Raw genomic sequence first — 230,037 nt, 5'->3', positions numbered from 1 at the left:
GCGGGAGAGCCGGTAGTACAGGGTCTGGCGGTGGATGCCGAGCGCCGTCGCCGTGCGGCCCGCCTGGCCCGCGTGGTCCAGGAACACCTCGGCCGTACGGGCCAGTTCGGCGTGCGCGGGGGCCAGCAGGGTGCGGACCGCCGGGTCGGGTTCGGCCGGCGGGAGCGCGGTGAGCATGCGGTACGGGCCGAGGGCCGCCCACTCGGCGAGCGGACCGAGGTGCGGCTGGGCGGTCGCGGCCCGGGCCGCCGAGACGGCCTCGCGCCAGGACACGTCCAGATCGGCCAGCCCGCGGCGCGGCGCCGCGATCCCGGCCACCGCCGCGGGTCCCGCCGTGCCGCGCAGCCGGCCGGCCGCGGTGCCGGCGGGGGAGAGGTTGTCGGCCGACCGCAGCCGTACGAGCGCGGCGAGCGCCCGCGGCGCACCGCCCTCGCCGGGCCCCGGGCCGCCGCCGGGCGCCGCCGCGCCCGCGCCGCCCGCCGGTCCCGCACCTGACGCGCCCGTCCCGCCGGCCCCGTACGCACCCGCTCCCGCCACCGCGGCCCCGGGACGGCTCCACGGCAGCGTGCAGAGGGCCGCGGTGCCCGGCACCGTACGCGGGGACGGGGAGTCCTCGTCCGGCCAGGGCGCGAGGCAGACCACGGTGTGGAGGCCGTCGGCGTCGGGGCCGAGGGCGGTGCGGAGGGCGGCCACGGCCATGTCGTACTGCCAGCCGCGTTCCACCGTCAGGGTGGCGCGCAGCTCCCGGGAGAGGTCCGCCCCGGCGCGTTCCTCGTCGGCGAGGAGGTCGCCGATCCGGGCGGCGACCTCCATGGCGGCGGTCAGCTGCGCGTGCGAGGGGCCCGGCTCGGCGTCGAGCAGCCACACGTAGCCGAGGACGACGCCCCGATGGCGTACGGGCAGGCAGATCCGGTCACGGAAGACCCCCGCGTCCGGGGCGGCCGGGATGCGGACGGGGCCGGTCGCCCGGGTGATGCCGAAGCCCTCGAACCAGGCGCGGACCGCCGGGGTGGACTTCCTGGTGAGGATCGACCGGGTGCGGACCGGGTCCATGGCGCTGTCGTCGTCGCTGTCGTGGGCGCCGAAGGCGATCAGGCCGAAGTCGCGGTTCTCCAGGGTCGCCGGGGCGCCGAGCAGCGCCGAGATCTCGTCCACCAGGTCCTGGTAATCGCCCTTCACGGCGCCCATTCTCGCACCGCCCGGCGCTTCCTTCAGACAGATGTCTGAGAGCGGAGCCACGGATGCGTGACAGCTGTAGATGGCGGACGATCGGAGCGATCCTTAGGTTTCACGGTGGTTCTTCGTGCTGTTCCCGTTTGGTTACGTACATTCGGGTACGGCACCTTTCGTCACCCTGCCCTCTGGAGGTGCCCCGTGCTGGGTCCCGTGATCCTCGCCGCGTCGCGCAGCGACAAGATGCGCCGTTTCGTGTCGGCCGCCCCCGGGACCAAGCAGGTCGTGGCTCGCTTCATCGCCGGCGAGACGGTGAACGACGTCGTCCCGATCGTCCAGGAGCTGGCGGCCCGCGGCCTGGAGGTCACCCTCGACGTGGTCGGTGAGGACATCACCACCGTCGAGCAGTCCTACGCCGCCCGTGACGCCTACCTGGAGCTCATCGGCCGCCTCAAGGAGCTGGGCCTGGGCGCCCGCGCCGAGATGTCCGTGAAGCTGTCGATGTTCGGCCAGTCGCTGGAGAACGGCCACGAGCTGGCCCTCGCGAACGTCCGCCCGGTCGTCGCGGCCGCCGCCGAGATCGGCACGACCGTCACCCTGGACGCCGAGGACCACACCACCCTCGACTCGATGTTCGCCATCCACCAGGAGCTGCGGAAGGACTTCCCGCAGACCGGCTGCGTCATCCAGGCCTACCTCTTCCGCACCGAGGACGACGCCCGCCGCCTCGCCGCCGAGGGCTCGCGCGTGCGCATCGTGAAGGGCGCCTACAAGGAGCCCGCCTCGGTCGCCATCCAGGACAAGCCCGAGATCGACAAGGCCTACGTCCGGATCATGAAGATCCTGATGGAGGGCGAGGGCTACCCGATGATCGGGTCCCACGACCCCCGGCTCATCTCCGTCGGCCAGGAGCTCGCCCGCCGCGCCGGGCGCAAGCTGGACGAGTACGAGTTCCAGATGCTGTACGGCATCCGTACCGAGGAGCAGAACCGGCTCGCGGCGGAGGGCCACCGGATGCGCGTCTACACCGCGTACGGCACCGACTGGTACGGCTACTTCATGCGGCGCCTCGCGGAGAAGCCGGCCAACCTGCTCTTCTTCGTCCGCTCCATCCTCACCAAGGGCTGAGCCCCACCCCTCCGAAGGAGTTAAGAGACTCATGGACGCTGTGACCCAGGTCCCCACTCCCGTCAACGAGCCGGTGCACGGCTACGCCCCGGGTTCCCCCGAGCGCGCCCGCCTGGAGGTCAAGCTCAAGGAGCTGGCCGACAACCCGCGCGAGCTGCCGATGACCATCGGCGGCGTGAAGCGCATGGGCGGCGGCGAGCGCGTCGACGTCGTGCAGCCGCACAACCACAAGGCCGTCATCGGCACCTTCGCCGGCGCCACCCAGCAGGACGCCCAGGACGCCATCGACGCCGCCCTGGCCGCCGCCCCGGCCTGGCGCGCGATGTCCTTCGACGACCGCGCGGCGATCATCCTGCGCGCCGCCGAGCTGCTCGCCGGCCCGTGGCGCGAGACGCTGGCCGCCTCCACCATGCTCGGCCAGTCGAAGACCGCCCAGCAGGCCGAGATCGACACCCCGTGCGAGCTCGTCGACTTCTGGCGCTTCAACGTGGCCTACGCGCGCCAGATCCTCGCCGAGCAGCCGCCGGCGAACTCCCCGGGCGTGTGGAACCGTCTGGACCACCGCCCGCTGGAGGGCTTCGTCTACGCGATCACGCCCTTCAACTTCACGGCCATCGCGGGCAACCTGCCCACCGCCCCCGCCCTCATGGGCAACGTGGTGGTCTGGAAGCCGTCCCCGACCCAGACCCACTCCGCCGTCCTCCTCATGGAGCTCCTGGAGGAGGCCGGTCTGCCGAAGGGCGTCATCAACCTGGTGACCGGCGACGGCATCGCGGTCTCCGAGGTGGCCCTGAACCACCGCGACCTGGCCGGTATCCACTTCACCGGCTCGACCAAGACCTTCCAGCACCTGTGGAAGACCGTCGGCAACAACATCGAGACGTACCGCTCCTACCCGCGGATCGTCGGCGAGACCGGCGGCAAGGACTTCGTCGTCGCGCACCCGAGCGCCGACCGCGCGATCCTGAAGACCGCGCTGACCCGCGGCTCCTTCGAGTTCCAGGGCCAGAAGTGCTCCGCGTCCTCGCGTGCGTACATCCCGGCCTCCATCTGGAACGACGGCTTCAAGGAGGAGTTCGCGGCCGAGGTCGACGGCATCAAGATGGGTGACGTCACGGACCTGTCGAACTTCATCGGCGCCGTCATCGACGACCGCTCCTTCGCCAAGAACAAGGCCGCCATCGACCGCGCGAAGGCCGACGCCAGCTGCACGATCGTCGCCGGCGGCACCTACGACGACTCCGAGGGCTACTTCGTCCGCCCGACGGTGATCGAGTGCACCGACCCGGAGAACGAGGTCTTCACGACCGAGTACTTCGGCCCGATCCTCGCCGTGCACGTCTACGACGACGCGAAGTACGACGAGATGCTGGCCCAGATGGAGTCGGTCTCGGACTACGCGCTCACCGGTTCGGTCATCTCCAACGACCGCGCCGCCGCCGCGTACACCATGGAGAAGCTGCGCTTCGCGGCCGGCAACTTCTACATCAACGACAAGTCGACCGGTGCCGTCGTCGGCCAGCAGCCCTTCGGCGGTGGCCGTGCCTCCGGCACCAACGACAAGGCCGGCGCCCCGCAGAACCTGATGCGCTGGACGCTGACCCGCGCCATCAAGGAGACGCTGGTCCCGCCGACCGAGTACGGCTACCCGCACATGGGCTGACGCCCCCCGCCGCTCTCCGGCGGCCCCTGAACACCGCCCCCTTCCTCGGTCCCCCAACCGAGGTCGGGGGCGGTTTCCATTCGGGGGCGGTTCCCCCGGGGCGGGCTTAGGCTGCCGGTAAGGGGGCCGGCTCTGCGAGGAGGAACGGCATGCCTGGTTCGACGACCCTCGGCCCCGGACACGGGGTCGACGCGATCGACCATCCCGAAGCGCAGCGGATGGCACGGATGATGCGGGAGCTGCACGCGCTGCTCACCACCACGGGACCGGAGCGGATCACGCACGCGCAGGTCACCGCCCTGTGCGAGGGCGATCCGCACTCGCGCATGGAGTTCACCGCCTGGGTGGAGCGGGTGGCCCGGGAGCTGGAGCGGGCTACGGCCTGACCGGCACCCGCCGCGCCAGGAAGTCGTCGATCAGCGAGGCGACCTGCGGGGCGTGGGTCTCCAGGGCGAAGTGCCCGGTCGGCAGGAGGTGCACCTCGGCGTCCGGAAGGTCGCGGCGGAAGGCCTCGGCGCCGGCCGGGACGAAGACCTGGTCGCCCTCGCCCCAGACGGCGAGGAGCGGCACCCGGTTCGTGCGGAAGTACTCCTGGAAGGCGGGGTAGAGGGCGAAGTTGGACGCGTAGTCGGCGATCAGGCCGAGCTGGATCTCGTCCTGGCCCTCCCGGGCCATCAGGGCCGCGTCGCGCTCCCAGGCGTCGGGGTCGAGGAGGTCGCGGTACTCCGCCGGCACGCCCGTCTCGTACTGCCACCGGATGCCGTCGAGCGAGCGGATGCCGCGGACCGGGGCCTCGGTCTCCGGCGTGCGCTCGGCGATCAGGGCGAGGACGGGGGCCCAGGCGTCGGCGCCGAGCCCGTCCAGGTACGCGTTGCCGTTCTGGGAGATGATCGCGGTGATCCGGTCCGGGTGGGCGAGGGCGAGGCGCAGGCCGATCGGGGCGCCGTAGTCCTGGATGTAGACCGCGAACCGGTCGAGGCCGAGCGCCTCGGTGAACTCCGAGGTCAGCGCGGCCAGTTCGGCGAAGGTGTACGAGAAGTCGCCGGCGTCCGGGGCGGCGCTGCGGCCGAAGCCCAGGTGGTCGGGGGCGATCAGCCGGTAGCGGTCGGCGAGCCGGGGGATGAGGTCGCGGAACATGCGCGAGCTGGTCGGGAAGCCGTGCAGGAGGAGCAGGACGGGGGCGTCGGCGGGGCCCGCCTCCCGGTAGAAGATCTCGTGGCCGCGGACGGTGACGGTGCGGTGGTGGATCGGCAGCACGGACATCTCTCTAACCCCTCATTGCTCGATGACTGGTTGCAAGGAGAGTCAATCCCGTCCCATCTAACCTGTCAATAACCTTTTGAAGGTTAGATGGAGGGGCGGGGAGACTGGAGGGGTGACCGGAGACGTCCGGGTGCGGACCGCACCCACCCACGAGGTCGGCCCCGCACGGCTCCGCGCCGTGCGTGCGATGCTCGACGCCGCCTTCGACGGTGACTTCGCCGACGAGGACTGGGACCACGGCCTCGGCGGCCTGCACGCCTGGATCGAGGACGGGACCGGGATCGCGGCCCACGGCAGCCTCGTCATGCGACGCGTCCTGCACCGGGGCCGCTCGTACCGCGTCGGCTACGTGGAGGCCGTCGGCGTCCGGTCCGAGCTGCGGCGGCAGGGCCTCGGCGGCCTCGTCATGGCCGAGCTGGAACGCGCTGTCGATGGTGCGTACGCCTTCGGGGCCCTGTCCGCCTCCGACGCCGGCGCCGCCCTCTACCGGGCGCGCGGCTGGAGCCTCTGGCGTGGACGGATCGAGGCGCTGAGCCCCGACGGGATCGTCCGCCTCCCCGACGAGGAGGACTCCACCTACCTCCGGCCGGCCGCGGGGCGCCCGCTGCCGGGCCCCGCCGACCCGCTCGTCTTCGACTGGCGGGACGGCGACGTGCTGTGACCGTGTCGCGGCCGGCTCCGTGTCAGGGGGTCGGGCCGGTGCGGGGCACCGCCGTGCTCCGCGGCCTCGCCGACTCCAGGTGCGCGGTGTAGAGACCCGACGCCATCGAGCCCAGGCCCAGCGTGAGCGCGAGCCCGGGCATCCCCAGGGCCCCGATGAAGAAGGCCCCCGTCGACACGAGCACCAGCGCCGCCCACACCGCGAGCACGAGCTTGCCCCGGCGGCTCAGGAACAGCCACCGGCGGGGCGTCTCGGGCAGCGTGTCCAGCGCTCCCGCCGGGCCCGCGGTCGCCGCCCGGGGGCGCTTGAAGTAGCCGTACACCAGCCATTCCCCGCACAGCTCCCAGCCCTCGGGCGAGAGCTCGCCGAGCACCCGGGCGCGCCGCCGGCCGGTGATCACCTCGCGGCGGTACTCCCAGCGCAGCGCCGCCCCCGGCGCCCGCCGGCACACGAACCGGCCGAGCGGGTCCAGCGACTCGACCTCCCAGCCCTGGTCGCCGTGGACCGCGAGCATCCGGCGGTCGTTGAAGAGGTCCGCAGTCCAGGTCCAGTGCTCGGCCACCGCGCCCGGCTCCTCCGGCTCGGGCGCGAGCCCGCCGAGCGAGGCCGCGAAGCGCGCGGCCGGGCCGAACTCCTCCTCCGGGGCGGTCCCGGTCTCCGCCACGTGCCCGCGCAGGTCGGCGACGGTCGCGGCGATCTGCTCCTCGGGCACGCCCGCGGTGCGCAGGGCGGCGGTCAGTTCGTCGAAGTACGCGGTCATGTGGTGCTTCCCCCTGCGTGCAGCTTGCCTCGTACGGCCCGGTGGAACTCCGTCCAGGCCTCGCTCTCGGCCGCGAGGTGCGTCCGGCCGGGCTCGGTGAGCCGGTAGTAGCGCCGCCCGGGGCCGCGCTCGGCGGCCCGGAACTCGGCCTCGACCAGTCCCGCCTCCTCCAGGCGGTTCAGGACGGGATAGAGCGTCCCGCCCTTGATCTCGCCCAGGCCCGCCTCGGCGAGCGACTTGGCGATCTCGTACCCGTAACTCTCGCCGTCGGTCAGGCAGGAGAGGACGAGCAGGTCGAGGACTCCCTTGAGCCAGCTGGAGCGACGGTCTGCGGCCATGGCGGCATTCCATCACTACCTAGGTAGGAATGCAATCTAGGTAGGCAGTCGGTGGTCGAGCGCTCATCAGCTGTCCTCGGTTGGCCGCCCGAACCGCTCGGTCGCACCGTGTCACCCCTCTGGGCAGGCCCCCCTGGGCGGCCCACTGGACGGCCCCTGGGCAGGCGAAATCCCTCGCCGCGTGGGCGCTGGTCCGCGAACTGCGCGGCCTGGCGGGGTGATCGCCGTCTCAGATAGTAGGAAGTCCGAGTAATTGTGGAGACAGATGCGGTCACCTGCCCTAGCTTTGTAGAAGCCGAACGTCCCGCTCCATCGAGCGCAGGCGGACGCGAGCGCGATGCCCCTAGGCAGGCAACCCCTGCGGCGGCGCTCCCCGCCCCTTCCGGCGCCTTCGATCATCACTGATCTCCGCACATCCGGATCACCACTGATCTCAAGGAGTCGATCCCTCATGGCCGCTCAGACCGCCCGCCGCGTCCGCCACTCCGCCAGCCACTCCAGCGACGACGCCCGCAAGAACGCCGCCGCCGCCCTCCAGCGCGCCCTCGACCGCCGCGACAACGGCGGCGCCACCGGTCACTGACCGGTCCTGGGGCCGCGCGTCCGGCCGATCGGGGCCGGACCGCGCCCAGGCGTCCGCGGGTCTCCGCGCCCCCGCGGACTCCGTCGCGGTGCCGCACCTCGCCAGAGGTCGGTACCTCGTCTCCGGCCCGCGTCAGAGCCCCTGGCCCCGGCAGCGCGCCGGACCACGCCGAAGCGCCGGTCTCCCTCGTCGCCGCCCCGGGCTTCCCGTACCGCCCCGGACTCCGTCCGGGCCGCCGCTCCACCTCAGTGCCCCGGTCGGCGGGCCTCGATCAGGGTGCGCGCCGCGTGCGCCACGAACGGGCCCCGTTCGCGGATCCGCGCGTCCAGTTCGCGCAGCCGCGGCAGCCGGTCCTCCACCGTGAAGCCGGGCACGATCCAGATCACCTTGCGCAGGAACCAGATCACGGCCCCCACGTCGTGGAACTCCATCCGCAGCCGCTCCGTCCGGACGTCGACGACGTCGAGGCCGGCGGCGCGTGCCGCCGCGCTCTCGTCGTCGGGATGCCGCAGCCGGGCCGCCTCCGGCTGCGGTCCCAGGAAGTACTCGACGAGCTCCCACACGCTGGCCGGCCCCACGTGCTGGGCGAGGTAGGTGCCACCGGGGCGCAGCACCCGGGCGATCTCGTCCCACCACACGGTCGCCGGGTGCCGGCTGGTCACCAGGTCGAAGGCCGCGTCGCCGAACGGCAGCGGCGGCTCGTCCGGGTCGGCCACCACCACGACCCCGCGCGGGTGCAGCAGCTCCGTGGCCCGTGCGAGGTTCGGCGGCCAGGACTCGGTGGCCGCCGCCGTCGGCGGCAGCACCGGCACGCTCGCGAGCACCTCGCCGCCCCCGGTCTGGATGTCCAGGGAGGCCGTGGCCGTGGCGAGCCGTTCGCCCACCAGGCGCTGGTACCCCCAGGACGGGCGCTCCTCCGTCGCCCGTCCGTCCAGCCAGGAGAAGTCCCAGCCGTCCACGGGCGCCCGGGAGGCCTCCGCCACGAGTTCCTCGAACGTCCCGCTGTCTCCGAAGGCGTGCGTCATGGCTCCATCATCGACGGCGCGCCTCCCCGCGAGCAGGAGGATCGTCCGCATCCTGGACATGACGTGTCAGACGATGGGACGAAGAGTAGGGTGCCGGCATGTCTCACAGCATCGATCTCGCAGTCATCCCCGGCGACGGCATCGGCCAGGAGGTCGTGGCCCAGGGCCTCAAGGTCCTCGCGGCCGTGCTTCCCCAGGATGTGAAGCTGGAGACGAAGGAGTACGACTTCGGCGCCAAGCGCTACCACGCCACGGGCGAGACCCTCACCGACGCCGACCTCGACGCCCTCAAGGGGCACGACGCGATCCTGCTCGGTGCGATCGGCGACCCGTCGGTCCCGTCCGGCGTCCTGGAGCGGGGCTTCCTCCTGAAGCTGCGCTTCGCCTTCGACCACCACGTCAACCTGCGTCCCTCCAAGCTGCTCCCCGGCGTCGCGACCCCGCTCGCCGGCCAGCCGGAGATCGACTTCGTCGTCGTCCGCGAGGGCACCGAGGGCCCGTACACGGGCAACGGCGGCACCATCCGCAAGGGCACCGAGCACGAGGTCGCCACCGAGGTCTCGGTCAACACGGCCTTCGGTGTCGAGCGCGTGGTCCGGGACGCCTTCGCCCGCGCCCAGGCGCGCCCCCGCAAGAAGCTGACGCTGGTCCACAAGAACAACGTCCTGACCTTCGCGGGCCACCTCTGGACGAACATCTTCACCAAGGTCGCGGCCGAGTTCCCCGAGGTCACGACCGACTACCTGCACGTCGACGCCGCGACGATCTTCCTCGTCACCGACCCGGCCCGCTTCGACGTGATCGTCACCGACAACCTCTTCGGCGACATCATCACCGACCTCGCCGCGGCCGTCTCCGGCGGCATCGGCGTCGCCGCCTCGGGCAACATCAACCCGAGCGGCGCGTTCCCGTCCATGTTCGAGCCGGTCCACGGCTCCGCGCCGGACATCGCGGGCCAGGGCAAGGCCGACCCGACGGCCACCGTGCTCTCCGTCGCCCTCCTCCTGCGTCACCTCGGCTACGAGGCCGAGGCCGCCCGGATCGAGGCGGCCGTCGCCGCCGACCTCACCGAGCGTGGTGACAGCGTCCGCACGACGGACGAGATCGGCGACGCGCTCGCGGTACGCGTAGCGAGCTGACCCGCCGCTGACATCCCACCCAGCCGCCGGGTCGCACTCCGCACCCGGCGGCTGTACCTATGCGGTCGCCGGGTGCCACCATCGAATCCTTGGACCGCGTACACACCGTTTCCGTACACCGGCCCCCACGGGCGATAATCGAACGTGGGGCCGCGGCATGCGGGAAAGCTCGGACGTCCTAGCAGTACTGCGTGACTGCGGAGCGGCGTGAGCGCGGTCCGACACACACAACCGGTGAAGGACAAGCACTCATGACGACGCCCACCATCGAGCTCAAGCCCTCCTCCAGCCCGCTGTCCGACGCGGAGCGCGAGGCGATCCTGGACAACCCGGGATTCGGCCGCCACTTCACCGACCACATGGTCACCATCCGCTGGACGGAGGGCCGCGGCTGGCACGACGGCCAGCTCGTGCCGTACGGCCCGCTCTCCCTCGACCCGGCGACGAACGTCCTGCACTACGCCCAGGAGATCTTCGAGGGCCTGAAGGCCTACCGCCGCCCCGACGGCTCCGTCGCCAGCTTCCGCCCCGACGCCAACGCCCGCCGCTTCCAGCGCTCCGCGCACCGGCTCGGCATGCCCGAGCTGCCGGTCGAGACCTTCGTCGAGGCCTGTGACGTGCTGGTCCGGCAGGACGAGGCGTGGGTCCCGGAGCACGGCGGCGAGGCCTCGCTCTACCTGCGTCCGTTCATGATCGCGACCGAGGTCGGCCTCGGCGTCCGCCCGGCCAACGAGTACCTGTTCGTCGTCATCGCGTCCCCGGCCGGCCCGTACTTCCCGGGCGGCGTCAAGCCCGTCTCCATCTGGGCCTCCGAGGACCGCGTCCGCGCCGTCCCCGGCGGCATGGGCGACGCCAAGACCGGCGGCAACTACGCGGCCTCCCTGCTCGCGCAGGCCGAGGCGGCGGAGAAGGGCTGCGACCAGGTCTGCTACCTCGATGCGGTCGAGCACAAGTGGGTCGAGGAACTCGGCGGCATGAACCTGTACTTCGTGTACGGGGACAAGATCGTCACCCCCCGGCTGAGCGGCTCCATCCTGGAGGGCATCACGCGCGACTCCCTCCTCCAGGTCGCCAGGGACCTCGGTTACGCGTCCGAGGAGGCCCGGGTCTCCATCGACCAGTGGCAGGCCGACACGGCGAACGGCACCCTCACCGAGGTCTTCGCCTGCGGCACGGCCGCCGTCATCACCCCCGTCGGCACGGTCAAGTCCGCCCGCGGCGAGTGGCAGCAGTCGGGCGGCGAGCCCGGCGAGGTCACCATGAAGCTGCGCGAGGCCCTGCTCGCCATCCAGACCGGGAAGGCCGAGGACGTCCACGGCTGGATGCACGAGCTGGGCAAGTAGGACCCCGGGCCCGCGAGGTTACGCCTCCGAGTCCACCAGGGCGCCCGGGACGGTCACCGTCCCGGGCGTCTCCGTCTTCCGGGCCGGCGTCAGGACCGCGTACAGTGCGCCGCCGACGATCCCGGACAGCACGAAGCTGCAGTCGATCCCCCCGGTCAGAGCGAGCAGCGGACCCTCGTAGAGCGGGGTGGACACGCCGGCCAGGCCGACGGCCGCGCCGATCGCCCAGGAGGCGGTGGCGCGCGGCTGCCAGCCGGCCGAGAACCAGTAGACGCCGCCGCGCGAGCGCCGGTTGTAGACCTGGAGTGCCTCCGCGTCGTACACGCCGCGACAGCGCCGGTGCCCGATCAGGGTGATGACCGCCCACGGCGTGCCGATCGCGGTGAGCAGCAGCACGAACGAGGTCATGGCGGTCTGCGCGTCCGAGGCGAAGTGGCCGAGGAAGACGAAGGCGGTGGCCACCGCGGCCACGACCAGGGTGGCTCGGGCGCGGGTCGCCCTGGGCAGGATGGCGTCGAGGTCGAGGCCCATCGAGTAGAGCATCAGACCGGCGTTGCCGACCGAGCCCGCGGTCGCGGCGAGCAGCAGCGGCACCAGGTACCAGGCGGGCGAGGCCGCGACGAGCGGGCCGGCGTACTCGGCGCCGCCGCGGGCCGCGAGGGCCGTGACCGTACCGAAGAGCTGCGGGACCAGCAGGCCCACCAGCAGGCCGAGACAGGTGGCCCGCCAGACCTTCCGCGGGCTGTGCCGCTCGGGCGAGATGTAGCGCGTGTAGTCGCCGAGCAGGGTGATGAAGGCGACCGGGCCGCTGAGTCCGGCGGCGACCGCGGAGAGCAGCCAGGTCGGCCAGAACGAGCCGAGCAGGTACGGGGTGTCGGGCACCGGGGCGGCGGTGAAGTCCCCGGCGTACGCGACGAGTCCGATCGCGAGCAGCACGGTCATCCCGACCGCGAGGGCCTGGCTCAGCTTGAGCAGCAGTCGGTAGCCGTAGACGGCGCCGACCACGGTGAGGGCGGCGAGCAGCGCGTAGACGGCGGCGTGCGCCGCTCCGCCGGTGGGCAGTCCGACCAGCCGCTCCAGGGTGCCCACCATCACGTCGCCGCCGATCCACAGGGTCAGCGCGGTGTAGCCGAGGGAGAGCAGGAGTCCGACCACCGAGCCCACCAGCCGGCCGCGTACGCCGAAGAAGGCTCCGGAGGAGGTGGACAGATTGGTGGCGGTGCGCAGCGAGACCAGCGCGAGCGGGGCGGTGACCGCCACGCCGACCACGGTGCCGGTGACGACGGAGGTCACCGAGGCCCACAGCCCGAGTCCGAAGGAGACCGGGAGCCAGCCGAACACGATCACGCCGAGGCAGAGGTTGGAGCCGAGCAGGATCGAGACGAGGTCGCGCGGTCCGCTGGTCCGTTCGACCTCGGGGATGGTGTCGACTCCGCGCTGTTCTATCGCCATGGGGACTCCCTGGGGGACGGGGATGGGGGCGGGCGGGAAGGTGGGGGGTTTAGAGCGTTGCTCAATGTCAGCCAATGTGACTCATCGCGGACGGCCACGTCAATGCTTGGAAGATGACGCGCGAACATTTAGAGTGTCGTTCAAACAGGAGGTGTACGGACGTGCGACTGACCCCCACGGAACGCGATCGGCTGCTGCTCTTCGGCGCCGCCGAGCTGGCCCGCGCCCGTCGGGCCCGGGGCCTGCGGCTCAACGTGCCGGAGGCGACCGCCCTCATCGCGGACACCGTCTGCGAGGCCGCCCGTGACGGCAGGCGACTCGCCGAGGCGATCGAGGCGGCCCGTTCCGTGCTCGGGCCGGACGACGTCCTGCCGGGCGTCGCGGACGTCGTCACCGAGGTGCACGTCGAGGCCGTCTTCGAGGACGGATCCCGGCTGGCGGTGGTCTCCGACCCCATCGGCGGGGGCACCCTCGGGCCCGGCGCCCCTGGCGCGCTGCTGCCCGGGCCCGCGTACGAGGAGCCCGCGCCCACCGTCACGCTGACCGTCCGCAACACGGCCGCCGTGCCGGTCAGCGTCACCTCCCACTTCCACTTCTTCGAGGCCAACCCGCGCCTCGACTTCGACCGTGCCGCCGCCTACGGCATGCGGCTCGCCGTCCCGGCCGGCGCGTCCTTCCGCTTCGACCCGGGCGGCGAGGCCGAGGTGGGCCTCCTGCCCATCGGCGGCGCCCGCGTCGCCATCGGCTTCGCCGGCCTGGTCGACGGCCCCCTCGACGCCCCCGGCGCGAAGGAGCAGGCTGTGCGCAGGGCGGCGGCCTGCGGATATCTCGGTGCCGACGCCCCGGAGGACGGTGAGTGATGGACCCCTACGAGTACGCCTCCGTGCACGGCCCGCGCGCCGGTGACCGGGTCGTCCTGGGTGACTCCGGACTCGTCGTGCGCGTCGAGGCCGACTCCCAGAAGCCCGGCGACGAGTTCCTGGCGGGCTTCGGCAAAACCGCACGCGACGGGCTCCACCTGAAGGCGGCCGCCGTCCGCGAGACCTGCGACGTCGTGATCAGCAACGTCCTCGTCATCGACGCCGTCCAGGGCATCCGCAAGGTGTCCGTCGGCATCCGCGAGGGCCGCATCCACGCCATCGGACGGGCCGGCAACCCCGACACCCTCGACGGGGTCGACGTCGTCGTCGGCACCGGCACCTCGATCGTCTCCGGCGAGGGCCTGATCGCCACCGCCGGCGCCGTCGACACCCACGTCCACCTGCTCTCCCCGCGCATCATGGAGGCCTCGCTCGCCAGCGGCGTCACCACGGTCATCGGCCAGGAGTTCGGCCCTGTGTGGGGCGTCGGCGTCAACTCGCCCTGGGCGCTGCGCCACGCCTTCAACGCCTTCGACGCCTGGCCCGTCAACATCGGCTTCCTCGGCCGTGGCTCCTCCTCGGACCCGGCTCCGCTGGTCGAGGCGCTCGCCGAGGGCGGTGCCTCCGGATTCAAGGTCCACGAGGACATGGGCGCCCACACCCGGGCCCTCGACACCGCGCTCCGGGTCGCCGAGGAGCACGACGTCCAGGTCGCGCTGCACAGCGACGGCCTCAACGAGTGCCTGTCGGTCGAGGACACCCTGAGCGTTCTGGAGGGGCGCACGATCCACGCCTTCCACATCGAGGGCTGCGGCGGCGGACACGTCCCCAACGTCCTCAAGATGGCGGGCGTGCCGAACGTCATCGGCTCCTCCACGAACCCCACGCTGCCCTTCGGCCGCGACGCGGTCGCCGAGCACTACGGGATGATCGTCTCCGTCCACGACCTGAAGACCGACCTGCCCGGCGACGCCGCGATGGCGCGCGACCGGATCCGGGCCGGGACGATGGGCGCGGAGGACGTCCTGCACGACCTCGGCGCGATCGGCATCACGTCGTCCGACGCGCAGGGGATGGGAAGGGCCGGCGAGACCGTACGCCGGACCTTCGCCATGGCCGGGAAGATGAAGGCCGAGCTCGGCCCCATGGAGGGCGACGGCGCGCACGACGACAACGCGCGCGTCCTGCGCTACATCGCCAAGCTCACCGTCAACCCGGCGATCGCCCACGGCCTCGCACACGAGATCGGCTCCATCGAGGTCGGCAAGCTCGCCGACCTCGTGCTGTGGCGGCCGGAGTTCTTCGGCGCCAAGCCGCAGCTCGTGCTGAAGTCCGGCTTCCCCGCGTACGGGGTCGTGGGCGATCCGAACGCCGCCACCGACACCTGCGAACCGCTCGTCCTCGGACCGCAGTTCGGCGCGCACGGTGCGACCGCGGCCGACATCGCGGTGGCGTTCGTCGCCCAGGCGGCGATCGACCTGGGCGGGGACCGGCTGCCCACCCGGCGCCGGCGCGTCCCCGTGCGCGGCACCCGCGGCATCGGCCCGGCCGACCTGCTCCGCAACTCCCGGATCGGCGACGTCCAGGTCGACGCCCGCACCGGCCTCGTCTCCCTCGACGGCGCGCCGATCCGCTCCGGGGCGGCGGAGTCCGTCTCCCTCAACCGCCTCTACTTCCTCTGATCCCCTAGGACCCGTGACCATGACGTACCGCATGCCCGCCGAGTGGACCCCGCACGAGCGCACCTGGATGGCCTGGCCCAGCCCCAACCCCACCTTCACCAACCCGGAGGAGCTGGCCGGGGCCCGCGCCGCCTGGGCGTCCGTGGCCCGCGCCGTACGCCGCTTCGAGCCCGTGACCGTGGTCGTCGCGCCCGGTGACGCCGACTCCGCCCGCGCCCTTCTCGGCGAGGACGTCGAGCTGGTCGAGCGCGAGCTGGACGACGCCTGGATGCGCGACATCGGCCCCACCTTCGTGAAGGACGAGGAGGGCCGGCTCGCCGCCGTGGACTGGGTCTTCAACGGCTGGGGCGCGCAGGACTGGGCCCGCTGGGAGCACGACTCCAAGATCGCCCGCCACGTGGCGGACGCCGCGGGCGTCCCCGTGGTGAGCAGCCCCCTGGTGAACGAGGGCGGCGCCATCCACGTGGACGGCGAGGGCACGGTGCTGCTCACGGACACCGTGCAGCTCGGCGCGGGCCGCAACCCCGAGTGGAACCGCCAGGAGGTCGAGGCGGAGATCCACGCCCGGCTCGGCACCACCAAGGCGATCTGGCTCCCGCACGGCCTGGCCGGCGACTACGGCCTCTACGGCACCCAGGGTCACGTCGACATCGTCGCCGCCTTCGCCCGCCCCGGCACCGTCCTCGTGCACAGCCAGCAGAACCCCCAGCACCCCGACTTCGAGCGCTCCCGCCTCTACGTCAACCTCCTGCGCGGCCAGACCGACGCGCAGGGCCGCCCGCTGGAGGTCATCGAGGTCCCGGCCCCGACCGTCCTGAAGGACGAGGAGGGCGACTGGGTCGACTACTCGTACATCAACCACTACCTCTGCAACGGCGGTGTGGTCCTGTGCGCCTTCGACGACCCGCACGACGAGGTCGCCGCGGAGATCTTCCGCCGCCTGTTCCCGGAGCGGGAGGTCGTCCTGGTGGACGCCCGGACCATCTTCGCGGGCGGAGGCGGCATCCACTGCATCACCCAGCAGCAGCCGGCGGTCTGAGCCGGGGCCGGCCGGTCCCGGCGGTGTGAGCCGGGGGGCCGGTCCCGGCGGTGTGAGCCGGGGGGCCGCTCCCGGGGGTGTGAGCCGGGGGCCGGCCGGCCCCCGGAGCCGCCCGGGTGGACGCCGTACATGCGGCGGGTGCCCTGCGCGTGAACGAGAAGTGCCGCCGGGCAGCTAGCATCGCGGAGCCTGGGGTCAGGTGTTCGGTGTTCCGGTGAAGGACGGAGTGGGCTGTGGCGCGACCGCGTGTGGGTGTGGCGGTGTTGACGATGGGCAACCGCCCCAAGGAGCTGCGGGCCCTGCTCGACTCCGTGGCCCGGCAGGACGAGCCGGCCACCCGGGTGGTCGTGATCGGCAACGGCGTCGGGTCCCTCGCCGAGCTCCCCGAGGGCGTGCACGGCGTCGAGCTGCCGGAGAACCGCGGGGTGTCCGGCGGCCGTAACGTCGCCATCGAGACGCTCCGCGCCTTCGGCGACGTCGACGTCCTCGTGGACCTCGACGACGACGGCCTGCTCGTCGACACCGACGTCTTCCGGCGGCTCGCCGACCTGTACGAGGCCGACCCCGCGCTCGGCATCGTCTCCTTCCGCATCGCGGACGAGAACGGCGAGACGCAGCGGCGGCACGTGCCGCGGATCGGCGCGTCGGACCCGATGCGCGGCGGCGAGGTGACCACCTTCCTCGGCGGCGGCCACGGCCTGTCGATGCGGATGCTCGACGGGATCGGCGGCTGGCCCGAGGAGTTCTTCTTCACCCACGAGGAGACCGACCTCGCCTGGCGCGCCCTCGACGCCGGCTGGAGCGTCCGCTACGCGCCGGAGCTCCTGCTCCAGCACCCCAAGACCAGCCCCGCCCGCCACGCGGTCTACTACCGGATGACCGCCCGCAACCGCGTCTGGCTGGCCAAGCGCAATCTCCCGGTTCCGCTCGTCCCCGTCTACCTGGGCGTCTGGACCCTGCTCACGCTGGCCCGCACCCGTTCCCTGCCGGGCCTGCGCGCCTGGTTCGGCGGCTTCTTCGAGGGCGTCCGCCGCACCGGCGGCGCCCGCCGCCCCATGAGCTGGACCACGGTCTGGCGCATGAGCCGCCTCGGCCGCCCGCCGGTCATCTGAGCGATGTCCCCGGGCGTGCCCCGGGCACCCCGCAGCCCCGGTCCGACAACCCGCCGATCCTGTAGAACGTACGAGTGAGTCAGAGCAGCAACCCGACCCCCCCACCCCGCCGGCGCAACCAGGCCGCACCGCCCCGTGAGGACGTGCTCGCCGCCGCCATGGACACCATCGCCGAGCGCGGGCTCGACGGGCTGACCATGGCCGGGCTCGGGCGGCAGGTCGGGATGAGCAGCGGGCATCTGCTCTACTACTTCCGCACCAAGGACGAGCTGCTGCTGCAGACCCTGGAATGGAGCGAGGGGCGGCTCGGGGCCGAGCGCAGCGCGCTGCTGTCCGGGCCCGGGACCGCGCGGGAACGGCTCGACGGCTACGTGGACGTCTACGTGCCGGACGGGCCGCGCGACCCGCACTGGACGCTCTGGCTCGAGGTCTGGAACCGCTCGCAGAACGCCGACGACGACGCCCGCGCCCGGCAGGCCGCCATCGAGGGCGCCTGGCACCGGGACCTCGTCGCGATCCTCGCCGAGGGCGTCTCGCGCGGGGAGTTCCGGGCGGTCGACCCGGACCGGTCCGCGCACCGCATGCGCGCGCTCCTCGACGGGTTCAGCGTCCATGTCGCGGTCGGCATCCCCGGCACGGGGCGCGAACAAGTACTGGGACACGTCAGGGAGTTCGTCGCCGAAACCCTGCTTCCGTGATCTTTAGGCACGCAAGTACTCCTGATCGTTGCTCTCTGCACCCTTGTTGTTCCCCGGTCGTCTCCGGCACGGTTCGGGGCCATGGGACGAGAGCACTGGAAGAAGATCTGGGTCGGCTCGGCCGGCAACATGGTCGAGTGGTTCGACTGGTTCGTGTACGCGAGCTTCGCGACCTATTTCGCGGGGGCGTTCTTCCCCGAGGGCAACGACACCGCCAAGCTCATGAACACCGCCGGCATCTTCGCCGTCGGCTTCTTCATGCGCCCGGTCGGCGGCTGGCTGCTGGGCCGGGTCGGTGACCGCAAGGGCCGCAAGGCGGCCCTGACCCTCACCGTGACGCTGATGTCCGCGTCCGCGGTCCTCATCGCCGTCGCGCCGACCTACGCCGTCGCGGGGTACGGCGGCGCCGCCGTCCTACTGGTCGCCCGCCTGCTCCAGGGGCTCTCCGTCGGCGGTGAGTACGCCGCCAGCGCGACGTACCTCACCGAGGCCTCCGCCCCACGGCACCGCGGCTTCGCCTCCAGCTTCCAGTACGTCTCGATGACGGCCGGCCAGATCCTCGGCCTCGGGCTGCAGATCATCCTCCAGCGGACCATGTCCGCCGACGCCCTGCACAGCTGGGGCTGGCGCATCCCGTTCGTCGTCGGCGCCCTCGGCGCGGCCGTCGTCTTCTACCTGCGCCGCACCATGCTGGAGACGGAGGTGTACGAGGAGACCGCCGACTCCGGCGTCGCGAGCGGCGACAAGGGCACCCTCAAGGCCCTGTGGGGGCACCGCCGCGAGGCCTTCCTCGTCGTCGCGCTCACCATGGGCGGCACGGTGGCCTACTACACGTACACCACCTACCTCACCAAGTACCTGTCCAACTCCGCAGGGCTGCCCAAGCAGACCGCCACCCTGGTGTCCTTCTGCGCGCTGATCGTCTTCGCCTGCCTCCAGCCGCTCGCCGGCCGGCTCTCCGACCGGATCGGGCGCCGTCCGCTGCTCATCACCTTCGCGGTCGGTTCCACCCTGCTCACCGTGCCGATCATGACGATGCTGCGGCACGCGGGCTCCTTCTGGCCGGCCCTCGGCCTCTCGCTCCTCGCGCTCGTCGTCGTCACCGGCTACACCTCGATCAACGCGTGCGTGAAGGCCGAGCTGTTCCCGACCGGCGTGCGTGCCCTCGGCGTCGCCCTGCCGTACGCCGTCGCCAACGCCCTGTTCGGCGGCACGGCCGAGTACGTGGCCCTGTGGTTCAAGGACGCCGGGATCGAGTCCGGCTACTCCTGGTACGTCGCCGGCTGCGCGGCCGTCTCGCTGGTCGTGTACGTCACCATGCGCGAGACCCGCGACATCGACCTGGGCCGGGTGGGCGAGAAGGGGCGGCCGGAAGCCGCCGGCGAGCAGGAGAAGGCCGCCGCGCCCGCCGTCTGACCGGGCTCCGCCGGTCTCACGGGCCGGCGCTCGCGCGGGCGTCCTCCAGGCGCCGCTGGAGCTTCTGGAGGACGCCCCCGGCGCGCGGCCGCAAGGCCGCGACGCCGGCGCGGGTCTCGTAGGCGAGCACGCTCACCACGGTGTCGCCCTTGCGGCCGGTGTACAGGACGTAGGGGAAATCGGTCCTGCCGCCGTCGGCGGCGGCCGTCTGGGTGCCCTCCTCGGCCATCACCTGCTCGAGTCCGACCACTTCGGGCTCGGTGGCCTGGTGGATCGACGACCAGCGCGTCTTCGCGTACCGCTGCGTCGTGCAGCGGCGCGTGGTGTCCTCGGCGCCGTCGACGAAGGCCTTGGCCGTCGCCGGGTCCGAGAAGACCCGGACCTCGGTGGTCGAGTCGAGTGCGGAGCGGTCGTTCCTCACGGTGCGGCTGATCGCGGCCAGGGTGCCCGAACGGGCCGCCTGGTCGAAGCCCTGGCAGTCCTTCCCGACCTCGTACTCGCCCGCCGGGTCCCGCTCGTACGGGTCGCCCCTGGTGTAGCCGGCTCCCCAGTCCTCGGGGGTCATGACCACGCGCAGGGCCAGGGCGTGCGCCGCCGCCCGGGCCGCGGACGAGTCGACCGGCGGACCGGACGTCGTCGGACCCGGCGGGTTCGCCGTCGTGGGGCCGTCGTCGTCGCCCCCGCCCAGCAGGGCGACCAGGCCGACGCCCAGTGCCGCCGCCACCAGCACCCCGCCGGCGGTGAACAGGACGACACGGCGGCGGCCGCCGCCGGCCGACGGAGGGGGCTCCGCGGATGGAGGGGGCTCCGCGGGCGGGGTCGCGCCGTGGCCCGACCCGGAACCGCGCTCCGGGTCGGGTTCCGGCGGTGGGGGCGGACGGAGGGGCCCGGAGGGTGGCCCGGAAGGAGGTCCGGCAGGCGGTCGTGTGTTCACGCGGACGATCCGTACCACCGGCTGGCCGCCCGCATCCTGAGACTGCGGTCCTGTCACTCGCGCGGCTGTGGCAAACTGCCGACGTGCTCGCTACCACCATGATTATCGGCAGCAGCGCGCCGGTCCGCAGTGACCGCTGAGGCGTGGAACGACCCCCACGCAGGCGGCCACCGTGCCCCAGACCCGCGCGCAGACCTCTCGCACCCGCGAGGGGTTTTTTCGTTTTCCGGCCCCACCATCGCCGGAAACGGACAGCGCGTGAGAATGGGGGCAAGTGGATCCAGACCTTCCGGAGCCACATCCGACAGGAGCCAACACGTCATGACCACGGAGAACGGCGAGCGCCCGCGCCTCGACGACAGCTTCCATGTCTTCGACACCACGCTGCGCGACGGCGCCCAGCGCGAAGGAATCAACCTCACCGTCGCGGACAAGCTGACCATCGCACGGCACCTCGACGACTTCGGTGTCGGCTTCATCGAGGGCGGCTGGCCCGGCGCCAACCCTCGCGACACCGAGTTCTTCGCGCGCGCCCGGCAGGAGATCGCGTTCAGGAACGCGGAGCTCGTCGCCTTCGGCGCCACCCGCAGGGCCGGCGGCAACGCCGCCGAGGACCCGCAGGTCAAGGCGCTGCTCGACTCCGGCGCCCCGGTCGTCACCCTCGTCGCCAAGTCGCACGACCGGCACGTCGAGCTGGCGCTGCGCACCACGCTCGAAGAGAACCTGGAGATGGTCCGCGACACCGTCTCCTACCTGGTCTCCCAGGGCCGCCGCGTGTTCGTCGACTGCGAGCACTTCTTCGACGGCTACAAGGAGAACCCCGGCTACGCCAAGGACGTCGTCCGGGCCGCGCACGAGGCCGGCGCCGACGTCGTCGTCCTCTGCGACACCAACGGCGGCATGCTGCCCGCGCAGGTGCAGGCCGTGGTCGCCACCGTCCTCGCCGACACCGGCGCCCGGCTGGGCATCCACGCCCAGGACGACACCGGCTGCGCCGTGGCCAACACCCTCGCCGCCGTCGACGCGGGCGCCACCCACGTCCAGTGCACCGCCAACGGCTACGGCGAGCGGGTCGGCAACGCCAACCTCTTCCCGGTGGTCGCGGCCCTTGAGCTCAAGTACGGCAAGAAGGTGCTGCCCGACGGGGCGCTCGCCGAGATGACCCGGATCTCGCACGCCATCGCCGAGGTCGTCAACCTCACGCCGTCCACCCACCAGCCGTACGTCGGCGTCTCCGCCTTCGCGCACAAGGCGGGACTGCACGCCTCCGCCATCAAGGTGGACCCGGACCTCTACCAGCACATCGACCCCGAGCTGGTCGGCAACACCATGCGGATGCTGGTCTCCGACATGGCGGGCCGCGCCTCCATCGAGCTCAAGGGCAAGGAGCTCGGCGTCGACCTCGGCGGCGACCGCGACCTGGTCGCCCGGGTCGTCGAGCGGGTCAAGGAGCGCGAGCTCAAGGGCTACACCTACGAGGCCGCCGACGCCTCCTTCGAGCTGCTGCTCCGCGAGGAGGCCGAGGGCCGGCCGCGCCGCTACTTCCGCACCGAGTCCTGGCGCGCCATCGTCGAGGACCGGCCGGACGGCACCCACGCCAACGAGGCCACGGTGAAGCTGTGGGCCAAGGGCGAGCGGATCGTCGCCACCGCCGAGGGCAACGGTCCCGTCAACGCCCTCGACCTGGCGATGCGGGTCGGCCTGGAGCGGATCTACCCGCAGCTCGCCAAGTTCGAGCTGGTCGACTACAAGGTCCGCATCCTGGAGGGCCGCCACGGCACCGAGTCGACGACCCGGGTCCTGGTCACCACCAGCGACGGCAACGGCGAGTGGGCGACGGTCGGCGTCGGCGAGAACGTCATCGCCGCCTCCTGGCAGGCCCTGGAGGACGCCTACACCTACGGCCTGCTGCGGGCGGGCATCGAACCGGCCGAATAGCCGCGCGTCGTACCGGAATTCCCGGGGTGATACGCCCCAGCATGTCCGGTATGACTCGTCATGTTTTTCGTGCGGCGGGCGGCGCGGTCGCAGCCGGTGTGGCGGCCGCCCTGCTCGCCGGAGGCCTCGGCACCGCCGCGGCCGCGCCCGGGGCCGCGCCCGGGGCCGCGCCCGGCGCCGGCCGGGACCGGAGCCCGGTGCGGCTCCTCGCCTCCCCGGTCACCACGGTGGCCGAGGGCGGCACGGCGCGGGTCCGCCTCCGGATCGACGCCACCCGGCCGCTGACCCGTCCGGTGACGGTCCGCTGGACGACGGCGGCCCGCCCGGCGGCGGGCGGCCGTGCGGGCCCGCCCGCACCAGTCGCCGGCTCGCGGGCCGCGGAGCCCTCCCGGGACTACCGCGCCTCCTCCGGCACCCTCACCTTCCCCGCCGGTGCCCTGCCCGGCAGCACCCGCGCCGTCGAGGTCCCGACCCTGCGCGACAGGACGCCCGAGACGGCCGAGGCCGTCCCGGTCGTCCTCGACGTCACCGGCGCGACCCCGCCCGAGCGCGCCCCGCTGGTCGTGGTGGACGCCAACGGGCTGCCGTACCTGGACCCGGCCCGGCCCGTACGGGAGCGGGTCGGCGACCTGCTCGGGCGGATGACCCTGGGGGAGAAGATCGGGCAGATGACCCAGGCCGGCCGCAACACCCTGGCCGCCTACGAGGACATCACCTCCTACGCCCTGGGCTCGGTCGTCCACGAGGCGGTGCCCGACGGCGCGGCGGCACGGACCGCCGAACAGTGGCGGCAGACCAACGACACCTACCAGTGGTACGCGCGCGCCACCCGCCTCCAGATCCCGCTGCTGCTCGGCGCCGACGCCGTGCACGGCCATGCCCTGGTCGCGGGCGCCACGGTCATGCCGCACAACATCGGACTCGGCGCCGCCCGCGACCCCGCACTCGTGGAACGGCTCGCCGCGATCACCGCCGAGGAGGCGCGGGCGACCGGGGTCTCCTGGAACTTCTCGCCCTGCGTCTGCGTGGTCCGCGACGTGCGCTGGGGGCGGACCTACGAGTCCTTCGGCGAGGACCCGGAACTGGTCGCGTCCCTCGCCGTCGCCGTCCGCGGGCTGCAGGGCGCCGCCGACGGCCGGGACCTCGCCCGCAACGACAAGGTGCTGGCCACCGCCAAGCACTTCGTGGGCGACGGTGGCACCGCCTACGGCTCGGGCCGGGCCCCGTACACCCTCGACCAGGGCGCCACCCTGGTCGACCGGCGCGAACTGGAGCAGGTCCATCTCGCACCCTTCCGGCGGGCGATCGAGCTCGGGACCGGTTCGGTGATGCCCTCGTTCTCGTCGCTCGAGATCGCCGGCGAGTCCGGCGGGCCGGTGAAGATGCACGCCCACCAGAAGATGATCAGCGGCGTGCTGAAGGGCGAGCTCGGATTCCGGGGCATCGTCGTCAGCGACTGGGAGGCCGTCGACCAGATGCCCGGTGAGGCGGCCGACGACGTACGCGACGCCGTGAACGCCGGCATCGACATGACGATGGCCCCGCTGACCTACAAGGACTTCGTCCGGATCGTCACGGACCAGGTCGCCGCGGGGCGGATCCCGCTCTCCCGCGTCGACGACGCGGTCGGCCGCGTGCTGGAGAAGAAGTTTCTCCTCGGGCTCTTCGAGAAGCCGTACGCCGACACCACCCACCTGGCCGACGTGGGCTCGGCCGCGCACCGGGCGGTGGCCCGGGAGGCCGTGGCCCGGTCCCAGGTACTGCTGAAGAACGCCGCCCAGGTGCTGCCGCTGCGGAAGGGGCGCTCGCTGTACGTCGCCGGCTCCAACGCCGACGACGTCGCCGCCCAGGCGGGCGGCTGGACCATCGGCTGGCAGGGCACCGCCGGCCGCGCGATCCCGGGCACCACGGTCCTCGACGCGCTGCGCAGGGCGGACCCGGAGGCCCGCGTCACCTACTCCGAGGACGCCTCCGCCCCCACGGCCGGGCACGACGTCGGCGTGGTCGTCGTCGGGGAGGACCCGTACGCGGAAGGGGTCGGCGACGTCGGCGCCAACGGCCACGACCTGGAGCTCTCGGAGGCCGACAAGCAGGCCGTCGACCGGGTCTGCACGCGGATGCGGTGCGTGGTCCTGATCGTCTCCGGGCGCCCGCAGCTCATCGGCGACCGGCTCGGGGAGATCGACGCGCTCGTGGCCTCCTGGCTGCCGGGCAGCGAGGGCGACGGGGTCGCCGACGTGCTCTACGGGCGGCGGGGCTTCACCGGCCGGCTTCCGGTGACGTGGCCGAGGTCGGCCGAGCAGCTTCCGCTGAAGGCGGCCGAACGCGGCGGCTCCCCCCAGTTCGCCTACGGCTGGGGCCTGACCACCCAGGCCGTCGCCCGCTGATCGCACAGCCGTACGGCAGTAGGTCTGAATGCAACGTTTTGGGGGTAATCACGGTGGTATGAGGACGAGGATCCCGGTGCTGTCGGCCCTCGGCGGACTGCTCCTTCTGCTTCTCCTGGTCCTGGCCCCCACCGCAGGGGCCAGGGCCACGGGCGTACCCGACGCGGCCGCCGCCCTGAAGAACGGCCCGGTCTACGTCGACCCCGGCGCGGCCGCCCAGCTCTCGAAGGCCGACGCGGACGCCCTCGCACAGAAGATCAAGAACGCCGACAAGCCGCTCTTCGTCGCCGTCCTGCCCGCGAACGCGCAGTTCCCGCCCGAGAACCTGCTGCGCAACCTGCGCACCCAGACCGGCATCACCGGGCTCTACGCCGTCCGCCTCGGCAACGGCTTCGACGCCGGCGCCGACCGTTCGGTGATGTCCCGCGCCGCCGTGGACAACCTCGTCACCTCCGTACGCCAGCCCGGCGTCGGCGCCAAGACCGAGCTGAACAACTTCGTCGACCAGGCCCTCCCCACGATGCGCGGCTCCGCCCCGGCCTCCTGGGGCTCGGCCGGCACCGACGAGGGCGTCCCGGTGGGCGGACTGATCACCCTCGGCGCGGTCGTCGTGGCCGGCGGCGCCGGGGCCTACGCGGTCGTCCGGCAGAAGAGGCGCCGCCGGGAGGCCGAGGAGCGCGAGGCGCTCGACCGGCTGCGGGTCGTCGTCGACGAGGACATCACCGCCTTCGGCGAGGAGCTGGAGCGGCTGGACTTCCACCCGGCCGAGGCCGGCGCCGACGACGCCATGCGCGGCGACTACGAACGTGCCCTCGACGCGTACGACCAGGCCAAGTCCCTGATGGGCTCGGCCACCCGCCCGCACGACGTGCGCCCGGTCACCCAGGCCCTGGAGGACGGGCGCTTCTCGCTCGCCGCCCTGGCCGCCCGCCGCGAGGGCCGCCCGTTGCCCGAGCGGCGTCCGCCCTGCTTCTTCGACCCGCGCCACGGCCCCGCCACCGAGGACCGCACCTGGTCCCCGGCCGGCGGGCCGGCCCGTCAGGTCCCGGTCTGCGCCGCCGACGCCGCCCGCCTGGACGACGGGCTCGACCCGATGGCCCGCACGGTCGAGACCGGCGACGGCCGACGCCCCTACTGGGAGGCCGGCCCGGCGTACGGCCCGTGGGCCGGCGGCTACTTCGGCGGCGGCATGCTGCCCGGCCTGCTCATGGGCACCCTGCTCGGCTCGGCGCTCTCCACCCCCGCCTACGCCGCCGAATACGGCGGCGGGGACTTCCAGGGCGGCGACTTCTCCGGGGCCGACTTCGGCTCCGGCGACTTCGGGTCGAACGACTTCGGCGGCTTCGACGGGGGCGGCGGCTTCGACGGCGGTGGAGGCTTCGACGGGGGCGGCGGCTTCTGAGCCCCGTCCGGATCGGACGGCTCAGACCAGGGGCTTCACCGACATCAGCAGATGGCGGTGGGTGCCCGCCCCGCCGTCGGTGGCGTCCGTGATCAGCGCCCGCTGACCCGGTCCCAGCAGCCGCAGGCCGATCTCGGACGCCTCGAACGAGCCGAGCGCGTCCAGCAGATAGCCCGGATGGAAGGCCACCGTCATCGACCCGGCACCGCTCAGCGTCGCGGGCAGGCGCTGCGAGGCCACGTCGTCCTCGTACCCGGCCTGCAGGTGCACGCCGCTCCCGTCGAAGGAGAGCTGGACGGGGCTGTCGCCCTCGGCGACCACCGCGACCCGCTTCACGGCCTCCAGGAGCGGGGCCCGCTCGGTGACGGCCACCGCGTGCTCGCCGAGCGCGAAGAGCTTGTCGTGCCGGGGCAGCCGCCCGTCGATGAGTCGGGTGGTGGTGCGGCAGGCCAGGCTCTCGAAGCCGAGGGAGCCGGCGTCCAGTGCCAGACCGACCGTCCCCGCGCCCGCGTGCGAGCGGGCGATCTCGGTCAGCCGGCGGGCCGGCACCACCACGTCGACCGGGTCCGCGACGCCCTCGGCCGGGATCTCCGGCTTCCACTCCAGCGTGCGCACCGCGTACCGGTAGCGGTCGGTCGCGGCCAGCGTCATCGTCGTGCCCTCCAGGCCGAGCCTTATCCCCGTGAGCACCGGCAGCGAGTCGTCCCGGCCGGCCGCCACCGCCACGTGCCCGACGGCCGCCGCGAAGGCGGCCGCGTCCACCTCGCCGCGCCGTGCGGGCAGCGCGGGCTGGGCGGGGTAGTCGTCGAGGGGGAGCAGCGAGAGCCCGAAGCGTGCCCCGCCGCCGGTCACCGAGAGCCGGGCCCCGTCGACGCCGCAGTCGACCGGGCCGTGCGGCAGCACCTTGCAGATGTCGAGGAGCCGCCGCCCGAGCACCAGGGCCCTGCCGTCCCGCAGGGTGTAGGCGTCCACCTCGATCCGGGCCGAGGCCTCGTAGTCGAGCCCGGAGACGCGCAGCCGGCCGTCCGCCGCCTCCAGGAGCAGCCCGCCGAGCACGGGCACGGGGGAGCGGGCGGGCAGCACGCGGGCGGCCCAGGCGACGGCTTCGGTCAACACACCGCTGTCGATACGGAATTCCATGCCGCGACGCTAGCGACCCCCACTGACAATCGCGGTCGGCCGGCAGTTCAGGGCGCCACGACCTCGGCTCCCTTCCCGGGCCCAGGCCTCGGCCGGGCCCGCCCGCCCCCGGAAACGCCGAGCGCCCGCCTTCCGCGGATGCGGAGAGGCGGGCGCGCTCGTGGGGGCCGGGCAGGGCCGGACGTCAGTCCTGTCGGGCGGGGGATCGGAAGGCTCAGGCGGCGTTCTTGATCGCGGAGATGTCGAAGTTCAGCTTGACCTTGTCGCTGACCATGACGCCACCGGTTTCCAGGGCCGCGTTCCAGGTCAGGCCCCACTCGGAGCGCAGGATCTCGGCGGAGCCCTCGAAGCCGACCCGCTCGTTGCCGTAGACGTCGGTGGCCGTGCCGTTGAACTCCAGGTCGATGGAGAGCGGCTTGGTGACGTCCTTGATGGTCAGGTCGCCCTTGATCCGGTACTTGTCGCCGCCCAGCTGCTCGGCCTCCGTGGAGCGGAAGCTCATCGTCGGGAACTGCTCGGCGTCGAAGAAGTCGCCGCTGCGCAGGTGCCCGTCACGGTCGGCGATGCCGGTGTCGATGGAGGCGATCTTGACGTCGATGGCCGCGGACGAGCCGGCCGGGTTCGAGCCGTCCAGCGTCAGGGTGCCCTCGTGCTCGGCGAAGGAGCCGCGGACGTTGGTGACCATGGCGTGGCGCACGGTGAAGCCGATGCTGCTGTGGGCGGGGTCGATCGTGTAGTCGCCGGTCAGGGCCGCCAGGGCCGGGTCGACCGGGAGGGTGGCGACGGCGACGGCGGACTCGTTGTTCTTGCGGCTGAAGAGACCCATGACTGCTCCTTGGGGACGTGGTGCGCGGCGGGGGATTCCGCGCTTTGTTGAACCTTCAACGAGAACGACCATAGACCTATTCCGTTCAAGTTTCAACATCTCTGTCGCGTCGCGCCGAGATGTTCACCCGCGCGGCACCACCGATCCCGCGACGCCCTCTGGCGAACGCGCGTAGACATGCGTCACCATCTCGGCGAGCACCACCTGCACAGCCGTCCCCATCCGCACGCACGGTCACCCGCAGGAGGCAACGTGAAAATCCGCTCCGTCCTCACCGCCCTCGCCCTGGTCCTCGGCGCCCTCTTCGCCCCCGGCTTCGGCGTCCTGTCCACCGCCGGCGAGGCCCACGCCGCCACCAAGATCAGCCACGCCACCGCGACCTCGATGTTCCGCCAGGTGGGGATCACCTGGTCCTCGTCCGGCGGCTGCTCCGACCGCTACAACGCCACCTGCACGTCCTTCGAGCAGCTGAACCTCGCCACCGCCCAGGGCGCCCAGACCCTCAAGGGGGCCAGCGGCTGCGCCCTCAACATCACCGGCGGCACCGAGACCGGACACGCGAGCGGCACCTACTCGCACTGGAACGGCTACAAGCTCGACTTCGGCAAGGCCACCTGCGTCACCAACTACGTGAAGAACACGTTCACCTACATCGGCCTGCGCGGTGACGGCGCCCCGCAGTGGAAGTCCGCCTCCGGCAACGTCTACGCCGACGAGGGCAACCACTGGGACGTGACCTACTACAACTGCGGCGGCTGCTGAGCATCCGCCGCCCGCCGACGCGCCCCCTCCGGAGGCCACTTGGACTAACCGGAGGGGGTTGTTGGACTGGAGGGCCCCCGGGCGCGCGAACTCGTTGACGGTGATCCGCGACCCGGGCCAACTGGTGCGCATGTCGCACCCCTACCCTCCCTCCGCGGCCCGGCGGCTGCGCACGGCCTGCGCGCTCGCCGCAGCCACCTCCGCCGTCCTCGCCCTGGCCGGCCCCGCCCGCGCCGGCGCCCCCGAAGCGCCTCGGCCGAGCGCCGAAACCGTCATCGGCTCCGAGCGGCTCGCGGTCGCCGTCGCCGAGGACTTCCCCCGGGTCCTGTCGTACACCGACCGGGCCACCGGCGCCCGGCTGCTCGGCTCCACCGCCCCCGTCACCCAGGTCGTCCTCAACGGCACCGGCCACGCCGTACGGACCACGGCCGCCCCCGTCGTGACCGCCGACTCCGCCGCGTACACCCTCGCCTTCCCCGACCTGCCCGGGGTCGAGATCGACGCACGGCTGAGCGTCCACGGCCGGGCCACCACCTTCGCCGTCACCGCCGTCCGCGACACCGAGGCCTTCCGCGTCGGCACCCTCGACATCCCCGGCCACGACCTGGTCTCCGTCGGCTCCGCCGACGGGGACGCCGCGACCGCCTTCACCCGGCTCGACCCCGACTCCACCCGGACCGCCGACGTCTTCACGAAGCTCACGGCCGCCACCCCGGCGGAGACCACCGCCACCGGGGCGAGCTACGCGATCGTCAACACCGGGCAGCTCGCCGCCGCCGTCGAGTCCAACTCCTCCTACGACAAGCCCGCCGGCCCCTCGGCCCGCGACGGTGCCCGCTTCTGGCACCAGGCCCGCACCCGTACCACCGGCACCGGCGCCCCCGAGACCCGCGTCGGCGTCTGGTCCGGCCAGTGGACCTACCGCGGCGAAGGCGCTCCCGCCCCCGAGAGCGGCGCCGACCTGCCCTGGGCCAAGGTCGTCGTGACCCCTGACGCCAACGCCGACGGGACGGTCGACTGGCAGGACGGCGCCGTCGCCTTCCGCTCCATAGGCGTCAAGGCACCGGGCAGCGACGCGACCCCGGACCGGGTCGTCGCCCACATCCCGTTCAACTTCGCCTCCCAGGCCACCCACCCGTTCCTGCGCACCCTCGACGACGTCAAGCGGATCTCCCTCGCCACCGACGGGCTCGGCCAGTTCGCCCTGCTCAAGGGCTACGGCTCCGAGGGCCACGACTCCGCCCACCCCGACTACGGCGGCAACTACAACAAGCGCGCCGGCGGCCTCGCCGACCTCAACACCCTGCTCCGGGAAGGCCGGAAGTGGGGGGCGGGCTTCGGCGTCCACGTCAACGCCACCGAGGCGTACCCGGAGGCCCGGAACTTCAGCGAGACCCTCGTCGACCGGACCAGGCCCGGCTGGAACTGGCTCAACCAGAGCTACTACATCGACCAGCGCCGGGACGTGAACAGCGGCGATCTCGCCCGCCGCTTCCAGCAGCTCCGCGACGAGACCGACCCCAATCTGTCGATGCTCTACGTCGACGTCTACTACACCCACGGCTGGATCGCCGACAAGACGCTGCGCGCCGTCCAGGCGCAGGGCTGGAACGTCGCCACCGAGTGGTCCGAGAAGTTCGAGCGCGCCTCCCTGTGGTCCCACTGGGCCAACGACCTCGACTACGGCGGCGCCACCAACAAGGGCCTCAACTCCCGGATCGTCCGCTTCATCCGCAACAACGAGAAGGACGTCTGGAACGACCACCCGGTGCTCGGCCAGACGGCCCTCGTCGACTTCGAGGGCTGGACCGGCGAGACCGACTACACGGCCTTCTCCGCCAACATCTGGCAGCGCAACCTGCCCGCCAAGTACCTCCAGCACCAGCGGATCACCCGCTGGGACGGAAACGACATCACCTTCACCGGAGGCGTCCGCGGCACCGTCGAGAACGGCCGCCGCACCTTCTACGAGAACGGCCGCAAGGTCCTCGACGGCGACGCCTACCTGCTGCCCTGGGCCGGCGGCGACAAGCTCTACCACTACAACAAGACCGGCGGCAGGACGAGTTGGTCCGTGCCCGGCAAGGGCTCGTACACCGTGTACCGGCTCACCGACAACGGGCGGGTCAGGGCCGGCACCGTGACGCCCTCCCACGGCCGCGTCACCCTCGACGCCGTCGCCGGACAGCCCTACGTCCTCTACCCGAACCGGGCGCCCGAGCAGGCCTCCCCGCGGTGGGGCCAGGGCACCCCGGTCAGGGACCCCGGCTTCAACGACGCCCGGCTGAGCTCCTGGACGACGACCGGAACCGTCGCCCGCGACACCGACGCCCAGGGCCGCAACAGTGCGCGGCTCAGCGGCTCCGCCCCCGCCTCCGTGCGCCAGCGGATCACCGGTCTCACCCCCGGCGCCCGGTACACCGCCTCCGCCCTGATCGAGGTCGAGCAGGGCGGCAACCGCCCGACCACGCTCTCCGTCGCCGGCCGCTCCGTCACCGTCGAGCGCTCCGTGCTCGAGGACCGGGTCGCCGCCTCCGACTGGAACGGCACCCGCTTCCAGCGCGCCAAGGTCACCTTCACCGCCCCCGCCGGCGGCAGCACCGCGCTGAGGATCGAGGCCGCCGGCGGCCCGTCGGCCATCGTCCGCGTGGACGACGTCCGGATCGTGGCCGACGCCCCCGCGACCCGGGCCGGAGCCCTGGTGTACGAGGACTTCGAAGCGGTCGACCAGGGCTGGGGCCCCTTCTTCAAGGGCGACGCCGGCGGCACCACCGACCCGCGCACCCACATCGCCCAGGTGCACGCCCCGTACACCCGGGCCGGCTGGAACGGAAAGGCGGTCGACGACGTCCTCGACGGGGCCGAGTCCCTCAAGTCGCACGACGAGAACGCCGGTCTGGTCTACCGCACCGCGCCCTGGACCGTCCCCATGGAGGACGGACACCGCTACCGGGTCGAGTACGCCTACCAGTCCAGCCACGCCGGCGCCTACGAGTGGGTCACCGGTTACGACCGTACGCACGGTCAGGGAGCGCCCGTCGAGACCCGCCGCACCCCCCTCGGACAGCAGCGCACCACCGGGCACTTCGCCGAGACCGTGACCGCCGGCTGCGGCGACACCTGGACCGGGCTGCGCAAGCGCGCCGACGCCCCCGACGGCGCCGACTTCGTGCTCGACCGCTTCACCGTCACCGACCTCGGCCCGGCCCCCGAGGGCGCCGCCTGCGGCACCCTCGCCGTGACCGCGCCGGAGACCCTGGAGCCCGGCCGGGCCACCACCGTCACGGCCACCTTCGGCAACGACGAGGCCGCCGCCGTCCACGGCGCCACGGCGACGCTCGCCCTCCCCGGGGGATGGACCGCCGAACCGGCCGCACCCGTCACCCTCGACCCGGTCGCCGCGGGCGGGACGGGCACCGCCACCTGGCGGGTCACCCCGCCCGTGGACGCCGCCTACCGGCCCTACGAGCTCGGCGCGAGCGTCACGTACGCGATCGGCGGCGCGCCCCGGACACTGACCGCGGCCACCACCGTCCGCACCCTGCCCCCGCCGCCCACCGCCGACGCCTGGGTGAGCGACCTCGACTGGACCTCGGCGGCCAACGGCTGGGGCCCCGTCGAGAGGGACCTCTCCAACGGCGAGACGGGCACCGGCGACGGCAGCCCGCTGCGCATCGGGGGCACGGCCTACGCCAAGGGCCTGGGCACCCACGCCCCGGCGAAGGTCCGCTACTACCTGGGCGGCCGCTGCACCTCCCTCACCGCCGAGGTCGGCGTGGACGACGTCCAGACCAGTCGCGGCTCGGTGCGGTTCAGCGTGCTCGCCGACGGCGTGGAGAAGGTGAGGTCACCGGTCCTCGGGGCCGCCGACAGCGCCTGGGCGCTCACCGCCGACGTCACCGGGGCGTCGTACGTCGAGCTCGTCGTCGGCGACGGCGGGGACGGGAACGGCAACGACCACGCGGACTGGGGGAACGCGCGCTTCCACTGCGGCGGTTAGCGGGACCCGAGGGGTGCGGGCGGATGGCGGCAGGACGCCGGGCGGTCGGGCGGCGGCGCGACCGGGTGAAGAGGGCAAGCGCTTTCGCCCGGCGTCGTCGTGCTCATTGATTGCGTCGGAGAGCCGGTGCTACACCGGGCGCCAACCGGTCTACACCTCTTCCCCCGGGAGGCTTCCGTGCCCGTTCCCCACGTCGGCGACTGGCCCCGCCGCACCTTCCTCGCCGCCGGCTCCGCCGCCGTCGCCGCCCTCGCCCTCGCACCCCGGGCGCGCGCGGCCGAGAACGAGTTCGAGACCCTGCGACGGCGCTGGGTCGACCTCCAGCTCGGCTCCGGCTACGACGCCGGGGCCGAGCCCTACGCCTCCCGGCTGGCCGAGACCGGCACCCTCGCCCGTACCTTCCGGAGCGCCATGGCTCCCACCGCCACGTCCCTCTGGCCCGGCTACTCCTTCGACCCGCCGGCCGGCATCACCCAGAGCTACGGGCGCCTGTGGACCATGACCCAGGCCTACCTCCAGGACGGCACCGGCAGCACCGGCGACCCCGCTCTCCTCGCCGACGTCCTGCGCGGCCTCGACCACCTCTCCGAGCGGATCTACAACTCCGGCACCGTGCGCTACGGCAACTGGTGGGAGTGGCAGATCGGCTCCCCGCGCCTCCTCATGGACATCGTCGCCGCCCTCCACCCGCTGCTCGGCGCCGACCGGATCGCCGCCGCCTGCGCCGCCGTCGACCACTTCGTCCCCGACAGCGTGCTCGGGGCGTACACCGGCACCTCCACCGGGGCCAACCGCGTCGACCTGTGCCGCTCGGTCGCCGTACGCGGCGTGGTCGGCGCGGACCCCGCCAAGATCGCCCTGGCCCGCGACGCCCTCTCGCCCGTCTTCCCGTACGTCACCAGGGGCGACGGCCTCTACGCCGACGGCTCCTTCGTGCAGCACACCTGGGTCGCCTATTCCGGCACCTACGGGCAGGTCATGCTGGACGGCCTCGGCCGGCTCTTCAGCCTGCTCGCCGGCTCCACCTGGGAGGTCACCGACCCGGGCCGGCAGATCGTCCTCGACAGCGTCGAGCACGCCTACGCGCCCCTCATCTTCGACGGCCTGATGATGGACAGTGTCAACGGACGTGCCATCAGCCGCGGTTACCTCGCGAGCGACGAGCGCCGGATCATGCGCTCCGACCACTTCCACGGGCAGGGCGTCATCGCCGCCATGGCGCTCCTCGCCGGCGGCGCGAGTCCCGCCGAGCGCGAGCGCTGGCACGCCAGGGTGAAGGGCTGGATCGAGCGCGACACCGTCGCCCCGATCCTCGCCGCCCGCCAGTTCGGCGTCGCCGACCTCGCCCGGCTGCACGCCGTCGCCGCCTCGCCCGTCGCCGCGGCCCCCGAGCCCACCGGGCACCGGCTCTTCGCGTCCATGGACCGGGCCGTGCACCGCCGCCCCGGCTGGGCCGCCAACATCTCCATGGCCTCCGAGCGCATCTCCCACTACGAGTGCGGCAACGGCGAGAACCCGCGGGGCTGGCACACCGGCTCCGGAATGCTCTACTGGTGGTCCCCGGGTCAGGGCGGGCAGTACACCGACTGGTTCTGGCCCACCGTCGACCCCTACCGGCTGCCCGGCACCACCGTCTCCACCCGGCGCCTCGGGGACCGGGCCGGTGGCGAGTGGGGCGCCCCCAAGCCCGCCGTGCAATGGGTCGGCGGCGCCACCGACGGGGAGTTCGCCGCGGTCGGGCAGCACCTCAAGGGCCTCGGCTCCACCCTCGAGGCCCGCAAGTCCTGGTTCTGCGCCGCCGACACCGTGATCTGCCTGGGCGCGGGCATCACCGCCACCGACGGGGTGCCGGTCGAGACGGTCGTCGACAACCGCTGCCTCGGCGAGAACGGCACCGCGGCGTTCACCACCGGGCCGGGCTGGGCCCACCTGGCCGGCCACGGCGGCTGGGTCTTCCCCGCCGGCACGGTGAACCTGCGCACGCTGCGCGAGGACCGCACCGGGGCCTGGAGCGACATCAACACCACCAGTTCCACCGAACGCCGCACCCGCCGCTACCAGACCCTCTGGTTCGACCACGGCACGGACCCGGCGGACGCCTCGTACGCCTATCTCCTGATGCCGGGTGCCGCACCGCGCACCCTCGCCGCCCGCGCCGACGACCCGGGCTGGCTGCGGATCCTCGCCAACGGCGCGGACCGGCAGGCCGTGGCCGTCGCGTCCCTCGGACTGACCGCCGCCAACTTCTGGCGGGCCGGTACGGTGGACCGCCTCACCGTCACCGCGCCGGCGAGCGTCCTGCTGCGGCGCAGCGGGGACACGGTGACGCTGCGGACGAGCGGGCCGACCCGCACCGGGCAGCCCTACGAGCTGGCCTGGGACCGCCCCGTGAAGGCGGTCCGCACCCGGGACGCCTCGGTGGAGGTGCTCACCGCGGGGACCGGCGGCCTGCGGCTGCGGATCACCCCGGGTACCGCGGGCGCCACCCACCGTTGCGATGTGCTTGTGTAGAAACCCTACAATCACCTGGGGTGTCTGGCTGTTGACTCGGCCTGGTGGGGTGATGCTTCTGTCAAGCCCCACCAGGATTCGACACGCGAGACTGTACGGAGTCGACGGCGGGGTTTTCTCGGCTGAGTTCGTAGGGTCGGTACATGACCGTTGTGGACCAGATCCCGAGCGAGCCCGCTGACGCCCGTGGCCGTGTGGCCGAGCTGCACGAGCTGCGCGAGCAGGCTCGGCGTGGCCCGAGTGACCGAGCGACCGAGGCCCAGCACGCCAAGGGCAAGCTGACCGCTCGCGAGCGCATCGAGCTGCTGCTCGACGCTGGTTCCTTCCAGGAGGTCGAGCAGCTGCGCCGGCACCGTGCCAGCGGCTTCGGCCTGGAGGCCAAGAAGCCCTACACCGACGGTGTCATCACCGGCTGGGGCACCGTCGAGGGCCGTACGGTCTTCGTCTACGCACACGACTTCCGGATCTTCGGCGGCGCGCTGGGCGAGGCCCACGCCACCAAGATCCACAAGATCATGGACATGGCCATCGCGGCCGGTGCCCCGCTGGTCTCCCTGAACGACGGCGCCGGCGCCCGCATCCAGGAGGGCGTCTCCGCCCTCGCCGGCTACGGCGGCATCTTCCAGCGCAACACCAGGGCCTCCGGCGTCATCCCGCAGATCAGCGTGATGCTCGGCCCGTGCGCCGGCGGCGCGGCCTACAGCCCCGCCCTCACCGACTTCGTCTTCATGGTCCGCGAGACCTCGCAGATGTTCATCACCGGCCCGGACGTCGTCAAGGCGGTCACCGGCGAGGAGATCACCCAGAACGGCCTCGGCGGCGCCGACGTGCACGCCGAGACCTCGGGTGTCGCGCACTTCGCGTACGACGACGAGGAGACCTGCATCGCCGAGGTGCGCTACCTCCTGTCGATGCTCCCGCAGAACAACCGCGAGAACCCGCCGACCGCCCCCTCCGAGGACCCGGCCGACCGCCGCTCGGACGTGCTGCTCGACCTCGTGCCCGCCGACGGCAACCGCCCGTACGACATGCACAAGGTCATCGAGGAGCTCGTCGACGAGGGCGACTACCTGGAGATCCACGAGCGCTGGGCCCGCAACATCATCTGCGCCCTCGCCCGTCTGGACGGTCAGGTCGTGGGCATCGTGGCCAACCAGCCGCAGACCCTCGCCGGCGTCCTGGACATCGAGGCGTCCGAGAAGGCCGCCCGCTTCGTGCAGATGTGCGACGCCTTCAACATCCCGATCATCACCCTTCTGGACGTACCCGGCTTCCTCCCTGGTGTAGACCAGGAGCACGGTGGAATCATCCGGCACGGCGCGAAGCTGCTGTACGCCTACTGCAACGCGACCGTCCCCCGGATCTCGCTGATCCTGCGCAAGGCGTACGGCGGCGCGTACATCGTCATGGACTCGCAGTCCATCGGTGCCGACCTGACGTACGCCTGGCCCACCAACGAAATCGCGGTGATGGGTGCCGAGGGCGCTGCCAACGTCATCTTCCGCAAGCAGATCGCGGAGGCCGAGGACCCCGAGGCCATGCGCGCGCGCATGGTCAAGGAGTACAAGGCCGAGCTCATGCACCCGTACTACGCCGCGGAGCGCGGCCTGGTCGACGACGTCATCGACCCGGCCGAGACGCGCGAGGTGCTGATCAAGTCCCTCGCGATGCTCCGCACCAAGCACGCCGACCTGCCGTCCCGCAAGCACGGCAACCCGCCTCAGTAAGAGGAGCCCACCGAAGTGACCACGCCTGCCACAGCCAACCTTCTCCGCGTCGAGAAGGGCCACGCCGACCCCGAGGAGCTCGCCGCCATCACCGCGGTCCTCCTCGCCCGCGCCGCCGCACAGCCGGCCGAGCCCACCCGCCACGGCCGCTCCACGGCCGGCTGGCGCCGCCTGGAGCGCGAGAACGGCTTCCGCGCCCCGCACAGCTGGCGCTGACCGAGGCACCTCCCGAGGGCCCCCGCTTCCCCGCAAGGGAACCGGGGGCCCTTCGGCGTGCCGGGACCGGGCCGGGACCGCGGCATCGCCCGCCCGCCGAGGCGGACCCGCGCACACGACGAGAAGGCCCCGCACACCGGACCGGTGTGCGGGGCCTTCTTCGGACGTCGTCCCGTCGGGACTACCGCAGGCGGGCCATGAGGGCGTGCTCCACCAGGGTGATGAGCGCGCTCTTGGCGTCCGCGCGGTGGCGGGCGTCGGTCGTGATGATCGGGGTGTCCGGACCGATCTGGAGGGCCTCGCGGACCTCCTCCGGGTTGTACGGCTGGTGGCCGTCGAAGCCGTTCAGGGCGATGACGAACGGGAGGCCGGAGTTCTCGAAGTAGTCGACCGCGGGGAAGCAGTCGGCGAGCCGCCGGGTGTCGACCAGGACGACGGCGCCGATGGCGCCGCGGACGAGGTCGTCCCACATGAACCAGAAGCGGTCCTGGCCGGGCGTACCGAAGAGGTACAGGATCAGGTCCTGGTCCAGGGTGATACGGCCGAAGTCCATGGCGACAGTCGTCGTCGTCTTGTCGCCCGTGTGGGTGAGGTCGTCGATGCCCGCGGACGCGGACGTCATCACGGCCTCGGTTCGCAGCGGGTTGATCTCCGAGACCGCGCCGACGAACGTGGTCTTGCCCACGCCGAAGCCACCCGCCACCACGATCTTCGCGCTGGTGGTTGAACGGGCCGCGCCGCCGCTAGAGCTTGCGAAGTCCACTGAGCACCCTTTCGAGCAGTGTCACGTCTGGCTGACCGCCGGCGGCCTCGTCGCCGCCGGGCTGGTGAATGGCGACGAGTCCGGCCTCGGCCAGGTCGGCGACGAGAATCCGGGCAACGCCGAGGGGGATGGAGAGAAGGGCCGAGATCTCTGCGACCGACTTGATCTCGAAGCAGAGCCGGCAGATCCGCTGGTGCTCGGGCAACTGCCCCTGCAGCCGGGCCGGATCGGCCGTCGTGCTGACCAGCGCCTCGATGGCGAGCTGGTAACGCGGCCGGGTCCGGCCGCCGGTCATGGCGTACGGACGCACGAGCGGGTTGTTGCCGCCCGCACCGCCCGCACCGCCGCTGCCGCCCCGCCGGCCGGCGGGCGCGCTCGGCGAACCGGCGGGCATGGACTGCGGCTGCTGGTAGGGCTGCGAAACACCCTGTCTGCTCGGGGCGGAGGGAAAGTTGAAGCGGTTCTGCGCGGTGTCGCCCAGCGGTCCCTGATGCGCGTCAAAACCGTTGTAGGGGCTTCCGCCCGGGGGTGTGCCCACGTCTCCTCCTCCGACTGCTTCGCGGCCCCATGTCCCTTGGAACCGCGCCACCGCACCCTACGGTGCGGTGGCGAGAAACGCACTGTCTGTCTGTTAGTTGAGAAGACTTCCCTGAAGTTCCGCCCGCAGGTCGGGAGTCAGGACACTTCCCGCTCGGTCGACGAGCAGTGCCATCTCGTAGCCCACGAGACCGATGTCGGACTCGGGGTGGGAGAGCACGGCCAGCGAGGAGCCGTCCGAGATCGACATGATGAAGAGGAAGCCCCGCTCCATCTCCACGACGGTCTGGTTGACCGCGCCGCCCTCGAAGATCCGGGACGCCCCCGCGGTCAGCGAGGTCAGTCCGGACGCCACCGCCGCCAGCTGGTCGGCGCGGTCGCGGGGGAATCCCTCGGACATCGCCAGCAGGAGGCCGTCGGCGGAGACCACCACGGTGTGGGACACCCCGGGGGTGTTGTCCACGAAGTTGGTGATCAACCAGTTCAGATTCTGCGCCGCCTGGCTCATCGCGCTCACACTAACGCTCCTGGTGGTAGGTGTTGCCCGGGCCGAGGCCCGATCCGTTCGTGTCCGTTCCCGCGCTGCGTCCCTGCTGGACGCCGCGACGCAGGTTGCTCAACCTGCCCCGGACGTCCTCGGGTGCGCGGGAGACCTGGGGGCCGCCCTGCGGGGTCTGCTCCGCCGCTCCCTCGACCAGGTTGGCCTTGGGAACCCGTCGCGGAAGGCCGGAGGGGGTGACCCCGCCCGCCTTCGGGTCCCGGAGCTTCTCGGCCCGGGACCAGCGCTCGTCGTTGGCGGAGCGCCATTCACCGGTGCCGTCGGCTTCATCGACGCCCGAGCTCACGGGCTGGGCCGGCGGCGCGGGCTGCTGCGGTGCCTGCGGGGTCTGCGGCGCCTGGGGGGCGACGCTGCCGCGGCGCGGCAGACCGGCGTCGGTCAGCGCGTGGCCGGCGTCCGGGGTGGGACTCGGCGTGGCACCCGGACGGTCGAAGCCTACGCGCTCGCGGTCCTGTTCGGGAGCGACCGGGGCGGATTCCGATTCCGTTCCGAACGCCTGCGCGTAGCCACCGCCGTAGGCGGGCTGCTGCTGCCAGTCACCCTGGTGGGGCTGGGGTTCGTAGCTGTTCTCGTACCCCGCGTGGCCGGCCTGGCCACCGTCGTAGGCGGCTTCCGCATACGCCTGCTCCGGGTAGCCGGCGGCGGGCTGCTCGTAGCCCTCGTACCCCTGCTGCTGGTAGCCGTACGCGTCCTGATCCTGCGGGTACTCCTGCGCGTACTCGGCGGGGTACGCGGCTGCGTACTCCTGCTCGTTCCCCTGCTGTACGTACGTCTGCTGCCCGTGCGTGCCCGGAGCCTGCTCGTCCTGGAACATCGGCCGGTCACCGTCCGGGTGCACCTGGGCCTCCAGGGCCGCCCGGCGCTCCTCGCGCATCAGCGAGCGGTTGACCGGGTCCAGCTGGCGCTCGTCGGCCGGCTCCTCGTAGCGGGAGTCGTCGAAGCCGAGCTCCGCCGCGGTGCGCATCGTCGTCGGCTGCGGCTCGAAGGCGGTCTGCGCCTGCTGCGGGATCATCTGCGAGACGGTGAAGTCGCCGTGCACCGGCTGCTCGCCGCCACCGCCGTGCGTGATCGCGTCCGGCAGCATGACCAGCGAGGTCGTGCCGGCCTGCTCGCCCGAGGGGCGCAGCTGGACGCGGATGCCGTGCCGGTCGGAGAGGCGCCCGACCACGAAGAGGCCCATGCGCTGCGAGACGGCGGCGTCCACGGTCGGCGGGTTGGCCAGCTTGTGGTTGATGTCCGCGAAGTCCTCGGCGGTGAGGCCGATGCCCTTGTCGTGGATCTCGACCATCACGCGGCCGTCGGGGAGACGGGTCGCGGTGACGCGGACCTTGGTCTGCGGGGAGGAGAACGTGGTGGCGTTCTCCAGGAGCTCGGCGAGCAGGTGCACGAGGTCGGTCACGGCCTGGCCGTGGATCTCGGCCTCGGGGACCCCGGCGATGTCGATGCGCTCGTACTGCTCCACCTCGGAGGCGGCGGCGCGCATGACGTCGACCAGCGGGACCGGCTGGTCCCAGCGGCGGCCCGGCTCCTCGCCGGCGAGGACGAGGAGGTTCTCGCCGTTGCGGCGCATACGCGTGGCCAGGTGGTCCAGGCGGAAGAGGTTCTCCAGCTGGTCCGGGTCGGCCTCGTTGTTCTCCAGGTCGGTGATGAGGGTCAGCTGGCCCTCGATCAGCGACTGGTTGCGGCGCGAGAGGTTCGTGAAGATCGCGTTGACGTTGCCCCGGAGCATGGCCTGCTCGGCGGCGAGCCGGACGGCCTCGCGGTGCACCTGGTCGAAGGCGCGGGCGACCTCGCCGATCTCGTCCTGGGAGTCGATCGGGATGGGCTGGACGCGGGTGTCGACCCGGCCGGGCTCGGTACGGGACAGCTGGTCGACCAGCATCGGCAGGCGCTGCTCGGCGATGCCGAAGGCGGCGGTGCGCAGCTCGCGCATCGAGCGGCTCATCTGGCGGGCCATCATCCCGGCCAGGATGAACGCGGCCAGCAGGGCGACGACGACGATGCCGCCGATGACCCAGGCGTCGGTCTTGGCCTCGTCGGAGATGTCGGCGGCCTCGGTCACGGCCTTGTCGACGAGCTCCTTCTCGACCTCGGTGTAGCCGTCGAACTTGGCGGTGGCGACGGCGCCCCAGGTCTCGGCGGTGATGCCCTGCTTCTTCAGGTCGGCGACCGCCTCGGCGTCCTTGGCGGAGCCGATGGCCTGCGCGACGCCGGCGTAGACCGAGGAGTCCTTGCCGCTGCCCTTGGGCAGCTCGATGCCCAGGGCCGCCATCTTCTTGGAGCCCTCGGCGGCCTTGCCGGCCATGACCTCCTGGAGCCGCTCCACGTCGGCCTGCGTACCACCCGACTGGTACTCGCCGAGGGCGATCTGCTCCAGATAGTTGTACGAGTTGAACGCAACCGACTGCTGCGCGAAGACGTCGTCCTTCTTGCTGGGGCGGATCAGCAGCTGGGTGCCGATCGACCGCTGCAGGGACTCGGCGGCCTTCGCGAGCTGGATCGCGTAGACGGTACGGCCGTAGCTGGTGATGTTGCCGGTGCCCAGACCGAGCTCGTTGGAGAACTCCATCAGGTAGTGCTGGACCTCGGTGTACCCGAGCTGGGTGTTCACCGGGTCGAGGGAGCGGGTGTAGGCGACCTTGCGCAGCGCCGTCAGCTTCGGCTCGGCGTTGCGGAAGAGGCCGAGGCGGCGCTCCAGGCCCTCCCCGCTCGGCATGTTCCTGGCGGCCTCGTCGAACTTGACCTTGGCGGCGTCGGTGGCGGCGTAGGCCTGGGTGACCTCGTCGCTCTCGCGGTCCGCGGGGGTCTTGGCCTTGAGGAGGGGGGCGGCGGTGAGGTCACGCTCGTTGAGCAGTGCCTGGCTGTAGTCCGAGGCGGCGCGCACGATGAGCGCCGTCTTCTCGGCGTCCTGCGCCTGCTGCCAGGTGTCGATGGCGGCCTTCACCTGGAAGCCGCCCATGACGAGGCCCACGAGCACGGGTATGAGGAGGATGGCGTTCAGTCGGGTGGGCACGCGCCAGTTGCGCGGCGACAGCTTGCTGGAGCTGCCCTTGCGCACCGGGGCCGGCGACGTCACGGGCTCCTCCGCGGGCGGGAACACCGCACGCGACGGCGGCGTGAAGTTGCCCCGCGTCTGCTGCTCTGCGGAGCTTTCCTTGCTTCGCCTCACTCGACCAACAACCTCTCGGCGTCGGCACCTACGTCGTGCCGGGTGTTTCGTTCAGGGCCGTACTACTCGGGAGTTCATGAATTCCAGCACGTGAAGGGGGTCCCTTCCAAACAGTGCGAAGCAGCCGGTTTCTGGGCCCCGTGCCAGAGATAAAACGGGCATAAAGAGCGAGCCCCGCCAAAAAGCGGGGCTCATGTGAGCACAGCGGCACCGATCGGATGCGTCGGGTGTCCGAGGCGCCCCAATTCTCTGTCGAAACGTTATGAACAGCGGGGCGGCCGTGTCGAAGGACACAGACCGCCCCCAAAATCTCTACGACAACTGCCGTATATCAACTTCTACTTGCTGTGTACTACTTCAGGCGCGCCATGAGGGCGTGCTCGACGAGGGTGATGAGCGCGCTCTTGGCGTCCGCGCGGTGGCGGGCGTCGGTGGTGATGATCGGGGTGTCGGGCCCGATCTGGAGCGCCTCGCGCACCTCGTCCGGCGCGTAGGGCTGGGCGCCGTCGAAGCCGTTCAGGGCGATCACGAAGGGGAGGCCGGAGTTCTCGAAGTAGTCGACGGCCGGGAAGCAGTCGGCGAGACGCCGGGTGTCGACCAGGACGACGGCGCCGATGGCACCGCGGACCAGGTCGTCCCACATGAACCAGAAGCGGTCCTGGCCGGGCGTACCGAAGAGGTACAGGATCAGGTCCTGGTCCAGGGTGATACGGCCGAAGTCCATCGCCACCGTGGTGGTCGTCTTCCCCCCGGTGTGCGTCAGATCGTCGATGCCCGCCGAGGCAGCCGTCATCACGGCCTCGGTCCGCAGCGGATTGATCTCGGAGACCGCACCCACGAACGTGGTCTTGCCCACGCCGAAACCGCCCGCCACCACGATCTTCGCGCTGGTGGTGGAGCGGCCCACAGGAGCGGAGCCGCCGCTAGAGCTTGCGAAGTCCACTGAGCACCCTTTCGAGCAGTGTCACGTCCGGCGTGCCGCCGGCCTCTCCGTTACCCGGCTGGTGGATGGCCACCATGCCCGCCTCGGCCAGGTCGGCCACGAGGATGCGGGCCACACCGAGCGGCATCGACAGCAGCGCCGAGACCTCGGCCACCGACTTCACCTCACGGCACAGGTGGCAGATCCGCTGGTGCTCGGGGAGCAGGGTGGCCAGGTGCGCCGGGTCGGCCGTGGTGCTGACCAGGGCCTCGATGGCGAGCTGGTAGCGCGGCCGGGTCCGGCCGCCGGTCATCGCATAGGGACGGACCAGCGGCTGGTCGCCCTCAGCTCCGTAGGCGTCGTCTATCGACGAGCCGTACGGATCGTGAGAGGCGGGGGGCGGGGTCATGAATCCTCCGGGCGTGACAGCAGAGACTTCTGCCGTCTGATGGGGCCGGTGGGGGGCCGGATGGGGCGGCCGGACGGTGAACGGTCCGGGTCGGTGCGGAGGGGCGCACCGACCCATGCGTGTCGGTTCGGGAACGGACGGATACGAGTCGGGGTGGAGCTAGTGGAGCAGGCTGCCCTGGAGCTCGGCCCGCAGGTCCGGGGTGAGCACGCTGCCCGCCCGGTCCACGAGGAGCGCCATCTCGTAGCCCACGAGGCCGATGTCGCACTCCGGGTGTGCGAGCACGGCCAGCGAGGAGCCGTCCGAGACGGACATCAGGAAGAGGAAGCCGCGCTCCATCTCCACGACGGTCTGGGCGACGGGTCCGCCCTCGAAGATCCGGGACGCCCCCGCGGTCAGCGAGGTCAGTCCGGACGCGACCGCCGCCAGCTGGTCGGCGCGGTCGCGGGGGAACCCTTCGGACATGGCAAGGAGCAGTCCGTCGGCGGAGACCACCACCGTGTGGGACACCCCGGGGGTGTTGTCCACGAAGTTGGTGATCAACCAGTTCAGATTCTGCGCCGCCTGGCTCATCGCGCTCAACTAACGCTCCTGCTGCTGGGTCGGACCGACATTGAAGGAACCCGTGGTGGAGTTGCCCGCCTGACGGCCCTGCTGGATACCGCGACGCAAATTGGTGAGTCGGCCGCGGACGTCGTCGGGTGCGCGGGACACCTGGGGGCCGGCCGTGTTGGCCTGCTCCTGGGCGGTCCCGGGCACGAGGTTGGCCCGCGGCACGCGCCGCGGAAGCCCGGAGGTGGTGACGCCGCCGGCCGCGGGCTTGCGCACCCGCTCGGCCTGGCGCACCAGCTCGTCGTTGGGCGAGGTCCGCCAGGCGGCCCCGCCGTTCTGCCGGCCGGCCTCGGGCTGCTGCGGGGCAGTCGTCCCGGGGCGCTGCGGGGCGGAGGTCCCCGGGCGCTGCGGGGCGGACGTGCCGGGCCGCTGCGGGGCCGAGGTGCCGGGGCGCTGCGGGACCACGGGGGTCTGCATCGTCCGCTCGGCGTCCGGCACGCCCTGGGCCGGGGCCTGGGGGGCGTGTCCCTGGTGCGGGGCCGGAGCGGGTGCCTGACCCTGCTCCTGGCGGAACCAGTTGGTCTCCAGCGTGTCGTACAGCGGCGTGCGCCCGTCACCGGAGCCCGCCGCCGGCAGCGCCTCCGGCTGACGCGGCTGCTGGAGCTGCGGCTGCTGGGGCTGCGCCGTGCGCTGGCGCGGGGCCGGGGCCTGCGGCGCCTGCGCCTGCGGGGCCTGCGCCTGCGGGACGTAGGGCTGCTGGCCGTACGGCTGCTGCGGGGCCTGGGGCGCCTGCTGCGGAGCGCCGAAGTCGGGCCGCGGGAACTGCGCGGTGGACGCCGGGTCCTGGGCACCGCCCTGGTAGCCCTGCGGGGCCATCGGCTGCGGGGCCTGCTGCGGCACACCGAAGTCCGGGCGCGGGAACTGGCCCGTGGAACCGGGGCCGTCGGGCTGCGCGTAGCGGCCCGTGTTCTCCGGCTCCTCGTGACCGCGCGGCGCGTCCAGCGGCGTCATGTCCTGCTGCGGCCGGCGGACCGGCTGCGCCTGCTCGTTGCCCCAGCTCGCGGCCTGCGGACGCTGCGGGTGCTGCGGCTGCTGGTCGCCGCTGGGGAGCTCGGCGCGCGGGTAGTCGTTCTGCGGGGCCTGCGCGGGCTGGCCGCCGCCCCAGACGTCCGTACGGGACGGAATCGCGCTCTGCGCGCCGCCGACGAAGCCGCCGGGCGCGCCGGGGCCGGGACGCTGGGGCTCCTGCGGAACGGGCGGGAGCTGTGCGGTCTGCGGACCCTGGGCCTGCGCCTGGGCGGGCGCGGGAGCCTGCGGGCGCTCCTGGAAGAGGTTGGGGCCGGTCTGGCCACCGCCCTGGCCCTGCGGGCCGTTCGGGCGCTGGGCGCCGTCCCGGCCGGGCAGCGCGCTGCGGGTCGCGGCGGCACCGAGCCGGCCGCCGGGCGCGGACGGTGCACCGCCCGGACGTCCGCCGGGGGCGCCGGGACCACCGGCCGCGCCGGGGCCGCCGGTGAGCAGGCCGCCCGGGGCGCCGGCACCCTGCGGCACGGCACCCTGGCCACCCGCACCGGGCTTCGGCGCGGGCTTCTTGCCGCCGTGGGCGACGTCGACCGGGAGCATGACGAGCGCGGTGGTGCCGCCCGAGTCGGACGGGCGCAGCTGGATCCGGATGCCGTGTCGCAGGGACAGGCGGCCGACCACGAACAGACCCATGCGGCGGGAGACCGAGACGTCCACGGTGGGCGGCGAGGCGAGCCGCTCGTTGATCGCGGCCAGGTCCTCGGGGGAGAGGCCGATACCGGTGTCGTGGATCTCGACCAGCACCCGGCCGTCGGGCAGGGCGTGACCGGTGACGCGGACCTTGGTCTGCGGCGAGGAGAACGAGGTGGCGTTCTCGAGGAGCTCGGCGAGCAGGTGCACGAGGTCGTTGACGACGCGGCCGGCGACGTCCGTCGCGGGGACGGCGGCCAGCTCGATGCGCTCGTACTGCTCCACCTCGGAGGCGGCGGCGCGCAGGACGTCGACCAGCGGGACCGGGCGGGTCCAGCGGCGGCCGGGCTCTTCACCGGCGAGAACGAGGAGGTTCTCACCGTTACGGCGCATACGGGTCGCGAGGTGGTCGAGCTTGAACAGCGAGGACAGCTGGTCCGGGTCGGCCTCGCGGGACTCCAGCTCGGAGATGAGCGAGAGCTGGCGCTGGATAAGACCCTGGGAGCGGCGCGAGAGGTTGGTGAACATCGCGTTGACGTTGCCCCGGAGGAGGGCCTGCTCGGCGGCGAGGCGGACGGCCTCGCGGTGCACGTCGTCGAAGGCCGCGGCCACCTGGCCGATCTCGTCCCGGGAGTGCACACCGACGGACTCGACGGAGGTGTCGACGTCCTGCGGGTCGGTCTCGGAGAGCTGCTTGACGAGCTCGGGCAGGCGTTCCTGGGCGACCTTGGTCGCGGTGTCCTGGAGCCGGCGCAGCGAGCGGATCATGGACCGGGCCACGACGAAGGCGCCGACGAGGGAGACGCCGAGGACGAGGAGGATCAGGGCACCGTTGATGATGGCGTCGCGCTGCGACTCCTGGCGCAGCTCACGGGCCTTGGTCTCCATCTCGCCCAGCAGCGTGGCCTCGATGGTCTTCATGGCACGCATCTTGGTGCCGTACTCGTCGGTGAAGTTCAGGTGACCGCGCTTGACGTCCGGCAGGCCGCGGTCGGACTTCAGCATCCGCTCGGCGTAGTTGTCGGCCGCCTCGATCGACGGGTTGCCGTTGGTCAGCGAGGCGGTGAGCTCCTCGGCGTCGCCGCCGGTCGACTCGTAGATCGCCCGGAAGGACTTGAACTCGTCGGTCTCACTGTTCTGCGCGGCGTCGCCGTAGAGGCGGTCACCGAGCTGCAGGCTGGCCGGACGGCTGTCGTTCGGGGGCAGCGCGGCGGCGATGATCGCCTGCTGGATGGAGGCGTACTCCTTGGCGGACGAGAACGCGGCGAGCGCGCGGGTCCGCTTGATCATCTCCGGGTTGCTGGTGGCCTGGGCCATGTCCTGGGACAGGCTCAGCAGGGAGCGGATCAGACGGCTGTAGGCCTCGACGGTCACCGAGTGGGCGACGTCCTTCTCGTACGCCTTGGTGCGGATCGCGCCCAGCTGGCTGACCTGCGAGGCGATCTGGCTGACGTTCTGCCGGATGCTGCGCAGCGACTCGTCGTCCTCGACGGTCGGGATGTCGTTGGTCGCGTCGAGGAAGGCCCGGTACGCGCGGTCGGCCTTCTTGCGCGGGTTGGAGACCTGGTAGTCGCCGGACGAGTTGCCATTGGCGAGCGGACCGGCGGAGAGGTCGCGCTCCTCCTGGAGCGCCTCCGCGAAGTTGGTGGCCTCCTTGGTCAGCTTGGTGAGCAGCTGCATGTTGTCCAGCTGCTCCATGTCCTGCAAGGACTCGCTGATACGGATGCCACCGAGGCTGGTCGCCGCGACCACGGGGAGGGTCAGCAGGGCGACCAGGCGGGTGGAGATGCGCCAGTTGCGCAGCGCTATTCGGGGCCCGACCTGGTTCTCGGTCTTGAGCGCGGGCAGCGAGGCCTGCTCGGCCGCGGCGTCGGCGGCGGTTCCGCGCTTGGCGTCGCCGCCGTCGCCCTTCCCGTTCTTCTGGGGGTGCGAGGCCGGGGAACCGTGATGGGTCCCGGCACGCGGCTCCTGCTCCGCCGGAGCTTCCCCTCGGCCCTTGCGGGCCTGGGAAGAGCCCGTGCCATCCCTCTTGAAACGTCCCTGCACTAGCGTCGCAACCTCTGGACCAGGCGTCCTTCCGCGTGAACGGAGAGGACGGTGTCGGCGTCGTGGGGCGCAGGTGCACCCCAGTGGTGGTCGTCGGTGACCGGCGCGGATCCCCCTGTCTCCCGTCACTCGGCCGGCGCTGCGTTGCGCCCCTTGCGCGTCGGCCTCAACCCGCGACGGTGCGTGGAATTCCAGCACAGTGCCGGATCTCCAACAAGAGCCGTGGGGCGCGTCGTGAACGGGATGACAACGTGTGCACACCGTGTCACCCCATGTAGAAGATGATCGCGGAGGAATCGGGCGTATCTGCGCGAAACGGCAGGGAGGGAGGGGTGTCCCAGTCGCCATGATCAGGAGCGGAATGGAGCATTCAATAGCGGAATGTCCGTTTCGGTAACCTCTCGTACCGGTGCGTAATGCCCGGATTGTTACTCAACTGGTGAGCAAACTCACACGTAGTTCGTTGGATCGGTCGTGCAATCGAAGGGGATTGCATGTTTAGCCTGACGCTTTGACAAGATGGGACGCTCCGCCTACGTGCCCGCGTGGGCGCCCCTCACCGCAGACAAAGGGTCCGACACCGCGATGAAGACGACGCCCGTACTCCGCACCACGGCCAACCCCCGGCGCTCCACCCTCGCCCACCTGGCGGACGCCGCGCAGCTGAACCGGGGAGTCCTGCCCGAGTACACCGCCGAACTCCCGGGCGTCACGGCCAACCCGCGCCGCACGATCCTCATGCAGGCCCCGGCCCCGTACCAGCCGCAGCCCTTCGCCTCGGCGACCCGCTGACCCGGACGGGCCCTCCCGGCCCGCCCGGTACCGGTATATCCGCCGGTCCGCCGCCCCCTGCCGCGTTAGCCTGGAGCGTCAGACTCCAGCCAGTAGCAAGTGAGGGGCGACAGCACCCGTGCGCATCGCCAGATTCTCCATCGACGGCAATGTCGCCTTCGGCGCCGTCGAGGGCGAGGGAACCGTCGAGTCCGGCGGCCTGGTCCTCGACATCATCAAGGGCATCCCGTACACCGACTTCGAGCTCAGCGGCACGAAGGTCCCGCTGAGCAAGGTCCGGCTGCTGCCGCCGGTGCTCCCCAACAAGGTCGTGGCCGTCACCCGCAACTACGCGGAACACGCCAGGGAACTCGGCAACGAGGTCCCCGAGGTCCCCGTGACCTTCTTCAAGCCCACGACCTCGGTCATCGGCCCCGGCGACGCCATCGAGTACCCCTCCTTCTCCAACGAGCTGCACCACGAGGCCGAACTGGCCGTGGTCATCGGCCGTATGTGCCGCGAGGTTCCGCGCGAGCGCGTGAAGGACGTCGTCTTCGGCTACACCTGTGCCAACGACGTCACCGCCCGCGACGTCCAGAAGCGCGAGGCCCAGTGGGCCCGCGCCAAGGGCTTCGACACCTCCTGCCCGCTGGGCCCCTGGGTGGAGACCGACCTCGACCCGGGCGACCTGACCATCCAGGCCACGGTCAACGGCCAACAGCGCCAGCTCGGTCGTACGAGCGACATGGTTCGCTCCATCGAGGACCTGGTCGTCCACATCTCCGAGGCCATGACGCTGCTCCCGGGCGACGTCATCCTCACCGGCACCCCCGCCGGGGTCGGCCCCCTCAACGTCGGCGACGAGGTCGCCGTCACCATCGAAGGCATCGGCACTCTCACCAACAGGGTGATCAAGCGTGGCTAACGCGAACATCCGCGTACGTTTCTGTCCCTCCCCGACCGGCAACCCCCACGTGGGCCTGGTCCGCACCGCCCTCTTCAACTGGGCATTCGCCCGGCACAACCAGGGCACCATGGTCTTCCGCATCGAGGACACCGACGCGGCGCGCGACTCCGAGGAGTCGTACGACCAGCTGCTCGACTCGCTGCGCTGGCTCGGTCTCGACTGGGACGAGGGCCCCGAGACCGGCGGTCCGCACGCGCCCTACCGGCAGTCCCAGCGGATGGACATCTACAAGGACGTCGCCGACAAGCTGCTCGCCGGCGGGTACGCGTACCACTGCTACTGCACCGCCACCGAGCTCGACGAGCGCCGCGAGGCCGCCCGCGCCGCCGGCCGCCCCTCCGGCTACGACGGCCACTGCCGCGAGCTCACCGCCGGGCAGGTCGAGGTCTACCGGGCCGAGGGCCGCGAGGCGATCGTCCGCTTCCGGATGCCCGACGAGCCGATCACCTTCACCGACCTCGTCCGCGGCGAGCTCACCTTCACCCCGGACAACGTCCCGGACTACGGCATCGTGCGCGCCAACGGCGCCCCGCTGTACACCCTGGTCAACCCGGTCGACGACGCCCTGATGGAGATCACCCACGTCCTGCGCGGCGAGGACCTGCTCTCCTCCACCCCGCGGCAGATCGCGCTCTACAAGGCGCTGATCGAGCTGGGCGTCGCCAAGGAGATCCCGGCCTTCGGCCACCTGCCGTACGTCATGGGCGAGGGCAACAAGAAGCTCTCCAAGCGCGACCCGCAGGCGTCCCTCAACCTCTACCGGGAGCGCGGCTTCCTGCCCGAGGGCCTGCTCAACTACCTCTCCCTCCTCGGCTGGTCCTTCTCCGCCGACCAGGACCTCTTCACCATCCCCGAGATGGTCGAGAAGTTCGACATCGCGGACGTCAACGCCAACCCGGCCCGCTTCGACCTCAAGAAGGCCGAGTCCATCAACGCGGACCACATCCGCATGCTGGACGTGAAGGACTTCACCGAGGCCTGCGAGCCCTGGCTGAACGCCCCGCACGCGAACTGGGCCCCGGAGGACTTCGACCGGGCCGCCTGGGAGGCCATCGCCCCCTACGCCCAGACCCGCCTGACCGTCCTGTCGGACATCACGGCCAACGTCGACTTCCTGTTCCTGAAGGAGCCGGTCTTCGACCAGCCCTCGTGGGACAAGGCGATGAAGGGCGAGCCGGCCGCGCTCCTCACCACGGCCCGCGAGAAGCTCGTGGCCGCCGACTGGAACGACCCGGAGTCCCTGAAGAACGCGGTCCTGGCCGCCGGCGAGGCCCACGGCCTCAAGCTCGGCAAGGCCCAGGCCCCGGTCCGGGTCGCCGTCACCGGCCGCACGGTCGGCCTGCCGCTCTTCGAGTCCCTCCAGATCCTCGGCCAGGAGAGGACCCTCGCCCGCATCGACGCGGCCCTGGCGAAGCTCGCCGGCTGATTCGCGCCGTACGCACCGGTACCCCCGTCCCGCACCCCGGGACGGGGGTACGGTCGTTTCCATGACCATCCGCGCGGTGCTCTGGGACATCGACGACACGATCTTCGACTACGCGAGCGCCGACCGGGCCGGGATGCGGGCGCATCTCGCGGCCGAGGGGCTGCTCGGCGCGTACGGCTCCGTCGAGGAGGCCCTGCTGCGCTGGAAGGAGCTCACGGAGCTGCACTGGCGCCGCTACGAGGCCGAGGGCGGGGACTTCCGGGACCAGCGGCGCCACCGGGTGCGGGACTTCCTCGGGCGGCCGGAGCTCACCGTCGCCGAGGCCGACGACTGGTTCGACCGGTACGTGGTCCACTACGAGGCCGCCTGGGAGCTGTTCCCCGACACCGTGCCCGTCCTCGACCTGCTGGCCCGTGACTACCGTCACGGGGTGCTGTCCAACTCCAGCATCCACAACCAGGAGCACAAGCTCCGGACCCTGGGCCTGCGGGACCGCTTCGAGGCCGTGGTGTGCGCTGCCGAGCTCGGGGTGGCCAAGCCGGCCCCGGAGGCCTTCCACGCTGCCTGCACCGCCCTTGACCTGCGCCCCCACCAGGTGGCGTACGTGGGGGACCAGCCGGACATCGACGCCCGGGGCGCCGTGGAGGCGGGCCTGCGCGGGATCTGGCTGGACCGTGCGGGGACCGGCGGAAGGCCCGAGCTGACCCGGATCACGGACCTCCACCAGCTGCCCGCGCTGCTGCGTGCGGATACGCGTTTTGGAGCACCGTCCACCTTCGGGTAATGTTCTTCCTGCGCCGAGGGGAACGGGCCGAAAGGCCGGAAAGCCCCGGAAGCGCAAGCCGAGCAGGATCCCTTCTCGAAGTGATCAAGTTCCGGTGGCCTATGGTGTAATTGGCAGCACGACTGATTCTGGTTCAGTTAGTCTTGGTTCGAGTCCAGGTAGGCCAGCTCGCAGAGCTCATCTGCAAACCGTGGATGGCATCCACAAAGCCCCCGTTGTGTAGCGGCCTAGCACGCCGCCCTCTCAAGGCGGTAGCGCCGGTTCGAATCCGGTCGGGGGTACAGATCCTTCCCGCGGGATCACTTGGGTAGCTCCCGGTGAACCCGATGCAGGATCGCTAGGGCCCCCGTTGTGTAGCGGCCTAGCACGCCGCCCTCTCAAGGCGGTAGCGCCGGTTCGAATCCGGTCGGGGGTACCAACTGGTCTAAGCCACCAGTGGCCTATGGTGTAATTGGCAGCACGACTGATTCTGGTTCAGTTAGTCTTGGTTCGAGTCCAGGTAGGCCAGCGGATCTTCTGAGATCTTGCCCCCGTTGTGTAGCGGCCTAGCACGCCGCCCTCTCAAGGCGGTAGCGCCGGTTCGAATCCGGTCGGGGGTACCAAACGAAGAAGCCCTTCCCTTCGGGGGAGGGCTTCTTCGCTGTTTCCGGCGCGTCACGTACAACTCCGGCCCACCGCTGCGGCGTTGGAGCGGTGGGCCGGGATCCGGACGGGTTCTGCAGATGGAGAGAGGAGCGGGGACGGGTCAGCCGTTGCGGCGGAGGGCCTCGGACAGGCGCGCGGCCGCGTCGATGACCGCCTGGGCGTGCATCCGGCCCGGGTGGCGGGTCAGGCGCTCGATCGGGCCCGAGACCGACACGGCGGCCACCACGCGGTTCGAGGGGCCGCGTACGGGCGCGGAGACGGACGCGACGCCCGGCTCACGCTCGCCGATCGACTGGGCCCAGCCGCGGCGCCGTACGCCCGACAGGGCCGTCGCCGTGAAGCGGGCGCCCTGAAGGCCGCGGTGCAGCCTCTCGGGCTCCTCCCAGGCCATGAGGATCTGCGCGGACGAGCCGGCCTTCATGGTCAGCGTGGAGCCGACCGGCACGGTGTCCCGAAGTCCGGACAGGCGCTCGGCCGCCGCCACGCAGATGCGCATGTCGCCCTGGCGCCGGTACAGCTGGGCGCTCTCGCCCGTCACGTCGCGCAGGTGCGTCAGCACCGGCCCGGCGGTCGCGAGCAGGCGGTCCTCGCCGGCCGCGGCCGCGAGCTCCGCGAGCCGCGGTCCGAGGATGAACCGGCCCTGCATGTCGCGGGCCACCATCCGGTGGTGTTCCAGTGCCACGGCGAGTCGGTGTGCCGTGGGTCGTGCGAGTCCCGTCGCCGCGACCAGACCTGCGAGGGTGGCCGGACCGGACTCCAGGGCGCTCAGGACAAGGGCTGCCTTGTCGAGAACGCCTACGCCGCTAGAGTTGTCCATGCAACGATATTCGCGTCTCACTCTGTGAAACGCAAGTTCAATTTTCCGAGGAACCCGTCACTCTGGTGAGGCGGCCGCACAACGGCTCGCGAAACGGGTCTCTAGTGGTGTCGGCGCAGCCGCCGGCCGGAGGGAAAGCGATGGGTAGGACACTCGCGGAGAAGGTCTGGGACGACCACGTCGTCCGGCGCGCCGAAGGCGAGCCCGACCTCCTCTTCATCGATCTGCACCTGCTGCACGAGGTGACCAGCCCCCAGGCCTTCGACGGTCTCCGGCAGAACGGCCGGCAGGTGCGGCGGCTCGACCTCACCATCGCCACCGAGGACCACAACACCCCGACCCTCGACATCGACAAGCCGATCGCCGACCCGGTCTCCCGTGCCCAGTTGGAGACCCTGCGCAAGAACTGCGCCGAGTTCGGCGTCCGCCTGCACCCGCTGGGCGACGTCGAGCAGGGTGTCGTCCACGTCGTGGGACCGCAGCTGGGCCTGACCCAGCCGGGCATGACCGTGGTCTGCGGCGACTCGCACACCTCCACGCACGGCGCCTTCGGCGGCCTGGCGTTCGGTATCGGCACCAGCCAGGTCGAGCACGTCCTGGCCACCCAGACGCTGCCCATGGCCCGCCCGAAGACCATGGCCATCACGGTGAACGGCGAGCTGCCCGAGGACGTCACGGCCAAGGACCTGATCCTGGCGATCATCGCCCGGATCGGCACCGGCGGCGGCCAGGGCTACGTCCTGGAGTACCGCGGCTCCGCCATCGAGAAGCTCTCGATGGAGGCCCGGATGACCATCTGCAACATGTCCATCGAGGCCGGTGCCCGCGCGGGCATGATCGCCCCCGACCGGACCACCTTCGACTACCTCGAGGGCCGTGCCCACGCCCCCAAGGGCGAGGACTGGGACGCCGCCGTCGCCTACTGGGAGACGCTGAAGTCCGACGAGGACGCCGTCTTCGACGCCGAGGTCGTCATCGAGGCCGCCGAGCTGGCCCCGTTCGTGACCTGGGGTACCAACCCCGGCCAGGGTGCGCCGCTTTCGGCGAACGTCCCCGACCCGGCTTCGTACGAAGACGCTTCGGAGCGCCTCGCCGCCGAAAAGGCCCTGGAGTACATGGGGTTGACCGCCGGCCAGCCGCTGCGCGACATCAAGGTCGACACCGTCTTCGTAGGCTCCTGCACCAACGGCCGCATCGAGGACCTGCGCAACGCGGCCGCCCTGCTGGAGGGTCGCAAGGTCGCCGACGGCGTCCGCATGCTGGTGGTCCCCGGCTCGGTCCGGGTCGCCCTGCAGGCCGTCGAGGAGGGTCTGGACAAGGTCTTCAAGGAGGCCGGCGCCGAGTGGCGGCACGCGGGCTGCTCGATGTGTCTGGGCATGAACCCCGACCAACTGGCTCCCGGTGAGCGTTCCGCGTCCACCTCCAACCGCAACTTCGAGGGCCGGCAGGGCAAGGGCGGCCGCACCCACCTGGTCTCCCCCCAGGTCGCCGCCGCCACCGCCGTCCTGGGCCACCTGGCCTCCCCGGCCGATCTGTCCGACGTCGCCACCACCGCGGGGGTCTGAGGAACCATGGAAGCATTCACCACCCACACCGGCCGCGCCGTTCCGCTGCGCCGCAGCAACGTCGACACCGACCAGATCATCCCCGCGCACTGGCTCAAGAAGGTCACCCGCGACGGCTTCGAGGACGGCCTGTTCGAGGCCTGGCGCAAGGACGAGCAGTTCGTCCTCAACCGCCCGGAGCGGCAGGGTGCCACGGTTCTGGTCGCCGGCCCCGACTTCGGCACCGGCTCCTCCCGTGAGCACGCCGTCTGGGCACTGCAGAACTACGGCTTCAAGGCCGTGATCTCCTCCCGCTTCGCCGACATCTTCCGCGGCAACTCGCTGAAGAACGGCCTGCTGACCGTCGTCCTCCCGCAGGAGACCGTCGACGCCCTGTGGGAGCTGACCGAGGCCGACCCGACCGCCGAGGTGACCGTCGACCTGGAGGCCCGCAAAGTCCTCGCCCCCGGGATCGACGCCGACTTCGAGCTCGACGAGAACGCCCGCTGGCGGCTCCTGAACGGTCTGGACGACATCAGCCTCACCCTTCAGAACGAAGCGGACATCGCCACGTACGAGGCGGGCCGGCCGGCCTTCAAGCCCCGTACAATTACGGCCTGAGCAGCGCTTTTCCAGGACTGCGCCCCCCACCGTCCGGTGGGGGGCGCAGTCGCTTGTTGAGACCCCGTCGGGCGACAACTCGCCCTAGATGGCACAATCGGTGCATGGAACGCGACAGCCAACTCGAGCTCTACGAGGCAGTCGCCGCCCGGTTGAAGGAAGCGCACAGAAGAGTGCGCGAACTGCAAGTCCCGGAGGGCGTAAGGATGGCGCTGTCCCGGAAGCTGCTGGTCGTGACGGCCGCGGCGAAGCACGATCTCCCGGACGCGGCAACGCGTCTGGACCGGTTGATGAAGGACCTCGACGAGGGCCGATTCCCTGAAGACGACTGACACCAGGAACTCCGCAACGCACTTCTGCGTTGCGGCACTAGGGTGATTAGCCCGTTTCGTGTTTGATTTGCGGTATATACATGCCTAACGTGCGAAAAAGCTTGAACACTTTCGTTCCGGCAATGTCTCCGAAGGGGAAGACGTGAACAAGGCGCAGCTCGTAGAAGCGATTGCCGACAAGATGGGTGGCCGCCAGCAGGCCGCCGACGCCGTCGACCACGTGCTCGACGCCATCGTGCGCGCCGTGGTCGGCGGGGACCGGGTCTCGGTCACCGGTTTCGGTTCGTTCGAGAAGGTCGACCGCCCGGCCCGCTACGCCCGCAACCCGCAGACGGGTGAGCGCGTGCGGGTCAAGAAGACCTCCGTTCCGCGCTTCCGTGCGGGTCAGGGCTTCAAGGACCTGGTCAGCGGCTCGAAGAAGCTCCCCAGGGGAGGCGAGGTCTCCGTCAAGAAGGCCCCGAAGGGCAGCCTCACCGGCGGCGCCGCCTCGGCGACCGTCAAGAAGGCCGCCGCGAAGAAGGCCACCACCGCCAAGAAGGCCGCGGCCAAGAAGGCGACCCCGGCGAAGAAGACGACGGCCGCCGCCAAGAAGGCGACCCCCGCCAAGAAGACCACCACGGCCGCGGCCAAGAAGGCCACGACGACCCCCGCGAAGAAGACCACGGCCGCCGCCAAGAAGGCGACCCCGGCCAAGAAGACCACCACGGCCGCGGCCAAGAAGACCGCCGCCAAGAAGACCGCGCCGGCGAAGAAGGCCACCGCGAAGAAGGCGCCCGCCAAGAAGACGACGGCGCGCAAGACCACCGCGAAGAAGACCGCCGCGAAGAAGTAGGTCCCACGGCGGCAGCTGCTCACACGCCGGGCCGGGCTCCCCCCTGGGGGAGCCCGGCCCGCGGCGCGTGTCCTAGAAGGTCTGCAGCGTCACCAGCGTGATCCGCAGGGCGGCACCCTCGCCCTCCGTCTCGATCCGCACCCGCTGCCCCGGACGCAGCAGTCGCAGCCCGCCCGCGTCGAAGGCCTCGGCCCCGAAGTCCACCGGGGTGCCGTCGTCGAGCAGCACACTGCCGCTGCGGGTCTCGGAGTCGTACGTGTACGCGGTCGCCTGCATGACCGGCAGCCTATCCGGCCGCGGGAACCCACCGGGCCGCCGTCCGCGGCCCCACGCCCAGTGCCACCGCGGCCGCCAGATCCTCTCCGGTGTCCACGTCCCGGCGCACGGAATCCACTCCCGTCAGCCGGATTTCCACCGCACCCGAGGACAAATGCCGGCGCCGTGAAGCCCCTCCGAAAGCCGGTTCCAATTCCACTCCCGGGTTCGCCGAGAGGAATGTCGTACCTATTTCGGCGGCATCGGAGAGAAAAGCCCGCGGAAATTGCCCGGCCACCCCGAGGACTCGTGCCAGCTCGGCCGGCCGGAGCGCCGGAAGGTCCGCGTTCAGCGCCGCCACCCGCGCCCGCGGGCGCAGCGCCCGCACCGCACGGGCACCGTGCGCGAGGGCCTCGTTGAGACCGGCGTCCGGCAGGTCCGGAACGATCCGCGCCCCCAGGGCCGCCAGCGCCGCCGCCGCGGCCGGATCGTCCGTGACGACCGCCACATCCCGCACTCCCGGGCAGGCCAGCGCCGCGGCCACGGTGTCCTCGGCGAAGGCGAGCGCCAACCGTCCCCGCAGCAGGCCGCCCACCGCGGGGCCCAGCCTGCTCTTGGCCCGCGCCAGCGGCTTCAGGGGTACGACCAGGGACCAGCCCTCGTGGGCGGTGTCGGCCACGTACTCGGCCGCGGTGTCGTCGGCGTAGCTCGTCATCGCGCCCCATTCTGTCCCGCCCGCGCGATCCGCCCGAGCCCCGGGGCGTACGGTGTCCTCGACAGGCCAGGAGCAGGAGGCGACACTTGACCCCCTGCGCACCCAGTCCGGAGAAAGGTGTCCGAGTGTCCCGCCGCAGAATCGGCTTCTGGTACCGCCTGGCGGCGGTCATCGCCAAACCCCCGCTGGTGGTGCTGTTCAAGCGGGACTGGCGCGGAACGGAGCACATCCCGGCCGATGGCGGCTTCATCACCGCGGTGAACCACAACTCGTACCTGGACCCGCTGTCCTACGCGCACTACCAGTACAACACCGGGCGCGTCCCGCGCTTCCTCGCCAAGGCCGCCCTCTTCAAGGCCGGCTTCGTCGGCACCATGCTCCGCAACACCGGCCAGATCCCCGTCTACCGCGAGACCACCAACGCCCTGGACGCCTTCCGGTCCGCCGTCGACGCGATCGAGCGCGGCGAGTGCGTGGCCTTCTACCCGGAGGGCACCCTCACCCGCGACCCCGACATGTGGCCCATGGCCGGCAAGACCGGCGCCGCCCGCGTCGCGCTGCTCACCAAGGTGCCCGTCATCCCGGTCGCCCAGTGGGGCGCCAACCTCGCGATGCCGCCGTACGCCAAGGAGAACAAGTTCCGGCTCTGGCCGCGCAAGACCCTGATCGTCCAGGCCGGTCCGCCGGTCGACCTCTCCCGCTTCCACGGCCTCGAGCCGACGCCCGACGTGCTGCGCGAGGCCACCGAGGAGATCATGGCGGCCATCACCCGGATCCTGGAGGAGGTCCGCGGCGAGCCGGCCCCGGCCGAACCCTACGACCACCGCAAGGCCCGTCAGGAGCAGCGCCGCAAGGCCGCCGAGGAAGGCAAGAAGTGACCAAGGCAGCCGTCTTCGGCAACGGATCCTGGGGCACCGCCTTCGCGATGGTGCTCGCCGACGCGGGTTGCGAGGTGAGCCTGTGGGGCCGCCGCGCCGAACTCGCCGCGACGATCAACCGTACCGGGGTCAACCCGGACTACCTGCCCGGCGTCGAACTCCCCAAGGGCATCACGGCGACCGCCGACGCTGCCGAGGCCGCCCGCGACGCCGAGTTCACCGTCCTCGTGGTGCCCTCCCAGACGCTGCGCGCCAACCTCGCCGCCTGGGCGCCCGCGCTGGCCCCCGACACCGTGCTCGTGTCCCTCATGAAGGGCATCGAACTCGGCACGGCCAAGCGGATGAGCGAGGTGATCTCGGAGGTCGCCGACGTGCCCGCCGAGCGCGTCGCCGTCCTCACCGGCCCCAACCTGGCCAAGGAGATCGCCGCCCGGCAGCCTGCCGCGGCCGTCGTCGCCTGCGCCGACGAGACGGTCGCCCAGCGCCTCCAGACCGCCTGCCTGACCCCGTACTTCCGCCCGTACACCAACACCGACGTCGTCGGCTGCGAACTCGGCGGCGCGGTCAAGAACGTCATCGGGCTCGCCGTCGGCATCGCCGACGGCATGGGCCTCGGCGACAACTCCAAGGCCACCCTCATCACCCGCGGACTCGCCGAGACCACCCGGCTCGGCCTCGCCATGGGCGCCGACCCGCTCACCTTCTCCGGTCTCGCGGGCCTCGGCGACCTGGTCGCCACCTGCTCCTCGCCGCTCTCCCGGAACCACACCTTCGGCACCAACCTGGGCCGCGGCATGACCCTCCAGGAGACCATCGCGGCCACCAAGCAGACCGCCGAGGGCGTCAAGTCCTGCGAGTCCGTGCTCGATCTGGGCCGCCGGCACGGCGTCGACATGCCCATCACCGAGACGGTCGTCTCGATCGTCCACGAGGGCAAGCCCCCGGTCGTCGCCCTCAAGGAGCTCATGTCCCGCTCGGCGAAGGCGGAACGCAGGTGACGCGCCGCTGAGCCGGACGCGCGCGGCACGCGCGGGGCGCTCAGCAGTTCGGACGCCGCAAGGTACCCTCATCGCGATATGAGCGAGAACACCCAGAGCCCCCGCAAGCCGCGCGTCGCCGTCGTCTTCGGCGGACGCAGCTCCGAGCACGCCATCTCCGTCGTCACCGCCGGTGCCGTCCTCAACGCCATCGACCGGGACAAGTACGACGTGCTGCCGATCGGCATCACCCGGGAGGGGCGCTGGGCGCTGACCGCCGACGCCCCCGAGCGGATGGCCATTGCCGACCGCGCCCTGCCGGACGTCGCCGAGCTCGCCGAGTCCGCGACCGGCGGCGTGATCCTGCCCGTCGACCCGGCCAGCCGTGAGGTCGTCCTGAGCGAGCCCGGCTCCCTGCCGCAGGCCCTCGGCGAGGTCGACGTCGTCTTCCCCATGCTGCACGGCCCCTACGGCGAGGACGGCACCCTCCAGGGACTCCTGGAGCTCTCCGGCATCCCGTACGTCGGCGCCGGCGTCCTCGCCTCCGCCGTCGGCCAGGACAAGGAGTACATGAAGCGCGTCTTCGTCTCCTTCGGCCTGCCGGTCGGCCCGTACGTCGTGGTCCGCCCCCGTGAGTGGGAGCAGAACCCGGCCGCGTCCCGCAAGAAGATCGTGGAGTTCGCCGCCGACCACGGCTGGCCGCTCTTCGTTAAGCCGGCCCGCGGCGGCTCGTCCGTCGGCATCACCAAGGTCGACGACCTCTCCGGCCTCGACGAGGCGATCGAGGAGGCCCGTCGCTTCGATCCGAAGATCATCGTCGAGGCGCTGGTCCGCGGCCGCGAGATCGAGTGCGGCGTCCTGGAGTTCGAGGACGGGCCGCGCGCGAGCGTGCCCGCCGAGATCCCGCCGGTCACCAACCATGACTTCTACGACTTCGAGGCCAAGTACATCGACTCGGCCTCCGGCATCGTGCCCGCGCCGATCGGCGACGAGGCCACCGCCGAGATCCAGCGCCTGGCCGTCCTCGCCTACGAGTCGGTGTCCTGCGAGGGCCTGGTGCGCGCCGACTTCTTCCTCACGGACGACGGCGGATTCGTCATCAACGAGATCAACACGATGCCCGGCTTCACGCCCATCTCCATGTACCCGCGCATGTGGCAGGAGAGCGGCGTCGGCTACCCGGAGCTCGTCGACCGGCTCATCCAGGCGGCGCTGAACCGCTCCACGGGCCTGCGCTAGGACCCCCGCTCCCGGGACCGGGCCGCAGGGCGCCGGCCTGGCTCGGCCCGGCCCGGTCCGAGGGACGGATCGGGCCCGGACGGGGCCCGGCCTGCCGGACGCCCCCTGGGTCACAGACTCGGGGGGACGGCCTTCTTCACGGGGGCGGCGAGATCCACGAGCGGGCCCACGTCGTGCGCGTACCGCTCGTCCAGCGACAGTTCGACGTACGCCTTGCGGTAGGTCGTGGTGAAACGGGGGCCGTCGCCCTCACGCGGCTCGTAGAGCCAGTTCACGCCGTTCGCCTCGACCGCGTGCGCCTGCGGATCGTTCATCTTTTCGGGCCGGGGGACGCCGCAGCGCAGTACGATCGCCGCATCCCCCCACGCGGCGGTCAGTTCGGACTCAGGCTCGGTGCCGGTCCGCGCCAGACCCGCCACGGTGCCGGGCAGCTCCTTCGCGAGGGCACGGCAGAAGGCGGCCTCGGCCGCCGGAGGACCGGGAACCGGGACCGACGCCTTCGTGTCCGCGGTGGAGCAGCCCGCGACGGCCAGCAGCACGGCGGCCGCAGCGGCGGAGGCGGGCAGGCCGAAGGGCCGGTGGGAAGACATCACCGGCCAAGGGTAGACGGGGGCTAGAGATGCACGACCGGGCAGGTGAGCGTGCGCGTGATGCCTTCCACTTGCTGGACCTTGGCGACCACCATGCGACCCAGCGCGTCGACGGTGTCGGCCTCGGCGCGCACGATCACGTCATAGGGACCGGTCACGTCCTCGGCCTGGATCACTCCAGCGATCTTGGCGATGGTCTCGGCGACGGTCGACGCCTTGCCCACCTCGGTCTGAATAAGGATGTACGCCTGTACCACGGAACCTCCAGGGCGGCCACGAGGATCTTGTGGGAGAAAGAGACGCCACGGTACCGCGTCGCCGCGGGCCGCGGGGAGACCTCCGAGTTCGGAGGCGTCCGCGGTGTGGCGTACACAGATGAGAAGTTGACGGTCTACTTGACGGTATCCGGCACGGTGACGGCCCGCGACCCGCACGGCGAGGAGCAGCGGAGCGGCGCGGCGGCCGGCACGACGACACGAGGTGACACGCGGTGAAGGGCACAGTCGGAGAGCTGGGCGAGTTCGGGCTCATCAGGGAGCTCACCTCCCGGCTCACCTCCACCCCCGCGGTGCGGATCGGGCCCGGCGACGACGCCGCCGTGGTCTCCGCCCCCGACCGGCGGGTGGTGGCCAGCACGGACATCCTGCTCGAAGGACGCCACTTCCGCCGCGACTGGTCGACGGCCTACGACGTCGGCCGCAAGGCCGCGGCGCAGAACCTCGCCGACATCGCCGCCATGGGCGCCGTCCCCACCGCGCTGCTGCTGGGCCTGGTCGTCCCCGCCGAACTGCCGGTCACCTGGCCCACGGAAATGATGGACGGACTGCGCGACGAATGTCAGGTCGCGGGCGCCGCGGTCGTCGGCGGCGACGTCGTCCGCGGCGACACGATCATGGTCTCCATCACCGCGCTCGGCGATCTGCGCAACCACGACCCGGTCACCCGCGGCGGCGCCCAGCCCGGCGACGTCGTCGCCTACACCGGCTGGCTCGGCTGGTCCGCCGCCGGCTACGCGGTGCTCTCCCGCGGCTTCCGCTCGCCGCGCGCCTTCGTGGAGGCCCACCGCCGCCCCGAGCCGCCGTACCACGCCGGTCCCGCGGCCGCCGGGCTCGGCGCCACCGCCATGTGCGACGTCAGCGACGGCCTGATCGCCGACCTCGGCCACATCGCCGAAGCCAGCAAGGTACGCATCGACCTGCGCTCCGGCCTCATCGACATCCCGACCCAGATGAACGACATCGGCCAGGCCGTCGGCGTCGACCCGCTGCAGTGGGTGCTCACCGGGGGAGAGGACCACGCGATCGTCGCGACCTTCCCGCCCGACGTGAAGCTGCCGGCCCGCTGGAAGGTCATCGGCGAGGTCCTCAACCCCTCCGCGCTGCCCCAGGTCACCGTCGACGGCGCGCCGTGGCACAGCGTGGGGGGCTGGGACCACTTCGGCGGCACCGAGTGACCTCCCGGCCGCCGCTCGTTCTCACCGTCGCCGGATCCGACTCCGGCGGCGGCGCCGGCATCCAGGCCGACCTCAAGACGATGCTCGCGCTCGGCGTCCACGGCATGAGCGTGATCACCGCCGTGACGGCCCAGAACTCCCTGGGGGTCCAGGGAGCCTGGGAACTGCCCGAGGAGGCCGTACGGGCCCAGTACCGGGCCGTCGTGGACGACATCGGCGTCCAGGCCGTCAAGACGGGCATGCTGGCGAGCGCGGCGCTCGTGGAGACCGTGGCGGAGCTCCTCGCCGGCACGGACGCCCCGGTGGTCGTCGACCCGGTGGGCGTCTCCAAGCACGGCGACGCACTGCTCGCCGCCTCCGCGCTCGACTCGGTCCGCACGAAGCTGCTGCCCGTCGCGACCGTCGCCACGCCCAACCTGGACGAGGTGACGCAGCTGACGGGCGTCGTCGTCGAGGACGAGGACGGGATGCGCCGGGCGGCCGACGCGGTCCTCGCGTACGGGCCGCGCTGGGCGCTGATCAAGGGCGGCCACCTGCCGTCCGCCGAGACGGCCGTCGACCTGCTCACGGACGGCGCGCAGGAGCTGTGGCTGCGCGCCCCGCGGCACGACAACCGGCACACGCACGGCACGGGCTGCACGCTCGCCTCGGCCGTGGCATCGGGCCTCGCGAAGGGCCTGCCGGTGCCGGCGGCCGTCCGGGAGGCGAAGGCGTACGTGACGGGCGCCATCGCGGCGGGCTTCGCGCTGGGCGGCGGCATCGGCCCGGTGGACCACGCCTGGCGCTACAGGACCTAGGAGGGCAGGGCCCGGAGGGGGTTCGGTCCGGCGGCCGGGGTCCGGAGGGGGTTCGGTCCGGCGGCCGGGGCCCGGACGGCGCGGGGGCCCGGGCCCTGCCGGTCCTCCCCGCAAGGCCGGTCCTGGCCCCGGACCCGGACCCGGACCCGGTCCCCGTCCCGGTTCCGGCCCCGGGCATGGCAAAAGGCCGGTTCACCAAGGTGAACCGGCCTTCAAGACAACCGCAGGGGCTGCGCTACGACATGACGTCGGCGGGGCTTTCCCCGCTTCCGCGGGGGTAGCACCAATTAGCGCGAGACCTTGCCGGCCTTGATGCACGAGGTGCAGACGTTGAGCCGCTTCGGCGTCCGACCGACCACGGCACGCACGCGCTGGATGTTGGGGTTCCAGCGACGAGACGTACGGCGGTGCGAGTGCGAAATGTTGTTGCCGAAGCCCGGCCCCTTGCCGCAGACGTCGCAGTTGGCAGCCACGGGTCACTCCAAAGACTTCAGATTTACAGTGAATTCCGGCGCACCGGAATCGGATCAGGGATCTGAAGTGGCTTGCCGGGGAATGGCCCGACGTGTGCCGGGCAACCGAAGCAGCATACAACGGCTGCTTCCGTGGAACGAAACTACCACGGTCCGCCCGGCCCCCGCCCCGGGCTCAGGGCGGTCACGGGTCTACCCTGCGGTGAACCCACCGCAGCGCACAGGAGGACCACCCGTTGCCGCGAGCACCGCAGACCCTCGACGCCGAAGCGGTCCGATCCTGGTGCGCAGGGGCGCTGGCGGCGCTCGGCAGGGAGCGCGAGGAGATCGACGCCATCAACGTCTACCCCGTCGCCGACGGCGACACGGGGACCAACCTCTATCTGACGCTGGAGGCGGCGGCCCGGGCGGTGGACGAGACCTTCGCGGTGCGGTCCGGAGCCGCTCCCGATGTGGCCGAGGTCATACGGGCCATGGCGCACGGCGCGCTGCTCGGCGCCCGGGGCAACTCCGGGACGATCCTCTCCCAGCTGCTGCGCGGCACGGCCGCGGTCCTCGCCGACGGACGTGACGGCGATCACCTGGCCCGCGCCCTCGCGAGCGCCGCCGAGGCGGCCCGGCAGGCCGTCGCCCACCCCGTCGAGGGCACCCTCCTCACCGTCGCCGACGCGGCGGCCGGCGCCTGCGCCGGGGGAGGCGAGCTCGTGACCGTGGCCACGGCGGCCTACGAGGGGGCCAGGGCCGCCCTGGAGCGGACCCCCGGCCAGCTGGACGTCCTGCGCCGCGCCGGGGTCGTGGACGCCGGAGGACGCGGTCTGGTCGCGGTCCTCGGCGCGCTCGTGGAGAGCCTGACCGGCGAGACGCCCGTACGCCCCGCGGAACCGGCGCACCGGCCGGCCCTGGCCACGGCGGAGGACTGCGCGGGCGGGACGGCCGGCCCCGCCTACGAGGTCATCTACCTCCTGGAGGCCGAGGACGCGGCCGTGGAGCGTCTCCGGGCCCGCCTGGACGACCTCGGGGAGTCCCTGGTGGTCGTCGGCGGCGACGGCCTGTGGAACGTGCACGTCCACGTCGACGACGCCGGCGCGGCGGTCGAGGCGGGCGTGGAGGCGGGCCGCCCGCACCGGATCCGCATCACGCACTTCGAGGTGCGCGGCGAACCGGCCGGGCGGGCCGTCGTCGCCGTACTGCCGGGCGAGGGCCTGGCAGGCCTGTGCGCCGAGGCCGGCGCGACCACGCTCCTGGCCCGCCCGGGCGAGCCCCCGTCCGGAGCGGAACTGACCGAGGCGATCCGCCGGGCGCACGCGCGCGAGGTGGTGCTGCTGCCCAACGACGGCGACCTGCGCCAGGTCGCCGCGGCGGCCGCCGAGCAGGTCCGCGCGGAGGGCATCCGGGTCGCCCTCATCCCGACCCGCGCGGCCGTCCAGGGCATCGCCGCCCTCGCCGTCCACGAACCGGACCGCCGCTTCGACGAGGACGTCGTCGCCATGACGGCGGCGGCCGGCGCCACCCGCTACGCCGAACTCGCCGTCGCCGAACGCCAGTCCTTCACGTCCGCGGGCGTCTGCCAGGCCGGCGACGTCCTGGGCCTCATCGAGGGCGACGTCGCCGTCATCGGCCAGGACCTCACCGACACGGCCCGCACGGTGCTCGACCGCATGCTCTCCGCCGGCGGCGAACTCGTCACCCTCGTCGTCGCCGCCGACACCCCCGAGAGCCTGGCCGCCACCCTCGAATCCCATGTCCGCGCCACCTACCTGGCGGTCGACACGACGACGTACCACGCGGGCGAGGGCGCCCCGCCGCTGCTGATCGGGGTCGAGTAGGCCCCCGGCGGGGGCGGCCGCGGACCGGCTCGGGCACGCCGCGAAGCCGCCGCCCCGGGAGTCCGGGGCGGCGCTCCCCGCCCGCCGGCGGAGTGTGGAGTCGGGAGGGGCGGGGTCGTGCCGAGTCCGGGAGGAGAGGGGCCCGCTCCGCGGCGGCAGCCTCGGCGCGGCCGATGAGCGACGTGACCTCGGACCGCTGGTCGGGGGTGGCCCCGCTCCAGGACCGCCTGGGCCGGCGGAACCGCCGACGCCACGTCGGACGGACAGGTCCGGACGGAGCCGCGGTGGCCACCGCCCGTGCGCCCGGCGGCAGCCGGTCGAGCAGCGGCCGCGCCGCCGTCCGCTCCCGAACGACCCGGCTCACCCGGTCCGTGCCGTTGCGCTCGTCGAAGCGGCGGGCCGGCTTCTCCGCCTCCACGCGCGCGTGCGGCGCGAGTTCCGCCGCCGTCCGGTCCGTGCCCCCGGGCCCCGGCACTGGCCGGTCGCCCGGGCCGCGCGCGACCGGCCGGTCCGTCAAGAGCGCCGCCACTGCGGGGAAGCCCGGCTCGCCGTCGGGCCGACGACGGACCAGTGGACGAGCCGACGTGACCGGCGGATCCCCCGGGGTGTGCGACGTCTGTCGGTGCCGTGGTGTGCAATGGATCGCGTGCCTGCGCTCGACGAACCACTGAAGAAGCTGCTCGGCGCCGCCACCGCGAAGGTGATGGCCGAGCACATGGACCTGCACACGCTCGGCGACCTGCTCCACCACTACCCCCGGCGGTACGCGGAGCGCGGCGAGCTGACCGCACTGGCCGACCTGCCCCTGGACGAGCACGTCACGGTGGTCGCCCAGGTCGCCGACGCGCGCGTGCACACCTTCAACAAGGGCGGCCGCGGCAAGGGCCAGCGCCTGGAGGTCACCATCACCGACGGCAGCGGCCGGATGCAGCTCGTCTTCTTCGGCCGCACCGTCCACTTCCACCAGAAGGAGCTGCTGCCGGGCCGGCGGGCCATGTTCGCCGGCAAGGTCGGCGTCTTCAACCGCCGACTCCAGCTCGCCCACCCCGAGTACAAGCTCCTCGACGCCGACAGCAGCACCGAGACCGTCAAGGCCTTCGCGAGCGAGCTGCTGCCCATCTACCCCGCCTGCAAGCAGCTGGAGTCCTGGACCATCGAGCAGTCCGTGGCCATCGCCCTCGACTCCATGGCCGCCACCGGCTGGGAGGGACTCGTCGACCCGCTGCCGCCCGCCCTGCGCGAGGAGCGCGGCCTCACCGACCTGCCCGACGCCCTCGCCCGGATCCACCGCCCGCACACCAGGGCCGACATCGCCGACGCCCGCGACCGCCTCAAGTGGGACGAGGCCTTCGTCCTCCAGGTCGCCCTCGCCCGCCGCCGGCACGCCGACACCCAGCTCCCCGCCGTCGCCCGGCGCCCCGCCGAGGGCGGCCTGCTCGACGCCTTCGACGCCAAGCTCCCCTTCACCCTCACCGACGGTCAGCGGAAGGTCTCCAGGGAGATCTTCGACGACCTCGCCACCGAACACCCCATGCACCGCCTCCTCCAGGGCGAGGTGGGCAGCGGAAAGACGATGGTGGCCCTGCGCGCCATGCTCGCCGTCGTCGACGCCGGGGGACAGGCCGCGATGCTCGCGCCCACCGAGGTGCTCGCCCAGCAGCACCACCGCTCGGTCACCGAGATGATGGGCGAGCTCGCCGAGGGCGGGATGCTCGGCGGCGCCGAGCACGCCACCAAGGTCGTGCTGCTCACCGGCTCTATGGGCGCCGCCGCACGCCGCCAGGCGCTCCTCGACCTGGTGACCGGCGAGGCCGGGATCGTCATCGGCACCCACGCGCTGATCGAGGACAAGGTGCAGTTCCACGACCTCGGTCTGGTCGTCGTCGACGAGCAGCACCGCTTCGGCGTGGAGCAGCGGGACGCTTTGCGCGGCAAGGGCAAGCAGCCGCCGCACCTCCTGGTCATGACCGCCACGCCCATCCCCCGTACGGTCGCGATGACCGTCTTCGGCGACCTGGAGACCTCCGTCCTCGACCAGCTGCCGGCCGGCCGTTCCCCGATCGCCAGCCATGTCGTGCCCGCCGCCGACAAGCCGCACTTCCTCGCCCGTGCCTGGGAGCGGGTCCGCGAGGAGGTGGAGGCCGGCCACCAGGGGTACGTGGTGTGTCCGCGCATCGGGGACGAGGAGGACCAGAAGGGCCGGAAGAAGGCGAGCCCCGAGGACGAGGCCGAGAAGCGGCCGCCGCTCGCCGTCCTCGACGTCGCCGAGCAGCTGCGGGCCGGTCCGCTCGCCGGCCTCCGCGTCGAGGTGCTGCACGGCCGGATGCACCCCGACGACAAGGACGACGTCATGCGCCGCTTCGCCGCCGGCGAGGCCGACGTGCTCGTCGCCACCACCGTCATCGAGGTCGGCGTCAACGTGCCCAACGCGACCGCCATGGTGATCATGGATGCCGACCGTTTCGGCGTCTCCCAGCTCCACCAGCTCCGCGGCCGCGTCGGCCGGGGCTCCGCCGCCGGTCTCTGCCTGCTCGTCTCCGAGATGCCCGAGGCCAGCCCGGCCCGCCAGCGCCTGAACGCCGTCGCCTCCACCCTCGACGGCTTCGAGCTCTCCCGCATCGACCTCGAACAGCGCCGCGAGGGCGACGTCCTCGGCCAGGCCCAGTCCGGCGTCCGCTCCTCGCTGCGGATGCTCGCCGTCATCGAGGACGAGGAGGTCATCACCGCTGCCCGCGAGGAGGCCACCGCCCTGGTCCTCGCCGACCCGGACCTCACCGCCCACCCCGAGCTGCGCACCGCTCTCGACGCGCTCCTCGACAAGGACCGGGAGGAGTACCTGGAGAAGGGCTGACCGCCGCACGGGCGTCTCCCTTCCGTCCCCGCCGCCCTAAGCTATTGCGTACGCAATCGTTGACGGAGACCGAGGACCCCAGATGACCCGCGTGATCGCCGGCACCGCCGGCGGACGCCGACTCGCCGTGCCGCCGGGCAACGGCACCCGGCCCACCTCCGACCGGGCCAGGGAAGGGCTCTTCTCCACCTGGGAGTCCTTCCACGGGCTGGCGGGGGCACGCGTGGCCGACCTGTACGCGGGCTCCGGCGCCGTCGGCCTGGAGGCGCTCTCCCGGGGTGCGGGCCACGCCCTCCTCGTGGAGGCCGATCCGCGCGCCGCGAAGACCGTGCGCGACAACATCCGCTCCCTCGGCCTGCCCGGCGCCGAGCTGCGCACCGGCAAGGCCGAGCAGATCGTCACGGCGCCGGCCCCGGCCGAGCCGTACGACCTGGTCTTCCTGGACCCGCCGTACGCGGTCGCGGACGCCGAGCTTCGCGAGATCCTCCTCACAATGCGCTCGGGGGGCTGGATCGCCGAGGATGCCCTCGTCACCGTGGAGCGCAGCACCCGGGGCGGAGAGTTCGGCTGGCCGGACGGCTTCGAGCCACTGCGGGCCCGTCGCTACGGCGAGGGAACGTTTTGGTACGGTCGCGCCGCCTCTACGTGCGAAGACGCACGATGACCCGACCGGAGAGCGAGGGACCCAAGTTGCGCCGCGCCGTATGTCCGGGGTCATTCGACCCCATCACCAACGGACACCTCGACATCATCGCCCGAGCCTCCAAGCTCTACGACGTCGTGCACGTCGCCGTGATGATCAACCAGTCGAAGAAGGGCCTCTTCACCGTCGAGGAGCGGATCGAGCTCATCCGCGAGGTCACCGCCGACTTCGGCAACGTCGAGGTGGAGTCCTTCCACGGGCTGCTCGTCGACTTCTGCAAGCAGCGCGACATCCCCGCCATCGTGAAGGGGCTGCGGGCCGTCAGCGACTTCGACTACGAGCTGCAGATGGCGCAGATGAACAACGGGCTCTCGGGCGTGGAGACCCTGTTCGTGCCCACGAACCCGACCTACAGCTTCCTGTCGTCCTCCCTGGTCAAGGAGGTCGCGGCCTGGGGCGGCGACGTCTCCCACCTGGTGCCGCCGCAGGTGCTCGGCAGGCTCACCGAGCGCCTGGGCGAACGGTGACCCCCGGCCACCTCCACTGACGCTCCGTCACCAGGTCCCGGACAGGGCCCGACTGGCCTTACAGTCGTCCCGTCCGTCTCCATCCAGCTGTAGAGAGTGGCGAGCACCGGTGGACGTGCAGAAGAAGCTCGACGAGATCGTCGCGACGGTCAGGAACGCCCGCTCCATGCCGATGTCGGCGTCCTGCGTGGTCAACCGGGCCGAGCTGCTTTCCCTGCTCGAGGAGGTCCGCGAGGCCCTGCCGGGCTCCCTCGCGCAGGCCCAGGAGCTGCTCGGCGGGCGTGAGCTGATGGTCGAGCAGGCCCGCCAGGAGGCCGAGCGGATCATCGAGGCCGCCCACGCCGAGCGCGGCTCGATCGTCTCCGACAGCCAGGTCGCCCGCCAGTCCCACGACGAGGCCGAGCGCATCCTCTCCGAGGCGCGCCGCGAGGCCGAGGAGATCCGCGCGGAGGCCGACGACTACGTCGACTCCAAGCTGGCCAACTTCGAGGTCGTGCTCAACAAGACCATCGCCTCCGTCGACCGCGGCCGCGAGAAGCTGCTCGGCCGGGGCCCTGGCCTCGACGCCGACGGCTACGGCGACGACGACGCCCCCGAGTACAGCGCGGACCCGCAGACGCTGATCCAGCGGGCCGACGGCTACGTGGACACCAAGCTGGGTGCCTTCGAGGCGGTCCTGAGCAAGACCCTGGAGGCGGTGGGGCGCGGCCGGCAGAAGCTGCACGGCCGGATCGCCAGCGACGCCCTCGGCGAGCACATGGCCGCCCAGGACGCGGCCGGCAACCCGCTGCACACCAGCGACGCCGACTACCTGGCCGGCCTCGCGGAGCTGGCCGACCCCGAGCCCGCGCAGATCCCCGCGCAGGCCGCCCCGCCGCAGCCCGCGGCCGACCCGTACGCCTACCAGCAGCCGGTCCAGGACCCGTACGCCTACCAGCAGCCCGTCCAGGACCCCTACGCGTACCAGCAGCAGGACCCGTACTCCGTCGCGGGCGGCGGCGCCGCCGGGACGGGCTACGCCGCGCCCTACGACGCGCAGCAGGCCGACCCGTACGGCTACCAGCAGCAGCCCCAGGGGCAGCCGCAGGCGGCCGCCCTCGACGAGACCAGCTTCTTCGACACGGGCATGATCGACCTGGAGCAGCTGCGCCGCTACGAGCAGGGCCGATGACCCTGATTGGGCCCTGAGCGAAGCGTCCAGTATCCTGGCTGTTCGGTCGCGCGTATGCCCCGCGATCCATGCTGCCCTGCTTCGTCTCCGGAGCGGACGTGGCAGCCCCCCACGCTGTGAACGACCTGAAAGCAGGAAGAGCCCTGAGCACGCGCCTCGACCATCGCAACCCCCTCGTGTTCGACACGCACGAGCTGGGGCGGCGTCCTGGTGCCATGCAGCGGATCTCCCGCACGGTCGACGCCCCCAGGGACCTGGGGATCGCTGGGGTCATCGGAGTGCCCGAGGGCGAGCCGGTGGAAATCGAGCTCCGTCTCGAGTCGGTCATGGAAGGGGTGCTTGTCACAGGCACCGCCCGTGCGTCGGCCGAGGGGGAGTGCGTAAGGTGTCTGGAGTCCGTCGAGCTGGAGCTCGACGCGGACTTCCAGGAGATGTTCTCGTACCCCGACTCCGACGACCGGGGCCGCTCGAAGGCGGCCGCGGACGACGAAGCCGAGGACGACGAGGACATGATCCCCCTCGAGGACGGCATGTTCGACCTCGAGCCCGTGCTGCGCGATGCGGTGGTGCTCGCACTGCCCATGCAGCCGGTGTGCCGGGAGGACTGCGAAGGTCTGTGTTCCGAATGCGGGACCAACCTGAACGACCACCCGGACCACCACCATGACGCCGTCGACATTCGTTGGGCGGCACTGCAGGGACTCGCCGGTTCGCTGGGAACCGACGAGAAGGACAACATGAGCGATGCCGCATCCGGTGTCGACGAGAAGCAGGAGAAGTAGCCGTGGCTGTTCCGAAGCGGAAGATGTCGCGCAGCAACACGCGCCACCGCCGGTCGCAGTGGAAGGCTGCGGTCCCCACCCTGGTTTCGTGCGAGCGTTGCCAGGAGCCGAAGCTGCAGCACATCGCGTGCCCGAGCTGCGGCACCTACAACAAGCGCCAGGTCCTCTCCGTCTGAGGGGCCGGTGAGAGGCACGATGTCTGACCACGTCAATTCGGCCTCGTCCCACACGCTTCTGGAAGGGCGGCTCGGGTATCAGCTCGAGTCCGCCCTTCTGGTGCGTGCGCTGACCCACCGTTCCTACGCGTACGAGAACGGCGGTCTGCCCACCAACGAGCGCCTCGAGTTCCTCGGGGACTCCGTGCTCGGCCTGGTGGTCACGGACACGCTCTACCGCACCCACCCCGACCTGCCCGAGGGCCAGCTGGCCAAGCTGCGGGCCGCGGTGGTCAACTCGCGTGCGCTTGCCGAGGTGGGGCGCGGCCTCGACCTGGGTTCCTTCATCCGGCTCGGCCGGGGCGAGGAAGGCACGGGCGGCCGGGACAAGGCGTCCATCCTCGCCGACACCCTTGAAGCGGTGATCGGCGCGGTCTATCTCGACCAGGGCCTCGACGCGGCGTCCGAGCTGGTGCACCGGCTCTTCGACCCGCTGATCGAGAAGTCCTCGAACCTCGGCGCCGGCCTGGACTGGAAGACCAGTCTCCAGGAGCTGACCGCGGCCGAGGGTCTGGGCGTTCCGGAGTACCTCGTCAGCGAGGAGGGTCCGGACCACGAGAAGACCTTCACTGCTGCTGCCCGCGTCGGTGGTGTCTCGTACGGCACCGGCACCGGCCGCAGCAAGAAGGAGGCGGAGCAGCAGGCGGCGGAGTCCGCATGGCGCGCGATTCGCGCGGCGGCGGACGAGCGCGCGGCGGCGGCGAAGGCCGCGGCCGAGGGAGAGGTCGCCGACCCCTCTTCCGGCGGTTCCACCGGGGACCAGGCTTCGGTCTGACCCCTCCCGCGATCCTTCGCGGTCCTTCTTCGCGCGATGCCCCCGTCCCCCAGGGACGGGGGCATCGGCGTGTCCGGGGGCGGCGGTAGGCTGCCTGCAGAAGCCGCCCAGCGTTCCGTCCTGAGGAGTCCCGTGCCCGAGCTGCCCGAGGTCGAGGTCGTCCGCCGCGGTCTTGAGCGGTGGGTCGCGGGGCGGACCGTCGCCGAGGTGGAGGTCCTGCACCCCCGGGCGGTCCGCCGCCACCCGGAGGGCGGGGCGGACTTCGCGGCCCGGCTGAAGGGCCAGCGCTTCGGGACGGCCCGGCGACGCGGCAAGTACCTGTGGCTGCCGCTCGCCGACGGCGGTGCCTCCGTGCTCGGGCACCTGGGCATGAGCGGCCAGCTCCTCGTGCAGCCGGAGGACGCCCCGGACGAGAAGCACCTGCGGATCCGGGTCCGTTTCGACGATGCCGAGGGCACCGAGCTGCGCTTCGTCGACCAGCGCACCTTCGGCGGACTCTCGCTGCACGACACCGCCCCGGACAGCGCCGACGGTCTCCCGGACGTCATCGCCCACATCGCGCGCGACCCGCTGGACCCCCTCTTCGACGACGCCGCCTTCCCGATCGCGCTGCGGCTGCGCCGTACGACGATCAAGCGCGCGCTGCTCGACCAGTCGCTGATCAGCGGTGTCGGCAACATCTACGCCGACGAGGCGCTGTGGCGGGCGAGGCTGCACTACGAACGGCCCACCGCCACGCTCGCCCGGCCGCGCTCGGCCGAGTTGCTCGGGCACGTGCGGGACGTGATGAACGCGGCGCTCGCGGTCGGCGGCACCAGCTTCGACTCGCTGTACGTCAACGTGAACGGGGAGTCGGGCTACTTCGACCGCTCGCTCGACGCGTACGGCCGGGAGGGCGAGCCGTGCCACCGCTGCGGTACGCCGATGCGCCGGCGTCCGTGGATGAACCGCTCCAGCTACTTCTGCCCGCGCTGCCAGCGCCCCCCGCGCGTCACGGCGTGACCGGCTCCCGCTCCGCGTCGTAGTCCTGGCGGGCGGCGAGCACCTGCGGCATGTGGCCCTCGACCAGGCGGATCAGCGTGAGCAGCTGCTCGGCGACCTCCGAGCCCAGCGGCGTGAGCCGGTAGTCCACGCGCGGCGGGTTGGTCGGCTGTGCCTCGCGGTGCACCAGGCCGTCGCGCTCCAGCGCGTGCAGCGTCTGGGACAGCATCTTCTCGCTGACTCCGTCCACCCGGCGCCGCAGTTCGTTGAAGCGGAAGCTGCCTTCGTGGAGCGCGCCCAGGGTCAGGCTGCCCCAGCGGCCGGTCACGTGCTCGAGCGTGCCGCGGGAGGGGCAGGACTTGGCGAAGACGTCGAACGCGTCACAGGCGTCGACGCGGGCGAGGTCCGGGTCGTCGGTCATGCCTTCTACCATACGCGCGCGCAGCGCTTTCGATGCGATGGCGCTATGGAGCAGGCAGCGCTGAAGGCTGGTGAGCGCTGAATATGAGTACGCGCTGAAGGAGGGTTTGCGCTTTCGGAAAGTTAGTGCTCTACTTCTTGGCGTTCCCCCTGCCCTTCCGTCGCATCGCCGAGGAGCCTCTTCATGACCACGCCCGTCGTCTCCATCGCGTACCACTCCGGCTACGGCCACACCGCCGTCATCGCCGAGGCCGTCCGCAACGGCGCCGCCGACGCCGGTGCCACCGTCCACCTGATCAAGGTCGACGAGATCACCGACACCGAGTGGGAGCTCCTCGACGCCTCCGACGCGATCGTCTTCGGCTCGCCGACCTACATGGGCACCGCCTCCGGCGCCTTCCACCAGTTCGCCGAGGCCACCTCGAAGCGCTGGTTCGCCGACGCCTGGTTGGACAAGCTCGCGGCCGGCTTCACCAACTCCGGCTCGAAGAGCGGCGACAAGCTGCACACCCTGCAGTTCTTCCAGACCCTGGCCGGCCAGCACGGCATGACCTGGGTCAACCTGGGTCTGAAGCCCGGCTGGAACCACAGCGCCGGCTCCGAGAACGACATCAACCGCCTCGGCTTCTTCACCGGCGCCGCCGCCCAGACCCCGAGCGACCTGGGCCCGGAGGCCGTCCACAAGGCCGACATCGCGACCGCCGAGCACCTCGGCCGCCGCGTCGCCCTGACCGCCCGCACCTTCGCCCTGGGCAAGGCCGCGGCCTGACGCCCACGCCCGGCCCGGGCATGCGGAAGGGCCCCGTCACCGATGTGGTGACGGGGCCCTCCCGCATGCCGTGACGCTCGGTGGCTAGGGCTCAGAAACCGAAGTCCTGGGTCCACCACGGTCCGCCGTCGCCGAAGTGGACGCCGACGCCGAGCACCTTGTAGTCGCAGTTCAGGATGTTCGCGCGGTGCCCGTCGCTCGCCATCCAGGACTTCATCACCGCGGCCGCGTCCACCTGGCCCCGGGCGATGTTCTCGCCGCCCAGACCGCTGATGCCGGCCTTCGTGGCGCGGTCCCAGGGGGAGGCGCCGTCCGGATCGGTGTGGTCGAAGAAGTTGCGGGCCGCCATGTCCGCGCTGAAGGCGCCGGCCAGCGAGGCCAGCCCGGAGTCGGAGCGGATCGCGACGCAGCCGACCTTGGCGCGCTCCAGGTTCACCAGGCGTACGACCTCCGCCTCGGCCGCCGACTCGCGGCCGCCCAGGGAGCGGACGACGGCGGTCGGGGCGGTGACGGGGGCCCTGGTCGCCGGGGCCTCGGTCGGGCGGGCCTTCTTCGTCGGCTGGGGGGCCGGCTTCTTCGAGGCCTTGGGGCTGGGGGCGGGTGTCGGCCTGGTGGCGGAGGGCTTCGGCTTCGGCTTCGGTTTCGGCTTCGCCGAGGGGGTCGCCGCCCTGCCGCTGCCCGCGGGCTTTCCGGTGCCCTGGCCGGCGGGGGTCGCCGAGGCGCCGCCCTGCGTCGTCAGGCTCGGGGCCTGCTGCTTCTCCACGTGCTGCTCGGCCGTGTTCGTGCTGCCCACCGTGAAGGTGTCACCGCCGGGCAGCAGACCCGAGGCGACCACGGCCGCGCCCACCGCGACCGCCGCGGAGACACCGAGCAGTCCGGTGCGTACCGGTGCGCCGCGTCGTGTGCCGCGATGGCGTCCCATGCTCCGCCTCCTGACCTCTGAACTGCGATCTTTGCTGATCTTTGCTTTCGTGGATGCTGTCGAACGGAGCACGGCCATCCGGGTGAGCCCCGTTCCGTCGGGACTGTACGCGAAGACGCGCGGGGCTGACGTGCTCCTTCCGTTATTCGCCCGTTAGCGTGCAGCCATGAATGACGACGTACGGATGACCGCCTGGGTGCGCGGCCGGGTACAGGGAGTGGGCTTCCGTTGGTTCACCAGGGCAAACGCGCTGGAGATCGGCGGCCTCGTGGGCTTCGCCCTCAACCTCGACGACGGCCGGGTGCAGGTGGTGGCCGAGGGGCCGAGTGAGAATTGCCACCGTCTGCTCGACTGGCTCCGCACCGGCGACACGCCCGGGCGGGTGGACGGGGTCACTGAGATCTGGGACACCCCGCGCGGCATCTACGACACCTTCGCGATCCGCTGAGAACCTTCCGTGATCTTGCTTCCGCAACGCCGTCCGAGGCCCCCGAACGGGTCTCGGGCGGGTGTTCGGAGAACGTGCGGGAAAGCGGAAACGACCTGGTGGTTGCCAAGAAGCACTTGCCGTGCCAGGCTGCGCGAGGCAGGATGATCGAAACGCCCTTCGGGCACCGAGTTGCGAGGCGCCGCCGCCTGATGTGAGGCCGCGGACCCCCCGGTGGCCCCTGATGCCGGGCGTGATCGTGTTGACCGTCAAACTTTTTGGTGAGACTCTGGAAGCCCCGCGCACCTTAGCTGTTCGAGCGTGAGAACGGGCACGACAAAGAACACGGTCGAGCACCGCGGGTGCGAATCCCTCACGACCCACACCGCTTCGGTCGGTCATTCAGTGTGGAGGACCATCCATCATGGCAAAGGCGCTTCTCGGTTACGTCGGCGGCTCCGACCCGCGACTCCTCTCCGAGATGCGACGGCTTCAGCAGCGCGTCCAGGACCTGGAGTCCGAGCTTGTACGGATCCAGTCCGAGAACGACGCGCTCAGCGCTGCCGCCGCTCAGCACACGGGAGAGTCGCTGCTGGACAGCATCGATCTCGACGTCACCAAGGCGGAGCCTGCGCTCACCTGAGGTCTCAGCCCCGAGGGGCCAGGTGAGAAACACTCTCGCCAGCACGGCTGGACATGCAAGGGACGCTCCGGCGTCCCTTCTTTCTTGCGCATCCCGAGCCGCGCCCCGTGCCCGCCGCTCGCTTACCCCCCCGCCCCCGTGTCCCACTTCTTTGGGGGAGGGTCTGCCCTGCACGTTCGTGGGTGAAACCCACGACCCCGGGTAGAGTCCGCAGGCGTGCATCTCAAGGCCCTGACGCTCCGCGGTTTCAAGTCGTTCGCCTCCGCCACCACGTTGCGGTTCGAACCGGGAATCACCTGCGTCGTCGGGCCCAACGGCTCCGGCAAGTCCAATGTCGTGGACGCGCTGTCCTGGGTCATGGGAGAGCAGGGCGCCAAGTCGCTGCGCGGCGGCAAGATGGAGGACGTCATCTTCGCCGGCACGACCGGGCGGCCCCCGCTCGGCCGTGCCGAGGTGTCGCTGACGATCGACAACTCCGACGGCGCGCTGCCCATCGACTACGCCGAGGTGACCATCACCCGGATCATGTTCCGTGGTGGCAGCAGCGAGTACCAGATCAACGGCGACACCTGCCGGCTGCTCGACATCCAGGACCTGCTGTCCGACTCCGGCATCGGCCGCGAGATGCACGTCATCGTCGGCCAGGGGCAGCTCGACTCCGTCCTGCACGCCGACCCGATGGGCCGCCGTGCCTTCATCGAGGAGGCCGCGGGTGTCCTCAAGCACCGCAAGCGCAAGGAGAAGGCGCTGCGGAAACTCGACGCGATGCAGGCCAACCTCGCGCGCGTCCAGGACCTCACCGACGAACTGCGCCGCCAGCTCAAGCCCCTCGGCCGGCAGGCCGCGGTCGCCCGCCGCGCCGCCGTCATCCAGGCCGACCTGCGCGACGCCCGCCTCCGGCTGCTCTCCGACGACCTCGTACGCCTCAAGGAGGCGCTCAAGGCCGAGGTCGCCGACGAGGCCGCGCTGCTCGCCCGCAAGGAGGCGACCGAGGCCGAGCTGAAGGCGGCCCTCGCCAGGGAGGCCGACCTGGAGGGCGAGGTGCGCCGCCTCGCGCCGCGGCTCCAGCGGGCCCAGCAGACCTGGTACGAACTGTCGCAGCTCGCCGAGCGGGTGCGCGGCACGATCTCGCTGGCCGACGCGCGCGTCAAGAGCGCCACCGACCGGCCCGCGGAGGAGCGACGGGGCCGCGACCCGGAGGACATGGAGCGCGAGGCCGCCCGCATCCGCGAGCAGGAGGCCGAGCTGGAGGCGGCCCTGGAGGCGGCCGAGCGCGCCCTGGAGGACACCGTCGCCCACCGCTCGGAACTCGAACGCGCGCTCGCCGTCGAGGAGCGGCGCCTCAAGGACCTCGCCCGCGCCCTCGCCGACCGCCGCGAGGGCCTGGCCCGGTTGCACGGCCAGGTCAACGCGGCCCGGTCGCGCGCCGCGTCCGCCCAGGCCGAGATCGACCGGCTGGCCGCCGCGCGCGACGAGGCGCAGGAGCGGGCGGTCGCCGCGCAGGAGGAGTACGAGCAGCTGAAGGCCGAGGTGGACGGCCTGGACGCGGGCGACGCGGAGCTGGGGGAGCGCTACGAGGCCGCGCGCGGCGCACTCGCCGACGCGGAGGCCGCCCTCGCCGCCGCCCGCGAGGCCGCCGCCGACGCGGACCGCGCCCGCGCCGCGACCCGCGCCCGGCACGACGCCCTCGCCCTCGGCCTGCGACGCAAGGACGGCACGGGCGCGCTGCTCACCGCCGGCCTCACGGGCCTCCTCGGCCCGGCCGCCGAACTCCTGACGGTCGGACCGGGCCACGAGATCCCGGTGGCCGCCGCCCTGGGCGCCGCCGCCGACGCCCTGGCCGTTTCGGACCCGTCGGCCGCCGCCGAGGCCCTCCGTCTGCTGCGCAAGCAGGACGCCGGGCGGGCGTCGCTGCTGCTGGCGGGCGCGGCGGAGGGAGACACGGGGTCGCCGGCCGTGGCCGGCACCCTCCCCGCCGCCTCCCTGGTCACCGGACCGGCCGAACTCATGGGCGCCGTACGCCGGTTGCTGAAGGACGTGGTCGTCGTCGGCGGGCTGGACGAGGCCGTCGAGGTGGTGCGCTCCCACCCCGGCCTGACGGCCGTCACCGCCGAGGGCGACCTGCTCGGCGCGCACTTCGCCCAGGGCGGTTCCGCCGGGGCCCCGAGCCTCCTGGAGGTGCAGGCCTCGGTGGACCAGGCGGCGGCCGAGCTGGCCGAGCTCGACGTGCGGTGCGGGCGGCTGGAGGCCGCCAAGGAGGCCTCGGCCCAGCGGCGCCGGGAGGCGGCGCGGCTCGTCGAGGAGCTGACCGAACGGCGCCGGACGGCCGACCGGGAGAAGTCCGCGGTCGCCCAGCAGCTGGGCCGGCTCGGCGGACAGGCCAGGGGAGCGGCGGGGGAGGCCGAGCGCACCGCCGCCGCGGCCGCCCGCGCCCAGGAGGCCCTGGAGAAGGCGCTCGCCGAGGCGGAGGAGCTGGCCGAGCGGCTGCTCGTCGTCGAGGAGTCCTCCGCACTGGAAGGGGACGAGGACACCGACACCTCCACGCGTGACCGCCTCGCGGTCGACGGCTCCAACGCGCGCCAGACCGAGATGGAGGCCCGTCTTCAGGTCCGTACCCACGAGGAGCGGGTGAAGGGACTGGCCGGGCGGGCCGACTCCCTCGACCGGGCCGCCCGCGCCGAACGCGAGGCCCGGGCCCGGGCCGAGCGGCTCCGGGCCAGGCTGCGCCACGAGGCCGAGGTCGCCGCCGCCGTCGCCTCCGGCGCCCGCCAGCTGCTCGCCCACGCCGAGGTGTCCCTGGTCCGCGCCGAGCAGGAGCGCGCCCTCGCCGAGTCCGCCAAGGGCGCGCGCGAGCAGGACCTGGCCGCCGCCCGCGCCCGGGGCCGCGAGCTGAAGGCGGACCTGGACAAGCTGACCGACTCGGTGCACCGGGGCGAGGTCCTGGGCGCCGAGAAGCGGCTGCGGATCGAGCAGCTGGAGTCCCGCTCCCTGGAGGAGCTGGGGGTCGAACCCGCCGCCCTGGTCGAGGAGTACGGCCCCCACCAGCTCGTCCCGCCGTCGCCGCCCGCCGAGGGCGAGGAGCTCCCCGAGGACCCGGAGCATCCGCGCAACCAGCCGCGCCCGTTCGTCCGTTCGGAGCAGGAGAAGCGGCTCAGGTCCGCCGAACGGGCGTACCAGCAGCTCGGCAAGGTCAATCCGCTCGCCCTGGAGGAGTTCGCGGCCCTGGAGGAGCGGCACCAGTTCCTCTCCGAACAGCTGGAGGACCTGAAGAAGACCCGCGCCGACCTCCTTCAGGTCGTGAAGGAGGTGGACCTGCGGGTCGAGCAGGTCTTCACCGAGGCGTACCGGGACACGGCCCGCGAGTTCGAGGGAGTGTTCTCGCGGCTCTTCCCGGGTGGTGAGGGGCGACTCGTGCTCACCGACCCCGAGAACATGCTCACCACCGGCGTCGACGTGGAGGCCCGCCCGCCGGGCAAGAAGGTCAAGCGCCTCTCGCTGCTCTCGGGCGGCGAGCGCTCGCTGACTGCCGTGGCGCTGCTGGTCTCCATCTTCAAGGCGCGGCCCAGCCCGTTCTACGTGATGGACGAGGTCGAGGCGGCGCTCGACGACACCAATCTGCAGCGGCTGATCCGGATCATGCAGGAGCTCCAGGAGTCCTCGCAGCTGATCGTGATCACGCACCAGAAGCGCACGATGGAGGTCGCCGACGCGCTCTACGGGGTGTCGATGCAGGGCGACGGGGTATCGAAAGTCATCAGCCAAAGGCTCCGCTGACCCGACCGACCCCAAGATCACCTTCATATTGCTTCAAGCTTTGAACGCAGGCAGGTTCGTAGTGCGTTTCAAGTCATACGACATCAGGTCTTGACTTCGAAACCTGAAGGAATAGTCTCTGCAACGTTGCTTTTACCTTCAAGTGGTGGGCGGCAGGAAGTTGTGCGCCACTTGAAGGGCTCGCCCCCCACCGCACCGGCGACGCTGCCGGAGCCCCGAGGAGTCCCCCGTGACCAGCACCGCGCAGGCGCCGCCTCCGTCCGGAGGCCGTTCGGCCCATCCGGACCACATCGGACACGTCATCTTCATCACGGCCTCGGCCGCGATGGGCGGCTTCCTCTTCGGCTACGACAGTTCCGTCATCAACGGCGCCGTCGAGGCCATCCGCGACCGGTACGACATCGGCTCCGCGGCCCTCGCGCAGGTCATCGCCATCGCGCTGATCGGCTGCGCCATCGGCGCCGCCACCGCCGGCCGGATCGCCGACCGCATCGGGCGCATCCGCTGCATGCAGATCTCCGCCGCGCTCTTCGCGGTCAGCGCCGTCGGCTCCGCGCTGCCCTTCGCCCTCTGGGACCTGGCCTTCTGGCGGATCGTCGGCGGCTTCGCCATCGGCATGGCGTCCGTGATCGGCCCCGCCTACATCGCCGAGGTCGCGCCCGCCGCGTACCGCGGCCGGCTCGGCTCCTTCCAGCAGGCCGCCATCGTCATCGGCATCGCCATCTCCCAGCTCGTCAACTACGGCATCCTGCAGCTCGCCGACGGCGAGCAGCGCGGAGAGATCGGCGGGCTGGAAGCCTGGCAGTGGATGCTCGGCGTGATGGTCGTGCCGGCCCTCCTCTACGGTCTGCTCTCCTTCGCGATCCCGGAGTCGCCGCGCTTCCTCATCTCCGTCGGCCGCACCGAGAAGGCCAAGGAGGTGCTCGCCGAGGTCGAGGGACACGGCGTCGACCTGGACAGCCGGGTCGCCGAGATCGACCGGGCCATGCGCAGCGAGCACAAGTCCACCTTCAGGGACCTGCTGGTCGCCGGCGGCAAGTTCAAGCTGCTGCCGATCGTCTGGGTCGGCATCGGCCTCTCCGTCTTCCAGCAGCTCGTCGGCATCAACGTCGCCTTCTACTACTCCGCGACGCTGTGGCAGTCCGTCGGCATCGACCCGTCGAGCTCGTTCTTCTACTCCTTCACCACGTCGATCATCAACATCATCGGCACCGTGATCGCGATGGTCCTGGTCGACCGGGTCGGCCGTAAGCCGCTCGCCCTCGTCGGCTCCGTCGGCATGGCGATCGCCCTCGCCGTCGAGGCCTGGGCCTTCTCCGCCGACCTCGTCGACGGCAAGCTGCCCAACACCCAGGGCGTCGTGGCGCTCGTCGCCGCCCACGTCTTCGTGCTCTTCTTCGCCCTCTCCTGGGGCGTGGTCGTCTGGGTCTTCCTCGGCGAGATGTTCCCCAACCGCATCCGCGCCGCCGCCCTCGGCGTCGCCGCCTCCGCCCAGTGGATCGCCAACTGGGCCATCACCGCCAGCTTCCCGTCCCTCGCGGACTGGAACCTCTCCGGCACCTACGTGATCTACACGGTCTTCGCCGTGCTCTCGATCCCCTTCGTACTGCGCTACGTCAAGGAGACCAAGGGCAAGGCGTTGGAGGAGATGGGCTAATCCCCGCTGCCCCTCTCCTCACGCACCACCCTGCCCCGGTCCGAGGCCCCATGCCACGGACCGGGGCAGTCGCGTCGGCCCCGATTCCCCCGCTCCCGGCCCGTCGTTGCGCGGCCCGGACGGCTCACGCCCGGAGGCGCGGCAGTACGGCGTCGCAGAAGAGGCGCACGCTCCGCCAGCCCTCCTCGACCGGCATGCCGCCGCACAGCGGGTGCAGCACCAGGCTGTCGAGCTCCCCGCCGAGTGCCACGCACTCCTCCGGCGTCACCACCCGGTAGACGCCCTCCGCACGCAGCTCCGGCACCGTCGTCGCGGTCGAGCGCACCGCCGAGCGGATGTCCTTCGACTGCCAGGACGCGTAGGTCCGCGCCTCGTGCAGGAAGTGCTCGCCGTACTCCGCCCAGGTCCGGTCCGGGTCCTCCGCCACGTGCAGCAGGGGGGTCTCGCGGGCCGGCATCATCGTCCACCCCTCGGTGCCGTGCGCGGCGCACTGCTCCTGGTAGTACGTCTCCAGCTCCGGCAGGTGCGCGCTCGGGAAGAGCGGCAGGCCCAGCCGCGCCGCCCGCCGCGCCGCCGCCTTCGACGAGCCGCCGACCAGCAGCAGCGGGTGCGGCTGGGTGAGCGGCCGAGGGGTGATCCGCACCGTACGGCCCTGGTACGTGAAGGGCTCGCCGGACCAGGCCGCGAGCAGCGTCTCCAGGAGCACGTCCTGGAGCTTGCCGCGGCGGCCCCAGTCGACGCCGCGCTCCTCGTACTCCTCCGGCCGGTAGCCGATTCCCGCGACCGTCACGAGACGCCCGCCGCTCAGCAGGTCGAGGACCGCGATCTCCTCGGCGAGCCGCAGCGGGTCGTGCAGCGGGCCGATGATCGCCGAGACGGTCACCGCGATCCTTTCGGTCGCCCCGAACACCGCGCCCGCGAAGGCGAAGGGGGAGGGGAGCCAGTTGTTGGCGGCGCCGTGGTGCTCCTCGGTCTGCACGGTGTCGACGCCGTGCGCGTCGGCATGGACGGCCATCCCGACGGCGGCGCGGTAGCGCGCCGAGAGGGAGACGGGATCCGCGTGCGGGTCGACGAGGTTGAACCGGACGACGGTGAACGGCATGGGAAGTCCCCCTCCACGGGTGCTCGTGGAGGGGGACGGTAGCTGACGCAGCGTCAGATGGAAACGGTCTCGCGCGCTTCCGCGGTCCCGCCCGCCACGGCCGCCGGCTCCGCCGCCCGCCGCGCGCGGTCCCGCGGCAGCACCGCGTACAGCACACCCGCCACCACGATCGTCGCCGCCCAGCCGAGCCCGTTCCGCCCGATCCAGGACGAGGCCAGCGGGCCCGCGAACCAGTCGACCCGGGTGAACAGCAGGCCCGTCGCCAGGGCCAGGCCCCAGGCCGTCATCGCCTGCCAGGCGAAACCGCCCCGGTACCAGTACGCGCTGGTACGGGTGGTGTCCATCAGCGCCTCCGCGTCGTACGACCTACGGCGCAGCATGTCCACGCCGAAGACGCCGATCCACGCCGAGAACGCCACCGCCAGCAGCGTCAGGAAGGAGATGAACGAGCCGATGAAGCTGGTCGCCACCACCATCAGCAGGAAGCCGAAGACCAGGCTGATCACCGCGTTCACACTGACCGCCGCGGCGCGCGGCACCTTGATGCCCAGGGTCTGCGCCGTGAAGCCGGCCGAGTACATCGACATCGAGTTGATCAGGAGCATGCCGATCAGCGCGATCACCAGGTACGGCACCGAGATCCACATCGGCAGCAACTCGCCGATGAAGGAGACCGGGTCCTGCGCCGAGGCCAGGTCCGGCGTCGACACCGCCATCACCGCGCCCATCAACACCATCGGCAGCACGACGATCCCCGCCCCGCCGACCGTGGAGCCGACCACGGCCCCCGAGGAGGCCGTGCGCGGCAGATAGCGCGTGAAGTCGGGGCCCGAGGGCACCCAGCTGATACCGCCCGCGGCGATCGTGCCGATGCCGGCCACGAGCATCGCCGTGGAGCCGGCCGGCCTGGCGAAGACGGCCGACCAGTCGGTGTCCGCCACCAGGTAGCCGAGGACCAGGACGGAGAAGCCGCCGAAGAGGTACGTCGACCACGTGCTGCACACCCGCAGCGCGTTGATCCCGAGTCCGGACACCAGGAACGTGCACGACACGAACACCAGCAGCGTCACCACGATCAGGAGCGTGTTCGACCTCACGCCGAAGAGCAGGTCCAGGACCGTCAGCACCGCGTACGCGCCGGTGACCGCGTTGATGGTCTCCCAGCCCCAGCGCGCCACCCAGATCAGGGCGCCGGGAAAAAGGTTTCCGCGCTGGCCGAAGACCGCCCGCGACAGGGCCATGCCGGGCGCCCCGCCCCGCTTCCCGGCGATCGAGATCAGGCCGACGATCCCGTACGACAGCACCGGCGCGGCCACCGCCACCAGCAGGACCTGCCAGAAGTTCAGGCCGTTGAAGACGATCAGACCGGCGCCCATCGTGAGCAGCAGCACACTGATGTTGGCCGCGACCCACGTCGGGAACAGCTCCCTGACCCGGCCGGTCCGCTCGGCGTCGGGAACGGGTTCGAGGCCGCGGCTCTCCAGCGTGCCGCCGCCCGGCGCGCCTTCGGTCTCGGAGGCGTGGGACATAGGGGTACTCCGTCGTACAGATGTGGGGGAAGCCCCCACTTTACGTGCAACGCCGACCGCCCCCGCGCGAGCTGCTCCGCCCCCGGCGCCTCGTGGCCGATACTGGACGGGTTATGGAACTCATCCTTGCTGTAGTCATCGCTCTGGTCGTCGCGGTCGCCGTGACCAGCGGCCTCGTGATCAGCGGTCGCAAGAAGAAGCAGCTGCCGCCGGCCGAGCCGCCGTCCACCACGCCGACCATCACCGCTCCGCCCGCCGAACCGCACGTCGGCGACGAGGCGGAGACACCGCGGGAAGAACCACGCCGCACCGTCGAGGAGGTCGACCTCCCCGCCACCGAGGCCCCGGCCGCGGAGCCGGTCGTCGAGGCGGCCCCCGAGGCCCCCGCGATCGAGGTGCCCGAACCGACCGCCGGCCGTCTCGTACGGCTCCGGGCCCGGCTCGCCCGCTCCCAGAACTCGCTCGGCAAGGGGCTGCTCACGCTCCTGTCCCGCGAGCACCTCGACGAGGACACCTGGGAGGAGATCGAGGACACCCTCCTCACCGCCGACGTCGGCGTCGCCCCCACCCAGGAACTGGTCGAGGCGCTGCGCGAGCGCGTCAAGGTGCTCGGCACCCGCACCCCCGACGAGCTGCGCGGCCTGCTCCGCGAGGAGCTCGTCGCCCTCCTCGGTCCCGACTTCGACCGCTCGGTGAGGACCGAGAGCCCCCAGGACACCCCGGGCGTCGTCATGGTCGTCGGCGTCAACGGCACCGGCAAGACCACCACCACCGGCAAGCTCGCGCGCGTGCTCGTCGCCGACGGCAAGTCCGTCGTCCTCGGCGCGGCCGACACCTTCCGTGCCGCCGCCGCCGACCAGCTCCAGACCTGGGGCGAGCGCGTCGGCGCCCGCACCGTGCGCGGTCCGGAGGGCGGCGACCCGGCGTCGATCGCCTTCGACGCGGTCAAGGAGGGCATCGCCGAGAAGGCCGACGTCGTCCTCATCGACACCGCCGGCCGGCTGCACACCAAGACCGGCCTCATGGACGAGCTCGGCAAGGTGAAGCGCGTCGTCGAGAAGCACGGCCCGCTCGACGAGATCCTCCTCGTCCTGGACGCCACCACCGGCCAGAACGGCCTCATCCAGGCCCGCGTCTTCGCCGAGGTCGTCGACATCACCGGCATCGTCCTGACCAAGCTCGACGGCACCGCCAAGGGCGGCATCGTCATCGCCGTCCAGCGCGAGCTGGGCGTCCCGGTCAAGCTGATCGGTCTGGGCGAGGGCCCGGACGACCTGGCCCCGTTCGAGCCGGGCGCCTTCGTCGACGCCCTCATCGGCGACTGACCCGGACACCGACCGCCCACACCCGGCGCGTACGAGAAGGGCCCCTGCCGCAGCTCAACGGCAGGGGCCCTTCTCCGTGACCGGACCCGGTCAGCAGTGCGTGCGGTGGCAGATGTAGGCGAGCGTCCCGAGCAGCAGCCGGGCCTCCGGCGGCGCCCCGGCCGTGTCCAGCGTCGGCGGCCGCAGCCAGTTCACCGGGCCCAGGCCGGCCAGGTCCGAGGGCGGAGCGGTGATGTGCGCCCCCGCGCCCAGGCAGTCCAGGTCCAGATCGGCGTCGTCCCAGCCCATCCGGTAGAGCAGCTGCGGCAGCTCCGCCGCCGCGCCCGGAGCCACGAAGAACTGCGCCCGGCCCGCCGGCGTCACGCACACCGGGCCCAGCGGCAGGCCCATGCGCTCCAGCCGGACCAGCGCGCGGCGGCCCGCCGCCTCGGCGACCTCGATCACGTCGAAGGACCGGCCGACCGGCAGCAGCACGGCCGCCCCCGGCAGGCGCGACCAGGCCCTGGTCGCGTCGTCGAGGCCCGCGCCCGCCAGGACCGGCTCGGCGAAGGCCAGCGGATGCGCCCCCGGAGCCGTACAGCCGGGATCGCCGCAGGAGCAGCGCCCCGCGACCGCTCGTGCCCCCGGGACGACGTCCCAGCCCCACAGTCCCGTGTACTCGGCCACCGCTGTGCACTCCGTGGTGCGTGCGCGGCGGCGTGCGCCGGACCGCATCTCACGAATGCCGCCGATCGTGAAGCCCATGCCCCCTCCAACGGGTCGAGCGCGCCGGTGGTTACGGACCGGAGGTCCTCCGTCACGATCCGCCACCACCGGCGGGGTGCGGCCCTCGCCGGGGGAGTGCGGTGGTGTGGCCGGTGGTGCGGACCGTGGCGCGCGCCTCTTCGCGCTCCGGTTCGCCGAGCCTGGTCCGTCGCATGTCAAGTGAATCGCGTTCCGTGCGTGGCGAGTTCATTCGAAGGGGTGGCGAATGGTGGCGTTTCTTGAAACGCCATGCACGGACGGGTGATCGTAGGATTACCTTCGGTACACGAACCCGGGGCCGCATCGCACGCACGGGTATGCCGGAGGCAAGCCGGTTTTCCGTTCGAAGGAGTACAAACACCGGACGGACGCCGAGGAACAGGGCATCCTGGCAGGGGTTCGCGCAGGCGACATCAGGTGGATGGAGGCGTTCCAGTGGGCGGCAACGGCGCAGACGGTACGACTGCCGGCAAGCGCCCGAACGAGCAGCTGAGCTCGTGGTTCGTGCGCAGCGGCTGGTCGAAGGGCGAGCTGGCGCGCCAGGTGAACCGCCGGGCCCGCCAGATGGGCGCGCACCACATCTCCACCGACACCTCCCGCGTGCGCCGCTGGCTCGACGGCGAACAGCCCCGCGAGCCCATCCCGCGGATCCTCTCCGAGCTGTTCTCCGAGCGCTTCGGCTCCGTCGTCGCCATCGAGGACCTCGGTCTGCGCACCGCCCACCAGTCGCCCTCCGTCTCCGGCGTCGACCTCCCCTGGGCCGGCCCCCAGACCGTCACCCTGCTCAGCGAGTTCTCCCGCAGCGACCTGATGCTCGCCCGCCGCGGCTTCCTCGGCTCCTCCCTCCAGCTCGCCGCAGGGCCCGCCCTCATCGAGCCCATGCAGCGCTGGCTGGTTCCCACTCCGGTCGGCGAGGCCACGCCCGGGGCGCCCGGCGAGGAGCGGCGCTCCCACCGGCTCTCCGCCGTCGAGCTCGACCTGCTCGAGTCCACCACCGTCATGTTCCGCCAGTGGGACGCCCAGTGCGGCGGGGGACTGCGCCGCAAGGCCGTCGTCGGCCAGCTCCACGAGGTCACCGACCTGCTCCAGGAGCCGCAGCCCTCCGCCACCGCCCAGCGCCTCTTCCGCTGCGCCGCCGAACTGGCCGAGCTGGCCGGCTGGATGAGCTACGACGTGGGGCTCCAGCCCACCGCCCAGAAGTACTTCGTGCTCGCGCTGCACGCCGCCAAGGAGGCCGGCGACAAGCCCCTCGGCTCGTACATCCTGTCCTCGATGAGCCGCCAGATGATCCACCTCGGCCGGCCCGACGACGCCCTCGAACTCATCCACCTGGCCCAGTACGGCAGTCGGGACTGCGCCACCCCGCGCACCCAGGCCATGCTGTATGCGATGGAGGCCCGCGCCTACGCCAACATGGGCCAGCCCTCCAAGTGCAAGCGGGCCGTGCGGATGGCCGAGGACACCTTCGCCGACGTCGGTTTCGACCGCGAACCCGAGCCCGACTGGATCCGCTTCTTCTCCGAGGCCGAGCTCAACGGCGAGAACTCCCACTCCTACCGCGACCTCGCCTACGTCGCCGGACGCTCCCCGAGCTACGCCTCGCTCGCCGAACCGGTCATGGAGCGGGCCGTCGAACTCTTCGAGAAGGACCCCGAGCACCAGCGTTCCTACGCCCTCAACCTCATCGGCATGGCCACCGTCCACCTCCTCAAGCGCGAACCCGAGCAGTCCGTCGTCCTCGCCGAGAAGGCCCTCGGCATCGCCCGCAAGGTGCGCTCCGAGCGGGTCAACACCCGACTCCGCAAGACCGTCGACACCGCGGCCCGCGACTTCGGCGACGTCGCCGAAGTCGTCCACCTCACCGACCGGCTCACCGCCCTGCTCCCCGAGACGGCGGAGGCCGTCTGAGACCGGCGCACCCGCGCCGCCACCGACGCCGGCCGCGCCGGCCGTCCCGTAAACCCCGATCGGCTCCCCCGCCGCAAGGACACACGGACGGCCGACGCGGCCGGTCCTCTGTGTGCGGCCGGTGGGGCGGAGGGCGGCCGCCCGCCGGTCCGGCCGGGGGCCCTGGTGGCTCAGCGGCCGGTGGTGCGCCCGAAGCGGCGCCGTTCCCGGAGGCGGGGGCGAGCGCCGGGGCGGTCCGCCGCCGTGCGGCCGCGATCCGGGGATGGTACGCCCGTTACCGCACCGTGACCCTGCCGTTCACGGCCACGTAACACGCCCCGTCCCTTCGTCACTGCGGCGAAACATCGAGCGGCATCGGCGGAAACCGCGCTGCGCGAATCTCTGGCGCATAACCGGCCACCCCTCATGGCCGAGCCGCTCCCGGCCGCCGCCCCGCACAGGCCGTACCGACGACGAGGAGACGCCGATGGCAGCAGCCATCACGACCCTGGCAGGAGACGCGCCCACGCTGTCCTCCGCCAACACCGGGTTCATGCTCATCTGCTCCGCACTGGTCATGCTGATGACCCCCGGCCTCGCCTTCTTCTACGGAGGCATGGTCCGCGTGAAGTCCACCCTGAACATGCTGATGATGAGCTTCATCAGCCTCGGGATCGTCACGATCCTGTGGGTGCTCTACGGCTTCAGCGTCGCCTTCGGCACCGACTCCGGCTCGCTCTTCGGCTGGTCCTCCGAGTACGTCGGCCTCAGCGGCATCGGCCTCACCGAACTGTGGGACGGCTACACCATCCCGGTGTACGTCTTCGCCGTCTTCCAGCTGATGTTCGCCGTCATCACCCCGGCCCTCATCAGCGGCGCCCTCGCCGACCGCGTCAAGTTCACCGCCTGGGCCCTCTACATCACCCTGTGGGCGAGCATCGTCTACTTCCCCGTGGCCCACTGGGTCTGGGGCACCGGCGGCTGGCTCTTCGAGATGGGCGTCATCGACTTCGCCGGCGGCACCGCCGTCCACATCAACGCGGGCGCGGCGGCCCTCGGCGTCATCCTGGTCATCGGCAAGCGCGTCGGCTTCAAGAAGGACCCGATGCGCCCGCACAGCCTCCCCCTCGTCATGCTCGGCGCCGGCCTGCTCTGGTTCGGCTGGTTCGGCTTCAACGCCGGCTCGTGGCTCGGCAACGACGACGGCGTCGGCGCGGTGATGTTCGTCAACACCCAGGTCGCCACCGCCGCCGCCATGCTCGCCTGGCTCGCCTACGAGAAGCTGCGCCACGGCTCCTTCACCACCCTCGGCGCCGCCTCCGGCGCGGTCGCCGGCCTCGTCGCCATCACCCCGTCAGGCGGCTCCTGCTCCCCGCTCGGCGCCATCGCCATCGGCGCGATCGCCGGCCTGCTGTGCGCCATGGCCGTCGGCCTCAAGTACAGGTTCGGCTACGACGACTCCCTCGACGTCGTCGGCGTCCACCTCGTCGGCGGTGTCGTCGGCTCCCTCCTCGTCGGCCTCTTCGCCACCGGCGGCGTCCAGTCCGACGCCAAGGGCCTCTTCTACGGCGGCGGCCTGGACCAGCTCGGCAAGCAGGCCGTGGGAGTCTTCTCCGTCCTGGCCTACTCTCTGATCGCCTCCGCGATCCTCGCCCTCGTCATCGACAGGACGATGGGCATGCGGGTCAGCGAGGACGACGAGATCTCCGGCATCGACCAGGTCGAGCACGCCGAGACCGCGTACGACTTCAGCGGAGCCGGCGGCGGCATCAGCTCGCGCACCACCGCAGCCGCCCCCGCCCCGACGCAGAACACGAAGGTGGACGCATGAAGCTCATCACCGCGGTCGTGAAGCCGCACCGGCTCGACGAGATCAAGGAGGCCCTCCAGGCCTTCGGCGTCCACGGGCTGACGGTCACGGAGGCCAGCGGCTACGGCCGCCAGCGCGGCCACACCGAGGTCTACCGGGGCGCGGAGTACACCGTCGACCTCGTCCCCAAGATCCGCATCGAGGTCCTCGTGGAGGACGACGACGCCGAACAGCTCATCGAGGTCGTCGTGAAGGCCGCCCGCACCGGCAAGATCGGTGACGGAAAGGTGTGGAGCGTCCCGGTCGAGACCGCCGTACGGGTCCGCACCGGCGAACGCGGACCGGACGCGCTGTAGCGCGGGACTTGTGAGGAGCCGCCGGGTGACGAGCCCTGACGTGAAAACGGACACTGAAGATTCGGGACCCGGCGGTTACGCGGCGGCCCGGCTGCGCCTTCTCACCGAGAAGGCGCGGTCCGGGCCGCCGCGCCGTACCGCCCTGGCCCGCCTCACCGACGACTGGCTGGCCGGCTTGTGGGCGGCCGCGGGGGCGCCACCCGGCACGGCCCTCGTCGCCGTCGGAGGCTACGGACGCGGCGAGCTCTCCCCGCGCAGCGACCTCGACCTCCTCCTGCTGCACGACGGCAGCGCCGACGCCGGCGCCGTCGCCGCGCTGGCCGATCGCCTCTGGTACCCCGTCTGGGACCTCGGCCTCGCCCTCGACCACTCCGTGCGCACCACCGCCGAGGCCCGCAGCACGGCCGGCGAGGACCTCAAGGTCCAGCTCGGCCTCCTCGACGCCCGGCCCGTCGCCGGCGACACCGGCCTCGCCGCCGCCCTGCGCACCACCGTCCTAGCCGACTGGCGCAACCAGGCCACCCGCCGGCTGCCCGAACTCCACGCCCTCTGCCGCGAACGCGCCGAACGCTCCGGCGAGCTCCAGTACCTCCTCGAACCCGACCTCAAGGAGGCCCGCGGCGGGCTCCGCGACGCCCAGGCCCTGCGGGCCGTCGCCGCCTCCTGGCTCGCCGACGCCCCCCGCGAAGGACTGGACGACGCCCGCCGCCGCCTCCTCGACGCCCGCGACGCCCTCCACCTCGCCACCGGCCGCGCCACCGACCGGCTCGCCCTCCAGGAGCAGGACGCCGTCGCTGCCGAACTCGGGCTCCTCGACGCCGACACCCTGCTCCGCGAGGTCTACGAGGCCGCCCGCACCGTCTCGTACGCCTCCGACGTCACCTGGCGCGAGGTCAACCGGGTCCTCAGGGCCCGCTCCGCCCGGCCCCGGCTCCGCTCCCTCCTCGGCCGCTCCGGTGCCACGAAACCGCCCGTCGAACGCACCCCGCTCGCCGAGGGTGTCGTCGAGATGGACGGCGAGGTCGTCCTCGCCCTCAGCGCCCGCCCCGAACGCGACCCCGTCCTGCCCCTGCGGGCCGCCGCGGCCGCCGCCCAGGCCGGCCTGCCGCTCTCCCTGCACGCCGTCCGCCGGCTCGCCGCCGCCGCGAAGCCGCTGCCCGTGCCCTGGCCCGCCGAGGCCCGTGAGGAACTCGTCACCCTCCTCGGCGCCGGCGAGCCCACCGTCCCGGTCTGGGAGGCCCTGGAGGCCGAGGGCCTGGTCACCCGGCTGCTGCCCGACTGGGAACGCGTCCGCTGCCGCCCCCAGCGCAACCCCGTCCACACCTGGACCGTCGACCGGCACCTCGTCGAGACCGCCGTCCGTGCCGCCTCCCTCACCCGCCGCGTCCACCGGCCCGACCTGCTCCTCGTCGCCGCCCTCCTGCACGACATCGGCAAGGGCTGGCCCGGCGACCACTCCGTCGCCGGCGAGACCATCGCCCGCGACATGGCCACCCGCGTCGGCTTCGACCGCGCCGACGTCGCCGTCATCGCCACCGTCGTCCGCCACCACCTGCTCCTCGTCGAGACCGCCACCCGGCGCGACCTCGACGACCCCGCCACCGTCCAGTCCGTCGCCGCCGCCGTCGGCACCCTCGGCGCCCTGGAACTCCTGCACGCCCTCACCGAGGCCGACGCCCTCGCCACCGGCCCCGCCGCCTGGTCCACCTGGCGCGCCTCCCTCGTCGCCGACCTGGTCAAACGCGTCGCCGGCGTCCTCGCGGGGGAGGAGCTCCCCGACCCCGAGGCCGCCGCGCCCAGCGCCGAGCAGGAGCGCCTCGCCATCGAGGCGCTCCGCACCGGGGAGCCGGTCCTCGCCCTGCACACCGAGCCGGTCGTCCCCGACGGCTCCGGGGACCCCGAGCCCGTCGGCGTCGAACTGCTCGTCGCCCTGCCCGAGCGGCCCGGCGTCCTGCCCGCCGTCGCCGGCGTCCTCGCCCTGCACCGCCTGACCGTCCGCGCCGCCGACCTGCGCGCCATCGCCCTGCCCCTGGAGCTCGGCGACGGACCCGTTCTCGTGCTCGACTGGCGGGTCGCCGCCGAGTACGGCTCGCTGCCCGAGGCCCACCGGCTGCGCGCCGACCTCGCCCGGGCCCTCGACGGCTCCCTCGACGTGCCGGCCCGGCTCGCCGAGCGCGACGCCGCCTACCCGCGCCGGCGCGGGGTGCAGGCCCCGCCGCCCCGTGTCACCGTCGCCGCCGCCGACTCCCGCCTCGCCACGGTCCTGGAGGTCCGCGCCCAGGACGCGCCGGGTCTGCTCCACCGCATCGGCCGGGCCCTGGAGGGCGCCGAGGTCCGCGTCCGCAGCGCCCACGTCTCCACGCTGGGTGCCAACGCGGTCGACACGCTGTACGTGACCCGGCCGGACGGCTCGCTGCTGGCCCCGGAGGAGGCCGCGGGGCTGGCGAAGACGCTGGAGGAGGCCCTGCGCTGACCCGCCGGGCGCCCGGCGGGGGCTCGCCGGGTGTCTGGCGGGGGCTCGCCGGGCTGCCTGGCCAGGAGGGTCTGGGGTGCCTGCCCTCGACCGGCTGGGTGCCTGGCCACGTGCGGCCGGGTGTCCGGACGCGGCCGGCCGGGGTGCCCCGCGATGAGCGGCCGGGGGGCCTGGCCTCGACCGGCTGGGTGCCTGGCCAGGAGGGGCTGGGGTGTCTGGCCGCGGCCGGCTGGGTGCCTGGCCACGTGCGGCCGGGTGTCCGGACGCGACCGGCCGGGGTGCCCGGCCACGCGCGGCTGGGGCGCCCCGCCACGCGCGGCCGGGGTGCCTCGCGACGACCGGCCGGGGTGCCCGTGACGAGCTGCTTGTGCGCCCCGCCCTGACCAGCCGGATCGACCGGCCGCGACCGGCCAGGGCACCCGTCTTCCCGGGCCGGATACCCTTGGGTGACTGCCCGCCCCGACCCGAGGAATCGCGACCACCGTGTTCGATACGCTTTCCGACCGCCTCAGCGCGACTTTCAAGTCCCTCCGGGGTAAAGGCCGCCTCTCCGAACAGGACATCGACAGCGCGGCCCGGGAAATCCGTATCGCCCTCCTCGAGGCCGATGTCGCGCTCCCGGTCGTCCGCGCGTTCATCTCCCGCGTCAAGGAGCGGGCGCTCGGTGCCGAGGTCTCCAAGGCCCTGAACCCCTCGCAGCAGGTCATCAAGATCGTCAACGAGGAGCTCATCGGCATCCTCGGCGGCGAGACCCGCCGTCTGCGGTTCGCCAAGACCCCGCCGACCGTGATCATGCTCGCCGGTCTGCAGGGTGCCGGTAAGACCACCCTCGCCGGAAAGCTCGGCCTCTGGCTCAAGGGTCAGGGTCACACCCCGCTGCTCGTCGCCTGCGACCTGCAGCGCCCCAACGCCGTCAACCAGCTCTCGGTCGTCGCCGACCGCGCCGGCGTCGGCTTCTACGGCCCGCAGCCCGGCAACGGCGTCGGCGACCCGATCCAGGTCGCCAAGGACTCGATCGACTACGCGCGCACCAAGCTGCACGACGTGGTCATCGTCGACACCGCCGGCCGTCTCGGCATCGACGCCGAGCTGATGCAGCAGGCCGCCGACATCCGCGACGCGGTCTCGCCCGACGAGATCCTCTTCGTCGTCGACGCCATGATCGGTCAGGACGCCGTCAACACGGCGGAGGCCTTCCGCGATGGCGTCGGCTTCGACGGTGTGGTGCTCTCCAAGCTCGACGGCGACGCCCGCGGCGGTGCCGCGCTCTCCGTCGCGCACGTCACCGGCAAGCAGGTCATGTTCGCCTCCAACGGCGAGAAGCTGGACGACTTCGACGCGTTCCACCCGGACCGCATGGCGTCCCGCATCCTCGGCATGGGCGACGTGCTCTCGCTTATCGAGAAGGCCGAGCAGACCTTCAGCCAGGAAGAGGCCGCCAAGATGGCCTCCAAGCTGGCGTCCAAGAAGGGCCAGGACTTCACCCTCGACGACTTCCTCGCCCAGATGGAGCAGGTCCGTCGGATGGGGTCGATCTCCAAGCTCCTCGGCATGCTGCCCGGCATGGCGCAGATGAAGGAGCAGATCAACAACATCGACGAGCGAGAGGTCGACCGCGTCGGCGCCATCATCAAGTCGATGACCCCGGCCGAGCGCCAAGACCCGACGATCATCAACGGCTCGCGCCGCGCCCGTATCGCCAAGGGTTCCGGTGTCGAGGTCAGCGCCGTCAAGGGCCTGGTGGAGCGCTTCTTCGAGGCGCGCAAGATGATGTCGCGCATGGCGCAGGGCGGCGGCATGCCCGGCATGCCAGGGATCCCGGGCATGGGCGGCGGCCCCGGCCGGCAGAAGAAGCAGGTCAAGCAGGCCAAGGGCAAGCGCAAGAGCGGCAACCCGATGAAGCGGAAGGCCGAGGAGGAGGCAGCCCAGGCGAAGCGCGAGCAGGCGCAGGCCGGCGGCGCCTTCGGTCTGCCGGCGGCGGGCCAGGGCCCGGGCGACTTCGAGCTCCCGGACGAGTTCAAGAAGTTCATGGGCTGACACCGGGGCTGGCACACCGGGGCTGACACCCGGGTCCGACACCTGGGTCCGACACCTGGCAGGACAGCGGCTCCACGGAGGGGCCCGGGGCGGTGCGAAACCGCCCCGGGCCCCTTTCGTCCGCCCGGACCACCCGTAATGCCGGGTATGTTCCGCTCTTCGATACTGGGGCCACAGCTGCCCGAGGAGAGCCCGTGGCCAACCCCGTACCCCCGCGCGACCGGACCGACCAGCCCTGGCGCTCGGAAGGGGCCCCGCCGCCCCCGCCGGCCCGGAAGAGGATGCCCGGCGGCTGGGGCGGGCTCATCCTCACCGCGCTCGTCGTGTACCTGATCGCCAACCTCGTCCTGTCCTTCTTCAACGAGAAGGACGGGCCGACCATCTCCTACACCGAGTTCGACAAGCAGGTCGCCGCCGGCAACGTCACCAAGATCTACTCCAAGGGCGACGCGATCCAGGGGCAGCTGAAGAACAAGCAGCCCGTCCCGAACGGCGACGGCGACTACACCAAGTTCACCACCCAGCGGCCCGCCTTCGCCGACGACCAGCTGTGGGCCCAGCTCACCAAGAACAACGTCACCGTCACCGCCGAACCCGTCGTCCAGGAACGCAGCTTCCTCGCCAACCTGCTGATCTCGCTCGCCCCCATGCTGCTGCTCGTCGTCCTGTGGGTCTTCATCGCCCGGCGGATGAGCTCCGGCATGGGCGGCGCCGGCGGCATGCTCGGCCGCAAGGCCCCGCCCAAGCCCGTCGAGCTGGAGGGCGTCAAGCGCACCACCTTCGAGGACGTCGCCGGCATCGACGAGGTCGAGGGCGAGCTCAACGACGTCGTCGACTTCCTGAAGAACCCCGACGCCTACCGCGAGATGGGTGCCAAGATGCCCCGCGGCGTGCTGCTCGCCGGACCCCCGGGGACCGGCAAGACCCTCCTCGCCCGGGCCGTCGCGGGGGAGGCCGGCGTGCCGTTCTTCTCCGCCTCCGCCTCCGAGTTCATCGAGATGATCGTCGGCGTCGGCGCCTCCCGGGTGCGCGAGCTGTTCGCGGAGGCCCGCAAGGTCGCCCCCGCGATCATCTTCATCGACGAGATCGACACCATCGGGCGGGCCCGCGGCGGCGGCGCCGGCATGGGCGGCCACGACGAGCGCGAGCAGACCCTCAACCAGATCCTCACCGAGATGGACGGCTTCACCGGCTCCGAGGGCGTCATCGTCCTCGCCGCCACCAACCGCGCCGACGTCCTCGACCCCGCCCTCACCCGCCCCGGCCGCTTCGACCGGATCGTCCACGTCAACCCGCCCGACCGCGGCGGTCGCGAGGCCATCCTCAGGATCCACACCCGGCAGATCCCGCTCGCCCAGGACGTCGACCTCGAACACGTCGCCAAGACCACCCCCGGCATGACCGGGGCCGAACTCGCCAACCTCGCCAACGAGGCCGCGCTCCTCGCCGTCAAACGCCAGCAGAAGGCCGTCTCCCGGGCCGATCTCTCCGACGCCCTGGAGAAGGTCCAGCTCGGCGCCGAACGCCCGCTGGTCATGCCCCTCGAAGAGCGCCGCCGCACCGCGTACCACGAGGGCGGCCACGCCCTCCTCGGCATGCTCCAACCCGGCGCCGATCCCGTCCGCAAGATCACCATCGTGCCGCGCGGGCGCGCTCTCGGCGTCACCCTCTCGACCCCCGAGTCCGACAAGTACGCCTACACCGAGGACTACCTGCGCGGCCGGATCATCGGGGCGCTCGGCGGCATGGCGGCGGAACAGGTCGTCTTCGGAGTCATCACCACCGGTGCCGAGAGCGACCTGGAACAGGTCACCAACATCGCCCGCGGCATGGCCGGCCGCTGGGGCATGAGCGAACGCGTCGGCCGCCTCACCGCCATCCCCGGCGACGCCCAGCAGGCCTACGGACTCTCCGCCGCGCCCGCCACCCTCGACACCGTCGACGAGGAGATGCGCCGCATCGTCGACGAGTGCTACGAGAGCGCCCTGCGCCAGCTCCGCGACCACCGCGACAAACTCGACGCCCTCGCCGAGGCCCTCCTCACGAACGAGACCCTGGAGGAGGCCGAGGCGTACCGGGCGGCGGGGATCACCCGGCCGGCGAAGGAGACGTAGGGGTACGGGGGGCACGGGGGCACGGGGGCACGGCCCGCACCCGGGGCCGGGGCGACGCCCGCCCGGGCGCCCCTGGCCGGTCCGGGGTGGCGAGGTGCGTCCAAGCCGACGGGCCGCCGGGGTGGCGCTGCCCGTTGGTGAAGGCGTGGGCCGCCGGGGTGGCGTGGTACGTCCGTGCCGACGTGGGCCGCCGGGGTTGCGTGGAACGTCCGTGACGACGTGGGCCGATGGGGCGGGGCAGACGTCCGTCGTGGGCCGCCGGGGTGGCGAGGCCTGTGCGTGCAGGTGTGTGCCGCCGGGGTGGCGAGGCCTTACGTGCAGGGGTGGGCCTCCGGGCCGGCGGGGCCCGGGGTGGTCGGGGCGGCGGGTCGAAGGGGCGGGCGGCTCGGATGGTCACGCCGCCCGGGCGATCACGTAGCGGAAGACATTCGGCATCCAGACGGTGCCGTCCGGGCGGACGTGGGGCTCCAGGGCCTCCTGGAGCTCCTTCTCCACCTGGTCCGGGTCCGTCGCGCGGACCGCCGCGTCGAACTCGCCCGTCGACAGCAGCCCCCGCACCGCGCTGTCCCGGTCCGCGTAGCCGAACGGGCAGGACACCCGGCCCGAGGCCGCCATGCGCAGTCCCGCCGCCGTGACCGTCTCCTCCAGGCCGCCCCGCTCCGTACCGGCCCAGCCCGTCAGCCGGGTCGCGACCCGCAGCACGGAGGCCGTCGCACACCGCTCCGCCGGACCCCAGCCGGCGAGGACGAACGCCGCGCCCGGTTCGGCCATCCGGGTGACGGCCGCGAGGCCCCCGGGCGACCCCGCCGTCCCGTGGAAGGCCGTGACCACGTCGTACGGACCCGCCTCGGGAGCCTCCGCCGTACCGAGCGGCGCCTCGGGGAGCCGCTCCCTGGCGAGCGCCACGCGCGCGTGGTCCGGGTCCGCGCCGGCCACCCGCGCCCCGCGCCCCACCGCCATCAGGAGCGCGAGGCCGGAGCCGCAGCCGAGGCCGAGCACCCGTGACCCGGCGCCGACGCCGAGCCGGTCGTACACCGCCTCGTAGAGCGGCACGAGCATGCGTTCCTGGATCTCGGCCCAGTCGCGCGCGGGGTGGTGCGGGACGAGCGTAGGTGTCATGGAAAGCGCCCCAATCGGTACCTGGACGACAACCCCCCGTAGCCAGGGAACTGCGCATCGCGGTCCCCGTCCAGTGCTCGGGCCGGACCTTCCGGAGGGACTTCCCGCGGTCCGGGGCGACCCCGGCCGGATGTCGTCGGCGGAGAGGGGGCCGCTGCCCGAGTTCGGGCACCCACCCGGTACTGTCCTCCCACCACCGTCCCGGCGCGCGTGACCTGCCCGCGCGCCGGGGCGTATGCGCCGCTACGCGCACCTCCGGACGCCTCACCACCGACTGACGGGTACGTGCAAAATATTTGACTTGCCCCGGAATGGAACCCGGAGGGGATCCGGCTCGTTGTACCCGACGTGAGCACGACACCCCCTGTTCTCGCCGCAGAGCTGGCGCAGGCGTGGGCCGACATTCAGCGGCACCACCCCGAGCTGCCCGACCTTGCCGCGCCCGAGTCCCTGATCGGAGAGTCCTCGTCCGCCTGCGGCGCCGAGCTCTCCTTCGAGCGACTGCTCCATGAGGCAGTCCACGGCATCGCCGCCGCCCGAGGTGTCCGCGACACCTCACGCGCCGGCCGCTATCACAACCGCAGATTCCTCGCGATCGCCGAGGAGCTGGGCCTGGACCATCCCGAGGAACCGCACGCGAGCAGCGGTTTCTCCCTGGTCACCCTGAACGCGGAGGCCCGGCGGCGCTACCGGCCCACCATCGAGCGGCTCCAGCGTGCCCTCAAGGCCCACACCGTCGCCACCGCGGCCGACACCAAGCGCTCCTTCCGCGGGCCGGCCGCCCGGCACGGCTCCTCCGGCGGCGGCGTGCGGGTCAAGGCCGTCTGCGACTGCGGGCGCAACGTCCGCGTGGTCCCGTCCGTGCTCGCCCAGGCGCCCATCGTCTGCGGCGGCTGCGGCAAGCCCTTCCGCATCCCGGAGACGGTGGGCGCCGCGAGCTGACCTCGGAGTCTGCCGACCCGGGGCGGGGGCCCGGGCCGGCATGACCCCGGGCGGCGGGGCCCGCGGCGTGTGGCACAATGGCTAGCTGTACTCGACAGTCGCACAGGACCCCTCTCTCCTCCGGCTGACGCGTCCATCGGGCACCCGAGTACCGCAACCCCACGTGGCATCTCAAGTGCCCAACCACGTCAAGACCAGGAGACACCACTCCAGTGGCAGTCAAGATCAAGCTCAAGCGCCTCGGCAAGATCCGCCAGCCGCACTACCGCATCGTCGTCGCCGACTCCCGCACCCGCCGGGACGGTCGTGCGATCGAGGAGATCGGCCTCTACCACCCGACGTACAACCCGTCGCGTATCGAGGTCGACTCCGAGCGTGCGCAGTACTGGCTGTCCGTCGGCGCCCAGCCGACCGAGCCGGTTCTCGCCATCCTGAAGCTCACCGGCGACTGGCAGAAGCACAAGGGCCTCCCCGCTCCGGAGAAGGCCCTGCTCGTCCCGGCGACCAAGGAAGCCAAGCGCGCCACCTTCGACGAGTTCGCCAAGGCTCTCGAGGGCGACGACAACAAGGGTGAGGCCATCACCCCGAAGGCCAAGAAGGCCGACAAGAAGGCGGACGAGGCCGAGGCCGAGTCCACCGAGTCGACCGAGGCCTGATCATGCTCGAGGAGGCTCTCGAGCACCTCGTGAAGGGCATCGTCGACAACCCCGACGACGTGCAGGTCGCCTCGCGCAACCTGCGCCGTGGCCGCGTCCTCGAGGTCCGGGTCCACCCCGACGACCTCGGTAAGGTGATCGGCCGCAACGGCCGCACCGCGCGTGCGCTGCGTACCGTCGTGGGCGCCATCGGCGGCCGTGGCATCCGCGTCGACCTCGTCGACGTGGACCAGGTCCGCTGAACGTTTGACACCGGCACGGGCCGGGGAGGGCCGACGGCCCTCCCCGGCCCGTTGTCGTACGACAGGAGAGATCACCAGTGCAGTTGGTAGTCGCGCGGATCGGCCGCGCCCACGGCATCAAGGGCGAGGTCACCGTCGAGGTGCGGACCGACGAGCCCGAGCTGCGGCTCGGCCCCGGCGCCGTCCTGCACACCGACCCGGCCTCCGCCGGGCCGCTCACCATCGAGACCGGCCGGGTGCACAGCGGCCGGCTGCTGCTGCGCTTCGAGGGCGTGGCCGACCGCAGCGGCGCCGAGGCCCTGCGTAACATCCTCCTCATCGCCGACGTGGACCCCGAGGAACTGCCCGACGGGGACGACGAGTACTACGACCACCAGCTGGTCGACCTCGACGTCGTCCTCGCCGACGGCACCGAGATCGGCGTCATCTCCGAGATCTCCCACCTGCCGTCCCAGGACCTGTTCATCGTCGAGCGGCCCGACGGCAGCGAGCTGATGATCCCGTTCGTCTCGGAGATCGTCACGGAGATCGACCTGGAGAACCAGCGCGCCGTGATCTCCCCTCCGCCGGGCCTGATCGACGACGCCGATGCCGTCGTCGCCTCCGCACGCGAGGCCGAGGCCGAGACCGCCGGGGCGGACTCCGGCGAGGACGCCCGCGGCGACGAGGGAGCCACCGCCGGTCCCGCGGACGCCGGTTCCGACACGGACAAGGGCGCCGCCTGATGCGCCTCGACGTCGTCACGATCTTCCCCGAGTACCTCGAACCGCTGAACGTCTCGCTCGTCGGCAAGGCCCGCGCCCGCGGCCAGCTGGACGTGCACGTCCACGACCTGCGCGGATGGACGTACGACCGCCACAACACGGTCGACGACACCCCGTACGGCGGCGGCCCGGGCATGGTCATGAAGACCGACCCGTGGGGCGACGCGCTCGACCAGACCCTCGCCGACGGCTACGAGGCCGGCGCCCACGGGCCGGTCCTCGTCGTCCCCACCCCGAGCGGCCGCCCCTTCACCCAGGAGCTCGCCGTCGAGCTCTCCGAGCGGCCCTGGCTGATCTTCACGCCCGCCCGCTACGAGGGCATCGACCGGCGCGTCATGGACGAGTACGCCACCCGGATGCCGGTCTACGAGGTGTCCATCGGCGACTACGTCCTGGCCGGCGGGGAGGCCGCCGTCCTGGTCGTCACCGAGGCCGTCGCCCGGCTGCTGCCCGGCGTCCTCGGCAACGCCGAGTCGCACCGGGACGACTCCTTCGCACCGGGCCCCATGGCCAACCTCCTCGAAGGCCCCGTCTACACCAAGCCCCCGGAGTGGCGCGGCCGCGGCATCCCCGACGTGCTGCTGAGCGGGCACCACGGCAAGATCGCCCGCTGGCGCCGCGACGAGGCCTTCCGGCGCACCGCCGCCAACCGGCCCGACCTGATCGAGCGCTGCGACCCCGCCGCCTTCGACAAGAAGGACCGGGAGATCCTCTCCATGCTCGGCTGGGCCCCCGAGCCCGGCGGCCGATTTTGGCGCAGGCCGGAGGCCGTGGAAGAATAGGCCGCTGTCGTGCGTCCGGCGTGCGCCCCTGCCACAGGGGGAAGACGCCCGCCTGGGACGGACGACGATCACCAATCATTCGTACGTACCGCTGATGACCTGTGGCATCAGCGAGGAAAGAGACCTCCATGGCCTCCCTGCTCGACCAGGTCAACGCCGGTTCGCTGCGCTCCGACGTCCCGGCCTTCCGCCCCGGCGACACCGTGAACGTCCACGTTCGCGTCATCGAGGGCAACCGCTCCCGTATCCAGCAGTTCAAGGGTGTCGTCATCCGCCGTCAGGGCTCGGGCGTCTCCGAGTCCTTCACGGTCCGCAAGGTCTCGTTCTCCGTCGGCGTCGAGCGCACCTTCCCGGTGCACAGCCCGATCTTCGAGAAGATCGAGCTCGTCACCCGCGGTGACGTCCGTCGCGCCAAGCTCTACTACCTCCGTGAGCTGCGCGGCAAGGCTGCCAAGATCAAGGAGAAGCGCGACAACTGAGCTCCGGCCCACAGGGTGGCGGGATAGGCTCTGCCCCCGATGGACACCGAAGCACAGCACACGGAGCGCGATCGCTCCTCCGGCGAGGAGGAGCGGTCGCGCTCCGCGCGCGTTTCCGGGGCCGACCCGGAGTCCGGGCGGACCGACGGGGGCGGGAGAGACGGGGGCGTCGGGTGCGCCCCACCGGGCGTCGAGCCCGTGCCTGCCGACGGCGCGTCCGCCCACCCCTCCGGTGGCCTGACCTGGCGGCGCACCGGCCTCGTCGGCCTCGTCTGCATGGTCTTCCTGCTGCTGTTCAGCCACTTCGTGCTGCAGCCCTTCCTGGTGCCCAGCGGCTCGATGGAGCCCACCCTCCAGGTCGGCGACCGGATCCTGGTCAACAAGCTGGCGTACCGTTTCGGCGACCAGCCGCGTCGCGGTGACGTGGTCGTCTTCGACGGCACCGGGTCCTTCGTCCAGGAGGAGCCCGACGGGAACCCGGTCACCGGCGCGCTGCACGACGCCGCGGCCGCCCTCGGCCTGGCCGAGCCCGACGAGACGGACTTCGTGAAGCGCGTCGTCGGCACCGGCGGCGACCGGGTCGTCTGCTGCGACAAGGACGGCCGGATCAGCGTCAACGGCGTCCCCGTGCGGGAGACGTACGTGATGCTCGGCGACCAGCCCTCCGGCGTGCCCTTCGACATCGTGGTGCCGGACGGCACCCTGTGGGTGATGGGCGACCACCGCAGCCAGTCCAGCGACTCCCGCGACCACCTCGGGCAGCCCGGCGGCGGCATGGTCCCCGTCGACAAGGTGATCGGCCGCGCCGACTGGATCGGCTGGCCCTTCGGCCGCTGGTCCACCGTGCCGGACACCGACGCCTTCGCCTCCGTACCGGCGTGGACGACGGGCGGCCACGGCGCCCCGCACGCGGCCGGGCCGGCCGCACCCCGCGGGCCCGGCCATGGGTAGCCGGGGCAGGCCTCCCGCAGGCCGCCGCGCGGCCGCCACGGCCGCGGCCGCGCCGGACGGGGAGGGCCGCGCCGCGCCGGGCCGGGCCGAGCGGCGCAAGCTCGCCCGCAAGGTCAAACGCCGCCGGCGGCGCTCCGCCGTGAAGGAGATCCCGCTCCTCATCACGGTCGCCGTCCTCATCGCCCTGGTCCTGAAGACCTTCCTGGTGCAGGCCTTCGTGATCCCGTCCGGCTCGATGGAGCAGACGATCCGGATCGACGACCGGGTGCTCGTCGACAAGCTGACGCCCTGGTTCGGCTCCGAGCCGCAGCGCGGCGACGTCGTCGTCTTCAAGGACCCCGGCAACTGGCTCCAGCAGGAGGCCGAGCCCGCCTCGGACGCCCCGGTGGGGATCAAGCAGCTCAAGCAGGCGCTGACCTTCATCGGGCTGCTGCCCTCGGCCGACGAGCAGGACCTGATCAAGCGGGTCGTCGCGGTCGGCGGGGACACCGTGAAGTGCTGCGCCGCCGACGGCAGGCTCACGGTCAACGGCGTACCGTTGGACGAACCGTATCTGCACCCCGGGAACCCGCCCTCGAAGATCCCCTTCGAGGTCAAGGTCCCGCAGGGAAGGGTGTTCGTCATGGGCGACCACCGGTCCGACTCCGCAGACTCGCGCTTCCACCTCGACGAGAAGGACCACGGCACGGTCTCCGAGGACCAGATCGTGGGCCGGGCCGTCGTCATCGCCTGGCCGGTGGGCCACTGGCGGCGCCTGGAGGAGCGGTCGACCTTCGCATCCGTCCCCGACGCCGACGGCGTGGGCGGAGCCGCCGCGCACGGTGTGTCGCATAGTGTGTCCCAGCGCGATCTCAACGGATTGCCCGGGCTCCCGACCCCTGCGGAACTTCTGCTCGTTATGGGAGTGGTGGGCCTGTCCCTCTTCCGGGACAGGCGGTTGCACGGAATGAGGAGTGGATGTGGGGGATTTGGCCGTCGGCGCACGATCAGGACACGACGGGCCCGAGGAGAGGCCCGAGCGGCCCGTCCCGTCGGCGGCGGCCATGACGGATGACGCCACGGGCCGTCCCGACCCCGATCCGCGTTCCGACCGGCGCCCGGACGAGGACCTCGGCCCGGCCTCCGGCCCCGCCGGCGGCCCCGCGGCCGACGACGGCGGCTCCGGCGACGACGGAGAGGGCGAGGACACGGCCCGCGACGGCCGGGGCCCGCAGCGGCCGCGTTCCTTCTGGAAGGAACTTCCCCTCCTCATCGGCATCGCCCTCGTCCTCGCGCTCCTCATCAAGACCTTCCTGGTGCAGGCGTTCTCGATTCCCTCGGACTCGATGATGAACACCCTCCAGCGCGGCGACCGGGTCCTCGTCGACAAGCTCACCCCGTGGTTCGGCTCCGAGCCGGAACGCGGCGAGGTCGTCGTCTTCCACGACCCGGGCGGCTGGCTCGAGGACGGCAAGACCCCCGAGCCGAACGTGGTCCAGAAGGTCCTCAGCTTCATCGGCCTCATGCCGTCCGCCGAGGAGAAGGACCTGATCAAGCGGGTCATCGCGGTCGGCGGCGACACCGTCTCCTGCAAGGAGGGCGGCAAGGTCGTCGTCAACGGCAAGGAGCTGGACGAGACCTACCTCTACCCGGGCTCGGTCCCCTGCGACCCCGCTTTCGGCCCCGTCAAGGTCCCCAAGGACCGCATCTGGGTCATGGGCGACAACCGGCAGAACTCGCTCGACTCCCGCTTCCACATGGAGCTCGCGGGAGGCGGCACCGTCTCCAACGACGAGGTCGTCGGCCGGGCCGTCGTCATCGCCTGGCCGGTCACCCGCTGGGCCACCCTGCCCGTCCCGGCCACCTTCGACCAGCCCGGACTCAACCAGGCGCTGGCCGTGGCCCCCGGGGCCGCGGGCTTCGCCGCGGCTCTCCCGCTCGTGCTGTGGCGCCGCAAGAAGCGCGCCGTTCGCCATACCGCGGAGTAGCGACCCGCGGGTAGGGTGCCGTCCCGGACCGTCGCACGGGCGGTCCGTGGAGCAGCCGAGGTGCCCATGAGCGTCAAACCGCGTACGAAGGACGGCCACGGCCGCCTCGGCAGAGTGCTGTCGGGGCTCGCCGTGGCCGTCGGCTGTGTGCTGTTCCTCGGCGGCTTCGTCATCGGCGCGGTGCTCTACCAGCCGTTCACCGTGCCCAGCGACTCGATGACCCCGACGCTCGACGTCGGCTCCAAGGTGCTCGCCCAGCGCATCGACGGCACGGACGTGAAGCGCGGCGACATCGTCGTCTTCACCGACCCGATGTGGGGCAACGTACCCATGGTCAAGCGGGTCGTCGGCGTCGGCGGCGACACCGTCGCCTGCTGCGGCGCCGGCGGTCGCATCACCCTGAACGGCAAGGAGATCGACGAACCGTATCTCCGGCAGGGCAAGATCGCCTCCGCCGTGGAGTTCTCCGCCACCGTCCCCGCCGGGAAGCTCTTCCTCCTCGGCGACGAGCGGCACAACTCCATGGACTCCCGCGCCCACCTCCAAGAGGCCGGCCACGGCACCGTGCCCGTCTCCTCCGTCATCGGCCGCGTGGACGCCGTCGCCTGGCCCGCCAAGGGCGTCCTGGAGCGGCCCGCGAACTTCGCCGCCCTGCCCGGCGGCATCTCCGGCCCCGGTCCCGTCGGGCCCCTCTTCTACGCGATCGCCGCCGGGTGTGTACTGATCCTTGCGGGAGCCGCGTACGGGCCGGTCGCCCGGGCACTGGCCCCGAGGAAGCCCGCGGCCGCGGGGAAGACCGGGGACAAGGTGAACGCATGACGGAAGCGGCGAGGACCGGACCACCGGCGGGGCACGCCGACGGCGTGACCGAGGACGCGCCCGTCGGCGTGGCCGGGGGAGCGGCCTGCGGCCTGGCCGAGGACGTTGCCGGGGGAGCGTCCGGCGGCGTGGCCGGGGGAGCGGCCTGCGGCCTGGCCGAGGGTGTTGCCGGAGGAGCGTCCGGCGGCCTGGCCGAGGACGTTGCCGGGGGAGCCGCCGCCGGCGCCTCCGGGAACACGGCACCGGACACGGCCGGCGGCGCCGGAGCCGCGGCCCCGGCGCCGGACGAGAACCGGCGGGTGGCGCGGGTCGTGCTCCTCGACCCGGACGACCGCATCCTCCTCATGCACGGCTACGAACCCGACGACCCCGCCCGGACCTGGTGGTTCACCCCCGGCGGCGGCCTGGAGGGCGACGAGAGCCGGGAGGAGGCCGCCCTGCGCGAGCTCGCCGAGGAGACCGGCATCACCGACGTCGAACTCGGGCCGGTGCTGTGGCAGCGCTACTGCTCCTTCCCCTTCGACGGGCGCCGCTGGGACCAGGACGAGTGGTACTACCTGGCCCGCACCACCCAGACCGCCACCTCCCCCGGCGGACTCACCGAACTGGAGGCCCGCAGTGTCGCCGGCCTGAGGTGGTGGACCTCCGCCGAACTGTCGGCGGCGCGTGAGACGGTGTACCCCAACAGACTGGCCGAGCTGCTCCGCACGCTGCTCGACGAAGGACCTCCGAGCGCGCCGCTCGTCCTCGCCCCCGAAATCGTTTAGGGGCCCGGCCGACTGGCGCACAATAGGGGGACGCACGGCTGAAGGGGAACATGCCATGAGCGCCGAGGACCTCGAGAAGTACGAGACCGAGATGGAGCTGAAGCTCTACCGGGAGTACCGAGACGTCGTCGGGCTGTTCAAATACGTGATCGAGACCGAGCGGCGCTTCTACCTCACCAACGACTACGAGATGCAGGTCCACTCGGTCCAGGGCGAGGTGTTCTTCGAGGTCTCCATGGCCGACGCCTGGGTCTGGGACATGTACCGGCCCGCCCGCTTCGTCAAGCAGGTGCGCGTCCTCACCTTCAAGGACGTGAACATCGAGGAGCTCAACAAGAGCGACCTGGAGCTCCCCGGCAGCTGAAACCACTCGTGAGGGTGGCCCGGTTATCCACAACGGGCCACCTGTCCACAGCGCCGCACACGCGGCGTCACGATGCGTCACATTCGGTGCCGGAGGTGGTACCGAATGAACGCGACCCGAGCCCTCGGACGGTACGGCGAAGAGCTCGCCACCCGTCTGCTCACCACGGCCGGCCTGCAGATCCTCGCCAGAAACTGGCGCTGCGGCCGCACCGGAGAGATCGACATCGTCGCCCGCGACGGCGACACCCTCGTCATGTGCGAGGTCAAGACCCGCCGCGAGGGCGCCTTCGAGCACCCCATGGCCGCCGTCACCCCGCGCAAGGCCGCGCGCCTGCGCCGCCTCGCCGCCTGCTGGCTTGACCGGCACGAAAGCCCACCCGGCGGCGGCATCCGCATCGACCTCGTCGGCATCGTCCTGCCCCGCCGCGGCGCACCCGTCGTCACCCACGCCCAAGGGGTGGCCTGATGGGATTCGCCCGCACCTGCTCCGTCGCCCTCGTCGGCGTCGAAGGCGTCGTCGTCGAGGTCCAGGCCGACCTCGAAGCCGGAGTCGCCGCCTTCACCCTCGTCGGACTCCCCGACAAGAGCCTCTCCGAGAGCCGCGACCGCGTCCGCGCCGCCATCGTCAACTCCGGCGCCGAATGGCCCCAGAAAAAACTCACCGTCGGCCTCAGCCCCGCCTCCGTCCCCAAGGGAGGCTCCGGCTTCGACCTCGCCGTCGCCGCCGCCGTCCTCGGCGCCGCCGAACGCATCGACCCCCGCACCATCGCCGACCTCGTCCTCATCGGCGAACTCGGCCTCGACGGCCGCGTCCGCCCCGTACGCGGCGTCCTGCCCGCCGTCCTCGCCGCCGCCGACGCCGGATACCGCCAGGTCGTCGTCCCCGAACAGACCGCCGGCGAAGCCGCCCTCGTCCCCGGCGTCTCCGTCCTCGGCATCCGCACCCTGCGCCAACTCATCGCCGTCCTCGCCGACGAACCCGTACCCGAAGAAGCACCCCACGAGGACGGCCGCCCCGACCCCATGCTCGCCGGACTCCTCGTCCCCGGCGCCGGCGTCGGCACCGGACTCGCCGCCGACCCCGCCGACGGACCCGACCTCGCCGACGTCGCCGGACAGCACACCGCCCGCCGCGCCCTCGAAATCGCCGCCGCGGGCGCCCACCACCTCTTCCTCTCCGGACCACCCGGCGCCGGCAAGACCATGCTCGCCGAACGCCTCCCCGGCATCCTGCCGCCCCTCACCCGCCAGGAATCCCTCGAAGTCACCGCCGTCCACTCGGTCGCCGGCATCCTCCCGCCCGGCGAACCCCTCGTCCACCGCCCGCCCTACTGCGCACCCCACCACTCCGCGACCATGCAGTCCCTCATCGGCGGCGGCAACGGACTGCCCCGCCCCGGCGCGGTCTCCCTCGCCCACCGCGGCGTCCTCTTCCTCGACGAAGCCCCCGAATTCGCCACCAAGGCCCTCGACGCCCTCCGCCAGCCCCTCGAATCCGGACACGTCGTCGTCGCCCGCGCCGCCGGCGTCGTCCGCCTCCCCGCCCGCTTCCTCCTCACCCTCGCGGCCAACCCCTGCCCCTGCGGCCGGCACACCCTCCACGGCACCGGCTGCGAATGCCCCGCCTCCCTCATCCGCCGCTACCAGGCCCGCCTCTCCGGCCCCCTCCTCGACCGCGTCGACCTCCGCGTCGAAGTCGAACCCGTCACCCGCGACGACCTCCTCGGCCACGGCGACCGCGGCGAACCCAGCAGCACCGTCGCCGACCGCGTCCGCGAAGCCCGCGCCCGCGCCGCCGCCCGCCTCGACGGCACCCCCTGGACCGTCAACAGCGAGATCCCCGGCCACGAACTCCGCACCCGCTGGACCGCCGCACCCGGCGCCCTCGCCGCCGCCGAACGCGACATCGAACGCGGCCTCCTCACCGCCCGCGGCCTCGACCGCGTCCTCCGCGTCGCCTGGACCGCCGCCGACCTCGCCGGCCACGACCGCCCCGAAGCCGACGACCTCGCCCTCGCCCTCGAACTCCGCACCGGCATCGCCCGCGGCGTCCCCGTCACCGCGGGGAGCCGGCCATGACCCGCCACGACGCCGAACACCTCGCCCGCGCCGCCCTCACCCACATCGTCGAACCCGGCGACGAACACGCCGGCCGAGCCATCCGGCACCACGGGGCGACCGGCTTCCTGACCCTGCTGATGCAAGGAGACGACGAAGCGCTGCTCCCCGCCCCACGAGCCCCCCAGGACGACGACCACGACAGCCCGCCCCCGTCCGGCCGCCCGGCGCACCAAGACGGCCACCACCGGACCCCGCACCCCGCCACCCCGGCCGCGCACGACCCCCGCGACAGCCGGAACCTGCCCGGCACCGGCGCCCGCCGGATCGCGAACTGGCGCCGCCGAGCCCGCACCGCCGCACCCGAACGGGACCTCGACCACATCGCCCGGCTCGGCGGCCGCTTCCTCATCCCAGGCGACACCGCCTGGCCCCGCCAACTCGACGACCTCGGCGACGCCCGACCCATCGGCCTCTGGGTCCGCGGCCCCGCCGACCTCCGCGGCTGGGCCCTCCGCTCCGTCGCCGTCGTCGGCGCCCGCGCCTGCACCCCCTACGGCGCCCACACCGCCGCGACCCTCGCCGCCGGCCTCGCGGAACACGGCTGGGTCGTCGTCTCCGGCGCCGCCTTCGGCATCGACGGCGCCGCCCACCGCGGCGCACTCGGCAGCGGCGGCGCCACCATCGCCGTCCTCGCCTGCGGAGTCGACACCGCCTACCCGCCAGGCCACGCCGGCCTCATCGGCCGCATCGCCGAACAAGGCCTCGTCATCGGCGAACTGCCCCCCGGCAGCCACCCCACCCGCAGCCGCTTCCTCCTCCGCAACCGCGTCATCGCCGCCCTCACCCGAGGAACCGTCGTCGTCGAGGCCGAACACCGCAGCGGCTCCCTCGTCACCGCCCGCGCCGCCGCCCGCCTCGGCCGCCACACCATGGGCGTCCCCGGCCCCGTCACCAGCGGCCTCTCCGCCGGAGTCCACGAACTCCTCCGCGGCGAGGCCACCCTCGTCACCGACGCCGCCGAAATCACCGAACTCGTCGGCGCCATAGGCGAACTCGCCCCTCCACGCCGCGGCCCCGTACTGCCCCGCGACCTCCTCGCCCCCGACACCACCCGCGTCCTCGAAGCCCTCCCCGGTCACAGCCCCGCACCCCTCGCCGACATCGCCGCCCGCGCCGGCACCCACCCCGACGACACCCTCGCGAAGCTGTACGAACTCCACTCCCTCGGGTTCGTCGAGCGGCAACAGGACCACTGGCGGTTGACGAACAGGCGCACCGAACCGCCGCACACCCGGCATGGCGGTACTTGACCTGGAGCATTCGGGTGAAAAGGTGAAGCCGATGAGCAAGCGAGTTCTCCCGGCCGCACCCGAGGAGCCGACCCCCGCCACGGCCCCCGTTCGAAGACATGGGCGACGGCAGCCACCCCGACCGGCGCGATCCCTCGTCGTTCGCACACCGCGACAGCCCACTCACGCTACGCTCACGTGCATCCCCCGCCCGACAACAGGAACGACTCCTTCGCACCCCACAGCAGAACGGCACAAGGCAACGCATGCCCCAGCACACCTCCGGGTCTGACCGCGCCGCGGTGCCCCCAGCAGCCCGGGGCACCGTGCGACCACCCGCACCGACCTCCCTCGACGAGCTCTGGCGGTCCTACAAGGACACGGGCGACGAGCGGCTGCGGGAACAGCTGATCCTGCACTACTCACCCCTCGTCAAATACGTCGCGGGACGCGTCAGCGTCGGCCTGCCGTCCAACGTGGAACAGGCCGACTTCGTCTCCTCCGGAGTCTTCGGACTCATCGACGCCATCGAGAAGTTCGACGTCGAGCGGGCCATCAAGTTCGAGACGTACGCCATCACCCGCATCCGTGGCGCCATGATCGACGAACTCCGCGCCCTCGACTGGATCCCCCGCTCCGTCCGCCAGAAGGCCCGCAACGTCGAACGCGCCTACGCCACCCTCGAAGCGCAACTCCGCCGCACTCCCTCCGAGGCCGAGGTCGCCGACGAGATGGGCGTCACGCTCGACGAACTCCACTCCGTCTTCAGCCAGTTGTCCCTGGCCAACGTCGTCGCCCTCGAAGAGCTCCTGCACGTCGGCGGCGAAGGCGGCGACCGCCTCTCCCTCATGGACACCCTCGAGGACACCGCCGCCGACAACCCGGTCGAGGTCGCCGAGGACCGCGAGCTGCGCCGGCTCCTCGCCCGGGCCATCAACACCCTCCCCGAGCGGGAGAAGACCGTCGTCACCCTCTACTACTACGAGGGCCTCACCCTCGCCGAGATCGGCCACGTCCTCGGCGTCACCGAGAGCCGGGTCAGCCAGATCCACACCAAGTCCGTCCTCCAGCTGCGCGCCAAACTGGCCGACGTAGGCCGCTGACCGAGGGGCGCCCCCTCGCCGTATTGTGGAGCCGTGCCCAGGATTCGAGCGGCCTCCGTGGCCGAGCACCGGACCATGCAGCGCGGCGCCCTGCTCGACGCCGCGCGCTCCCTGCTGTCCGAAGGCGGGACGGAGGCGCTGACCTTCCCCGCCCTCGCCGAGCGCACCGGCCTGGCCCGCTCGTCGGTCTACGAGTACTTCCGCTCCCGCGCCGCCGTCGTCGAGGAACTCTGCGCCGTCGACTTCCCCCTCTGGGCCGCCGAGGTCGAGGCGGCCATGGCCGCCTCCGACACCGCCGAGGGCAAGGTCGAGGCGTACGTCCGCAGCCAGCTGGAGCTCGTGGGGGACCGGCGCCACCGCGCGGTCGTCGCCATCTCGGCGAGCGAGCTCGACGACGGCGCCCGCGAGAAGATCCGCGCCGCCCACGGCGGCCTCGTGACCATGATCGTCGACGCCCTCGCCGCTCTCGGCCGCCCCCAGCCCCGTCTGGAGGCGATGCTCCTCCAGGGCGTCGTCGACGCCGCCGTCCGCCGCATCGAACTCGGAGCGGCCGAAGACCCGGCGACCATCGCGAACGCGGCGGTGTCGATGGCGCTGGGCGGGATCCGCGGCGCCTGATCTCCGCTTCCCGGGGGGCTTCCCCCCGCCCCCGCCCCCTCCCCACCCCCTCCCCACCCCCTCCCCCCCGCCCCACCCCTCCTCCCTCCTCCCTCCCCCCGGCCTCGCCCCCTCCCGCGCACGCCCGCGCACGCGCCCCGTCATCCCAAGGGCACGCCCGTCACCGGCAGCAGGCGGGACGGGCCGTGCCTCATCAGGCCCAGGGGGTTCAGGTAGGTCTCGCCGCGCAGCAGGCCCCAGTGGAGGCAGGGCGCCGCGCAGTGGCCGCCTTCCGTCACCCGGGCGACGACCTCGCCGGCGCGTACCGCCGTCCCCGCGGGGAGGAGAGGGTCCACCGGGCCGTAGGTCGTGCGCAGCGGCGGGGTGCCCGTGCCGTGCAGCGTCAGGGTGAGGACGCCCCTGCCGGCCACCGGGCCGGCGAAGGACACCGTGCCCGCCCCGGGAGCCGCGACCGGGGTGCCCGGTGGGGCCGCGAGGTCGATGCCGCGGTGGCCCGCCGCGTACGGGCCCGGTGGGGGCTCCCAGCCGCGGAGGACGTCCGGTCGCGGTGGACCGATCGGCCACACCGCCGTGATCAGGGTCAGCAGGATCATCGGGATCTGGTGCATGACGGCAGGTTGCCCCGGCCGCGGTGCCGATGACCGGCATCGGCGGAATCTGTGGACAACCGCCCGCTTGTGGACAGTGCCGTCACCCGGTGCCTCCGGGGTCCCGTACACTTTCCATGGCGACCCGGGTCACCGGGTCGACTTCGCACGCCCCGCCACCGGTCTTCTCGACGGGTGGCAGCGCCTTTCGGTCCCTTGTGGCACGGCGCGTCGGGGCGTCAGGAAAACAACCGAGAACCCAAGGAGATACGGCCATGGCCGTCGTCACGATGCGGGAGCTGCTGGAGAGCGGCGTCCACTTCGGTCACCAGACCCGTCGCTGGAACCCGAAGATGAAGCGCTTCATCTTCACCGAGCGCAACGGCATCTACATCATCGACCTGCTCCAGTCGCTGTCGTACATCGACCGCGCCTACGAGTTCGTCAAGGAGACCGTCGCGCACGGCGGCTCCATCATGTTCGTCGGTACGAAGAAGCAGGCCCAGGAGGCCATCGCCGAGCAGGCGACGCGCGTCGGCATGCCGTACGTCAACCAGCGCTGGCTGGGTGGCATGCTCACCAACTTCTCGACCGTCTACAAGCGTCTGCAGCGGCTCAAGGAGCTCGAGCAGATCGACTTCGAGGACGTGGCCGCCTCCGGTCTCACCAAGAAGGAGCTCCTGGTCCTCTCCCGCGAGAAGGCCAAGCTGGAGAAGACCCTCGGTGGTATCCGCGAGATGCAGAAGGTGCCGAGCGCCGTCTGGATCGTCGACACCAAGAAGGAGCACATCGCCGTCGGTGAGGCGCGCAAGCTCCACATCCCGGTCGTCGCGATCCTCGACACCAACTGCGACCCCGACGAGGTCGACTACAAGATCCCGGGCAACGACGACGCGATCCGCTCCGTCACCCTGCTCACCCGCGTGATCGCCGACGCCGTCGCCGAGGGCCTCATCGCCCGTTCCGGCGCCGCGACCGGCGACTCGAAGCCGGGCGAGAAGGCCGCGGGCGAGCCGCTCGCCGAGTGGGAGCGCGACCTCCTCGAGGGCGAGAAGAAGGCTGACGAGGCGCCGGCCGCCGAGGCCCCGGCCGCCGAGGTCGAGGCTCCGGCCGCCGAGGCTGAGGCTCCGGCCGCCGAGGCTCCGGCCGCGGACGCCGAGCAGGCCTGACCCTTCCGGTCCCTCAGGACCTTCGGGTGACGACGGCGGGGGCCCACGAAGCCCCCGCCGTCCACCCGTGGACCCGCCCGATCTTTCAGACTTCGAAAGAGAAAAAGACTCATGGCGAACTACACCGCCGCTGACGTCAAGAAGCTCCGCGAGCTCACCGGCGCCGGCATGATGGACTGCAAGAAGGCCCTGGACGAGGCCGACGGCGACGTCGACAAGGCCGTCGAGGCCCTGCGCATCAAGGGCCAGAAGGGTGTCGCCAAGCGTGAGGGCCGCTCCGCCGAGAACGGCGCCGTGGTCTCCCTCATCGCCGACGACAACACCTCCGGTGTCCTGGTCGAGCTGAAGTGCGAGACGGACTTCGTCGCCAAGGGTGACAAGTTCCTCGCCGTCGCCAACGCGCTCGCCGCCCACGTCGCCGCCACCTCCCCGGCCGACCTCGAGGCCCTGCTCGCCTCCGAGATCGAGGCCGGCAAGACCGTGCAGGCGTACGTCGACGAGGCCAACGCCAACCTCGGCGAGAAGATCGTCCTGGACCGCTTCGCGCAGTACAACGACGGCTTCGTCCTCGCTTACATGCACCGCACCATGCCCGACCTGCCGCCGCAGATCGGTGTCCTGGTCGAGCTGGACAAGGCCGACGCCGAGGTCGCCAAGGGCATCGCGCAGCACATCGCCGCGTTCGCCCCGAAGTACCTGACCAAGGAAGACGTCCCGGCCGAGGTCGTCGAGTCCGAGCGTCGCATCGCCGAGGAGACCACCCGCGCCGAGGGCAAGCCCGAGGCCGCGATCGCCAAGATCGTCGAGGGTCGCGTCAACGGCTTCTTCAAGGACGCCACGCTGCTCGGTCAGCCGTACGCCCTGGACAACAAGAAGTCCGTCCAGAAGGTCCTGGACGAGGCCGGTGTCACCCTGAAGCGCTTCACCCGCATCAAGGTCGGCATCTGAGTCCGTACGCAACGGACACCGGACCCCGGTAGGGTCTGAAGCAGTCGCCCGCGCACGCGTGGGACGACCGCAGATCTGACGAGGAGGCCATTGCCGTACGGGAAACCGCAAGGACCCACGGGCAATGGCCTTCTTCGTATGTGCACGAGGAGATCTCCATGAATCACGGCGCCGCACAGGGCGACGACAAGAACGGCAAAATGGCCGGCCGCTACATGCTGAAGCTGTCCGGAGAAGCCTTCTCCGGCGGTACCGGCCTGGGGGTCGACCCGGACGTCGTGCACGCCATCGCACGCGAGATCGCCGCCGTCGTGCGCGACGGCGCGGAGATCGCGATCGTGATCGGCGGCGGCAACTTCTTCCGCGGCGCCGAACTCCAGCAGCGCGGAATGGACCGGGCCCGCTCCGACTACATGGGCATGCTCGGCACCGTGATGAACTGCCTCGCCCTCCAGGACTTCCTGGAGAAGGAGGGCATCGACTCCCGCGTCCAGACCGCCATCACCATGGGCCAGGTCGCCGAGCCGTACATCCCGCTGCGCGCCGTGCGCCACCTGGAGAAGGGCCGCGTGGTCATCTTCGGTGCCGGTATGGGCATGCCGTACTTCTCCACCGACACGACCGCCGCGCAGCGTGCCCTCGAGATCGACGCCGAGGCGCTGCTCATGGGCAAGAACGGTGTCGACGGGGTCTACGACTCCGACCCGAAGACCAACCCGGACGCGGTCAAGTTCGACGCACTCGAGTACGGCGAGGTGCTCTCCCGCGACCTCAAGGTCGCCGACGCCACCGCCATCACCCTGTGCCGCGACAACAACCTGCCGATCCTCGTCTTCGAGCTGCTCGCCGAGGGCAATATCGCGCGCGCGGTGAAGGGTGAGAAGATCGGCACGCTCGTGAGCGACCAGGGCACCCGGGCCTGACCCGAACCGGGAACCGCCCCGCGAGGGGGATGGACAGAGCCCTGCCGGTCGTACACCGTGCAGGACACAACGCGACGACACGCAGGAGCAAGTGGTGATCGAAGAGACCCTCCTCGAGGCCGAGGAAAAGATGGAGAAGGCCGTCGTGGTCGCCAAGGAGGACTTCGCCGCGATCCGCACGGGCCGTGCGCACCCGGCGATGTTCAACAAGATCGTGGCGGACTACTACGGTGCCATCACCCCCATCAACCAGCTGGCGTCGTTCTCGGTGCCGGAGCCGCGCATGGCCGTGGTGACCCCGTTCGACAAGAGCGCGCTGCGCAACATCGAGCAGGCCATCCGCGACTCGGACCTCGGCGTCAACCCGAGCAACGACGGCAACATCATCCGTGTGGTGTTCCCGGAGCTGACCGAGGAGCGCCGCCGCGAGTACATCAAGGTCGCCAAGGGCAAGGCCGAGGACTCCAAGATCTCGATCCGTTCCGTGCGCCGCAAGGCCAAGGAGACCATCGACAAGTTCGTGAAGGACGGCGAGGTCGGCGAGGACGAGGGCCGTCGCGCGGAGAAGGAGCTCGACGACACCACCGCGAAGTACGTGGCGCAGGTGGACGAGCTGCTGAAGCACAAGGAAGCCGAGCTGCTCGAGGTCTGATGAACGACTCTTCCTGGGGGGCCCCGGCCGGAACCGGCTTCGGGGGACCCGACCAGGGGCCTGCCCCGGCGGGTCCCGCCTACGAAGGGCGGCAGGCGGCGCAGACTCGCCCCATGCCCATCGTGTCCGACGTTCCCGCCGGCGACAACCAGGACGATCACGACCGGGGGGCCGCTCACCCGAGCGGTCCCCTGTTCCGTGACGAGACGCCGCACGAGCACCCGCAGGAGCCCATGTCCAGCCCGTCCCAGCCCGCGTCTGCGCCTTCGCCCCGGCAGAAGCCGCGGCAGAAGAAGAGCGCGGGCCGTGACCTGGGCGCGGCCATAGGGGTCGGCCTGGGGCTCGGCGCGGTCATCATCGCGTCGCTGTTCATCTGGAAGCCGGCGTTCGTCGGCGTGATCGCCGTCGCCGTGGTGGTCGGCCTGTGGGAGCTGACCTCCCGGCTGCAGGAGCGCAAGGCCATCAAGGCGCCGCTGGTCCCGCTCGCGGTCGGCGGTGCGGCGATGGTGGTCGCCGGTTACGTGCAGGGCGCCGAGGGCGCGTGGGTCGCGATGGCGCTCACGGCGCTCGCGGTGCTCGTGTGGCGTATGACGGAGCCGCCCGAGGGCTATCTGAAGGACGTCACGGCGGGTGTCTTCGCGGCGTTCTACGTGCCGTTCCTGGCGACCTTCGTGGCGATGCTGCTGACGGCGGAGGACGGTCCGGAGCGGGTGCTCACGTTCCTGGTGCTGACGGTGGTCAGCGACACCGGGGCTTACGCGGTCGGCTGGCGTTTCGGCAAGCACAAGCTGGCTCCGCGGATCAGCCCGGGCAAGACCCGTGAGGGCCTGCTGGGCGCGGTCGCGTTCGCGATGGGCGCGGGTGCGCTGTGCATGCAGTTCCTGATCGACGACGGCACCTGGTGGCAGGGGCTCGTGCTGGGTCTGGCGGTCGCGGCCAGCGCGACCCTGGGCGACCTGGGCGAGTCGATGATCAAGCGTGATCTCGGCATCAAGGACATGGGCACGCTGCTGCCGGGACACGGCGGCATCATGGACCGTCTGGACTCCCTGCTGCCGACGGCGCCGGTGGTGTGGCTGCTGCTGGTGCTGTTCGTCGGCAGCGCCTGACCCGCGGCTCTCCTTGATCGAAGGGCTCGTCGTCCCCCCCGGGACGGCGGGCCCTTCGGCGTAGCGGATCCGGGACGTGCGGTTTTCTCCAATACGCGCCCTCCGCGGGGCTGTGATCCTCGTGGCTCCCGAGTCCTCCCGGACCTGCCGGCTCAGTACTCGTTGCTGCAGCCGAACGCCGTCTCCTGGCCGCCGTCCCGGGCGCCCGGGGGCCGGGCCGAGCGCCACGGTGGGCCCGGGTGCCGCGGGGGAGGGGCGGCGCGGGCCCGGCGCGGCGGGGACGGGTCCGTCGTTCTCAGGCCGCCTCGTACTGGTGGGCTCTGCCGCCCCGCCACTTCACCCAGGCCGGATCGTCAAGGAGCTCCTGGGCGTCCGGGAGACCCGCGCGTCGGAGGAACTCGACCACGTCCTCGTCGCTGTGGGCGAGACCGAGAATGCTGCCGTGCGCGGTGACGCGCCGTCCTCCGGTGGAGGAGGGCTGGTGGACGACTATCGGCACACTGTCCATACGTCCAGGATGCCCCCGCGCACGACGGCCCCGGTCACGGGTTTCCGTCTGCGACACTGGTAGCACCATGCCCAAGCCCGGAGAACTCACTTTCGTCGCCCCGCGCGGAGCCAAGCAGCCCCCGCGGCATCTCGCCGACCTCTCGCCCGCCGAGCGCAAGGAGGCGGTCGCCGCGATCGGCGAGAAGCCGTTTCGCGCCAAGCAGCTGTCCACGCACTACTTCGCGCGGTACGCGCACGACCCGGCCGAGTGGACCGACATCCCGGCCGCCTCGCGCGAGAAGCTCGCGGGGGAGCTGCTGCCCGATCTGATGTCGGTGGTGCGGCACGTCTCCTGTGACGCCGACACCACCCGCAAGACGTTGTGGAAGCTGCACGACGGCACGCTCGTGGAGTCGGTGCTCATGCGCTACCCGGACCGGGTGACCATGTGCATCTCCTCGCAGGCGGGCTGCGGCATGAACTGTCCGTTCTGTGCCACCGGCCAGGCGGGGCTCGACCGGAACCTGTCGACCGCCGAGATCGTGCACCAGATCGTGGACGGCATGCGCGCGCTGCGTGACGGCGAGGTGCCCGGGGGCCCGGCGCGGCTGTCGAACATCGTCTTCATGGGCATGGGCGAGCCGCTCGCCAACTACAAGCGGGTCGTCGGCGCCATCCGGCGGCTGACGGACCCCGAGCCGGACGGGCTCGGACTGTCGCAGCGCGGGATCACCGTGTCCACGGTCGGTCTGGTGCCGGCGATGCTGCGGTTCGCCGACGAGGGCTTCAAGTGCCGTCTCGCGGTCTCGCTGCACGCCCCCGACGACGAGCTGCGCGACACCCTGGTGCCGGTGAACACCCGCTGGAAGGTCCGCGAGGTCCTCGACGCGGCCTGGGAGTACGCGGAGAAGTCGGGTCGCCGGATCTCCATCGAGTACGCCCTGATCCGGGACATCAACGACCAGGCCTGGCGCGGTGACCTCCTGGGCCGGCTGCTCAAGGGCAAGCGGGTGCACGTCAACCTGATCCCGCTGAACCCGACGCCCGGCTCGAAGTGGACCGCCTCGCGGCCCGAGGACGAGAAGGCGTTCGTCGAGGCCATCGCCGCCCACGGCGTGCCCGTCACCGTCCGCGACACCCGCGGCCAGGAGATCGACGGTGCCTGTGGACAGCTGGCGGCCGCCGAACGCTGACCTTGTACTCTGAGCTCGAACACATCTGCATATTCCGACAGGGGAGCGCCACAGCGCTGAGAGTGCGGTGACCGTCAGACCGCAGACCCTCTGAACCTCGCCCAGGTCATTCTGGGTAGGAAGTTCGGTCGTAACTCGAGCTGTTGCGCCCTGCCCGCGTCCGCCGCCCGGACGCGGGCAGGGCCGCGTCTCTTCCTGGTCACACCCAGGAGGAACTTCACGTGAACACCAAGAAGGCCGCCGCCGCCGCGCTCGTCGCGGCGCTCGGCGTCACCACCCTCGCCGCCTGCGGCGGCGGGGACGGCGACAAGGGCAAGGCCACCGGCACGCCCGCGCCGAAGACCGTCACCCTGGTCAGCCACGACTCGTTCAACGCCTCCAAGGAGGTGCTGGCGGAGTTCACCCGGCAGACCGGTCTCACGGTCAAGGTCCTCAAGAGCGGCGACGCCGGCGAGGCCGTCAACAAGGAGATCCTCACCAAGGGCGCCCCGCAGGGCGACGTCTTCTTCGGCGTGGACAACACGCTGCTGTCCCGCGCCCTCGACAACGGCATCTTCATGCCGTACGAGGCCAAGGGCCTCGCCCGGGTCCCGGCCGCGCTGCAGCTCGACAAGGAGCACCGGGTCACCCCGATAGACACCGGTGACATCTGCGTCAACTACGACAAGCAGTACTTCGCCGACAAGAAGCTGGCGCCGCCGCAGACCTTCGACGACCTGGCCAAGCCCGAGTACAAGAACCTGCTGGTCGTCGAGAACCCCGAGCGTTCCTCACCGGGCCTCGGTTTCCTGCTCGGCACGGCCGCGCAGTACGGCGACGCCGGCTGGCAGGACTACTGGAAGAAGCTCAGGGCCAACGGCGTGAAGACCGTCGACAGCTGGGAGCTGGCCTACAACCAGGAGTTCTCCGGCTCCGCCGGCGGCAAGCAGGCCAAGGGCGACCGCCCGCTGGTCGTCTCGTACGCCTCCTCCCCGCCGGTCGAGGTGCTGTACGCCCAGCCGCAGCCGAAGGTGGCCCCGACCGGCGTCTCCACCGGCACCTGCTTCCGCCAGACCGAGTTCGCCGGCCTCCTGAACGGGGCGAAGAACCCCGAGGGCGGCAAGGCGCTGATCGACTTCCTGATCTCCAAGAAGTTCCAGGACGACATGCCGCTGCAGATGTTCGTCAACCCGGTCACCAACGACGCCACCCTGCCCGAGCTGTTCACCAAGCACGGAGTGGTGATCGACAAGCCGCAGACCATGGCGCCCGACAAGATCGCCCAGAACCGCGACCAGTGGATCGAGCAGTGGACCTCGCTCGTTCTGAAGTAGCCCCCGCCCGAGCGGACCGCGCGGGGAGCGCGGCGCGGCTGGCCCTCATGGTGCTGCCCGTCGCGTTCTTCGCGGTCTTCTTCGCCTGGCCCGTCGCCTCGATCGTCGAGCGCGGGCTCAGGCCGGACGGCCACTGGGAGCTGGGCCGGTTCGGAGAGACGCTGGCCCGGCCGGAGATCCTCGACGTCCTGTGGTTCACGCTGTGGCAGGCGCTCGCCTCCACGGCGCTCACCCTGCTCGTGGCGCTGCCCGGCGCGTTCGTGTTCGCCCGGTTCGACTTCCCCGGCAAGCGGATCCTGCGGGCGGTGGTCACCGTGCCGTTCGTGCTGCCCACGGTCATGGTCGGGACGGCGTTCCTGGCCCTCGTGGGGCGGCGCGGACTGCTCGACACGTGGTGGGGCGTCAGGCTCGACACCTCGGTGTGGGCGATCCTCATCGCCCATGTCTTCTTCAACTACGCCGTCGTCGTGCGCACGGTCGGCGGCCTGTGGTCGCAGCTCGACCCCCGCCAGGAGGAGGCCGCGCGGGTGCTCGGCGCATCCCGGTGGCGGGCCTGGCGCACGGTGACGCTGCCCGCGCTCGGTCCGGCGGTCGCGTCCGCCGCGCTGATGGTGTTCCTGTTCACCGCGAGCTCCTTCGGCATCGTGCAGATCCTCGGCGGTCCCGCGTACTCCACGCTGGAGACGGAGATCTACCGGCAGACCGCGGACCGGCTCCAGCTGTCGACGGCCGCCGTCCTCACGATGGTGCAGTTCGTCGCGGTCGGCGTGGTCCTGGCCGTGCACGCGCGGACCGTGCGACGCCGGGAGACCGCCCTGAAGCTGGTGCCGGCCGAGCGCACCGCCCGCCGGCCGCGCGGCGCCGGGCAGTGGGCGCTGCTGGGAGCCGTTCTCCTTTCGATCGCGCTGCTGATCCTGGCCCCGCTGGGCGTGCTCGTCGAGCGCTCCCTCGCCACCCCCACCGGCTACGGGCTGGACTACTACCGGGCGCTCCAGCGGGTCGACGACCACGGCACCTTCCTCGTGCCGATGACCGAGACGATCGTCAACTCGCTCCAGTACGCGCTCGCCGCGACCGGCATCGCCGTCGTCATCGGCGGCCTGGCCGCGGCCGCGCTCACCCTCTCCCGCTCCCGGCTTCGGTCGAACGGGGGGACCCCCATGGCCGACCGGCTGGTCCGCGGCTTCGACGCGCTGCTGATGCTGCCGCTCGGGGTGTCCGCCGTCACCGTCGGCTTCGGTTTCCTCATCACCCTCGACGAGCCGCCGCTCGACCTGCGCGCCAGCTGGATCCTCGTCCCGCTCGCGCAGGCCCTCGTCGGCGTCCCCTTCGTCGTCCGGACCATGCTGCCGGTGCTGCGCGCCGTCGACGAGCGGCTCCGGGAGGCGGCCGCGGTCCTGGGGGCCTCGCGATGGCGGGCCTGGCGCGAGGTCGACCTGCCGCTCGTGCGGCGCGCGCTGCTCATCGCCGCCGGCTTCGCCTTCGCGGTGTCCCTCGGCGAGTTCGGCGCGACGGTGTTCATCGCCCGCCCCGACAACCCGACGCTGCCGGTCGCCGTGGCCCGGCTCCTCAACCGGCCGGGCGAGCTCAACTACGGCCAGGCCATGGCCCTTTCGACGATTCTCATGGTGGTGTGCGCGGTGTCCTTGCTGCTGCTCGAACGCCTGCGCACCGACCGTACCCCGGGGGAGTTCTGATGCTGACGCTGGACCGGGCGACCGTACGTTTCGGGGCGCGGGCCGTCCTCGACGCGGTGGACCTCGACGTCGCCGACCACGAGATCGTGTGCGTGCTCGGGCCCAGCGGCAGCGGCAAGTCCACCCTGCTGCGGGCGGTCGCCGGTCTCCAGCCGCTGTCCGCCGGCCGGGTGCTGCTCGGCGGTGCCGACCAGGCCGGGGTGCCGGTGCACCGGCGTGGGGTGGGCCTGATGTTCCAGGACCATCAGCTCTTCCCGCAGCGGGACGTGGCCGGCAACGTCGCCTTCGGTCTGCGTATGCGCGGCGCGTCCAGGGCCGAACAGGCGGCGCGGGTGGGGGAGTTGCTGGAGCTCGTCGGTCTGCCCGGAGCGGGCCGCCGGGCCGTCTCCGCCCTCTCGGGCGGTGAGCAGCAGCGCGTCGCCCTCGCCCGGGCGCTCGCGCCGCGGCCCCGGCTGCTCATGCTCGACGAGCCCCTCGGCCAGCTCGACCGCAGTCTGCGGGAACGTCTCGTCATCGAACTGCGGCAGCTGTTCGGGCAGTTGGGGACGACGGTGCTGGCGGTCACCCACGACCAGGGCGAGGCCTTCGCCCTTGCCGACCGGGTCGTCGTGATGAACGACGGCCGGATCGCCCAGACCGGTACGCCGCTCGACGTGTGGCGGCGTCCCGCCTCCGAGTTCGTCGCGCGCTTCCTCGGCTTCGACAACGTCGTCCCCGCCACGGTCACCGCCGCCGCGGCCGACTCCCCGTGGGGCAAGATCCCCGTCCCCGACGGCTCGCCCCAGGGCGACCGCCGGCTCCTCGTGCGCCCCGCCGGGGTCCGCCTCGTCCCTCCCGGCGAGGGCCTGGCCTGCCGCGTCCAGACCCGCACCTTCCGCGGCGACCGTGTGGCCACCACTCTGCGTCCCGCCGAAGGCCCCTTGCTGGAGGCGGAGTTCACGCTCAGGGAGGCGCCGGACCAGGGCGCGGAGGTCGACGTGGACTTCCGCGCGGAGGACGTCGTGGTCCTCGACGAGGCGTAACCGCCGACCGCGCCCCCGGCGTTCCGACGTCCCCGCGTACGCCGCGGTCGTGTCCTCGCCTGCGAGGCCGAACGCGTTCTCGCGTACCCCTCGGCCGCGTCCTCGCGTACGACGCCGAACGCGCCCGCCTGCGAGGCCGAACGCGCCCGCCTACGACCCCTACCGCGTCCTCGCCCACCCCCGCGGCGTCCTCGCCACGTGCCGGGCCGCGGCCCCGTCACGCCCCCAGCCGGGCCAGTGCCTCCGGTGCCTCGTCGATCGAGTCGACCAGGGCGATGCGGGCCGCCATCGGGCGGTCGGAGGCCAGGGCCCGGAGGAGGGGCCAGGCGGGCAGGTCCTCGGTCCAGTGGGCGCGGTTCACCAGGACCATCGGGGTGGGGGCGCCGCGCGAGGAGTAGTAGTTCGGGGTCGCGTCGTCGAAGATCTCCTGGACGGTGCCGGCCGCACCGGGGAGGAAGACCACGCCCGCGGTGGAGCGGGCGAGCAGACCGTCCTCGCGGATGGCGTTGGCGAAGTACTTGGCGATGTGCGACGCGAAGGCGTTCGGGGGCTCGTGCCCGTAGAACCAGGTGGGGATGCCGACCGAGGCGCCGCCGCGCGGCCAGCGGGAGCGTACCTCGAAGGCGGCGCGGGCCCAGTCCGTCACGGACGGGATGAACGAGGGTGCCTTCGCGAGGAGTTCCAGGGCCTCGTCCAGGACGGCGTCCGGCAGCGGGGCGGTGTAGGCGCCGAGGTTGGCGGCCTCCATGGCGCCCGGGCCGCCGCCCGTCGCGACGGTCAGGCCCGAACGGGCCAGGGTCCGGCCGAGCCGCGCGGCCCCGGCGTACGCGTCGGTGCCGCGGTCCATCCGGTGCCCGCCCATGACGCCGACGACCCGCGCGCCGGCCAGGTGTTCGTCGAGCGCGTCCGAGAGAGCGTCGTCGTGGAGGGACCGGAGCATCGAGGAGAAGATGTCGCCGTCGGCCTTGGTCCGCTGGAACCAGGCGTAGGAGCGGGCGTCCGGGGTCTCCTCGTACGGGTGGCCCGTGATGCCCTCGAACAGTTCCCCGGGGGAGTAGAGCCGCGCCCGGTAGGGATCGAACGGCAGGTCCGGCACGGGCGGGAAGACCAGCGCCCCGTCCGCGCGGACCTTGGTCGCGGCCTCCGGCTGCATGGCGCAGCCCAGGAAGACGGCGGCGCCGGTGGGGACGGACAGCAGCGCGAAGGTGCGGTCGGTGAGGTCGACGGACTGGACCCGGCAGCCGGCCAGGGACGCGTGCGAGCCGAGCGCCGCGTCGAACTCGTCGAGCGAGTGGATCTCCCGGTCCTGCCGCTGCGTCGCCATGCGCCCACGATAGGCGCGCCTGCCTTCGGACGCGCCGGTCAGCCCCGCAGGGGAACCGCCGCCAGCGCGCCCACCGCCCAGGTGAGGGGGAGGAAGACGGCGAGGAGCACGCCGGCGCGGAGCAGGGCCGTGGTGCGCAGGACCGTGGGCGGGGCGCCGAGCCGGAGGAGGGCCTCGGTGGTGTGGGTGCGGGCCTGCTTCGACTCCAGGGCCGCGGTGAGGAGGGTGGCCGTGGTGCAGCCGACGACGAGGATCACGCCCAGCCAGGTCAGCGGGCCGAGGACCTGGCCGCCGTAGAAGGAGAGGGCGGCCACCGCGCCGGAGCCGACCGCGCAGACCACGCCGAGGGGGCGGCCGATGCGGCGGGCCTCGTCCATCAGGACCCGGCCCGCGAGCAGGCGGACGGCGCCGGGGCGGATCATCTGGAGCAGGCGGCCGCACCCGTGGGTGAGGCCGGGGCCCATCATCGCGAGGCCGACCGCGGTCAGGATCCACCCGGCGAGGACGCCGCCGCCGTCGCCGCGGGCCGCGTAGGTCTCCACGGCCAGGCCGAGGGCGAGGAGCGCCACGCCCCAGGGCAGGCCGGAGGGCATGCCCGGAGCCTCCGCCGGTGCCTTCCGCGGGCGCAGGGAGAGGCCCGCCGCCGCGGCGCCGGCCACCGGGACGACGGAGAGCAGGGTCAGGGCCGCCGCGAGGGGGACCGGCCGGTCGGCGGCGAGCAGGCCGGCGGCCGCGCCGTCGAAGGGGAGGCCGGTGATGTCGCCGCGCAGGTGCAGGTAGAAGAGCAGCGCGACGGCCGAGCCGAGGGTGCAGGCGACGCCGGTGGAGGCCGCGGCGATGGCGGTGAGGCGGGCCGGACCGAGGCCGATCGCGGAGAGGCCGGGGCGCGGCCGGGTGCTGGGGTCCGTCCGGGCCACGGCCACCGCGAACTGCACCGTCGCGGCGAGCGGCAGCACGCACCACACCAGGCGGAGCACGCCCGCGGGGTCCGCGGGGTGTCCGACGGCGTAGCCGAGGGCGCACAGCAGCAGGAAGCCCACTCCGGCGGCCGCCGCCGCCACGAGCAGGCGGCGGAGCTGGACGACGGGGTGGGTCCCGCGGACTAGACGGAGAGCGAGCACGCGGCGACGCCCTCCGCCCCGGTGGCCGGTGGTACGGAGCCGACGCGGCGTCCGTCGAGGAGCGTGACGGTGCCGTCGGCGAGGCCGGCGACCCCGGCGTCGTGGGTCGCGAGGAGCACGGTGATGCGGTGGGAGCGGGCCGCGGCGGTGAGGGTGCGCAGCACCTGCGCGCCGTCGGCGCGGTGCAGGGTGGCGGTCGGCTCGTCGGCGAAGAGCACCGAGGGCGTGGTCACGAGGGCGCGGGCGATGGCGATGCGCTGGCGCTGCGACCGGGTGAGCGCGTGCGGGCGCTTGCGGGCGCAGGCGCCGATGTCGAGGCGCTCCAGCCACTCGCCGGCGGTGGTCTTGGCCGCCCGGTGGGACACCCCGCGCAGCAGGAGGGGCAGGGCGGCGTTCTCCCAGCCGGTGAGCTCGGGGACGAGTTCCGGTTCGGGGTCGATCCAGCCGAAGCGGTCGCGGCGGAGCCGTTCGCGCTGGGTCACGCTCATGGTGTGGATCGGGGTGCTGTTGAACCAGACCTCGCCCTGATCGGCGACCAGCTGGCCGGAGAGGCAGCGCATGAGGGTGGTCTTGCCGCTGCCGCGGGGTCCGACGAGGGCGAGGATCTCGCCCTCGCGCACACCGACGGACACGCCCGTCAGTACGTCCGAGCCGCCCAGGGCGCAGCGCAGGGAACGCGCCCAGAGCACGTCGTTGTCCGGTGGGGCCATCGCGTACACCTCGATGTCGAAGCCAGTTCGTGTCCGTTCCCCTGGATGGGGGAACGAATCGGCGGGCCGGTCGGTCACTGGGGGTCTTCCCGGCACCGTAAGGATTCAGATCGGTTTGTACGGACAGCACGCGGCCCGGGCCGCCGCCATCCACTCGGATGGAGGCATGCCCGGGCCGGGGTCACGCCGTGAGGGCGGCGTGGCGCGCGTCGAGACCGCTTACAGCTTCGTCCAGGCCTCGGTGAGGGTGGCGCGGAGGATCTGCTCGATCTCGTCGAACGTGGACTGGTCCGAGATCAGCGGCGGAGCCAGCTGGATGACCGGGTCCCCACGGTCGTCGGCGCGGCAGTACAGGCCGTTCTCGAAGAGCGCCTTCGAGAGGAAGCCGTACAGGACGCGCTCGGTCTCCTCGTCGTTGAACGACTGCTTGGTGACCTTGTCCTTGACGAGCTCGATGCCGTAGAAGAAGCCGTTGCCGCGGACGTCGCCGACGATCGGCAGGTCGTGCAGCTTCTGCAGCGTGGAGAGGAAGTTGCCCTCGTTGTCCAGCACGTGCTGGTTGAGCTTCTCCTTCTCGAAGATGTCGAGGTTGGCGAGGCCCACGGCCGCGGAGACCGGGTGGCCGCCGAAGGTGTAGCCGTGCAGGAAGGTGTTGTCGCCCTTGTAGAACGGCTCGGCGAGGCGGTCGGAGACGATGCAGGCGCCGATCGGGGAGTAGCCCGAGGTCATGCCCTTCGCGCAGGTGATCATGTCCGGCACGTAGCCGAACTTGTCGCACGCGAAGGTGGTGCCGAGGCGGCCGAAGGCGCAGATGACCTCGTCGGAGACGAGCAGCACGTCGTACTGGTCGCAGATCTCGCGGACCCGCTGGAAGTACCCGGGCGGCGGCGGGAAGCAGCCGCCGGCGTTCTGCACCGGCTCCAGGAAGACGGCCGCGACGGTGTCGGGGCCCTCGAAGAGGATCTGCTGCTCGATCTGGTCGGCGGCCCAGCGGCCGAAGGCCTCCGGGTCGTCGCCGAAGAGCGGCGCGCGGTAGATGTTGGTGTTCGGCACCTTGTGCGCGCCGGGGACCAGCGGCTCGAAGGGGGCCTTCAGGCCGGGCAGACCGGTGATGGACAGGGCGCCCTGCGGGGTGCCGTGGTAGGCGACCGCACGCGAGATGACCTTGTACTTGGTGGGCTTGCCGATGAGCTTGAAGTACTGCTTGGCGAGCTTCCAGGCGGTCTCGACCGCCTCGCCGCCACCGGTGGTGAAGAAGACCTTGTTCAGGTCGCCCGGGGCCTCGTTGGCGAGGCGCTCCGCCAGCTCGACGGCCTTCGGGTGGGCGTAGGACCACACCGGGAAGAAGGCGAGCTCCTTGGCCTGCTTGGCGGCCGTCTCGGCGAGCTCGGTGCGGCCGTGTCCGGCCTGCACGACGAACAGGCCGGCGAGTCCGTCGAGGTACTTCCTGCCCTTGTCGTCGTAGATGTACGTGCCCTCACCGCGGACGATGGTGGGCACGGGGTTGTTCTCGTACGACGACATGCGGGTGAAGTGCATCCACAGGTGGTCGTAGGCGGACTTTGACAGGTCGGAGTTGCTCACGGCTATCGGGTTCCCCACATATAGGTCTGCTTCTTGAGCTTCAGGTAGACGAAGCTCTCGGTGGAGCGCACCCCGGGGAGGGTGCGGATGCGCTTGTTGATCACATCCAGGAGGTGGTCGTCGTCCTCGCAGACGACTTCCACCATGAGGTCGAACGAGCCCGCGGTCATCACCACGTACTCGCATTCGGCCATGGCCGTCAGAGCGTCCGCAACCGGATCAAGGTCACCCTCGACGTTGATGCCGACCATTGCCTGCCGCCGGAATCCCACGGTGAGCGGGTCGGTGACGGCGACGATCTGCATGACGCCCTGGTCGAGCAGCTTCTGGACGCGCTGCCTCACGGCGGCCTCGGAAAGGCCGACGGCCTTGCCGATCGCCGCGTAGGGACGGCGACCGTCCTCCTGGAGCTGTTCGATGATCGCCAGGGAGACGGCATCGATCGTCGGGGACGAACCGGATGCGGTTCTGGACTCTGTGCTTCGACTGGCCACGACCACACTGTGCACCGAACCTCGTCGTTCTTGCAAGCCCAGAGCGATGAAATTCGTTGTTCGAGCTGTCTGATCTCACCGAATCCGAAGTTGCGGGGGGTCGGGCCTGTTGAAAGCGTCAGTGGACCGATTAGGCTGAGGTGTCTCGCCCATCGGGACACCGCACGATGGAGTGCGGAGACAGAACGTGACAGGAGGGGTGGCAAGTGACCACCGAGCTGCGCCGGCTGCGCAACTACATCAACGGGGAGTTCCGGGATGCGGCCGACGGCCGCACGATCGACGTGATCAACCCGGCCACCGGTGAGGTGTACGCCACCTCCCCGCTGTCCGGCCAGACCGACGTCGACGCCGCCATGGAGGCCGCCGCGGCCGCCTTCCCCGCCTGGCGTGACACCACGCCGTCGGAGCGCCAGAAGGTGCTCCTCAAGATCGCGGACGCCTTCGAGGAGCGCGCCGAGGACCTGATCGCCGCCGAGGTGCAGAACACCGGCAAGCCGGTCGCCCTCACCGCGAGCGAAGAGATCCCGCCGATGGTGGACCAGATCCGCTTCTTCGCGGGTGCCGCCCGGATGCTCGAGGGCAAGTCGGCCGGCGAGTACATGGAGGGCATGACCTCGATCGTCCGCCGCGAGCCGGTGGGCGTCTGTGCCCAGGTCGCGCCGTGGAACTACCCGATGATGATGGCCGTGTGGAAGTTCGCCCCGGCCCTCGCCGCGGGCAACACGGTCGTCCTCAAGCCCTCGGACACCACCCCGGCCTCCACGGTGCTGATGGCCGAGATCATCGGCGCGATCGTCCCCAAGGGCGTCTTCAACGTCGTCTGCGGCGACCGCGAGACCGGCCGCGCCATGGTCGAGCACCCGACCCCGGCGATGGCGTCCATCACCGGTTCGGTCCGCGCCGGCATGCAGGTCGCCGAGTCGGCCTCCAAGGACGTCAAGCGCGTCCACCTGGAGCTGGGCGGCAAGGCCCCCGTCGTGGTCTTCGAGGACACCGACATCGCCAAGGCCGTCGAGGACATCGCCGTCGCCGGCTACTTCAACGCCGGCCAGGACTGCACCGCCGCGACCCGCGTGCTGGTCCACGAGTCGATCCACGACGAGTTCGTGGCCGCGCTCGCCAAGGCCGCGACCGACACGAAGACCGGGCAGCCGGACGACGAGGACGTGCTGTACGGCCCGCTGAACAACGCCAACCAGCTCAAGCAGGTCAGCGGCTTCATCGACCGCCTCCCGGCGCACGCCAAGGTCGAGGCCGGTGGCCACCGGGTCGGCGACAAGGGCTACTTCTTCGCCCCGACCGTCGTCTCCGGCCTCAAGCAGGACGACGAGATCGTCCAGAACGAGGTCTTCGGCCCGGTCATCACGGTCCAGTCCTTCACCGACGAGGCGCAGGCCCTGGAGTTCGCCAACGGCGTCGAGTACGCCCTGGCCTCCTCCGTCTGGACCAAGGACCACGCCCGCGCCATGCGGATGTCCAAGTCGCTCGACTTCGGCTGTGTGTGGATCAACACCCACATCCCGCTCGTCGCCGAGATGCCGCACGGCGGTTACAAGAAGTCCGGCTACGGCAAGGACCTCTCCGCGTACGGCTTCGAGGACTACACGCGCATCAAGCACGTGATGACCTCCCTGGGCTGATCCGCCCGGACCCGAGGCCCCGGCACCCGTGATCGACAGGGTGTCGGGGCCTCGGCGTCCCGGTCGACGGAGCGTCCATTGCCGCACGTCGGACGGGCCCACGATGCTGTCGGGGTGACAGCGAACGTACCCGCCAGGAAGACCGTGTCCCGTCGTGCCCTGCTGCGGGGGATCGGCGGCAGCGGCGCCGCGGCCCTGCTCGCCGGCTGCGGAGTGCCCGCCGCCTACGTCGACCCCGAGGACCGCGCCGGCCGCGACCTGTCGGCGCGGGACCGCGTGCTCGACTTCGCCAACTGGCCGCTCTACATCGACACCGACGACGCCGACCCGTCCCGGCGGCCCACCCTCGACGCCTTCCGGAAGCGCACCGGCATCTCCGTGCGCTACACGGAGGAGATCAACGACAACGACGAGTTCTTCGGCAAGATCGGTCCGGCCCTGATGAACCACCAGGAGACCGGCCGGGACCTCGTCGTCATCAGCGACTGGATGGCCGCCCGCTTCGTGCGCCTCGGCTGGGTGCAGGAGATGGACCGCGCCAAGCAGCCCAACGTCGCCAGGTACCTGGACCCGCTGCTGCGCACGCCCGCCTTCGACCGGGGCCGGCTGCACGCCGTGCCGTGGCAGTCCGGCATCACCGGCATCGCGTACGACCGCAGGCGGCTCGGCCGCGAGATCCGCTCCACCAAGGAGCTGTGGGCCGACGACCTGCGCGGCCGGGTCACCCTGCTGTCCGGACTCGACGAGTCCTTCTCGCTGCTCATGCAGGGCAACGGCGTCGACGTCACCCGCTGGACCGCGGACGACTTCCACGCGCTGTGCGAGCAGATCGAGGGGCTCGTCCGGAAGAAGCACATCCGCCGCTTCACCGGCAACGACTACATCAAGGACCTGTCGACCGGCGACGTGCTCGCCTGCCAGGCCTACTCCGGCGACGTCATCCAACTCCAGGCCGACAACCCGGACATCGAGTTCGTCGTGCCCGAGGAGGGCGCCGAGCTGTGGGCCGAGTCCTTGATGATCCCCAACCTGGCGCAGCACAAGACCAGCGCCGAGCAGCTCGTCGACTACTACTACGAGCCCGAGGTCGCCGCCGAGCTCGCCACGTGGGTCAACTACGTCTGCCCGGTGCCCGCCGCCCGCGACGTGCTGGCCGACTCGGGCGACGAGGAACGCGTCGCGCTCGCCGAGGACCCCCTGATCTTCCCGGACGACGCGATGCGCGAGCGGCTCGCGATCGCCCGGGACATCACGGCCGATGAGCGGACCGTTTTCGCGAAGCGCTGGAACTCGATCGTCGGTCTGTGACGGGCACCAGCGTCGCCCCGAGCAGCATGCCGACGGCGATGGCGGTGACGATCGTGACCAGCTTCAGCAGGTCCTGGAAGCCCTCGACGGCATAGCCGCCGGCCAGGGTCGTCAGGCCGCGCATGCCGAGCGACCCGACGGTCAGGGTGAAGAAGCCGGGGAGGAGCAGCACCAGACGGGGCGGCCGGTGCGGCGCGCGGCCCAGCAGTGTCGCCGTGGCCGCCAGCACCGCCGCGGCCACGAAGGTGCCCGCCACCTCGCCCGCGAGCCCGGTGACCAGGGACTGCACACCGACCGTGAGGTAGACCAGGGCGAGCAGGCCCCAGAAGAACCTGCGGGGGACGGCGAAGGCGAGCACCGTGCCCGCCGTGAACACCACCCAGGCCAGGAACAGGGCCCAGCGCGGGAGGTCCGCCTCCGCCGCCACGTCGAAGAGCGCGCGGCGGGAGGTGCCGGTCAGGGCGAGGCCCAGCAGGACGCCGACATAGAGCTGGACCAGCAGGAAGGTCGAGTAGACCAGCCGGACCGCGCCCGTGGTGATCCGGCCGGCGGCGAGTTCGGCGGTGGCCGCGCTCAGGTAGTCGCCCGGGACGAAGAAGAACAGCGCCGGCAGCATGAGCAGGACGGGGCCGCCGTGGGCGGCATCGCCGGCGAAGGCCAGCAGGGTGACGACGGACACCACCGTCGACACGACCACGGGCAGCACCGTGGCCAGTCGCGGGACCCGGTCGGCGGCCACGGCGAGGGTGGCCGCGATCGTCGCGAGTACGGCGGTGGTGCCCACCTCGTACCAGGTCGGCTGCATCAGCGGCGCGAAGCCGAGCGAGAACAGCACGATGCCGAGCAGCTTCAGCCACCACGGGTAGGGCGGCGGGGACTGCTCGATGCGGGCCAGGCGCCGCCCCGCCCCCGGCACGTCCAGGCCTCCCGCCCGGATGTCCGCGACCAGCGGCTTGAGGGCGGTGACCCGGTCGAGCCGGAAGACCTCGGGAAAACCGCGCACGGTGACCGTGCGGGCGCCGTCCCGCGCCGTGACGGTCAGCGCGGCCCCGTCGGGGACGAGCAGGACGTCGGCGTCGCCGCCCAGTCCCCGCGCCGCGGCCCGCACGGTCTCCTCGATGCTCTCGGCGCCCTCCCCGCTGGTGTCGAGCAGCAGCCGGGTCAGCCGGGTCAGGAAGCCGGTGAGCTCGTCCAGTCCAGCGGCGCGTGGGTTCACGGCCCTCTCCCTCCACGCTCCTGGCACCCGCGGCCTCCAGCGTGCTCCGGTCGGGTGGGAGGGGCGATGCCGCGCCGTCCGAACGGGTGAGGGGCGGCGGCCGACGGGTGGTCCCGCCGGACCGTTGACCCGGACGGCCCTGCCCGTCGTGCGTCCGGGTGGCGGCGCCCCGACGCTGACAGAGCCGCTGTCACCCAGCCTTCAGGGAGAGCCCATGGCATCGATGGACGTTCCGGCGGACGTGCCGAGGCAACCGGAGCGAGCCGCCACGAGACCGGCGACGCCGATGATGACGTGGGTGACGCTGGCGCTGATGACCACCGCCTCGGTGGCCAGTCTGCGGGCCGCCCCCACGATGGCCGTGTACGGCCTGGCGTGCGTGTTCCTCTACCTGGTCCCGGCGGTGGTCTTCCTGCTGCCGACCGCGCTGGTCTCGGCGGAGCTGGCCTCGGGATGGTCGGGCGGCGTCTACCGGTGGGTGAGCGAGGGGCTGTCCAAGCCGCTCGGATTCCTCGCGGTGTGGTGCCAGTTCGCGATGACGATCTTCTACTACCCGAGCCTGCTCGGGTTCGTCGCCTCCACCATCGCCTACATCATCGATCCGGCCCTCGCCTCCAGCGGCCCGTACACCGCGATCGTCATCGTGGTCCTCTACTGGACCGGTGTGTGGATCTCCTCGCGCGGCACGAAGGCGCTGGCGGGGCTCGCCAGTTGGGGCCTGATCATCGGCACCCTGATCCCCGGCACCCTGCTCGTGGTCCTCGGCATGGTCTTCCTCGGCCAGGGCAACCCCTCGGCCGCCCCGATGACCGCCTCCCACCTGCTCCCCCAGTGGACCGGTCTGGCGAGCCTCGTCCTGATCGTCAACAACTTCCTGTCGTACTCCGGCATGGAGATGAACGCCGTCCACGTCTCCTCCCTGAAGGACCCGGGGAAGGAGTACCCGAAGTCGATGTTCCTGGCCACGGGCCTGGTGCTGCTGATCTTCATCCTCCCGGCGCTCGCGATCAGCTGGGTCGTTCCCGCCGACCAGCTCAGCCTGACCGCCGGAGTGATGCAGGCCTTCGACGCCTTCTTCTCGTACTTCCACATCGGCTGGCTCACCCCGATCGCCGCCGTCATGCTGATCTCCGCGTCCCTGGCGGGCATGCTGACCTGGCTGGCCGGACCGTCCAAGGGCCTGCTGGAGATCTCCCGCCAGGAGGGCTACCTGCCGCCGTTCCTGCAGCAGCTCAACAAGTACGGCATCCAGCAGAACATCCTGGTCACCCAGGGCGTCGTCACCACCGTCATCGCCCTGGGGTACGCGCTGATCCCCAACGTCTCCAGCGTCTACTGGATCTTCTCGGTCATCACCACGCAGGTGTACCTGATCGTCTACCTGCTGATGTTCGCCGCGGCGATGCGGCTGCGGAAGACCCAGCCCGACCACCCCCGCGGCTACCGGGCCCCCGCCCTCGGCGTCCTGTGCGTCGTCGGCCTGCTCGCCTCCCTTGCCGCGCTCTGCATCGGCTTCGTCCCGAGCTCGCAGTTCGGCAGCGGCAGCGTCTGGCTGTACATCGCCATCGTCGGCGGCGGTCTGCTCATCCTCGGCTTCCTGATCCCCTGGGCCTTCCTGAAGTTCCGCAAGCCGAGCTGGCGCACCGCGGCGGCGGAGCAGAACGGAGACGCGTCATGAGCCCCACCGAATTCGCCTCCCAGCACAAGTGGATCTACATCGGCGCGATCGTGGTGCTGGTCGGCCTGGCCGTCGCCGGTCTCGTGAAGTACGCGACCGTCACGACCTCCAGCCAGTCCGCGGCGAAGGCGAACCAGCTCGCCGACGCCGCGGTGGCGGCCGGCTACCCCCGCCCCGACACCGACGTCATCGAACAGGTCCTCGGCACGGACGGCGGCGTCGTCTGCAAGAGCCCCGCCTCCGCCCTGAAGACGGCGCTCTGGAAGATCAACCTCTCCAACGGGGCCTCCTTCGTCGGGCAGCGGCCGGTCATCGCCGACACCCGTCTGCTGCGCGCCGGGGCCAAGATCCTGGAGATCTACTGCCCGGACAAGCTCGCCGAGATCCAGGAAGAGATCGCCGACCTGAAGACCGACGACACGGTGCGGCCCAAGTGAACCGCCTGGCCACGCCGCTGCTTCGTGGCGCCGCTTCGTGGCGCCGGCCGCCCGGCGCGTGGCCGTCCGGCCGCCTCACCGCGTGACGCGTGACCGCGTGACCGCGTGACCCGTGACCCGTGACGCGTGACCCGTGATCGCCCGGCCGTCCGACCGCCTCACCCCCTCACCGCGTGCCCGGTTCCGCCGTTCCGGGGAACCGAAGCGCGTGGTGCGGGAGTTGGGCGGGTATGGATCATGAACTGAACCCCCTCGTCACCTATGGCCTGTTCGCCGCCTGGGCGCTGCACGACGCAGAGGAGGTGGCCTTCGGGCCGCGCTGGCTGCGGGAGAACCTGCCGCGGCTGAAGGAGCGTTTCCCGGGGGTGCCGGAACAGGTGTGGCGGGCGGCCGGCTCGGTGGACGACCGCGAGTTCCGGGCCGCCGTCGTGGTGATGGCGGTGGTCGTCGGCTCGGCCGCCGTCGCCGGCGGGCGCTCGGGCGGGCGGTCCGCCTTCTACCAGGGGGCGTTGAACGGCTTCGGGCTGCACGGTCTGGTCCACCTCGCCCAGGCGGCCGCCGTGCGCGGGGTCACGCCCGGCTCGGTCACCTCGCCGCTCCTCGTCGTCCCCTTCACCCTGTGGGCCCGCGGCCGGCTTAGGCGGGCCGGGGTGCTGCGGCCCGCGCGGGCCCGGGACGTGGTCACCGGGCTGGCCGTCGCGGCGGGCGCCACGGTCCTCTCGCACACCGTGGCGCGAAAGGTCGCCCCCCGTTTTTGAACGCGTTCATGGTGGGCGTACGCTGCCCTCATGAGCGACACGAACGGGCCGAGAGCCCTCCTCAAGCGCATCCGCGTCTGGCTGGTCGTCTTCATCGTCTGTCTGGTGCTCAGCGGGGCCACCGCCTTCCCGCTGGTCACCGAACTGCGGCTGCTCGACGGCGCCCTGGCCTCCTGGGCCGCCCCCGTCGCCGACGCCCTCCCCGGCCTCGCCGAGTGGATCACCCGGGTACGGACCGGGCTCGAAGGGGCCGACGCGCAGGCCCCGTACCTGCTCTACGGCACCGACTGGCTGGCCTTCGCCCACCTCGTCATCGCCGTCGCCTTCTACGGGCCCTACCGCGACCCGGTCCGCAACATCTGGGTGATCGAGTTCGGCATGATCGCCTGCGTCGGGATCGTCCCGCTCGCCCTGATCTGCGGACCGGTCCGCGGCATCCCCTTCTGGTGGTCGGTGATCGACATGTCCTTCGGGGTCCTCGGCATCCTGCCGCTGCTCGTCGTACGCCGGCTGATCAAGCGCCTCGAAGCGCTGGAGACCGCTCCCGTGGTCACTTCGACGGCAGGCCGTACGTCGCCAGCATGATGTTCATGGCGACCTTGTTCATGTCCTTGCCCTTGGCGTCGGTGGAGTTGACGCTGTAGACGAGGGTCCGCTCGCCGTGGCGGGTCGAGGCGATGGCCGTGTTGTAGCCCCAGCGGCCGCCCGTCTTGCCCCACACCTCGCGCCCGCCCAGCTTCTTCATCGACAGGCCCACCGCGTAAGCGGCCGGGGCGCCGGTCGTGACGTCCGCGACCTTCGGCAGCGTGAACATCTCCTCCAGGAGCGGTCTGCGCACCACCCGCCCGGCGAACAGGGCCTTCGTGAACCGCTCCAGGTCCGCGGTGGTGGAGATCAGGTCGCCGGCCGCCCAACCGTCCGTCGCGCCCCACACGCTGACGTCGCGCAGGCCGGTCGTCCCGTCCTCCAGCCGCATCCGCTGGTAGCCGTGGTTGTGCCGGCCCTCGATCCGCGGGCTCGTGCCCGGGAGGTACGTGTCGCGCAGGCCGAGCGGCCGCAGCACCCGCGCCGTGACCTGGTGCTCGTACGATTCGCCCGTGACGCGCTCGACGATCAGGCCGGCGATCGTGTAGCCGATGTTCAGGTAGTGCTGCTTCTCGCCGGGAGCGAACTCGCGCGGCTGCGAGGTCGCCGAGCGCACCAGGTCCCGCGGGTCGTACGTGACGAAGCGGCGCGCGTACCACTCCTCGACCGTCTCGCCCGGCAGGTTCGCGGCCGGGATGCCGTGGGTGTGGTTGAGCAACTGCCGTACCGTGACCCCCTCGTACGCGGCCGGGATCAACTCCGGCAGATACGAGCGGGCGGAGCGGTCCAGGTCGATCCGGCCCTCCCCGGCCAGCTGCAGGACGACCGCCGCGGTGAACACCTTGGTCACCGAGCCGGCCCGGAAGCGGGCGCCCGGGTCCGCCGGACGGCGGGACTTCACGTCGTGCACACCGGCGCTGCCCTGCCAGGCGCCCTCCGAGCCGCCGACCCGGACCAGGGCCGCCGTCGCGTCCTCCGACGGGAGGCCCGCGACGGCCGCCTCCAGCCCGGCGAAGGGGGCGGCGGCCGGTGCCGCGACCGCCGGAGCGAGGGGCGCGGCGCCCGCCGGCAGCACCGCGGGGCCCGCGGCGACGCCCAGGACCAGGGCGGTGGCGAGCAGGGTGCGGGTGGTGTTCCTCATGGTCGACTCCGTGGGTGTGAACCGTTGTTCTCGATGGCTCCATCCTGCTGACCTGCGGCGATCCGCGGATCGCCCGCACCGGCGGTCTGTGCCCGCCTAGTTTCTCGCCCGCCCGGGGGAGGCACCCGCGCCGCCGCCTCCCCCGGCCGGGGGAGCGCCCGCCGCGACGAGGCCCGTCTCGTACGCGCAGATCACCGCCTGGATCCGGTCCCGCAGTCCCAGCTTCGCGAGCACGTTCCCCACGTGCGTCTTCACGGTGTGGTCGCTCACCACCAGCTCGGCCGCGATCTCCGCGTTCGACAGGCCCCGCGCGAGCAGCAGCAGCGTCTCCCGCTCCCGCGCCGTCAGCACGTCCAGCCGCGGATCGGTCCGCCGGGGACCGCCGGAGGTGTACTGCTCCACGAGCCGCCGGGCCACCGACGGGGCCAGCAGCGACTCGCCCCCGGCCACCACCCGCACCGCGTGCACCAGGTCGTCCCTGCGCACGTCCTTCAGGAGGAAGCCGCTGGCGCCCGCGTGCAGCGCCTCGTACACGTACTCGTCCGAGTCGAAGGTCGTCAGCATCACCGTCCGGCAGGAGGACTCGGCGGAGATGATCCGGCACGCCTCGATGCCGTCCATCCGGGGCATCCGGATGTCCAGGAGCGCGACATCGGGCCGGTGCCGCCGCACCGCCGCCACGGCCTCGGCGCCGTCGCCGACCTCGGCCACGACCTCGATGTCCTCCTGGACGTCGAGGATCAGGGCGAAACCGCTGCGCACCAGCTCCTGGTCGTCCGCCACCACCACGCGCAGCGTCATCCCCGCACCTTCCGCATGTCCCGCTCCTCCAGCGGGAGCACCGCCCGCAGTTCGAAACCCCGCCCGTCCGGGCCCGGCCCGGACGACGCCGTACCGCCGTGGGCGGCCGCGCGCTCGCGCACGCCGATCAGGCCGTGTCCGCCGGCACCCCCGGGCCGCGGCCCGCGCCCGTCGTCCGTCACCCGGACCTCCACCTCGCCCCGGCCGTAACCGAGGCGCACCGACACCGAGCCGGCCCGCGCGTGCTTGACCACGTTCGTCAGCGCCTCCTGCACGATCCGGAACACGGTCGCCCCGGTCGCGGCGGGCAGCGGGCGCACGGTGCCCTCCGTCGCGTACCGCACGTCGAGCCCTCCGCCCCGCACCCGCTCGACGAGACCCGGCAGTTCGCCGATGCCCGGCTGCGGGTCCCGGGGCGCGGCGGACGAGCCCTCGTCCCGCAACAGCCCCAGCATGCCGCGCAGTTGCACCATGGCGTCACGGCCCGTCTCGGAGATCGCGTCGAAGGCCGCCTCCGCCCGCTCGGGCGCCACCCGCACCGCGGGCGGGCCGGCCTCCGCCTGCACGATCATCAGGCTCACCGCGTGCGACAGGATGTCGTGCATCTCCCGTGCGATCCGGGCCCGTTCACGAGCCGCGGCCCGCTCCGCCTCGACCCGGTGCTCCCGCTGCCGGGCCTCCGTGAGCCGGCCGAAGACGTACGCGGCCCCGAACACGAAGAGGGAGAAGGTCAGTTCGCGCGCCGACTGGGTGTTGAGCCAGACCGAGACGGGTACCGCGACCAGCATCAGCAGCCCCGTCACCAGGCGCTTCCACGGCGGTGACAGCACGGCGATCGTGTAGACGCTCACCAGTCCGGTGTACGGCAGCGGCTGTCCCGGGCCCTCCAGGGCGAGCCGGTAGAGCGCACTGGCCGCCAGCATCGCCAGGAGCACCGCCAGCGGCGCCCGCCGCCGCCACACCAGCGGCACGACCATGAGGGTGGTCAGCCCGTACGCCGGCCAGGTCGCCGGCTCCAGCTCGGGCGGGCGCGGCACCACGAACGGCATGGTCATGGCCGCCTGCACGAGCAGCGCCAGCCCGATGTCGACGGCCCACGGATTGGCCGCGGCCCAGCCGCGGAGCTCCCCGATCCGCCGTCTTCCCCCCTCCCGCATTACGGCTTGTGGCCCACCGCGCCGAACTGCGCCACCTCGGCTGCGTCCGGGGCGCCCCAGCGCGCGCACGACACGATGCCGGGTTCCAGGATGTCGAGGCCCTCCAGGAAGCCCGCGAACTCCTCCCGGCCGCGCGCCGTGATCGGCGGGGTCGCGTGGGTGTTCCAGAACTCCATGGCGGCCACGTTCGCCTCCCCGCCGAGGTCGGCGTCGTACGTCGGGTGGGTCAGCACGAGATGGCTGCCCGAGGGGACCGCGGCCATCAGGGTCCGTACGATCGCCCGGGCCTCGTCGGTGTCCAGGACGAAGTTGAGGATGCCGAGCATCAGGACCGCCACCGGCCGCGACAGGTCGAGCGTCCGGGCGGCCGCCGCCAGGATCTTCTCCGGGTCGCGGGCGTCCGCGTCCACGTACTCCGTGGCGCCCTCCGCCGAGCCGGTGAGCAGCGCCCGGGCGTGGGTCAGGACGATCGGGTCGTTGTCGACGTAGACGATCCGCGCGTCCGGGGCGACCCGCTGGGCCACCTCGTGGGTGTTGTCGGCCGTCGGCAGCCCCGTGCCGATGTCCAGGAACTGGCGCATCCCCGCGTCGGCCGTCAGGTGGGTCACCGCCCGCCCCAGGAAGGCCCGGTCCGCTCGGGCCACGGCCCCGATGCTCGGGTGGAACGACGTCACCTGGTCGCCGACGGCCCGGTCCACCGGATAGTAGTCCTTGCCGCCCAGCCAGTAGTTCCACACACGGGCGTTGTGCGCGATGTCGGTGCGGATCCTGTCGGTCATTCACGGACCTTTCGCAGTACGGCCGTCAGCGCGTCGACGCGATTGGTCGTGATCGAGTCGACTCCGTTCCGGATCAGCTTACGCATGTTGCGTTTCGTGTCCGGTGTCCAGACGGAGACGAGGAGTCCGTCCCGGTGCACCCGGTCCACGAGCTGTCGACCGGCCAGCCCGAAACGGTAGTTGAGCCACTTGGGGCGCACCGCGTCGAGCAGGACGGGGCGGGGCGGGGCCACGCTGTTCCAGGTCAGCGCGATCTCCGCGTTCGGGTCCGCGGCCCGGACGTGCAGCATGGCCGTGCCGCCCGCGCAGTAGTAGACGCGCTCGCCGGCACCGCACTCGCGGACCGTGCCCACGATCGTGCGGACCGAGCCCGCGTCCCCGCCCGGCAGGTCCAGCATCAGCCGCCCCGCACCGGCGGCGATCAGGGTCTCGCGGAGGGTCGGCACCCCGCCGTCGGTCAGCTCCGCCAGTTGCGAAACGGTGAGGGAGGTGAGCGGCCGTTCGTGGCCCCAGAGGCGTTTCAGGGTGTCGTCGTGCAGCAGCACCGGGACGCCGTCCTTGGTGAGCCGGACGTCGACCTCCACCGCGTCCGCGCCCCGCGCGATCGCCGACAGGACCGAGGGGATGGTGTTCTCGCGGACGCGGTAGGGGTCACCGCGGTGGGCTACGACAGTGAGAGGGGCCATGCCCTCATTCTGCTGAGGTTCAGCGCGCCAGCCACTGCTCCGTGTACGTGTCGATCTCCTCGATGATGCGGGCCTTGCCGGCCTCGTCCAGGAAGGAGGCCTCGACCGCGTTCTTCGCGAGGGCGGCCAGACCGCCCTCGTCCAGGTCGAGCAGCCGGGCGGCGACCGCGTACTCGTTGTTCAGGTCGGAGCCGAACATCGGCGGGTCGTCGCTGTTGATCGTCACCAGCACGCCGGCCTCCACCATCTGCCTGAGCGGGTGGTCCTCCAGGCGCTCCACCGCGCGCGTGGCGATGTTGGAGGTCGGGCAGACCTCCAGGGCGATGCGGTGCTCGGCCAGATGCTTGAGGAGCTCCGGGTCCTGGACCGAGCTGGTGCCGTGACCGATGCGCTCCGCGCCCAGGTCGTTCAGGGCGTCCCAGATCGTCTGAGGGCCCGTGGTCTCGCCCGCGTGCGGGACGGAGCGCAGGCCGGCCGCGCGGGCCCGGTCGAAGTACGGCTTGAACTGCGGACGCGGCACGCCGATCTCCGGGCCGCCGAGGCCGAACGAGACCAGGCCCTCCGGGTGCAGGTCGACCGCCAGGCGCGCGGTCTCCTCCGCCGCCTCCAGGCCCGCCTCGCCGGGGATGTCGAAGCACCAGCGGAGAATCACGCCGAGCTCCTTCTCCGCCGCCACGCGGGCGTCCTCGATCGCCGCCATGAAGGCGTGCTCGTCGATGCCGCGACGGGTGGAGCTGTACGGGGTGATGGTCAGCTCCGCGTAGCGGATGTTCTGCCGGGCCATGTCCCGGGCGACCTCGTAGGTCAGCAGCCGTACGTCCTCGGGGGTGCGCACCAGGTCCACGACGGAGAGGTAGACCTCGATGAAGTGCGCGAAGTCGGTGAAGGTGAAGTAGTCGGCGAGGGCGTCCGGGTCCGTCGGGACCTTGGAGTCCGGGTGCCGGGCGGCCAGCTCGGAGACGATCCGGGGCGAGGCGGAGCCCACGTGGTGGACGTGCAGCTCGGCCTTGGGAAGCCCGGCGATGAAGGAATGCAGGTCGGTCATCACGTCATCGTAGGCCGGGACCTTCCCCCGGAAGGACGAGGTCGTAGCATGGCGTGACCACGATGGGGGAGGCCCATGTCCGAGAACAACGACCAGCCGGTGGACCCGTGGGCGCCGCCGAACCAGGACGGCGTCGAACTGAGCAAGCCCGCAGCGGGCACCCCGGGCGGGGCCGTGCCGCCGCCCGTGCACAACCAGCCGACCGTGGCGTCGATGCCCGGCGTCGAGCTCCCGCCCCCGCCGGCCGCGCCCGGGGGCGGCTTCGGCTACCCGACCGCGCCCGCCGCGCCGCAGCAGCCGGGGTACGGCTATCCGGCCGCGCCGCCGTCGCCGTACGGCGGCTACGGAGCGGGGTACGGGCAGCCGGGCTGGGGGGCGTCGCCCTCCAACGGCATGGGGACCGCGGCCATGGTGCTCGGCATCATCGCCGTGGTCGGCTTCTGCTTCTACGGTCTGGGGACGGTGCTGGGCATCCTGGCGCTGATCTTCGGCGTCATCGGTCTCAAGAAGGCCAACCGGGGCGAGGCGACCAACCGGGGCATGGCGATCGCGGGCATCGTGCTCGGCGCGATCGGCGCCCTGGTGAGCTCGGTCTTCCTGGGCTTCATCATCTGGGCCATCGCCAACGAGGACTCCCTGAGCGACAGCTCCGACGACCCCTGGGCCACGTCCCTGGTCGTCGACGCGCGCGGACAGGACGCCCGGGCCCGGTGACACGGGGGCGGCGCGGGGGCCGCTCCCCGCGTCCCGCCCGTCCCGCGTCGCGGGCCCGCCCCCTTCGACGCGGCCCGCGCCGCCCGTCAGGGCAGCCCGCCCATTCGACGCGGCCCGCGCCGCCCATCAGGGCAGCCCGGTCCCCTCTCGCCCGCCCGAGCCGTGACCGGGATCACCGCAGCCGCTTGCGCGCCTCCATGAGCGCGAAGCCCAGCAGGTTCAGGCCCCGCCAGCGGTCGGGGTGCCACGCCTCCGGGGCGTCCGCCGCCAGACCGATGCCCCAGATCCGGTCGAGGGGGCTCGCCTCCACCAGGACGCGGGAACCCGTGCCGAGCAGATACGAACGGAGTGCCTCGTCCGAGGCGAACTTGTGCACACTGCCGGCCACGACGATGTCGTAGCGCCGCTCCGCCCAGGTCCGCTCGTCGAAGTTCCGGACCAGCCGGCCCGCCTTCTTCGCCTCCGCGGGCGACCGCGCGGAGAGGGCCGCCGCCTCCGCCTCCGCGTCGCCGAAGAGCCGCGCCTTCCCGGCCATCATCCAGTGCTCCGCCGTCGCGTACCGCACGCCGTCCACCACGAACGGTGAGGGCCACCACTGGCTGAGACAGCTCGCCGAGAGCTGTCCGTCAGGGCGCGGACGATGACCCCAGAAGTGCAGCCACTTGAGTGGCTCGCCGCGTCTGACCTGCTCCTTCAGTCGTTCCAGTTCGCTCATGCATGCCACTGTTTCAGTTGCCACGGACAGTCCGTACGGCAATTTCCCGCCGTCCTCGACACTTGGTCGACCGATTCCGTCGCGTAACCAAAAGGCAACAACGGAATCCCTTGTTGGACCTGGTGCCCTCTGTCAGGATCGGCACTCAACTCGAGCTGGAACAACGGAGAGCGTGATGGGCAACCGCTTCCAGGTGTCGGACCGTTTCGCGGACGGCGCGCAGTACATCGGGGGGCGGCTCCGCCCCGGGACCTCGGAGGACCGGCACAGCGTCATCGACCCGGCGACCGGGGAGATCGTCTACACGTACACCCTCGCCTCGACGGACGACGTCGACGCGGCCGTCGCCGCCGCCAAGGCGGCGTTCCCCGGCTGGGCGGGTGCCACCCCCGGCGAGCGGTCGGACGCCCTGCACCGGTTCGCCGGACTGCTGGCCGAGCGGGCGGACGACTTCGCCCGGGTGGAGTCCCTCCAGTGCGGCAAGCCCCTCAAGCTGACGACCGAGTTCGACGTGCCGGGGACCGTGGACAACACGGCCTTCTTCGCGGGCGCCGCCCGGCACCTCCAGGGACAGTCGGCCGGGGAGTACAGCGGGGACCACACCTCGTACGTCCGGCGTGAGGCGATCGGCGTGGTCGGCTCCATCGCGCCGTGGAACTACCCGCTGCAGATGGCGGCCTGGAAGATCCTTCCGGCCATCGCCGCGGGCAACACCATCGTGCTGAAGCCGGCCGAGCTGACGCCGCTGACCTCGCTGATGTTCGCGCAGGCCGCGACGGACGCCGGGATCCCCGACGGTGTCGTCAACGTGGTCACCGGAGCCGGCCGGGTCGCCGGCGAGCACCTGGTCGGGCACCCGGACGTCGTCATGACCTCGTTCACCGGGTCCACCCCGGTCGGCAAGCGGGTCGCGGAGATCGCGACCTCCACCCTGAAGCGGCTCCACCTGGAACTGGGCGGCAAGGCGCCGTTCGTCGTCTTCGACGACGCCGACCTGGAGGCCGCCGCCCACGGCGCCGTCGCCGCCTCGCTCATCAACAGCGGGCAGGACTGCACCGCCGCGACCCGGGCCTATGTGCAGCGCCCGCTCTTCGACGCCTTCGTCGCGCGGGTCGCCGAGCTCATGGAGTCGGTGCGGCTGGGGGACCCGTTCGACCCGTCCACCGACCTCGGCCCGCTCATCAGCCACGCGCAGCGCGACCGGGTCGCCGGTTTCGTGGAGCGGGCCCGCGGCTACGCCACGGTCGTCACCGGCGGCGAAGCCCCTGGCGGCGACCTGAAGGACGGCGCATATTATCGGCCGACCCTGATCACCGGAGCCCCGCAGGACAGCGAGGTCGTGCAGTCGGAGATCTTCGGACCGGTCCTGGTGGCCCTGCCCTTCGACAGCGACGACGAGGGCATCCGGCTCGCCAACGACACCCCGTACGGACTCGCCGCCTCCGCCTGGAGCCGCGACGTCTACCGGGCGAACCGGGCCACCCGCGAGATCAAGGCCGGCTGCGTCTGGGTCAACGACCACATCCCGATCATCAGCGAGATGCCGCACGGGGGCTACAAGGCCTCCGGCTTCGGAAAGGACATGTCGGCGTACTCCTTCGAGGAGTACACGCAGGTCAAGCACGTGATGTACGACAACACGGCGGTGGCGGCCAAGGACTGGCACCGCACGATCTTCGGGGACCGATAGCCGAGAGCCGTTCGACCAGCGGCGAACCCATCCCGAAAGGGCACAGCGCATGGAGCAGTACCAGTCGGACAGCCTGTCCGCCGCGCAGACAGCGGCGATGCGGCGCAGCCTCCTGAGCGGCCGGGGCGCGCTCACCCGCCGCTCGCTGCTGCGGGCGGGCGGCGTCGGCGCCCTCACCGTCGGCGGGCTCGCCGGCCTGACCGCCTGCGGCATCCCGCCCGCCAAGCGGGACGGGCAGGGCGGCCCCGCCTCCACCGACTTCTCGGCCAAGGAGAAGACGGTGAACTTCTCCAACTGGACCGAGTACATGGACGTCGGCGAGGACGAGAAGTCCCGCCCCACGCTGGAAGCCTTCGCCAAGCGGACCGGGATCAAGGTCAAGTACACCGAGGACATCAACGACAACGTCGAGTTCTTCGGCAAGATCAAGCCGCAGCTCGCGGCCGGCCAGGACACCGGCCGCGACCTGATCTGCGTGACCGACTGGCTGGCCGCCCGGATGATCCGGCTGGGCTGGGCGCAGAAGCTCGACGCGGCGCACCTGCCCAACGCGTACGCCAACCTGTCGACGCAGTTCCGGCGGCCCGACTGGGACCCGGGCCGGGCCTACTCGTACCCCTGGACCGGCATCTCCACCGTCATCGCCTACAACGTGAAGGCGACCGGCGGGAAGAAGGTCGACTCCGTCTCCCAGCTGCTCGACGACCCGGCCCTCAAGGGGCGCGTCGGCTTCCTGACGGAGATGCGCGACTCGGTCGGCATGACGCTGCTCGACATGGGCAAGGACCCCGGCTCCTTCACCGACGCCGACTACGACGCCGCCCTGGGACGGCTGCAGAAGGGCGTCGACAAGAAGCAGATACGCCGCTTCACCGGCAACGACTACACCTCCGACCTCGACAAGGGCGACCTCGCGGCCTGCCTCGCCTGGGCCGGCGACATCATCCAGCTCCAGGCCGACAACCCGGACATCAGGTTCGCCATCCCGTCCGCCGGCTACATCACGTCCAGCGACAACCTGCTCGTCCCGGCCAACGCCCGGCACAAGGCCAACGCCGAGAAGCTCATCGACTACTACTACGAGCTCCCGGTGGCCGCGCAGCTCGCCGCGTACATCAACTACGTGTGCCCGGTCGACGGCGTGAAGGACGAGCTCGCCAAGATCGACCCCGCGCTCGCGAACAACACGCTGATCGTCCCCGACAAGGCGATGGCCAGGAAGTCGCACGCCTTCCGCTCGCTCAGCAGCGCGGAGGAGACGGCGTACGAGGAGAAGTTCGCCAAGCTCATCGGCGCCTGAGTCCGTCGTCCACTCCCTCACCAACACCGGGACCGCAACCCATGACTGACAAGAACACCGGCGGCGACGTCCGACTCACCGGCATCAGCAAGTCCTACGGCTCCTTCACCGCCGTGCACCCCCTCGACCTGACGGTCCCGCAGGGCTCCTTCTTCGCCCTGCTCGGCGCCTCCGGCTGCGGCAAGACCACGACGCTGCGCATGATCGCCGGTCTGGAGGACCCGACGACGGGCACCGTCTTCCTCGGCGACCGCGACGTCACCGACCTCCCGCCGTACAAGCGGCCGGTGAACACCGTCTTCCAGTCCTACGCGCTCTTCCCGCACATGGACATCACCGAGAACATCGCCTTCGGCCTGCGCCGGCGCGGCATCAAGTCGGTGAAGAAGCAGGTCGACGACATGCTGGAGCTCGTGCAGCTCGGCGACAAGGCCCGGCACAAGCCGCACCAGCTCTCCGGCGGCCAGCAGCAGCGCGTCGCCGTGGCCCGCGCCCTCATCAACCACCCGCAGGTCCTGCTGCTCGACGAGCCGCTCGGTGCGCTCGACCTCAAGCTGCGCCGCCAGATGCAGCTGGAGCTCAAGCGCATCCAGACCGAGGTCGGCATCACCTTCGTCCACGTCACCCACGACCAGGAGGAGGCCATGACCATGGCCGACCAGGTCGCGGTGATGAACGGCGGCCGGGTCGAGCAGCTGGGCGCCCCCGCCGATCTGTACGAGAACCCGCAGACGACCTTCGTGGCCAACTTCCTCGGGACCTCGAACCTGATCGAGGCCGAGGTCGTCGAGACCGGTTCCGACGTCCTGGCCACCGCGGGCGGCAGCAAGCTCCGCGTCCCCGGCGAGCGCTGTACGGACGCCGTCCGCGTGGGCGGCAAGGTGCTCGTGGGCGTGCGCCCCGAGAAGATCTCGCTGGCGCACGCCGACGACGCGGGCGAGATAGCCGACGGCCGCAACCGGGTCACCGGCCGGATCGCCGACTCCTCCTTCATCGGCGTCTCCACCCAGTACGTGGTGAACTCGCCGGCCGGCGCGGAGCTCCAGGTCTACGAGCAGAACGTCGAGAGGGACGCGCGGCTGCGGCCGGGCGCCGAGGTCGTCCTGCACTGGAACCCGGCGCACACCTTCGGCCTCGACGCCGCCCAGGACATCGACGCGGGCGTGGAGACGGTGGAGGACTCCCTGTGAGCGACGCACACGGGGCCACCGGCCCGCAGCCGACGACGATGCCCGGGCCTCCGAGCCTCGCGGGCGGAGAAGCGAACGAAGGAGACGGGGTATGAGCGCGACCCTCGTGAAGGAGGAGGCGGCGCCGCCGGCCGAGGAGCCGGTGCTGCGCAAGCCCTCCACGCGCAAGCGGCTGGTGCCGTACTGGCTGCTGCTGCCCGGCATCGTGTGGCTGCTGGTCTTCTTCGCGCTGCCGATGGTCTACCAGGCCTCGACCTCGGTCCAGACCGGCTCGCTGGAGAAGGGCTTCGAGGTCACCTGGCACTTCCAGACCTACTGGGACGCCTTCCAGGAGTACTGGCCGCAGTTCGTCCGCTCGCTGCTCTACGCGGGCACCGCGACCCTGCTCTGCCTGCTGCTCGGCTACCCGCTGGCGTACCTGATCGCCTTCAAGGCCGGGCGCTGGCGGAACCTGCTGCTCGTCCTCGTCATCGCGCCGTTCTTCACCAGCTTCCTCATCCGCACGCTGGCCTGGAAGACGATCCTCGCGGACGACAGCCTGGTCGTCGACGCGCTCAACACGCTGCACGTCCTCGACGTGACCGGCTGGCTCGGCTGGACCGAGGGCGACCGGGTGCTCGCCACCCCGATGGCGGTGGTCTGCGGTCTCACGTACAACTTCCTGCCCTTCATGATCCTGCCGCTCTACACCTCCCTGGAGCGGATCGACGGCCGGCTGCACGAGGCGGCGCAGGACCTCTACGCCTCGCCCGCCACCACCTTCCGCAAGGTGACCTTCCCGCTCTCCATGCCGGGCGTCGTCTCCGGCACGCTGCTCACCTTCATCCCGGCGAGCGGTGACTACGTCAACGCCGAACTGCTCGGCTCGACCGACACCAAGATGGTCGGCAACGTCATCCAGTCGCAGTTCCTGCGGGTCCTGGACTATCCGACGGCCGCCGCCCTGTCGTTCATCCTCATGGCGATCGTGCTGCTCATGGTCACCGTCTACATCCGCCGGGCGGGAACGGAGGACCTGGTCTGATGCGTTGGATCCGACAGCACCTCGTCGTGATCGCGGGCCTGCTCACGCTCGCCTACATGATCCTGCCGAACGTCGTGGTCATGGTGTTCTCGTTCAACAAACCGAACGGGCGCTTCAACTACGCGTGGCAGCAATTCTCCCTGGACGCCTGGAAGGACCCCTGCGGCGTCGCCGACATGTGCGAGTCGCTCACGCTCTCGCTCCAGCTCGCCGCGTGGGCGACCGTCGGCGCGGTCGTCCTCGGCACGATGATCGCCTTCGCGCTGGTCCGCTACCGCTTCCGGGCGCGCGGCGCGATCAACTCGCTGATCTTCCTGCCGATGGCGATGCCCGAGGTCGTCATGGCCGCCTCGCTGCTCACCCTGTTCCTGAACATGGGCGCCGAGCTGGGCTTCTGGACGGTCCTGATCGCCCACATCATGTTCTGTCTGTCGTTCGTCGTGACGGCGGTCAAGGCGCGCGTGATGTCCATGGACCCGCGCCTGGAGGAGGCCGCGCGCGACCTCTACGCGGGACCGGTGCAGACCTTCCTGCGGGTCACGCTGCCGATCGCGGCGCCCGGCATCGCGGCCGGCGCGCTGCTCGCCTTCGCGCTGTCGTTCGACGACTTCATCATCACCAACTTCAACGCGGGCTCCACCGTGACCTTCCCCATGTTCGTCTGGGGCTCGGCACAGCGCGGAACCCCCGTTCAGATCAACGTCATCGGCACCGCGATGTTCGTCCTTGCGGTACTGGTGGTCGTGGCCGGGCAAATCGTTACGAACCGGCGTAAGAAGACAGCAACGGCCTGACCGGCAGCCGGTCAGGCACCGAAGGAGTTGGAAACCATGGCCCCAGTCGCCATGCGTCTCGCTGCACAATCTCTCTCCGACGCCCAGCCCGTCCCCTTCTGGCTGGAAGACCCCGGCAAGCCCGGAGCCCTGCCCGCCCTCGCCGGCCCCGAGCGGTGCGACCTGCTCGTGGTGGGCGGCGGCTACAGCGGACTGTGGACCGCGCTCCTCGCCAAGGAGCGCGACCCCTCCCGGGATGTCGTCCTGCTCGAAGGCCGCGAGGTGGGCTGGGCCGCCTCGGGCCGGAACGGCGGCTTCTGCGCCGCCTCGCTGACACACGGCCTCGGCAACGGACTCGCCCGCTGGCCGGGCGAGCTCGCCAAGCTGGAGCGCATGGGCGAGCAGAACCTCGACGCCATCGAGGAGGCCGTCTCCCGCTACGCGCTGGACTGCGACTTCGAGCGCACCGGCGAGATCGACGTCGCCACCGAGGCCTATCAGGTCGACGAGCTCCACGAGGTGTACGAGGAGGCCGACCGGCTCGGGCTGGCCGGCGGCCTGGAGCTCCTGGACCGCGACGCGCTCCGCGCCGAGGTCGACTCGCCGACCTTCCTGGGCGGCCTCTGGGACCGCCGCGGCGTCGCCATGCTGAACCCGGCGAAGCTGGCCTGGGGGCTCAAGCGGGCCTGCCAGGACCTGGGCGTGCGGATCTACGAGAACACCCCGGCGCTCGACCTGGTCCCGGCGGGCGGCGGCATGGCCGTGCGCACCCCCTACGGCCGGGTCGCGGCCCGCCGGGTCGCCCTCGGCACCAACGTCTTCCCCTCGCTGGTCAAGCGGGTGCGGCACTACACCGTCCCGGTGTACGACTACGCCCTGATGACGGAGCCGCTGAGCGCCGAGCAGCTGGCCGCCGTCGGCTGGAAGAACCGGCAGGGACTCGGCGACTCCGCCAACCAGTTCCACTACTTCCGGATCACCGCCGACCACCGCATCCTGTGGGGCGGCTACGACGCCGTCTACCGCTTCGGCGGCAAGGTGGCGGCGGAGATGGACCACCGCCCGGAGACGTACCTCAAGCTGGCCCAGCACTTCTTCACCTGCTTCCCGCAGTTGGAGGGCCTGCGCTTCAGTCACGCCTGGGGCGGCGCGATCGACACCTGCTCGCGCTTCTCGGCCTTCTTCGGCACGGCGCACCAGGGCAAGGTGGCGTACGCGGCCGGCTACACGGGGCTCGGCGTGGGCGCGACCCGCTTCGGCGCGGACGTGATGCTGGACCTGCTGGCCGGGGAGCGGACCGAACGGACCGAGCTGGAGATGGTGCGGTCCAAGCCGCTGCCGTTCCCGCCGGAGCCGATCGCCTGGGCGGGCATCGGGCTCACCAAGTGGTCGCTCGCGCGCGCCGACGAGAACGGCGGACGACGGAACCTGTGGCTGAAGACCATGGACCGACTGGGGCTCGGCTTCGACAGCTGACCCTGGTGGTGTGACGCAGGTCACAACTCGCGGGTAAAGGAACCCGCGTCATAGTCGCGAGGGAGCGCCCTCTCTCCGTGTGGACACCGCAAGCGGCGGGTCCCTGCGGAGAGAGGGCTTTCGTGATGACGGGTACGGGGACGGGTTCGGGACTCGGGGCGGGTTCGGGTGGCGGTCCGGGCGGCGGGCCGGCGGTCAGGGCCGTGGTGGAGTGGCTCGCCTCGGTCGCGCCGGACCCCGAGGCCTGCCGCTGGGAGTGGGAGCGCAATCCGCACGGGGTCGCGCTGCTGCCCGCCGGCCGCCGCTGGGACGTGCTGATCCTGCCGGCCCCGCTCGGGCGTCCCACCCTCGACGTGCTGGCCCGGCTCGTGGACCGGCCCGGTCCGGTCCTGGGTGACCTCGACGACGCCCGGACGGGCTTCTTCGTGCCGCCGGGCACCGCCGCGCGCTGGCTCGGCACCGGGGTGCGCGGTGCAGGTGCCGGGTCCTGGATCGTCGTCCCGCATCCCGGCCGGGTGGCGGGCGGCGTGCGCTGGCTGGTGGCGCCGGACGCGGCCGGCACGCTCACGGACACCGCGCTGCTCGAACGGGCGATGCACGAGGCCGCGGCCCTGCTCGCCCGCGGGGGAGGGGGGATCGGAGCGGTCTGACCGGAGGTGCCTTCCGTGCAGAGGTCTTGACCACTCGATTGGTCTGGACCATGCTGTGGCGCGCTCCACTCGATTCCCCCCATGCCCGGAGGCAGTTGTGGACCGCACCAGACCCCTGACCCTCGCCCTGGCGGGCCTGCTCGCCGCCGGCGGCCTCGTGGCGCTGACCCCCTCGGCCCACGCCGCCGACACCGAACTCGCCCGCAACGGAGGCTTCGAGTCCGGACTCGACGGCTGGAGCTGCACCGCCGGCAGCGGCGCCGTCGTCGGCAGCCCCGTGCACGCCGGGGCGAAGGCCCTGCAGGCCACCCCGGCCGGCAGCGACAACGCCAAGTGCTCCCAGACCGTCACCGTCAAGCCGAACTCCACCTACACGCTGAGCGGTTGGGTCCGCGGCAGCTACGTCTACCTCGGCGCCTCCGGCACCGGCACCACCGACGTCTCCACCTGGACCCAGTCCGCCCCCGACTGGCAGCGGCTCACCAGTACCTTCACCACCGGCCCCTCGACGAGCTCGGTCACGATCTACACCCACGGCTGGTACGGCACCGGCGCCTACGTCGCCGACGACCTCTCCCTGCTCGGCCCCGGCGGCGACCCGGTCCGGACACCCGCCACCCCCACCGGCCTCACCGCGGGCGCGCCCACCTCCACCTCGGTGACGCTGACCTGGCCGGCCGTCGCCGGCGCCGACTCCTACAAGGTGTACAAGTCCGGCGCTCTGCTCGCGACCGTCACCGGCACCTCGTACACCGCCACCGGTCTCGCGCCCGCCACCGCCTACAGCTTCCAGGTCTCGGCGGCGAACAGCGCGGGCGAGTCGGCCAGGTCGGCCGCCGTCGCCGTCACCACCACCTCGGGGGGCGGCGGCAACCCCGGCGGACAGCTGCCCGCCCACGCCCTCGTCGGCTATCTCCATGCCAGCTTCGCCAACGGCTCCGGATACACCCGCATGACCGACGTCCCCGACTCCTGGGACGTCGTCAACCTCGCCTTCGGCGAGCCGACCTCGGTGACCTCCGGTGACATCCGCTTCAGGCTGTGCCCCGTGACGGAGTGTCCGAACGTCGAGTCCGAGGCGGACTTCAAGGCCGCCATCAAGGCCAAGCAGGCCGCGGGCAAGAAGGTCCTCATCTCCATCGGCGGCCAGAACGGGCAGGTCCAGCTGGCCACCACCGCCGCGCGTGACACCTTCGTCGCCTCGGTGTCGAAGATCATCGACGACTACGGCCTGGACGGTCTGGACATCGACTTCGAGGGGCACTCCCTCGCGCTCCAGACCGGCGACACCGACTTCCGCAACCCGACCAGCCCGGTCGTCGTCAACCTCATCTCGGCCGTGAAGGCCCTCAAGGCCAAGTACGGCCCGACGTTCGTGCTCACCATGGCCCCGGAGACCTTCTTCGTCCAACTCGGCTACCAGTACTACGGATCCGGTCCCTGGGGCGGCCAGGACCCGCGCGCCGGCGCCTACCTCCCGGTCATCCACGCCCTGCGCGACGACCTCACCCTGCTGCACGTCCAGGACTACAACTCGGGCTCCATCATGGGCCTCGACAACCAGTACCACTCCATGGGCGGCGCCGACTTCCACATCGCCATGACCGACATGCTGCTCACCGGCTTCCCGGTCGCCGGCAACACCGACCGCGTCTTCCCGGCCCTGCGCCCCGACCAGGTCGCCATCGGCCTCCCGGCCTCCACCCAGGCGGGCAACGGCCACACCACCCCGGCCGAGGTGAACAAGGCCCTCAACTGCCTGACGAGGAAGACCGACTGCGGCAGCTACCAGACCCACGGCACCTGGCCCGCCCTGCGCGGCCTGATGACCTGGTCGATCAACTGGGACCGCTACAACCAGTGGGAGTTCAGCCGCAACTTCGACGCCTACGGCTGGAGCTGACCCGCCGCGGCCTCCCGGTCGAGCCCCGACCGCCGCAGCGCCCGGACCATCGCCGGAAGGTCCGGGTCGCCGCGGTCCTCCGCCACGACGTGCGACGCCAGCAGGTCCGGCGTCAGCCGGCCCTCCTCGGCGGCGGCCATGAGGATCTCCGCCGCCGGCCGGTCGTACGCGACGAGATCCGCCAGCAGGCCCAGCGCCTCGCCCCGCTCGACGAACCGGCTCATCCCGCAGTCGAGGCCGTCGTCGTCGAGGTCGCCGGGGTACGCGGCGCGGGCCCAGGCCCCGTTCTCGTACCAGTAGACGCAGCCCAGTTCGTTGCCGGTGAGCCGGTAGCGCAGCTCCTCGTACGGAAGCCAGTCGGGGCCGCCCGCCAGCATGTCGACCGGAGGCTCGTACCACTTGCAGGCGCTGGACTCGTCCTCGCCGTAGAGCACGTAACGGCCCTCGCCCATCCGCGAGAACGTCCACCAGGTGCAACCGCAGTCGTCGAGATGCAACCCCTCGGCGTCGATCCAGACACCGGTCCGGTGGACACCCTCGCTCTCGGCCGCGGTCGTCGCGCGGACCACGGCGTTCAGCGCCCAGCGCGTCCAGAGGAGTTCGGGGGCCGGCAGGTCGGCCGGCAGGCCGGGGCGGTGGATCGTCATCTGCTCTCCCGTGCGTGTCTCAGGTGCCTGGAGGGCGACGGTACCGTGCGGCGACGACGGGCCAGCGCAGCAGCGGCAGGCACAGGGCGACCGATGCCAGCACGTCGAGGGGCCAGTGGAAGCCGCGCAGCACCAGGCCGGTGGCGGTCACGGCCGTCAGCAGGACGGCGAGGGGGAGCAGGCGCCTGGAGACGAGCAGGGCGGCGCCGACGTACGCCACCATCGCGGTCGCGGTGTGCCCCGAGGGGTAGTAGCCCTGCGCCCAGGGTTCGAGGGGGCCGGGGCGGGCCGTCCAGAGCTTCAGCGGGACGACCAGGAGCGGGACGAGGGCCATCGCCAGACCCGCGCAGAGGGCGGCGGCGCGCCGGCCGCGCCGGACGGCGTACGCCATGGCGCAGGCCAGCACCGGCAGGGCGACGCTCATGTTGCCGAGGTCGGCGGCGGATTCGCTCAGGCCGCGCGGGACGGAGTCCACCAGGGCGCGGGAGAGGCGTTCGTCGAGGCGGGCGAGCGCGCCGTGGATGAGAACCTGCCACGTTACGACGGCGAGGGTGACGAGCGACCAGAAGACAGCCGGCCGCCCCGGAACAGGGGGGGTGGTTCCGGGGCGGTCGCCTGGACCGGACTGCCGCGCGCCCCGGGGGGTGTGGGGCGGGCGGCCATCCGATCGGTGAGGAGTTCCGGTGCCCAGGGCTCCGGCGGTGTGCGCGACGGCACGGTGTGGGCGGGGCTGGGGAGGCTCCGCCCGGGGTGTTTCTCTCATCTGCGGAAACCGTACGGCACGGAAGTGGGGACCGACAGCAGGAACTCCATCCCGCCATCGGCCCCCCACAGCTTCTTCACACGGGGTGTCAGAAGCCGCTGTCCGTCCGTCCGATCATCGGTCCGGTGAACCGACGTCAGATCTGCGCGAGCGCGGCCTCGATGACGTCCAGACCCTCGTTGAGCAGGTCCTCGCCGATGACGAGCGGCGGCAGGAAGCGCAGCACGTTGCCGTAGGTGCCGCAGGTGAGGACCAGGACGCCCTCGTTGTGGCAGTACTTGGCGAGCCCGGCGGCGGCCTCGGCGAACGGCTCCTTGGTCGCCGGGTCCTTCACGAGCTCGATGGCGATCATGGCGCCACGGCCGCGGATGTCGCCGATGATCGGGAACTTCTCCTGCATGGCCGTGAGGCGGCCCTTCATGACCTCCTCGATGCGCTTGGCCTTGCCGTTGAGGTCGAGCTCCTTCATGGTCTCGATGGCGCCCAGCGCACCGGCGCACGCGACCGGGTTGCCGCCGTAGGTGCCACCCAGGCCGCCACCGTGCACGGAGTCCATGATTTCGGCGCGGCCGGTCACGGCGGCGAGCGGCAGACCGCCCGCGATGCCCTTGGCGGTGGTGATGAGGTCCGGGACGATGCCCTCGTCCTCACAGGCGAACCACTGGCCGGTACGGCAGAAGCCGGCCTGGATCTCGTCCGCGACGAAGACGATGCCGTTGTCGTTGGCGAACTTCACGATCGCCGGCAGGAAGCCCTTGGCCGGCTCGATGAAGCCGCCCTCGCCGAGCACCGGCTCGATGACGATCGCGGCGACGTTCTCGGCGCCGATCTGCTTGGTGATGTTGTCGATCGCCTGCGCGGCGGCCTCGGGGCCGCAGTTCTCGGCACCGGTGGGCCAGCGGTAGCCGTAGGCGACCGGCACGCGGTAGACCTCGGGCGCGAACGGGCCGAAGCCCTGCTTGTACGGCATGTTCTTCGCCGTCATGCCCATGGTGAGGTTGGTGCGGCCGTGGTAGCCGTGGTCGAAGACGACGACGGCCTGGCGCTTGGTGTACGAACGGGCGATCTTGACCGCGTTCTCGACGGCCTCGGCGCCCGAGTTGAACAGCGCGGACTTCTTGGCGTGGTCGCCCGGGGTCAGCTCGGCCAGGGCCTCGCAGACCTCCACGTAACCCTCGTACGGCGTCACCATGAAACAGGTGTGGGTGAAGTCCTGCAGCTGCGCGGAGGCGCGGCGCACGACGGCCTCGGCGGAGGCGCCCACGGACGTCACGGCGATGCCGGAGCCGAAGTCGATCAGCAGGTTGCCGTCGACGTCCTCGATGATGCCGCCGCCCGCGCGCTTGGTGAAGACGGGCAGCGTGGAGCCCACGCCACCGGCGACCGCGTCGAGACGACGGGCCTGAAGCTCCTGCGACTTCGGGCCGGGGATGGTGGTGACGACGCGCCGCTCCTGCGGGACAGCGTTCATGCGGGGCTCCTGGGGGTGTTCTGGACGCACTTGCGGGTTTCCTCCGCAGGCTAGGCGCGGCCGGGGACCCGGCGCATGCTACGGATGGGAGTGGTCCCGGCGTTTCCTTGTCCGTATCGGCCATACGCGCCGTAGTCAGGACCGTCTCCACGTCATCGGCCTGATACGGGGCATGATCCGCACGCGAGGCCCTAGATTGGGGCGTCGGACGCGGCACGGTGCGCGACGGGACGTGCGCGGCAGAGTGAAGGGGCCAGGGGGCAGGGGTCATGGAGTTCGAGGGCACGCAGGGCTCGCGGGGCACGCACGACGGCCGCCCCCGCGCCGATCAGGTCCCCCGCCCGGCCGGCCCGCCACCGATGCCGTCCACACCGCCGACCGCGCCGCCGTCCACACCGCCGGCCGCGCCCGAGGGCGCCCCCGCGACGGCTGCGGGCGCATCCCCGACGCCCGCCGGGGCGCCGGCCGGGCCCGGGGGGCCCGCCGTCCCCGTGGGGCCGCCGACCGTCCCCGCCGGGGCGCCGGGAGCGTCCGCCGGGGCGCCGGCCTCCGCCTCCCCGTCCCCTTCCGCCGGGGTCTCCCTCGCCGACTGGCTCCGCACCCCGCGGCCTGCCGCCGGGCCCGGTATCTGGCGGTACGGGCACGTACCCCGGCCCGACCGCGAGCCCGCCGAGACGCCGCTGCGATCGGTGCTCTCCGGCGCGGTGATCTCCTTCCTCGCCTGCGTCCTGCTCTGGTCGCTGCTGCGCAACGGCTACATCCCGTACTGGAGCGTCCTGCTCAAGCTGTTCACCCCCGACGACTGGTGGCACCCGCTGGGCGGCGGGCCGCAGGCCGGGACCGGCGGCGTGCTCGCCCTCGCCGTGTACGAGCTCGTGCTGTTCTCCGGCGTCTTCTACGGACTCGGGCGCTTCGGCCGCTGGCCGTACGCCTGGCGCCGGCTCACCCAGGAGCGCGGCCGCGCCGCCCAGATCCTGCTCGCCGCCGTCGCCGGGCTCGTGACCGTCGCGCTGGTCCGCGGCGGCTGGATCCCCGTGAAGGGCGTCGTCTACGCCCTCCTGCCCTACGAGCGGGGCACGCCCACCGCCGCGTACGCGAACCAGGAGATGGTCGAGACGGCCGACCTCTTCGTGACCGTGGCCGCCGCCCTGCCCTTCGTCTGGCTCGCGCTGCGGCGCACCGGCGGCCCCGCCGCCGCGGCCGCCGCGCGGATGCCGGCCGCCGATCCGGCCGCGCCCGACCTCGCCGACTGGCCCGAGCTGCGGGCTGCCGGGCTCTCCGAGGCCGCCGACCGGCTCGCCGCCGAGGGCGCCGCCGGGCGCATGAACGACGTCGACCACACCCGTATCCGCGCCGCCTGGGACACCGCCCGCGGCGCCCCCGACCGGCAGGCCGCCTTCGTCCAGGAGGTCCGCGCCCGCGGCGCCGCCGCCTTCCTGCACCCCTCCGGGGCGCGACAGCTGCCCGGCCGGGCGGCCGCGCACGACCTCAGCCTCCGGCAGGTCCGGCTCGGCACCGTCGCCGACGTCGCCCGCAACCCGTACCCGCGCCGCGGCACCCGCCTCGCCGTCGACCCCGCCGTCCTCGGCACCTCGATGCTGGTCGTCGGCCCCTCCGGCAGCGGCAAGACCACCCGGCTGCTCCGCCCCGTCGTGGAGTCCCTCGCCCTCCAGGCACTCGCCGGACAGGCCGCCGTCGTCACCGTCGGCCCGGCCGGCGCGCCGCTCGGCCCGGACGAGGCGTACGACGTCGTCATCCGGGTCGGCGACCCGAACTCGCCGCACGACCTCGACCTCTACGGTGGCACCGGCGACCCCGACCAGGCCGCCGCCCTGCTCGCCGACGTCCTCGCCGACGACACCACCGACCCCCGGCGGGCCGCCACCGCACTCGCCCAGCTGCTCGGACCGTTCCACGCGGTCCACGGGCGCTTCCCGTCGATCCCCGAACTCCGCGAGCTCCTCGACGGCGCGCCCGCCCCGCGCCAGGCGCTCCGCGCCGCCCTGGAACGGGCCGGTCATCCGTCCCTCGTCCGCGAACTCGACGCCCGCGAACGGCAGGACGGCACCGCGGGCGACCCCGCCGGCGCGCTCGCCGACCGGGTCGCCCTGCTCGACCGGCCCGCGTTCGCCGGCTTCTTCGACACGACCGGCCACGGGCAGCCTTTCACCATGCGCGCCCTCGAACACCCCGTGCGGGTGCGCATCGACCTGCCCGAGACCGGCCACGCCGAGGCCTCCCGGCTGCTCGCCCGGCTCGTCCTCGCCCAGTTCCTCGCCCGCGCCGTCACCCGCACCGACCGGGCGCGCTTCGCCTGCCTCGTCCTCGACGACGCCGCCCACACCCTCACCGCCGGGACCCTGCGCGGCCTGCAACGGCTGCGCTCGGCGAACGCCGGGGTCGTGCTCGGCCTGCGGAGCCTCGACGACGTCCCCGAGCACCTGCGCACCCCGCTGTTCGGTGCGGTCGGCTGCCGGGTCGCGCTGGCCGGCGTCACCACCTGGGACGGCAAGCGGTTCGCCGAGACCTGGGGGACCGAATGGGTCGAGACCCGGGACGTCACCAGCCGCACCGTGCTCGCCGACGAGCCTCTCACCCGCGTCATGCACACCCTGCGCAAGCTCGTCACCGGCCGGGCCGTCACCACGGACGCGGTGACCGTGCGCGAGGTCGAACGCGAACGCTGGTCCGCGTCCGACCTGGCCCACGCCGTCCCGCCGGGCCACGCGGTCCTGTCCCTGACCCACGTCCGCGGCGAGCACACCCCCCCGCTCCTGGTCGACCTGCGCGGTTGACAGCGGGACGCGGCGGCGGCGCCGGGGGAGACCGGCCGGGGCGGCGGGCGCCGGGCCGGGCGTACGGGGCGGCGCCCTGTACACCGGGCCCACGGGGCAGCGCCGGCCGTCGGGACGAGCGGGCCCGTGGCGCCACGACTGCCGGTACGTGGGCCGTCGGGGCCCGGGGTGGTCTCCGACCTACGCGCCGCGGGGCTGCCCCGTGCGCGCCCGGGCCGGTCGACGCGGCACGGGCGTGCGCCGTATGGGCGTCACGGACCGGGAGCCGGTCGCCGGGCCGTGCGCCGCTCGAACGAGGCGGCGCCGCCGGCCGGGGAGGCGGACGCCGGGCTCCGCGGCCCCGCCCACTCCCGGGGCCCGGCCCGGCAGCGGGCGCCGAGCGGCGAGCGGGCGCCGACCTGCGCAGCGGGCGCCGACCTGCGAGCGGACGCCGACCTGCGCAGCGGGCGCCGACCTGCGAGGCTGGGGGCGGGCCCCGGAACGGGCTGGCACAATCGGGGGCGCGCCGCCCCGACGGACGGCGCGGCCTCCCCACCCCCCACGCGCCTCCCTCCCCCCAGACCCCTAAGGTCCGACGGTCCCCAATGCCGCCCACCCTCGCCTCGCTCGTCCAGCACTCGGCGCTCAAGCTCACCGTCCGAGCCGGTGAGGACCGCCTCGACACCCCGGTGCGCTGGGCCCACGTCAGCGAACTCGCCGACCCCGTCCCGTACATGGAGGGCGGCGAACTGCTGCTCACCACCGCGCTCACCCTCGACGCCGAGGACCCGGAGGCGATGCGGCGCTACGTGCGGCGGCTGCTCGGCGCGGGTGTCGTCGGGCTCGGCTTCGCCGTCGGCGTCAACTACGAGGACATTCCCGCGGCGCTGCTCGAAGCCGCCCACGAGGAGCAGCTGCCGCTGCTCGAAGTGCCCCGCCGCACCCCGTTCCTCGCGATCAGCAAGGCCGTGTCCGCGGCCATCGCGGCCGACCAGTACCGGGCCGTGACCGCCGGCTTCGAAGCCCAGCGCGAGCTGACCCGCGCGGCGCTCGCCGAGGGCCCCGACGCGGTCGTCGCCCGGCTCGCGGCGCACGTCGACGGCTGGGCCGCGCTCTACGACACCTCCGGCGCCGTGCTCGCCGCCTCGCCCGAATGGGCGGCCCGCCGCGCCGCCCGGCTCACGTCCGACGTGGAACGCCTCCGCGAGCGCCCCGCGCCCGCCAGCGCCGTCGTCGGCGGCACCGACGACCGCGTGGAGCTCCAGTCCCTCGGCACCGGGCGTCGCGTGCGCGGCGCCCTCGCGGTCGGCACGGGCGCGCCGCTCGGCACGGCGGAGCGGTACGCGGTGCACTCCGCCATCGCCCTGCTCACGCTCACGACGGAACGCTCCCGCTCCCTCCAGGCCGCCGAGCAGCGGCTCGGCGCGGCGGTGCTGCGGATGCTGCTCGCCGGGCAGCCGGACCACGCCCGCGGCGTCGCCGGCGACCTGTACGGCGGCCTGCTCGACGCCCCGTTCCGGCTGCTCATCGCGGAGCCGGTGCCGACCGAGCCGAAGGAGGGCGAGACGCCGCTCGCGGTGTTCGCGGAGAACCTGGAGGCCGCCGCCGCCCGTGCGGGCGAGTCCGTCCTGACCGTGCCGGAGGGCCCGGAGGGCGGCGAACGGCTCGTCGTGCTGGCCGGCGACGGGGGAGCGGTCGTCACCGCGTGCGAGAGCTACGCGACGCGGGAGGCGGAGGACGCGGGGCTGGTCGTCGGACTCTCCGCGCCGACCGGCCCGATCGCTGCCGGCGCCGCCTACAAGCAGGCCGAGCAGGCGCTGTCCGTGGCCCGGCGGCGCGGCCGGGCCCTCGTCGAGCACGAGGAGCTGGCGGCCGGCTCCGTCCTGCCGCTCCTCGCCGACGACGCGGTCCGCGCCTTCGCCGACGGCCTGCTCCGCGCCCTGTACGAACACGACGCCACTGGCCGCGGCGACCTGGTCGCCTCCCTCCGGGCCTGGCTCTCCCGCCACGGCCAGTGGGACGCCGCCGCGGCCGACCTGGGCGTCCACCGCCACACCCTCCGCTACCGCATGCGCCGCGTGGAGGAGATCCTCGGCCGTTCCCTGGACGACCCGGACGTCCGCATGGAGCTGTGGCTGGCCCTGAAGGCGACGGGTGACGGTGGTACGACGGGCCCGGGCGCGGCGGGCGGGTCCTCGGGCGGGGCGACGCCGGGCGCCTGACGCGGGAGCTCGACCGCGCGGGCTCGACGGAGGGCGCCTGACGGCGGGGGCTCGGCGGAGGGCGCCTGACCGCGGGTGCCCGTCGGGATGCGCCTGCCGACGGGCGCCGCGTGGCGCAGACGCTGACCCATTGACCGCAGACGTCCGACGGCGGGGACCCCGACCGGCGCAGTCGCCCTCCCCGGCCCGTCGTTTCGCTCCCGACGCCCCGACGCCCCGACGCCCCGACGCCCCGACGCCCCGACGCCCCGACGCCCCGACGCTCCCGGCCCCCGACGCCCCCGAATCCCCTCCCCCCTGCCCGATCCCGGGCAAATTCCTGGCCCGGGAGCCGCTCGCTCCGTAATCTCCTGGGCATGACAACCCCCGCCGTCGATCCGGCTGCCGCAGAGATCCCGTCCGTTCCGGCCCCCGCCCCGCGGCGGATACCCGTCGCCGTCTGGGCGGCGCTCGGGATCGTCTACGTCGTCTGGGGGTCCACGTACCTCGGTATCCGGATCGTCGTCGAGACGCTGCCGCCCTTCCTCTCCGCCGGGGCGCGCTTCATCACGGCCGGGCTGCTGCTCGCCGGGATCATCGCGTGGCGGCAGGGGCCCGCCGCGCTCAAGGTGAGCCCGCGGGAGCTCGCCTCGGCGGTCGGCGTCGGACTGCTGCTCATCCTCGGCGGCAACGGGCTGGTGGTGCTCGCCGAGACCTCCGTGCCGTCAGGGCTCACCGCGCTGCTGATCGCGGTCGTCCCGGCCTGGGTCGTCCTGCTGAAGGCCGGGGCCGGCGAGCGGCCGAGCGCGGGCGGCACCGTCGGGGTGCTGCTCGGGCTCGCCGGGCTCGCCGTGCTGACGCTGCCCGGGCTGAGCGGTGAGGTGCACGTCGGCGGTGTCCTGCTGGTCGTCGCCGCGACCGTCTGCTGGTCGGTCGGCTCCTTCTCCTCCTCGCGGATCCCGATGCCCCGCAACCCGTTCACCGCGAGCGCGTACGAGATGCTGGCCGGTGGCATCGCGGGCGTCGGCGTCGGCCTGGTCCGCGGCGAGCAGCACGGCCTCGACCTGTCGGCCGTGTCGGGACGCTCCTGGGCGGCCCTCGCGTACCTCGTCGTCTTCGGCTCGCTGATCGCCTTCACCGCGTACGCCTGGCTCCTCCAGGCCGCGCCTCTCTCGCTCGTCGCGACCTACGCGTACGTCAACCCCGTCGTCGCGGTCGCCCTCGGCGCCCTGGTCCTCGGCGAGGCCCTGTCCTGGCCCCTCGTGCTCGGCGGCGCGATCGTCGTGGCCGGAGTGTGTCTCATCGTGTCGACCGAGCGGCGCAGATGATCACCCGCCCCCTCAGGCCGCGCGCCGGTGACGGTGCGGGCCGCCGGGCGCGCGGGGCCCCGCGCCAAACCGGACAGGTGCCCGCCCGCACCACTCCACAGCGGACAAGCGCCCCTCCGCCCGCTTCGCCCTAACGTGGCAGCAGAGCGCGAGAACACCCCCTCGCACCACCCCGAAACGGAAAGGGCCGGTACGCAATGACGACCACCCACGCCTTCTGGCTCGCCGGCCGCGAGGCCACCGGCGAGGCCAGCTTCGACGTCACGAACTCGTACGACGGACGTCTGGTCGGCAAGGTCAGCGTGCCCACCGAGGCCCAGGTCGAGGAGGCCGTCGCCGCCGCGCACGCGGTCGTCGACGAGTTCGCCGCCACCCCGGCGCACGTCCGTGCCGCCGCGCTCGACCACGTGTCGAAGCGCCTCGCCGAGCGCACCGAGGAGATCGCCCAGCTGATCTCCGCCGAGAACGGCAAGCCCATCAAGTGGGCCCGCGGCGAGGTCGGCCGTGCCGTCTCCGTGTTCCGTTTCGCCGCCGAGGAGGCCCGCCGCTGGAACGCCGGCGAGGCCCAGCGCCTGGACACCGAGGCCGGTGGCGCGGGCCGCCTCGCGCTCACCCGCCGCATCCCCAAGGGCGTCGTGCTCGGCATCGCGCCGTTCAACTTCCCGCTGAACCTCAGCGCGCACAAGGTCGCCCCGGCCATCGCCGTCGGCGCCCCGATCATCCTCAAGCCGGCCCCGGCCACCCCGATCTCCTCCCTGATCCTGGGCGAGATCCTGGCCGAGACCGACCTGCCGGCCGGTTCCTGGTCGATCCTGACCGTGCCGAACGACCGCATGCCCGCCCTGGTCCAGGACGAGCGCCTCCCGGTCATCTCCTTCACCGGCTCCGACAAGGTCGGCTACGCCATCCAGCAGTCCGTGCCCCACAAGCACTGCACCCTGGAGCTCGGCGGCAACGCCGCCGCCGTCGTGCTGCCCGACTGGTCCTCCGAGGCCGACCTGGACTGGGCCGCGAGCCGCATCGCGACCTTCTCCAACTACCAGGGCGGCCAGTCCTGCATCTCCGTGCAGCGCGTGATCGCCGACGCCACCGTCTACGACCGCCTGCTGCCGAAGATCGTCGCGGCCGTCGAGGCCCAGGTCGCCGGCGACCCGGCGGACGACGCCACCGACGTCGGCCCGCTGGTCGACGAGGCCGCCGCCCAGCGCGTCGAGGCCTGGGTCGACGAGGCCGTCGCGGCCGGCGCGAAGCTGCTCGCCGGCGGCAAGCGCGAGGGCGCCACCTACGCCCCGACCGTCCTCGCCGACCTCCCGGCCGACGTCACCCTGGCCCGTGCCGAGGTCTTCGGCCCGGTCCTGACGATCGCCAAGGTCGACGGCGAGGCCGAGGCCTTCGCCGCGGTCAACGACTCGGACTTCGGCCTCCAGGCCGGCGTCTTCACCCGCGACCTGCAGGCCGCCTTCCGCGCCCACCGCGCCCTGGAGGTCGGCGGCGTGATCGTCGGCGACGTCCCGTCCTACCGCGCCGACCAGATGCCGTACGGCGGCGCCAAGCGCTCCGGCGTCGGCCGCGAGGGCGTCAAGTTCGCCATGGACGACTACACCTACGAGCGCGTCCTGGTCCTCACCGGCCTGGCGCTCTAGGCAACCCGTACGGACCAAAGGCGTCCGTACGCACGAGACAGACGGTCCGAGCCCACTGTGCGGGGGCTCGGACCGTCCTCGTCTTCCCCCGCCCGCCGGGAACCGCCGCCACGACCGTTTCCGAAACCGCTGATTTCGGGTACGACGGACGAGTAGCACCACGCCACACCAGGCCCCGACGAGCGGCAGGTGAGCTCTTCATGTCCGCACCCACCCAGCGGCCGCCCAAGGTCACCGAACGCGAGGCCCGGCAGGTCGCCGAGGCGGCACGCCAGCAGGACTGGCACAAGCCGAGCTTCGCCAAGGAACTCTTCCTCGGCCGGTTCCGACTCGACCTCATCCATCCCCACCCGATGCCCGCCGACGAGGACGTCCGGCGCGGCGAGGCCTTCCTCGCCAAGCTGCGCGCGTTCTGCGAGACCCGGGTCGACGGCGCCCGCATCGAACGCGAGGCCCGCATCCCCGACGAGACCGTCACCGGCCTCAAGGAACTCGGCGCGCTCGGCATGAAGATCGACCCCAAGTACGGCGGTCTCGGCCTCACCCAGCTCTACTACAACCGCGCCCTCGCCCTGGTCGGCTCGGTCAGCCCCGCGCTCGGCGCGCTGCTCTCCGCCCACCAGTCGATCGGCGTGCCGCAGCCGCTGAAGCTCTTCGGCACCCAGGAGCAGAAGGACGCCTTCCTGCCGCGGCTCGCCCGCAGCGACATCTCCGCCTTCCTGCTCACCGAGCCCGACGTCGGCTCCGACCCGGCCCGGCTCGCCACCACCGCCGTGCCCGACGGGGACGACACCTACGTCCTCGACGGCGTGAAGCTGTGGACCACCAACGGCGTCGTCGCCGACCTCCTCGTCGTCATGGCCCGCGTCCCCGCCTCCGAGGGGCACCGCGGCGGCATCACCGCCTTCGTCGTCGAGGGCGACTCGCCCGGCATCACCGTCGAGCACCGCAACGCCTTCATGGGCCTGCGCGGCCTGGAGAACGGCGTCACCCGCTTCCACCAGGTGCGCGTCCCCGCCGCGAACCGCATCGGACCCGAGGGCTCAGGCCTCAAGATCGCCCTCACCACCCTCAACACCGGCCGCCTCTCGCTCCCGGCCGCCTGCGCCGGCGCCGGCAAGTGGTGCCTGAAGATCTCCCGCGAATGGGCCGCCGAGCGCGAGCAGTGGGGCAAGCCGGTCGCCCGCCACGAGGCCGTCGGCACCAAGATCTCGTTCATCGCCGCCACCGCCTTCGCCCTGGAGGCCGTCGTCGACCTCGCCTCCCAGATGGCCGACGAGGACCGCAACGACATCCGGATCGAGGCCGCCCTCGCCAAGCTCTACGGCTCCGAGATGGCCTGGCGGATGGCCGACGAACTGGTCCAGATCCGCGGCGGCCGCGGCTACGAGACCGCCGACTCGCTCGCCGCCCGCGGCGAACGCGCCGTGCCCGCCGAACAGCTCCTGCGCGACCTGCGGATCAACCGGATCTTCGAGGGCTCCACCGAGATCATGCACCTGCTGATCGCCCGCGAGGCCGTCGACGCCCACCTCGCCGTCGCCGGCGACATCATCGACCCCGACAAGGCCCTCGCCGACAAGGCCAAGGCGGGCGCCCGGGCCGGCGGCTTCTACGCCCGCTGGCTGCCGAGACTGGTCGCCGGACAGGGCCAGCTCCCCGGCGCCTACGCCGAGTTCGGCGAGCTGGCGACCCATCTCCGCTACGTCGAACGCACCTCCCGCAAGCTCGCCCGCTCCACCTTCTACGCCATGTCCCGCTGGCAGGGGAAGATGGAGCTCAAGCAGGCCTTCCTCGGCCGGATCGTCGACATCGGCGCCGAACTCTTCGCCATGAGCGCCGCCTGCGTACGGGCCGAACTCCTGCGCACCACAGGCGAGCACGGCCGCGAGGCCCACCAGCTCGCCGACGCCTTCTGCCGCCAGGCCCGGCTCCGGGTAGCCGAGCTCTTCGGCCGCCTCTGGGACAACACCGACGACCTGGACCGCAAGGTCGTCGACGGTGTCCTCGCGGGCTCGTACACCTGGCTGGAGGAGGGCATCCTCGACCCGAGCGGCGACGGCCCGTGGATCGCCGGCACACCCCCCGGCCCCTCGGAGCGGGAGAACGTCCACCGGAAGATCCGGTAGTTGCCCGGCCGGAGCCGCCTCCCGGCCGCGTCCATCCTCCGGACGCGGCCGCCGGGCCGGCGCCGGCCACGGCAGGATGGCGGGCGTGACCGTCATCGACATCCCCGGCTCCAAGTCCGTCACCGCCCGCGCCCTTTTCCTCGCGGCCGCCGCCGAAGGCACCACCACGCTGCTCCGGCCGCTGCGCTCCGACGACACCGAGGGCTTCGTCGAGGGTCTGAAGGCCCTCGGCTACGCCGTCCGGGAGGAGCCGGGCGCCTGGCACATCGAGGGCCGGCCCGCCGGGCCCGGGGTCGCCGAGGCCGACGTGTACTGCCGGGACGGCGCGACCACCGCCCGCTTCCTGCCGACGCTGGCCGCCGCCGGGCACGGCACCTTCCGCTTCGACGCCTCCGCCCAGATGCGCCGCCGCCCGCTCGGCCCGCTCACCACCGCCCTGCGCGAGCTCGGCGTCGAGCTGGCGCACGGCGACCGCGAGGGGCACCACCCGCTCACCGTCACCGGCCGCGGCATCAAGGGCGGCGCGATCCGGCTCGACGCCGGCCAGTCGTCCCAGTACCTGACCGCGCTGCTGATGCTGGGCCCGCTCACCACCGAGGGCCTGTCCATCACCGTCACCGACCTGGTCTCGGAGCCGTACGTCGAGATCACGCTGGCGATGATGCGGAGCTTCGGCGCCGAGACCGTCCGGGAGGACGGTCCCGAGGGGCGCACGTACACCGTCGCCCCCACCGGCTACCGCGCCACCACGTACGCCGTCGAGCCCGACGCCTCGACCGCCGGCTACTTCTTCGCCGCGGCCGCCCTCACCCCGGGCGCCGCCGTCACCGTCCCCGGCCTCGGCACCGGCGCCCTCCAGGGCGACCTCGGCTTCGTGGACGTCCTGGAGCGCATGGGCGCCGACGTCCGGATCACCGCCGAGGGAACGACCGTCCGCTCCACCGGCGGCCTGCGCGGACTCACGGTCAACATGCGCGACATCTCCGACACCATGCCGACGCTCGCCGCGATCGCCGCCTTCGCCGACGGGCCGGTCCGCATCGAGGACGTCGCCAACACCCGGGTCAAGGAGTGCGACCGGCTCGAGGCCTGCGCAGAGAACCTGCGCCGGCTCGGCATCGACGTCGCCACCGGCCCCGACTGGATCGAGATCCGCCCCGGCACCCCCGCCGGACCTGTCGAGATCGCCACCCACGGCGATCACCGCATCGTGATGTCCTTCGCGGTCACCGCGCTGCGCACCCCGGGCGTCACCTTCGACGACCCCGGCTGCGTGCGGAAGACGTTCCCGGACTTCCACACCGCCTTCGAGGCCTTCCGGCGGCAGCTGTGAGGCAGGCGGTGTGAGAGGCGCACAGTCTTTGCGGCAAGAATGGGGGGCATGAGCGACCGCCCCTCTCCTCTCGCCGACCCACACCTCACCTTCGACGTCACCGAAGGGCGCCGGGACATCGTCGTCCTCGGCTCGACCGGGTCCATCGGCACCCAGGCCATCGACCTGGTCCTGCGCAACCCCGACCGGTTCCGGGTCACCGCCCTCGCCGCCTCCGGCGGCCGGATCGGACTGCTCGCCGAGCAGGCGCACCGGCTGCGGGTCCAGGCGGTCGCGGTCGCCCGCGAGGACGCGGTGGACGAGCTCCGTACGGCCCTCGGCGCGCTGTACGGCTCCGAGCCGCTGCCCGAGATCCTGGCCGGCCCGGACGCCGCCACCCAGCTGGCGGCCTCGCCGTGCCACACGGTCCTCAACGGCATCACGGGCTCCATCGGCCTGGCGCCCACCCTCGCCGCCCTGGAAGCCGGCCGCACCCTCGCGCTCGCCAACAAGGAGTCGCTGATCGTCGGCGGTCCGCTGGTCAAGGCGCTGGCCAAGCCGGGCCAGATCATCCCGGTCGACTCCGAGCACGCCGCCCTGTTCCAGGCGCTGGCCGCCGGCACCCGCGCCGACGTCCGCAAGCTCGTCGTCACGGCCTCCGGCGGCCCCTTCCGCGGCCGGACCCGGGACCAGCTGGCGGACGTGACCCGCGAGGACGCCCTGGCGCACCCGACCTGGGCGATGGGCCCGGTCATCACCGTGAACAGCGCGACCCTGGTGAACAAGGGCCTGGAGGTCATCGAGGCCCACCTGCTCTACGACATCCCGTTCGACCGCATCGAGGTCGTCGTCCACCCGCAGTCGTACGTGCACTCCATGGTCGAGTTCACCGACGGCTCCACCCTCGCCCAGGCCACCCCGCCGGACATGCGCGGTCCGATCGCCATCGGCATCGGCTGGCCCGAGCGGGTCCCGGACGCGGCCCCGGCCTTCGACTGGAGCACGGCCTCCACCTGGGAGTTCTTCCCCCTCGACAACGAGGCCTTCCCGTCGGTGAACCTCGCCCGGCACGTCGGCACGCTCGGCGGCACCGCGCCGGCCGTCTTCAACGCCGCCAACGAGGAGTGCGTGGACGCCTTCCTCGCCGGAAGGCTGCCGTTCAACGGAATCATGGATACCGTCACCGCAGTCGTCACCGAACACGGGGACCCGGGCACGGGAACCCCGCTCACGGTGTCGGACGTCCTGGAAGCGGAGACCTGGGCACGTGCCCGGGCCCGGGAACTCGCGGCGAAGGCAATCGCGGAGGCGCGCGCATGACCATTCTCCTGACCGTCCTCGGCATCGTGCTGTTCGCGCTGGGACTCCTCGTCTCCATCGCGTGGCACGAGCTGGGCCACCTCTCCACGGCCAAGCTCTTCGGCATCCGGGTGCCGCAGTACATGGTGGGCTTCGGCCCGACCATCTGGTCGCGGAAGAAGGGCGAGACGGAGTACGGCATCAAGGCCATCCCGGCCGGCGGCTACATCCGGATGATCGGCATGTTCCCGCCCGGCAAGGACGGCCGGATCGAGGCCCGCTCCACCTCCCCCTGGCGCTCCATGATCGAGGACGCCCGCGAGGCCTCCTTCGAGGAACTGCAGCCCGGCGACGAGGAGCGGCTCTTCTACACGCGCAAGCCGTGGAAGCGCGTCATCGTCATGTTCGCCGGCCCGTTCATGAACCTGGTGCTCGCCGTCCTGCTGTTCTTCGGCAGCGCCATGGCCGTCGGCTTCGAGACCCAGACCACCAAGGTCGCCGGCGTCACCACCTGCGTCATCGACCAGAGCGAGAAGCGCGACACCTGCAAGCCGAGCGACCGCCCGTCGCCCGCGAAGGCGGCCGGCCTCCTCAAGGGCGACCGGATCGTCGCCTTCAACGGCGAGCGCGTCTCCGACTGGAACACCCTGTCCGACCGCATCCGCGCCACCACCGGCCCGGTCACCGTCACCGTCCAGCGCGGCGGCAAGGAGCTGGACCTCCACGCGACGCTCCTGGAGAACCGGGTCCTGAAGAAGGACGCGGACGGCCGCGTCGTCCAGCCCGCCCAGTACGTCTCCGCCGGCTACCTCGGCTTCGAGTCCGGCCGCGAGGTCGTCCCGCTCACCTTCGGCCAGTCCGCCGACCGGATGTCCGAGCAGCTCCAGGCCGGCGTCGAGTCCGTCCTCGCCCTGCCGAGCAAGATCCCCGCCCTGTGGGACGCCGCCTTCGGCGACGGCGAGCGCAAGCAGGACTCGCCGGTGGGCGTGGTCGGCGCCGCCCGGATCAGCGGCGAGCTGATGAGCGTCGAGGCACCGCCGCAGACCCGGCTGGTGTTCTTCCTCCAGCTGGTCGTCATGTTCAACGTGTCGCTGTTCCTGTTCAACATGCTCCCGCTGCTCCCGCTCGACGGCGGCCACATCGCCGGCGCCCTGTGGGAGTCGATCCGCCGGCACACCGCGCGGATCTTCAAGCGCCCCGACCCGGGCCCGTTCGACGTGGCGAAGCTGATGCCGGCCGCGTACGTGGTGGCGGGCGTGTTCGTCTGCTTCACGCTGCTCGTCCTCGTCGCCGACATCGTCAATCCGGTGAAGATCACCTAGTGCCCACCCGGCCGGGCACCCGTGCGGTGTCCGGCCGCCCGCCCCCGGGGCGGTAATCTCGAAGACCTGAGCCCGATGAACCACACCTTGGGGTTGTACAGCTGATGACCGCGATCTCTCTCGGTATCCCGACCGTTCCGACCCGGCTCGCCGAACGGCGCAAGAGCCGCCAGATCCAGGTCGGATCGGTGGCCGTCGGCGGCGACGCCCCCGTGTCGGTGCAGTCGATGACCACCACCCGCACCTCCGACATCGGCGCCACGCTCCAGCAGATCGCCGAGCTGACCGCCTCCGGCTGCCAGATCGTGCGCGTGGCCTGTCCCACCCAGGACGACGCCGACGCCCTCGCGACCATCGCGAAGAAGTCGCAGATCCCGGTCATCGCCGACATCCACTTCCAGCCGAAGTACGTGTTCGCCGCCATCGACGCCGGCTGCGCCGCGGTGCGGGTCAACCCGGGCAACATCAAGCAGTTCGACGACAAGGTCAAGGAGATCGCCAAGGCGGCCTCCGCGGCCGGCACCCCGATCCGGATCGGCGTCAACGCCGGCTCGCTCGACGCCCGCCTGCTCGCCAAGTACGGCAAGGCCACCCCCGAGGCGCTCGTCGAGTCGGCCCTCTGGGAGGCCTCCCTCTTCGAGGAGCACGGCTTCCGGGACATCAAGATCTCGGTCAAGCACAACGACCCGGTCGTCATGGTCAACGCCTACCGTCAGCTCGCCGCCCAGTGCGACTACCCGCTGCACCTCGGCGTCACCGAGGCCGGCCCCGCCTTCCAGGGCACCATCAAGTCCGCCGTCGCCTTCGGCGCGCTGCTCGCCGAGGGCATCGGCGACACCATCCGGGTCTCCCTCTCCGCCCCGCCGGCCGAGGAGATCAAGGTCGGCATCCAGATCCTGGAGTCGCTCAACCTGCGCCAGCGCCGCCTGGAGATCGTCTCCTGCCCGTCCTGCGGCCGCGCCCAGGTCGACGTCTACAAGCTCGCCGAGGAGGTGACCGCCGGCCTGGAGGGCATGGAGGTCCCGCTCCGCGTCGCCGTCATGGGCTGCGTCGTCAACGGCCCGGGCGAGGCCCGCGAGGCCGATCTCGGCGTCGCCTCCGGCAACGGCAAGGGCCAGATCTTCGTCAAGGGCGAGGTCATCAAGACCGTGCCCGAGTCGAAGATCGTCGAGACCCTCATCGACGAGGCGATGAAGATCGCCGAGCAGATGGAGAAGGACGGCGTCATGAGCGGCGAGCCGACGGTCTCCGTCGCCGGCTGACCCCCTCCACGCACCGAAGCCCTTCCGGCCACCCCCCGGCCGGAGGGGCTTTCGCACACCCCCACCCGGCGGGAACGGGGGTAAAGTGCCAGGACCAGCAGAACCGTACGGTGAGGCCCCACGTGTTGACGCAATCATCGACGCGGGTCCTCGAACCCGCCGACCTCGGCGCGGCGCTCGCCGTCCTGGACAGCGCACCCGTCGAGAACGCCTTCGTCACGGCCCGCGTCCAGCTCGCCGGGCTCGACCCATGGCGCCTGGGCGGCGAGATGTGGGGCTGGTACACCGACGGGCACCTCACCTCGCTGTGCTACTCCGGCGCCAACCTCGTGCCCATCTGCGCCACCCCCGAGGCCGTCCGCGCCTTCGCCGAACGGGCCCGGCGCACCGGCCGCCGCTGCTCCTCCATCGTCGGCCCCGCCGCACCCACCGCCGAGCTCTGGCGGCTGCTCGAACCCAGCTGGGGTCCCGCCCGCGACGTCCGCGCCCACCAGCCGCTGATGGTCGCCGACGCACCCTCCGTCACCGTCGCGCCCGACCCGCTGGTGCGCCGGGTCCGCAAGGACGAGATGGAGACGATCATGCCGGCGTGCGTGGCCATGTTCACCGAGGAGGTCGGCATCTCCCCGCTCTCCAACGACGGCGGACTGCTCTACCAGGCCCGGGTCGCCGAGCTCGTCGGCTCCGGCCGCTCCTTCGCCCGCATCGAGGACGGCAAGGTCGTCTTCAAGGCCGAGATCGGCGCCGCCACCCGTCAGGCCTGCCAGATCCAGGGCGTCTGGGTCGCCCCCGAACACCGCGGCCGCGGCCTGTCCGAGACCGGCATGGCCGCCGTCCTCGCGTACGCGCTCGCCGACGTGGCGCCGCTCGTCAGCCTCTACGTCAACGACTACAACGCCCCCGCCAGGGCCGCGTACCGCCGCGTCGGCTTCCAGGAGGTCGGCGCCTTCATGAGCGTGCTGTTCTGACCGGCTTGTAGGGTGCGGCGCATGGATGACACCGAGATCGCGATCGCGCCGGTCAATCTCGCCGCACGGGTCGACGAGGCCCTCGCCGTCCAGGCCGTCGCCTTCGGCCTCGACGCGGGTGAGGTGGCCGTTCGCCGGCACATCGTGCTGCGTCATCTCCTCAGCCCCGGTGCCTGCGCCTACGGGGCGACGACCCCCGACGGGCGGCTCGTCGGCTTCGTCTACGGGATGCCCAACGACCGCTCCCACTGGTGGTCGACCATCGTGGAGCCCTATCTGCGCGCCCTGGGCAACGTCGCCTGGCTCGACGACTCCTTCGTCATCACCGAGCTGCACGTCCACCCCGACTTCCAGGGCCGGGGCGTGGGCCGCGAGCTCATCACCACCATCACCGACGGCTCGGAGCTGCCGCGTTCGATCCTCTCCGCCATCGACACCGAGAGCCCCGCCCGCGGCCTCTACCGCTCGCTCGGCTACACCGACCTGGCCCGGCAGGTCCACTTCCCCAGCGCGCCCCGCCCCTACGTGGTGATGGGCGCCCCGCTGCCGCTCAAGCGCCGGTAGCCGAGGCGTTACTGATTTCACCGAGCCGGGCTCGCCCGGCTAACCTCGGGGCCATCACCCAACCAGCAGGAGTACGAGAACCATGGCCAACGCACCGGTCCAGCGCATGTCCCAGTTGATGGCGAAGACGCTGCGCGACGACCCGGCGGACGCCGAGGTCCTCAGCCACAAGCTCCTCGTCCGCGCCGGCTACGTCCGCCGCACCGCCGCCGGCATCTGGAGCTGGCTGCCCCTCGGCAGGAAGGTGCTCTCCAACGTCGAGCGCATCGTCCGCGAGGAGATGGACGCCATCGGCGCCCAGGAGGTCTCCCTGCCGGCCCTGCTGCCCAGGGAGCCCTACGAGGCGACCGGCCGCTGGGAGGAGTACGGCGCCGAGCTGTTCCGCCTCCAGGACCGCAAGGGCGGCGACTACCTCCTCGGCCCGACGCACGAGGAGATCTTCACCCTCCTGGTGAAGGACCAGTGTTCGTCGTACAAGGACCTGCCGGTCATCCTGTACCAGATCCAGACCAAGTTCCGTGACGAGGCCCGCCCCCGGGCCGGCATCCTGCGCGGCCGCGAGTTCCTGATGAAGGACTCCTACTCCTTCGACCTGGAGGACGAGGGCCTGGCCCGGTCCTACGCCCTGCACCGCCAGGCCTACCAGCGCGTCTTCGAGCGCCTCGGCCTCGACTACCGCATCTGCGCCGCCACCGCGGGCGCCATGGGCGGCTCGAAGTCCGAGGAGTTCCTCGCCCCGGCCGAGGCCGGCGAGGACACCTTCGCCGACTGCCCGAACTGCGACTTCGCCGCGAACACCGAGGCGATCACGTACGAGCTGAAGGCCGTCGACGGCTCCGCGGTGCCGGCCGCCGAGGACATCGCGACGCCCGACACCCCGACCATCGAGACCCTGGCCGCCCACCTCGGCGTCCCGGCCTCCGCCACGCTCAAGAACCTCCTCGTGAAGGTCGGCGGCGAGATCGTCGCCGTGGGTGTGCCCGGCGACCGCGAGGTCGACCTGGGCAAGGTCGAGGCGCACTTCGCCCCGGCGACCGTCGAGATGGTCACCGAGGCCGACTTCGCCGAGCGCTCCGACCTGGTCCGCGGCTACGTCGGCCCGCAGGGTCTCGACAAGGTGACGTACCTCGCCGACCCGCGCGTCGCGCCGGGCACGGCCTGGATCACCGGCGCCAACCAGGAGGGCATGCACGCGAAGAACGTCGTCGCGGGCCGCGACTTCGAGGTCGACGAGTACGTCGACGTCGTCGTCGTGCAGGAGGGCGACCCGTGCCCCAAGTGCGGCACCGGCCTGAAGCTGGACCGCGCCATCGAGATCGGCCACATCTTCCAGCTGGGCCGCAAGTACGCCGACGCCCTCAAGCTCGACGTCCTCGGCCAGAACGGCAAGCCGGTCCGCGTCACCATGGGCTCGTACGGCATCGGCGTCTCGCGCGCCGTCGCCGCCCTGGCCGAGCAGTCCGCCGACGACAAGGGCCTGTGCTGGCCCGCCGAGGTCGCCCCGGCCGACGTCCACGTCGTCGCCGCCGGCAAGGCCCTGCAGACCGAGCTGGCCCTGGAGGTCTCCGACAAGCTGGCCGCGGCCGGCCTGCGGGTCCTGGTCGACGACCGCGCCGGTGTCTCCCCGGGCGTCAAGTTCACCGACGCCGAGCTGATCGGCGTCCCGAAGATCCTCGTCGCCGGCCGCCGCTCGGGCGAGGGCGTCGTGGAGCTGAAGGACCGCCGCACGGGCGAGCGCGAGGAGCTCACCGTCGACGAGGCGATCGCCCGCCTCACCGCGTAACACGCAGCGAACGGAGGGGTGCGGGGCCGTCGGGCCCCGCACCCCTCCGGCGTACGGTCACGATCAGGTCCCGTCCTCCTCCCGGGACGCCGGCTCCACCGAGGCACCGGTCAGGTCCTCGATGGCCTCCGTCGCGTCAGCCCGGCCCGCGAGATACGCGTCGGAACCGGCCTCCGGAGGCACCGGCGGCGGCACCGGGGGCGGCGCGAGGCCCGGCAGGGGTTCCTGGTTCACCGGCGTGGCCGGGTGCTCCGCGGGGTGAGGGGACGTCGGAGCGGCACGCTCCAGGAAGCGGAGCAGCTCCACCGGGATCGGCAGCACCAGCGTCGAGTTCTTCTCCGCCGAGACCGCCATGACCGTCTGGAGCAGGCGCAGCTGCAGGGCGGCCGGCGCGTCCTCCAACTGGTGCGCCGCCTCCGCCAGCTTCTTCGACGCCTGCAACTCCGCGTCCGCGTTGATCACGCGGGCCCGCCGCTCCCGGTCGGCCTCCGCCTGGCGGGCCATCGACCGCTTCATGGTCTCCGGCAGCGAGACGTCCTTGATCTCGACCCGGTCGATCGCGACCCCCCAGCCCATCGCCGGACTGTCCAGCATCAGCTCGAGCCCCTGGTTGAGCTTCTCCCGGTTCGACAGCAGGTCGTCGAGGTCGCTCTTGCCGATGATCGACCGCAGGGACGTCTGCGCCATCTGCGAGACGGCGAACTTGTAGTCCTCCACCCGCACCAGCGCGTCCGCCGCGTCGACGACCTTGAAGTAGACGACCGCGTCCACCCGCACCGTCACGTTGTCCCGGGTGATGCCCTCCTGGGCGGGCACCGGCATCGTGACGATCTGCATGTTCACCTTGTGGAGGCGGTCCACGCCCGGGATGATCATCGTGAACCCGGGCTTGCGCTCCTCGCCGCGCAGCCGCCCGAAGCGGAACACCACCCCGCGCTCGTACTGCTTCACGATCCGCGCCGCCGCGGCGGAGTACACCGCGATCGCCGCGGCCGCTCCCGCAGCCGCCATCAACAGCTCTTGGATCATCAGGGCCCCCTGGGGAAGGGTTACAAAAAGGGTATTCCCCTCAAGCGTGCCCTGGACTCACAGCCAGCCCGCGAACTCCAGGAGCAGCTCCGCGTCCGCCCGCCGCCCGGCGGTCAGCGCGCGCGTCGCGGACTCGACCGCACGGAACAGGGTCCAGCCGCGCAGCCGGTCCCGGTCGACCTCCAGGGAGTCCGCCAGCTTGTTCACCCGGCGCCGGGCCGCCGACGCGCCCGCCGACGCGGCCACCAGGTCCTCGACCCGGTCGCGGACGAGCCGCGCCAGGTCGTAGGCCCGCTCGCCCACCAGCGGCTCCGGGCCGACGGCGAGCCACGGTGCGCGGTCGCCGGCCAGCACCTTGCCCTGCCGGAAGTTGCCGTGCAGCAGGAGCGTCTCCGCGGGGCCGGTCACCAGCTCCCCGCGCGCGGCGAGCGCCGCGGCCACCAGGCCGCCGGTCTCCTCGTCCGCGGCGCCGTACCGGGCCATGCCCTCGGTCTGCCGCCCGGTGCGCTCGGCCACCGACTCGAAGCCGTGCCCGGCCGGCGGCTCCACCCACAGCCTGCGCACCGTGCCCGCCGCCTCGAGCAGCGCCTTCGCCTCCGGCAGGGAGCGCAGGGACACCTCGGTGTGCAGCCGTTCCAGGACCAGCGCGCCGTCCTCGGTCTCCGCGAGGAGCCGGGCCGTACCCCAGCCGTTCCAGTGCGCGAGCGCGTCCCGCTCCAGGTCCGGACGGGTGAATCCGGGTGCGATCTTCACGACGGCGTCGGGGGCGAGGACGACCAGACTGCTGCGCCCGCCCGGGGCCACCACCCGCTCGGCGACCAGGCCGGCGTGCTCCAGCGCGTCCTGGGCGAGCCCGGGGAGTTCCCCGAGCCATTCGGCCGCGGCCGCGTCCCCGTACGTCTCCTTGAGAGCCCGCACCAGTCGCTGCGGCGGTTCGAAACCCATGCGTGCGTTGTTCCTCCGTTCGGCTCAGGCCCGTTCGGCGAGCCCAGGAAAGGTTACGTCGCTGCCGCGCCAGCGGACCGCCCGCACCGCCGCCTCGCGCAGAGCCGCGGCCGCGTCCCGGCGCAGCGGGCCCTCGGCGGAGCGGACGAGGTCGGCCCAGACCCCGGCGACCCGGTCCTCCAGGACGGCCGCGAGGCGCACGGCGGCGGCCGGGTCGGGCACCGCGAACGGCAGTTCGTAGGCGGCTGCCGCGGCGGCCGGCTCGCCGCCCAGGTCCCGCACGGTGCGGCGCAGCGCGTCGCGGCGGGCGCGGTGGGCCTCGTAGCCGGCGGTGGCCTCGGCGCGCCGGGCCTCGCCGACGCGGGCGCCGACGACCCCGTAGCCGTAGACGGCGGCGTGCTCGGCGGCGAGGGCGGCCTGGGCCGCCTCCAGGGCGGTCATCCGCGGCCCCCCTCGATCAGCAGGTACGCGTGGGCCGCTCCGGAGGCGGCGACGGAGGCGAGCAGCCGGGCGTACTCGGGCGGCGCGGTCAGCAGCGTGGCGGTGTGGGTGTCGGCGGTCGCCCGTTCGGCGGACGCCAGGCTCCGGAGCGCGGCGGCGGGGTCGGCCGGCACCCGGACGAAGGCGAGGGACCGGGAGGGGGCGGGGGAGGGCGAGCCGGAACGGGTGGGGCCCGGGGCGGGGGCCGTGCCCCCTTCGGCCAGGGCCTTCACCTGGGCCGCCACCGCCTCCCGCAGCGGCGTCAGCCGGGCCGCCAGCGCCGGGTGCGCGTCGGCCACGGAGTCGTACCGCAGCAGCAGGTCCCGGCTGGTGGCCGCCGAGCGGGTGCGCAGGGCGGCCTCCGCGGCCGCCGCCCGTTCGGCGGCGGTCGGCTTCCTGGGGCCCTCGTCCCCGCCGGACGTGCACCCCGCGAGCGTGATCGCCGCTCCCGCCGCGCCCGCCGTGAGGAGCGCGCGTCTGCCCACCGTCGTCACGCCTTCTCCCTCGCGCTCATGTTTTCGAAGATCGAAGATCACCGCAGGCGAGCGTACCCGCGGCCCCCGGCCCGGTGGACGGCAACACCCTCCGGGACCGGATACCCTTTGATCTGACACGCGACGAACCCACAACAGCACACGCGGCCGAGGAGTCACCCGGATGAGCACCACCCAGAGCGAACGGCTGCGCGGTCTTCTGGAGCCGCTCGTTCACGCGAAGGACCTCGACCTCGAGGAGATCGAGGTGTCCCGGGCCGGCCGCCGCGGACTGCTGAGGGTCATCGTCGACTCGGACGAGGGCGTCGAACTGGACGCCTGCGCCGAGCTGAGCCGCGTCATCTCCGAGAAGCTCGACGAGACGGACGCGATGGGCGAGGGCGAGTACGTCCTCGAAGTCAGCTCCCCGGGCGCCGACCGTCCTCTCACCCAGCACCGCCACTACGTGCGCGCCACCGGCCGCCTGGTGAAGCTGCAGCTGACCCCCGAGGCAGGCGGCGGCGAGGTCGTCACCCGCGTCCTGGCCGTGGACGAGAACGGCCTGGACACCGAGGTGCCGGGCGTGAAGGGCCGTAAGGCCACCGCCCGCCGGGTGGAGTTCGCCGAGATCGCCAAGGCGCGTGTCGAGATCGAGTTCAACCGCAAGGACAAGAAGGAAGAGGAGGCGTAGCCGTGGACATCGACGTGAAGCTCCTGAAGGGCTTGGCACAGGAGAAGGAAATCTCCTTCGAGATGCTGGTCGAGGCGATCGAGTCGGCCCTCCTCATCGCCTATCACCGCACCCCCTCGGCCCGGCGCCACGCGCGCGTGGAGCTGGACCGGCACACCGGTCACGTGACGGTGTGGGCGAAGGAAGACCCCGCGGACCTCGAGGAGGGGCAGCAGCCGAAGGAGTTCGACGACACGCCGTCGGACTTCGGCCGGATCGCGGCGAGCACCGCCCGCCAGGTCATCCAGCAGCGGCTGCGGGACGCGGAGAACGACGTCACCTTCGGCGAGTACGCGCGCCGCGAGGGCGACATCGTGGCCGGCCAGGTGCAGCAGGGCAAGGACCCGAAGAACGTCCTCGTCAAGCTGGACGACAAGCTGGAGGCCATCCTTCCGGTGCAGGAGCAGGTGCCGGGCGAGGACTACACGCACGGTCTGCGGCTGCGCACGTACGTCGTGCGGGTGGCGAAGGGTGTCCGCGGTCCGTCCGTCACCCTGTCGCGCACGCACCCCAATCTGGTGAAGAAGCTGTTCGCCCTGGAGGTGCCGGAGATCGCCGACGGTTCCGTCGAGATCGCCGCCATCGCCCGTGAGGCCGGACACCGCACCAAGATCGCCGTCCGTTCCACCCGTTCGGGCCTGAACGCCAAGGGCGCCTGCATCGGCCCCATGGGTGGCCGGGTGCGCAACGTGATGGCGGAGCTGCTCGGCGAGAAGATCGACATCGTCGACTGGTCGGACGACCCGGCCGAGATGGTGGCGAACGCGCTCTCCCCCGCCCGGGTCTCCAAGGTCGAGATCGTCGACCTGGCCGCCCGGTCCGCCCGGGTGACGGTGCCGGACTACCAGCTGTCGCTCGCGATCGGCAAGGAGGGGCAGAACGCCCGTCTGGCCGCGCGGCTCACCGGCTGGCGGATCGACATCCGTCCGGACACCGAGCAGCAGAGCGAGGGCTCGGCCCAGTAGTACGGCGGCCCGGTCACGTACCGACGCTGATCCTTTTTTGGCCAACAACTGTTCGATTTCTGCCCCGAACGGGTGAGGTCGGTACGGGGAGGTAGACTTAAGCGTGTCTGGCCGGACGCATGCCCGCGCCTGCCCTGAGCGAACCTGTGTGGGATGCCGGGAGCGAGCGGCCAAGAGCGATCTGCTGCGGATCGTGATGAATAAGGACGAGTGCGTTCCCGATCATCGCGGTACGCTGCCCGGCCGGGGTGCGTACCTGCACCCCGCCTCGGTCTGTCTCGACCAGGCGGTGCGCCGCCGAGCGTTCCCGAGGGCCTTCAAGGTCCAGGGGCCGCTCGACACGGCGGCGCTTCGCGCATACGTCGAGCAGGGCGCACCGTAGAAGTACGGCACAAAAGATGTACGGCACGGAATCCCGTGCGGTCAGGTACCTCGCGAGTTGGAAGTAGGTCGAGATTGCGATGAGCACTCGATGAGTACGCGATGAGTACGCCCATGAAGTAGCGACGGTCCGGCGGTAACCGGACCTAAAAGGAGCGAAGTGGCTAAGGTCCGGGTATACGAACTCGCCAAGGAGTTCGGCGTGGAGAGCAAGGTCGTCATGGCCAAGCTCCAAGAACTCGGTGAATTCGTCCGTTCGGCGTCCTCGACGATCGAGGCGCCGGTCGTGCGCAAGTTGACTGACGCTTTGCAGGGTCCCGGCGGCAACGCCGGCAAGACCGCTGCCAAGCCCGGCGCGCCCCGCAAGGCGACGCCCGCCCCCAAGCCCGCGGCACCGGCTCCGGCCGCCGCGGCACGTCCCGCTGCCCCCAAGCCCGGCGCCCCGGCCCCCAAGCCGGCCCCCGCCGCGCCTGCGGCCCCGGTCACCCCGGCCGCGCCCGCGAGCAGCACCCCCTCTCCGGCTCCGGCCGCGTCGGGCCCCCGTCCGGGTCCGAAGCCCGCGCCCAAGCCGGCTCCCGCCGCCCCGGCTCCGAGCACCCCGGAGTTCACCGCGCCTCCGTCGGCCCCGGCCGCCGGTCAGCGTTCCGGTGGCGGTACCCCCGGTCCGCGTCCCGCCGCTGCCCGTCAGGGCCAGCAGGCGCCGCGTCCGGGTCAGCAGGCCCCCCGTCCCGGCCAGCAGGCCCCGCGTCCGGGCGGTCGCCCGGCCGGCCCGCGTCCGGGCAACAACCCCTTCACGTCCGGCGGCTCCACCGGCATGGCGCGCCCGCAGGCGCCCCGTCCGCAGGGTGGCGCTCCGCGTCCCGGCGGCCCCGGCGGCCAGGGTGGCGCTCCGCGTCCGCAGGGCCAGGGCGGCGTTCCCGGCGCCCCGCGTCCCCAGGGCGGCGCTCCGCGTCCGACCCCGGGTGGCATGCCTCGTCCGCAGGCTCCCCGTCCGGGCGGCGCGCCCGGCGGTAACCGTCCGAACCCGGGCATGATGCCGCAGCGTCCCGCTGCCGGCCCGCGTCCGGGCCCCGGCGGCCGTGGCCCGGGTGGCCCCGGCGGTCGTCCCGGTGGCGGCGGTGGCGGCGGCGGTCGTCCCGGCTTCGCCGGCCGTCCGGCCGGTCCCGGCGGTGGCGGCGGCGGCTTCGCCGGTCGTCCCGGTGGTCCCGGTGGCGGCGGCGGCGGTCGTCCGGGTGGTCCCGGCGGTGGCGGCGGCTTCGGCGGTCGTCCCGGCGGCTTCGGTGGCCGTCCCGGCGGCCCGGGTGGCCGTGGTGGCACGCAGGGCGCCTTCGGTCGTCCCGGCGGTCCCGCGCGTCGCGGTCGCAAGTCGAAGCGGCAGAGGCGCCAGGAGTACGAGGCCATGCAGGCCCCGTCCGTGGGCGGCGTGATGCTGCCTCGCGGCAACGGCGACACCATTCGCCTGTCGCGCGGCGCGTCCCTCACCGATTTCGCCGAGAAGATCGGCGCCAACCCGGCGTCGCTCGTCGCGGTGATGATGAACCTCGGTGAGATGGTCACGGCGACGCAGTCCGTCTCCGACGACACGCTGACCATGCTCGGCGAGGAGATGAACTACACCGTTCAGATCGTCTCGCCGGAGGAGGAGGACCGCGAGCTCCTCGAGTCCTTCGACATCGAGTTCGGCGAGGACGAGGGCGGCGAAGAGGCCCTGGTCTCCCGTCCGCCGGTCGTGACCGTCATGGGTCACGTCGACCACGGTAAGACCCGACTCCTCGACGCGATCCGCAAGACCAACGTGGTCGCGGGCGAGGCCGGTGGCATCACCCAGCACATCGGTGCCTACCAGGTCGGTACCGAGGTCAACGGCGAAGAGCGTCGCATCACCTTCATCGACACCCCGGGTCACGAGGCGTTCACCGCCATGCGTGCCCGTGGTGCGAAGTCGACCGACATCGCGATCCTCGTGGTGGCGGCCAACGACGGTGTGATGCCCCAGACGATCGAGGCGCTGAACCACGCCAAGGCGGCCGGTGTGCCGATCGTGGTCGCGGTCAACAAGATCGACGTCGAGGGCGCTGACCCGGTCAAGGTCCGTGGCCAGCTGACCGAGTTCGGTCTGGTGGCCGAGGAGTACGGCGGCGACACCATGTTCGTCGACATCTCCGCCAAGCAGGGTCTGCACATCGACTCCCTGCTGGAGGCCGTGGTCCTCACCGCCGACGCCTCGCTCGACCTGCGGGCCAACCCGAACCAGGACGCGCAGGGCATCGCCATCGAGTCGCACCTCGACCGTGGTCGTGGCGCCGTCTCGACGGTCCTGGTCCAGCGCGGAACGCTGCGCATCGGCGACACCGTGGTGGTCGGCGACGCGTACGGCCGCGTCCGGGCGATGCTCGACGACAAGGGCAACAACGTCGAGGAGGCGGCCCCGTCGACTCCCGTCCTGGTGCTCGGTCTCACCAACGTGCCGGGTGCCGGCGACAACCTCCTGGTGGTCGACGAGGACCGTACGGCCCGCCAGATCGCCGAGAAGCGCGCTGCGCGTGAGCGCAACGCCGCCTTCGCCAAGCGCGTCCGCCGGGTGTCCCTCGAGGACCTCGACAAGGTGCTCAAGGCCGGTCTCGTCCAGGAACTCAACCTCATCATCAAGGGCGACGCGTCCGGTGCGGTCGAGGCCCTCGAAGCCTCGCTGCTCCAGCTCGACGTCGGCGAAGAGGTCGACATCCGTGTCCTGCACCGCGGTGTGGGTGCGGTCACCGAGTCGGACATCGACCTGGCCATGGGCTCCGACGCCATCGTCATCGGCTACAACGTCCGTGCGGCCGGCCGTGCCGCGCAGATGGCGGAGCGCGAGGGCGTCGACGTCCGGTACTACTCGGTCATCTACCAGGCGATCGAGGAGATCGAGGCGGCGCTCAAGGGCCTCCTCAAGCCGGAGTACGAAGAGGTCGAGCTCGGCACGGCGGAGATCCGCGAGGTCTTCCGCTCGTCCAAGCTGGGCAACATCGCCGGTGTCCTCATCCGCTCGGGCGAGGTCAAGCGCAACACCAAGGCGCGACTCCTCCGCGACGGCAAGGTCATCGCCGAGGACCTCACCATCCACGGTCTGCGCCGCTTCAAGGACGACGTCACCGAGATTCGTGAAGGCTTCGAGGGTGGTATCAACCTCGGAAACTACAACGACATCAAGATCGACGACGTCATCGCGACGTACGAGATGCGCGAGAAGCCGCGCGCGTAACGCACACGGCTGAGACCGGGGCCGGTCGGCGGGAGAATTTCCGTCGATCGGCCCCGGCCGTTGCGTGTACGGTTTTGATGTTCCTCCCGGGCGAGCGCCCGGCAGGCCGTCGAACCCGAACCGGCGGGACATCCGGCACCACATGTACGTGGGGACTCTGTCCTTCGATCTGCTCCTCGGCGACGTTCATTCGCTGAAGGAGAAACGCTCCGTCGTCCGGCCCATCGTCGCCGAGCTCCAACGCAAGTTCTCCGTGAGCGCGGCCGAGGTGGGCGACCAGGACCTTCACCGCAGGGCCCGTCTCGGGGTCTCTCTGGTGTCCGGGGACGCGGGGTTCGTGTCGGACGTGCTCGACCGCTGTGAGCGGCTGGTCGCGGCCCGGCCCGAGGTCGAGCTGCTGTCGGTGCGACGCAGGCTCCACACTGATGAAGACTGAATGAGCAAGGCAAAGAAGGAGAAGGACCAGTGGCCGACAACGCGCGGGCGAAGAAGCTGGCGGACCTCATCCGGGAGGTGGTCGCCGAGAAGCTGCAGCGCGGCATCAAGGACCCGCGCCTGGGTACGCACGTGACCATCACGGACACCCGCGTCACCGGTGACCTGCGGGAGGCCACGGTCTTCTACACGGTCTACGGCGACGAGGAGGAGCGCGCGAGCGCCGCCGCCGGCCTGGAGAGCGCCAAGGGCATCCTGCGCTCGGCCGTCGGCAAGGCCGCGGGCACCAAGTTCACCCCGACGCTGACCTTCGTGGCGGACGCCCTCCCGGAGACCGCCAAGAACATCGAGGACCTCCTCGACCAGGTCCGCGCCTCGGACGCCAAGGTGCGGGAGGCGTCCTCGGGCGCCACCTTCGCCGGTGACGCGGACCCGTACAAGAAGCCGGGCGAGGACGAAGCCGCCGAATGAGCACCTCCGGTCAGACCCCCCCGGCTACCGCTGGAAGGGGCACCCCCGACGGGCTTGTCATCGTCGACAAGCCGTCGGGCTTCACTTCGCACGACGTCGTGGCCAAGATGCGCGGGATCGCCAGGACCCGCCGGGTCGGCCACGCCGGCACGCTCGACCCCATGGCCACGGGCGTCCTCGTCCTCGGCGTGGAGCGGGCGACCAAGCTGCTCGGTCACCTCGCGCTGACCGAGAAGGAGTACCTGGGCACGATCCGCCTGGGCCAGACCACCGTCACGGACGACGCCGAGGGCGAGATCACGGCGTCGGTCGACGCGTCGAAGGTCACCCGGGAGCAGATCGACGCGGGCGTGGCCGAGCTCACCGGCGACATCATGCAGGTGCCGTCGAAGGTCTCCGCGATCAAGATCGACGGCAAGCGGTCCTACGCGCGGGTGCGCGGCGGCGAGGAGTTCGAGATCCCGGCCCGGCCGGTCACCGTCTCCTCCTTCCAGGTGTACGACATGCGCGAGGACACCGCGGAGGACGGGACCCCGGTCGTGGACCTGGTGGTCTCCGTCGTCTGCTCCTCCGGCACGTACATCCGGGCGCTCGCCCGCGACCTGGGCGCAGGGCTCGGCGTGGGCGGTCATCTGACCGCGCTGCGCCGCACCCGGGTCGGCCCGTACAAGCTGGACAGCGCCCGGACCCTGGACCAGCTCCAGGAGGAGCTCGCGGTCATGCCGGTCGCCGAGGCGGCCGCGGCGGCGTTCCCGCGCTGGGACGTCGACGAGAAGCGGGCCCGGCTGCTCCTGAACGGCGTACGCCTGGAGATGCCGGAGTACCCGGCGGGCCCGGTCGCGGTCTTCGGGCCGGAAGGGCGTCTGCTCGCGCTGGTCGAGGCCCAGCGCGGCAAGGCGAAGAGCCTGGCCGTCTTCGGCTGACCCACGGCCGACGTCGTGCTCGGCAGGACGTCATGGTGAGGCGGGCACGCGCGCGTGCCCGCCTCACGATCCCCCTCCGGGGAGGATCTGTCCCCCCGGCGATCACCCATTCACCCCTTCGGGCAGGCGCTCGGAGCGAACGGGGGAGTGCAGGGGGGCGCGTTCGGTTCGCGCGCTTCTCTCCCTGATCATCGCCGACCTACCGTCGACCCATGGGGAGCGGGGACCGGGCGACGCTGGTACGGATCGAGGATCCGGCCGGCCGGTCCGTCGGGACCGGATTCCTCGCCGACCACCGCGGCACCCTCCTCACCGGCCACGAGGTGGTCGACGGACACGCCGCCCTCCACCTCGTCACGCCCGACGGGCGCCGCTGGCGCGCCACGGCCTCCGACATCACCCCGCTGCCCGGGGCCGGGCTCGCGCTCGTCCGCACCCAGGGCCTGGGCGCCCGCCCCTTGCCCCTCGCGACCCGGCAGGGCATCGAACCCGGTACGTACGTGCGGATCAGCGCCCACGGCTGGCGCGAGGCCCGCGTGCTCGGCACCACCCCCGGACCCGCCCTCGAACTCGCCATCGGCACCGAGGGCGCCGAAGCCCTCCACGACGGCGGACCGGCCGCCGGCGGCCCGGTCCTCGACCCCGTCACCGGCGCCGTCCTCGGCGTCCTCGGCACCGCCGTGCACGGCGACCGGCGCGCCGCCGGACACGCCCTGCCCATCCCGCCCGACGGGCCGCTCGGCCCGCTGCTGCGCCGCAACGCCGCCACCGTCCCCTGCTACGGGCAGGACCTCAACCTGGCCGGCGTCCTGGAGCTCACCGCCACCACGACGGGCACCCACGAGGACCCGCCCGCCCCCCGGGTCGAGGACGACGGCGCCGCCCTCGTCCTCGCCGTGGTCGGCGTCCCCGGCACCGGCCGCACCACCGCCCTCGCGGGCCTCGCCACGGAGCGCACTCGCGGCCCCGCCCCCGCGCCCACCGCCTGGCTGCGCGGCGCCGACCTCCGCGCCGACGACCGCTCCCTCGCCGACGCGATCGGCCGGGCCCTGCGCCGCGCCGGGCGCGTCGCCGCCGCCTCCGGCACCCCCGGCGACCCGGCCGCCGTGACGCCGGAACAGGCCGCCGGGCTCGCCGCGGAGGCCGGCCGCCCGCTGCTCGTCCTGCTCGACACCCCCGAGGAGATGCCACCGGTCCTCGCCCACCGGCTCGCCGCCTGGACCGGCGCCACCGAGGAATGGCTCACCGCCCACCGCGCCCGGCTGGTCGTGGCCTGCCGCCCCGAGCACGCCGAGCAGGCCCTCGGCCTGTACGCCACGGAGCCGGCCGTCGTCGTCCTCGGTGACCTCACCGAGGCGGAGGCGGCCGGGGCGCGCCGCCGGCACGGGGTCCCCGACGATGCCATCGCCGCGCCGGACGCCCGGCACCCGCTCGCGCTGCGGCTGCTCGGCGAGGTCCGCGCGGCGACCTGCGGCGAGCTGCCGGGCCGTCCCGACCGGGACGCGATCTTCCAGGCCCACCTGGACCTCCAGTGCCTGCGGATCGCGGTACGGATCGCCGCCGCCGAGCGCCCCGTCCTGCGCGGCACCGCCGTCCGCCGCCTCGCGGCCCGGGTCAGCGGCCGGATCCACGAGGCCGCCCGCCGCTGCCTCGGCCCCGGCCAGGGCGAGCTCGACCGGGAGTCCTTCGAGGAACTCTTCCCCTGGCGCACCGGCTGGGCCTCCGCCGTCCTCACCGAGGCCCTGCTGGTCCCGGCCGGCGGCGGCTACCGCTTCGCGCACGAGGAGCTCGCCGACTGGCTCCAGGGCGCCCACCTCGACATCGACCGCGCACTCGACAGCCTGATCCACCACCCCACGCCGCTTCCCGTCCCGCGCCACCGCATCGGCCCCGTGCTCCAGGCCCTCCGGCAGCTCCACCGCGACCAGGGCCCGAGCGGTCTGACACCGAGGCTCGAGGGCCTGACGGACGCGCTGGCGGCGTTCGCGGACGGGGAGAGGGGGACTGAGACCGGTAGGGAGACGGGCGAGGGGGCGGGCGTGGGGGCGGAGACGGGCAGGGAGCCGGGCGCGGGGGCGGAGACGGGGACGGGCACGGGCACGGGCGTGGGGGTGGCGACGGGCGCGGAGACGGGTCCGGTGGCGGGCGCGGCGGCGACGGGCGTGGGCGCGGGTGTCCCGGCCGGAGCGTCGTCCGCCGCTCCCGCCGCTCCCGCCGCACCCGAGGTCGCCGAGGGCGTCTGGTGGGCCTCGCGGCTGCTCGCCGGGGCGCTGGAGGCGGTGCCGGACCTCCGGCCGTATCTGGGGGTGCTGCGGCGGCTCGCCGATCACATCGGGGCACGGCCGGGGAAGCGGGCGGCGTTCGGCGGCTTCGGCGTGGACTTCTGGGACGGCCTCGCGGTGGCCGAGGGCGAGGCGACGGACCTGCTGCGGAGGCTCGTGCCCGCCGACCCGGCGCCCGGGGGCACCCGTTTCCTCGACCTCGCCGCCGCGCGGCTCATGGCCGACCCGCGCGGGGTGCAGCCGTTGCTGTGCCGCTGGTTCGCGGACGACCGGCCGCTGGCAGGGGCGCCGGGGGCCACCGTCGGCACGGCCGCGCAGGCGCTCCTGCACACCCGCCGGGCGCTCGCCGTGGACGACCTGTGCGAGGCCCTGGTCGCGACCGCGCACCCGCTCGCCGAAGGTCTGCTCGCCGCGCTCGCCGAGGACGAACCGGCCGCGCTGTGCCGGGCCGTGGACCGGTGGGCCCACGACGACGGGCGCCCCGAACGGCGCGCCGCGGCCGCCGCGTACGGGCAGCTGGTCGCCCCGCACGTGCGCACCCCGGACGAGCGGAGCACCCTGCGCTACGCGGCCCTCGCCCTGCTCGCCCGGCCCGGCGACCGGGCGCTGCACGGCGCCGCCGTCGGGCTGCTCGTCCGGGACCCCGACTCCCGCGCCCGGTTCCTGCCGCGCGCGCTCGCCGAACCGGGGGTGCCCGTGGACGCCCTCGCGGCCGCGCTCGCCACCCACCCCGATCCCGTCCTCGACGCCCTGCGCGCCCGGCTCCTCGACGGCGAGCCCGCGCCCGTCCTGCGGGCCCTCGCCCGGGTCGACACGCCGCGCCTCGCCCGCCTCGCCGCCGCGCTCGTCGCCGAGTACGCGCGCACCCACCCCGAAGGCGCCCCGCTGGTCGCCGCCTTCGTCGACGCGCGCCTGGAGGAGGGGCCCGTCGTGCGCTGTGTCCTGCACCCGCTGGTCGGGCGGCTGCTCGCGCTCCCCGCCCCGCGCGCCGCGCTCGCTCCGGTGCTCGCCGCCCCCGGCACCGGCGCCTCCCGCTTCCTGCGCGCGGAGCTCCGAGACATGGCGCACACCATGCCGATGCTCCCGCAGCCGCATGCTCATGGCAGTCTTAGACCTGCGCCAACAGGCGTACACGCGGACTTGGGTACAGGCGGACGAGGAGCGGTCACAGTGCAGCGCTGGCGTGGCTTGGAGGACATCCCCCAGGACTGGGGGCGCAGCGTCGTCACCATCGGCTCCTACGACGGAGTCCACCGCGGGCACCAGCTGATCATCGGGCGGGCCGTGGAGCGCGCCCGCGAGCTCGGCGTCCCCTCGGTCGTCGTCACCTTCGACCCGCACCCCTCCGAGGTCGTGCGCCCCGGCAGCCACCCGCCGCTGCTCGCCCCGCACCACCGCCGGGCGGAGCTGATGGCCGAGCTGGGCGTGGACGCGGTGCTGATCCTGCCGTTCACGGCCGAGTTCTCGCAGCTGTCCCCGGCGGACTTCATCGTGAAGGTCCTCGTCGACAAGCTGCACGCCAAGCGGGTCATCGAGGGCCCCAACTTCCGCTTCGGCCACCGCGCGGCCGGCAACGTCGCGTACCTGGCCGAGCTCGGCGCCACCTACGACTACGACGTCGAGGTCATCGACCTGCGCGTGTCCGGCGCGGCGGGCGGCGGCGAGCCGTTCTCGTCGACGCTGACCCGCCGGCTGGTCGCCGAGGGCGACATGGCCGGTGCGGCGGAGATCCTGGGTCGCCCGCACCGGGTCGAGGGCATCGTCGTGCGCGGCGCCCAGCGCGGCCGCGAGCTCGGCTTCCCGACGGCCAACGTCGAGACCCTGCCGCACACGGCGATCCCCGCCGACGGCGTCTACGCGGGCTGGCTGACGGCCGCCGGCGAGCGGATGCCCGCCGCGATCTCGGTGGGCACCAACCCGCAGTTCGACGGCACCGAGCGCACCGTCGAGGCGTACGCGATCGACCGCGAGGGCCTGGACCTCTACGGCCTCCACGTCACCGTCGACTTCCTCGCCTACGTGCGCGGGATGCTCAAGTTCGACACCCTCGACGACCTGCTCGCGGCGATGGCCGGCGACGTCAAGACGTGCCGCGAGCTGACCGCCGCCTACGACGAGGGCGCCCGGAACGGCTCCTGACGGCCCGTCCGGCCCGCCCGGCGGGGGTCCCACGGCCAGGCATCCCCGCCGAGCCGTACGAGCACGGCCTGGATATCCGCCTCGCAGAGCCGTACGGGCGCGGCCCGGGTATCCGCCTCGCAGAGCGGTACGAGCGCGGCCCGGGTATCCGCCCCGCCGAGCCGTACGAGCACGGCCCGGGCCCCCCGCCCCGCAGGACGCGACGGGCACGCCCGGGCCCACCCGCGCGTCCCCGGCGGGGTGACGCTCAGTCCGCCGGCACCGTCCGCCGTGCCCAGTGGCAGGCCGCCGAGCGTTCCTCGCGCCCGCCGAGGACCGGCAGGTCCTCCGTGCGGCAGCGGTCGGCCACCTCGCCCGCCCGGCCCGAGGCGAGGACCTGGCAGCGCACGTGGAAGCGGCAGCCCGACGGGATGCGCGCCGGGTCCGGGGGCTCGCCGGTCAGCACCACCGGTTCCCCCACGGAGTCCGGCAGCACCGACAACAGCGCCTGGGTGTAGGGATGGCGAGGCTGCGTCAGGACGGACTCCACCGGTCCCGTCTCCACGATCCGGCCCAGGTACATGACCGCCACCCGGTCCGCGATGTTCCACGCCAGGCCCAGATCGTGCGTCACGACCAGGGCGGAGAGGCCCAGTTCGTCGCGCAGGCGCAGCAGCAGGGCCAGGATCTCGCCCCGTACCGAGGCGTCCAGCGAGGCCACCGGCTCGTCCGCCACGATCAGTTCGGGTTCCAGGACCAGCGCCCCGGCGATCACCACGCGCTGCCGCTGCCCGCCGGACAGCTCGTGCGGATAGCGCAGGAAGAAGCGCTCCGGCGGGCGCAGCCCGGCCCGGGACAGCGCCTCGGCCACCGCCGCGCGCTCGTCCCCGGAGTGGCCGTGGATGCGCAGCCCCTCCGCCACCGCGTCGTACACCGTGTGCCGCGGGTTCAGCGAACCGCTCGGGTCCTGCAGGACCAGCTGCGCCCGCTTCCGGTACGCCTTCAGGGACCTCCCCGTGTACGACAGCGGCGCGCCCGCGAAACGCACCTCGCCCCCGCTCGGCCGGACCAGGCCGAGCAGCGAGCGGGCGAGCGACGTCTTGCCGCAGCCGGACTCGCCGACCAGGGCCACGATCTCGCCCGCGCCGATGTCCAGGTCGACCCCGTCCACGGCCCGGGCGGGCGGCGCGCCCCGGCGCCCGGGGAACACCACCCGCAGGTCCTTCGCCGACAGCAGCGGCGCCGAGGCATCCCCGCTCATACGGTCCTTCCCTTCACGACCCGCTCCCCACGTGTACGCAGGCCGCCCGGCGCCCCGCGCCCGCGTCCCGCAGCTCCTGGTCCTCCGCCGCGCAGCCCTCGACCGCCACCGGGCAGCGGGGGTGGAAGGTGCAGCCGCCCGGCAGGTCCGCCGGGTCCGGCGGGTCGCCCGGCAGGCCGCGCGGGGCCCGCCGCGAGGCCGGGTCGCCGATCCGCGGGAACGCCGAGGACAGCGCCCGCCCGTAGGGGTGCGCGGCTGCCTCGTACACCGCCTTCGCCGGGCCCTCCTCGACCACCCGACCCGCGTACATCACGGCCAGCCGGTCGCAGGTGTCGGCGAGCACCGCCAGGTCATGGCTGATCATCAGCAGCCCGATGTCCTGCTCGGCGACCAGCTGTTCGATGAGGCGCAGGATCTGTGCCTGGATCATGACGTCCAGCGCGGTCGTCGGCTCGTCCGCCACGATCAGCAGCGGGTCGCAGGCGAGCGCCATCGCGATCATCACGCGCTGCCGCTGCCCGCCGGACAGCTCGTGCGGATACGCCGCCGCCCGCGCTGCCGGCAGGCCGACGTGCTCCAGGAGCTCCCCGGTCCGGGTGCGGGCGGTCGCCGGGGTGGCCCTGCCGTGCACGAGCAGCGGTTCGGCGATCTGGTCGCCGATCCGCCGCACCGCGTTCAGCGAGTGCATCGCGCCCTGGAAGACGATCGACGCGCCCGCCCAGCGCACGGCCCGGAGCCGGCCCCACTTCATGCTGAGGACGTCCTCGCCGTCGAGGAGGATCTCCCCGGTCGTCCGCGCCGAGGCCGGCAGCAGCCGGAGCAGCGCGAGCGCCATCGTCGACTTCCCGCAGCCGGACTCCCCGGCGACCCCGAGCTTCCGCCCGGCGGGCAGACTCAGGTCGACGCCGCGCACGGCGGGGACGGCGGCCGCCCCCGATCCGTACGTGACGGTCAGGTTCCGTACCTCGAGCAGGCCCGGGGCGCTCATCGGCCCACCCCCAGCTTCGGGTTGAGGACGGACTCCACGGCCCGCCCGCACAGCGTGAACGCGAGGGCGACCAGCGCGATGGCGATCCCGGGCGGCGCCAGGTACCACCAGTGCCCGGACGAGACCGCGCCCGCCTCACGGGCGTCCTGGAGCATCCCGCCCCACGACACCACGGTCGGGTCGCCGAGCCCGAGGAAGGCCAGGGTCGCCTCGGTGAGGATGGCCGTCGAGATGCCGAGGGTGGTCTGGGCGAGGACGAGCGGCATCACGTTCGGCAGGACGTGCCGGGTCATGACGTGCCCGTGCCCGCCGCCGAGAGCGGTCGCCCGCTCGATGTACGGGCGGGACTCGACCGCGATCGTCTGCGCCCGCACCAGCCGGGCGGTGGTCGGCCAGCTGGTGACGCCGATCGCCACGACCACCGTCCACATCGACCGGGACATGACGGTCGCGAGCACGATCGCCAGGACCAGTGTCGGCATCACCAGGAACCAGTCGGTGATCCGCATGACGACCGTGGAGAACCAGCCGCCGTAGTGGCCGGCCACGATCCCCACGAGGGTGCCGATCGCCACCGACAGGGCCGCGGCCAGCAGCCCCACCAGGAGTGAGATCCGCGCGCCCCAGATCAGCAGCCCGAGCAGCGAGCGCCCGAACTGGTCGGTCCCCAGCGGGAACTCGGCGCTCGGCGCCTCCAGGGCGGTGCCCGGCGCGTTCGTCACCGACTGCACGTCGGCGCCGACGGTCAGCGGCGCGGTGAGTGCGAGCAGCCCGATCAGGGCGAGCCCGGCCAGGCCCCAGAGCCCGGCCCGGTGCCCGCGGTACTGCTTCCAGAAGCGGGTGGCGGTGCCGCGGCGCCGCTCCCATGTCAGTGACGTCATCGGCCCACCCGGGGGTCGAGCAGCGGATAGAGCAGGTCGGCGATCAGGTTCATCACGATCATCGCTCCGGCGAAGACCACGAACAGGCCCTGGACGAGCGGCAGGTCGGGCACGCTGAGCGCCGAGTAGAAGAGGCCGCCGAGGCCCGGCCAGGAGAACACCGTCTCCACGAGGATCGAACCGGCCGCCACGTGACCGAGGTTGATGAAGACCATCGTCACCGTCGGCAGCAGCGCGTTCGGGACGGCGTGCCGGCGCCGTACGGCGTCGTCGCGCAGCCCCTTGGCCCGGGCGGTGGTCAGGTAGTCGCTGCCCATCTCGTCGAGCAGCGAGGACCGCATGACGAGCAGGGTCTGGGCGTACCCGACCGCGACCAGGGTCAGCACGGGCAGGACCATGTGGTGGGCCACGTCGAGGACGTAGCCGAAGCCCGTCTCGCCCGTTCCGGACTCCATGCCGCCGGTGGGGAAGAGGCCCGGGACCGGACCCATGCCCACCGAGAACACGATGATCAGCAGCAGGCCGAGCCAGAAGGACGGCACCGACCACAGGGTGAGGGCCACGCCGGTGTTCAGCCGGTCGCCGAGGCTGCCGTGCCGCCACGCCGAGCGGGTGCCCAGCCACAGGCCGAGCGCCGAGTAGATCACCACGGCCGTGCCGGTGAGCAGCAGCGTCGCGGGGAGCTTCTGCGCGATGAGCTCGCCGACCGGGGCGCGGAACTGGTACGAGGTGCCGAGATCGCCGGTGAGCGCCTTGGCGCAGTAGTCCGTGAACTGCTGCCAGAGGGGCAGGTCGAGGCCGAACTGATGGCGCAGGGTGTGGAGTTGCTCGGCCGTGGTGGGCATGCCGTGGGTCATCGTCTTCACCGGGTCGCCCGGGATGATCCGGAACAGGAAGAAGCTGGTGACCAGGACGGCGAGGAGCGAGACGGCCGCGCCGGCGAGCTTCGTCGCCGCGTGCCGCAGATAGGGCAGGGCGGTACGGGTGCGGGGGGCGCCGCCCTCCGTGGTGCGGGCCGCGTCGGCCCGGACCACGGAGGAGGCGGGGGTGCTTGCGCTCGTCACGGGGCTACTCGCGGTCGTCGGCGGTGGAGCGGCGGCGCATCATCAGGAAGATCCCGGCGCCGGCGACGACCACGACCGCCGCGCCGATGCCGACCACCAGGCCGGTGGACGAGCCGCCGCCGTCCGACTCGGAGCCGGATGCCCGCGCCGCGGGCACGGCCGACCACCAGCTCCAGTAGCCGTCCTGGCCGTACAGGTTGCCGGCCGCCTCGGGCATCGTCGTGATGCTGCCGATCTGGTCGGTGCGGTAGGCCTCCAGGGCGTTCGGGTACGCGATGACGTTCATGTACCCGGTGTCGTACAGCCGCGACTGCATCTGCTTGACGAGGGCCGCGCGCTTGCCCGCGTCGTACTCCACGGCCTGCTGGGCGTACAGCGCGTCGAAGCGCGGGTCGCAGATGAAGTTGTCGGTCGCGCCGGTGTCCTTGGGGGTGGTCGGCAGCGTGCCGCAGGTGTGGATGGACAGCACGTAGTCCGGGTCCGGGTTGACCGACCAGCCGTCGAAGGCGAGGTCGTAGTCGCCCTTCACCCACGGGTCGGAGACGCTGTCGAGGCACTCGACCTTCAGCCCGATGCCGAGCTTGCCCCACCACTCCTGGAGGTACTTGCCGATCGCCTTGTCGTTGGGGTCGGTGGCGTGGCACAGGATGCGGAAGTCCAGCGGCCGCCCGTCCTTGCCGACCCGCTTGCCCTCGGCGTTCTTCCGGTACCCGGCGGTGTCCAGGACCTGCCCGGCCAGGGCGGGGTCGTAGGTGCGCTTCTGGGTGCCGTCGGGCTGCCAGAAGTACGAGCCGAAACGCGGCGGGATGTAGCCCGCGCCCTCGACGGCGTGGCCCTGGTAGACCTTGTCGACCAGCGTGGCGCGGTCGACGGCGAGGAAGAGCGCCTTGCGCACCTCGGGGTCGAGCAGCGCCTTGTGCCCGTTGCCGAAGGTCTTGCCGTCCTTGGCGCGGGCGCCGGGGTTGGTGGCGAGGGCGAAGAAGCGCCGGCCGGGCGCGTCGTTGACCTTGATGTTCTTCTGCGTCTTCAGGGCGGCGGCCTGGGCGGGCGTCAGGTTCGGGACGAAGGACACCTCGCCCTTCTGGAGCGCGGCGACGGCCGCGTCCCCGTCCTTGTAGTACTTGAAGACCAGCTCGTCGAACTTGGGCGCCCCGCGCCAGAACGTCTTGTTCGGCTTCAGCTTGATGTACTGGTCGACCTTGAAGTCCGTGATGACGAAGGGGCCGTTGCCCACGATCGGGAACTGCTGGTCGTTGTTGAACTTGGAGAAGTCGCCGACCTTCTCCCAGACGTGCTTGGGCACGATCGGGACGTCGAGCGCCGTCATCGTCGCCTGCGGCTTCTTGAGCTCGATGACCAGGGTCTGCGGGTCGGGCGCGGTGACCTTCTTGAAGTTCGCCGTGAAGCTGCCGTTGGCGGTGGCCGCGTTCGGGTCGGTCATCATCTTGGTGAAGGTCCAGGCCGCGTCCTCCGCGGTGGCCGGCTGCCCGTCGGACCACAGCGAGTCCTTGCGGATCGTGTACGTCCAGGTGAGCTTGTCCGGCGAGGACTTCCACGCGGTCGCGAGGCCCGGGATCGGGTGGGCGTCCTTCGCGTCGTAGTTCGTCAGGTACTCGTAGGCCAGCCGGTGGATGCTGGTGGAGACGAGCTTCTGGGCGAGGAACGGCGAGAGCGAGTCGATGCTCTGCGAGACGGCGACCGTGAGCGTCGTGCCGCCGTCCGCCTTGGAGTCCACCGCCTGGGCCTGCGGAGCGGCCACGAGCGAGGCGGCCGTGACGCCCGCCGCGGCGAGCAGGCGGAGGGCTCTGTGGGTGGGTGCCGGACGGGGTGGAGCCTTCGTGACCATGACCATGGGACGTGACCTCGCGTCGGGGGATGCGTGCGCCGGTGAGCTGCCGTGGATCTTGGGCTGACGATGGATGAAGCGAAGGTGTATCAGCGGTGGTCTGCCGTCGTCAACGATGTCTCAAACACCGTGTGGGCTGCGGGAATGCCGAAAGGCCCCGTACCGGAACACCGGTACGGGGCCTCATTGGTCTACTCCTGTGACGCCCTACTGCTGAGGGGCTGGCGGAGCCTGCGGAGGCTGCTGCGGGGCCTGCTGCTGCCAGTTGGGCGGCGGGACCTGTCCCTGACCCTGCGCCTGCGGATCCGCCTGCGGCGGCAGCGGCTGCGCCGGGGGCTGCTGCCAGCCCTGCGGCACACCCGGCTGACCGGGCGGTGCCCCGTACGGCTGTCCGGGCGCGGGCTGTGCTCCGTACGGCTGACCCGGCTGACCCGGCGCCGGCTGCTGCGGGTAGGGCTGCTGCGGGTACGGCTGGCCCGGCGCGGGCTGCCCGGGCGCGGGCTGCTGCTGGTAGGGCTGGCCGGGGGCCGGCGGCTGGGGAGCGTACGGCTGACCGGGCATCGGCTGCCCGGGCACCTGCTGACCCGGCATGGGCTGGCCGGGCACGGGCTGGCCCGGCATCGGCTGGCCCGGCATGGGCTGGCCCGGCATGGGCGGGGCCATGTGCGGGGGCAGCGCGCTCTGGCCGTCGGCGGTCCACAGCCCCTGCGCCTGCTGCGCGCGGACGAAGTCCTCGGCCACCATCGCCGACAGGTTGAAGTACGCCTCCCGGGTCTTCGGCCGCATCATGTCGAGGTCGACCTCGGCGCCGGCCGCCAGGTGCTCGTCGAAGGGCACCACGACCACGCCGCGGCAGCGCGTCTGGAAGTGCTGGACGATGTCCTCGACCTTGATCATCTTGCCGGTCTCGCGCACCCCGGAGATGACCGTGATCGACCGCTGCACCAGCTCCGCGTACCCGTGCGCCGACAGCCAGTCGAGCGTCGTCGAGGCGCTGGAGGCGCCGTCCACGGACGGCGTGGAGATGATGATCAGCTGATCGGCCAGGTCGAGCACCCCGCGCATCGCGCTGTAGAGCAGACCGGTGCCGGAGTCCGTCAGGATGACCGGGTACTGCTTGCCCAGGACGTCGATCGCCCGCCGGTAGTCCTCGTCGTTGAAGGTCGTCGAGACGGCCGGGTCCACGTCGTTGGCGAGGATCTCCAGACCGGACGGCGCCTGCGAGGTGAACCGGCGGATGTCCATGTACGAGTTCAGGTACGGGATCGCCTGCACCAGGTCGCGGATGGTCGCCCCGGTCTCACGCCGCACCCGGCGGCCGAGCGTGCCGGCGTCCGGGTTGGCGTCGATCGCCAGGATCTTGTCCTGCCGCTCGGTGGCCAGGGTCGCGCCCAGCGCGGTGGTCGTCGTGGTCTTGCCGACGCCGCCCTTGAGGGAGATGACCGCGATCCGGTAGCAGGAGAGCACCGGCGTGCGGATCAGCTCCAGCTTCCGCTGCCGCTCCGCCTCCTCCTTCTTGCCACCCAGCTTGAAGCGCGCCGAAGCCCCCGGATTCCGGCTGGACTTGGCCTTCTGCTTGTTGTTGCGCAGCAGACGGTCGGAGGACAGCTCGACGGCCGCCGTGTACCCGAGCGGCGCGCCCGGCACGGACCGCTCGCGCTGGTCGTGCGTCACGGCCGAGGGCCATGCGGCCCCCGTACGGGGATCGACGGGGCCGGCGGGACCGACCGGGCCGGTCGGTCCCGTGGGTGCGACGGGCGCCTGACCCGGCTGACCCGGCTGACCCGGCTGTCCCGGGTGGCCTGGCTGTCCCGGGTGGGGGAAGCCGTAGCCGGCCTGCGGCGGCTGGGGAGCCTGCGGCGGCACGGCGGCCGGGGCGCCGGGCGCGGGCAACGGCTGAGCGGGCTGGGCCGGCTGGGCCGGCTGGCCGGGGTGCGGGAAGCCGTAGCCGCCCTGCGGGGGCACGGGCGGCTGGCCGGGCTGCCCGGGCCCTGCCGGCTGTTCGGGCTGCGGGAATCCGTATCCGCCCTGGTGCGGCGCCGGCTGCTGGGCGGGCTGCTCGGCCTGTCCCGGGTGCGGGAAGCCGTAGCCGGCCTGCGGGGGCACGGGGGGCTGGCCGGGCTGGGCCGCCTGGCCGGGGTGCGGGAAGCCGTAGCCCCCCTGCGGGGCCGCGGGCGGCTGCCCGGGCTGGCCCGGGTGCGGGAAGCCGTACGCGCCCTGCGGCGGCTGCGGAACCTGCGGCGGTACGGGACCGGGGGCACCGGGCACCGCGGGCGCGGGCCAGGACCCGGCGGCGGGCAGCGGTGCGGCCTGCGGCACGGGCTGGTCGCCCGGGGCCGCCTGGGCGGGCCACTGCTGCGCCGGCGCGGGCGTCGCGGGCTGGAACGACGGCGGCAGCGGCGGCAGTCCGGCCCCCTGCGCGGGGATCGGCCCGCTGACGGGCGGCAGGGCGCCGGGCGCGGCGTCGCGCGGTTCCTCGGCGGCGGCGGGCGCCGGGGGCGCGCTGAACGGGGCGTCGGCGGAGGGCGCGTCCGCACCAGGGGCGGGAGCGGGCGGTGCGCTCCCGAAACCGGGCGCGGGCGGCGCGCTCGGCTCGGAGCCGGCCTCGAAGCCGGGCGCGGGAGCGGCCGGGGCGATCGCGTCGGGGGCGGCGTCCGCGGCCGGGCCCGTGACGGGATCCGGCGTGGCGACGGCGTCGGCCCGGTCGCTGTCGGGCGTTCCCGGCGTGGCGGCGTCCGTGTCCGTGGCCTCGGCGGCCGTGCCGTCGGCCGGGTCGTCCGCGGCGTCGACGGCCGGGGTGGGCGCAGGAAGGGAGGCGGCAACGCCGTCCGCGTCGGCGGGCGCGGCGGTGTCACCAGCGTCGCCCTCGGTGCCGAGGACCGGCGCGGGGGCCGCGTCGGACCCGCCGTCGGCCACCGGAGCGGCCGGCCCGGACTCGGCGCCGGCGTCCGCGGCGTCCGTCTCGCCTGCGACGCCTGCGTGCGGGGCGGCCGGGAAGGCCTCCCCGGTGGACGTCCCCGTGGCCTCGCCCGCCGGCGCGACGGCGCCGGCCGTGTCCAGCGTCGCGGGGGCCGGAGCGGGCAGGGGAGCCTCGGCAGGCGCGGGGAGCGCGGCGGGCGGCGCGGGGGTCGCGGTGGGCGCGACGGGCGCCGCCGGCGTCTCGTCCGTACGCGCCTGCTCCGCCAGCTCCGCCATCTCCCGCTTCAGCGCCGCGGGGGAGAAGCGCATGGTCGCACCGCTCTCCACGTCCCCGCCGCCGAACGGCGCGGCCGCGGCGGGAGCCGGGGCGGCGGGCGCCGGAGCGACAGGGGCCGCCGGGACCGGCTCCGCATGCATGGCCGGTGGCGGGGTCGGCGGCGGGGTCGGGGCGCCCCAGCTCGGCTCGAAGCCACCGTGGGACGGGAGCCCCGGAACGGCGACCGGCGCGCCCGTCGGCGGAGGAGGCGTGGGCGCCCCGCCGCTCGTGCCGCCGGAGGCGTTCTGCGTGTACCAGGCCGGAGGGGTGTAGTCGATGGTGAACTCACCCGTCATCTCGGCGGGATCTGCGTCGGACTGATCGTCGACGGGTGGGTTCCAGCCCCCGTGGCTCTCGTCCCGATCGCGGTTCACTTTGCCTCCTGGTGTGGTCGCGCACCCTTGTGCAGTCGTGGGCGGGCACATCCCACCCTAAACGCCAACCGTGTCGGTCGGGCAGGGCCGACGGCCCGCCGCTGCCCGCCGTGCGGACGGGTCGCGTCCCCCAAGTGACCCGCGGGTACCGGAGAGTGAAACCCCTCGCGTGCCAAACCCGCGCAAAAGCGGACAGGTTCGGTGGTTCCCCGCGGAGTCGTTCCCCCTCAGTCCATCCGGCGGGCGCTGCCCAACAATCCCGTCTCGGCGTCCGTGGCCTGCGTCATCACGAACTGCCGGTCACCCGGGGTGCACCAGAGGGTCACCCCGTCGGCCAGCGTCGACAACGCCTCCCACTCCGCGCGCTGGAGACCCATGATGCGGCCGATCTGGGCGGCCTCGTCGGGGGAGACCCGCTGCACGCCGACGAGCGAGGACTTCTCCAGCAGGCGCGGCGCCACCGGGCTCAGATAGGGGAGGAGCGTGACGACCGACTGCCAGGGACCGGACACGACGCGGCCGCGCGGCGGCCGCATGCCGCAGTCGCGGATGACGACCACCGGGCTGCCCGCGGACGCGCCCTGCGGCGGCACGCGGCCCACGTCGTGCAGCGTGATGCAGGGCTGGCCGCCGCCGGCCGCCTGGGCGAGCGACGTCCAGGCCGGGGCGCGGCCGGTCTCGACGGCCACCCGGGCACCGGTCGCGGCCGCGCGCAGCGCCAGGACCTGCGCGGTCCACAGGCCGCCGATGAGCGTGACGTCGTACGGGCTCGGCCGGTTGATGCCGAGCACGGCGGGCTTGCCCTCGGCGTCCACGCCGACGACCACGCCGTCGTCCCCCAACGGCAGGGCCAGCGCACCGAGTTGGTCGACGGGTACGGAGTGGCGGTCACGGCGCGGACCGATGAGCCCGAAGCCGAACCGGGGCTTCGAGCCCCGCCCCGCACGCCGGTTGCCCCGTCCGCCGTCGGAGGTCCGCACCGCGGCCCGCCGCCCGGGAACGCCACCGCTCACGCCGCCGGGGGCCGCGGGAGAGAAGGGCGCGGCGCCACCCGGCGCCGGCCCGCCGGCCGCCCCGCTGACGGCACCCCCGCCCGCCCCGGGAGCGCCCGCACCGGGTCCCGTGCCCGGATACCCCGGACCTGCGGGACCGGCCTGACCTCCCTGGCCCGCCTGTCCGCCCGGCCCCGCCGGGTTCACCGCCCCCGTGGGAATCGTCATCAGCGCGCACCCCCCAGCGGCAGCGTCGCCAGCATGCCCGGGCCCTGTTCGCGGTCGAGCCGCACCAGACCCGTCTTCACGCCGCGCGCCGCGCGCTCCAGTTCGTGCCGGGCGGCCACCAGCTCCTCGTCGCTGCGCCCGGTGATCCGTACATGTCCGGTGACCGTCGTCTCCTGGCGGTCACCACCGCTCAGGGTCAGACTGAAGGTCGTCGCCAGCGCCGGCAGCGAGGTGAGCAGTGCCACCAGCTGCGGCATCGACGCCCCCGCTCCGCCCGCGCCGCCCAACTGGGGCCAGCGGCCCACCCAGTAGGTCGTGTGACGGCGGTCGTCGACCCGCCAGGTGCGGGCGGTCTCCTGCGTGCGGCGGCCCTGCGCCTGCCCGCGGCCCGCCTGCGCGATCGCCATCGGGCTCGCGCACGTCGAGGTCGCGAGCGCCGAGGTGAGCTCCTGCTCGGTGAGGACCGTCGCCCGGAAGCCGGCGCCGGCGAGCCGGCTCGCCAGCTGGTCCGCCGCCCGGACGACGCACTTCTGCGCCCCCTCCAGGCCGCCGCCGCGCGCCTCGACCGCCTCCGGGCACAGCTCGGGGTCGAGCTTGAGCGCGACCCAGGTGATCCGGAGCGCGGGCGAACCCGTCTGCGCCTGCAGGGGCCCGTAGTTGCGGGCCGCCATCGACTGCGCGGGCAGGTGCGGGGCGGGCGCGGGCTGGGTGTGCTGCACGACCTGCGCGGACTCCAGGCGGATGCCGTCCACGGACAGGACGTCCTGGATCAGCGCGACGGGCAGCGGGCGCGCGCCACGGTCGGGGCGCAGCGCCGTGGCCTCGGACTCGACCCGGACGACCGCGGTGAGGAAGGTGCCGTCGCCGATCATGCCGATCGGGCGCCGGTCGCGGTCGCTGTACGCGTACGTGCGCAGCGCGGGGTCGCACTCCACGAGCGGGGCCAGCCCCGGCTCCGTGCCCTCCGGCACGGTGGTGGAGGCGGCCCGCCGGGTACGGGCGCGCAGCGCGAAGAAGGTGCCGAGCCACTCCGGCAGCGAACGCCGGTGCCGGCGGACGACCGCGAGCAGCACGAGCAGCGCCGCGGCCACACCGGCCGGGACGAGCATCAGCTTGTCGACCACCGCGGCGACGAGCAGCAGCGCCGCCGCCACCTCGATCAGCACGAGTTGTTGCAATCGGAACGAACCGAAGTGTCCCGGACGTGCCTGGAGCCTCGGGGAGACCGAGGACGGAACAGGCGAACCGGACCCCGGAGAGGGGGAGACGGAGGGTGCGGAAGGCGCCGCGGCCGCCCTGGGCCGCGTCCGCGTCGCGGAAGCCATGATGGAGAATCCCCCTCAATTCGTCCCGATCACCGTGGCCCGCCAGGCCTTTGGCGGCTGGATCACCCTACCCGCCCCACGCGCGCCGGTGGACAGCAGGCATAGTAGGGGGCCGGTCCGACAGGCCGGGGGCCGGGCGCCATGCTCCCCGGAACTCCCGAGCGAAGACTGCGCCAGACGAAAATGGGGACTCATGGCATCACGGCGGGACGAGCTCAACGCGTACACCTTTGCGAAGAAGCGCACGGTCGCGGCATTCCTCCAACCGACTCCCTCGGGCACGGAGGAGGGAGCGCCCAAGCCGCTGCGCGCGGTCGTTCCCGGCCTGGTCATCGGCGCACTGGTGATAGCCGGCTTCGGCGCTTGGGGCATGTTCAAGCCGACCGCCCCCAAGGGCTGGGACGAGCCCGGCAAGAAGGTGATCGTCGGCAAGCAGTCCACCACCCGTTACGTGGTCCTCACCACCGGAAAGGGCAAGGACAAGAAGACCCTGCTCCACCCGGTGCTCAACCTGGCCTCCGCCCGGCTCCTGCTCAACCCGGACGACTTCCAGGTCATCCAGGTCGACGACAAGACCCTGGACGAGGGCAAGCCGCCGCGCGGCCCGATCCTCGGCATCCCGTACGCCCCCGACCGGCTCCCCGCTCCCGACGACGCGGGCGAGCAGAAGCGCTGGGCCGTGTGCGAACAGCCCGGCGGCGGCAGCGGCGGCAGCGTCCAGAAGGCCACGTTCCTGTTCGCCAAGCGGGACTTCAAGCGGACGGACGACAAGAGCAAGCTGGGCCCCGGCCAGATCCTGTACGTCAAGGGGCAGAAGGACAGCGCCCAGTACCTCGTCGACCACACCGGCACGAAGTACCTCATCGACGAGAAGTCCCCGAACCTCACCACGGCCCTCTTCGGCGTCAACCGGCAGCCGCAACAGGTCACCGACGACTGGCTGGCCACCCTGAAGACGGGCGACCCCGTCGACTTCCCGACGGTCCCCGGCCTGGTCGGCACCAAGGCCGGCGCCAGCGCCGAACTCAGCGACACCGAGGACCGGGTCGGCATGGTGCTGCTCGCCCAGACCGGCTCCGGCCCCCAGCACTACGTCGTGCTCCAGGGCAAGGTGCAGCCGGTCTCCGCCTTCACCGCCTGGCTGCTCATCAACTCCCCGAAGGCCGTGGGCCTCGGGATGGACGGCAAGCCGAGCCCCGTGGACCTGCAGGCCGTCGCGAGCGCCGCCCCCGAGGTCTTCGAGGGAACGCGCCGCTGGCCCGAGCGCAGGTCCGTCCAGATCAACTCCGTCGGCGGCGCGGGGGCCCGCGACACCGTCTGCTCGGTCCTGGAGAAGGTCGGCGAGAAGGGCGAGACGACCCTGTCGACCTGGGCGGGCCCGAAGTACCCCGCCGACATCACGGCCGGCGGCACCAGCACCTACGTCACCCCCGGCACCGGCCTGCTCTACACCCAGACCCAGGGCAGGCAGTCCAAGCCCGACGGCTCGCTCTTCCTGGTCACCGACACCGGCCTGCGCTACGCGGTGCAGGCCAACGGAGACAGCGACTCCGGCCGTTCGGAGATCGGCGCGGGGGAGCAGAAGCAGTCGGACGGGCGCCCGGAGCCCAGCGACGCCCAGAAGCGCCTCGGCTACGAGAAGGTCGTACCGGTCCTCGTGCCGATGGAATGGTCGGAGTTCCTGTCGAAGGGCCCGCGTCTGGACACCAACAGCGCGCGCCAGCCGCAGGGTTCGTGAGGGGGCGGCACAGGTGACGACACCGACGCGCAGGAGCGCGGCGCTGCTGGCGGCCGCGACCCTGACCGCCCTGCTGGCGGCGTCCCCGGCGGCCGCGGCACCCGCCGCGCCCGCGGAGACCCCGGACCCGGTGGACATAGACGGCAGTGGCGAATGCACATTCCCGATGAAGGAACAGATCCCGGGCATCCCCTGGTCGCTCCAGCGGGTGCTGCTCGACGAACTGTGGCAGGACACCAAGGGCAAGGGCGTCCGGGTCGCCGTCATCGACACCGGCGTCGACGACGTCAACCCGCAGCTGAAGACCGCGGTGGACGCCAAGGCCGGCAAGGACTACCTGAAGCCCGAGAAGGAGAACCCCGGCAGCGGCAACGACCAGCGAGGCAAGACCGACGGCACCGTCGACCTGGTCGGCCACGGCACCAAGGTCGCCGGCATCATCGCCGCCCGCCCCCGCAAGGGCACCGGCTTCGTGGGCCTGGCGCCCGAGGCGACGATCATCCCGATCCGCCAGAACGACGAGAAGAACAGCGGCAAGTCCGACTCGATGGCCGAGGCCATCAAGCACGCCCTCGCCAAGGGCGCGGACGTCATCAACATCTCGCAGGACACCACCCAGCCCCTCAGCGAGGACTCCTCGCTGGGCAGGGCGGTGGCCCAGGCCATCGACGCGGGCGCGGTGGTCGTCGCCTCCGCGGGCAACGACGGCATGGACGGCAAACTGAAGAACACCTACCCGGCGGCCTTCCCCGGCGTCCTGGCCGTGGCGAGCTCCGACCGCAACAACGAACGTGCGGCGTTCTCCCAGTCGGGAACCTTCGTCGGCGTCGCCGCCCCCGGTGTGGACGTCGTCTCCACGGTGCCGGGCGGCGGCCAGTGCGTGGACAACGGCACCAGCTTCTCGGCCCCGTACGTGGCGGGGGTGGCGGCCCTGCTGAAGGCCAAGTACCCGGACTGGAAGCCGGCCCAGATCGTGACGAGGATCGAGCAGACGGCCATCCGCTCCATCAACGGGCATGACAATCACGTGGGTTGGGGTGTGGTCGACCCGGTGCGGGCCCTGGCCGACGGTCCGGTCCCGCCCCTGACGGGCCCCACCCCGGACCCCGGCCCGCCGAAGGCCCCGGCCCCGGAGCCGGCCCACATGGCGAGCTCGGAGACTCCCCAGGAGCGCGACGAACGCCTGGCCACGTACGCGCTGGGCATCGGGGCGGTCCTGGTCGCCGTGGTCGCGGGCGCGGCGGTCGTGATCCGCGACAGCAGACGCCGCCGCCGGGTGGCCTGACGCTCCGTCGAATGAGTAGGAATACCTAGGTAGCTTTGCAGTTGGAACTGTCGTACCGAGTGGTTAGAGTGGGCGAGTTCGTGCATGTGACGAGGGGGAACTGAAGTGGCAGGGCCGAACGGGGACGGCGGCAAGAAGGACCTGGAAGTCGAGGACGTGACTCTCCAGACCTTCCAGACGCGTATGCAGAAGCTCGTCGACGATTTGAAGGGCTCGCCCGCCGAACACAAGAAGATCGGCGAGCAGAAGGTCACGGAAGCCTCGTACGGCACGGGCTTCGCCGCGGCCGGCGAGCTGCACGGGGCGTACGAGAAGGTGCGCACGCGGCTCGAGGAGCTGACGAAGATCTTCGGTGAGACCATCGAGGCGATGGGGATCCGGGCGCAGATCGCCGACAAGGGGTACACGGGCGTGGACGAGGAGGAGCGGCAGCGCTTCTCCGAGATCCAGAAGAGCACCAAGGCCGACTACGACAAGCACAGCGAGGCGGGCTCCCAGGACCCGGCCAAGCCGCAGCAGCCGGCCAAGCCGACCACGAACACCGGCGATTCCGGCGGATTCAGCTAAACGGGGGAGTGAACACGATGTCTGGAGAGTTCGAGGGCAAGTCCCTGGACGCCCTGTACGCGATGATCGCGTCCGCCAAGCCCGACGACATCACGGGCGCGGGCGACGCGCTGGCCGCCGCCGTACCGAAGATCATGAGCATCGCCAAGGACCTTCGGCACTACATCTCCCGTGTCGAGTGGGAGGGCGAGGGCGCCGAGGCCTTCCGCAAGTGGGGCGCCGGCATGGTCTCGGAGACGCTCGTCCTGGGTGACTTCACCAAGGTCGTCTCCGAGCAGATGAAGCACGCGGGCGGCGCGCTCAAGACCGCGCAGACCTCCGTGCCGAAGCCGGCGGGCATGTGCTTCGCCGACCCGGAGAAGGAGAAGGCCCGCCTGGCGGCCGAGACCGGGCCGAAGCTCCAGGAGGCCGTCAGCGCGATGGAGCGGCTGTCGTCGTTCTACGACACGTCGAAGACGCGGATCACTTCGGAGAAGCAGCCGGAGTTCAAGCCGATGATCGACGCTGGCTTCGGCGAAGGCGAGCGGGAGTACGGCACCGGAAGCGGATCCGGCTCCGGGACGCATTCGCGTACTGGTACGGGCACCACGCAGACGAGCCACACGACCCTTCAGCGTGCCCAGGAGACGGACCCGGGCGACACCAGTCGGCCGCAGGTTCGCGACCACGTCACCCCGCCGAACACCCCTCCCACCCCGCCGACCCGGCCGGACACCGAGGTCGACACCAACCTGGACTCCGTGAAGACTCCGCCGGAGACCACGACGCGGCCGCCCGTGCAGCCCCCGGTCACCACGACCACGCCTCCGCCGGCGACCCACCAGCCCATGCCCCTTCCGCTGCCGCCCACGGTTCCGCCGCTGGGACAGCAGGGTGGCTACCAGCAGCCTCGTCCGCCCATCACGGGCCTGCCGAGCCCCGCGAACCGGACCGGACTCCCCGGCCCGAGCACGCTGGGCCCGATGGGCCGACAGGAGGGCATCACCGGAGGCCGTCAGGTGCCCGGCCGCTCCGTCATGGGGCAGCAGATGGGGCGGACGCCCATGGGCACCGTCATCGGTGAGGAGAAGGGCTCCTCGTCGTACGGCCGCGGCGCCGGCGGCATGCACGGTCAGGGCGCAGGCATGCACGGCGCGCCGAACGGTGGCCAGGGCTACGGCGGGCGTCGTCTGGCGAGCCAGCCGGGCGGAACCGTGGGGGCTCCCTCGGCGTCCGGTGTGAATGGACGCTCGGCCTTCACCCAGGGTGGTTCGGGTCTCGTGCGTCCGCCGGCTTCGACGCAGCCGGGCGAGGAGGAGCGGCAGCAGCCGCGCCACCGTCCCGACTACCTGTCCGAGGACGAGGAGACGTGGACCTCGGGCCAGCGCCAGATCGTCCCGCCCGTCATCGACTAGGAGCACTCCCCTGATGTCCCCCCTCACCCGGGCCGCTCGCAACCGAGCGGTCGGCCTGCTCGGCGCCATGGCGGCCGTCGTCGCGACGTGGACCGTCGCGGCGCCGGCCGCCCAGGCGGACGACATGCGGTCGCGCCAGTGGTACCTGGACGCGATGAAGGCCGACGAGCTGTGGAAGGTGGCCACGGGCAAGGGCATCACTGTTGCCGTTATCGACACGGGAGTCGACTCGACGCTGCCGGAGCTCCAGGGGAAAGTGCTGCCCGGGCGCGACTTCGACGGGGGCGGACTCGGCCGGGTTGATGAGAAGGACTCTGACCGCCACGGCACGAATATGGCTCTTGCCATCGCTGGTAGCGGGGCCGATGGCGGGGTTAAGGGCATCGCCCCCGAGGCGACGATTCTTCCTGTCAGAACGGGCGCGTTCTCGAACTTTAGTTGGGAGACGACGTATGCCGGCATTCGGTACGCCGTCGACAACGGTGCCCGCGTGATCAACATCTCCAAGGGGGGGCCTGCGTTCAAGGAGGAGACCGCCGCCTGGCAGGCAACAGTCGACTACGCCCGCAAGAAGGGCGCGTTGATCTTTGCTGGGTCGGGCAACGACGGCAACGGCGGTCCCGCTTACCCAGCCGCCATTCCCGGAGTAGTCGCCGTCGGTGCCCTCGACACCAAGGGCAAGGTCGCCAAGTTCTCCAACTACGGCCCCCACCTCGCCCTTGCGGCCCCGGGCGTGGAGATTCCCGGCCGTTGCACCAACGACAAGAACAAGTACTGTGCCGGGCAGGGCACCAGTCAGGCCACCGCCATCGCCTCCGGCACCGCCGCCCTCATCTGGTCGGCGCACCCCGACTGGACCGGGAACCAGGTCCTCCGGGTCATGATGGAGACCGCCGGCCACAACGGCCCGGTGCCGAGCAAGTACATCGGCTACGGCTCCGTCCGGCCGGCCCAGGTCCTGCTCGAAGGCAAGGGCGACCCGGGCGCCCCCGACGTCAACCCGCTGCTCGCCGCCCGGAAGGCGAGCGCGTCACCGACAACACCCCAGACCTCCCCCTCTCCTGAGAACACGGGGGCAAGCGGTAGCGACCAGGCCGAGGACAAGGGCCAGGCCGCAGGCTCCGATGACGGCGGATTCCCGCTGTGGGCCATCGCCGCGAGTGCCGTCGCCGTCGTCGCCGTCATCGGCCTCGTCGTTGCGGCGGGAGTACGCAGGAGAGCGTCGACAGACGCATGAAACACGCCATCGACAACAACGAGGAGCTTCACAATGGGCACTCCCGCAGGTGGGTTCGGACTCGCAGACGATCCGATCGTCAAGGCGAAGAACAAGATCGTGGAGACCGGCGAGGCGGTCTCCAAGCAGGCGCGTGAGCTCGCCAACATCCTCGAGACGTGCAGCGCCGGCTGGACCGGTGTCGGTGCCGGAGGCTTCAAGACGGCCCAGACGCTCCTCAACGAGGACCACGACACCATCCGTCGCCTCCTGAACGTGCTGCTCCACGCCGTCGGCGAGACGAAGAACCTCAGCAACGCCAACGACGACGAGGTGCGTGCCACCTTCGCCGCGGTCAACCACAGCTCGCTCAACAACATCTGACGACAAGGGGGAAGCACATGTCTGTCGACAACGCCGGGACCAAGGTCCGGTACGAGAGCGTCCAGGAGATGGCGAACCGCATCCGTACGGTCTCGCAGAACATCATCAAGGACATCCAGGAGATGGACGCCGCCCTGCGCGTCGTCACGGACACCTGGGACGGTGACGCCCACCGGGAGTACGAGATCCTCCAGGGCAAGTACAAGAAGCGCGCCGAGGACATGAAGGACCGTCTCGAGAAGACGGCCAAGATCGTCGAGCAGGGCAAGGACAACTACCGCTCGACCGACGTCAAGGCCTCGCGTCTCTTCACCGAGTCCTTCTGACCTTCGGGTACGTGAGAGGGGCCCGCTCCAGCCGGAGCGGGCCCCTTCACCATGACCTCGTGGCGCTAGCGCAGGTCGAACTCCCCGTCCTTGGCGCCCAGGACGAACGCGTCCCATTCGGCCTTGGTGTACCGCAGGACGGTGTCGTGGTCGAGCGAGGAGCGCATCGCGACGCCGCCGCCCGGCAGGTGGGCGATCTCCACGCGCTCCTCGTCGGGGCTGGTGCCGGGGGCGCCCTCCCACTCGACGCCGCTGATGTCGAGCGCGTACAGCTCGTCCTTCTCCTGCTGAGTGCCCATCTGGCTGTGCTCCTTCATGCGGCGGTCGAACGCGCGTCGTTGCAGGTCAATGATGGGTGTCCGGGGACCCGGCTGTCAGCCGGATCCCCGGAATCACCCCTGCCGGTTCACTGGGCCTGCATGGCGAAGGCCTTCGCGAGCTCCGCCACCTGCTCGGGCTTGAGCGAGGTCTTCCCGGAGTCCCCGGCAGTCAGAAGCAGCGCGACGTCGCCCTTGCCCCCGGAACCGAGGGGTACGGTCGCGATGTTCCCGCTCTTGCTCGGCACCGGCTCTCCGGGCTTCGCCTTGGCGGTCTTCTCCCAGTAGGCCTTCGTCTCGTCGACGTTCATGCCGGCCGCGGCCTGCATGGTGGGCAGCATGAGGCTGACCGCCTGCCCTGCTTCCGCACCGGCGGCGTGGACGACCAGGTCCTCCCCACCCACGTGGTAGGAGCACGTGACCCACGCACCGGCCTTGCCGGCGTAAGGCGACTGCGGGTCGGTCGTCCTCCCGCCCTCGGCCGTGGCGGCGGGCTTGTCGGAGCCCGCCTCCGCAGGGCCCGGCTCGATGTCCTGGTCCAGCTTCGCCGCCTCGGCGGCCCTGGAGGGGTCGTACGGCAGCGGGCAGGCGTCCGTGCCGTCCTTGCCCACCTTCTCGGTGATCTCGACGAGCCGGTCGAGGCTCAGGGCCCCGCCGGCATCCGTGCCGCCGCTCCCGCAGCCCACCAGCCCGGCGACCAGCACCACGCCCAGCAGACCTTGCCTCACGCCCCTCACGACGCGCCCTCTCCCGCGACCGGCTCCACGACCGGCTCCTTCTCCAACGGCTTGTTCGCGCAGCCGAGGGCTTCCGTGGCCCGGCGCGCCATGCGGTAGACGAATTCCATCTGCTGGTCCTGGGTGCCATGGTCGTGGACGGGACCCAGGTTCACGGTGAACGAGGCGTCCGCCCGGAGAAGCACGTTCTTCGACGGTGCTTCCAGGTCCCCGGGCAGCTCGCACCGCACGGAGAGACCCGCCGCGGTGTCATGGGACCACCCCGTCGCACCGTTAAGCCGGTAGCGCCGTGTCTCGGCCGGATACGCGACCTTCTCAGCGTCGGCGAGGGGCACCCACCTGTACGTCAGGGTGGTCTGACCGGCTTCACGTCCGTCATTGCGGAAGTACTCGCACTGGCGGACCGAGGAGGTGACCCGGTACTCCGGAGTCCCTCGCAGATTGATCTGCATGTTCTCGACGAAGCGAGGCGTCCGGTGGTCGATCTGAGGTGTGTAGGTGTCCGCCCGCATGATCTGCAGCAGCAGGTTCTGCTCGGGCGACTTCGCCTGTATGTCGCACACGAAGTCGTCCGGCGGTCCCGCCTGCGGCTCCTCCGAGGAGCCGCAGGCGGTCAGGCTGACCAGGCACGCGCCGACGGCGGCGAGCAGCCGCTGCGATGTCGATCCGGTTCTCACGACGGCTTCACCACGGGGTCCTTCGCCAGGGGCTTGTTTTCGCACCCCAAGGCGTCCGTGACTTCGCGCGTCATCAGGTAGAGGAAGGAGAGCTGACGCGCCTCCGTCTCCTTGTCCACCGTCTTGCCCCGGTTGATCGTGAGCGCGGCGTCGGCGCGGAGTACGGCCTTGCCCGCCGGGCCGGCCAGCTCGCCAGGGAGTTCGCACTTCACGTAGAGGCCCGCGGAGAGGTGCCCGATCGATCCCGTGGCGCCGTTCAGGTCGTAGAACGTGCCGCCCGTCGCGCGCTGCTTCCCGGGTTCGTCGGCGGGCGACCACGCGAAGTCGAGCACGACCCGTTCCTTGCTGTCCTCCGGCAGGTAGGTGCAAAGGTAGGAGGGAGAGGTGGAACGCGTGCCGCCCTGCCACTCCTTCAGGTCTTCCTTGAACTTCCTGAGGAATCGCTCGTCGGACTCGATGACCTCGGTGGAGAATTCATCGGTTCCCAGTACCTCCCGCAGTGCCTTCCCTGCACTCGAGTCGGCGGGCCGTCCGCACAGCCCCTCGACCTGGGAGCCGGAGTTCCCGGAACTGCATGCCGTAACGACCAACGCGGTCACCGCCAGGACGGCGGGCCAGGCGGAGCGCCTACTCACCGTGCTGCAGATGGGCCTTGGCGGCGTTCCGCCCCGTGTCGTATGCCTCGTTCGCACTGTTCTTGGCCTCCTTCCATGCGCCCTCTTCCCGGAGGCCGTTCTTGTCACCCCAGGCGTCGAACAGGCGGTTGGTGCCTTCCATGCCGTTCCCGTAGTTGGTGCTCGCGTCCTTCTTGCCCTGTTCCTCGGCCTCGTTGGTGACGTCCTTGACCCAGTCGTACTTGATCGTGTCGATCAGGGCGCCACCGGCCGTGCCGGCGATCGGGATCTCACCGATGAGACCGTTGGCGCCGATGGCCGCGTACTCGGCCGTGTCCTCGGCCCACTCGACCCGGTCGTCACCCTTGTCCTTGTACACGTCGGCGCCGATGCCGTTGAGCGCACCCATCGCCGCGCCGATGTCACGGCCTCGGTCGTTCCAGTCGGCGCTCGAACCGTGGATCGTGTTGCCGTTGAACGGCGGGGCGTCGGCGAGCTGCGAGGCTCCGTAGGTGCGTTCCGCCTCGTAGAGGAGGGAGTACGCCGCGCCGTCGTCGGCGATCCCGCGCATGACACGGACGAGGCTTCCCTGCCCCACCGCCAGGTGCGCCTTGTCGCCCGAGCCGGTGATGTCGGGGTTGCCCTTGATGCCTCCGTACTCCGACTCCTGGCCACCCAGGGTGATGTGCGTGTCGGCCACGTAGTCCACCAAGGCGCGCGCCATCGGCTTCTGGAGGTTCTTGAGATCCTCCGGGAACTCGTCGCCGCCCATCTCGGAGTCCAGGATCTGGATCGCGTTCTGCATCACCCGCGCCTGGCCCTCGGTGTGCAGTCCCACCTCGCCCAGCTTCTCGCTCGGCGCGTGCCCCGTCGCCGCCGCCTGGATGGCGTTGCCGAGGCCCGTGGCCTTGAACGGGTCGTCCATCTCCATCGGGGCCGAGTAGAGGGTGTTCATCAGCGGGTCCGGCCACTTGCGGTCGGTGAGGAGGAACTTCAGGTGCTCGTTGGAGTTCCCCGGCGCCTTGGGGTCCAGGAAGTACTCCGCGTCCGCCGGGTCCTTGCTCATGATGTCGAGCACGGTGTCCAGCGGGTCGTGGGCGATGTTCGGGCGCCGGCCGTCGAAGAAGTGCAGCCAGACCTCGGGCTTCTTCTTCTCGATCGAGATCATGTCGTCGCCGATCTCGTTCAGGAACTCCTTGCCGAAGCCCTTCGGCTCGCCCGTGCTCATCAGCGTCGCCAGCATCTGGTAACCGAGCGTCGGCTGGGTGTTGCTCGCCAGGTTCTTCCCGCCGAGCTCCTTCAGCCCGTCCACGAAGGGCCGGTACGCGTAGCTGTGGGGGTCCTTGGTGCCGGACGCGATCGTGTCCGCCAGGTTCGCGTTGATCGAGTTGTAGAGCTTCTTCTCGGCGTCCGAGATGCCCCGCTCGTTCGCCGCCAGGTTCATCCGGTCGGCGATCTTCAGGGTGTCCTTGGCGCCCAGACCGTCCAGGTAGGCCTCGCTGAAGTGCGGGTCCTTGGAGTTCTGCGCCAGGAGGTCGCGGTAGTGCTCCAGCTCCTCCTTCGACGCCTTGCCGTCGCGGACCTTCTCCGACAGCTTGAGCGCCTCGACGGCCTCGACGTCGTTGACGGGCTTGGAGTTGAAGCCGAGCGCCGCGGAGCCGTCGGCGCCGGAGGCGGCGAGAAGGGCGACCTTGACGTCCGCGTCGTACTCCGTGACCGCCTTGACCGCGTCGTTGATCTTGCGCGTGTACGACATCTCCGTCTCGCGCAGATCCGGGTCGTGGCGGATGGCGTTGGCCTCCCGCGCGTCCACCTTGCTGAAGTCGAAGCTCGCGCTGCCGTACTCGGAGACCTTCATGCCGGCCGTGACCGCCTCGTCGACCGCCGACTTCACCCGGCCCTTGAGCTCGGTGAAGGTGCCGAACGCGTCGCGCAGCAGCGACTCCATCGCGAGGGCTTCCTTCTGGGCGGAGTCGAGCTCCTTGCGGGTGATCCCGAAGTTCGTGGCGCTTACCTGCTGCGCCTGGCCGGTCCACAGCGGATTGTTCGTGGCGACGCCCTGGACCTCCTTCTCGTAGAGGTCCTCGACCTTCTTGAGCTTCTCCGCCATGCTCTTCCAGCCCTCGGCAGCGGTGTTCAGCTTGCCCAGGTCGGTCTGCATGATCTCCTGGTACGTCGGCATCGCGCCCCCTAGAGTCCCGAGACCTTCGACTGCACCGGGGTGAAGCTGTACCCCGTCGTCAGGTCGTTGTTCTTGAACAGCGTGGAGGCGTTCCGCAGCGCGCCCTTCTCCGATTCGAGGCGCGCGTTGAGACGCTTCACCTGGCTGTCCCAGTGCTCGTGGGCCTTCTTCAGACCGGCGGCCGTGTCCCAGCCCTTGAACTCCGTCACCGCGCCGTTCGTGCCCTCGTCGGCCGCGTCGGCCGCCGACTTCAGGTCCGGCTGGATCCGGGTCTCGATGGTGTTCGCCGCCGCCTTCTTCTTGGCGGGCGTCGTCGCCAGATCGGGCTGGCCCCCGCCGCCGCCCGGATCCAGGGGCACGTGGTTCAGCTGCATGCCCGACGTCTGCTGCGCCGCCGCGTTGTCCTTGTGCCGAGCCCACTCGTCGTCGAACGACACGGGCACCCCCTTCGCTGAGTTGGACCGATGTTTGCAGTTCTGAAGTGCTCACGTCCAATGGCAGGGTCACGGTCCGGTGTCGAAACCGGAGACGCGGCCCTGCCACGGGTTCTCAGGAAGGGACGGACCTCACCTCTCCGGCAAACGCCCCGTCTGCACCAGCGAAGCCGCGCCGCGCCGCGAGACGAAGTAGCCCCGGCCCGGCGGCATCGGACGCGGCCGCACGTTGCCGAGCAGGTCGCCCTCCTGCGGGTCGCCGGACAGGACGACACCCTGCGCGCCCAGTTCCTTGATGCGCTGCATGAACGACTCGTACATGGACCGCGAGGCACCCGCGCTGTTGCGCGCGATGATGAAGCGCACGCCGGTGTCACGGGCGAAGGGCAGGAACTCGGCCAGCGGCGCGAGGGGGTTGCCCGCGCTCGTCGCCACCAGGTCGTAGTCGTCGACGATGATGAAGACCTGCGGCCCCGACCACCAGCTGCGGTCCCGCAGCTGCTGCGGCGTCACGTCCTGCGGCGGCTGGCGCCGCGCGAACACCCCGGACAGGGCCTCCATGTGCATCTGCATGGAGCTCGCCATCGGCGCGTACTCCAGCAGGTGTTCCTCCGGCAGGGCGCCGAGCAGCGCCCGGCGGTAGTCGCCGACGACGAGCTTCGCCTCGTCGGGGGAGTACCGCTCGCCGATCTGCTTGGCGATCAGGCGCAGCAGGTTCGTCTTGCCGGACTCGCTCTCGCCGAAGATGAGGAAGAACGGGTCGGTCTCGAAGTTGACGAACACCGGCTCCAGGCGCGTCTCGTCGATGCCGATCGCGATGCCGTGCTGCGGGAACTCGAAGCCCTTCGGCAGCTGGTCGGCCGCCAGCTTGTGCGGCAGCAGCCGGACCGCCGGCGCCGCCGGACCGTGCCAGGCGGTGCGTACGGCCTCCACGAAGGCGGCCGTGCCCGTCGCGAGGTCCTGCGCCGAGCTCGACCCGTCGATCCGCGGCAGCGCCCCCATGAAGTGCAGCTTCTCCGGGACCTGACCGCGCCCGGGTACGCCCGTCGGCACGTTCGCCGCGACCTTGCGGTCGAACTCGGAGTCCATGACGTCGCCGAGCCGCAGCTCCAGGCGGCCCAGCATCTGGTCCTTGAGCGCCGCCCGCACCTCCATGTAGCGGGCCGCGGTGATGACGACGTGGATGCCGTAGCCGAGTCCGCGCGCCGCCAGGTCGGCGACCGTGGCCTCCAGACCCTCGTACTCGTTGCGGAAGCCGCCCCAGCCGTCGATGACCAGGAACACGTCGCCCCAGGCCTCGTTCGGCATCTCGCCCGCCGCCCGCTTGCGCCGGTAGGTGGTCATGGAGTCGATGTTGTGCGCGCGGAAGAACTCCTCGCGCCGGTTCAGCACGCCGAGCACCTCGGCGACCGTCCGCCGCACCCGCTCGGGGTCCAGCCGGGACGCGACCCCGCCGACGTGCGGCAGTTCGGCCAGCGACGACATGCCGCCGCCACCGAAGTCCAGGCAGTAGAACTGCACCTCTCCAGGCGTGTGCGTGAGCGCGAACGACGACACCAGCGAGCGCATCAGCGTCGACTTGCCGGACTGCGGACCGCCGACCACCATCATGTGGCCCGCCGCGCCCGAGAAGTCCCGGTACAGCACCTCGCGGCGCTGCTCGAAGGGCTTGTCGATGAGGCCGAGCGGCACCGTGAGCCCGCCCGGGCGGGTGTACTCGGTCGCCGTGAGCCCCCGGTCCGGGGTCTGCGCGAGCCCGGGCAGCAGCTGGTCGAGTGACGGCGCCTGGTCGAGCGGCGGCAGCCACACCTGGTGCGCCGGCACGCCCTGACCTTCGAGGCGTCGCACGATCACGTCGAGGACGGTGTCCGCGAGCGCGTCGTCGTCCTCGCTCCGCTGCGCCGCCAGGTACGCCGGGTCGGGCGCCGCGTAGACCACCGGCACGGGCGAGGCCGTGAACATCACGGGCCGCCGCTCGATCGGCATGTTCCCCGCCTCCAGGCGCGGACCGCCGGTCCGGTACGTGCCCGAGACGTACGCCGCCTTGAAGCGGGTCATCTCGTCCGTGCCGAACTTCAGATAGCCCGAACCCGGCACCGACGGCAGGTGGTACGCGTCGGGCACACCGATCGCCGTGCGCGACTCGGCCGCCGAGAAGGTCCGCAGACCGATCCGGTACGACAGGTACGTGTCCAGGCCGCGCAGCTTGCCCTCCTCCAGGCGCTGCGAGGCGAGCAGCAGATGCACACCCAGCGAGCGGCCGATGCGGCCGATCTGGATGAACATGTCGATGAAGTCGGGCTTGGCCGTGAGCAGCTCGCTGAACTCGTCGATGACGAGCACCAGCGAGGCCAGCGGCTCCAGCGGGGCGCCGGCCGCCCGGGCCTTCTCGTAGTCGTGGATGTTGGCGTAGTTGCCCGCGGACCGCAGCAGCTCCTGGCGCCGCTGCAGCTCACCGCGGATCGCGTCGCCCATGCGGTCGACCAGGGTCAGGTCGTCCGAGAGGTTGGTGATGACGGCGGCCACGTGCGGCATCTGCGACATGCCCGCGAAGGTGGCACCGCCCTTGAAGTCCGCGAGGACGAAGTTCAGCGTCTCCGAGGAGTGCGTCACCGCCAGACCGAGCACCAGGGTGCGCAGCAGCTCCGACTTTCCGGAACCGGTCGCGCCCACGCACAGACCGTGCGGGCCCATGCCCTCCTGCGCGGCCTCCTTCAGGTCCAGCATGACCGGTGCGCCGTCCTCACCGACGCCGATCGGCACGCGCAGCCGCTCGGCGACCGACCGCGGCCGCCAGGTGCGGGCCACGTCCACCGAGGCCGCGTCGCCCAGGTTCAGCAGGTCCGTGAAGTCCAGGTTGGCGAGCAGCGGTTCGTCGTCGTCCCCGCCGCCCATCCGCAGCGGTGCCAGCTGGCGGGCCAGCGCCTCCGCCGCGGGCAGCGACATGACGTCCGGCACGCCCTCGTACGCGAAGCCGCCACCGGACTCCAGGCGCAGCCGTCCCGGCCGTACGACCACGGACAGACCGCCGCGCGGCTCGTCCAGCTCACCGGAGACCACCTCGACGATGGTCACGCCCTGCAGCCCCTCGGCCGCCGCGAACAGCGAGTCCGGCGGCACCATCCCGCCGTCCAGGATCACCACGACGTGCGGCTGGTCCAGAACCGGCTGGCTGTCCCGGCCGAACCGCGGCCGGCCGTCCAGGCGCGAGCGGATCAACTGCTCCAACTCGCCCAGGTCGTCGCCGAACAGGCGCTTCGTACCGGCCCCGTCGACGGTGCCCGGCACCTGGTTGTGCGGCAGCCACTTCGTCCAGTCCCAGCGCTCCTGCGCGCCCCGAGCCGCCACCACGGCCAGCATCAGGTCGTCGGGGGAGTGCAGCGTCACCAGCTGCGCCACCAGACCGCGCGCCGCCGACTGCGCGGACTCCGGATCGCCCGACACCGTCACGTGGTAGAACGCCCGCAGCGAGACCGCCATCGGAAGGCCGTCCAAGGTGCCGTGCACCGCGAGGAACTGCTGCATCGCGCCCGCGCACAGCGGCTCCAGCTCGTCCACCGGCGCCGTGTCCGGCGCCACCAGCGGGGTCGCCAACTGCTGCGCCCCGAGGCCGATCCGCGCCTGCGCGAAGTCGTGGTCGCCGACCCGGCGCTCCCACACCCGCGAACCCTCGGCGACCACGGACCACAACTGCTCGGGCGCCGGGTGCAGAAACAGCTGCGCGTCCCGCTGCTTGCGGGCGGTGCGCCGCACCGTACGGCGGGTCTGCGCGAGGTATTTGAGGTAGTCCCGCCGCACATCGGCCATTTGCCCCTGCGACCCACGACGGAATCTGACGAACTGGGCGATGGCCATGCCGACCGTCGACGCGAGCATGAGGGTACCCATGATGCGCATGATCGGAGACGGCGTCATGAAGAAGAACACCACGGACGAGCCCATGCCGAGCATCGGCAGGAGCTGCATCAACGCGGACTCCTGCTGTCCCCGCGGCAGTTCCGGCGGAGACTCCAGGACCAGTTCCTCGCTGGGTACTTCCGGAGGAAGGGACCTCGGCGGGCGTTTGACGACGATCTGGCTCACCGGCGCATCAATCCCTCGTTACGGGCGGGCTCGTGCGGGGACCCTGCACTCCGGCGCCCCCGTCGGCGACCGCCTCCCCCGCGAGACGGCGATCCTACTTGCCACCACCGTCCCCACTCCCCGGTAGGGTGTCGCCGCACCGTGCGCAACCGCGAATCAGGGGGTCCAGAAACGTGAGTACGACCGCAGCGACCGGCTTCTGCCGCGTCACCGTCGTGGCGCCGGACAGCCGCATCGACGTCGCACTCCCGGAGGACATCGCCGTCGCCGACGTCTACCCGGAGATCCTCCGGCTCACCGGGCAGACCCAGCCGGCCGGGGCCCCCACCGGCTATCACCTGGTCCGCCGCGACGGCACCGTCCTCGACGGCGCCCGCAGCCTCTCCGCGCAGCAGGTCCTCGACGGCGAGGTGCTCTCGCTGCGCCCGTTCGCGCAGTCCCTGCCGCCGGCCGTCTTCGACGACGTCTCCGACGCCGTCGCCTCCGCCGTCACCCGCGACCGGCACCTGTGGAGCGACGAACTGCTGCGCGGCGCGGGACTCGTCGGCGGCGTGCTGCTCCTCGTCCTCATGGGCTTCGTGCTCTGGTTCGCCGACCCGGTCCGCCACGACATGCACAGCCTGCCCGGCATCATCGCCGGCGCCGCCGGCGTGCTGCTGACCGCCTTCGCCGGGGTCCGCGCCCGGGTGTACGGCGACCGGGCCACCGCCGTAGCGCTCGGGCTGGGCGCGCTGCCGCTGCTGCTCATCGCCGGCTCCGGCATCGTCGCCGCCGACGCGGGGCAGGGCCCCGGCCGGCTCCAGTTCCTGCTCGGCTGCGTCACCGTCCTGGTCGCCTCCGTCGCCCTCGTGGCGCTCACGCCGAGCGGCGACGCCCCGTTCGTCGCGGCGACCTTCCTGGCCACCGTCGGCACCCTCGCGACCTTCGTCGCGATCCTCACCGAGGGCACGGCCACCGGCACCGCCGCCGTGTGCGTGCCCGTCGCCATCGGCCTGGTCGCCTTCCTGCCCGGTCTGTCGGCCCGCTTCGCCCGGCTGCCCATCGGCTACGCCTCCCCGCGCAGCGCCGCCGACGAGGAGTTCCTCGCCGACCCGCACCAGGCGGTCCACGCCGAGGCGCAGCCCGTCGACGGCGAGCGCATCGCGCTGCAGGCCCGCAGGGGCCACGAGATGCTGCTCGGCCTGGTCGGCGGCTGCGCGGCCGTCGTCGTCGGCTCCTGCGCGGTGCTCGGCTTCGCCGGGAACACCTGGGGCCAGCTCCTGGCCCTCGCCGCGGGTCTCGCGATGCTGCTGCGCGCCCGGCTCTTCCGCTACACGTCGCAGGTCGCCTGCGTCCTGGTGGCCGGTCTCGCCGCCATCGCCCTGCTGATCCTCGGCCTGTCCCTGAATCCGCCGGTCGACCTGGTCAAGGACCTCCTCATGTACGGGGACCGCGGCGGCCTGGACATCCGGACGATCTGGCTGAGCGCGGCCGTCGCCGCGGGCGCCGCCCTGGTCACCGCGATCGGCCTGATCATCCCGAGGAAGGGCCTCTCGCCCTTCTGGGGCCGGCTGCTCGACCTCACGGAGGGCTTCGTCCTGCTCTCCCTGGTGCCGCTGTGCCTCGGCGTCCTCGACGTGTTCATGCGGGCCCGCTCGCTGACCGGCTGAGCCGCCGGCCCGCTGACCTGCGCACATGCCGACGGGCCGGCCGCCCGGCCGGCCGAGTCGGCCCCGCCGGCCCGTGCGGCCGAACCGGGGCGGCCTGGATCTCCCCAGGCCCGCTCCGGGAGCCCTCGGGCGAGCTGGTACGCTGTGTGACGGCCGTTTGTGTACGCGCTCCCGGGTCCGAGACCGGGGAGCAGCGCTCATCGGACCTTCGCCCGCGAGTCACGGAAGCTTCCCCTGAGATCAAGACCAGGGGCACTCGTGGGCGCACGAACCAAGAGGAGATCCGCGTGGCTCTCGACGCCGCCGTCAAGAAGCAGATCATGGCCGAGTTCGGCACCAAGGAGGGCGACACCGGCTCCCCCGAGGTCCAGGTCGCCATGCTGTCCCGCCGCATCTCGGACCTGACCGAGCACCTCAAGACCCACAAGCACGACCACCACTCCCGTCGTGGTCTGCTGATCCTGGTCGGTCAGCGCCGCCGCCTGCTGCAGTACCTGGCCAAGAAGGACATCCAGCGCTTCCGTGCGCTGGTCGACCGCCTGGGCATCCGCCGCGGTGCGGCCGGCGGCGCCAAGTAAGACGCTGTGAAGGGAGCGGTTCCCACTTTCAGGGGGCCGCTCCCTTTGCTGTACGTGCGCGATGTGCCCACCGGCAATTAGTCTGGTCACACAACGCCACATCCACGCGTGAGAAGCAGCCGGCACGCCGCCGGTCCTCGGTAGTGGCCCCCGGACCTCATTCCCGGGAGCTTCGATCGAAGACCGGCCCGCCACGACAGAGCTTCTCCCGCACCGCCCCCGGCCACACGGGCCGCGGGCGCAAAGACGAAACGTAGGAGAAACCGCTAGTGGAGAACGAGACCCACTACGCCGAGGCCGTCATCGACAACGGCTCCTTCGGCACCCGCACCATCCGCTTCGAGACGGGCCGTCTGGCCCGCCAGGCCGCCGGCTCCGCCGTCGCGTACCTGGACGACGACACGATGGTCCTTTCCGCGACCACCGCGTCGAAGAAGCCCAAGGACCAGCTCGACTTCTTCCCCCTGACGGTGGACGTCGAGGAGCGGATGTACGCCGCCGGCAAGATTCCCGGCTCCTTCTTCCGCCGTGAGGGCCGGCCCTCCGAGGACGCGATCCTCACCTGTCGCCTGATCGACCGCCCGCTGCGCCCGTCCTTCAAGAAGGGCCTGCGCAACGAGATCCAGGTCGTCGCCACGATCATGGCGCTCAACCCCGACCACCTGTACGACGTCGTCGCGATCAACGCCGCGTCCGCGTCCACCCAGCTGGCCGGCCTGCCCTTCTCCGGCCCGATCGGCGGCGTCCGCGTCGCGCTGATCCAGGGCCAGTGGGTCGCGTTCCCGACGCACACCGAGCTCGAGGACGCCGTCTTCGACATGGTCGTCGCGGGCCGCGTCCTGGAGGACGGCGACGTCGCGATCATGATGGTCGAGGCCGAGGCCACCGAGAAGACCATCGCCCTCGTCCAGGGCGGCGCCGAGGCGCCGACCGAGGAGGTCGTCGCCGCGGGCCTCGAGGCCGCGAAGCCCTTCATCAAGGTCCTCTGCAAGGCCCAGGCCGACCTGGCCGCCAAGGCCGCCAAGCCCGAGGGCGAGTTCCCGGTCTTCCTGGACTACCAGGACGACGTGTACGAGGCCCTCGCGGCCGCCGTCAAGGGCGAGCTCTCCCAGGCGCTGACCATCGCGGGCAAGCAGGACCGCGAGGCCGAGCTGGACCGCGTCAAGGAGCTGGCCGCCGAGAAGCTCCTCCCGGCCTTCGAGGGCCGCGAGAAGGAGATCTCCGCCGCCTACCGCAGCCTGACCAAGGCCCTGGTGCGCGAGCGCGTCATCAAGGACAAGGTCCGCATCGACGGCCGTGGCGTCACGGACATCCGTACGCTCGCCGCCGAGGTCGAGGCCATCCCGCGCGTGCACGGCTCCGCCCTGTTCGAGCGTGGCGAGACCCAGATCCTGGGCATCACCACCCTCAACATGCTCCGCATGGAGCAGCAGCTGGACACCCTCTCCCCGGTGACCCGCAAGCGCTACATGCACAACTACAACTTCCCGCCGTACTCCGTCGGCGAGACCGGCCGCGTCGGTTCGCCGAAGCGCCGCGAGATCGGCCACGGCGCGCTCGCCGAGCGCGCGATCGTGCCGGTCCTCCCGACCCGCGAGGAGTTCCCGTACGCGATCCGTCAGGTGTCCGAGGCCCTCGGCTCCAACGGTTCGACGTCCATGGGCTCGGTCTGCGCCTCCACCATGTCGCTGCTGAACGCCGGTGTGCCCCTCAAGGCCCCCGTCGCCGGTATCGCCATGGGCCTGATCTCCCAGGAGATCAACGGCGAGACGCACTACGTCGCCCTCACCGACATCCTCGGTGCGGAGGACGCCTTCGGCGACATGGACTTCAAGGTCGCCGGTACGAAGGAGTTCGTCACCGCCCTCCAGCTCGACACCAAGCTGGACGGCATCCCGGCCTCCGTCCTGGCCGCGGCCCTCAAGCAGGCCCGTGACGCCCGCCTCCACATCCTCGACGTGATGATGGAAGCGATCGACACCCCGGACGAGATGTCCCCGAACGCCCCGCGGATCATCACCGTGAAGATCCCCGTGGACAAGATCGGCGAGGTCATCGGCCCCAAGGGCAAGATGATCAACCAGATCCAGGAGGACACCGGCGCCGAGATCACGATCGAGGACGACGGCACGATCTACATCGGTGCCCAGGTCGGCTCGCAGGCCGAGGCCGCCCGCGCCACGATCAACGGCATCGCCAACCCGACCATGCCGGAGGTCGGCGAGCGCTACCTGGGTACGGTCGTCAAGACCACCACCTTCGGTGCCTTCGTCTCCCTGCTCCCGGGCAAGGACGGCCTGCTGCACATCTCGCAGATCCGCAAGCTCGCCGGTGGCAAGCGCGTGGAGAACGTCGAGGACGTGCTCGCGATCGGCTCCAAGGTCCAGGTCGAGATCGCCGAGATCGACCAGCGCGGCAAGCTCTCCCTCATCCCCGTGATCGAGGGCGAGGACGAGGCGAAGGACGACACCGACCAGTGACGTCCCGCAGTTCCGCGACGACGGCCCGCCCCTCTTCCGAGGGGCGGGCCGTCGCCCGTACCCAAACGCTTCTCCCGGGCAGGGACGGCATCGGCACCGTCCGCCGCACCACCCTCCCCGGCGGCCTCCGCATCGTCACCGAGACGCTGCCCTCGGTGCGCTCCGCCACCTTCGGCATCTGGGCGCACGTCGGCTCCCGCGACGAGACGCCGGCGCTCAACGGCGCCACCCACTACCTGGAGCACCTCCTCTTCAAGGGCACCCACAAGCGGTCCGCCCTCGACATCTCCGCCGCGCTCGACGCGGTCGGCGGCGAGATGAACGCCTTCACGGCGAAGGAGTTCACCTGCTACTACGCCCGGGTCCTCGACACCGACCTGCCGCTGGCGATCGACGTCGTCTGCGACATGCTGACGGGCTCGCTCATCCTCGACTCCGACGTGGACGCCGAGCGCGGCGTCATCCTCGAGGAGATCGCGATGACCGAGGACGACCCCGGTGACGTCGTGCACGACCTGTTCGCGCAGACGATGTTCGGCGACACGCCGCTGGGCCGCCCGGTCCTCGGCACCGTCGACACCATCAACGCGCTCACCCGGGACCAGGTCGCCCGCTTCTACAAGAAGCACTACGACCCCACCCACCTGGTCGTCGCCGCCGCCGGCAACGTCGACCACGCCACGGTGGTACGCCAGGTCCGCCGCGCCTTCGAGAAGGCCGGCGCCCTCGGCCGTCCGGACGCCACCCCGGTCGCCCCGCGCGACGGGAAGCGCACCATCCGCACCGCGGGCCGGGTCGAGCTGCTGGGCCGCAAGACCGAACAGGCCCATGTGGTCCTCGGCATGCCGGGCCTGGCCCGCACCGACGAGCGCCGCTGGGCCCTCGGCGTGCTGAACACCGCCCTCGGCGGCGGCATGTCCTCCCGCCTCTTCCAGGAGGTCCGGGAGAAGCGCGGCCTCGCCTACAGCGTGTACTCGTACACGTCCGGATTCGCCGACTGCGGCCTCTTCGGCGTGTACGCGGGCTGCCGGCCCAGCCAGATCCACGACGTGCTGCGGATCTGCCGGGACGAGCTCGACAAGGTCGCCACGGACGGCCTCACCGACGACGAGATCGCCCGTGCCATCGGCCAGCTCTCCGGGTCGACCGTCCTCGGCCTGGAGGACACCGGCGCGCTGATGAACCGCATCGGCAAGAGCGAGCTGTGCTGGGGCACCCAGATGTCGGTCGACGACATGCTGGCCCGGATCGCCGCCGTCACCCCCGACGACGTACGGGACGTGGCACGCGACGTGCTGCGGCAGCGGCCCTCGCTCTCGGTGATAGGCCCGCTGAAGGACAAGCAGGCGAGCCGCCTCCACGAAGCGGTCTCCTGACCCCCGAGTCCCTCGAGTACGAGTAAGGAAGTGCAATGAGCAAGCTGCGCGTGGCGGTCCTCGGAGCCCAGGGCCGGATCGGCGCCGAGGCGGTCAGGGCCGTCGAGGCCGCCGAGGACATGGAACTGGTCGCGACCCTCGGCCGCGGTGACAAGCTGGAGACGCTCGTCGACGCGGACGCCCAGGTCGCCGTCGAGCTGACCACCCCGGCCTCGGTCATGGGAAACCTCGACTTCTGCGTGCGCCACGGCATCCACGCGGTCGTCGGGACCACCGGCTGGACCGAGGAGCGCCTCGCGCAGCTGAAGGGCTGGCTCGCCCAGTCCCCGGAGACGGGCGTCCTGATCGCCCCGAACTTCTCCATCGGCGCGGTCCTCACGATGAAGTTCGCGCAGATCGCGGCCCCGTACTTCGAGTCCGTCGAGGTCGTCGAGCTGCACCACCCGCACAAGGTGGACGCCCCCTCGGGCACGGCCACCCGGACGGCCCAGCTGATCGCCGCCGCCCGCGCCGAGGCCGGTCTCGGCGCTCAGCCGGACGCCACCGCGACCGCCCTGGACGGGGCGCGCGGCGCGGACGTGGACGGCGTCCGGGTCCATGCCGTCCGGCTGGCCGGTCTGCTGGCCCACCAGGAGGTGCTGCTGGGCGGCGAGGGCGAGAGCCTCACCATCCGGCACGACTCCCTGCACCACTCCAGCTTCATGCCGGGCATCCTCCTGGGCGCCCGCCGCGTCGTGACCGCCCCGGGCCTCACGTTCGGCCTGGAGCACTTCCTGGACCTGGGCTGACGGTCATGGGCGGAAAGATCACGTACGTCTTCCTCTCCACCGTCCTCGTCCTCGTCTTCGGGGTCGTGGGCATGGAGGGGATCCTGCTCCTGCTGACCGGCGAGCCGGCGGCGATGGGCATGGGAGCGGTCGCGTTCCTGCTGCCGCTGGTCGGCGGCTGGTTCCTGTGGAAGAACACCCGCTTCGCGCGCCGGGCGAACCGCCTGGCCGCGGAGCTGGAGGCCGAGGGCGGGCTGCCGGTCGACGAGCTCAGGCGCACCGAGGGCGGCCGTATCGACCGCGACTCGGCCGACGAGGTCTTCGCCCGGCGCAAGGCCGAGACGGAGGACTCGCCCGACGACTGGCGCTGCTGGTTCCGGCTCGCGGTCGCGTACCACGACGCCCGCGACACCCCCCGCGCCCGCCAGGCGATGCAGCGGGCGATCACCCTGCACGAGACGGGCCGGGCCCTGGCCTGAGCCGGGACCCGGCCCCGGCCGGCGTGTGATCAGTGCGCGCCGGCGTACTCCGCGTTCCAGGCCTCGATCGTGTCCGCGGCGCGGTCGAAGGCCTCGACGCGCGAGAGGAAGTCGGCGTTGTGGTCGGTGAGCAGCGGCGTCTGCTCACCGTTGTGCCGTACGAGCATCAGGGCCTGGCCCTGGACCGTACGGGGGAGTCCCAGCCAGCGCACCGGCTGCTGCGTGGTGCGCACGGCCGAGGTCTGGCCCCAGGGCACGGTCCGCGTCGAGAAGAACGAGACGTGCCGCAGCCCGGCCCGGCTCACCCACACGCCCATGCGCAGCACGCGCAGCGCCGCGCCGATGATCAGCGCGGCGAACGCGAAGGTGAACAGGGCCCCGCCGGTCGCGCCGGCGGCGGTGACGATGACGGCCGCGAGCAGGACGAACGAGGCGAGCAGCAGCGCGAGCGCGGCGATTCCGACCCGCCACGGCCCGGGCCGGTACGGACGACGCCACTGGTCGTGGTCGTCGAACGGCAGCGCGATGTCGTCATCGGCCTCGACGTCACGGTCGGCCGTCAGAAAGGGCAGGGGCACGACAGGTCCTCACTCACAAGCACGTTCGGTGGGCTGTGCCCGGTGAGGCTACCTCAGCGCCCGTCGGAAGCCTCGGACTGCTGGTGCCGTCCGTCCGCCGGCCCGGTCTGCAGGGAGGGCATGCCGAGCGCGAGCGAGCCGACGAGCCCCGCCACCACGGTCAGCCCGATCAGCGTACGGCCGAGGACCTGGGAGGGCGTGGGACGCTCCCGAGGCGGCGGAGTGACGTTACTGCGGAAGCGGTCGGTCTCCGCGACGAACGCGAACGGGACGGCCTCTCGCCGGCTGAACATCGGGCCACTCTCCTCGGGGCGGTGGTGCTCGTGTGTGTCACAGGTACAGACGAGCGAACCGGCGCTTTGGTGCCGTTTTTTCATCAAAGCGGCCGAATCTCATCCTTGAGAGGGAGATGGATAGAGTGGACGACTGCAACGAGCCCCGCCGGAAGGACCGCTGGTGACCGACACCCCCACCGAGCACGACGCCAAGATCGACATCCGGAGCGACGTCACGGTCGAGCTGGTACGGAGCGCCGCGACCGACTCCGACGTCCTCTGGGCGGCGCGTGTGTCCACCGCGGGCGAGCAGTCCCTCGAAGAGCTCCAGAAGGACCCGGAGCGCTCCAAGGGCCTCATCAACTACCTGATGCGGGACCGGCACGGCAGCCCCTTCGAGCACAACTCGATGACGTTCTTCATCAGTGCCCCGATCTTCGTGTTCCGCGAGTTCATGCGGCACCGGGTGGGCTGGTCCTACAACGAGGAGTCGGGCCGCTACAGGGAGCTGCAGCCCGTCTTCTACGTGCCCGACACTTCCCGCAAGCTGGTCCAGCAGGGCCGCCCGGGCAAGTACGTCTTCGTCGAGGGCACCGAGGAGCAGCACGAGCTGGTCAGCCGGACCATGGAGGACTCCTACCGACAGGCGTACGCCACCTACCAGGAGATGCTGGCCGCCGGCGTCGCCCGTGAGGTGGCCCGTTCGGTCCTCCCGGTCGGCCTTTTCTCCTCGATGTACGCCACCTGCAACGCCCGCTCGCTGATGCACTTCCTCGGCCTGCGCACCCAGCACGAGCTGGCCGCGGTGCCGTCCTTCCCGCAGCGGGAGATCGAGATGGTCGGCGAGAAGATGGAGGCCCACTGGGCCCGGCTCATGCCGCTGACCTACGAGGCCTTCAACAAGAACGGCCGTGTGGCGCCCTGACGTACGGGCCGTATGCACATAAGTACGAACTTCACGCGCGAAGTGTCCGTATTGCGACGTTTCACGAAGTTCATCTAGGCTGATCAAACGGACCCGGCACTGCTTGAACCCCCGAGCAGGCAGTGCCGGGCTCCCCTTATCGCGTCCCCCTAAGGGACACCCGGCGCTGAGCAGCGAGTAGCGTGTTACCCATGGCTCCGATCTCCACTCCGCAGACCCCCTTCGGGCGGGTGCTCACCGCCATGGTCACGCCGTTCACGGCGGACGGCGCACTCGACCTCGACGGCGCCCAGCGACTCGCCGCCCACCTCGTCGACGCGGGCAACGACGGCCTGATCGTCAACGGCACCACCGGCGAGTCCCCCACCACCACCGACGCGGAGAAATCGCAGCTCGTACGGGCGGTACTGGAGGCGGTCGGCGACCGCGCCCACGTCGTCGCCGGCATCGGAACCAACGACACCCACCACACCCTCGAGCTCGTCCGCGCCGCCGAGCGCGACGGCGCGCACGGCCTGCTCGCCGTCACGCCGTACTACAACAAGCCCTCGCAGGAGGGCCTGTACCGGCACTTCTCGGCCATCGCCGACGCCACCGAGCTCCCGGTGATGCTCTACGACATCCCCGGCCGCAGCGGCGTCCCGATCGACACCGCGACCATCGTCCGGCTGGCCGAGCACCCCCGGATCGTCGCCAACAAGGACGCCAAGGGCGACCTCGGCCGCGCGAGCTGGGCCATCGCGCGGTCCGGCCTCGCCTGGTACTCCGGCGACGACATGCTCAACCTGCCGCTGCTCTCCGTGGGCGCCTGCGGCTTCGTCTCCGTGGTCGGCCACGTCGTCGCCCCGGAGCTCCGCGCCATGCTCGACGCCTATCTGGCCGGCGACGTCCAGAAGGCCACCGAGATCCACCAGCGGCTGCTGCCGGTCTTCACCGGCATGTTCCGCACCCAGGGCGTCATGACCACCAAGGCCGCCCTCGCCCTCCAGGGCCTCCCGGCCGGCCCCCTGCGCCTGCCGCTCGTCGAGCTCTCCGCCGAGGAGACCGCCCAGCTCAAGGTCGATCTGGCCGCGGGCGGGGTACAGCTCTGACAACAGACTTCACAACTGAAGATCCGTAACTGAACACAACAAGCAAGTGCACGAATGTCATGCGCGCCACGTGCCGAGCCGGTACGTGGCGCGCGTGGTGAGGAGAGTCTTTTGAGCCATCCGCATCCTGAACTCGGCGCCCCGCCGAAGCTGCCCAAGGGCGGCCTGCGCGTCATCCCGCTCGGCGGCCTCGGTGAGATCGGCCGGAACATGACGGTCTTCGAGTTCGACGGCCGTCTGCTGATCGTCGACTGCGGCGTCCTCTTCCCCGAGGAGGAGCAGCCTGGCGTCGACCTGATCCTGCCGGACTTCACCATCATCCGGGACCGACTCGACGACATCGAGGGCATCGTGCTCACGCACGGCCACGAGGACCACATCGGTGCCGTCCCCTACCTGCTCCGGCTGAAGCCGGACATCCCGCTCATCGGCTCCAAGCTGACCCTCGCCCTGATCGAGGCGAAGCTCCAGGAGCACCGCATCCGCCCCTACACCCTCGAGGTGAAGGAGGGCGACCGCGAGCAGATGGGCCCCTTCGACTGCGAGTTCATCGCGGTCAACCACTCCATCCCGGACGCCCTGGCCGTCGCCATCCGCACCCCCGCGGGCATGGCCGTCGCCACCGGTGACTTCAAGATGGACCAGCTCCCGATGGACGGTCGTCTCACCGACCTCCACGCGTTCGCGCGGCTGAGCGAGGAGGGCATCGACCTCCTCCTCTCCGACTCCACGAACGCCGAGGTCCCGGGCTTCGTCCCGCCGGAGCGCGACATCTCGAACGTCCTGCGGAACGTCTTCGCGAACGCGCCGAAGCGCATCATCGTGGCCAGCTTCGCCAGCCACGTGCACCGCATCCAGCAGATCATCGACGCCGCCCACGAGTACGGCCGCCGGGTCGCCTTCGTCGGCCGCTCGATGGTCCGCAACATGGGCATCGCCCGCGACCTCGGCTACCTGCGGGTCCCGGCCGGCCTCGTCGTCGACGTGAAGACGCTCGACGACCTCCCGGACGACGAGGTCGTGCTGGTGTGTACGGGGTCCCAGGGCGAGCCCATGGCCGCCCTCTCCCGCATGGCCAACCGCGACCACCAGATCCGGATCGTCCCCGGGGACACGGTCATCCTGGCCTCGTCCCTGATCCCGGGCAACGAGAACGCGGTCTACCGCGTCATCAACGGCCTGACCCGCTGGGGCGCCAACGTCGTCCACAAGGGCAACGCCAAGGTGCACGTCTCGGGCCACGCCTCGGCCGGCGAGCTGCTGTACTTCTACAACATCTGCAAGCCGAAGAACCTCATGCCGGTCCACGGCGAATGGCGCCACCTGCGTGCCAACGCCGAGCTCGGCGCGATGACGGGTATCCCGAAGGACCACATCGTCATCGCCGAGGACGGCGTCGTCGTCGACCTGGTCGACGGCCGCGCCCGGATCACCGGCAAGGTCCAGGCCGGCTACGTGTACGTGGACGGCCTCTCGGTCGGCGACGTCACCGAGAGCTCGCTCAAGGACCGCCGGATCCTCGGTGAGGAAGGGATCATCTCGGTCTTCCTGGTCGTGGACTCCACGACCGGCAAGATCGTGGGCGGTCCGCACGTCCACGCCCGGGGCTCCGGCATCGACGACTCCGCCTTCGACGCGGTGCTCCCCAAGATCGACCAGGCCCTGAACAAGTCCGCCCAGGACGGCGTGGTCGAGCCGCACCAGCTCCAGCAGCTGATCCGTCGCACGGTCGGCAAGTGGGTCTCCGACACCTACCGCCGCCGCCCGATGATCCTCCCGGTGGTCGTGGAGGTCTGACGGACCGTCGCGTACGACCGGAGGGGGGCGCCTCGATTTGCATCGGGGCGCCCCCCTCCAGTACGTTTACGGCTCCGCCAGAGGGGAAGCCCCAGGCACCACTGTGTGCCAGGAGGTCGAACCGGGAGGCGGAAATTCCGACTCAGAACTTCTGATAAAGTTGGAAACACGCCGGAAGGCCTCGGAAAAGAAGACGAAAGTCGGAAAGCCGGGACCGGAAAGCACCGAGGAAATCGGATCGGAAAGATCTGATAGAGTCGGAAACGAAGGAAGCGCCCGGAGGAAAGCCCGCGAGGGTGAGTACA

The 230,037-nt window shown here is 72.1% G+C and carries 200 protein-coding genes, 5 tRNA genes, 1 pseudogene and 1 riboswitch (1 of these 207 only partly in view); of the genes and pseudogenes, 138 read left to right on the top strand and 68 right to left on the bottom strand.

Going from position 1 to position 230,037, the window contains the following annotated elements; all coding sequences use genetic code 11:
* Positions 1-1,179, bottom strand: the 5' portion of a protein-coding gene (locus ACIRQF_RS17760) for a PucR family transcriptional regulator (RefSeq protein WP_404093139.1). It extends 84 nt beyond the left edge of the window; 1,179 of the gene's 1,263 nt are visible here — the first part of the coding sequence; it begins with the start codon at positions 1,177-1,179; the stop codon falls past the left edge of the window.
* Between the two features lie 195 nt (positions 1,180-1,374).
* Here ACIRQF_RS17760 and ACIRQF_RS17755 point away from each other — a divergent pair, with 195 nt between their 5' ends.
* The 3 genes from ACIRQF_RS17755 to ACIRQF_RS17745 all read left to right on the top strand — a co-directional run bounded on the left by ACIRQF_RS17755 (position 1,375) and on the right by ACIRQF_RS17745 (position 4,350).
* On the top strand, positions 1,375-2,301 hold the full coding sequence (locus ACIRQF_RS17755; protein WP_376636666.1) for a proline dehydrogenase family protein: 927 nt from the start codon (positions 1,375-1,377) through the stop codon (positions 2,299-2,301).
* A 31-nt stretch (positions 2,302-2,332) separates the two neighbouring features.
* Positions 2,333-3,964 (top strand): L-glutamate gamma-semialdehyde dehydrogenase, encoded by a 1,632-nt coding sequence (gene pruA / locus ACIRQF_RS17750; protein WP_376636665.1) that lies wholly within the window; start codon positions 2,333-2,335, stop codon positions 3,962-3,964.
* A gap of 149 nt (positions 3,965-4,113) precedes the next feature.
* Complete coding sequence (locus tag ACIRQF_RS17745; protein WP_382483193.1) at positions 4,114-4,350, top strand: hypothetical protein; 237 nt, start codon at positions 4,114-4,116, stop codon at positions 4,348-4,350.
* Here the strand turns inward: ACIRQF_RS17745 and ACIRQF_RS17740 are convergent.
* Complete coding sequence (locus tag ACIRQF_RS17740; RefSeq protein WP_404093135.1) at positions 4,340-5,227, bottom strand: alpha/beta fold hydrolase; 888 nt, start codon at positions 5,225-5,227, stop codon at positions 4,340-4,342. The genes ACIRQF_RS17745 and ACIRQF_RS17740 overlap by 11 nt on opposite strands.
* A gap of 112 nt (positions 5,228-5,339) precedes the next feature.
* Here ACIRQF_RS17740 and ACIRQF_RS17735 point away from each other — a divergent pair, with 112 nt between their 5' ends.
* Positions 5,340-5,888 (top strand): GNAT family N-acetyltransferase, encoded by a 549-nt coding sequence (locus tag ACIRQF_RS17735; protein WP_404093132.1) that lies wholly within the window; start codon positions 5,340-5,342, stop codon positions 5,886-5,888.
* A 22-nt stretch (positions 5,889-5,910) separates the two neighbouring features.
* Here ACIRQF_RS17735 and ACIRQF_RS17730 read toward each other — a convergent pair whose 3' ends face one another.
* Together ACIRQF_RS17730 and ACIRQF_RS17725 are read right to left on the bottom strand one after the other, a co-directional pair.
* Entirely contained in the window at positions 5,911-6,648 is a 738-nt protein-coding gene (locus tag ACIRQF_RS17730; RefSeq protein ID WP_376636661.1) for a hypothetical protein, read from the bottom strand.
* Positions 6,645-6,986: a PadR family transcriptional regulator gene (locus tag ACIRQF_RS17725; protein ID WP_404093129.1), complete on the bottom strand. Its 342-nt coding sequence runs from the start codon at positions 6,984-6,986 to the stop codon at positions 6,645-6,647. Before ACIRQF_RS17725 ends, ACIRQF_RS17730 begins: the two co-directional genes overlap by 4 nt.
* A gap of 451 nt (positions 6,987-7,437) precedes the next feature.
* Here ACIRQF_RS17725 and ACIRQF_RS17720 point away from each other — a divergent pair, with 451 nt between their 5' ends.
* On the top strand, positions 7,438-7,569 hold the full coding sequence (locus ACIRQF_RS17720; RefSeq protein ID WP_376636659.1) for a hypothetical protein: 132 nt from the start codon (positions 7,438-7,440) through the stop codon (positions 7,567-7,569).
* A 245-nt stretch (positions 7,570-7,814) separates the two neighbouring features.
* On the opposite strand, the gene ACIRQF_RS17715 is transcribed toward ACIRQF_RS17720, so the two are convergent.
* A complete protein-coding gene (locus ACIRQF_RS17715) occupies positions 7,815-8,594 on the bottom strand; it encodes a class I SAM-dependent methyltransferase (RefSeq protein WP_404093126.1) in 780 nt (259 codons plus the stop codon).
* A 98-nt stretch (positions 8,595-8,692) separates the two neighbouring features.
* On the opposite strand from ACIRQF_RS17715, the gene ACIRQF_RS17710 reads away from it, so the two are divergent.
* Positions 8,693-9,733 carry a 3-isopropylmalate dehydrogenase gene (locus ACIRQF_RS17710; RefSeq protein WP_382483188.1) on the top strand — a complete coding sequence of 347 codons (1,041 nt, stop codon included), beginning with the start codon at positions 8,693-8,695 and terminating at the stop codon, positions 9,731-9,733.
* Between the two features lie 251 nt (positions 9,734-9,984).
* Positions 9,985-11,076: a branched-chain amino acid aminotransferase gene (locus ACIRQF_RS17705; protein WP_376636656.1), complete on the top strand. Its 1,092-nt coding sequence runs from the start codon at positions 9,985-9,987 to the stop codon at positions 11,074-11,076.
* Between the two features lie 18 nt (positions 11,077-11,094).
* Here ACIRQF_RS17705 and ACIRQF_RS17700 read toward each other — a convergent pair whose 3' ends face one another.
* A complete protein-coding gene (locus tag ACIRQF_RS17700; RefSeq protein WP_376636655.1) occupies positions 11,095-12,528 on the bottom strand; it encodes a cytosine permease in 1,434 nt (477 codons plus the stop codon).
* A 161-nt stretch (positions 12,529-12,689) separates the two neighbouring features.
* On the opposite strand from ACIRQF_RS17700, the gene ureA reads away from it, so the two are divergent.
* From ureA to ACIRQF_RS17670, 6 genes are all read left to right on the top strand, one after another.
* Complete coding sequence (gene ureA, locus ACIRQF_RS17695) at positions 12,690-13,388, top strand: urease subunit gamma (RefSeq protein WP_404093122.1); 699 nt, start codon at positions 12,690-12,692, stop codon at positions 13,386-13,388.
* Positions 13,388-15,070 carry an urease subunit alpha gene (locus ACIRQF_RS17690; protein WP_404093120.1) on the top strand — a complete coding sequence of 561 codons (1,683 nt, stop codon included), beginning with the start codon at positions 13,388-13,390 and terminating at the stop codon, positions 15,068-15,070. Before ureA ends, ACIRQF_RS17690 begins: the two co-directional genes overlap by 1 nt.
* Before the next feature lie 19 nt (positions 15,071-15,089).
* Positions 15,090-16,109 carry an agmatine/peptidylarginine deiminase gene (locus ACIRQF_RS17685; protein ID WP_376636652.1) on the top strand — a complete coding sequence of 340 codons (1,020 nt, stop codon included), beginning with the start codon at positions 15,090-15,092 and terminating at the stop codon, positions 16,107-16,109.
* A gap of 233 nt (positions 16,110-16,342) precedes the next feature.
* Entirely contained in the window at positions 16,343-17,221 is an 879-nt protein-coding gene (locus tag ACIRQF_RS17680) for a glycosyltransferase family 2 protein (protein ID WP_376636651.1), read from the top strand.
* 143 nt (positions 17,222-17,364) lie between these two features.
* Positions 17,365-17,919, top strand: a complete 555-nt coding sequence (locus ACIRQF_RS17675) for a TetR/AcrR family transcriptional regulator (RefSeq protein WP_376636703.1) — start codon at positions 17,365-17,367, stop codon at positions 17,917-17,919.
* A gap of 81 nt (positions 17,920-18,000) precedes the next feature.
* On the top strand, positions 18,001-19,335 hold the full coding sequence (locus ACIRQF_RS17670; RefSeq protein WP_376636650.1) for an MFS transporter: 1,335 nt from the start codon (positions 18,001-18,003) through the stop codon (positions 19,333-19,335).
* Positions 19,336-19,351: 16 nt separating this feature from the next.
* On the opposite strand, the gene ACIRQF_RS17665 is transcribed toward ACIRQF_RS17670, so the two are convergent.
* Entirely contained in the window at positions 19,352-20,059 is a 708-nt protein-coding gene (locus ACIRQF_RS17665; protein WP_404093115.1) for a hypothetical protein, read from the bottom strand.
* 531 nt (positions 20,060-20,590) lie between these two features.
* Here ACIRQF_RS17665 and cimA point away from each other — a divergent pair.
* The 3 genes from cimA to ACIRQF_RS17650 are packed head-to-tail and all read left to right on the top strand — an operon-like array spanning position 20,591 to position 25,996.
* Positions 20,591-22,207: a citramalate synthase gene (gene cimA / locus ACIRQF_RS17660; protein WP_376636648.1), complete on the top strand. Its 1,617-nt coding sequence runs from the start codon at positions 20,591-20,593 to the stop codon at positions 22,205-22,207.
* 50 nt (positions 22,208-22,257) lie between these two features.
* Entirely contained in the window at positions 22,258-24,594 is a 2,337-nt protein-coding gene (locus ACIRQF_RS17655) for a glycoside hydrolase family 3 protein (protein ID WP_404093112.1), read from the top strand.
* 58 nt (positions 24,595-24,652) lie between these two features.
* The gene (locus ACIRQF_RS17650) at positions 24,653-25,996 is read left to right on the top strand and encodes a hypothetical protein (RefSeq protein WP_376636646.1); all 1,344 of its coding nucleotides are present in this window, start codon (positions 24,653-24,655) and stop codon (positions 25,994-25,996) included.
* Positions 25,997-26,017: 21 nt separating this feature from the next.
* On the opposite strand, the gene dnaN is transcribed toward ACIRQF_RS17650, so the two are convergent.
* Positions 26,018-27,136: a DNA polymerase III subunit beta gene (gene dnaN / locus ACIRQF_RS17645; RefSeq protein WP_404093109.1), complete on the bottom strand. Its 1,119-nt coding sequence runs from the start codon at positions 27,134-27,136 to the stop codon at positions 26,018-26,020.
* A 214-nt stretch (positions 27,137-27,350) separates the two neighbouring features.
* Positions 27,351-27,962: a YceI family protein gene (locus tag ACIRQF_RS17640; protein WP_376636644.1), complete on the bottom strand. Its 612-nt coding sequence runs from the start codon at positions 27,960-27,962 to the stop codon at positions 27,351-27,353.
* Between the two features lie 252 nt (positions 27,963-28,214).
* Between ACIRQF_RS17640 and ACIRQF_RS17635 the strand changes: the two genes are divergently transcribed.
* The 5 genes from ACIRQF_RS17635 (at position 28,215) to ACIRQF_RS17615 (ending at position 37,178) form a co-directional block, all read left to right on the top strand.
* Positions 28,215-28,724: a hypothetical protein gene (locus ACIRQF_RS17635; protein ID WP_382483180.1), complete on the top strand. Its 510-nt coding sequence runs from the start codon at positions 28,215-28,217 to the stop codon at positions 28,722-28,724.
* A gap of 130 nt (positions 28,725-28,854) precedes the next feature.
* A complete protein-coding gene (locus ACIRQF_RS17630; protein ID WP_404093105.1) occupies positions 28,855-32,724 on the top strand; it encodes an endo-alpha-N-acetylgalactosaminidase family protein in 3,870 nt (1,289 codons plus the stop codon).
* Positions 32,725-32,901: 177 nt separating this feature from the next.
* Complete coding sequence (locus ACIRQF_RS17625) at positions 32,902-35,235, top strand: polysaccharide lyase 8 family protein (RefSeq protein ID WP_404093103.1); 2,334 nt, start codon at positions 32,902-32,904, stop codon at positions 35,233-35,235.
* 143 nt (positions 35,236-35,378) lie between these two features.
* Positions 35,379-36,962 carry an acyl-CoA carboxylase subunit beta gene (locus tag ACIRQF_RS17620; RefSeq protein WP_376636640.1) on the top strand — a complete coding sequence of 528 codons (1,584 nt, stop codon included), beginning with the start codon at positions 35,379-35,381 and terminating at the stop codon, positions 36,960-36,962.
* 15 nt (positions 36,963-36,977) lie between these two features.
* Positions 36,978-37,178 carry an acyl-CoA carboxylase subunit epsilon gene (locus ACIRQF_RS17615; RefSeq protein WP_376636639.1) on the top strand — a complete coding sequence of 67 codons (201 nt, stop codon included), beginning with the start codon at positions 36,978-36,980 and terminating at the stop codon, positions 37,176-37,178.
* A gap of 181 nt (positions 37,179-37,359) precedes the next feature.
* Here ACIRQF_RS17615 and ACIRQF_RS17610 read toward each other — a convergent pair whose 3' ends face one another.
* From ACIRQF_RS17610 to ACIRQF_RS17575, 8 genes are all read right to left on the bottom strand, one after another.
* Positions 37,360-37,941, bottom strand: coding sequence for an ATP/GTP-binding protein (locus ACIRQF_RS17610; protein ID WP_050791473.1), 582 nt, complete (start codon positions 37,939-37,941; stop codon positions 37,360-37,362).
* Positions 37,922-38,479: a DUF742 domain-containing protein gene (locus ACIRQF_RS17605; protein ID WP_382483175.1), complete on the bottom strand. Its 558-nt coding sequence runs from the start codon at positions 38,477-38,479 to the stop codon at positions 37,922-37,924. The genes ACIRQF_RS17610 and ACIRQF_RS17605 overlap by 20 nt, the downstream gene beginning before the upstream one ends.
* Positions 38,480-38,572: 93 nt before the next feature.
* Positions 38,573-38,986 carry a roadblock/LC7 domain-containing protein gene (locus ACIRQF_RS17600; RefSeq protein WP_189983704.1) on the bottom strand — a complete coding sequence of 138 codons (414 nt, stop codon included), beginning with the start codon at positions 38,984-38,986 and terminating at the stop codon, positions 38,573-38,575.
* A 10-nt stretch (positions 38,987-38,996) separates the two neighbouring features.
* Positions 38,997-42,206, bottom strand: a complete 3,210-nt coding sequence (locus ACIRQF_RS17595) for a nitrate- and nitrite sensing domain-containing protein (RefSeq protein ID WP_404093099.1) — start codon at positions 42,204-42,206, stop codon at positions 38,997-38,999.
* A gap of 352 nt (positions 42,207-42,558) precedes the next feature.
* The gene (locus ACIRQF_RS17590) at positions 42,559-43,149 is read right to left on the bottom strand and encodes an ATP/GTP-binding protein (RefSeq protein WP_376636636.1); all 591 of its coding nucleotides are present in this window, start codon (positions 43,147-43,149) and stop codon (positions 42,559-42,561) included.
* Positions 43,130-43,537 carry a DUF742 domain-containing protein gene (locus ACIRQF_RS17585; protein ID WP_376636635.1) on the bottom strand — a complete coding sequence of 136 codons (408 nt, stop codon included), beginning with the start codon at positions 43,535-43,537 and terminating at the stop codon, positions 43,130-43,132. The genes ACIRQF_RS17590 and ACIRQF_RS17585 overlap by 20 nt, the downstream gene beginning before the upstream one ends.
* 159 nt (positions 43,538-43,696) lie before the next feature.
* Positions 43,697-44,110 (bottom strand): roadblock/LC7 domain-containing protein, encoded by a 414-nt coding sequence (locus ACIRQF_RS17580; RefSeq protein WP_030496942.1) that lies wholly within the window; start codon positions 44,108-44,110, stop codon positions 43,697-43,699.
* 9 nt (positions 44,111-44,119) lie between these two features.
* Complete coding sequence (locus ACIRQF_RS17575) at positions 44,120-47,845, bottom strand: nitrate- and nitrite sensing domain-containing protein (RefSeq protein WP_404093095.1); 3,726 nt, start codon at positions 47,843-47,845, stop codon at positions 44,120-44,122.
* A gap of 585 nt (positions 47,846-48,430) precedes the next feature.
* Between ACIRQF_RS17575 and ACIRQF_RS17570 the strand changes: the two genes are divergently transcribed.
* The 9 genes from ACIRQF_RS17570 to ACIRQF_RS17530 all read left to right on the top strand — a co-directional run bounded on the left by ACIRQF_RS17570 (position 48,431) and on the right by ACIRQF_RS17530 (position 52,395).
* Entirely contained in the window at positions 48,431-48,637 is a 207-nt protein-coding gene (locus ACIRQF_RS17570) for a hypothetical protein (protein WP_376636633.1), read from the top strand.
* A gap of 118 nt (positions 48,638-48,755) precedes the next feature.
* Complete coding sequence (locus ACIRQF_RS17565) at positions 48,756-49,541, top strand: fumarylacetoacetate hydrolase family protein (RefSeq protein ID WP_376636632.1); 786 nt, start codon at positions 48,756-48,758, stop codon at positions 49,539-49,541.
* A complete protein-coding gene (gltX, locus tag ACIRQF_RS17560; protein WP_404093093.1) occupies positions 49,534-51,009 on the top strand; it encodes a glutamate--tRNA ligase in 1,476 nt (491 codons plus the stop codon). The genes ACIRQF_RS17565 and gltX overlap by 8 nt, the downstream gene beginning before the upstream one ends.
* A 61-nt stretch (positions 51,010-51,070) precedes the next feature.
* Positions 51,071-51,793: an HAD family hydrolase gene (locus ACIRQF_RS17555; protein WP_382483168.1), complete on the top strand. Its 723-nt coding sequence runs from the start codon at positions 51,071-51,073 to the stop codon at positions 51,791-51,793.
* A 95-nt stretch (positions 51,794-51,888) separates the two neighbouring features.
* Positions 51,889-51,960 (top strand) — tRNA-Gln (locus ACIRQF_RS17550).
* A gap of 41 nt (positions 51,961-52,001) precedes the next feature.
* Positions 52,002-52,074: transfer RNA gene (locus ACIRQF_RS17545), tRNA-Glu, on the top strand.
* A gap of 61 nt (positions 52,075-52,135) precedes the next feature.
* Positions 52,136-52,211: transfer RNA gene (locus tag ACIRQF_RS17540), tRNA-Glu, on the top strand.
* Between the two features lie 18 nt (positions 52,212-52,229).
* A tRNA-Gln gene (locus ACIRQF_RS17535) sits at positions 52,230-52,301 on the top strand.
* Between the two features lie 18 nt (positions 52,302-52,319).
* Positions 52,320-52,395, top strand: a tRNA-Glu gene (locus ACIRQF_RS17530).
* Positions 52,396-52,538: 143 nt separating this feature from the next.
* Here the strand turns inward: ACIRQF_RS17530 and ndgR are convergent.
* Entirely contained in the window at positions 52,539-53,255 is a 717-nt protein-coding gene (gene ndgR / locus ACIRQF_RS17525; RefSeq protein WP_005311436.1) for an IclR family transcriptional regulator NdgR, read from the bottom strand.
* Positions 53,256-53,395: 140 nt separating this feature from the next.
* Here ndgR and leuC point away from each other — a divergent pair, with 140 nt between their 5' ends.
* The 4 genes from leuC (at position 53,396) to ACIRQF_RS17505 (ending at position 56,584) form a co-directional block, all read left to right on the top strand.
* Positions 53,396-54,820, top strand: coding sequence for a 3-isopropylmalate dehydratase large subunit (gene leuC, locus ACIRQF_RS17520; RefSeq protein ID WP_376636629.1), 1,425 nt, complete (start codon positions 53,396-53,398; stop codon positions 54,818-54,820).
* 6 nt (positions 54,821-54,826) lie between these two features.
* Positions 54,827-55,420: a 3-isopropylmalate dehydratase small subunit gene (gene leuD, locus ACIRQF_RS17515; RefSeq protein WP_376636628.1), complete on the top strand. Its 594-nt coding sequence runs from the start codon at positions 54,827-54,829 to the stop codon at positions 55,418-55,420.
* A 104-nt stretch (positions 55,421-55,524) separates the two neighbouring features.
* Positions 55,525-55,752 (top strand): hypothetical protein, encoded by a 228-nt coding sequence (locus tag ACIRQF_RS17510; protein ID WP_376636627.1) that lies wholly within the window; start codon positions 55,525-55,527, stop codon positions 55,750-55,752.
* A 142-nt stretch (positions 55,753-55,894) separates the two neighbouring features.
* A complete protein-coding gene (locus tag ACIRQF_RS17505; protein WP_376636626.1) occupies positions 55,895-56,584 on the top strand; it encodes an HU family DNA-binding protein in 690 nt (229 codons plus the stop codon).
* A 72-nt stretch (positions 56,585-56,656) separates the two neighbouring features.
* Here the strand turns inward: ACIRQF_RS17505 and ACIRQF_RS17500 are convergent, their stop codons facing one another.
* Together ACIRQF_RS17500 and cofC are read right to left on the bottom strand one after the other, a co-directional pair.
* Positions 56,657-56,860: a hypothetical protein gene (locus ACIRQF_RS17500; protein WP_376636625.1), complete on the bottom strand. Its 204-nt coding sequence runs from the start codon at positions 56,858-56,860 to the stop codon at positions 56,657-56,659.
* 10 nt (positions 56,861-56,870) lie between these two features.
* Positions 56,871-57,554 (bottom strand): 2-phospho-L-lactate guanylyltransferase, encoded by a 684-nt coding sequence (cofC, locus tag ACIRQF_RS17495; protein ID WP_382483166.1) that lies wholly within the window; start codon positions 57,552-57,554, stop codon positions 56,871-56,873.
* Between the two features lie 125 nt (positions 57,555-57,679).
* Between cofC and ACIRQF_RS17490 the strand changes: the two genes are divergently transcribed.
* From ACIRQF_RS17490 to ACIRQF_RS17480, 3 genes are all read left to right on the top strand, one after another.
* The gene (locus tag ACIRQF_RS17490) at positions 57,680-58,432 is read left to right on the top strand and encodes a lysophospholipid acyltransferase family protein (protein ID WP_376636623.1); all 753 of its coding nucleotides are present in this window, start codon (positions 57,680-57,682) and stop codon (positions 58,430-58,432) included.
* On the top strand, positions 58,429-59,430 hold the full coding sequence (locus ACIRQF_RS17485; protein ID WP_382483164.1) for an NAD(P)H-dependent glycerol-3-phosphate dehydrogenase: 1,002 nt from the start codon (positions 58,429-58,431) through the stop codon (positions 59,428-59,430). The genes ACIRQF_RS17490 and ACIRQF_RS17485 overlap by 4 nt, the downstream gene beginning before the upstream one ends.
* Positions 59,431-59,508: 78 nt before the next feature.
* Positions 59,509-60,648 carry a D-alanine--D-alanine ligase family protein gene (locus ACIRQF_RS17480; RefSeq protein ID WP_376636621.1) on the top strand — a complete coding sequence of 380 codons (1,140 nt, stop codon included), beginning with the start codon at positions 59,509-59,511 and terminating at the stop codon, positions 60,646-60,648.
* A 110-nt stretch (positions 60,649-60,758) separates the two neighbouring features.
* Here ACIRQF_RS17480 and ACIRQF_RS17475 read toward each other — a convergent pair whose 3' ends face one another.
* Both ACIRQF_RS17475 and ACIRQF_RS17470 read right to left on the bottom strand, forming a co-directional pair.
* The gene (locus ACIRQF_RS17475; protein ID WP_382483209.1) at positions 60,759-61,238 is read right to left on the bottom strand and encodes a DUF3515 domain-containing protein; all 480 of its coding nucleotides are present in this window, start codon (positions 61,236-61,238) and stop codon (positions 60,759-60,761) included.
* Positions 61,239-61,261: 23 nt separating this feature from the next.
* A complete protein-coding gene (locus ACIRQF_RS17470; RefSeq protein ID WP_382483161.1) occupies positions 61,262-61,495 on the bottom strand; it encodes an Lrp/AsnC ligand binding domain-containing protein in 234 nt (77 codons plus the stop codon).
* A 233-nt stretch (positions 61,496-61,728) separates the two neighbouring features.
* Here ACIRQF_RS17470 and ACIRQF_RS17465 point away from each other — a divergent pair, with 233 nt between their 5' ends.
* Together ACIRQF_RS17465 and thiD are read left to right on the top strand one after the other, a co-directional pair.
* Positions 61,729-62,691: a thiamine-phosphate kinase gene (locus ACIRQF_RS17465; RefSeq protein WP_365348981.1), complete on the top strand. Its 963-nt coding sequence runs from the start codon at positions 61,729-61,731 to the stop codon at positions 62,689-62,691.
* On the top strand, positions 62,688-63,488 hold the full coding sequence (thiD, locus tag ACIRQF_RS17460) for a bifunctional hydroxymethylpyrimidine kinase/phosphomethylpyrimidine kinase (protein ID WP_376636619.1): 801 nt from the start codon (positions 62,688-62,690) through the stop codon (positions 63,486-63,488). The genes ACIRQF_RS17465 and thiD overlap by 4 nt, the downstream gene beginning before the upstream one ends.
* A 287-nt stretch (positions 63,489-63,775) precedes the next feature.
* Here the strand turns inward: thiD and rpmB are convergent, their stop codons facing one another.
* Positions 63,776-63,961 (bottom strand): 50S ribosomal protein L28, encoded by a 186-nt coding sequence (rpmB, locus tag ACIRQF_RS17455; RefSeq protein WP_003957616.1) that lies wholly within the window; start codon positions 63,959-63,961, stop codon positions 63,776-63,778.
* 236 nt (positions 63,962-64,197) lie between these two features.
* On the opposite strand from rpmB, the gene ACIRQF_RS17450 reads away from it, so the two are divergent.
* The 9 genes from ACIRQF_RS17450 to mutM all read left to right on the top strand — a co-directional run bounded on the left by ACIRQF_RS17450 (position 64,198) and on the right by mutM (position 73,753).
* Entirely contained in the window at positions 64,198-65,787 is a 1,590-nt protein-coding gene (locus tag ACIRQF_RS17450) for a DAK2 domain-containing protein (RefSeq protein ID WP_404093085.1), read from the top strand.
* Between the two features lie 637 nt (positions 65,788-66,424).
* Positions 66,425-68,638 carry an ATP-dependent DNA helicase RecG gene (gene recG, locus ACIRQF_RS17445; protein WP_376636617.1) on the top strand — a complete coding sequence of 738 codons (2,214 nt, stop codon included), beginning with the start codon at positions 66,425-66,427 and terminating at the stop codon, positions 68,636-68,638.
* 82 nt (positions 68,639-68,720) lie between these two features.
* Positions 68,721-69,302: a 16S rRNA (guanine(966)-N(2))-methyltransferase RsmD gene (rsmD, locus tag ACIRQF_RS17440; RefSeq protein WP_376636616.1), complete on the top strand. Its 582-nt coding sequence runs from the start codon at positions 68,721-68,723 to the stop codon at positions 69,300-69,302.
* A gap of 26 nt (positions 69,303-69,328) precedes the next feature.
* Positions 69,329-69,808, top strand: coding sequence for a pantetheine-phosphate adenylyltransferase (gene coaD, locus ACIRQF_RS17435; RefSeq protein ID WP_376636701.1), 480 nt, complete (start codon positions 69,329-69,331; stop codon positions 69,806-69,808).
* 109 nt (positions 69,809-69,917) lie between these two features.
* Positions 69,918-70,979, top strand: coding sequence for a cell division initiation protein (locus tag ACIRQF_RS17430; protein ID WP_382483157.1), 1,062 nt, complete (start codon positions 69,918-69,920; stop codon positions 70,977-70,979).
* Positions 70,980-71,155: 176 nt separating this feature from the next.
* A complete protein-coding gene (locus ACIRQF_RS17425) occupies positions 71,156-71,761 on the top strand; it encodes a DUF177 domain-containing protein (RefSeq protein ID WP_365348969.1) in 606 nt (201 codons plus the stop codon).
* Positions 71,762-71,763: 2 nt separating this feature from the next.
* Positions 71,764-71,937, top strand: coding sequence for a 50S ribosomal protein L32 (gene rpmF / locus ACIRQF_RS17420; RefSeq protein WP_015036448.1), 174 nt, complete (start codon positions 71,764-71,766; stop codon positions 71,935-71,937).
* Positions 71,938-71,956: 19 nt separating this feature from the next.
* Complete coding sequence (rnc, locus tag ACIRQF_RS17415; RefSeq protein WP_382483156.1) at positions 71,957-72,751, top strand: ribonuclease III; 795 nt, start codon at positions 71,957-71,959, stop codon at positions 72,749-72,751.
* A 132-nt stretch (positions 72,752-72,883) separates the two neighbouring features.
* Entirely contained in the window at positions 72,884-73,753 is an 870-nt protein-coding gene (gene mutM, locus ACIRQF_RS17410) for a bifunctional DNA-formamidopyrimidine glycosylase/DNA-(apurinic or apyrimidinic site) lyase (protein WP_376636613.1), read from the top strand.
* On the opposite strand, the gene ACIRQF_RS17405 is transcribed toward mutM, so the two are convergent.
* Positions 73,743-74,153 carry a winged helix-turn-helix transcriptional regulator gene (locus ACIRQF_RS17405; protein WP_376636612.1) on the bottom strand — a complete coding sequence of 137 codons (411 nt, stop codon included), beginning with the start codon at positions 74,151-74,153 and terminating at the stop codon, positions 73,743-73,745. The two genes, mutM and ACIRQF_RS17405, sit on opposite strands and share 11 nt — an antisense overlap.
* A 183-nt stretch (positions 74,154-74,336) precedes the next feature.
* Here ACIRQF_RS17405 and ACIRQF_RS17400 point away from each other — a divergent pair, with 183 nt between their 5' ends.
* Positions 74,337-74,921: a flavodoxin family protein gene (locus ACIRQF_RS17400; protein WP_389752301.1), complete on the top strand. Its 585-nt coding sequence runs from the start codon at positions 74,337-74,339 to the stop codon at positions 74,919-74,921.
* Between the two features lie 91 nt (positions 74,922-75,012).
* Here ACIRQF_RS17400 and ACIRQF_RS17395 read toward each other — a convergent pair whose 3' ends face one another.
* A complete protein-coding gene (locus ACIRQF_RS17395) occupies positions 75,013-75,843 on the bottom strand; it encodes a CAP domain-containing protein (RefSeq protein WP_404093079.1) in 831 nt (276 codons plus the stop codon).
* Between the two features lie 166 nt (positions 75,844-76,009).
* Here ACIRQF_RS17395 and ACIRQF_RS17390 point away from each other — a divergent pair, with 166 nt between their 5' ends.
* From ACIRQF_RS17390 to ACIRQF_RS17375, 4 genes are all read left to right on the top strand, one after another.
* Positions 76,010-76,291 carry an acylphosphatase gene (locus ACIRQF_RS17390; protein WP_376636609.1) on the top strand — a complete coding sequence of 94 codons (282 nt, stop codon included), beginning with the start codon at positions 76,010-76,012 and terminating at the stop codon, positions 76,289-76,291.
* Positions 76,292-76,694: 403 nt separating this feature from the next.
* Positions 76,695-76,913 (top strand): hypothetical protein, encoded by a 219-nt coding sequence (locus tag ACIRQF_RS17385; protein WP_376636608.1) that lies wholly within the window; start codon positions 76,695-76,697, stop codon positions 76,911-76,913.
* Between the two features lie 216 nt (positions 76,914-77,129).
* Positions 77,130-80,687, top strand: a complete 3,558-nt coding sequence (gene smc, locus ACIRQF_RS17380; RefSeq protein WP_404093076.1) for a chromosome segregation protein SMC — start codon at positions 77,130-77,132, stop codon at positions 80,685-80,687.
* 229 nt (positions 80,688-80,916) lie between these two features.
* Positions 80,917-82,344 carry a sugar porter family MFS transporter gene (locus tag ACIRQF_RS17375; protein ID WP_376636606.1) on the top strand — a complete coding sequence of 476 codons (1,428 nt, stop codon included), beginning with the start codon at positions 80,917-80,919 and terminating at the stop codon, positions 82,342-82,344.
* 124 nt (positions 82,345-82,468) lie between these two features.
* On the opposite strand, the gene ACIRQF_RS17370 is transcribed toward ACIRQF_RS17375, so the two are convergent.
* Together ACIRQF_RS17370 and ACIRQF_RS17365 are read right to left on the bottom strand one after the other, a co-directional pair.
* Positions 82,469-83,446: an LLM class flavin-dependent oxidoreductase gene (locus ACIRQF_RS17370; RefSeq protein WP_404093072.1), complete on the bottom strand. Its 978-nt coding sequence runs from the start codon at positions 83,444-83,446 to the stop codon at positions 82,469-82,471.
* 53 nt (positions 83,447-83,499) lie between these two features.
* A complete protein-coding gene (locus ACIRQF_RS17365; protein ID WP_404093069.1) occupies positions 83,500-84,975 on the bottom strand; it encodes a cytosine permease in 1,476 nt (491 codons plus the stop codon).
* A gap of 113 nt (positions 84,976-85,088) precedes the next feature.
* Here ACIRQF_RS17365 and ftsY point away from each other — a divergent pair, with 113 nt between their 5' ends.
* On the top strand, positions 85,089-86,300 hold the full coding sequence (ftsY, locus tag ACIRQF_RS17360; protein ID WP_376636603.1) for a signal recognition particle-docking protein FtsY: 1,212 nt from the start codon (positions 85,089-85,091) through the stop codon (positions 86,298-86,300).
* A 90-nt stretch (positions 86,301-86,390) separates the two neighbouring features.
* On the opposite strand, the gene ACIRQF_RS17355 is transcribed toward ftsY, so the two are convergent.
* On the bottom strand, positions 86,391-87,044 hold the full coding sequence (locus tag ACIRQF_RS17355; RefSeq protein ID WP_382486851.1) for a bifunctional DNA primase/polymerase: 654 nt from the start codon (positions 87,042-87,044) through the stop codon (positions 86,391-86,393).
* Between the two features lie 435 nt (positions 87,045-87,479).
* On the opposite strand from ACIRQF_RS17355, the gene ACIRQF_RS17350 reads away from it, so the two are divergent.
* The 6 genes from ACIRQF_RS17350 (at position 87,480) to ftsH (ending at position 97,721) form a co-directional block, all read left to right on the top strand.
* Entirely contained in the window at positions 87,480-88,952 is a 1,473-nt protein-coding gene (locus tag ACIRQF_RS17350) for a hypothetical protein (protein WP_376636599.1), read from the top strand.
* 466 nt (positions 88,953-89,418) lie between these two features.
* Positions 89,419-90,762 (top strand): ammonium transporter, encoded by a 1,344-nt coding sequence (locus ACIRQF_RS17345; protein WP_376636597.1) that lies wholly within the window; start codon positions 89,419-89,421, stop codon positions 90,760-90,762.
* The gene (locus ACIRQF_RS17340) at positions 90,759-91,097 is read left to right on the top strand and encodes a P-II family nitrogen regulator (protein ID WP_128977495.1); all 339 of its coding nucleotides are present in this window, start codon (positions 90,759-90,761) and stop codon (positions 91,095-91,097) included. The genes ACIRQF_RS17345 and ACIRQF_RS17340 overlap by 4 nt, the downstream gene beginning before the upstream one ends.
* A gap of 25 nt (positions 91,098-91,122) precedes the next feature.
* Positions 91,123-93,570 carry a [protein-PII] uridylyltransferase gene (locus ACIRQF_RS17335; RefSeq protein ID WP_404093064.1) on the top strand — a complete coding sequence of 816 codons (2,448 nt, stop codon included), beginning with the start codon at positions 91,123-91,125 and terminating at the stop codon, positions 93,568-93,570.
* A gap of 483 nt (positions 93,571-94,053) precedes the next feature.
* Positions 94,054-95,607 (top strand): signal recognition particle protein, encoded by a 1,554-nt coding sequence (ffh, locus tag ACIRQF_RS17330; RefSeq protein ID WP_376636593.1) that lies wholly within the window; start codon positions 94,054-94,056, stop codon positions 95,605-95,607.
* Positions 95,608-95,801: 194 nt separating this feature from the next.
* Positions 95,802-97,721, top strand: coding sequence for an ATP-dependent zinc metalloprotease FtsH (gene ftsH, locus ACIRQF_RS17325; protein ID WP_376636591.1), 1,920 nt, complete (start codon positions 95,802-95,804; stop codon positions 97,719-97,721).
* Between the two features lie 393 nt (positions 97,722-98,114).
* Here ftsH and ACIRQF_RS17320 read toward each other — a convergent pair whose 3' ends face one another.
* Positions 98,115-98,840: a class I SAM-dependent methyltransferase gene (locus tag ACIRQF_RS17320; protein WP_404093060.1), complete on the bottom strand. Its 726-nt coding sequence runs from the start codon at positions 98,838-98,840 to the stop codon at positions 98,115-98,117.
* A gap of 348 nt (positions 98,841-99,188) precedes the next feature.
* Between ACIRQF_RS17320 and ACIRQF_RS17315 the strand changes: the two genes are divergently transcribed.
* From ACIRQF_RS17315 to ACIRQF_RS17235, 17 genes are all read left to right on the top strand, one after another.
* A complete protein-coding gene (locus ACIRQF_RS17315) occupies positions 99,189-99,782 on the top strand; it encodes a hypothetical protein (protein ID WP_345485364.1) in 594 nt (197 codons plus the stop codon).
* Between the two features lie 212 nt (positions 99,783-99,994).
* The gene (gene rpsP / locus ACIRQF_RS17310; protein WP_376636587.1) at positions 99,995-100,438 is read left to right on the top strand and encodes a 30S ribosomal protein S16; all 444 of its coding nucleotides are present in this window, start codon (positions 99,995-99,997) and stop codon (positions 100,436-100,438) included.
* Positions 100,439-100,440: 2 nt separating this feature from the next.
* Positions 100,441-100,680 (top strand): RNA-binding protein, encoded by a 240-nt coding sequence (locus ACIRQF_RS17305; RefSeq protein WP_005311361.1) that lies wholly within the window; start codon positions 100,441-100,443, stop codon positions 100,678-100,680.
* A 77-nt stretch (positions 100,681-100,757) separates the two neighbouring features.
* Positions 100,758-101,405, top strand: coding sequence for a ribosome maturation factor RimM (gene rimM / locus ACIRQF_RS17300; RefSeq protein WP_404093056.1), 648 nt, complete (start codon positions 100,758-100,760; stop codon positions 101,403-101,405).
* The gene (trmD, locus tag ACIRQF_RS17295) at positions 101,405-102,226 is read left to right on the top strand and encodes a tRNA (guanosine(37)-N1)-methyltransferase TrmD (protein WP_376636583.1); all 822 of its coding nucleotides are present in this window, start codon (positions 101,405-101,407) and stop codon (positions 102,224-102,226) included. Before rimM ends, trmD begins: the two co-directional genes overlap by 1 nt.
* Positions 102,227-102,354: 128 nt before the next feature.
* Positions 102,355-102,705, top strand: a complete 351-nt coding sequence (gene rplS, locus ACIRQF_RS17290) for a 50S ribosomal protein L19 (RefSeq protein ID WP_376636581.1) — start codon at positions 102,355-102,357, stop codon at positions 102,703-102,705.
* Between the two features lie 39 nt (positions 102,706-102,744).
* Positions 102,745-103,656 (top strand): signal peptidase I, encoded by a 912-nt coding sequence (gene lepB, locus ACIRQF_RS17285; protein WP_404093053.1) that lies wholly within the window; start codon positions 102,745-102,747, stop codon positions 103,654-103,656.
* Positions 103,649-104,710: a signal peptidase I gene (gene lepB / locus ACIRQF_RS17280; RefSeq protein ID WP_382477972.1), complete on the top strand. Its 1,062-nt coding sequence runs from the start codon at positions 103,649-103,651 to the stop codon at positions 104,708-104,710. Before lepB (ACIRQF_RS17285) ends, lepB (ACIRQF_RS17280) begins: the two co-directional genes overlap by 8 nt.
* Positions 104,625-105,623, top strand: coding sequence for a signal peptidase I (gene lepB / locus ACIRQF_RS17275; RefSeq protein ID WP_404093619.1), 999 nt, complete (start codon positions 104,625-104,627; stop codon positions 105,621-105,623). Before lepB (ACIRQF_RS17280) ends, lepB (ACIRQF_RS17275) begins: the two co-directional genes overlap by 86 nt.
* 66 nt (positions 105,624-105,689) lie before the next feature.
* Entirely contained in the window at positions 105,690-106,442 is a 753-nt protein-coding gene (gene lepB, locus ACIRQF_RS17270; protein ID WP_376636575.1) for a signal peptidase I, read from the top strand.
* 299 nt (positions 106,443-106,741) lie between these two features.
* Positions 106,742-107,209: an NUDIX hydrolase gene (locus tag ACIRQF_RS17265; RefSeq protein WP_376636698.1), complete on the top strand. Its 468-nt coding sequence runs from the start codon at positions 106,742-106,744 to the stop codon at positions 107,207-107,209.
* A 55-nt stretch (positions 107,210-107,264) separates the two neighbouring features.
* A complete protein-coding gene (locus ACIRQF_RS17260; protein WP_005311352.1) occupies positions 107,265-107,573 on the top strand; it encodes a DUF2469 domain-containing protein in 309 nt (102 codons plus the stop codon).
* 105 nt (positions 107,574-107,678) lie between these two features.
* Positions 107,679-108,041 (top strand): YraN family protein, encoded by a 363-nt coding sequence (locus ACIRQF_RS17255; RefSeq protein ID WP_404093049.1) that lies wholly within the window; start codon positions 107,679-107,681, stop codon positions 108,039-108,041.
* Positions 108,041-109,654 carry a YifB family Mg chelatase-like AAA ATPase gene (locus ACIRQF_RS17250; protein WP_376636571.1) on the top strand — a complete coding sequence of 538 codons (1,614 nt, stop codon included), beginning with the start codon at positions 108,041-108,043 and terminating at the stop codon, positions 109,652-109,654. The genes ACIRQF_RS17255 and ACIRQF_RS17250 overlap by 1 nt, the downstream gene beginning before the upstream one ends.
* Positions 109,651-110,946 carry a DNA-processing protein DprA gene (gene dprA / locus ACIRQF_RS17245; RefSeq protein ID WP_404093046.1) on the top strand — a complete coding sequence of 432 codons (1,296 nt, stop codon included), beginning with the start codon at positions 109,651-109,653 and terminating at the stop codon, positions 110,944-110,946. The genes ACIRQF_RS17250 and dprA overlap by 4 nt, the downstream gene beginning before the upstream one ends.
* A 245-nt stretch (positions 110,947-111,191) precedes the next feature.
* Positions 111,192-112,028, top strand: coding sequence for an RNA polymerase sigma factor WhiG (whiG, locus tag ACIRQF_RS17240; RefSeq protein WP_376636567.1), 837 nt, complete (start codon positions 111,192-111,194; stop codon positions 112,026-112,028).
* 57 nt (positions 112,029-112,085) lie between these two features.
* Positions 112,086-112,646: a TetR/AcrR family transcriptional regulator gene (locus ACIRQF_RS17235; protein WP_376636697.1), complete on the top strand. Its 561-nt coding sequence runs from the start codon at positions 112,086-112,088 to the stop codon at positions 112,644-112,646.
* A 140-nt stretch (positions 112,647-112,786) separates the two neighbouring features.
* On the opposite strand, the gene ACIRQF_RS17230 is transcribed toward ACIRQF_RS17235, so the two are convergent.
* Positions 112,787-113,254 (bottom strand): M23 family metallopeptidase, encoded by a 468-nt coding sequence (locus tag ACIRQF_RS17230; RefSeq protein WP_404093043.1) that lies wholly within the window; start codon positions 113,252-113,254, stop codon positions 112,787-112,789.
* Between the two features lie 254 nt (positions 113,255-113,508).
* Here ACIRQF_RS17230 and rpsB point away from each other — a divergent pair, with 254 nt between their 5' ends.
* From rpsB to ACIRQF_RS17205, 5 genes are all read left to right on the top strand, one after another.
* Positions 113,509-114,402: a 30S ribosomal protein S2 gene (gene rpsB, locus ACIRQF_RS17225; RefSeq protein ID WP_376636564.1), complete on the top strand. Its 894-nt coding sequence runs from the start codon at positions 113,509-113,511 to the stop codon at positions 114,400-114,402.
* 111 nt (positions 114,403-114,513) lie between these two features.
* Complete coding sequence (gene tsf, locus ACIRQF_RS17220; RefSeq protein ID WP_376636563.1) at positions 114,514-115,350, top strand: translation elongation factor Ts; 837 nt, start codon at positions 114,514-114,516, stop codon at positions 115,348-115,350.
* Positions 115,351-115,508: 158 nt separating this feature from the next.
* The gene (pyrH, locus tag ACIRQF_RS17215; protein ID WP_376636561.1) at positions 115,509-116,273 is read left to right on the top strand and encodes a UMP kinase; all 765 of its coding nucleotides are present in this window, start codon (positions 115,509-115,511) and stop codon (positions 116,271-116,273) included.
* A gap of 94 nt (positions 116,274-116,367) precedes the next feature.
* Positions 116,368-116,925 (top strand): ribosome recycling factor, encoded by a 558-nt coding sequence (gene frr / locus ACIRQF_RS17210; protein ID WP_030690629.1) that lies wholly within the window; start codon positions 116,368-116,370, stop codon positions 116,923-116,925.
* Positions 116,925-118,034, top strand: a complete 1,110-nt coding sequence (locus ACIRQF_RS17205) for a phosphatidate cytidylyltransferase (RefSeq protein WP_376636559.1) — start codon at positions 116,925-116,927, stop codon at positions 118,032-118,034. The genes frr and ACIRQF_RS17205 overlap by 1 nt, the downstream gene beginning before the upstream one ends.
* A 295-nt stretch (positions 118,035-118,329) precedes the next feature.
* Here the strand turns inward: ACIRQF_RS17205 and ACIRQF_RS17200 are convergent, their stop codons facing one another.
* On the bottom strand, positions 118,330-118,542 hold the full coding sequence (locus tag ACIRQF_RS17200; RefSeq protein ID WP_376636555.1) for a hypothetical protein: 213 nt from the start codon (positions 118,540-118,542) through the stop codon (positions 118,330-118,332).
* Between the two features lie 67 nt (positions 118,543-118,609).
* Here ACIRQF_RS17200 and rlmN point away from each other — a divergent pair, with 67 nt between their 5' ends.
* The 4 genes from rlmN to ACIRQF_RS17180 all read left to right on the top strand — a co-directional run bounded on the left by rlmN (position 118,610) and on the right by ACIRQF_RS17180 (position 123,748).
* The gene (gene rlmN / locus ACIRQF_RS17195; protein ID WP_376636553.1) at positions 118,610-119,716 is read left to right on the top strand and encodes a 23S rRNA (adenine(2503)-C(2))-methyltransferase RlmN; all 1,107 of its coding nucleotides are present in this window, start codon (positions 118,610-118,612) and stop codon (positions 119,714-119,716) included.
* A gap of 29 nt (positions 119,717-119,745) precedes the next feature.
* A riboswitch (TPP riboswitch) is annotated at positions 119,746-119,856 on the top strand.
* An 81-nt stretch (positions 119,857-119,937) separates the two neighbouring features.
* Entirely contained in the window at positions 119,938-121,029 is a 1,092-nt protein-coding gene (locus ACIRQF_RS17190) for a thiamine ABC transporter substrate binding subunit (protein WP_404093036.1), read from the top strand.
* Positions 121,005-122,726 (top strand): ABC transporter permease, encoded by a 1,722-nt coding sequence (locus ACIRQF_RS17185; protein WP_404093033.1) that lies wholly within the window; start codon positions 121,005-121,007, stop codon positions 122,724-122,726. Before ACIRQF_RS17190 ends, ACIRQF_RS17185 begins: the two co-directional genes overlap by 25 nt.
* Positions 122,726-123,748 (top strand): ABC transporter ATP-binding protein, encoded by a 1,023-nt coding sequence (locus ACIRQF_RS17180; protein WP_404093031.1) that lies wholly within the window; start codon positions 122,726-122,728, stop codon positions 123,746-123,748. The genes ACIRQF_RS17185 and ACIRQF_RS17180 overlap by 1 nt, the downstream gene beginning before the upstream one ends.
* Before the next feature lie 217 nt (positions 123,749-123,965).
* Here ACIRQF_RS17180 and ACIRQF_RS17175 read toward each other — a convergent pair whose 3' ends face one another.
* The 5 genes from ACIRQF_RS17175 to ACIRQF_RS17155 all read right to left on the bottom strand — a co-directional run bounded on the left by ACIRQF_RS17175 (position 123,966) and on the right by ACIRQF_RS17155 (position 128,981).
* Positions 123,966-125,072: an LOG family protein gene (locus ACIRQF_RS17175; RefSeq protein WP_404093029.1), complete on the bottom strand. Its 1,107-nt coding sequence runs from the start codon at positions 125,070-125,072 to the stop codon at positions 123,966-123,968.
* Between the two features lie 38 nt (positions 125,073-125,110).
* Positions 125,111-126,193 (bottom strand): hypothetical protein, encoded by a 1,083-nt coding sequence (locus tag ACIRQF_RS17170; protein ID WP_382477990.1) that lies wholly within the window; start codon positions 126,191-126,193, stop codon positions 125,111-125,113.
* Positions 126,175-126,903 carry an ABC transporter ATP-binding protein gene (locus tag ACIRQF_RS17165; RefSeq protein ID WP_382477992.1) on the bottom strand — a complete coding sequence of 243 codons (729 nt, stop codon included), beginning with the start codon at positions 126,901-126,903 and terminating at the stop codon, positions 126,175-126,177. The genes ACIRQF_RS17170 and ACIRQF_RS17165 overlap by 19 nt, the downstream gene beginning before the upstream one ends.
* A gap of 219 nt (positions 126,904-127,122) precedes the next feature.
* Positions 127,123-128,487, bottom strand: coding sequence for an aspartate aminotransferase family protein (locus tag ACIRQF_RS17160; protein ID WP_376636540.1), 1,365 nt, complete (start codon positions 128,485-128,487; stop codon positions 127,123-127,125).
* A 2-nt stretch (positions 128,488-128,489) separates the two neighbouring features.
* Positions 128,490-128,981, bottom strand: coding sequence for an Lrp/AsnC family transcriptional regulator (locus ACIRQF_RS17155; RefSeq protein ID WP_376636538.1), 492 nt, complete (start codon positions 128,979-128,981; stop codon positions 128,490-128,492).
* Between the two features lie 206 nt (positions 128,982-129,187).
* On the opposite strand from ACIRQF_RS17155, the gene ACIRQF_RS17150 reads away from it, so the two are divergent.
* Both ACIRQF_RS17150 and ACIRQF_RS17145 read left to right on the top strand, forming a co-directional pair.
* Positions 129,188-130,624: a gamma-aminobutyraldehyde dehydrogenase gene (locus tag ACIRQF_RS17150; protein WP_376636536.1), complete on the top strand. Its 1,437-nt coding sequence runs from the start codon at positions 129,188-129,190 to the stop codon at positions 130,622-130,624.
* 144 nt (positions 130,625-130,768) lie between these two features.
* Positions 130,769-131,932 carry a PotD/PotF family extracellular solute-binding protein gene (locus ACIRQF_RS17145; protein ID WP_404093616.1) on the top strand — a complete coding sequence of 388 codons (1,164 nt, stop codon included), beginning with the start codon at positions 130,769-130,771 and terminating at the stop codon, positions 131,930-131,932.
* Here the strand turns inward: ACIRQF_RS17145 and ACIRQF_RS17140 are convergent.
* Entirely contained in the window at positions 131,874-133,148 is a 1,275-nt protein-coding gene (locus ACIRQF_RS17140) for a threonine/serine exporter family protein (protein ID WP_404093024.1), read from the bottom strand. The genes ACIRQF_RS17145 and ACIRQF_RS17140 overlap by 59 nt on opposite strands.
* 214 nt (positions 133,149-133,362) lie before the next feature.
* Between ACIRQF_RS17140 and ACIRQF_RS17135 the strand changes: the two genes are divergently transcribed.
* From ACIRQF_RS17135 to ACIRQF_RS17120, 4 genes are all read left to right on the top strand, one after another.
* A complete protein-coding gene (locus ACIRQF_RS17135; protein ID WP_404093021.1) occupies positions 133,363-134,826 on the top strand; it encodes an APC family permease in 1,464 nt (487 codons plus the stop codon).
* Positions 134,823-135,263 carry a hypothetical protein gene (locus ACIRQF_RS17130; RefSeq protein ID WP_404093018.1) on the top strand — a complete coding sequence of 147 codons (441 nt, stop codon included), beginning with the start codon at positions 134,823-134,825 and terminating at the stop codon, positions 135,261-135,263. The genes ACIRQF_RS17135 and ACIRQF_RS17130 overlap by 4 nt, the downstream gene beginning before the upstream one ends.
* A gap of 230 nt (positions 135,264-135,493) precedes the next feature.
* Complete coding sequence (locus tag ACIRQF_RS17125; protein ID WP_404093015.1) at positions 135,494-136,021, top strand: HXXEE domain-containing protein; 528 nt, start codon at positions 135,494-135,496, stop codon at positions 136,019-136,021.
* A 30-nt stretch (positions 136,022-136,051) separates the two neighbouring features.
* A complete protein-coding gene (locus tag ACIRQF_RS17120) occupies positions 136,052-136,606 on the top strand; it encodes a hypothetical protein (protein ID WP_389752256.1) in 555 nt (184 codons plus the stop codon).
* Here the strand turns inward: ACIRQF_RS17120 and ACIRQF_RS17115 are convergent.
* The 6 genes from ACIRQF_RS17115 to ACIRQF_RS17090 all read right to left on the bottom strand — a co-directional run bounded on the left by ACIRQF_RS17115 (position 136,572) and on the right by ACIRQF_RS17090 (position 142,215).
* Complete coding sequence (locus ACIRQF_RS17115; RefSeq protein WP_404093013.1) at positions 136,572-137,747, bottom strand: serine hydrolase domain-containing protein; 1,176 nt, start codon at positions 137,745-137,747, stop codon at positions 136,572-136,574. The two genes, ACIRQF_RS17120 and ACIRQF_RS17115, sit on opposite strands and share 35 nt — an antisense overlap.
* Before the next feature lie 96 nt (positions 137,748-137,843).
* Positions 137,844-138,548, bottom strand: coding sequence for a response regulator (locus ACIRQF_RS17110; protein ID WP_389752252.1), 705 nt, complete (start codon positions 138,546-138,548; stop codon positions 137,844-137,846).
* Entirely contained in the window at positions 138,545-139,705 is a 1,161-nt protein-coding gene (locus tag ACIRQF_RS17105) for a sensor histidine kinase (RefSeq protein ID WP_404093010.1), read from the bottom strand. Before ACIRQF_RS17105 ends, ACIRQF_RS17110 begins: the two co-directional genes overlap by 4 nt.
* Positions 139,705-140,484, bottom strand: a complete 780-nt coding sequence (locus tag ACIRQF_RS17100) for an SAM-dependent methyltransferase (RefSeq protein WP_404093008.1) — start codon at positions 140,482-140,484, stop codon at positions 139,705-139,707. Before ACIRQF_RS17100 ends, ACIRQF_RS17105 begins: the two co-directional genes overlap by 1 nt.
* On the bottom strand, positions 140,481-141,170 hold the full coding sequence (locus ACIRQF_RS17095) for a glycerophosphodiester phosphodiesterase (protein ID WP_404093005.1): 690 nt from the start codon (positions 141,168-141,170) through the stop codon (positions 140,481-140,483). Before ACIRQF_RS17095 ends, ACIRQF_RS17100 begins: the two co-directional genes overlap by 4 nt.
* Before the next feature lie 19 nt (positions 141,171-141,189).
* A complete protein-coding gene (locus tag ACIRQF_RS17090; protein ID WP_382478010.1) occupies positions 141,190-142,215 on the bottom strand; it encodes an adenosine deaminase in 1,026 nt (341 codons plus the stop codon).
* Positions 142,216-142,290: 75 nt separating this feature from the next.
* On the opposite strand from ACIRQF_RS17090, the gene ACIRQF_RS17085 reads away from it, so the two are divergent.
* On the top strand, positions 142,291-142,929 hold the full coding sequence (locus tag ACIRQF_RS17085) for a DUF4190 domain-containing protein (protein ID WP_376636513.1): 639 nt from the start codon (positions 142,291-142,293) through the stop codon (positions 142,927-142,929).
* A gap of 172 nt (positions 142,930-143,101) precedes the next feature.
* Here the strand turns inward: ACIRQF_RS17085 and ACIRQF_RS17080 are convergent, their stop codons facing one another.
* On the bottom strand, positions 143,102-143,644 hold the full coding sequence (locus ACIRQF_RS17080; RefSeq protein WP_382478012.1) for an NADAR family protein: 543 nt from the start codon (positions 143,642-143,644) through the stop codon (positions 143,102-143,104).
* A 175-nt stretch (positions 143,645-143,819) separates the two neighbouring features.
* Between ACIRQF_RS17080 and ACIRQF_RS17075 the strand changes: the two genes are divergently transcribed.
* The 8 genes from ACIRQF_RS17075 (at position 143,820) to ACIRQF_RS17040 (ending at position 153,650) form a co-directional block, all read left to right on the top strand.
* Entirely contained in the window at positions 143,820-145,334 is a 1,515-nt protein-coding gene (locus ACIRQF_RS17075) for a gamma-aminobutyraldehyde dehydrogenase (protein ID WP_404093001.1), read from the top strand.
* Between the two features lie 49 nt (positions 145,335-145,383).
* The gene (locus tag ACIRQF_RS17070) at positions 145,384-146,634 is read left to right on the top strand and encodes a PotD/PotF family extracellular solute-binding protein (RefSeq protein WP_382478016.1); all 1,251 of its coding nucleotides are present in this window, start codon (positions 145,384-145,386) and stop codon (positions 146,632-146,634) included.
* A 41-nt stretch (positions 146,635-146,675) separates the two neighbouring features.
* Positions 146,676-147,824, top strand: a complete 1,149-nt coding sequence (locus ACIRQF_RS17065) for an ABC transporter ATP-binding protein (protein WP_376638805.1) — start codon at positions 146,676-146,678, stop codon at positions 147,822-147,824.
* A 91-nt stretch (positions 147,825-147,915) separates the two neighbouring features.
* Positions 147,916-148,848, top strand: coding sequence for an ABC transporter permease (locus tag ACIRQF_RS17060; protein WP_376638804.1), 933 nt, complete (start codon positions 147,916-147,918; stop codon positions 148,846-148,848).
* Complete coding sequence (locus ACIRQF_RS17055; RefSeq protein WP_382478020.1) at positions 148,848-149,642, top strand: ABC transporter permease; 795 nt, start codon at positions 148,848-148,850, stop codon at positions 149,640-149,642. The genes ACIRQF_RS17060 and ACIRQF_RS17055 overlap by 1 nt, the downstream gene beginning before the upstream one ends.
* 36 nt (positions 149,643-149,678) lie before the next feature.
* Positions 149,679-151,097 (top strand): NAD(P)/FAD-dependent oxidoreductase, encoded by a 1,419-nt coding sequence (locus ACIRQF_RS17050; protein WP_404092995.1) that lies wholly within the window; start codon positions 149,679-149,681, stop codon positions 151,095-151,097.
* Positions 151,098-151,222: 125 nt separating this feature from the next.
* Positions 151,223-151,747 carry a hypothetical protein gene (locus tag ACIRQF_RS17045; RefSeq protein ID WP_404092993.1) on the top strand — a complete coding sequence of 175 codons (525 nt, stop codon included), beginning with the start codon at positions 151,223-151,225 and terminating at the stop codon, positions 151,745-151,747.
* Between the two features lie 97 nt (positions 151,748-151,844).
* Positions 151,845-153,650, top strand: a complete 1,806-nt coding sequence (locus ACIRQF_RS17040) for a chitinase (RefSeq protein ID WP_404092990.1) — start codon at positions 151,845-151,847, stop codon at positions 153,648-153,650.
* Here the strand turns inward: ACIRQF_RS17040 and ACIRQF_RS17035 are convergent.
* The 3 genes from ACIRQF_RS17035 to gabT form a co-directional block, all read right to left on the bottom strand.
* Positions 153,635-154,297 carry a hypothetical protein gene (locus ACIRQF_RS17035; RefSeq protein ID WP_382478024.1) on the bottom strand — a complete coding sequence of 221 codons (663 nt, stop codon included), beginning with the start codon at positions 154,295-154,297 and terminating at the stop codon, positions 153,635-153,637. The two genes, ACIRQF_RS17040 and ACIRQF_RS17035, sit on opposite strands and share 16 nt — an antisense overlap.
* A gap of 19 nt (positions 154,298-154,316) precedes the next feature.
* Positions 154,317-154,772: a phosphatase PAP2 family protein gene (locus ACIRQF_RS17030; protein WP_404092988.1), complete on the bottom strand. Its 456-nt coding sequence runs from the start codon at positions 154,770-154,772 to the stop codon at positions 154,317-154,319.
* A 424-nt stretch (positions 154,773-155,196) separates the two neighbouring features.
* Positions 155,197-156,531 (bottom strand): 4-aminobutyrate--2-oxoglutarate transaminase, encoded by a 1,335-nt coding sequence (gene gabT / locus ACIRQF_RS17025; RefSeq protein ID WP_376637516.1) that lies wholly within the window; start codon positions 156,529-156,531, stop codon positions 155,197-155,199.
* Between the two features lie 269 nt (positions 156,532-156,800).
* Between gabT and ACIRQF_RS17020 the strand changes: the two genes are divergently transcribed.
* The 12 genes from ACIRQF_RS17020 (at position 156,801) to ACIRQF_RS16965 (ending at position 175,116) form a co-directional block, all read left to right on the top strand.
* Entirely contained in the window at positions 156,801-159,326 is a 2,526-nt protein-coding gene (locus tag ACIRQF_RS17020) for an ATP/GTP-binding protein (protein ID WP_404092985.1), read from the top strand.
* A 584-nt stretch (positions 159,327-159,910) separates the two neighbouring features.
* Positions 159,911-161,527, top strand: coding sequence for a PucR family transcriptional regulator (locus ACIRQF_RS17015; protein WP_404092983.1), 1,617 nt, complete (start codon positions 159,911-159,913; stop codon positions 161,525-161,527).
* A gap of 356 nt (positions 161,528-161,883) precedes the next feature.
* On the top strand, positions 161,884-162,834 hold the full coding sequence (locus ACIRQF_RS17010; RefSeq protein WP_404092980.1) for an EamA family transporter: 951 nt from the start codon (positions 161,884-161,886) through the stop codon (positions 162,832-162,834).
* Positions 162,835-163,031: 197 nt separating this feature from the next.
* Positions 163,032-164,477, top strand: a complete 1,446-nt coding sequence (locus ACIRQF_RS17005; protein WP_376637520.1) for an aldehyde dehydrogenase family protein — start codon at positions 163,032-163,034, stop codon at positions 164,475-164,477.
* 200 nt (positions 164,478-164,677) lie between these two features.
* Complete coding sequence (locus tag ACIRQF_RS17000) at positions 164,678-166,606, top strand: acyl-CoA dehydrogenase family protein (protein ID WP_404092977.1); 1,929 nt, start codon at positions 164,678-164,680, stop codon at positions 166,604-166,606.
* An 85-nt stretch (positions 166,607-166,691) separates the two neighbouring features.
* Positions 166,692-167,939: a 3-phosphoshikimate 1-carboxyvinyltransferase gene (aroA, locus tag ACIRQF_RS16995; RefSeq protein WP_404092974.1), complete on the top strand. Its 1,248-nt coding sequence runs from the start codon at positions 166,692-166,694 to the stop codon at positions 167,937-167,939.
* 48 nt (positions 167,940-167,987) lie between these two features.
* A complete protein-coding gene (gene dxr, locus ACIRQF_RS16990; protein ID WP_376637523.1) occupies positions 167,988-169,238 on the top strand; it encodes a 1-deoxy-D-xylulose-5-phosphate reductoisomerase in 1,251 nt (416 codons plus the stop codon).
* The gene (locus tag ACIRQF_RS16985) at positions 169,235-170,539 is read left to right on the top strand and encodes an RIP metalloprotease (protein WP_376637524.1); all 1,305 of its coding nucleotides are present in this window, start codon (positions 169,235-169,237) and stop codon (positions 170,537-170,539) included. The genes dxr and ACIRQF_RS16985 overlap by 4 nt, the downstream gene beginning before the upstream one ends.
* 104 nt (positions 170,540-170,643) lie before the next feature.
* On the top strand, positions 170,644-171,801 hold the full coding sequence (ispG, locus tag ACIRQF_RS16980) for a flavodoxin-dependent (E)-4-hydroxy-3-methylbut-2-enyl-diphosphate synthase (protein ID WP_365348802.1): 1,158 nt from the start codon (positions 170,644-170,646) through the stop codon (positions 171,799-171,801).
* A 122-nt stretch (positions 171,802-171,923) separates the two neighbouring features.
* Positions 171,924-172,769 carry a GNAT family N-acetyltransferase gene (locus tag ACIRQF_RS16975; RefSeq protein ID WP_382478039.1) on the top strand — a complete coding sequence of 282 codons (846 nt, stop codon included), beginning with the start codon at positions 171,924-171,926 and terminating at the stop codon, positions 172,767-172,769.
* 21 nt (positions 172,770-172,790) lie between these two features.
* Complete coding sequence (locus tag ACIRQF_RS16970; RefSeq protein ID WP_404092968.1) at positions 172,791-173,333, top strand: GNAT family N-acetyltransferase; 543 nt, start codon at positions 172,791-172,793, stop codon at positions 173,331-173,333.
* A gap of 82 nt (positions 173,334-173,415) precedes the next feature.
* Complete coding sequence (locus ACIRQF_RS16965; RefSeq protein WP_382478041.1) at positions 173,416-175,116, top strand: proline--tRNA ligase; 1,701 nt, start codon at positions 173,416-173,418, stop codon at positions 175,114-175,116.
* A 63-nt stretch (positions 175,117-175,179) separates the two neighbouring features.
* On the opposite strand, the gene ACIRQF_RS16960 is transcribed toward ACIRQF_RS16965, so the two are convergent.
* Genes ACIRQF_RS16960 through ACIRQF_RS16945 form a run of 4 tightly spaced genes read right to left on the bottom strand, consistent with a single transcriptional unit; the run spans position 175,180 to position 178,064 of the window.
* Positions 175,180-176,145 (bottom strand): slipin family protein, encoded by a 966-nt coding sequence (locus ACIRQF_RS16960; RefSeq protein WP_376637528.1) that lies wholly within the window; start codon positions 176,143-176,145, stop codon positions 175,180-175,182.
* Positions 176,146-176,202: 57 nt separating this feature from the next.
* A complete protein-coding gene (locus ACIRQF_RS16955) occupies positions 176,203-177,090 on the bottom strand; it encodes an aminoglycoside phosphotransferase family protein (RefSeq protein WP_404092964.1) in 888 nt (295 codons plus the stop codon).
* A gap of 24 nt (positions 177,091-177,114) precedes the next feature.
* Entirely contained in the window at positions 177,115-177,531 is a 417-nt protein-coding gene (locus ACIRQF_RS16950) for a ferritin-like domain-containing protein (protein WP_382478045.1), read from the bottom strand.
* Positions 177,528-178,064 (bottom strand): hypothetical protein, encoded by a 537-nt coding sequence (locus tag ACIRQF_RS16945; RefSeq protein ID WP_404092961.1) that lies wholly within the window; start codon positions 178,062-178,064, stop codon positions 177,528-177,530. Before ACIRQF_RS16945 ends, ACIRQF_RS16950 begins: the two co-directional genes overlap by 4 nt.
* A gap of 163 nt (positions 178,065-178,227) precedes the next feature.
* On the opposite strand from ACIRQF_RS16945, the gene rimP reads away from it, so the two are divergent.
* The 9 genes and pseudogenes from rimP to ACIRQF_RS16900 all read left to right on the top strand — a co-directional run bounded on the left by rimP (position 178,228) and on the right by ACIRQF_RS16900 (position 189,610).
* Positions 178,228-178,734, top strand: a complete 507-nt coding sequence (gene rimP, locus ACIRQF_RS16940) for a ribosome maturation factor RimP (RefSeq protein ID WP_382478047.1) — start codon at positions 178,228-178,230, stop codon at positions 178,732-178,734.
* A 2-nt stretch (positions 178,735-178,736) separates the two neighbouring features.
* Entirely contained in the window at positions 178,737-179,738 is a 1,002-nt protein-coding gene (gene nusA / locus ACIRQF_RS16935; protein WP_404092958.1) for a transcription termination factor NusA, read from the top strand.
* Positions 179,739-179,841: 103 nt separating this feature from the next.
* Positions 179,842-180,120 carry a YlxR family protein gene (locus ACIRQF_RS16930; RefSeq protein WP_376637534.1) on the top strand — a complete coding sequence of 93 codons (279 nt, stop codon included), beginning with the start codon at positions 179,842-179,844 and terminating at the stop codon, positions 180,118-180,120.
* A gap of 159 nt (positions 180,121-180,279) precedes the next feature.
* Positions 180,280-183,360: a translation initiation factor IF-2 gene (infB, locus tag ACIRQF_RS16925; RefSeq protein WP_389752216.1), complete on the top strand. Its 3,081-nt coding sequence runs from the start codon at positions 180,280-180,282 to the stop codon at positions 183,358-183,360.
* 142 nt (positions 183,361-183,502) lie between these two features.
* A complete protein-coding gene (locus ACIRQF_RS16920; RefSeq protein WP_362372225.1) occupies positions 183,503-183,796 on the top strand; it encodes a DUF503 domain-containing protein in 294 nt (97 codons plus the stop codon).
* A gap of 29 nt (positions 183,797-183,825) precedes the next feature.
* Positions 183,826-184,266, top strand: coding sequence for a 30S ribosome-binding factor RbfA (rbfA, locus tag ACIRQF_RS16915; protein ID WP_376637536.1), 441 nt, complete (start codon positions 183,826-183,828; stop codon positions 184,264-184,266).
* Positions 184,263-185,189: a tRNA pseudouridine(55) synthase TruB gene (gene truB, locus ACIRQF_RS16910; RefSeq protein ID WP_376637537.1), complete on the top strand. Its 927-nt coding sequence runs from the start codon at positions 184,263-184,265 to the stop codon at positions 185,187-185,189. Before rbfA ends, truB begins: the two co-directional genes overlap by 4 nt.
* 212 nt (positions 185,190-185,401) lie before the next feature.
* A pseudogene (locus ACIRQF_RS16905) lies at positions 185,402-185,845 on the top strand (trypsin-like peptidase domain-containing protein); the annotation flags it as partial.
* Between the two features lie 2,796 nt (positions 185,846-188,641).
* A complete protein-coding gene (locus ACIRQF_RS16900; RefSeq protein ID WP_376637567.1) occupies positions 188,642-189,610 on the top strand; it encodes a bifunctional riboflavin kinase/FAD synthetase in 969 nt (322 codons plus the stop codon).
* A 247-nt stretch (positions 189,611-189,857) separates the two neighbouring features.
* Here the strand turns inward: ACIRQF_RS16900 and ACIRQF_RS16895 are convergent, their stop codons facing one another.
* The 8 genes from ACIRQF_RS16895 to eccE form a co-directional block, all read right to left on the bottom strand.
* On the bottom strand, positions 189,858-190,850 hold the full coding sequence (locus ACIRQF_RS16895; protein ID WP_382478051.1) for an ABC transporter ATP-binding protein: 993 nt from the start codon (positions 190,848-190,850) through the stop codon (positions 189,858-189,860).
* A gap of 13 nt (positions 190,851-190,863) precedes the next feature.
* Positions 190,864-191,838: an ABC transporter ATP-binding protein gene (locus tag ACIRQF_RS16890; RefSeq protein ID WP_404092951.1), complete on the bottom strand. Its 975-nt coding sequence runs from the start codon at positions 191,836-191,838 to the stop codon at positions 190,864-190,866.
* On the bottom strand, positions 191,835-192,719 hold the full coding sequence (locus ACIRQF_RS16885; protein ID WP_376637540.1) for an ABC transporter permease: 885 nt from the start codon (positions 192,717-192,719) through the stop codon (positions 191,835-191,837). Before ACIRQF_RS16885 ends, ACIRQF_RS16890 begins: the two co-directional genes overlap by 4 nt.
* Positions 192,716-193,783, bottom strand: coding sequence for an ABC transporter permease (locus ACIRQF_RS16880; RefSeq protein ID WP_404092947.1), 1,068 nt, complete (start codon positions 193,781-193,783; stop codon positions 192,716-192,718). Before ACIRQF_RS16880 ends, ACIRQF_RS16885 begins: the two co-directional genes overlap by 4 nt.
* A 4-nt stretch (positions 193,784-193,787) precedes the next feature.
* Positions 193,788-195,629 (bottom strand): ABC transporter substrate-binding protein, encoded by a 1,842-nt coding sequence (locus ACIRQF_RS16875; protein WP_404093613.1) that lies wholly within the window; start codon positions 195,627-195,629, stop codon positions 193,788-193,790.
* Between the two features lie 207 nt (positions 195,630-195,836).
* A complete protein-coding gene (locus tag ACIRQF_RS16870; RefSeq protein WP_404092944.1) occupies positions 195,837-199,238 on the bottom strand; it encodes an SCO5717 family growth-regulating ATPase in 3,402 nt (1,133 codons plus the stop codon).
* Between the two features lie 227 nt (positions 199,239-199,465).
* Positions 199,466-200,218: a hypothetical protein gene (locus ACIRQF_RS16865; protein WP_404092941.1), complete on the bottom strand. Its 753-nt coding sequence runs from the start codon at positions 200,216-200,218 to the stop codon at positions 199,466-199,468.
* A 239-nt stretch (positions 200,219-200,457) separates the two neighbouring features.
* Positions 200,458-201,783, bottom strand: coding sequence for a type VII secretion protein EccE (gene eccE / locus ACIRQF_RS16860; RefSeq protein ID WP_382478057.1), 1,326 nt, complete (start codon positions 201,781-201,783; stop codon positions 200,458-200,460).
* 193 nt (positions 201,784-201,976) lie between these two features.
* Between eccE and eccB the strand changes: the two genes are divergently transcribed.
* The 7 genes from eccB to ACIRQF_RS16825 all read left to right on the top strand — a co-directional run bounded on the left by eccB (position 201,977) and on the right by ACIRQF_RS16825 (position 208,693).
* On the top strand, positions 201,977-203,521 hold the full coding sequence (eccB, locus tag ACIRQF_RS16855; protein WP_404092938.1) for a type VII secretion protein EccB: 1,545 nt from the start codon (positions 201,977-201,979) through the stop codon (positions 203,519-203,521).
* A gap of 13 nt (positions 203,522-203,534) precedes the next feature.
* A complete protein-coding gene (mycP, locus tag ACIRQF_RS16850) occupies positions 203,535-204,806 on the top strand; it encodes a type VII secretion-associated serine protease mycosin (RefSeq protein WP_404092935.1) in 1,272 nt (423 codons plus the stop codon).
* A 105-nt stretch (positions 204,807-204,911) separates the two neighbouring features.
* Positions 204,912-205,373, top strand: a complete 462-nt coding sequence (locus ACIRQF_RS16845; protein WP_382478064.1) for a hypothetical protein — start codon at positions 204,912-204,914, stop codon at positions 205,371-205,373.
* A gap of 17 nt (positions 205,374-205,390) precedes the next feature.
* Entirely contained in the window at positions 205,391-206,767 is a 1,377-nt protein-coding gene (locus tag ACIRQF_RS16840; RefSeq protein ID WP_404092932.1) for a hypothetical protein, read from the top strand.
* Positions 206,768-206,780: 13 nt separating this feature from the next.
* Positions 206,781-208,004 carry a S8 family peptidase gene (locus tag ACIRQF_RS16835; protein WP_404092929.1) on the top strand — a complete coding sequence of 408 codons (1,224 nt, stop codon included), beginning with the start codon at positions 206,781-206,783 and terminating at the stop codon, positions 208,002-208,004.
* A gap of 33 nt (positions 208,005-208,037) precedes the next feature.
* Positions 208,038-208,367, top strand: coding sequence for a hypothetical protein (locus ACIRQF_RS16830; protein WP_376637548.1), 330 nt, complete (start codon positions 208,038-208,040; stop codon positions 208,365-208,367).
* Between the two features lie 17 nt (positions 208,368-208,384).
* Positions 208,385-208,693 (top strand): WXG100 family type VII secretion target, encoded by a 309-nt coding sequence (locus ACIRQF_RS16825; protein WP_376637549.1) that lies wholly within the window; start codon positions 208,385-208,387, stop codon positions 208,691-208,693.
* A 65-nt stretch (positions 208,694-208,758) separates the two neighbouring features.
* Here the strand turns inward: ACIRQF_RS16825 and ACIRQF_RS16820 are convergent, their stop codons facing one another.
* The 7 genes from ACIRQF_RS16820 to eccCa all read right to left on the bottom strand — a co-directional run bounded on the left by ACIRQF_RS16820 (position 208,759) and on the right by eccCa (position 217,737).
* Positions 208,759-208,992: a DUF397 domain-containing protein gene (locus ACIRQF_RS16820; protein ID WP_365348743.1), complete on the bottom strand. Its 234-nt coding sequence runs from the start codon at positions 208,990-208,992 to the stop codon at positions 208,759-208,761.
* A 107-nt stretch (positions 208,993-209,099) separates the two neighbouring features.
* Positions 209,100-209,738: a hypothetical protein gene (locus ACIRQF_RS16815; protein WP_404092926.1), complete on the bottom strand. Its 639-nt coding sequence runs from the start codon at positions 209,736-209,738 to the stop codon at positions 209,100-209,102.
* Between the two features lie 5 nt (positions 209,739-209,743).
* Entirely contained in the window at positions 209,744-210,424 is a 681-nt protein-coding gene (locus ACIRQF_RS16810) for a hypothetical protein (protein ID WP_404092924.1), read from the bottom strand.
* Positions 210,421-211,059, bottom strand: coding sequence for a hypothetical protein (locus ACIRQF_RS16805; RefSeq protein WP_404092921.1), 639 nt, complete (start codon positions 211,057-211,059; stop codon positions 210,421-210,423). Before ACIRQF_RS16805 ends, ACIRQF_RS16810 begins: the two co-directional genes overlap by 4 nt.
* Entirely contained in the window at positions 211,052-213,220 is a 2,169-nt protein-coding gene (locus ACIRQF_RS16800; RefSeq protein WP_404092918.1) for a hypothetical protein, read from the bottom strand. Before ACIRQF_RS16800 ends, ACIRQF_RS16805 begins: the two co-directional genes overlap by 8 nt.
* An 8-nt stretch (positions 213,221-213,228) precedes the next feature.
* Positions 213,229-213,657: a hypothetical protein gene (locus tag ACIRQF_RS16795; RefSeq protein ID WP_404092915.1), complete on the bottom strand. Its 429-nt coding sequence runs from the start codon at positions 213,655-213,657 to the stop codon at positions 213,229-213,231.
* 129 nt (positions 213,658-213,786) lie between these two features.
* Positions 213,787-217,737: a type VII secretion protein EccCa gene (gene eccCa, locus ACIRQF_RS16790; protein ID WP_404092913.1), complete on the bottom strand. Its 3,951-nt coding sequence runs from the start codon at positions 217,735-217,737 to the stop codon at positions 213,787-213,789.
* Between the two features lie 173 nt (positions 217,738-217,910).
* Between eccCa and eccD the strand changes: the two genes are divergently transcribed.
* From eccD to ACIRQF_RS16760, 6 genes are all read left to right on the top strand, one after another.
* Complete coding sequence (eccD, locus tag ACIRQF_RS16785) at positions 217,911-219,386, top strand: type VII secretion integral membrane protein EccD (protein WP_376637556.1); 1,476 nt, start codon at positions 217,911-217,913, stop codon at positions 219,384-219,386.
* A gap of 287 nt (positions 219,387-219,673) precedes the next feature.
* Positions 219,674-219,964 (top strand): 30S ribosomal protein S15, encoded by a 291-nt coding sequence (rpsO, locus tag ACIRQF_RS16780; RefSeq protein ID WP_132918941.1) that lies wholly within the window; start codon positions 219,674-219,676, stop codon positions 219,962-219,964.
* A gap of 269 nt (positions 219,965-220,233) precedes the next feature.
* Complete coding sequence (locus tag ACIRQF_RS16775) at positions 220,234-222,444, top strand: polyribonucleotide nucleotidyltransferase (protein WP_376637557.1); 2,211 nt, start codon at positions 220,234-220,236, stop codon at positions 222,442-222,444.
* Positions 222,441-223,820 (top strand): M16 family metallopeptidase, encoded by a 1,380-nt coding sequence (locus ACIRQF_RS16770; RefSeq protein ID WP_376637558.1) that lies wholly within the window; start codon positions 222,441-222,443, stop codon positions 223,818-223,820. The genes ACIRQF_RS16775 and ACIRQF_RS16770 overlap by 4 nt, the downstream gene beginning before the upstream one ends.
* 35 nt (positions 223,821-223,855) lie before the next feature.
* The gene (gene dapB, locus ACIRQF_RS16765) at positions 223,856-224,608 is read left to right on the top strand and encodes a 4-hydroxy-tetrahydrodipicolinate reductase (RefSeq protein WP_382478081.1); all 753 of its coding nucleotides are present in this window, start codon (positions 223,856-223,858) and stop codon (positions 224,606-224,608) included.
* A 5-nt stretch (positions 224,609-224,613) separates the two neighbouring features.
* The gene (locus ACIRQF_RS16760) at positions 224,614-225,066 is read left to right on the top strand and encodes a hypothetical protein (protein WP_382478084.1); all 453 of its coding nucleotides are present in this window, start codon (positions 224,614-224,616) and stop codon (positions 225,064-225,066) included.
* Positions 225,067-225,095: 29 nt separating this feature from the next.
* Here the strand turns inward: ACIRQF_RS16760 and ACIRQF_RS16755 are convergent, their stop codons facing one another.
* Positions 225,096-225,644: a hypothetical protein gene (locus tag ACIRQF_RS16755; RefSeq protein ID WP_376637561.1), complete on the bottom strand. Its 549-nt coding sequence runs from the start codon at positions 225,642-225,644 to the stop codon at positions 225,096-225,098.
* A gap of 53 nt (positions 225,645-225,697) precedes the next feature.
* Positions 225,698-225,937 (bottom strand): hypothetical protein, encoded by a 240-nt coding sequence (locus ACIRQF_RS16750; RefSeq protein WP_404092907.1) that lies wholly within the window; start codon positions 225,935-225,937, stop codon positions 225,698-225,700.
* Positions 225,938-226,100: 163 nt separating this feature from the next.
* On the opposite strand from ACIRQF_RS16750, the gene thyX reads away from it, so the two are divergent.
* From thyX to ACIRQF_RS16735, 3 genes are all read left to right on the top strand, one after another.
* Complete coding sequence (thyX, locus tag ACIRQF_RS16745; RefSeq protein ID WP_376637563.1) at positions 226,101-226,844, top strand: FAD-dependent thymidylate synthase; 744 nt, start codon at positions 226,101-226,103, stop codon at positions 226,842-226,844.
* 191 nt (positions 226,845-227,035) lie between these two features.
* The gene (dapA, locus tag ACIRQF_RS16740) at positions 227,036-227,935 is read left to right on the top strand and encodes a 4-hydroxy-tetrahydrodipicolinate synthase (RefSeq protein WP_376637564.1); all 900 of its coding nucleotides are present in this window, start codon (positions 227,036-227,038) and stop codon (positions 227,933-227,935) included.
* 111 nt (positions 227,936-228,046) lie between these two features.
* Positions 228,047-229,732 carry a ribonuclease J gene (locus ACIRQF_RS16735; RefSeq protein ID WP_382478086.1) on the top strand — a complete coding sequence of 562 codons (1,686 nt, stop codon included), beginning with the start codon at positions 228,047-228,049 and terminating at the stop codon, positions 229,730-229,732.
* The last annotated feature ends 305 nt before the right edge of the window (positions 229,733-230,037 follow it).

Origin of the sequence: Streptomyces sp. NPDC101191 (assembly GCF_044767915.1) — a bacterium.
GTDB lineage: Bacteria > Actinomycetota > Actinomycetes > Streptomycetales > Streptomycetaceae > Streptomyces.
This window is presented reverse-complemented; position numbering and strand designations above follow the sequence as displayed.

What these genes read in the sequence shown, in the direction of transcription:
- ACIRQF_RS17370 (WP_404093072.1), bottom strand. Translation starts at nt 83,446, where the DNA reads ATGCCGTTCACCGTCGTCCGGTTCAACCTCGTCGACCCGCACGCGGAT.
- ACIRQF_RS17135 (WP_404093021.1), top strand. Translation starts at nt 133,363, where the DNA reads ATGGCATCGATGGACGTTCCGGCGGACGTGCCGAGGCAACCGGAGCGA.
- ACIRQF_RS17110 (WP_389752252.1), bottom strand. Translation starts at nt 138,548, where the DNA reads ATGACGCTGCGCGTGGTGGTGGCGGACGACCAGGAGCTGGTGCGCAGC.
- ACIRQF_RS17395 (WP_404093079.1), bottom strand. Translation starts at nt 75,843, where the DNA reads ATGGGACGCCATCGCGGCACACGACGCGGCGCACCGGTACGCACCGGA.
- ACIRQF_RS17050 (WP_404092995.1), top strand. Translation starts at nt 149,679, where the DNA reads ATGGCCCCAGTCGCCATGCGTCTCGCTGCACAATCTCTCTCCGACGCC.
- ACIRQF_RS17740 (WP_404093135.1), bottom strand. Translation starts at nt 5,227, where the DNA reads ATGTCCGTGCTGCCGATCCACCACCGCACCGTCACCGTCCGCGGCCAC.
- eccE (WP_382478057.1), bottom strand. Translation starts at nt 201,783, where the DNA reads ATGGCTTCCGCGACGCGGACGCGGCCCAGGGCGGCCGCGGCGCCTTCC.
- ACIRQF_RS17500 (WP_376636625.1), bottom strand. Translation starts at nt 56,860, where the DNA reads ATGCAGGCGACCGCGTACACGTACGACTCCGAGACCCGCAGCGGCAGT.
- ACIRQF_RS17055 (WP_382478020.1), top strand. Translation starts at nt 148,848, where the DNA reads ATGCGTTGGATCCGACAGCACCTCGTCGTGATCGCGGGCCTGCTCACG.
- lepB (WP_382477972.1), top strand. Translation starts at nt 103,649, where the DNA reads ATGGGTAGCCGGGGCAGGCCTCCCGCAGGCCGCCGCGCGGCCGCCACG.
- ACIRQF_RS17125 (WP_404093015.1), top strand. Translation starts at nt 135,494, where the DNA reads ATGGATCATGAACTGAACCCCCTCGTCACCTATGGCCTGTTCGCCGCC.
- ACIRQF_RS17700 (WP_376636655.1), bottom strand. Translation starts at nt 12,528, where the DNA reads ATGGCGATAGAACAGCGCGGAGTCGACACCATCCCCGAGGTCGAACGG.
- ACIRQF_RS17250 (WP_376636571.1), top strand. Translation starts at nt 108,041, where the DNA reads ATGGGATTCGCCCGCACCTGCTCCGTCGCCCTCGTCGGCGTCGAAGGC.
- ACIRQF_RS17035 (WP_382478024.1), bottom strand. Translation starts at nt 154,297, where the DNA reads ATGACGATCCACCGCCCCGGCCTGCCGGCCGACCTGCCGGCCCCCGAA.
- ACIRQF_RS17400 (WP_389752301.1), top strand. Translation starts at nt 74,337, where the DNA reads ATGACCACGCCCGTCGTCTCCATCGCGTACCACTCCGGCTACGGCCAC.
- ACIRQF_RS17045 (WP_404092993.1), top strand. Translation starts at nt 151,223, where the DNA reads ATGACGGGTACGGGGACGGGTTCGGGACTCGGGGCGGGTTCGGGTGGC.
- ACIRQF_RS17670 (WP_376636650.1), top strand. Translation starts at nt 18,001, where the DNA reads ATGGGACGAGAGCACTGGAAGAAGATCTGGGTCGGCTCGGCCGGCAAC.
- ACIRQF_RS16885 (WP_376637540.1), bottom strand. Translation starts at nt 192,719, where the DNA reads ATGACGTCACTGACATGGGAGCGGCGCCGCGGCACCGCCACCCGCTTC.
- ACIRQF_RS17725 (WP_404093129.1), bottom strand. Translation starts at nt 6,986, where the DNA reads ATGGCCGCAGACCGTCGCTCCAGCTGGCTCAAGGGAGTCCTCGACCTG.
- ACIRQF_RS17120 (WP_389752256.1), top strand. Translation starts at nt 136,052, where the DNA reads ATGAGCGACACGAACGGGCCGAGAGCCCTCCTCAAGCGCATCCGCGTC.
- ACIRQF_RS16920 (WP_362372225.1), top strand. Translation starts at nt 183,503, where the DNA reads ATGTACGTGGGGACTCTGTCCTTCGATCTGCTCCTCGGCGACGTTCAT.
- ACIRQF_RS17305 (WP_005311361.1), top strand. Translation starts at nt 100,441, where the DNA reads ATGCTCGAGGAGGCTCTCGAGCACCTCGTGAAGGGCATCGTCGACAAC.
- ACIRQF_RS16955 (WP_404092964.1), bottom strand. Translation starts at nt 177,090, where the DNA reads ATGGGTTTCGAACCGCCGCAGCGACTGGTGCGGGCTCTCAAGGAGACG.
- ACIRQF_RS17080 (WP_382478012.1), bottom strand. Translation starts at nt 143,644, where the DNA reads ATGAGCGAACTGGAACGACTGAAGGAGCAGGTCAGACGCGGCGAGCCA.
- ACIRQF_RS16895 (WP_382478051.1), bottom strand. Translation starts at nt 190,850, where the DNA reads ATGAGCGGGGATGCCTCGGCGCCGCTGCTGTCGGCGAAGGACCTGCGG.
- ACIRQF_RS16830 (WP_376637548.1), top strand. Translation starts at nt 208,038, where the DNA reads ATGGGCACTCCCGCAGGTGGGTTCGGACTCGCAGACGATCCGATCGTC.
- ACIRQF_RS17175 (WP_404093029.1), bottom strand. Translation starts at nt 125,072, where the DNA reads ATGGCGACGCAGCGGCAGGACCGGGAGATCCACTCGCTCGACGAGTTC.
- ACIRQF_RS17000 (WP_404092977.1), top strand. Translation starts at nt 164,678, where the DNA reads ATGTCCGCACCCACCCAGCGGCCGCCCAAGGTCACCGAACGCGAGGCC.
- ACIRQF_RS16800 (WP_404092918.1), bottom strand. Translation starts at nt 213,220, where the DNA reads ATGCCGACGTACCAGGAGATCATGCAGACCGACCTGGGCAAGCTGAAC.
- ACIRQF_RS17320 (WP_404093060.1), bottom strand. Translation starts at nt 98,840, where the DNA reads ATGACACCTACGCTCGTCCCGCACCACCCCGCGCGCGACTGGGCCGAG.
- ACIRQF_RS17010 (WP_404092980.1), top strand. Translation starts at nt 161,884, where the DNA reads ATGACAACCCCCGCCGTCGATCCGGCTGCCGCAGAGATCCCGTCCGTT.
- ACIRQF_RS17130 (WP_404093018.1), top strand. Translation starts at nt 134,823, where the DNA reads ATGAGCCCCACCGAATTCGCCTCCCAGCACAAGTGGATCTACATCGGC.
- cofC (WP_382483166.1), bottom strand. Translation starts at nt 57,554, where the DNA reads ATGACGAGCTACGCCGACGACACCGCGGCCGAGTACGTGGCCGACACC.
- ACIRQF_RS16960 (WP_376637528.1), bottom strand. Translation starts at nt 176,145, where the DNA reads ATGATCCAAGAGCTGTTGATGGCGGCTGCGGGAGCGGCCGCGGCGATC.
- ACIRQF_RS17200 (WP_376636555.1), bottom strand. Translation starts at nt 118,542, where the DNA reads ATGGACAGTGTGCCGATAGTCGTCCACCAGCCCTCCTCCACCGGAGGA.
- ACIRQF_RS17015 (WP_404092983.1), top strand. Translation starts at nt 159,911, where the DNA reads ATGCCGCCCACCCTCGCCTCGCTCGTCCAGCACTCGGCGCTCAAGCTC.
- ACIRQF_RS17745 (WP_382483193.1), top strand. Translation starts at nt 4,114, where the DNA reads ATGCCTGGTTCGACGACCCTCGGCCCCGGACACGGGGTCGACGCGATC.
- eccB (WP_404092938.1), top strand. Translation starts at nt 201,977, where the DNA reads ATGGCATCACGGCGGGACGAGCTCAACGCGTACACCTTTGCGAAGAAG.
- ACIRQF_RS17230 (WP_404093043.1), bottom strand. Translation starts at nt 113,254, where the DNA reads ATGCACCAGATCCCGATGATCCTGCTGACCCTGATCACGGCGGTGTGG.
- ACIRQF_RS17630 (WP_404093105.1), top strand. Translation starts at nt 28,855, where the DNA reads ATGTCGCACCCCTACCCTCCCTCCGCGGCCCGGCGGCTGCGCACGGCC.
- ACIRQF_RS16750 (WP_404092907.1), bottom strand. Translation starts at nt 225,937, where the DNA reads ATGTTCAGCCGGCGAGAGGCCGTCCCGTTCGCGTTCGTCGCGGAGACC.
- ACIRQF_RS17075 (WP_404093001.1), top strand. Translation starts at nt 143,820, where the DNA reads ATGGGCAACCGCTTCCAGGTGTCGGACCGTTTCGCGGACGGCGCGCAG.
- ACIRQF_RS16950 (WP_382478045.1), bottom strand. Translation starts at nt 177,531, where the DNA reads ATGACCGCCCTGGAGGCGGCCCAGGCCGCCCTCGCCGCCGAGCACGCC.
- ispG (WP_365348802.1), top strand. Translation starts at nt 170,644, where the DNA reads ATGACCGCGATCTCTCTCGGTATCCCGACCGTTCCGACCCGGCTCGCC.
- ACIRQF_RS17090 (WP_382478010.1), bottom strand. Translation starts at nt 142,215, where the DNA reads ATGACCGACCTGCATTCCTTCATCGCCGGGCTTCCCAAGGCCGAGCTG.
- ACIRQF_RS16840 (WP_404092932.1), top strand. Translation starts at nt 205,391, where the DNA reads ATGTCTGGAGAGTTCGAGGGCAAGTCCCTGGACGCCCTGTACGCGATG.
- ACIRQF_RS17405 (WP_376636612.1), bottom strand. Translation starts at nt 74,153, where the DNA reads ATGACCGACGACCCGGACCTCGCCCGCGTCGACGCCTGTGACGCGTTC.
- ACIRQF_RS16890 (WP_404092951.1), bottom strand. Translation starts at nt 191,838, where the DNA reads ATGAGCGCCCCGGGCCTGCTCGAGGTACGGAACCTGACCGTCACGTAC.
- ACIRQF_RS16970 (WP_404092968.1), top strand. Translation starts at nt 172,791, where the DNA reads ATGGATGACACCGAGATCGCGATCGCGCCGGTCAATCTCGCCGCACGG.
- ACIRQF_RS17115 (WP_404093013.1), bottom strand. Translation starts at nt 137,747, where the DNA reads ATGAGGAACACCACCCGCACCCTGCTCGCCACCGCCCTGGTCCTGGGC.
- ACIRQF_RS17650 (WP_376636646.1), top strand. Translation starts at nt 24,653, where the DNA reads ATGAGGACGAGGATCCCGGTGCTGTCGGCCCTCGGCGGACTGCTCCTT.
- ACIRQF_RS17690 (WP_404093120.1), top strand. Translation starts at nt 13,388, where the DNA reads ATGGACCCCTACGAGTACGCCTCCGTGCACGGCCCGCGCGCCGGTGAC.
- ACIRQF_RS17260 (WP_005311352.1), top strand. Translation starts at nt 107,265, where the DNA reads ATGAGCGCCGAGGACCTCGAGAAGTACGAGACCGAGATGGAGCTGAAG.
- ACIRQF_RS17715 (WP_404093126.1), bottom strand. Translation starts at nt 8,594, where the DNA reads ATGACGCACGCCTTCGGAGACAGCGGGACGTTCGAGGAACTCGTGGCG.
- ACIRQF_RS17705 (WP_376636656.1), top strand. Translation starts at nt 9,985, where the DNA reads ATGACGACGCCCACCATCGAGCTCAAGCCCTCCTCCAGCCCGCTGTCC.
- ACIRQF_RS16965 (WP_382478041.1), top strand. Translation starts at nt 173,416, where the DNA reads ATGGCCAACGCACCGGTCCAGCGCATGTCCCAGTTGATGGCGAAGACG.
- ACIRQF_RS17390 (WP_376636609.1), top strand. Translation starts at nt 76,010, where the DNA reads ATGAATGACGACGTACGGATGACCGCCTGGGTGCGCGGCCGGGTACAG.
- ACIRQF_RS16835 (WP_404092929.1), top strand. Translation starts at nt 206,781, where the DNA reads ATGTCCCCCCTCACCCGGGCCGCTCGCAACCGAGCGGTCGGCCTGCTC.
- ACIRQF_RS16825 (WP_376637549.1), top strand. Translation starts at nt 208,385, where the DNA reads ATGTCTGTCGACAACGCCGGGACCAAGGTCCGGTACGAGAGCGTCCAG.
- recG (WP_376636617.1), top strand. Translation starts at nt 66,425, where the DNA reads ATGGATCGCGTGCCTGCGCTCGACGAACCACTGAAGAAGCTGCTCGGC.
- rpsB (WP_376636564.1), top strand. Translation starts at nt 113,509, where the DNA reads ATGGCCGTCGTCACGATGCGGGAGCTGCTGGAGAGCGGCGTCCACTTC.
- ACIRQF_RS17640 (WP_376636644.1), bottom strand. Translation starts at nt 27,962, where the DNA reads ATGGGTCTCTTCAGCCGCAAGAACAACGAGTCCGCCGTCGCCGTCGCC.
- tsf (WP_376636563.1), top strand. Translation starts at nt 114,514, where the DNA reads ATGGCGAACTACACCGCCGCTGACGTCAAGAAGCTCCGCGAGCTCACC.
- ACIRQF_RS17070 (WP_382478016.1), top strand. Translation starts at nt 145,384, where the DNA reads ATGGAGCAGTACCAGTCGGACAGCCTGTCCGCCGCGCAGACAGCGGCG.
- ACIRQF_RS17685 (WP_376636652.1), top strand. Translation starts at nt 15,090, where the DNA reads ATGACGTACCGCATGCCCGCCGAGTGGACCCCGCACGAGCGCACCTGG.
- ACIRQF_RS16875 (WP_404093613.1), bottom strand. Translation starts at nt 195,629, where the DNA reads ATGGTCACGAAGGCTCCACCCCGTCCGGCACCCACCCACAGAGCCCTC.
- dapA (WP_376637564.1), top strand. Translation starts at nt 227,036, where the DNA reads ATGGCTCCGATCTCCACTCCGCAGACCCCCTTCGGGCGGGTGCTCACC.
- pyrH (WP_376636561.1), top strand. Translation starts at nt 115,509, where the DNA reads ATGAATCACGGCGCCGCACAGGGCGACGACAAGAACGGCAAAATGGCC.
- ACIRQF_RS16760 (WP_382478084.1), top strand. Translation starts at nt 224,614, where the DNA reads ATGGGCGGAAAGATCACGTACGTCTTCCTCTCCACCGTCCTCGTCCTC.
- ACIRQF_RS17085 (WP_376636513.1), top strand. Translation starts at nt 142,291, where the DNA reads ATGTCCGAGAACAACGACCAGCCGGTGGACCCGTGGGCGCCGCCGAAC.
- rlmN (WP_376636553.1), top strand. Translation starts at nt 118,610, where the DNA reads ATGCCCAAGCCCGGAGAACTCACTTTCGTCGCCCCGCGCGGAGCCAAG.
- ACIRQF_RS17005 (WP_376637520.1), top strand. Translation starts at nt 163,032, where the DNA reads ATGACGACCACCCACGCCTTCTGGCTCGCCGGCCGCGAGGCCACCGGC.
- cimA (WP_376636648.1), top strand. Translation starts at nt 20,591, where the DNA reads ATGACCACGGAGAACGGCGAGCGCCCGCGCCTCGACGACAGCTTCCAT.
- rplS (WP_376636581.1), top strand. Translation starts at nt 102,355, where the DNA reads ATGGCCTCCCTGCTCGACCAGGTCAACGCCGGTTCGCTGCGCTCCGAC.
- rnc (WP_382483156.1), top strand. Translation starts at nt 71,957, where the DNA reads ATGTCTGACCACGTCAATTCGGCCTCGTCCCACACGCTTCTGGAAGGG.
- lepB (WP_376636575.1), top strand. Translation starts at nt 105,690, where the DNA reads ATGAGCGTCAAACCGCGTACGAAGGACGGCCACGGCCGCCTCGGCAGA.
- ndgR (WP_005311436.1), bottom strand. Translation starts at nt 53,255, where the DNA reads ATGGACAACTCTAGCGGCGTAGGCGTTCTCGACAAGGCAGCCCTTGTC.
- dnaN (WP_404093109.1), bottom strand. Translation starts at nt 27,136, where the DNA reads ATGGAATTCCGTATCGACAGCGGTGTGTTGACCGAAGCCGTCGCCTGG.
- ftsY (WP_376636603.1), top strand. Translation starts at nt 85,089, where the DNA reads ATGGAACTCATCCTTGCTGTAGTCATCGCTCTGGTCGTCGCGGTCGCC.
- ACIRQF_RS17580 (WP_030496942.1), bottom strand. Translation starts at nt 44,110, where the DNA reads ATGAGCCAGGCGGCGCAGAATCTGAACTGGTTGATCACCAACTTCGTG.
- ACIRQF_RS17105 (WP_404093010.1), bottom strand. Translation starts at nt 139,705, where the DNA reads ATGCGGGAGGGGGGAAGACGGCGGATCGGGGAGCTCCGCGGCTGGGCC.
- ACIRQF_RS17720 (WP_376636659.1), top strand. Translation starts at nt 7,438, where the DNA reads ATGGCCGCTCAGACCGCCCGCCGCGTCCGCCACTCCGCCAGCCACTCC.
- dxr (WP_376637523.1), top strand. Translation starts at nt 167,988, where the DNA reads ATGAGCGACCGCCCCTCTCCTCTCGCCGACCCACACCTCACCTTCGAC.
- leuC (WP_376636629.1), top strand. Translation starts at nt 53,396, where the DNA reads ATGGGTAGGACACTCGCGGAGAAGGTCTGGGACGACCACGTCGTCCGG.
- ACIRQF_RS17510 (WP_376636627.1), top strand. Translation starts at nt 55,525, where the DNA reads ATGGAACGCGACAGCCAACTCGAGCTCTACGAGGCAGTCGCCGCCCGG.
- trmD (WP_376636583.1), top strand. Translation starts at nt 101,405, where the DNA reads ATGCGCCTCGACGTCGTCACGATCTTCCCCGAGTACCTCGAACCGCTG.
- ACIRQF_RS16985 (WP_376637524.1), top strand. Translation starts at nt 169,235, where the DNA reads ATGACCATTCTCCTGACCGTCCTCGGCATCGTGCTGTTCGCGCTGGGA.
- ACIRQF_RS17555 (WP_382483168.1), top strand. Translation starts at nt 51,071, where the DNA reads ATGACCATCCGCGCGGTGCTCTGGGACATCGACGACACGATCTTCGAC.
- ACIRQF_RS16820 (WP_365348743.1), bottom strand. Translation starts at nt 208,992, where the DNA reads ATGGGCACTCAGCAGGAGAAGGACGAGCTGTACGCGCTCGACATCAGC.
- ACIRQF_RS17365 (WP_404093069.1), bottom strand. Translation starts at nt 84,975, where the DNA reads ATGTCCCACGCCTCCGAGACCGAAGGCGCGCCGGGCGGCGGCACGCTG.
- ACIRQF_RS17180 (WP_404093031.1), top strand. Translation starts at nt 122,726, where the DNA reads ATGCTGACGCTGGACCGGGCGACCGTACGTTTCGGGGCGCGGGCCGTC.
- truB (WP_376637537.1), top strand. Translation starts at nt 184,263, where the DNA reads ATGAGCACCTCCGGTCAGACCCCCCCGGCTACCGCTGGAAGGGGCACC.
- ACIRQF_RS17620 (WP_376636640.1), top strand. Translation starts at nt 35,379, where the DNA reads ATGACCGTTGTGGACCAGATCCCGAGCGAGCCCGCTGACGCCCGTGGC.
- ACIRQF_RS17655 (WP_404093112.1), top strand. Translation starts at nt 22,258, where the DNA reads ATGACTCGTCATGTTTTTCGTGCGGCGGGCGGCGCGGTCGCAGCCGGT.
- dapB (WP_382478081.1), top strand. Translation starts at nt 223,856, where the DNA reads ATGAGCAAGCTGCGCGTGGCGGTCCTCGGAGCCCAGGGCCGGATCGGC.
- rsmD (WP_376636616.1), top strand. Translation starts at nt 68,721, where the DNA reads ATGACCCGCGTGATCGCCGGCACCGCCGGCGGACGCCGACTCGCCGTG.
- ACIRQF_RS17060 (WP_376638804.1), top strand. Translation starts at nt 147,916, where the DNA reads ATGAGCGCGACCCTCGTGAAGGAGGAGGCGGCGCCGCCGGCCGAGGAG.
- ACIRQF_RS17600 (WP_189983704.1), bottom strand. Translation starts at nt 38,986, where the DNA reads ATGAGCCAGGCGGCGCAGAATCTGAACTGGTTGATCACCAACTTCGTG.
- ACIRQF_RS17165 (WP_382477992.1), bottom strand. Translation starts at nt 126,903, where the DNA reads ATGGCCCCACCGGACAACGACGTGCTCTGGGCGCGTTCCCTGCGCTGC.
- ACIRQF_RS17255 (WP_404093049.1), top strand. Translation starts at nt 107,679, where the DNA reads ATGAACGCGACCCGAGCCCTCGGACGGTACGGCGAAGAGCTCGCCACC.
- ACIRQF_RS17355 (WP_382486851.1), bottom strand. Translation starts at nt 87,044, where the DNA reads ATGGGCTTCACGATCGGCGGCATTCGTGAGATGCGGTCCGGCGCACGC.
- ACIRQF_RS17340 (WP_128977495.1), top strand. Translation starts at nt 90,759, where the DNA reads ATGAAGCTCATCACCGCGGTCGTGAAGCCGCACCGGCTCGACGAGATC.
- ACIRQF_RS17205 (WP_376636559.1), top strand. Translation starts at nt 116,925, where the DNA reads ATGAACGACTCTTCCTGGGGGGCCCCGGCCGGAACCGGCTTCGGGGGA.
- ACIRQF_RS17345 (WP_376636597.1), top strand. Translation starts at nt 89,419, where the DNA reads ATGGCAGCAGCCATCACGACCCTGGCAGGAGACGCGCCCACGCTGTCC.
- ACIRQF_RS17585 (WP_376636635.1), bottom strand. Translation starts at nt 43,537, where the DNA reads ATGACCCCGCCCCCCGCCTCTCACGATCCGTACGGCTCGTCGATAGAC.
- rimP (WP_382478047.1), top strand. Translation starts at nt 178,228, where the DNA reads ATGAGCACCACCCAGAGCGAACGGCTGCGCGGTCTTCTGGAGCCGCTC.
- ACIRQF_RS17100 (WP_404093008.1), bottom strand. Translation starts at nt 140,484, where the DNA reads ATGACCGACAGGATCCGCACCGACATCGCGCACAACGCCCGTGTGTGG.
- dprA (WP_404093046.1), top strand. Translation starts at nt 109,651, where the DNA reads ATGACCCGCCACGACGCCGAACACCTCGCCCGCGCCGCCCTCACCCAC.
- ACIRQF_RS17475 (WP_382483209.1), bottom strand. Translation starts at nt 61,238, where the DNA reads ATGTCTTCCCACCGGCCCTTCGGCCTGCCCGCCTCCGCCGCTGCGGCC.
- ACIRQF_RS17570 (WP_376636633.1), top strand. Translation starts at nt 48,431, where the DNA reads ATGAAGACGACGCCCGTACTCCGCACCACGGCCAACCCCCGGCGCTCC.
- pruA (WP_376636665.1), top strand. Translation starts at nt 2,333, where the DNA reads ATGGACGCTGTGACCCAGGTCCCCACTCCCGTCAACGAGCCGGTGCAC.
- leuD (WP_376636628.1), top strand. Translation starts at nt 54,827, where the DNA reads ATGGAAGCATTCACCACCCACACCGGCCGCGCCGTTCCGCTGCGCCGC.
- ACIRQF_RS17730 (WP_376636661.1), bottom strand. Translation starts at nt 6,648, where the DNA reads ATGACCGCGTACTTCGACGAACTGACCGCCGCCCTGCGCACCGCGGGC.
- ACIRQF_RS17385 (WP_376636608.1), top strand. Translation starts at nt 76,695, where the DNA reads ATGGCAAAGGCGCTTCTCGGTTACGTCGGCGGCTCCGACCCGCGACTC.
- whiG (WP_376636567.1), top strand. Translation starts at nt 111,192, where the DNA reads ATGCCCCAGCACACCTCCGGGTCTGACCGCGCCGCGGTGCCCCCAGCA.
- ACIRQF_RS17095 (WP_404093005.1), bottom strand. Translation starts at nt 141,170, where the DNA reads ATGGCCCCTCTCACTGTCGTAGCCCACCGCGGTGACCCCTACCGCGTC.
- ACIRQF_RS17710 (WP_382483188.1), top strand. Translation starts at nt 8,693, where the DNA reads ATGTCTCACAGCATCGATCTCGCAGTCATCCCCGGCGACGGCATCGGC.
- lepB (WP_404093053.1), top strand. Translation starts at nt 102,745, where the DNA reads ATGGACACCGAAGCACAGCACACGGAGCGCGATCGCTCCTCCGGCGAG.
- ACIRQF_RS17020 (WP_404092985.1), top strand. Translation starts at nt 156,801, where the DNA reads ATGGAGTTCGAGGGCACGCAGGGCTCGCGGGGCACGCACGACGGCCGC.
- ACIRQF_RS17480 (WP_376636621.1), top strand. Translation starts at nt 59,509, where the DNA reads ATGAGCGAGAACACCCAGAGCCCCCGCAAGCCGCGCGTCGCCGTCGTC.
- ACIRQF_RS17065 (WP_376638805.1), top strand. Translation starts at nt 146,676, where the DNA reads ATGACTGACAAGAACACCGGCGGCGACGTCCGACTCACCGGCATCAGC.
- gabT (WP_376637516.1), bottom strand. Translation starts at nt 156,531, where the DNA reads ATGAACGCTGTCCCGCAGGAGCGGCGCGTCGTCACCACCATCCCCGGC.